Below are 230686 nucleotides of genomic sequence, written 5' to 3'. Positions count from 1 at the left end.
TTCTATTCCTAATCATCTCGACTTTTCGGGTATCAAAATTGTTTTAGATTTAGCATGGGGAGCGTCGGTAGAGTTAGCTCCTTTAATGTTTAAGGCTTTAGGCGCAGAAGTTATCTGTTTAAATTCCCAAGCAGATGGCGATCGCATCAATGTTGACTGTGGTTCAACCCATTTAGAGCAGTTAAAACAAGCGGTAAAAGATCACCAAGCCGATATAGGTTATGCTTTTGACGGAGATGCAGATCGAGTTATGGCAGTAGATAGTCAAGGACGAGTTGTGTGCGGTGACTATATTCTCTACCTCTGGGGTAAATATTTACAGAATAAGGGTTTACTGCCCAATAACCTTTTAATTGGCACAGTTATGGCAAATTTGGGGTTTGAGATGGCATGGCAAAAATTAGGTGGTAAATTGACACGCACCGCCGTGGGAGACCAAAATGTACAAGCCGCCATGTGGGAAACAGGGGCAATGCTAGGGGGTGAACAATCTGGACATATTCTCTGTCATCATCATCATTTTTCAGGAGATGGTATTCAAACTGCTCTACAATTAACCGCTCTCGTACGTCAAGAAGGAAATTGTCTCAAATCTTTAATTAATGATAGTTTTACTCCCTATCCTCAAGTTTTGAAGAATGTGCGGGTAGAGGATCGGGAAAAACGTCTTAATTGGCAAGATAATGATACCATTCAAAGTGCGATCGCATCTGCTGAATCAGCCATGGGTAATCAAGGGAGAGTTTTAGTAAGAGCCTCTGGCACAGAACCCTTAATTCGAGTCATGGTAGAAGCCCAAAATTGTGATTTAGTTAACTACTGGACAAATCACTTAGTTAAAGTAGTAGAAGACAATTTGGCTTAATCCATTAGACTTCCGGTAAAAATTGCGAATTTACCACCGTAAAACAGGCATCTTGCCTGTATTTCTGGAGATGTCTATTAATGAAGAAAGGGCAAAGGTGAATAATTAATAGTGAATAGTTGATAATTAAGAATTAAAAATTAAGAATAAAAAACTCTGAACTCCGTTCACGACTGAAAGGAGTGTACGAGCGCTCGAGCGTTCTCTCCGAACCCTTATCCAATATTCTTAAACCGAACTGAGGTTACTCATTACATTAAAAAATATTTGCGAACAATATCTAATATCCTTTGACTCGCCTTGCCATCTCCAAAAGGATTAATTGCCTCCGCCATTTGCCGATAATTATTTTCACTGTCTAATAATTCACTGCCAGAAAAAAGTATTTGCTCTGCCTTAGTTCCTATCAGTTTTGCAGTTCCAGCAATAACCGCCTCTGGTCTTTCCGTCGTTTCTCGTAAAACTAAAACAGGTTTTCCTAAACTGGGAGCTTCTTCCTGAATACCCCCCGAATCAGTTAATAGTAAAAAACAACGTTTAATTGCACCCACTAACTCTTTATAATCTAAAGGCTCTGTTAAAAACACCCTCTCATGATCACCTAATTGTTTTTGTAAAGGTTCTCTTACAATAGGGTTACGATGTAAAGGTAACAAAATTGCAGTATCAGGAAATTTAGCAAGGATTAACTTTAAACCCGAAATTATATCTTGCAAAGGTTCACCCCAATTTTCTCGGCGATGAACAGTAACTAATAAAACTCGGTATTTATTCCAATCTAAACCTTCAACATCACAAGGAGGATTTTTTTGTGCGACTGACAATAAAGCATCAATAATTGTATTTCCCGTATGGTAAATTTCCCCCGTTACCCCTGATTTATGTAAATTTTCCACTGCCAAAGTCGTTGGAGCAAAATGTAATTGTGCAATTTGAGATATTAAACGGCGATTTGCCTCTTCTGGAAAAGGATTATAAATGTTATCTGTACGTAAACCAGCCTCCACATGACCCACGGATATTTGTTGATAAAATGCCGCCAAACTTGCCGCAAAAGCCGTCGTTGTATCCCCTTGAGTAATAACTAAATCAGGTTTAATATCTTGATAAATTGTTTCTAACCCTTGTAAACTGCGACAAGTAATATCTCCTAGAGTCTGTTTTGTTTGCATAATATCGAGATCAAAATCTGCATTCAAATCAAACAAATCCATAACCTGTGCCACCATTTCTCGGTGTTGTCCAGTCAAAATCACTTTAGTATCAAAATCTTCTGTATTTTGAAAACACTTAATTACTGGTGCTAATTTTATGGCTTCGGGGCGAGTGCCAAGAGTGATACAAATTGTTTTTTTGGAGAATGTCATGGATTAGTTATGAATTGATAATACTTAGTGAGAAATTACTCTGGTCTTTATTTTACTAAGATTTTGTAACCATTTTAGCTATACTTAACCTGAGTTCGGGATAAATTTTCATCTATGAGTGATGGTGAAAAGGGTAATCATTTGAGTTCAAAGTTAAGATAAAAAAGAAATTTCCCGTAAGGGTTGAATATATTCAACCCCTCCTACCACCCCAATATCTGACACCTTATCTTCCTAACACCCCAATGCCCCAATGCCTGAAGGCTGACATCTACTAACTACCCCGATACAATTTTTTCAGTAACCTCTAATTATGGTTGTAAATATGAACATCTCTTTGGGGAAAGGGAATATTGATGCCTTCTTCATCAAAACGTTTCTTAATGGTTTCTGTTAAATCACAGTAAGTATCCCAGTAATCAGAAGTTTTCACCCAAGGGCGTACGGCAAAATTAACACTGCTATCAGCTAGTTCAAACAAATGAATAGTAAAAGCTGGATCAGCTAAAATACGAGAATCATTGCTTAAAATCTCTTTTACTAGCTGTTTTGCTTTGTCTATATCGTCCCCATAACCAATACTAACGACTAAGTCAACTCTACGAATGGGCTTGAGAGAGTAGTTGATGATTTTCTCATTACGAATTTTGTCATTGGGAATGATAATAGTTAAATTATCTAAAGTTTTGATGGTTGTATTAAACAAACCTATTTCTTCCACAATACCAAAACTTCCCCCTCCATCGATGAGATCACCTATTTTGAAAGGACGAAGTATAATCAGAGAAATCCCCGCCGCTAAACTAGACAGTGAACCTTGCAACGCTAAACCGACGGTTAAACTAGCCGCACCAAAGATAGCAATAATCGATGTTACTGCTACTCCAGCTTGATTTAAAGCAATGATTATGACAAAAGAAATAAGGGCAATATAAAGAATTTTTCCGAGAAATTTAACTAAGGTTGATTCAACTTCTTTCTTAGTTAATGCTGTTTCGAGTAAATGCTTAATCCATTTTGCTACCTGTAAGCCAATGAGAAAAATAATTAAAGCTGTAAGTATTTTTAAGCCAACAGTAGTACCCAACTCGACCAATTTGTTAATTATCTGTTCCGAAATCATGGGTTAATTTTCAAATTATGATGATTTTCTTGCTAAAAGGTTACTATATATACTGAAATTTGATCAACAAAAATAACATAAAAAGTAACAAAAATAACCAGATAAATTATGGAACAGTTTGGGAAAGAAACGTTAAATAATTAATAATATATAAATTTATTGTATGGTCTTAATTATGGCTTGTGCCTAAATATAATTCCCCTACTTGAGGATTATTTAATAAATCACTTCCCTTACCTTCGATCGCATCTTTTCCACTTTCTAAAACATAACCACGATGTGCCATCATGAGAGCTTTTTTGGCATTTTGTTCCACTAAAATAATGGCTTTTCCTGCCTCATTAATAGCTTTAATTTGTTCAAAAACACTGCTTACTAAAATAGGTGATAAAGCGGCGGATGGTTCGTCTAAAATTAGTAAATCAGGATCTAACATTAAAGCCCTTCCCATGGCTAACATTTGCCTTTCTCCCCCCGACAAAGTACCAGCTTTTTGCTTCGCCCTTTCTTTCAATTTGGGAAACATTGTATAGATTAAATCTTTTTGTCTGTTACTGCTTCCAGAAAGAATATAAGCCCCCATTTCTAAATTTTCTTCTATGGTTAAACTAGGAAAAACATTAACTATTTGAGGCACATAACACATCCCTAATTTGACAATTTCATTAGGTTTTAAACCTGCTATATTTTCTCCTTTAAAAATAATTTTTCCCTCATTGGGAGTTAATAAACCAAAAATAGTTTTAGCTAAAGTGGACTTTCCTGCACCATTAGGCCCAATTACCGTTACTAATTCATGGGATTCGATGCGAAAATTAATCCCTTGTAAAATGTTTAAATCTTTAATGTATCCTGCGTAAACGTCCTGAACTTCTAGTAAATTTGTCATGATTAATCATGGGTAACAAGTAATAAGTTTTTCTGCCCTACTCCCTACCCCCTAATCCCTGAACTCCGAATTCCGAACTTAGAAGTCCTAACTAAACTGGGGTTTTCTGTAATTCTGGACGCTCTTCTGCGAGGATAGCACCTTCTACAGGGCAAACTTGCAAACAGATACCACAGTCAATGCAGGTGTCAAAATCAATCCAGTACCAATCTGTACCCTTGATATTTTTACTAGGTCCTTCATGAATACAAGCAACAGGACAAGCGGAAACGCAATCTGCAATCCCTTCGCAAACGTCAGTTACAATAGTGTGTGGCAATGTTTTTTCTCCTGATTGACTATCTTTTTCTGTCGAAAACATTATACTTTAAGGTGAGTTTGTTCTGCAATTTATAATTGAGCTTAAAACATTGAGTTATTCTAGTGACAATTCTTCCCATAGTAATTCACAACAGCTAAGTTTATTTGAATCAACATCAATTTATGAAGTGAATAAAAAGCCCTTAAAAGCTGATTTTGTTATGAGCGAAAGTTTTTTGAGTCAGTGGAAAAAGCGTATTTTAAATTATCAAGAAAGTCAAAGAAATAACAATATTAATCAAGTTAATTTTAACGAAGAATTATCTTTAAATATAGACGCTAAAAATAGCGATTTATCTATTATCGAATCCTTAGATCCTTTTAGCCTAAAAACCCATACGGATCAGTTTTACAATTTACCTGAATATGCTTTAAGTGAAAGTTGTCTTTATTTCATTTTAGACACCCATTTGAATCTGCTTTTATATGTGGGAGAAACGAAATTATCTCCTTATCACCGGTGGATGAATCATGATTGTAAAAGTTATATCCAAAGCTACATAGAATTACACAGAAAATACAAAATACCTGTATTAATTAGAAGTGCTTTTTGTTGGGGTGTTCCTACTTCCAGAAAAGTAAGGCAATTTTTGGAAAAACAATTAATTATAAAATGGCGATCGCCCTTCAATAAAGAATCTTGGCAACATTGGGGACAACCTTTTAAATAATTAGGAATGGAGAATAAAACAAGAAAAATAGGAGATAATTAATTTTTATAACCATAGAAATCAATACGATAATGAGCTACTTTTACCCCTGTTTTTGCTTCAATATTTTTAATTAAATCAGGGGGTAATTCTACTTGAATATCAACAATTTGGTCTGTATCAATAATGTTAAGATGACTATGCTCATCCCCTAAGTTGCTGTAAAGGCGGCTTCCATGCTTATCAACACATTCAATTATTCCATTCTGAGAAAGAATTTCTAAATTTTGGTAAACCGCAGTATAACCGATATGTTTACCCTGTTGACTCAACTTTTCGTAAATTTCCTTGGCACAGAGATGATTTTTCTCCTCCCACAACAATTCAAGAATAAAGCGTCTCTGACGGGAAATCCTTAAGCCTAGTTCTTGACAACGATTTAAGGCATCTTTGAGGGAACGCATTTTTTTTGTTTCTACCCCGTGAGGTTTCATTGTTTATAACTGATGATTTTAAATGGATATTTATATTAATAATTACACTCAGTGATTATATCACTACCTGAGTTAGGAGAGTTCGCTACGCTCGTACACTCTTGCCCTCCCCCCTCGAGAGGGGGGATAAAGGGGGGTTTGCCTTTTGCCTTTTGCCCTTTTAACTTTGCCCTTTTCTTAATCGGGATTTTTTCGGGTAAGATATTGATATTCTTATTAATATATTTGTTTATGAAATTAATTACTATACTAGGTTCTACAGGTTCAATAGGGACTCAAACATTAGATATAGTTAGAGACCATCCTGATAAATTTAAAGTGGTAGGATTAGCCGCCGGAAATAACATTAATCTTTTAGCAGAACAAATTCGAGAATTCAAACCAGAAATTGTTGCTATTCGTGATAGTAATAAATTATCAGAATTAAAAGATGCTATAACCTCGGTTTCTCCGCAACCCATTCTTTTAGCAGGAGAAGAGGCAATTTGTGAAGTGGCTAGTTATGGTGAAGCCCAAAGTGTCGTAACCGGAATTGTAGGTTGTGCAGGGCTATTACCCACTATTGCGGCGATTAAAGCGAAAAAAGATATTGCCTTAGCCAATAAGGAAACCTTAATTGCTGGAGGTCCTGTTGTATTGCCGTTAATTGAAAAATACGGGGTGAAATTGTTACCTGCCGACTCGGAACACTCAGCTATTTTTCAGTGTTTACAGGGAGTTCCTGAAGGAGGATTAAGACGTATTATTTTAACTGCGTCTGGGGGGGCATTCCGTGATTTACCTGTGGAAAAATTGGCTTCTGTGACGGTGCAAGATGCGTTAAAACATCCTAATTGGTCTATGGGTCAAAAAATTACCATTGACTCGGCTACTCTAATGAATAAAGGTTTAGAGGTTATTGAAGCACATTTTCTCTTTGGTTTAGACTATGAGAATATAGATATTGTTATTCATCCTCAAAGTATCATTCATTCTTTAATTGAATTAGAAGATACATCAGTATTAGCTCAGTTAGGATGGGCGGATATGCGTTTACCTTTACTTTATGCTTTGTCTTACCCCGATCGCATTTCTACTAATTGGAAAGCCCTAGATTTAGTGCAAGTAGGTAGTTTGACCTTTCGTGAACCTGATCATAATAAGTATCCTTGTATGCAGTTAGCCTATGGAGCGGGAAAAGCAGGGGGTTGTATGCCGGCGATATTAAATGCGGCAAATGAACAAGCTGTAGCGTTATTCTTACAGGAAAAAATTACTTTCTTGGATATTCCCCGTTTAATTGAATTAGTGTGCGATCGCTTCTCCAGTGATAACAGACCTAATCCCAGTTTAGAGGATATTTTACACGCTGACAGTTGGGCAAGAAAGGCGGTTTTAGAACAAGTTTCTGTTTTAGCATAACCAAATTACTTAAATTTCAATTAAAAATTAAGAATTTAAAATTAAAGCGTTGCTTAATCATGGTATGAAATGTACTGAAATTATGCCAAAAATTGAGACATCAAAATATTATATCCATTAGACATTTCCAGAAAATATTAATATAGGCTCGTAGTTAGGGCTTGGTTCCCTTATTTTGAGAATTGTTGGAGACGTCTATTGCAAGAGTACCTATTCTCCCCAACCCCACCTAAATGAAAAATCATATCTAAAATAAGCAACGCAAAAATCTATTTCCCCTTTCTCCCACTCCTACTCTTCCTTATCTTTCTAATACCCCACTTACTACCCATTACTTAATCATGAATTGGAATTTTTCACCACGTATTTTAATACAAGGAATTGACCAAGATTGCGCCCAAGAATATTTACAACAATTTGATGGTCATAGAAAAGATATTGTAGCGGGTATTACCGACCAAAATTTAGATTTTACCTTTGATGGAATTCCTGTTTTTAGTTTAATTACAGATGCGTTCACTGAAGGTGCGGCTACGCCGAGCGCTTCTGAAAAAGAAATGACCACAAGTTTGATTTTTAGTCACCCATATTTAGTATTAAATGCAGTTTATGAAGCCATTACGGCTCAAATAAAGCAGATTGTTATTTATTCTGAATCAGTACCACCTTTAGACTTGTTTAAAATTTATCAAAAAGCAAAACTAAAAGATGTCAAAATATTAGGAACTTCTCAGGGGGGGATTTTAATTCCAGAAGAATATTATTGTGGTTTAAATTACGGCAATATTTTTCAGAAAGGAAATATTGCTATGATCAATTATGCTGACCAAATAATAGCTGTAACCATTGCACAATACCTGCAAAAATTTGATTTAGGTTTTTCTAAAGTAATTAATGTGGGTAATAACCTTTTATCACAAATAGATTGGGATTTATGGTTAAAAATGCTAGATAAAGATAAAAATACTGAAGTTATTTTAATAAATCTAGGAGAAATTTCTACCAAAGAAACAAAGAATTTAGCCACATCTATAGAAAAAATATCTAAGCCTGTTATTACCTATTTGTTAGATAAAAACCATCTAAAATCAAAAATTAATAATAACAAAGCAAAAGTAATATCAGACCAAATTTTTAACAATCTATATACAGCTAATTCCTCAGAACTAATCAAAGAATATTTACAAAACAGTAAAGGAATTATAACGGAAGATTATCAAGCAATTAGTGAGCTTTTAATTTCCCAATAAGAACTTGTTTGAAAAGTGGTGATTTTGATTGTTAATCCCTCCTAACTCTGCTTTCATAAGCAGGGTTTTTTCATTCTCAAAAATGTCAATTTTTGAAACTAACAAATAACCTCAGTTCGGTTTAAGAATATCTGATAAGGTTAGGTGTCAGGTGTCAGGTTGCAGGTTGCAGGTGGTAGGGGTTTTTAGCAAGGGGCTTAAGCCCCTTGTTTAAGTCAGTTCGGATTAAGGCAATTTTATCGTTATTTCTAAGAAGCTATAAGGTTTTTTGACTACGAGTTGGGATGCTTTCAGCTTATCCAAAACTCAGGTTAACAAATAGTAACAGATACAGGAGTTTTTAAGTATTAATTAATCAATTATTAAGAAAAAACGCTCCCCTCTACTGTGGGAGAGGGGTTGGGGGTGAGGGCAAGATAATTTTGCCCTGACTTTGAAAAAATCCTGTTTATTAAGGGGTATTTGGGGGAGTTAAAAACTTTTAAAACAGCTTCTAAAAACCTAACCAATTATTTCTAAATAATCTCTTAAACTCTTTTTCTGATTTGGTTGACGTAGTTTTTGAATCGCTTTTGCCTGAATTTGTCTAACTCTTTCCCTTGATAAATTCATAATTGAGGCAGTATCACTAAGGGAATAAATTTTGCCATTTTCAAACCCATAACGCAGTCTCAGAATTTTTTGTTCTCTTTCATTGAGTAAAGAAAGCATAGAGCGCAAATCCTTTTGCATAGATACTCTCATTAAGTTTTCTTCGGGAGTTGCAGATTCTGTTTCAATTAATTCCACTAATTCAGTGTTATAATCTTCTCCCACTTTCATTTCTAAGGATATGGAGCGGGGTATTTGATTTAAAAATTGACGTAAATCAAGGGAAGTCATATCCATTTCTTTGGCTATTTCATCTACTGTGGCGATTCTGCCTAATTTTTGGGATAATTGTCTCTGTACTTTTTTTAGTTGATTTAATCTTTCAGTAATATGGATAGGAAGACGAATGGTTCTAGCTTGAGTTGCGATCGCTCTTGTCATTCCCTGACGAATCCACCAATAAGCATAAGTGCTGAAATGATAGCCTTTGGTATGATCAAATTTTTCAACGGCTTTTTCTAAACCGAGAGTACCTTCTTGAATTAAGTCTAATAACTCTAATCCTCTATTTTGATATTTTTTGGCAATAGAGACAACTAAACGCAAATTAGCATTAATCATTTTCTGTTTTGCTTTAATGCCATTAGCCAAAATAGTTTCTAACTCTGATAGTTTGACTTGTGCTAAATTAGCCCATGTTTCTTTTCCTTCTGTAATTATCGATTCTACTTTTTTCGGAGTTAAATTGAGTTGTTGAGCGATTTTTCCTATTTTGACCGCTTCAGAGTGATTCGCTACCAAAGAATCAAATATTGTCATGATTTCCAAATATTTCGCAAGAACTGGCAGTTCCCTATTTTTGTCTCTGATTGCCAATAAATTTTGAGAGGCTTTAATTTCTTTAGCTAAAGTAATTTCTTCTTCTTTGGTTAATAAAGGAATGCGCCCAATATCACGAAGATACAGGCGCATCAAATCACGAGAATTTATGTAGGGACTATTTTGGGTTGACGGTGGAGAGTATGTCGCCCTTGAATTATGACCCGAAGATGAAGATGTCGGGGAGGTGGAAGGACGGTCTTTAAGAGGTTTAACATCAAAGTTGGTCATAATCTCTGTCCCTGTTTGATAACTACTATTTAATTTTGAGTTGTTTTAGGTACATCAAATACCCAAATCCTTACTCTCCCCTCAATATACAACAAAAAAAACTTTTTGATTCACTTTAGTCATAAAAATTAGAATTTATCTACCGAAATATTACATAAATGTAATGTATATATTTTCTGATTTATTCCGTGTGAGCCATGATTCATAATTTATAATTCATAATTTCTAAATATGCCCCTACAATGGATATAGAATGTCATTTTAATTATAGGTATCATAATCGTGGTAGTTACTCCGGAAAAAACTATTGAATCAAATTCAGTCTCACCTGCTACAGATAGAGTAGCCATTATTCTTATGGGATATGGAGAGGTGGAAAGTTATGATGATTTTGCCAACTATAATGAACAAGCCTTAAACCTACTTACGGCAAAATTTGCCCCTGTGCCAACATGGTTATATCCCCCCCTTGCTAAATTGTTAGCGGTTTTCGATTTACATGAATGGAGTCATCAACACGGCAATTTTGTTTCTCCTCATAATGCTATTTTCGAGCGTCAAAGAGCAAAAATTGAGCATCAGTTGCAACACACTTGGGGAGAAAAAGTCAAAGTATTTAAGGCTTTCAACTTCTGTAAACCTCATTTACCCTATCAAGTTTTAGAGCAGGTTAAAGCTGAAGGATTTGAGAAAATTCTCATTTATCCCCTCTTAGTAGTTGATTCTATCTTCACCAGTGGAATTGCGATCGAGCAAATAAACGAGGCGTTAGCACAAAAAGACAAAAAAGAAGACCATTGGGTTAAAGCCTTACGTTATATACCTTCTTTCTACAATAAACCAGAGTATATCGATTTATTAGCTAAATTAGTAGAAGAAGAAATCGACGCAAAATTAAGCAATGCTTATTTACCTTCAGAAATTGGTATTGTTTTAATGAATCACGGTTGCCCTCATGAAGCAAAAGGATTTACTTCGGGTATTGATGAAAGTCAAGCCTTATATGAATTGGTAAGAGAAAAACTCATTTATCGTTATCCCTTAATTTCCGTAGGTTGGCTCAACCATCAAACCCCTCTAATTAAATGGACTCAACCTAATGCGGAGTTAGCAGGAAGAAACTTGATTGAGTTAGGGGCAAAAGCCTTAATATTTATGCCCATTGGCTTTGCAACGGAAAACCATGAAACCTTGTTAGATGTAGAACACATTATTCAAGCATTATACGTTAAATATCCTGATGTCAATTATGTCCAGATGGAATGCGTTAACGATAATGAAGAATTTTGTGCTATGGCGGCACAATGGGTTAATCCTTTGATTGAATCCTTATTAACGGAAGAAGGGGCTGTAATTAATCCTAGTTTTGCCAAAACCCATTATCATGGTCATCATCACCACGATCATAATCACAATCATCATCACCATCATTAAGAATTAGTAATTAACTTCAGTCAAGGTTAGGTGTCAGGTGTCAGGTGTCAGGTTGCAGGTGGTAGGGGATGGGGAGATGGGGTGATGAGGGGAAAGGGGGAAACAAGTAATAAATAATAAATAAGTAGTAAGTATTCGTGGTTTTTAATTCTTAATTCTTAGAATGTATATTGTACTCCTGTGGAAAAGAAAAATTGTACCTTGGGATTGTCTTTCTCGATTAGTTGATTGCGATAACGTACAAATAAACGATTAGTAAAAGACCATTTTTCACTTAAGGGAATGGATAAGTTAGAGTCTGAGGTGATGGTGTAGTTTTCTAGGTCGTTTAAGGCTGGTATAATGGCTAAAATATGGTTTAATTCAGCGTTACCAAGTTTGAAACCTCGACTTTGAAGCAAAATACCCAAAGCGGGAGATAGTTGATTTCGTCTCTTTTCTCCGTCAAAAAAGTCATACTCATAAATACCCCCTAAGCCTAATTGTAAGTCAACGGAATTACTAGGAGTTTCTCCTCTCCAGAGGTTATAACCTCCTCCAAAAAGTAAATTTCCCAAGATGCTTAAATCGTCATCATCATTTTGAGATGCAAAAAACTCCTGATTTGCGGTTATTAAGGCATTGGTGAAAAAACTCCATTCTTTGTCAAAGTGATGGCGATAAACGGAGTTAATTAAACCTGTGGGGCGAAATTTATTAAAAGTGCGATCGCTATCATAGCCGATAAAAACGGCACCATTGAGAAGAATATCGCTAATTTCCCATTGTTTTTCATAGTTAACATCAAAGCCAAAGGTAGCAGTAGTGTTACGAAAAGAGTTGACATTTGCTAGTAATCCTATTTGAAATTTTGTAGGGGTTTGCTCGAAGGGAAATTCTAGTTGAGGTTGACTGATTTGAGCTTTAATTGTTTGACTCTGTTGATATATGTTGTTTGCTGTTTCTATTTTTCCTAATTTTTCGTATTCAAGGGCAATATTCAGTAATAAAGATGCTTGTAGGGATTTATCTTTTATTTGTTTCGTTTTTTCTTTCGCTAGGTTCAAAGATGCGAGTGCACTTTCTCTCTTGCTTATTTCTCCGTAAGTTTGAGCGACTCGAGTTAAACTAACTATCTGTTGATAATTATCTGTTAGTTGTAGAGATATTTGTTGTGCTTTTGCTAATATTTTTAAGGCTTTTTTCTGATTATTTTGTCTCGCATATTTAAGAGCAAGATTCGTAAGAATTATTACTTTTAATGGTGAATTATCCATGGACAAAATGTCCTTATAATTATTTATCAAACTAATTGTATTTAAGTCATCCGTTGCACTAATAGGCACATTAATTCCATTAATAATCGTTAGAAGTGAGCTAAGAAAAAGAGATAAATAGGCTAATGATTTTTTCACGGTATTTATAGACTGAAATAATTGAGACTTCAGACATTAAAATACCATACGCTCAGATTTTGTAGCTACTCAATAGAGTTTAAGGGGCAAAATTACAATTAGTGACGGATAAATAATGGGAAAACGAAAACAGACTTCACAGAGTAAAAGTAAACTGATTAACTAACGCCCCCGGTACTAAACAACCTCCTAGAGAACGTGTTTCATACGTACTAACCTCAGGGATAAATTCTCGAAAATCCGTCAAAGCAATTAAATTATGACCAAAGAAAGAGTAAAGAGAATCATCAAAGCGTAAATCTTTAATAGTTGCTACTATTTCTCCCTTTTCTACCCAAAAACAGCCATAACGGGTCATTCCTGTAATTCTGCCAGAAGAGCGATCGCTCCAATTGAGATAGTGTAAATTAGAAAGATATAATCCTGTGTCCAGATTCTTAAGAATTTCCTCTTCTTTCAGGCTACCCGCTTTGATTTCGGGAGAACGCAAACTTTCACTATTATTAGCTCCATTAGCTGTTAAATTATATTCTAAGGCAGTGCGACTATTAATTAAGGTATTCACAAGTTTTCCTGATTCAATCAACGGTAATTCATTGGGAGAAACTTCCCCTAAATCATTAAAACGAGGTACATTACCGCTCTCAAAATTTTCTTTTAAGCTGAATAACACAGATAAATTTTCTTCTTGTCTCATTTTTGCCAAAGCACTTCCCCCTTGTTGTAAAGACGCTTCGCTAATAGCACCCCATGAGAACATTCCCAACAAAGATGCGATCGCACTTGGGGCTAGATAGGTGCGGTAATTACCCGGTTTAACCTCATGAATCGGTAAATTTAACTTTTCTAACTGTTTTTTATTCCAATTGATTTGATGTTGATATTGGTTTAAATCCCAATCCCTAGCAGAAAAAGTACCTTTAATAGCCTTGTTATTATGATTAATTAAAGAATAGTCAATAAAAAAAGAATCAGTAGCAAACCAGTGTTTTTGTCCAAGAGAATTATAATTTGCCCTAATAATTAATCCCCCCGCATAATAACCAGTAAAATCTAACCCTTGAACAGGCTTTAATATAGACTCTATAGCAATTTTAGGATTTAATAAATTACTAGGATAAACCTCATGAGAAGAAGTATGATATTGAGGTAAAACAATATACGGGTCTTCAGGTAAAAGTTTAATTTCAGAACGTAAATAGTCGAGATTTTCTAATGCTAAAGATAAATCTATTTCCTCATTTCCTGTTAAGGGAAAATTAGCATAGGCAGTTTTTTGACTACTAATTAATTTAAGTGAAACTTCTGCATCTATGACCATGCCCGTTTGCCTAACTTTAGCATGATTAAAGCGAATAAAATGACTTTTTTCTGCCGTTAACTGAATAATTAAATATTCCCCTTCTTTTAAATTATTAAATAACTTTTCACTAACACTATTAAAAGATAATTCCCAATATTTATTCTCAAAGTTAGACATTACCGTAAATTCTTAACAAGATTAATAACTATAGCAATATTAGATTATTTATGAGAATAGACACGAATGCAAAATTAAAATCAATTTCTATGGGGAAATAGTCGATTTTTTTAACCGTTGCCTATTGCCTGACTTCTGCAAGAAATCTAAAGTTTGATCTTTACAGAGAAATATAACCATAGAAATCAATGACAAAAATACAACGGTTTCTCTCAGACAAAATAAACTTAACTATAAAATTAAGATTATAATGGTGAAAAAGAAATTAAGAGTGTGAATGACTAAATTGAATTTACAATTGGAGAATCAGTATTCTGAAGCATTAGAACATTTACCAACCGTTGACAGTAAAGAACTAGCTTTAATGATCGCCGAAGCGGCAGATGATCGTAAAGCTGATAATATCGTTTTATTAAACGTAGAAAAATTATCCTATGTGGCGGACTATTTTGTCATTGTTACAGGTTTTTCTCAACCCCAGTTAAGGGCGATTTCTACATCCATTGAAGATAAAATAGAGGAAAAATTCCAACGTCTTCCCGTCAGAGTTGAAGGTAAAACCGATGGAAACTGGATACTTCACGACTATGGCGATGTGATTGCCCATATTTTCCTACCTGAAGCAAGAGAATTTTATAATCTTGAGGCTTTTTGGGGAGGAGCAGAAAAAATAATTTATAATTCTGAATATCAATCTCAGAATCAAAACTAAAGTCAGAATATTTCCTATTCAGATTGTATTATGAATCAGTCTCCCACTAATTTTTGTCCCGTACCCGTTGAACAACAACCAATCAATGAATATCAAGAATTAAAAGAGTCGTGGTTTTTTAGCTGGGTAACTTTGTCGAAGTGGGAGTTTGCCCGTAAATTATTTTGGATTTGGCTTTGGAGTTTATTGATTAGCTCACCCATTGCCGCCGCTAGTTTCCCTCCACAAAAAATGACCCTTATTTTTTTAATTGCTAGTGGTTTAGGATCTTCTTTATTCGTTGCTTTTACTTTAATTCGTTTATACTTAGGATGGGCTTATATTGGCGATCGCCTCAAAAAGACAAAAATAGTTTATGAAGAATCTAGCTGGTATGACGGGCAAGTGTGGGAAAAACCAGTAGAGTTTTACTATCGAGATCAGTTAATTTTTAAACATCAAGTAGAACCGATGATTAAGCGTTTACAAAAAACAGGAGTTACCCTAGCATCTTTGATGAGTATTAGTTTTGTTTCTTTACTTTTAATTCAAAATTTCACTTAATCCAAGTTCTAACGTTGCGATGGTGGCAGAGAGATTAGTGAGAAGGGGAGATGAGGTGTCAGGTTTAGGTGAGTAATGAGTAACGAGTAATTATCAACTATTCACCCCAACACCATTGCCTTTTACATCTTATTACCCATTACCCTTTTAACTCTGCCCTAATTCTTTAACTCCTAATTCTCAATTAGCTGACCAAAAACTTGTAAAATAGAAAGGGAAATAGTAGCCGATAGAAAAATAATGACAGAAGCGAAGAATCAAAAAACCTTAGAGGCAATGAAAAATTTTGCCGAACAATATGCTAAACGTACAGGAACTTATTTTTGTGCAGAACCATCTGTAACTGCGGTTGTAATACAAGGTTTAGCCCGTCATAAAGAAGAATTAGGTTCTCCCCTTTGTCCTTGTCGTCACTACGAAGATAAAGAAGCAGAGGTAAAAGATACTTTTTGGAATTGTCCTTGTGTACCGATGAGGGAGAGGAAAGAGTGTCATTGTATGTTATTTATTACTCCTGATAATGAGTTTGCGGGAGAGCAACAGGAAATTTCTTGGGAAGACTTAAACAGTGCTACCTACTAAATGAAAAATACGATTAACAGTTAATTTTGTTGATTTTTAATTTAATATATTCCATTGCCCATTTCCCTTTCCTTTTTGTCCTGTTAATCATCTCTAATTTTATGATCAGGAGTAGAAATTTTGAGTTTATCTGAAATCAATATTGTTGTTAATGGTGATACCCATCGTTGTTTAGAAAATCAATCTATTCCTAGTATCTTGCAATCTTTGGGTTTTAACATACGTTTAATTGCTCTTGAGTATAATGGGGAAATTCTCCATCGTCAATACTGGGATCATACTATAATTCGAGAGGGCGATCGCCTTGAGGTTGTTACCATTGTCGGAGGAGGATAATAATTTCTAATTTAATTATTTAGGATCTGCAGAATAAATAACAAAGGTCTTTTCTTTATCCACATATTTTTGCCATTTTATCTGAAATTACAGGAGAAAGAAAAACTCTATTTTAGAGATAGCATTTATATAAATAATTCTATAGCTTTTAATAACAGTAAAAAAGAATTAATGATGTTAACAGTTAATCTCGATCATGAATCAGAAAAATATTTAATTGAAATTTTGTCAGAAGAAAAAATAACTAGCCAAGAATTAGTGAAAAAACTTTTGCGTAATCATTGGATTAGTTTAAAAAAACCGCCAACAGTTTTAGAAAAAATGGGCGGTTATCCTGAGCATTTATTAGATGGAGAAGAAGACTTGTCTGACAGGGATATTCGTAAGCAAAAAATTGCTCAATATTTACACCAAAAACATGAACAACATTAGTGATTATGAATGAATATTACCCTTTTATTCTCATTGACACGGGAATTATAGTCGCATTTTATAATAAGGGTGATTGTCATCATCAACAAGTTATTAATTTTTTTGCAAGTTGTAGCAGTCAATTAATTACTACTGTTGGCTGTATAACCGAAGCCATGTGGCTACTTGCACCAGATGTAAAAGTTCAAACAGAGTTTTTATCTGCCTTAGAAAAAGGAGTATTTATTGCTGAACATTTATTGTCAGAAGATTATCAAAAAATCAAACAATTAAATCAGATTTACCAAGACTTACCTGCTGATTTTACTGATTTATCGTTAATAGCGATTTCTGAAAGATTAAATATACCTGCTATTGCGACTTTAGATAAAGATTTTGATATTTATCGTCGTTATCGTAATCAATTTTTTGTTAGAGTTTTTTATCCTAATTATTAAAAGCGATTGAGCTAAAATCTTTATTTTGTCTAATCATTTATAATAAGTAAGCAACCAACTAAATCAATACAAGTATATGTTTTTGTTTTCCCCGCCGAAGCTATTATTTACACCAGATTAAGAGAAAAATATCTAAGAATCCGTAATTGGTAACTCTCTTATCAATTTCATAAACTCTTGTCTTCCTTGTTCATTTGAACTTTTTCTAATCCTATAAAGTTTCTGTCCCGCTAAACTTAATATATGATCTTTATAGTTATCTTTTTTCTGCTGTTCAAAGGAGTCATGATAATGACTATCCAACTCAAAAAACTTAACAGGTATATAATTCTGATGCTAGTCAAACACTACGCAATCAATTATTCCTTTAAAGAAAAAGTCTCTTTCTTCTTGTGCTAAATTGTCTTTGATCTTATTAAAATCAATAACACAGCTTAGTGCAACATTTGGATACACTACGTACATTTGATATATTTCTCTCACTACCATAAAAAACTCTATTTCTTGATTTGAGCGAAAAAGACTCCTTACATAATTAACGTTAGGCTTATTTCTGTTCTTTGTAACTCTTATTTTATGACTTTGAGAGTGTTCTACTACTTTTGGTAATGTCTTTTCGTAAAGATTTATAACCTCAGCACATATCTCATCACTGGGATTATACTTAGCATATTCATAGGCTTTCTTCTTTAATCCCTGAGCATTATATAACTTCACCAATTCAACAATTACTCTAGATGATCTTCCTTCCGATAATTTATATGCTCTACCTTTATCTAATAAGAAGAGTTTTTCTAAAATATCTTGAAAGTCTTTAGTCTCACTTCCTTTATGCAATTCCCTAAATAACTCATCTTCAAATATCTTAACTGCGTTTACTATTAGCTCATCTGATGTAGAAATTTTAGAATACTGATACACAAAATCTAATAACTCACGCCATTCTTTACGATATATCAATTGGTAAATATACTCTTGGTCAATCATAATAATTATTTATAAGCTATGCACAATATATTGCTCAGTAGTTGATGAAATCTTAAAAATCATAAGTCAAAGAAATGCGATCGCGCAGTGCCTCAGCTTTGCTGAGAACACAACCTCCCAGATGTTAATTTCAGTGGAAGTGCGTAATGAGGTAGAAATGACTAATGATTTTGTTTGATATGATCAATGTATTGATTTGATTGAACATTCAAAAGTTATCAATAGAGACTAGGGAAGTAACAACCAGTAGGGTAAAAAGTCGTAAGACGCTGGTTGGACGCAGTAGAATTTTTGTTCTATGGGTCTGCGGAAGGCGGACTCCTGCTCGGGTTGGCGAAAGCCATAAAGCCTAGAAATAGGTAGAGATGCTGAGTAAGACTCGACACTACTTAGATTAGGTTCTAAGTAGCGTAAAGCATTGGCAAGTGAGACGAGAAGCTCATTGTTCAGCGTACCGACAATGAGTACTTCACTTATTTAGCTTCTAATTTAGCTAAACGACTCTGTAAGTCTTTATTTTCCTCCTTGAGTTTGTCTATTTCTCTTTGTAAGTCTTTCAATGTCTTGTCTTTAGCTAGTTTCCCTCTCACTACGTTAATGGTTTCTTCTGCTCTCATTTTAACCCTTCCATCAGGGCTGGTATCCGCTAAAATTCTTAACAGATTGATAGCTCTTGAGTCTTCTATTTGCCCTAAACCACTAATTAATGATATTTGAGTCAAAAAGAAGCTATCTGCCATTAAATCATCGAATTTTTCCAGAATAAGTGTCAGTTTATCAGGTTTTTGACCAGATGCGATCGCACCTAGGCAACGAATAGCAGTTAAGCGTAAGGGTTGAGGAATACCTAATGCCGTATATTCCATGATAATGTCGGCGGCTTTTTCATTGGTTTTGAGATGAGATAAGCCAGTGATTGCCGAGGAGCGAATAATCTCATTCCAACCGCTTTTTTGGGTTAAAATTTGTTCAAGGAGACTAATCACCTCTGATTGTTTCTCCTCAAGGCTTCCAGTGGTTAACTTACCTAAGCCACTAATTGCCGAAGATTCCACGTAGTAGCTTTCCGTGCCGTTGATGACGATATTTTTTAGTGCTTGATAACTAGCTTCGCTTTTATGGTGGGTTAATGCTTCAATAATGGCTTTTCTAACTTTAGGATGGGATTGGTTAAGATTAGCAATTAAAGCAGATTCGGCTTGATTTAGTTTGATTTTACCCAATTGTTTGGCAATTTCTACCTTTAATCCCCAAAATACTTCTTTTTCTAACACCTCTCTTAAGGTTTTAACCGCTTCTAAATTCCCTTTCTTACCAAGCGCGATCGCAGCGTAGATACGGGATATAATATCTGGGTCATAATTTAATTGAGCTTTTAATTCACTAAAACCATAGTCTAATTTCACAGTTTTTAAGTGATAGTTTCCTACATCAAAGGTGAAAAAATCAGGTTTTTTTGCTAAAGGAAAATAGAAGCTATGCTCAGGTTGATTGAGTTTAAGAGAAAAGTTAACTATTTCTGGTGTTTCTCCTTCTTTAATATAACCAAAAGCAAGGGGAATTTTTAAGGTAAATAAATCTTTAAATTTACCATCTTCTTCTTTAGCTTGAGTTTGTTTAATGGTTACACAGGCTAAATTAGCATCACTATCCCAACTATAATTTACTTTAAAATCAGGATGTCCTCCTCTAAAGACATATTGATCAAATAAGGGGCTTAAATTATAACCCGTTGCTTTTTCAATCGCCCTCAATAAATCAATAGTTTCAACAGTTTTATGGGCATTATCATTGACAAAAGTATGGATAAATTTATCGAATAATTCTTCCCCTAAAATACCCCTAATCATGTGATAAACACAAGCACCTTTTTCATATAAGTGGCGATCGTACAATTCAATCGCTTCTCTGTAAACATTGGTAACTATAGGACGGCGATAGCGGGAAGAATCCTCTTGTAAATAGTTTCTTGCTTCCCCTAAAAGATAATATGCCGCTTCCTCCTTGCCGTATTCGTGTTCAGTCCATAATACTTCTGCGTAGGAAGCCGCCCCTTCTTTTATCCAAGCGTGACTCCAATGCTTGATTACCACTAAATCCCCAAACCATTGATGCGCCAATTCATGGGCAACTAAACTCTCGGTATTGCGGTTATCTAAAGAGGCTTTTTCATCTAATAAACAGCGATCAGTTAATAAGGTAGTAGATGTGTTCTCCATCCCTCCGAAGATAAAGTCATCTACGCACACTTGAGCGTATTTAGAGTAAGGGTAAGGATAGCCATATTTTTGACTGAAAAATTCAATCATCTGAGGGGTTTTACCCATGCTAATTTTAGCCTCTATTTCTTGCCCTTTTTCTACATAATAATTAACGGGGATGTCTTGCCATTTGTCTTCAATTTCGGCAAATTTACCCACTGCAAGAGTCATTAAATAGGTAGGGTGAACTTGAGGTTGCAACCAATGATAAATTTTTTTATCGTCTTTTTCTTCTGTTTTAATTAACTCACCATTGGAAATAGCAATATAGTCTGATGGTACTTTAACAATTATCTCAGAGGTTGCCAACTGCCCCGGATAGTCGAAACAGGGAAACCAGTATCTTGAATCTTCATCTTCTCCTTGAGTCCATACTTGAGAGGGTTTGTCAGGATAATATTCATTAGGAGAGATAAAATATAAGCCTCTTTGCGGTTTTTCTTTGCTATATAAAATTTCTACTTTTATATCTTCATCGGTAGTGGGTTGTAAGCAGTTGATGGTTAAAACTTCACCATCGTAGTCAAAAGGTTGACTGATATTATCGATTAAAACAGACTCAATGGTTAAATCCACTGCATCGAGGGTTAATTGGGTGATATTTTTGCGGATGGGAGTTAAAGTAATGGTACAAACTCCCGAAAAACTTTGATTAGGTATATCTAAATCCAAATCAAGGCAGATATGTTGAACTTGACCATAACGATCTGGATTATAATGAGGTTTAGCACCGGGTAATTCAAAACTTTTTTTTTCCTCAGCATCAAAGTAATAGTTATTTTTTGTCATAGTGTAACGGGTAGAAATTACTAGAATAATTATAAACCTACTACCTGATACCTGATACCTGATACCTGATAACTGTCCAAGTCAGATATTTCGGCTTCAAATAAAGGTTAATATAATCTGAATTCGGGATAAATTTTCATTTATGAATGATGAGGAAAAGGGCAATTAGTGAATAGTTAATAGTGAATAATGAATAGTGAATAGTTGATAATTAAAAACTCCGTTCACGACTGAAAGGATTGTACGAGCGAAGCGAACTCCCTCATCCCCTAAACACCCTGACACCTGCAACCTGCAACCTGAAACCTACCCTTATCTGATATTCTTAAACCGAACTGAGGTTAATATAAGTTAAGCTATCAATTCTAAATCCACTTTTACAGTATCTCTAATTTGTTCATTTATCCATTGCCCAAATAATTCATCTAATAATCTACGACGTAAATTTTGATCTAAGTGAGCGCTAATATATTTCTCCAAACGCAAAATTACTATCCATTCTCCTATTCTGGTGGGGGGTAAAACTTGCCCAGGTTGTGCTGTTAGTAATTTCTGGGCTATATCAGGATGAGGGACATTTAATTCTACAGGTCCTACTAAACCTCCTGTTTGTGCCTCTGTGCCTTGGGAGTATTGTTTGGCTAACTGGGTAAAATCGCTTTCTCCCTCACAAAGACGAAAATACAATTCTTGAGCTTCTCCCGGATTTTTGGTTCTAATCAAAGAATAAAGAACTTTATCTAATTGATTCTTTCTCTTGAGATAATATGATTCTAACTGTTCTCCCCATGTTTGTTCTTTATATTTTTCTAGTCTAATAGGTCTTAAAATACGTTGTTGTAATTGCTCTCTAGTAAGATAATTTCTCTCTAACCATGTATTTAGTTTTTCTGTATCTTGAGGATTCATCTGCATTTGCCAAAAAAACTGTTGCTCGGCAACTTTTATTTCTTCTTCACTACAAGGAATAGATGCGATCGCACGATCAATAATAATTTCCCTTGCTAAAGGTGCAATCATTTGCTTCTCAGCCAATAGATGAAAAATATTCTCTGAATTAATTACTAAATCACCGATTTTCACACTAGCACTCATAATCTAATAATCTAACTATTTTTAATTTGATGTATTCTCCCATAAAGATACTATCTAAAAGGGCAAAATTAAAGAGTAAAACCATTATAAGAAAAAGAAAAAACCACCAACTTCAAATAATAAGAGTTTAAACTTCTAACCCAGAAATATTAACTCTCCACAAAAATTTCTCCCATCATTCAATATAAACTATTAAAAAACAGATCCTTAATTCTTGGTTAACCTCCAAGTTACAAAAGGTAAATAAAAATTATTCATAATTAATAATATTGCTTATAATCAGTAAGTAAATTTTAATAATCCTATTTAAAACTGCAATTTTTTTAATAAACCATTAATAAACCATCATAGGCAACTGAATAATGTCTCGAATACTCGTAATTGACGATGATCCAGCGATCACTGAATTAGTCTCCATAAACTTAGAAATGGCAGGTTATACAACCGCCCAAGCTGAAGATGGCATAAAAGGACAAGCTCTCGCCTTACAAATGCAACCAGATTTAATTATGTTAGACCTCATGTTACCAAAAGTGGACGGTTTAACAGTCTGTCAAAGATTAAGACGAGATGAGAGAACGGCAAATATACCTGTTTTAATGTTAACTGCTTTAGGGCAAACTCAAGATAAAGTCGATGGTTTTAACGCTGGTGCAGATGATTACCTTACGAAACCTTTTGAAGTAGAAGAAATGTTGGCACGGGTGAAAGCCTTACTGAGAAGAAGTGAAAGAACCTCTCCTGTCGCTAAACACTCAGAAATTCTTAGTTATGGTCCTTTAACCCTAGTTCCAGAAAGATTTGAGGCTATTTGGTTCGAGAAGACAATTAAACTAACTCATTTAGAATTTGAACTATTACACTGTTTACTACAACGTCATGGGCAAACAGTTCCCCCCAGTGATATTCTTAAAGAGGTATGGGGTTACGATCCAGATGATGATATAGAAACTATTAGAGTACACGTTCGCCATTTACGTACTAAACTAGAACCTGATCCTCGTAAACCTCGCTATATTAAAACTGTTTATGGTGCTGGTTATTGCTTAGAATTGAATACGGATAACTGAAGTTCAAGCATTAATTAATTGCCAATCAAATCAAAAATAGACGAGGGGTAAAAGACAAAAAGTAAGGGGCAGTGGAAAATGAAAAATAGTTAACCCCTCATTTTCAAGTCCTGATACCTCTGTCTTAAATTTGATTATAGTGTCAAGTTATCCAGATATTTTAATTGTTTCCGTACCTACGAAAAAATATTTTTTGCTATTATTGATACAAAATTAACTTACTGTTTTTTTTACTTGAATACTTCTGAATAATTATTATTTATTTAATTCTTGAAAACACAATAATTACTATCCTCAAACACTAAATAATCAGAATCATATTGGCTCTGTTACTGATCGTCTTGTAAATTCTTGGTTAAGAAAAGGCGACAGGTGCTAGGTTTGACGGTCAAATAATAAATATTAACTTATAACAATTAATTTTTTTAATCGTTAATCTTTTGTGTTACACAGCTTATAGTAATTATTTTTTATTAATTTATCATAGCTACTGTAAAAGAAGTATTTATCATCGTTTTTATTAACTAAAAATAGTTTCAAGAAAAATTTGATTTTATCAATGAAATATCTTTGATTTCTTGTTTTTAGGTTTATTGTTTCTCATTTAAACTTTAATACTTAAGAGGGAAATAGTTATCAAGAATGGTTTAACATTGATTAATTACTCAAATATTTATTTGCATAGACAAAAGAAGTCTTATCCCCGAAACTGAAACAAAGGAGTATATTTGAATGAATTGTAGCCATATTGAATTTTGTACGGATAAAACAAAAATAGATTTAGTACAATTACAAGATTTATATAAGGTGACGGCATTTTGGGCAAAAAATCGCTCTCTTAGTGACATTAAAATTGCAATTACTCATAGTAATCCAGTGGTTTCTGTTTGGGATAGGCAACGATTAATCGGTAGTGCAAGAGCGACTTCTGACGGTATTTATCGTGCTACGATTTGGGATGTGGTAATTCATCCAGACTATCAAGGTTTGGGTTTGGGCAGAAAGTTAGTGGAAACAATTATTAGTCATCCTTTATTAAACCGAGTTGAAAGGGTTTATTTAACTACCACCCACCAGCAAAAATTCTATCAGAAAATAGGTTTTCAGGAGAATTCCACAACAACGATGGTTTTATATAACCGCTATCCAACTCCTAATGAATTAGTTAAACAATCTCAGTCGGAAGAAATAACTGCCATTGTGTAGTTTCTGTTTCCTGAATTTGTTTAAGGGTTGAATATCCTCCAAGAATATTTAAAACGTTTTCTACTAACATCAATTTCATGCCATTGGATAATTGAGGTAACTTGTTAAGTTGTTTTAATTCTTCTATGGGGGATTTTAATAAATCAATATTTTCACTCATATTAAAAGATTTACAGGGGAAGTTAATATTAATATTCACACCTTCATTATTTTGTGAAGTGCTTAATAAAATTTCTCCCATTTCGCTGTAGTCGATTATTATTTCTAACAACAAAAAAATAATATTAATTAATTTTTCTCTGTCGGTTTTTACCGTTAAAATTTGACTGTTTTCTGTTGCTTCTAGTTTTATTTTTAAATTTTTGTTCGCCGCTTCTAAGTAAATTAGAGAGTGAATATCTAATAATAATTCTTGCAAATTAACTATTTCTATTTCTGGATTTATTCTTCCTGTTTCTAATTTTGAAACTTCAACAAATTGATCGATTATAGCCATTAATTTTTTTGCATATTGATAGGCTTCAACTATAAATTCTCTTTCTTCTTCTCTACTTTCACACAAATCATTAATAATTAACTGGTGTAATCCCATTAAACTACTAAGAGGCGATCGAATCTCATGAGCAATTCTTCCCATAAATCCTGCTTTTAAACGACTATTTTGTAGAGCTTCTTGATAAGCTATTTTTGTTTTGTTTAATTCTATTTTTAAATTATCGATGTCACTCATAATGAGATATTTATAAAAAAATTTTCAATACATTAAGTTATTGTAGAAGTACTTATTCTTTTTCCTCTCACTTTTAATAATTAGACATTAAGGCAAAAATTGACAATTAACAATTGAGCATTAACAATAATTATTATTTGATAGTTTCATTTAACTATTGACAATTCCACCCACATTTTTTCTTGACAAATATAAATAGATATGTCTTTTCCCCCAACTTCTTCCAAGCCTTATAAAAGTCGTTTGTTGAATTTTGTTAACCGTAATTATATCAAGATCAACAGTCAAATTAATACAAAATTTCGAGAATGGGGTTATGTCATAAAAGGAGGATTACAAGACATCTTACTTCCTTTTGTCTGGCTGTGGCGGAAAACAAATATTAACCAAGTTTTTACGGGAGAAAAAAAGTCAAATGCTAGTTTACCGTATAGTCGCTGTGATGAATTAATTGTCACGGTAAGGGAAAAAATGACTGTAGAAAAAGATTTTCCTTTATTGTTAACCCATGAATTTCAAGGTTTAGCCAGTCAAATCAACAATAGAAAAATAGTCGCCATTGTGGGAAATAATAAATCAAAAGATATTATTCCGATTCAAAAACAAGAAGAAATAGTTTCTTTGATTAAAATTATTGTACAGGACTACGAACTTAGAAAATATCCTAATACTTTAATTACATGGATTGATAAATTTATTGCTCAAGTTGAGAGTGTTATTGTCAGTAAACAAGATGATGAGGAGGAAAATACATTAAATAATATTTCTGAAGAAATAATAAATCAACAAGAAAATTTCTCTCTAATTAATATTATTAAATCGGCGATAGACTATTTTTTTGGAAACAAGAATACTCACAATGGTTTAAATGGCAATGTTGAAGCTGAAGTTAATCAAATTACGTCTAATAAGCAGGATAAATCTTTATCATCTTTAAAGGGGCAAAAAAATAATAATGTACTACCTTTAAGTAAAAAAAATAATGCTTCTTTGGTCAATATAAATATTATTCCTCAAGCTAAAAATATTAGTAATAAAATTATTAATCTAACAATTAATCAATTGGCAAATATTAGTAATAGTATCAATATTAATTCAAATAAAAATAATGATCCATTTCAAATAAAATTAATTATCCTAGCTGCGATCGAATATTTCTTTTCTAAAGATAAAAAAATATCAAATCCTCAAATTAATAGTGACAACAAAAATGAAAAATTAACCATTTTAGCTGGATCAGATGTAATTATAATCAGAGAGGAAATATCTGAATCTTGGTTATCTTGGGAAGATTTATATGGAGATAATAACAGTTCATATATAGAAAATAACCAACAACTTACTCCAAGTCAAGATGAATCTTTCAATACAAACCAACAAAAAAAAATAGAGACAGATTCAAAAAATAATTCCGATAATTTTCTATCTTCGAATAATATTAATAATGCTGATAAAATATCAAATAAAAATAAAGAAGAAACAGATAATTTAGTTAATCAAAACAGCTTAAATCATCAAAATAATCTCGATGCAGAAAACGAAATAGAAATCGAAGCAAAAGTTATAGAAATTAAATATGAAAAACACTTTTTACAATTTATTTTAGAAAAACTAGATCAATTAATTTTATGGATAGAAGAAATAATTATTAAAATTATTAAAAAATTTCGCAAATAAATTAACTTAAATAAATTCACTATTTAGTTATCTACTGAATAATTCTGGCGTTGCTTAATCATGATATGAAATGTACTGAAAATTATGTCAAAAGTTGAGAAATCAAAATATTATCACTATTGCCTATTTCCCATCCAAATGAGAAATTAGATCTCAAATCAACAACACCCAAAATAATATTGCTCATGGTCAACGGTCTATGATATTCTGTTTAGGGCTTAATGACCATTATTGATAGCAGTTAAGGAAATATCCCCGATGGAACAAATAGCAGAGCAAGAAAAACAGTCATCTATCGAAAAAACGACTTTTACCGTTCAAGAAATCCAAGAATTATTACCCCATCGTTATCCCTTTGCTTTAGTCGATCGCATCTTAGATTATACACCGGGGGAGAAAGCAGTGGGTTTAAAAAACGTTACCATCAACGAGCCTTTTTTTCCGGGGCATATTCCGGGTAATCCTTTGATGCCGGGAGTTTTACAGTTAGAGGCTCTAGCACAAGTCGGAGGAGTAATTTTAACCCTATTGCCGGGGATGAAAGGAAAATTTTTTGCTTATGCAGGGGTTGATAATGCCCGTTTTCGTCGTCCTGTAGTACCCGGTGATCAATTAATCATGACCGTAGAATTACTGTCTTTTAAACGTAACCGTATTGCTAAAATGCAAGGGCGAGGCTTAGTTGATAATCAACTGGCTGTAGAAGCTCAAATGCTTTTTTCTCTCCTTGATTAATTTAATTATTATATAACTGAGGTGACGATAAAACCGTGATACATCCTACTGCTATCATTGATCCTAAAGCAGAGTTAGATTCTACTGTACAGGTGGCACCCTATGCGGTAATTGGTGCTGATGTAAAAATTGGAGCAAATACAACTGTTGGCTCTCATACCGTAATTGAAGGGCCGATTGAAATTGGCTGTGATAATCAGATTTTCCCGGGTTCAGCTTTGGGTTTAGCACCTCAAGATTTAAAGTATAAGGGGGCTAAAAGTCTTGTAAAAATAGGCGATCGCAACGTAATTCGAGAATATGTAACCGTGAACAGAGCTACGGGAGAGGGAGAAACAACCATTATCGGTAATGATAATCTCTTAATGGCTTATGTCCATGTCGCCCATAACTGCATTTTACACGATCGCATCGTTATTGCTAACTCAGTGGCGATCGCAGGTCATGTGGAAATCGAATCAAAGGCTGTGATTGGGGGAATGTTGGGCATTCATCAATTCGTGAAAATTGGTACAATGGCAATGTTGGGGGGTATGAGCAGAATCGATCGAGATGTGCCTCCTTATATGTTAGTGGAAGGTAATCCTTCCCATGTGCGATCGTTAAATTTGGTGGCATTGAAACGCAATAATTTCAGTAGTGAGCAAGTATCATTGTTGAAAAAAGCCTATAAAATCCTTTATCGTTCTAAATTAACGGTTAATCAAGCCTTAGAGGAATTACAACCTCTCACCGATAATGAGCAGATTAAGCACCTTGTGGAATTTATCCGTGCTTCTGCCAATGATTCAGGTAGGAGAGGATTGATTAATGCTAAATAATTAATAATAGGTACTTGATAGAAGTCGAGTAATGAGTAATGAGTTGTATTATGTACAGAAAGGCATGAAAATTAATTACCATCAAAATAGGAATATTAACCCCATTATTCAAGAACGTTTAGGAGTATCTTGGGAAAATATTGTTAGCTTTTGTCAACACTTTAAAATTAAAGAATTGGCCTTATTTGGCTCAATATTAAGGGATGATTTTTCTGTTAATAGTGATGTTGATTTTTTGATAACATTATCCTCTGATACTAACTTAAATTGGACTTATTTTCAATTAATGGAAGAAGAATTACGAAACATGATTAATAGAGAAATTGACATAATTTTTAAAGAAAATTTAGAAAAAAGTGCTAATTGGATCAGAAAAAAAGAAATTCTAAGCACTGCTGAAGTAATTTATGAATCGTGATTTAGCCTCTCTTGTTGATGCTTTGATTTTTGCAAAAAGAATTACTGATTTTACCCAGAATATGGAAGAGGAAGACTTTGCTAATGATTTAAAAACTCAGGCAGCAGTTATGTATGAAATTTCTGTTTTTAGGAGAAGCAATGAGGAGAATCTCCACAGAATTTTATGAAAAAAATCCTCAAATTCCTTATAAACAAATTATAGGGATGCGGAATAAGTTAGTTCATGATTATGATGGAATAAATACTGCTTTAGTTTGGAGTGTCTCACAAGTTCAAATTCCAGAATTAATCAACATTTTAGAATTAATTTTATCCAACCCCCAATAGTTCAATATCCTAATACTTATGATTCAACAACTAGAAGAAGCTATCATCAAACTATCAGAATTGCCTGAAACTGAGCAAGAGGCGATCGCACAGATAATTTTCTCAACCATAGAAAGTAAAAAAAATCAGCTAATGCTTGGGATACTTTAGAAGAAATGGCAGGAAGTATTGAAGCACCAGAAGATTGGTCAAAAGAACACGATCATTATCTTTATGGTACTCCGAAAAATAATAATCATGAGCAATAGACTATTCCTCGATACCACATTCATTCAGGCTATATTAAATCGTCGAGATCAATATCATCAATCAGCATTAAAAATATTACCTTTGATGAAAAATGCTCAGGAAATATGGACTACAGAGGCAATTTTAATGGAAGTAGGAAATGCTCTTAGTAAATTTGATCGGCTCAAAGTAGTTAGCTTTATCAAACAGTGTTATACGACAGAAAACATTAAAATAGTTAATATTAGTTCTGATGTGTTTAGGGAAGGTTTAAATCTTTATAAATCCCGTCAAGATAAAGAATGGGGACTAATTGATTGTATTTCCTTTTCTGTCATGGTTAAACAAAACATAACCGATGCACTCACTACTGATCATCACTTTGCTCAAGCAGGTTTTAATGCTTGATTAATTTAAGATTAGATTGAAAATACAATGAATAAAGATAAAATAATCGTTCCCCTTGATGTCCCTAGTTTAGAAGATGCGATCGCACTTGTTAAGAAATTACCCGAAGTCAGCTTTTGGAAAGTGGGTTTAGAGCTATTTGTCAGCACAGGAAGCGATATACTTAAATACTTGAAAGACGAAAACAAAAAAATCTTTCTTGATCTCAAATTCCATGACATCCCCAACACCGTCAAAAGTGCCACTAAATCAGCATTAAAATACGATGTGGACTTACTAACCCTCCATGCCACTGCTGGTAGAGAAGCTCTTACCGCCGCTAAAGAAGTAGTTAAAGAGTCTGCATCCCCCATGAAATTGTTAGCAATTAGCGTTTTAACGAGCATTAATAGCCGACAATTAGCCCTTGACCTCAAAATTCCCCTAGAACTGCCTGAATATGCCTTAAATAACGCCCTGATGGCTAGGGAATGTGGTATTGATGGAGCGGTTTGCTCCCCCCAAGAAGCCCGAAAATTGAAGGAAGTGTGCGGAGATGATTTTATCTTAGTATGCCCCGGAGTGCGTCCTGAATGGGCGGTTACAGGAGACCAACAGAGAGTAATGACACCGAAACAAGCCTTTGCCGAAGGTGCAGACTATTTAGTGATTGGGCGCCCCATTACTCAAGCAGAAAACCCTGTGTTAGCGTGGGAAAAAGTAATTGCAGAAATTTGATTTTTTGAATGGGTGAGATAGAGATTATGAATACTGCTTTGATCTGGTTTCGTAATGATTTAAGAATACATGATCATGCAATTTTAGCAAGAATTGCAGAGGGTGATTATCAAAGAATAATTCCTTTTTATTGCTTTGACGATAGACAGTTTCAAACTACTTCTTTTGGGTTTGCCAAAACAGGTAAATATAGAGCCAAATTTTTAATAGAAAGTGTTGCTGATTTAAGAGAATCTCTACAAAAATTAGGTACGGACTTAATAGTTAGAAAAGGTATTCCTGAACAAATTATTCCTGATATTGCTAAACAATATAATGTTACGGAATTTTATTTTTCTCAAGAAGCCACAGAGGAAGAAATAAAAGTTGAAAAGCGTTTAATTAAGGCTTTAAAACAATTACATATTCAAGTAAAATCCTGCTGGCAATCAACTCTTTATCAACCAGATGATTTACCTTTTTCCATAGAAAATTTACCAGATTTATTTACTCACTTTCGGAAGCAAATAGAAAAAAAAAGTATCGTTGAAGAATGTTTTGAAACTCCGAAAAAATTACCGCCAATTCCCCCCATTGACACAGGAAATATTCCAATTTTATCAGATTTAGGATTAGAAAATTTTGAAGTAAGTCAATTAGCAGTTTTACCTTTCAAAGGAGGAGAAACAGAAGCCATTAAAAGACTAAAATCTTATTTCTGGGAAAAAGATTGTCTCAAGGTTTATAAGGAAACTCGCAATGGAATGTTAGGAGGGGATTATTCTTCTAAATTTTCTCCTTGGTTAGCGTTGGGGTGTCTTTCTCCCCGTTATATCTATGAGGAGGTAGAAAAGTATGAGCAAGAAAGGGTTAAAAATGACTCTACTTACTGGTTAATTTTTGAGTTATTATGGCGGGATTTTTTCCGTTTTACGGCGGTTAAGTATGGTAATCGTCTCTTTTATCCATCGGGAATTCAAAATATTAGCATTCCTTGGCAGGAAAATTGGTTAATTTTTGAAGCATGGTGCGAGGGACAAACAGGCTACCCCTTAATTGATGCAAATATGAGGGAATTAAAAACAACTGGTTTTATGTCTAATCGGGGAAGGCAGAATGTGGCGAGTTTTTTAACGAAAAATTTAGGCATAAATTGGCAAATGGGGGCAGAGTGGTTTGAATCTCTCTTGATTGATTATGATGTGTGCAGTAATTGGGGAAATTGGAATTATACGGCAGGAATTGGTAATGATGCTAGGGGTTTCCGTTATTTTAATATACCTAAACAGTCTAAAGATTATGATTATCGGGGAGATTATTTACGTCATTGGTTGCCTGAAATTGCTTCTATTAGAGGGGATAAAATTCATGAACCATGGAAGTTATCTCGGGGAGAACAACAACAATTTAGAGTACAATTAGGGGTAGATTATCCTGCACCCATTGTGGATTTTTTCAAGTCTGTCAAATATAACGAAAAAGTTTATTTAAGTGCGATCGCATGAGTACAATTTTAATAGTTGAAGATGACCCCATTAACATGAAGGTTTTTAGCAAAATTTTGGTGAAAAGGGGGGGATTTGAGGTAAAAGGAACAGAAAATGTGGATGAAGTTATTTTGATGGCGAAAGAAGGTATCCCTGATGTGATTTTAATGGATGTTTCTTTAGCCAATAGTTTTTATCAGGGGAAAGCAGTAGATGGAATAAAAATAACTCAAATTTTAAAACAGGATAGTAATACTAAGCATATCCCTGTTATTTTAGTTACCGCCCACGCTATGCAGGGAGATAAAGAAAGTTTTTTAGCAGAAAGTGGCGCCGATGGGTATATTTCTAAACCAGTAGTTGATCATCAAGATTTTGTAGATAGAATTAAGGCAGTTATAAACAGTTAGCCTAGTTGAAGAAATTACCAAAATTCAATACTGTTAATTCGTCAAAGCAATTATTTCTTGACTTACACGCAATCCACTAAAATAAGCACCATGTACAGTAGCCGGATAATCGATAGAAGTGGCTTCCCCTGCGAAAAAAACCTTTTTATTAATAGGTTTAGCTAATTCTTGACGATGATTTGGTGTTGAATTAGTGGCATAATAAGAGTAAGAGCCAAAGGTAAAAGGATCTTGACTCCATCGGGTTAGCTGATAATCTATTGGTTGAGGTATAGAATTGCCGTAAATTTGCCGTAAAGTTTTCATCGCATCGGCAATAATTTCCTCGTCACTCCACGACTCTATTTCTTTTCCAAATTTCCCTGCATTAAATCCCAATAATATCGGTTTTTTCAGTGCTGATTCAAGATTAACCCATTCACTCCATTGTCCTTTTTTCTCTGAAATCTTACCTATCCAGTCGTAATTATTTTGCCAAAATCTCTTCGGAAAAAGTACGTATAATTTGTTTAAAACTCCCATACCTAATTGATTAATCGCCTCTAATTTTTTCTCTGGTAAAGCAGGAGAAAACTTAACGATATTTTTTTGTAAAACTCCTAATGGTAAAGTGACAATTACTCTATCTGCTTGAAAATTGCTTTTATTAGTAATAACATTTACACCCTGACTATTAGATGCGTTCACCGAAGGTGCGGCTACGCCGATCGCCTCTACGGTATGATTAAGTTTAATATTCAATCCTTGAGCTAAATAATCACTGATCACATTGTAACCTTTAATAAAGAGTGAATCATCACCATCAAAAGCCTTTCCTTCATCAAAATAGAAAGCAGAAAGTTGAGAGATATCGGCGGCGTATTCTTGCTCAATATTAGAATTTAATAAATACTCTAAATATTGTTTATTAACATCTGATAGTGTTTGCCATTTTAATTCTTTTTCTAATGCTTTTTGTAAGGAAATATCATAATAATAATTATTTTGAATTTTATTAATAATTTCCTTTAATTTATTGGTTAATTTATCTAATTTTTCTTCTTTATCCTCTATAATTTCTTTTCCATTAAGGTCATATATAATTGATTTTTCACTTTTAGTAGAAAAAACTTGAGCATTGATAGTATTAGCTAATTTTGTAATAGGATTACCTTCCTCTCCATGAATCCAAGAAGCTCCCATATCCACAAAAGCATTATCCCATTTTTTACTTGTCCATAAACGTCCACCAATACGATTTCTTGCTTCTAATAAGATTACTTCAAAACCTTGATTTTGCAGAGTTTTACCTGCTGTTAATCCTGCTATTCCAGCACCGATAATAATAATTTTTTCCTTATTTTTCTTAGTAGTTTTTAGGGAATTACTAGCAAAATTTTTTGAAGCAACAACATGAGCTAATATGACACTAGATACAATTAGAAAAAAACGACGATTAATCATGATTTAGATATATTAAAAACGCCAATTAATTATTTTTAAATCTGCAATTCTCTGAAATTCTCTAGTGTTAGCTGTGACTAAAATCAACCCTGCTGACAATGCCGTTGCACCAATCAAGACATCATAAGCACCAATGGGAGTGCCATTTTCTCTCAAAAAAGCTCTTATCTGAGCTGTAATGTAGGCTTCTTTAGTAGAAAAATCCAGAATTGTTATAGATTTTAATAATTCTTCAATAATAGGACTAATTTTTTTCGCTTTTTGGGGATTAATGGATAAACCATGATTAATTTCCATCACGGTAATACTAGAAACAGCTATTTCTTGGGGGGAAGAATTTTTTATCTTCTCTAAAGTGCCTTTTTCTCCCTTCACAAAATCACTAATAACGCAAGTATCTAGTAAATACATTAAGCAAATATTCCTTTATCATTAGGAGATAGTAATTCGTCTCTATAACTTTCAAACTCAATACCATCATCAACACCATTAAAATTAAGGATTTTTTCACTCCACTGTAAATGATGTTGCTTATTTACATATTCATGAATTGCCTCTCTGACGAGAGAATTACGAGTTTTACCTGACTTTTTAGCAATGACGATAAGATCATTTGCTAGTTCATCTTCTAAATAAATATTAAAATTCATATTTACCTCATTTTTTATAACATATTATAACATAACAGTCCGTAAAAACCGAAATTAAAGGTTTTTTAATTACAGTGTTAGAATAATTTACATTACTTAACAAAAAGTGTGATCACCTGAGAGGCAACGCAGATGAAACGTATAGTATTAATAACAGGATTTGAAACTTTTAACAGTGGCTTATACCGTCAATCAGCGACTCTCGCTACATCTCGCTGTGAAGGTTTAGAAGTAATAGTTTTCACCGATGCAGATATTAATACTCAAAGGGAAAATATAGAATCGGCTTTACAAACTGCTGATGTTTTCTTTGCCAGTCTGCTTTTTGACTATGATCAAGTAATGTGGTTAAGGGAAAAAGTGAGTCATATTCCCATTCGTCTTGTTTTTGAGTCGGCTTTAGAGTTAATGAGTTTGACTCAGATAGGTAAATTTGCCATCGGGGATAAGCCCAAAGGGATGCCTAAACCTGTACAATTCATCTTGAGTAAGTTTACCAATAGCAAAGAAGAAGATAAACTCGCAGGATATATCAGCTTTTTAAAAACTGGACCTAAATTATTAAAGTACATTCCCGTTAAAAAAGTCCAAGATTTACGCAACTGGTTGATTATTTACGGTTATTGGAATGCAGGAGGAGTTGAGAATGTTGCCTCTATGTGTTGGTATTTAGCGGAAAATTATCTCGGCTTAAAGGTATCGGAAATTCCCCCTGTTATCGAAACTCCGAATATGGGGTTACTCCATCCTGACTATGAGAGTTATTTTACTTCTCCTAGTGAGTATTTGAGTTGGTATCAAGGAAGAGAGAAGAAAAACCCACCTTTATCCCCCCTAAATAGGGGGGAAGTAACTGATGATAAAGATATCACCCACCTTAGTAAGGGGGGAAGGGGGGGTTATCCTGTGGTTGGTATATTGTTATATCGTAAGCACGTTATCAGCAAACAACCCTATATCCCTCAATTAATTCGTTACTTTGAAGAAGCCGGATTAATTCCTTTACCTATTTTTATTAATGGTGTGGAAGGTCATGTGGCTGTAAGAGATTGGATGACAACGGACTATGAGCAAGAAAAACGTAGTCAAGGTATCAATGAAACTCCCTCTTTATCAAAAGATGCGGTGAAAGTTGATGCGGTAATCTCTACCATCGGATTTCCTTTAGTGGGTGGTCCGGCTGGTAGTATGGAGGCTGGAAGACAGGTAGAAGTGGCAAAACGTATCTTAACGGCGAAAAATATTCCCTACATTGTCGCCGCGCCTTTATTAATCCAAGATATTTATTCATGGGTAAGAAAGGGTATCGGTGGTTTGCAAAGTGTGGTATTATACGCTTTACCTGAGTTGGATGGTGCGATCGATACTATCCCATTGGGTGGTTTAGTGGGTGAAGATATATATCTTATTCCAGAAAGGGTTAAGCGTCTCACGGGTAGAGTGAATAACTGGATTAAGTTAAGAAGAAAACAAAAGTGCGATCGCAAGATTGCTATTATTTTATATGGATTCCCTCCCGGATATGGTGCAACTGGTACAGCCGCACTATTGAACGTACCTAAATCCCTGCACAAACTTTTAAACGCCTTAAAAGAAGAAGGCTATACCGTTGATAGTATCCCTGAAGACGGGGAAGAAATCATTAACCAAGTTAAAACCGCCGATGATTTTATTTCCTATTCTTCACCCCCCTTTATCCCCCCTCAAGAGGTGGGAAATATACAAGATAAAAATTCCACTCCTAACTCCCCTCTTTATAAGGGGGGTAGGGGGGTTTCAAATACCGTAGATGTCAAGACCCTCGATCGCTGGTTAGGGTATATACTAATAAATAAAATCCAAAAACAATGGGGAAATCTCACTCAAACAGGCATTAAAACCATCGGTGACAAATTCCAAATTGGCGGTATTCAACTTGGCAACGTCTGGATTGGAGTACAACCTCCTCTAGGTGTAGCGGGAGATCCCATGAGGCTTATGTTTGAGAAGGATTTAACCCCCCATCCTCAATATACAGCCTTTTATAAATGGTTGCAAAACGACTTTCAAGCCGACGCAATTATACACTTCGGAATGCACGGCACAGTGGAATGGTTGCCCGGTAATCCTTTAGGTAATACGGGTTATTCTTGGTCAGATGTACTACTAGGAGATATTCCTAACCTCTACATTTACGCTGCTAACAACCCTAGTGAATCCATGTTAGCCAAAAGGAGAGGCTATGGTGTGTTAATTTCTCATAATGTACCACCTTACGGCAGGGCAGGATTATATAAAGAGTTAATGGCATTAAAAGAGTTAATTAACGAGTATCGAGAAGATAACGAGAAAAATGCCCTCTTAAAAGAAGATATTATCCAAAAAATCGTTGATAGTGGCTTAAATAAAGACTGTAAATTTGCTGAAGGAGAAAAACTAGGTATCGAATTTACTGCCGAAAACGCCAAATTATTCAGTAAACAGGCATTAAACGCTTATTTTGTCCAAATATACGACTATTTGCAAATAGTTGAACAAAGATTATTCTCCTCTGGTTTACACATCTTAGGAGAAAAACCCACCCCAGAGCAACTGCAATCCTATTTAGAGGCTTATTTCGATGATACTTATAGTCAACAAAACTTCGCCCAAGAGTTAAGCAATAGTGACTTATTCGCCAGAGTCGAGAAAAAAGCAGAAAAAGAAGAAGAATTAAAGCAACGTTTTGCACAACAACAGCTAATTACTGATTTGTTAATGCAGACAGAAGATGAATTGACTAACCTACTAAGAGGCTTAAACGGTGAATATATCCCCCCTGCGCCGGGAGGAGACTTACTCAGGGATGGGGCTGGAGTGTTGCCTACAGGTCGTAATATTCACGCATTAGATCCCTATCGGATGCCTTCTCAGGGTGCGTATTTAAGAGGTAGAGAGATTGGTAAGAAGATTATTGAGCAGAATTTGGCGGAAAATGGTTGTTATCCTGAGACTGTTGCTGTTATGCTATGGGGGTTGGATGCCATTAAAACTAAGGGCGAATCTATTGGTATTTTACTAGAATTAGTGGGTGCGCAACCTGTGAAAGAAGGTACAGGGCGTATAGTAAGATATGAGTTAGTGCCATTAGAAGAAGTAGGGCATCCGCGCATCGATGTTTTAGGCAATTTATCGGGAATTTTCCGAGATACCTTTCTGAATATCATCGAATTGTTAGACGATTTATTTTACCGTGCTTCCATTATCGATGAATCTCCCGAAAATAACTTTATTCGCAAACATTACCTTGAATTAAAGGAAAAAGATATTGATAACGCATCTGCACGACTATTTTCTAATCCTAACGGTGATTTTGGCTCATTAGTAAATGATCAAGTTGTGGATGGTAACTGGGATTCTGGGGATGAATTAGCGGATACATGGAAGAATCGCAATGTTTTCAGCTACGGAAGAAAGGATAAGGGAGAGACACGCCCCGAAATTCTCGATAAACTATTACAAACCAGTGCAACCGTTGTGCAGGAAATCGACTCGGTAGAATATGGTTTGACGGATATTCAAGAATATTATGCTAACACGGGAGGTTTGAAACGGGCGGCGGAGAAACAAAGCGGTAAGAAGGTATCCGCTAGTTTTGTGGAAAGTTTCTCGAAAGATACCACTCCCCGTAAATTAGAACAGGTTTTAAGGATGGAATATCGCACAAAATTACTTAACCCCAAATGGGCAAAAGCTATGGCTGAACAAGGTTCTGGCGGTGCTTATGAAATATCACAACGGATGACTGCTTTAATTGGTTGGGGAGGCACTGTAGATTTTACCGATAATTGGGTATATGATCAAGCTGTTGATACTTATGTATTAGATCAGGATATGGCGAATAAGTTAAGGGAAGCGAATCCTGAAGCCTTCCGCAATATTGTGGGGAGGATGTTGGAGGCGAATGGGCGCGGTTTTTGGGATGCGGATGAGGAGAAGTTAGAGAAAATCAAAAGTCTTTATGAGATGACGGAGGATGAATTAGAAGGGGTTACGCTATGATAAAATCTGAATATATTATTGTTGATCATCATTTTTAAATGGATAGAGCAAAAATAGGCTCAATGACGGCAAAAGGTGGATTTATCAATGAACAAAATATTTGCGATAAATTTAACTCTTGGCAAAAAGATAATGAAGCAAGAGAATGGCTATTTATTATGGGTTATGATAGCGATAAAATAAAAAGTTTTAAAGTTATTCATATTCCCGTTAAAATATATTTTTTCAGTGAGAATAAAGTACTTATTGTTAATGATATTCTTAAAGGTAGAGGCGGTTTAAGTGCAGAGTGGTTATTAGTTACAAAAAAAGATAAAAATGCAAATGATAAACTAGATTGGATTTTAAAAGATATAAATACTGCTTGTAATTTTTTTGCTCAAGGTGATGTAAAAATATCTCCTAAAGGAAGTTTATATATAGGCAAAATTACCATGCAAAGAAAAGGAGGAACTCCTGATCCTACAAGTTTACAATTTAAAATTAATCCCTTACAATTATTTGAATAATGAGTTTGTTAAAAGGAAAAACTTTTATTGATTTATTCGCTGGAATTGGCGGTTTTCATCAAGCATTAAGTTATTATGGTGCTAAATGTGTTTTTGCTTCCGAATGGGATAAACATTGTCAAGAAATTTACTTAAAAAATTACGGTATTTTACCAGAAGGAGATATAACTATAATTCCCGAAAATGAAATTCCTAGTCATGATATTTTGTGTGCGGGTTTTCCTTGTCAAGCGTTTAGTATTTCTGGAAAACAATTAGGATTTAATGATACTAGAGGTACTTTATTTTTTGATATAGTGAGAATTGCTAAATATCATCAACCATCATTATTAATCTTAGAAAATGTAAAAAATTTTGCTAGGCATGATGAGGGAAAAACCTTAAAAGTTGTGGAAAATACTTTGAATGAGATTGGTTATGATGTTTTTTATCAAGTCTTAAATGCTTCTAATTTTGGCGTACCTCAAAAGTGAGAAAGAATCTATATTTTAGGTTTGAGAAAAGATTTAAAGGTGAAAAAGTTTACTTTTCCTAATAACTATAGTAAGGGAACAAGTTTAATTGATTTTTGTTTAGATGACTCAGAAACGCAAGATTTTATTATTAATAGAAGTGATATAAAAATTAAGGAAAATTTGGAGATAACTAGAGATATATTAGGTAATTATCCGCAAAAACCCATTAGAATTGGTACGATTAATAAAGGTGGGCAAGGTGAAAGAATTTATCATCAATGCGGTCATGCTATCACGTTATCCGCTTATGGTGGCGGTATTGGGGCGAAAACTGGTATTTATTTAATTAATGGTAAAATTAGGAAATTAGCATCAAGAGAATGTGCGAGAATTATGGGATTTCCTGATGATTTTATTATTAGTAATAGTAACAATATTGCTTATAAACAATTTGGAAATAGTGTGGTAGTTAATGTGTTAAGAGCGATCGTGGAAAATGTTTTACAGATTAATAATTTATTTGCTGAATTGATTTTGTTATAATTTGATGTATATATCAACTTTACTTGTAGGTATTTTATGTCGATCGTAGATTTAATTAAAGCAGAAATTGATAACATTCCCGAAAATAAACTAGCGGAATTATATCAGTATATTAAAAAATTAGTAAAACCAGAAAAAACTCTTAATCACTTATGGCAAAAAATAGATGAATTAGGAGAAGATGAAGATCAATTATCAATGGAAGAAATTGTATCTCTAGTAAAAGAAGTTAGAGAAAACAAGACTAAATAATGAAACTTTTATTAGATACAAATATTTGGATTTCCGGATTATTGTGGGGCGGAGTGCCTCGTGAAATAATTAGTTTAACAGAAACTAATTTGGCAAGTATTTATATCTCTAATTCTTTATTACAAGAGTTAGAAGACACTTTAACAAAATCAAAGTTACAGAAAAGATTAAAACAGCTAAACTATTCAGAAAAAGATTTGATAGATACTGTAAAATCCGTAACTATATTATGTGAACCTCTGTCAATATTAAAGGTAGAAGAATTAAGAGATTTCAAAGATAAAATAGTATTAGAAGCTGGTTTATCTATTCCAGTAGATTTTATTATCACGGGTGATTTAGACTTGCTAGTTTTAGATTCTTTTCGAGGTATTCAAATTCTAAATCCTAATGATTTTAAGTTAAAAATTTTATCTTGAAAATCCTAATGACTAATATAGAGTTAGAGAAACTAGATAATTTAATTCATAAAATAAAGAAATTATTAGAGCTAATTAAATTATTAGAGCTAATTTAAGACTAATAGTGATACTACTTATAGTGCTTTGAATATATTGATCATCAATAACTCCTAATTCCTGATCCCCTATTGCTAATCAAATTTAGTCATCCTCAATGGGAATACCAAAACGAACTTTTCCTCTGCCAAAATAACGTCCAAATTGCAACTCATAAACCTCATCTTCATCTTGAGTTTCCACCACTAAATCAGAACGAGGGTAAGAAACACATAATAAAGCATAACCCTTTCTCTGTAATTCGGGGGATAATCCCATGGCTTCAGGTTGATAAAGTTTTCCTTCTAAAACTCTAACAGCACAGGTAGTACACGCACCATTACGACAAGAAAAAGGTGGTTCAACGGCTTGTTTTTCTGCGGTTGCCAAAATATATTGATCTTCGGGTACTTCTATGGTTTGTATTCGGTTTTCCTGACGATGATGAATTGTTACTTTATAGGTTTTAGTCATTGATTCTCAAATAGTTATTTTTGGGGATTTTACTAAATAATAATTAGTTCTTTTCTTCCTCAATTATAGTTGTCTTGGCAACAGGAATGATTCGATTATCTGAGTCCGACAAAACAAAATCAAAGTAATTAAATACTGTTAGTTGGTTTTGTATCCTTGAAACAAAGATGAAAAAAGTTTTGGATGTGATCCCTGACTCTGATAGACTTTTTCTTGATGACTTTTTCTTGATCAAAGATAATCATAATTTTTTTATATTTCCTTGGAGGAATTAAATGTTAGAAACAACTTTAGGTTTAGAAATTATTGAAGTAGTTGAACAAGCTGCGATCGCATCTTCTAAATGGATGGGTAAAGGAGAAAAAAATATTGCTGACCAAGTTGCCGTAGAAGCAATGCGTGAAAGAATGAACAGAATTCATATGCGCGGTAAAATCGTAATCGGTGAAGGTGAAAGAGATGACGCACCTATGTTATACATCGGTGAAGAAGTTGGTTTTTGCACTCAACCCGATGCGGAAAAATATTGCAACATCAATGAATTAGTTGAAATCGACATCGCCGTTGACCCCTGCGAAGGTACAAACCTCGTTGCTTATGGTCAAAACGGTTCTATGGCAGTATTAGCCATTTCCGAAAAAGGTGGTTTATTTGCCGCTCCTGACTTCTATATGAAAAAATTAGCCGCCCCCCCAGCCGCAAAAGGTCATGTTGACATCAACAAATCTGCTACCGAAAACTTAAAAATTCTCTCCGATTGCTTAAATCGTGACACCGAAGAATTAGTTGTAGTAGTAATGGATCGTCCTCGTCACAAAGAATTAATTCAAGAAATCCGTAACACCGGTGCAAGAGTTCGCCTAATTAGCGATGGTGACGTTTCTGCCGCTATCTCTTGTGCTTTTTCTGGAACTAACATTCATGCCTTAATGGGTATCGGTGCCGCTCCTGAAGGCGTTATTTCTGCGGCCGCAATGCGTTGTTTAGGTGGTCACTTCCAAGGACAATTAATCTACGATCCTGAAATCGTTAAAACAGGTTTAATCGGTGAAAGCAAAGAAAGTAATCTTGCTCGTTTAAGAGACATGGGTATCGAAAACCCTGACAAAGTTTATGAAACCGAAGAGTTAGCTTCTGGAGAAACCGTTTTATTCGCCGCTTGTGGTATTACCCCCGGTACATTAATGGACGGTGTTCGTTTCTTCCATGGTGGTGCAAGAACCCAAAGTTTAGTTATTTCTACCCAGTCTAAAACTGCTCGTTTTGTTGACACTGTTCATATGTTCGATAAACCTAAAGTTATTCAATTAAAATAATCCTAATTCTCTGAACAAAGGTTAAAAGGGGGCTTAAGCCCCTTGTCTAATTTTATCTAACCTAAAACTAAAGCCTTGATACCATCAAAAAATTTAGATCGAACTCAAGTTAATTAATTATCGAATAAACTAACATTGGTTTTAGGAGCTTTTTGTAAAATTTGTTGATAAACTAACTCTCGGAAAGTTGTTAAATCTGCTTCCCATTGATTAATTTGTGATGTAAGACTTGCAACGGGATTTTCTCCTAAAAGATAATTAAAACTACCTGCAAATAAAACCGCAGAAATAGCCACATTATTCGGTTGTTGTAATCTCGCAGGATTGATATTGACAGTTAAACGACATTTATCTAACTGATAAAAAAGATTTAGAGATGCTTGGGGGGTTGTATTACCAAAGTTACGCCAAGAGCCAGCATTCAAAAAAGTATCATTAATAAAGTTTTTTCCTTCTTCTTCACCTTCTCCAAAAGGAATAATCACTTTAGGGCTAATGCTTAAACCTTGATATTCAGCATTGGGCATCTTTTCCACATATAATTGAGCAACTTTAGCAAACTGTAACTGAGAAACTTCTTTATTACCCAAACCCTCGATAAAACTTAAACTATTACCTTGGGCAACAATATTAACACCATTTTTGAAACTAATTTGAGATGCTCTTGGGTTAACAACTGGTTGACGGGCTAATTCCCATGTGTTAGGTACAATCCCACTCATAGTTAAAAATTCGTAACTTAAAAGAGTAGGATTAAAGTTTTTGATGACTAAAGAAATTGTTAATTCTTCAATATCTTGTAAAACAGGAGTACCTTGAGGTTGAGTTTGAATATTGCTGGTAGTTTCCATCAATTTATGAATATTTATTTACTATCAATACCAAACTAACATTAGCTTAAATTAATTCTTTAATCAATTATTCCGTATCTTAATTAAACATAATTTAAGTTTTCTGAAAGAGAATGACAATGATTGTGTAAATCTCCCTTCATAATTAGTTCTTCGGCTTTACTTAATCCCATTTCCATAGTTTCTACCACTGAGCAACGCCATAGATAAAATCCGGCATTCCAAATACTACTTAGAGTTAAGGGAGTCATCTCTCCTTTGATGGTTTTAGTTAATTGTTCAAAGTATTCTTGTTCGCTATGGAGAGGGTAATCATGTCCTTTTAAGCCGTAGTGTAGGGGATTCAATTTTAAATACTTAAATCCTGCTTCTGATTCGTGATCATCAATAGCAATAATATTTGTTTGTTCTAATTTTAAGTCACCACTCCCCTCTAAACCCTTAATTAAAGTAAATTTTTTTACTCCTGTTAGGGTTAAAGCCTCTCTAATCATTTTTTCCGTAGGAGGATGTACATAACCCGCCATGATATGATTTTTCCCCTTGTAGGGATGCCAAATTAATTCGAGGGTAGCGATGGGAGGGCGTTTCCCTATTTCTTCTCGGTAAGTAACAAAGTTATCTGCTAAGGGGAAGTGAGTAGGTAGATAAAGAAAACCAAAGTTTTTTTGAGCTAATGAGGTCTGAACTTGTTCTAAACTGGTGTTTTGTATATTTAAGCCTAAATTAGTCCAAATTTCTCCCAATGTTAGCCCATATTTAGTAGGCATTCTTCTACCCCCGTGCATTAATACGGGTACTCCCATCAGAGATAAGATTAAACTGGTAATAGGTGAAATAGGGGCAGTGCGAGTTCTACCATCATAGGGAATACCTAAGACAACTACTTCTTTGTTTTCATCAATGATGGATAATTTATTCCCCAACCGACTGTAAGCATCCAACATCCCCGCTAATTCTTCTCCTGTTGGGCGTTTGATTCTGTGGGCAATCATAAAACCACCAATTTGGGCAGGAGTTGCTTTGCCTGTCAACATCATTTCTAAGGCTAAACTGGCTTGTTGACGAGTTAAATTTTTATGGGTATGAGTACCACTACCGATTTTTTTTAATAATTCTCTAAATTCACTACTCATTGGTGTCTGTTTTTATTTATTAGGAGATTTGGGAGTTGGGGATTAGGGGAGTGGGAGATGAGGTGATGAGGGGAGGAAGTGAGAGGGAGATTAGGAGTTCGGGAAAAGCTGTCAAGTTCTAGGTATTAGGGAATTAAGGGATTAGGGTGGTAGGGGTTGAATATATTCAACCCTTACGGGAAATTTTTTTATCTTAACTCCTAACTCAAATTATTGCCCTTCTAACTTTTCCTAATTGAAAACTGCTTCTCGAAAACGAATCTCATCTCGTTGAGGATCACAAAATGAGACCTCTAACTGTAGTTGTTCTCCTAATTTTACATTGCGATCGAATCTATGAGCAAATTCTAATCCTAATTCTTCTAACAAAATTAAAGCTAACCCGTCATCTTCTCTTAACCAACGTAATACTAAGCCGTGCCAGACTTCTCCACTATGTTGTAAAAAGTATTGTAAACTCCAATAGCGGTTAGTTTGTCTCTCCACAAAAGAAGCCTCAGAGGAAGTGGAAACCACCTCATAAATTATCTGTTGCATTTGATCTCTCTCAAAGGGTAACTCTTCTCCTCGCAAATGAGCTTTGATTTGGAAATGGGAGAGTAAGTCGGTATATCGGCGGATGGGGGATGTGACTTGAGTATAGGTTTCTAAGCCTAAACTAGCATGACGAGAAGGAGTTAAACCCGTCTCACTCTTAGGCATACAACGACGTAAAGCACAGGATCTCACTGGTCCGGGAGGAAGTAAAATTAGTTCTTCTTCTGGGGGTAGTTCTGGTTGAGGTTGTCCCCTAAATGGGACGGGAATATTATGCTCTTGACAATATTTTCCTGCCACTTCTCCTGCTAAAATCATCATCTCAGCTACCACAAGGCGCGAGCGAGACATTTCTAAAAGCTCGATGGAAACTTCTTCTTCGTTTTTTACTTTGATAATGGCTTCTGGCATGGAAATCATCACAGAACCGTTATTCTTGCGCCACTGTTCTCTTTTCTTGGCTTCTTGGGCAATACGGATTATTTCTTCTTCTCCCTGAATATTGAGAGTTAACATCTCATCGACATCGTGGTAAGTAAGGCGATAAGTAGGCTTGACTAGGGTAGAATGTATTTCGTAATCCTTAACCGCCCCTTCTTCGTCTAAAACCACTCCAAAACTCAATGCAGGGCAAATTTGACCTTGTACTAAACTCATAGGACCTGTAGCTAATTCTGAGGGGAACATCGGCACCATGCCTGTGGGCAAATATAAACTTGTGCTACGTCTTCTTGCTTCTAAGTCTAGGGGATCATCGGGATTAATTAAACGAGTGGGATCAGCTATATGTATCCAAAGACGGGCTAAACCGTTATCTAAAAACTCTAAACTGATACCGTCATCAATTTCGGTGGTGCTTTCATCATCAATGGTGTAAATTTTATGATGGGTTAAGTCAAGGCGTTGACTATCTTTATCAATAAACTCATTAGTGGAGATGCGATCGAGGATTGAATGGGCCACTTCATATACCTGTTGAGGGAAATCATTGGGGTAAGAACTACGACGTAAAAAGATATTTTCGTGTTTACTCCATAGTTGCAAGTCTATCAGTAACTGTAGTGCTGATTCGGGGGTTTTCTGCTTACCTAAAGATTCTAATATATCTAATGCCTGTTTAGGGGGATTTTCAGGTTGTAGGACATATTTTTCGAGGAAATTTAGGCGAGTTAACTCCGAGTCTTGCCAATCAACTTTTTCTCCCGATAACGCTTGTTGGATTTTTTGGGCGAATATTTCTTTTTCTAGTTTTTTTTGTGCCTCAATTTCAATTTGATGTTTAATTTCTTCTACCTGAGTTTGAGGACGAGGTTCATAAATATCCCCTTTTTTCTTAAAATAAATCTTGTCATCAGATAAAAGTAAATGGGCGGCATAACAGAAAACCGGTGTTTCCTCCTCAAAAATGAGAGTTGCTAATTCAGCCGGAGTAACAGGAGTTGCTTCTTCAATCAATAACTCCCAAGCAATTTCCAAGCTAGAAGCATCTAAATGAGGGGTTACTTCTTTTACAAATCGGGGAATATCGGTATATTTAAAGGATTCTCCTTCTACTAAAAAATCTACTTTTTGGGGTCTAACTTTGTGGGAATTGCCGTTTTCATCTATGGCTATCCAGTCTTTTTTCCCTTCTGGTTTCTCAATGACACCTAAGCGGCGATCGCCATTTACTTTAAATTCAACTAATGTTCCTTTTTCCACCCGTGAATCCTTGTTACTAAATTGACTGAGTTGGTTATTTTATCGTTACTCTTTTAATAATTTACCATCAATATTTCAATTAGCAATTAACAATTAGCAATCAAAGGTAAAGGGTAAGGGGCAAATCCCCCTTTATCCCCCCTCGAGAGGGGGGAGGGCAAAGATGAATAGTGAATAACTGATGTTAGGCAAAAATAGAATACATGATTGGTTTTAGGTGTCAGGTGTCGGGTTAAAGAGTTGACAAGAAATAGATTTGATATGATGTTTATTGATTTTCTTCTTTATTCTTGTACAAGAGTCTATTGAAGTATGGGCGTACAAGGGCGTTAATGAGCGACATTTGAATTATTTAGGTAAAACCTTTGACATTTGGAATCAATGTTTGAGATTCTTAAACCTGTTACCTCTTACCTGCTACCTGCTGCCTGCTACCTGAAACCTCCCTATTTCTATTCACTACTCTAAACTTTCCAATATCCTAAAACTGTACCAAATGTACTGCACAATGACTGCGGTGAATAACATAACTACTGACACTGCCTAATAATAATTCGCTCACGGTAGAATGTCCTCTTCTACCCATAACAATTAGATTTGCTCCCCATTCCTGAGCCTGTTGACAAATAATAGTACCCGGATGCCCGTAAATTTGATTAAATTCTGCTTTTAGCCCTTGATCTTTTGCCTGATTTGTCCAGTATTGCAACATTTCGATCGACTCTTGTTTATATTTTTCCCATTGATGCTGTAATTCTTTTATTATTTCCGTGTCGTAAGTAAAAGAGTAAGGAGCAAAACTAAGGGGAGTTTCTGTCGTTTCCTGAGACAACACATGAAGAAAATTGAGTTGAGAGTGACAATTTTTCCCTAAATACAAAGCAGTTTCAAAGACACTTTGTGCTATGGGGGAGCGATCGAGGGATACCAATATCTTGTCATACATACTTATTTGCCTCACTATTAGCCCTATATGTCTCTATTGTATTTTTCTTTTTCTCCTATTCCTAGATCTTGTAATGAATCATTACTCTCTGAAATATAGTTACTAATTTTATGGTTGTTTGTAAAATATCTTAATAAATGAACAATAAATCATATTTTGTGCTAATCTAATTATTAAACAACTACTGAATTTATATTCAGATATTCACAGATAGGAGAATTTTGATTATGACTACCACTACAGTAACTCAAATGAAATGTGCTTGTCCCTCTTGTTTATGTATAATTGATATTAGTCAAGCAATTTCCAGAGATGGGCATTATTATTGCTCAACGGCTTGTGCCGAAGGACATAAGGAAGGAGAAGGATGTGGCCATAGCGGTTGTGGATGCCATTCTTAGTTATAAAAGGCGAAGACAAATTAGGAATTGTTGAAAAAGTGGTGTCAGGTGTTGGGGATAGCAAGACGAGGGAGGAACAAGTAATAAGTAACCTCAGTTCGGTTTAAGAATATCCGATAAGGTTAGGTGTCAGGTTGCAGGTTGCAGGTGTTAGGGAGATAAGGGGAGAGGGTGAGAGGGGGAAGTAGGGGTTTTTAGCAAGGGGCTTAAGCCCCTTGTTTAAGTTAGTTCGGGTTGGGGCAATTTTATCGTTATTTCTGAGAAGAAGCTATAAGGTTTTCTGATTACGAGTTGGAATGCTTTCAGCTTATCCAAAACTCAGGTTAAGTAATCAGTAATGAGTGTTAGGAGTTTTTAATTCTCACTCTTTTTTCAGGTTTGCAATAAATTCTTGGTGACTAATTGCAAATTATAAATTTATTATTGTGTTGAGAATGAGTAGGTAAGTTATAATGAGTTGTTTGGATGTATATAATTGTTAACCAAAAAAAATTTAGAAATACTTAAAGAATGATTTGGCCTTTTAAACCTTCGACTCGTAAACAAATTGCTCGAATTGAAATCAATGGTGCGATCGCATCTGCCACTCGCGAGAGAGTATTAGAAGCATTGGAAGAAGTAGAAGAGAGAAAATATCCAGCTTTACTGCTAAGAATTGATTCCCCCGGAGGAACTGTGGGGGATTCTCAAGAAATATACTCTGCGTTGAAAAGATTAGGGGAAAAAATCAAAATAGTTGCTAGTTTTGGCAATATTTCCGCTTCTGGGGGTGTTTATATCGGAGTAGGGGCAAATCATATTATGGCAAACCCGGGTACCATTACTGGCAGTGTGGGGGTGATTATTCGGGGTAATAACTTAGAAAAACTCTTGGATAAAGTGGGGGTTTCTTTTAAGGTAATTAAATCAGGTCCTTATAAGGATATATTGTCTTTTGATCGAGATTTAACTACCGATGAGGAGGAAATCTTACAAGAGTTGATTGACAGTAGTTATCAACAATTTGTGGAAACCGTAGCCGAGGGTAGAAAGTTAAGTGTGGAAACGGTTAAAAGTTTTGCTGATGGTCGTATTTTTAGCGGGGAACAGGCTTTAAAACTCGGATTAGTGGATCGCCTTGGCAGTGAAGAGGATGCCCGTCGTTGGGCTTGTGAGTTAGTAGGACTTGATCCAGAGAAGACAGAATGTCATACTATTGAAGAACCTAAATCTCTGCTCGATCGAGTTTTTAGTGGTCGTGGTCAGGTAAAATCAGGTGTAGGATCTGCTATTAATTGGTTAGAATTTGAACTGGCTACCAGTGGTCAACCTTTATGGCTATATCGTCCTTAAATTATGGAAAATTGGCAACAAATCGGAGCAATGAGTAAACCGTTGATGACTAAAGTACGAGCAATTCGAGGGGCAACTACTGCCGACGCTAATACTATTGAGTCTATGAGAGAGGCTGTAGCGGAATTGTTAACAGAAATTGAAACTCGGAATCAACTTGATTATGAAGAAATTATAAGTGTCATTTTTACTGTTACTTCTGATTTAGATGCAACTTTTCCAGCTGCGATCGCGCGAGAAAACCCTCAATGGGAAAATGTGCCTCTTTTAGATTTACAACAAATGCAGGTGAGAGGTAGCCTAGAAAAATGTATTCGGGTTTTAATTTATTTTAATACAGATAAACCTCAAGCAGAAATTTATCATCCCTATCTGAGAAAAGCCAGAAATCTTCGTCCTGACTGGAATTTAACTCATATGATTATGGGCAATAAATAAAGGAAAATTGTAATTTCTAATCAAAAGGTCAAATCTAAGTAAAATGAAAATGGGGTTTTCCCTTGTCAGTAAACTTTCAGGTTTAGGAGTTACAAACTATCTTTTTTCGCCGTTCCACAAAAAAGCAATATATCCTTGACCCTTACTATCAAAGACTCAGAAAAGAATTAATTATCAGTTCTCTGGGGTTAGCTGGGGTTTTTATTGGAGGGACTTTGTGGTATTGGTTAGTAGAAAAGTGGTCATTGTTGGACTCCGCTTATATGACCATGATAACCCTATCAACCGTTGGTTTTAGCGAAGTTAACCCCCTTGATGAGCGATCGCGCCTTTTCACTATGGGATTGATTTTGACGGGTATTATCGTCATTGGTTACATGGTGAATCGTTTTACCGAAGCATTTTTACAAGGTTATTTCCAACAAGGTATTCGTTTAAGACAAAAAAGAAACGTGATTGACAAACTATCAGGACATTATATATTATGCGGTTTTGGTCGGATGGGTTCTTATGTTGCTAAAGAATTTACTGCTGAAGCAATCCCTTTTATTATCCTTGACTCAGAGCAGGAAGAAGTAGAAAAAGCCAGTCAGATGGGTTATCTTGCCCTTCAGGGAGATGCCACCCTTGATGAATGCTTACTAATGGCAAAAATCGAAACTGCTATCTGTGTGGTTGCGGCTTTAAGTTCTGATGCAGACAATCTTTATACGGTTATTTCCGCTAAGGCTCTTAATCCTACCATAAGAGCGATCGCTCGTGCTAGTACCGAAGAAGCTGTGAAAAAATTAGAAAGGGCAGGAGCTGATGCGGTTGTATCTCCTTATATCACAGGGGGAAAAAGACTCGCCTCAGCCGCTTTGCGTCCTCAAGTAATGGATTTTGTTGACGGTATTTTAAGCGGTGGAGAAAAATCTATTTATTTAGAAGAGTTTTTGCTGGATGAAAACACCTGCCCTTGTTTAGGACAAACTTTAATCGAAGCTGGTTTGAGAGCAAAATCAGGAGCTTTAGTGGTTGCTATTCGTCGTAGTAATGGTATTTTAATTGCAGGACCTACAGGGGGAAGTATTCTTGAAGCTGGTGATTCCCTTATTTGTATGGGTACGGCAGAACAATTAAGAATTTTAAATGGTATTTTAATGCCCATCTCCGCTCCCAGAATTCCCAGAAAGAGAGAATAAATAAATTTAATTTTACAAGGGCAAAAACAATGGCTCTATCACTTTAAGTATGTAAATTATTGATGTTTGATAGACAATAGGCAATAGGCGACTGTTAAATAATAATTTATAAATTTTTAGTTTTTCTCTTACTATAAACACTATTTAACCTGAGTTCGGGATAAATTTTCATCTATGAATGATGGAGAAAAAAAGGCAAGAGGCAAGAGGCAAACCCCCCTTATATCCCCCCTCGAGAGGGGGGAGGGCAAAGGAACAATTAAGAATTAGGAATTAAAAACCCCGAACACTCATTATTTGTTACTCATTACTTTCTCTCAACACCTGCAACCTGCAACCTGAAACCTGACACCTACCCTTATCCAATATTCTTAAACCGAACTGAGGTTATTTAATAAAGGTTATAGAAGTCCTGTTTCTTTTAATTTATCATAACCACACTCTGAAGAACCAAAACAGTTAATTGGCAATTAGTAATTAATTAAAATGCTTGAATCCACTCTTTAACTTCATATTCAGTCCAAATACCATTTTGCCAGTAAGGATCTGATTTAACTAAGTTTTCCACGGTTTCTTGACTGTCGGCTTCATAAATACCAAAAACCTTTGTATTGTCTTTTGTCGGTCCTAAAGTGACTAATATACCTTCTTCTTTTTGTTTTGCTAGTCCTTCTAAATGTGCCTGACGATAAGGAGTTCTTTTTTCTAAAGCGTTTTCACAGTAGCTACCAAATAAAATATATTTTGCCATACTTGATCAAGATAAATAGTTAGTTGTTTTTCGGCGTTGGTAAATCTAAGTTACAATTTTCAGTTTAGATCGGGAATGGGGAATGAGCAAAGGACAAAGGTAATAAACAATTAGTAATTAGTAACTTTAGCACTTTAAGAATTGGTTTCTCCCTAATCCCCTAATACCCCAAAACCCTAAGCCCCTTCTTCCCCAATCCCCTAACACCTGAAACCTGCTACCTGAAACCTAACCTCAATATACTGAACCAATAATTGCTTAACGTTAGTAGTAATAATCTTGGGATTGTACCATTTTTTGCGGTGCAAATGCCAACCAAAGAGGGAATTTCAATAATGATAAGCTCACTCTATCGTCATCTAAATCCATAATTACTAAGGGTAAGTCTTCTTGGGCAACGATGCGATCGCCTTTTTGAACGAGGGCTTCTGGAGTTTCAAATAAAACGATTCCTCGACTAGGGCCAAAATCACTGCGAGAAATACCTAAACAGTCTTGTAAACCCCTACGCCATTCTCCTAATTTTTCAGGGGTGTCCGCCAAAATTAACACACGGGTGCGATCGCTGTATAGTTGATATAAAATTGAAATAATCGCAGAGGCAATAAGGATATTTTGTAATCGAGAACCCATACTAGATAAAGCACCCCTACCACCTTGAGAAAAAAACCAATCTGAAACCCTTTCGGCGTGTATCGGTTCAAAGGTACGGCGTAATTGCCAAGGAGGTCCATAATAGTCTGGTTTAGTACGATATTGATCTAATAGACGGCGAATGATTCTTGTTTCCTCTTTAAAACTCTTTTCTACAAATTGAGGATTAGAATTTTTACCCCTTTCATTCTCTGGTGTAACTGGAGGAGACTCATTTTCCCATGCTTGGGTTGGTGGTGGAGATAACTCTAGTTGTTCGGCGGCGGCCGCTAAATCTTGTAAACTACCCACAAGATAATCTTTAAAGCCTTGTACTCTAATAGCTAAATCTTGGGAAATACCAGCGAAAGAGCTTTTCATTTCTCGATTTATTCTTTCTTTTCTACGCTCTAATTTCTCAATGGTTATTTCTAAATTTTGTTTTTTATTTTCCAGCTCTTCTAATCTTTCTTTTACTAATAAATTAATGTTATTACTTATTTCTTCTTGTTGTTGAATGAGTTGTCTTTTTATTTGTTCAATTTCATCAATAGATTTTTCTTGATTGGCACTATTTTCTTCTTTATTTGCTTTGATTATTTCCGCTTTTACTTCACTAGCGACTATTTTTTGCTCAATATCAGCGTTTTTTATTTCTGATTCTTCCATTGTTAATTTTTCTGTTTTAGATTCTTTTTTAAGTTCTTCTAAATAAATATCCTGACTAATATCTTCTTCTTGTTTACTATTTTCATTACTAGAAATTATTTCAGAATTCATTTCATCTTCAGATAAAGGTAACTCTAAATCAGGAAGATTCTCATCATTATTTTCTGCTTGATCAGTCCATAAATCATCTTCATGATCAAAGTCATCGATACTGAAATTTTGGTTTTGATTTTCTTTATTAATTTCTGACATATTGATTTATTAATTAAATATTTGCTCTCTTTTTTTTATTGATTATGATAAGGGATAATATTTCTCTAAACATTTTTTAAGGGTAATAGGATCAAAAATGATTGGTAAAAAATGAATACTTTTCACTTCCTTAAAATAAAATAAAATAGGTACGGGTTGCCAAAAAATTGCCCAGTTTTGCCAATCGGTGTAAGGAAATTCTCTAATTTTGTTTTGCTGACGATAAACTTCTAAAGCCTTGGGAGTAAATTTTAACTTAATAATATTAGCTTGTATAAGTAAAAAAAAGCCAAATAAAATAGTAATAATACCGACAAACATTTGCACAAGACTCAAAGCAACACCCAAAATGATAATGAAAATGGGAAGGTTATAACGGGGTGTCAGTTCTATAGTTTCAGAAGTTAAAGTCGTACTATTCACAGAAATATTTGATTTGTAGATAGTTTTAATTAATGTAGATTGTACCAAAAAATGATTGAAGAGTAACTAATTTCATTATATTGTTTTATGATCATCTATAAAATTATAAAAATCTATAATTGACTAATGAATAATCTTCTTAAACTAGCGACTATTACTATATCTGGTGCTTTTTCTTTGGCTAATTTCGCGTTTTTTTCTAATAGTGTCAAAGCGGAAAATCAATTTGATGTTTGTTTAAGAGAATTAACCGCCAGTGGGGTTACCGTAGAAGATGCTCAAACCGGTTGTGCTGATGCCCTCGTACCTAGGGAATTATCTAGTTGCGTAACCAATATCAGTCAATCTACGAGTATCAGTGCGAAAGATGCTTTAACCAGTTGTTATCAAGTCAGAAGACCTGTGGATTTAGGTAACTGCGTTGTTAGCATTAACAATACTGTACTTACTGCTAGTAATAAAAATACTCAGGCAAAAGTGGAAGGTGATAATAGTCAATCTCCTTTAATGATGGCTTTAAGCACTTGTCAGGCTAGTCTTTTACCCACCAGACAATCTGAGTGTGTCATTGCTTTATCTCGAACTCCTCAAGCCTCTAATCCTGTAAAGGCAATGGAAACTTGTTTAAGTGCGGAAGATTTCCCTAGAGATTTATTCCCTTCTTACAATTAGGAGTTACTCAAGAGAAAGTAGTTTTATTTGGATAGGTGCTAGGTAACCTGAGTTTTGGATAAGCTGAAAGCTGAAACCAACTCGTAGTCAGAAAACCTTATAGCTTCTTAGAAATAACGATAAAATTGCCTTAACCCGAACTGACTTAAACAAGGGGCTTAAGCCCCTTGCTAAAAACCCCTAACACCTGCAACCTGCAACCTGAAACCTGACACCTAACCTTATCGGATATTCTTAAACCGAACTGAGGTTAGGTATCATAAGAGTTCGGGATTCGGAGTTAAAACTAATAGATTTTGAAAAAACAGTCTGAGGGAAGCTCGGTTGATAGTGGGTGGCAGGTTTGAATAGTGTTAAACTCCTAGGATTTTGGATTTAACTTGTAGGTATCAATAATCTTTGAATATGATTAGCTAAATCTCTTAACCTTACAGGTTTACTCATATACTCATCTGCCCCTGCTTTGAGGCATTTTTCTCGATCATTTCCACTTACTGGGGCTGTTATCGCAATAATAGGAATATTACAGTAGTCAGGATTTTGTTTCAAATATTCGATCGCGCGAATTCCATCTAATTTTGGCATTTGTATATCCATAACGATTAAGTCTGGTTTTTCTCCGCTCAAAGCTGATATTGCTTCTTGTCCATCCATAGCGATAAAAAGACGATAACCTTTAGCTTCTAAATAATTTTGCATACTAATCACATTCGCTTCATTATCTTCTGCTAATAAAATTAGGGGTTGTTTTTTAGTTATTTTTGTTTCTATTCTATTGTTGCTCGTATTGTTATTGATAGAGGTTGAAATCTTGTGCTTAATTTGATTTCGGGCAATGGGTAAATCAATCATGAAACAACTACCCCATCCGACTCGACTGCTAAAACTAACTTTACCCCCATGAAGTTCGACAAATTTTTTAACTAAAACCAATCCTAATCCTGTGCCTTCATACTGACGATTCAAATTACTATCAATTTGTACAAAAGGTTGAAATAATTTATTGATATTTTCCTTCGCAATTCCAATTCCTGTGTCTGTAACTAATAAACGAAGATGATGAGAATCTTGATTATCAGAAAGAGGAGGATAAATAGCTTCTAAAGTAACCTGACCGTAATTCGGAGTGAATTTTACTGCATTATTCAGCAAATTGAGCAGAACTTGACGAATACGGTTCTCATCGGCATAAATTTCGGGTAAATCTGGAGGTAAGATACTTTGTAGTTGTATTTGTTTTTTTTGAGCTTGAGCCTGAATTAAATCCAAACTCGATTCACACACAGAGTAAACAGAGATATTTTTAAAATTGAGATCTATTTTTCCCGCCTCGATTTTAGTAACATCGAGAATATCATTAATCAATGATAATAAGTGTTGTCCACTATTTTCGATAGTTTTTAAACTTTGTTCTTGTTGTATGTTAATTTCTCCATAAATTTTTTCTAGGAGAATTTCCGTCATTCCTAAAATTGCATTGAGAGGGGTACGTAATTCATGGCTCATCATTGCTAAAAATTCGTCTTTAAGACGATTAGCCTTAATTAATTCTTGATTGGTTTTTTCTAGTCTAATTTCTCTTTCTTTTAGTTCAAAAGTTCTTTTTTTAACTCTTTCTTCTAACTCAGCATTAATTTTAATAATTTGATCATGGGCTTCTTTTAACTCAAACTCGTAGTTTTTACGGTCTGCTATGTTTCTAGTTATGCCCTGTATTTGTTTTAAGTTCCCCTGCTTATCAAAAACGGGAGTAATTATTACTTCTGTCCACACTGTCGAACCATCTTTACATATAAGCTCTAATTCATCCCTAAATCCATATTTTGGCGTATTTTCAGGAGAACATTGACTAACCTCTTTTAAGCGTTGATAGCCTTTGAGCAATGAATCAGGAGCAACTAAAATCTGTTCAAATGATTGAAGACGAACCTCCTCAGGAGTATAACCTCTTATATATTCAATAGAGGGGCTTATATAGTCAAACTGAAAATCGGGAGTCATTGTCCAAATATTATCTGTGGCATATTCGGCTAATAATCTATGTCTTTTTTCACTTAGTCTTAATTGTGCCTCTGTGCGTTTTTGTTTGGTAATATCAACAAATGATGAAAGGAGCATATTGTCTAATATTCTGACGCTGATTAATACGTCCTTCACATCGCCATTTTTGCAAGTAATCTGAAATTCTTGAGGTTCAACAATTTCTTTTTTTTGTCTAGCTTGTGAAATCATTTTGAACCATAATTTATAAGAAAGACTGCGATAATGGGTATCTGGATAAGCAAGACTAAACCAATCATTGATAGTGGGAATATCATTAATAATATAGCCAAATAAATTAGTAAATCGAGGATTGACATAAAAAATGCCTGAATTAGGGGGAAAAGCTGACAAGCCAATACCTACGGGGATACTATCAAAAATTGTCTTCAATAATGATTTATTGACGAATAATTGATCTAGCCAGTTATTTTCTATCTCATGAATTTGAGACTCTATCACATCTCTCATTTTCTCCAGAAGATAGATAAGATCATCAGAATAATAAGTTTCCCTATTATTAAGCAAACAAATCGTTCCAAAAATGCGATTATCAGAATATCTTAAGGGAAAACCGAGGTAAGAAATAAGATTATATTGTAAATCAAAGTTATTTTCCCATTTTTGGTTTTTTAGGGCATTGTTAATAATTAATTTTGTTTTATTTCTAATTACTTGCTCACAATATATTCCTGAACCGATAACAGAGTCTCGACTCAATTTAAGATAGGGATTCTCAGCATTTTGACTGGCAACAATAGTTTTAACTTGATTACCTAAAACCCTTGTGATTAATCCTACTGTTACTCCTGCTATATTGGTTATCGCATTGATAATTCTTTGCCATTCCTCAAAAGTATCTTTGGTAATAACCTTATATTTTTGTCCCATCATGCTGAATCCATAGATTAATTAATAATGATACACTCGATACGATAAGAGGGGAAACAAAGTAGTGAATAATGAGTTCGGAGTTATTGTTCACCCCAACATTATTTATCTTTGCCTTTTGCTCTTTTCGCCATCACTCATAGATGAAAATTTATCCCGAACTCAGGTTATTTATTGCCTGTCACTCTCTAACGATTTAGAGGCATCCTCACTTAATAATTTGATTGACTTGATGATGAATGTCAATATTAACGACTAAGTTTACAGATTGAGGATTTTCGATTAAAGGTTTGATAAATATTTCTGGGTGTAATGCTTTCCAAAAGTAGAAAACAAATTCTTCTATCTCTTGATTATTCATGCCTGTTTTTCCTTGGGCTATCATTTTTTGTTCAGCTTCTTGGCGCCATTTCAAGCTATAGCGATAGTCTTCGGGATTTAATATCATCAGATAGTTTAATTTTTCCCAAAGGGGTAAATATTCTTTGAGTCTTCGATTACAATCAATGGCAAAGGTACGATCGCTTTTTGTTATGATGGGGGGCGGAGGATTTTTAAATACTTTTTCTTCAACGGGCTTTACTCCCACAAACCAGCCTTCAAAAATGATTATATCAGCTTGATTGACTATTTCTCCTGAGATGCGATCGCCTCTACCTTCATGGAGAGATTTATCAAAACGGGGAATATTAACGGGATACTGACGATTTTTTAATGCAGTTAAAACATCAAGACCCAATTTTATATCATGAGTACCGGGAGGGCCACGCCAAATTAAACGAGAATCTAATTTTAATAACTCCTTTCTATCCTGATAAGTTTTATATAAATCATCAAGGGAAATGGCTACACTAGACAGATTCAAATATTGCCAAATTAAAGGAAGAATTTTTGTAATAGTAGTTTTTCCAGTTCCTTGACTCCCTAAAATACCGATAACAATAGGATGAGATTTTTGTCGGTATAAGTTCGCTAATTCAAGTGCTAGGGGCAACCAAAAAAACCAAATAGTTGTTAAATAATTCTCTGATTCAGTAAAATTTAACTGTTGTAAAATCTTTTTTAAAGAAGGATATATAAGAGGTAAAATACTAATTTTTTCTCTATATAAATCAGGCTCTTGATTATGGGTAAATGGATAATTTGAATGAGGAGTAAATGTTTTTAATATTTCTTGCTCAGAGGAAGATAATGATTGTCTTTCAATGATTTTTAGGATTATAGAATTAAGCTCTGATTTAGATAATATATTCATATTACCTCTGTTCGATTTAAAATTTTTGGGTTGTGATAAACAAGAGCTAATAGTTACAAGAAATTAAGATAAATGGCTCTATCACTTCTCGTCGTGTAAATTATTAGTTAGGGTAGGCAAGAGGCAAGAGGCAATAGGCAATAGGGGATTATTAAATAATAATTTATAAACTTTTAATTTTTATTTTACTATAAACACTATTCAATAAAGGTTATGGAAGTCCCGTTTTTCTTAATTTATCATAACCACTGTAAAAGAACCATAATAATTTATAAACTATTAGTTTTTCTCTTACTATAAATATTATTTAATAAAGGTTATAAAAGTCCTGTTTCTCTTAATTTATCATAACCACACTCTGAAGAACCAGATAAATTAAGCCAAATTAGTCTTAAAGAACCAATTATTAACAAGTAGGGTTTTTTCAAAGTCAGGGCAAAATTATCTTGCCCTCACCCCTAACCCCTCTCCCACAGTAGAGGGGAGCGTTTTTTCTTAATAATTGATTAATACTTAAAAACTCCTGTATCTGTTACTATTTGTTAGTTTCAAAAATTGACATTTTTGAGAATGAAAAAACTTTGATTAACAAGGGGTTTAAACCCCTCGCCAATTCCTCATTACTAATATGATTATCTATCTAAAAAATTAAATTACTTGCTCTACTTCGGCAATTTCAGGGATATATTCTCTTAAACGGCGCTCAATACCCATTCTAAGGGTCATAGTAGAACTAGGACAAGAACCACAAGCTCCCTGTAATCTTAATTTTACAGTAGGTCCATCAATTTCGACTAATTCCACATTTCCACCGTCTGCCATGAGATAAGGGCGTAATTCATCTAATACTTGTTCCACATTTTCAGGTGTTAATGCTAAAGACATAATCGCTATTTCTTTTTCTTAATAACTTTTCCCACTATGATAACTAAAACCAAGACCATTAAGTTGGGAAAATAGACTATTTCCCTAAAGAAAAACTTTGTTGATGTATCGCTGAGACCCGAATCTTACGCCCACCGTAAGCATCCCGTATTGCTGCTACCTTCCGGTCCTGACAAGGTTTGAGCGTCACAGTTGCATAAGTCCGAGTCAATAATCATTATAACTTAATCTCCTCTACAAACACAAGGTTGATTCTATGTTTTTGATGATGCGTTGTGCTAATGTTCTTTCTGTAAGGGTCTTTGGAATAATATCATTAACTCCGCTATTGAATGCTTTTTCTAGGATTATTGGCTCTGTATGCTTGGTATAGTAAATGATTGGGAGTTGATACCATTGGGCGTGAGTACGTAACATTTTACAAATTTCAATACCATTAAGGTAGGGCATTTCAATTTCTAATATTAGTACATCAGGTGCGATCGCACATAACACATCCCAGAATTGACGGGTATCATGGAGAGTTGTGATATTAAAACCCCAAGGCTGTAAATAGATAGGCAAAAGACGTAGTAATTCTTCATCTTCATCGATAATCATGATTTTTCGTCCTTGAGCACGCCTTTTTAGTGCTATTTGACAAAATTTAATGGCTTCTTGAGGAGTTAAGGGTTTTTTTAGATAAAATGTGCCTCCTTTTTCTGCGATTAATAGTCTTTCTTGGGCGGATGTGCGATGGGAAAAGTTACGTTCGTAGCGATCTCCAATTATAATACTAGGAATAGGAGGAGTTTGCAGATTTAATTCTGTAATAAAGGCAAGATATTCTTCAATTAATTCTTGTTGCCATTGATTAAAAGCAATATTCATAATAACTACATCAGGAAATTGCTCTTTTTCTAAAGATTTAAACCATATTTTTACTGTTTCTAAATCTGTCATGGTAACAGTAATAATTCCTTTTTTTACTGCTTCTTGATTAAAAAGTTTTTTAAATTGAACATCTTCACTTATCACTAAAATTAAAGGACAATGATCAATTATTTGATTGCTTAAAGGATTTAATTGCTGATCTTCTTGAGGGTTAATTTGCCAAATTAAGTTATTTAAAATAGTCTCAAATTGTTTTATTTTATCTAATTTATTTTCTAAATTTTCTTTTAATAATTGCTCTAACTGAGAAGCTAAGTAAGAGGCTTCATTAAAACCAAATACTCCTAAATTACCTGCTAATTTATGACAGTTATCAATGGCTCTTTTGAGTTGATTTTTATTAATTTTTTGTTCTTTAATTTGGTTTAATGTAGTTTGTAAAATGTTTAATTGTTCTTGTCTTTTATCTTGATATTTTTCCCAAATATTATTTAATGCGGTTAATTGTTGTAAGTGTTTTTCTTTTTCAATTTCTGAGGGAAATACGAGGGTGTTTTGTTCTGTTTTTATTTCCGTTTTCATGGGTTGAGATTTCAAACAGTATCCCCTTCCTCTAAGAGTGTCGATAGGATTTTCTGATAATCCTGCTTGTTTTAATTTCTGTCTTAAATGACGAAGATGCGATCGCACTGTTGCTTCTGAGGGATACTCAATAGAAGACCATAAATTTTCGATAATAGCTTCAATATTAAATACCTCGTGGGGATGGCGTAAAAATAATTCTAATAATTGATATTCTTTTGTGGTAAGTTGGACAGTATTACCCTGATAACTAACTTGACAAATGCAGGGATCTAAATATAGGTTTCCCCAATTTAATAAGGGAGAAGATTGATCATAACTTTGGCTACGTCGAAATAAAGCTCTGATTCTCGCCATTAATTCTTCAATGTCAAAGGGCTTACACAGATAATCATCAGCACCCACATCAAGGGCGTAGCTTTTTTCCTGACTACTATGACGGGCAGTAAGAATCATAATCGGCATATTATAGCCATAATGACGAATGCGCTTACATAAACTAATACCGTCTAATTTAGGTAAACTCCAATCAAGAATAATCAGATCATAATTGTAAGTAGAAACATAAGTCCACCCCTGTTGTCCATCCATCACCGCATCAATAGTATAGTTTTGATTTTGGAGCGTTTTTTCTAAAATATCAATGAGAATTTCATCATCATCTACTAGCAAGATTCTCATAGAACAAATTTTCTAGTGGTAATTACGGATATATAGGTTATAATCTTCGTAAGACAATACATCGTCATACAGAATTTAGCCATGTCTTATTTTAAATTCCACGACTTATCAAAGAAAACCGAAAGACTGCAAAAAGAAATTTCTGACTCTAAAACTTTATGGGGGGAAAATGGGGAAGATGAAGAAAAACAATTGCGTCAGGTTAAGAAGAAATGGTTAAGGCAACAAAATCAAGAATTTCAAAAACTAAAGCATCAAGAGTCACAAAATCGCAGTATAAAGACATTAGTCTCAACTTTAATTAGTATAGCATTGATTGCGATCGCATTTCCTTTTATTCCGAAACTATGGCAAATAAGTGTTGAAACTGTTGCTGAGTTTTTACCCAAAGACAGTCAAACATCGGGCAAACCAAAAAAAGGGGGTTTCTTAGAGAAATTAAAAGCAATGCAGGATGAATATAAACAAAAAGAGAAAATTAAACAATTAGTAAAAGCCTGTGAAAAAGACCCTCAAAAAACCCCAGAAGAATGTCAAACCATTGCTGAAACTTCTATTAATAACGACGTAAAGCCTAATAATGTCAATGATTCTAATGATAGCAACGGCAAAGTAATCATTGAGGATCAACTTTTAGAGAGTTTAGATAATATTGATCAATATAATAAAGATTTGAAAAAAGCGATCGAAATGAGTGAATAGTGAATAGTTGATAATTACTCATTACTCGTTATTCATTACTCATTACTCCCCTAAACCTGACACCTGCAACCTGAAACCTGACACCTAACCTTGACTGAGGTTACTATAAACACTGTTCAATAAAGGTTATGAAAGTCCTGTTTCTCTTAATTTATCATAAGCAAACTCTGAAAAGCCTATTTAATAGAAATTTGTTGATAGTAAAAATTATATCTTTCTTCTAATGTTTGAAAGTTAAGATTTTTTGTCCAAAATTCAACTAAAGCATGACCAAAAGCCCACGCATCATCTTCAGGTAAACCTTTCATATCAATAATTAAAGTCCATAAAGATAGTAAATCAAATTGTTTATTTTGTTTGTTATTATCGTTTAGCAAATTGAATAATTCATAGGCTAGTTGTAATTTGCCAATCACTACTGGTAATTGTTCGATGGGTATTTTTTCTGCTAATAAGTAGGCTAGACGAGGAGAACCTGTGCTAAGAGTAGAAATAAATTGCAATACAGGACTTTTTAGTAAAGCTGTTAATCCTTGACTGGTTGCCATTTGAAAGGTATATTTGTCGATTATTTTGGCGGCGGTAATACTTTTTACTTCTAGGTTACGGAAAAATCTTGCTAATCTGACTTGTTTTGCAGGTGCGATCGCATCTAAAATAGTTAAAGCTAAAATATCATCATTCCAAGCTAGTCGTTGATTTTCTCCATAATTAGCAGTTACTAGAGGAATAATTTTTTCGGTGAATTGTCCAATAGTTTCTTGACGATATTGCCATGCTTCCCGAATAGAAATTTCTTTAGTTTTATCTCCCGTTTGCCAATTATAAGGGGGTTGCCATTCTCGCACTGGACGGAGGCGATCGACTTGAGTCATTATGGAAATAATTGGGATTTGCTGTAAATCTTGGGGCAAATTAACTAAAAAATCTCGATCCATTTCTAAGGAAGGGTCAAGGGCGGGATTTAAAAGTAAAATAATGTCGGCACTATGGGCATAGTCTAACACCTGTTGACGATATTCAGGGCGATTTACTTGCTCATAACCGGGGGTATCAAAGAGATTGAGTCTATCTCCGTTAGCCTGCCACTGATAGGCTTTTATTTCTGTGGTGCTAGGCAAAATATCCACTTCTGCGGTGTGGGCATTAAATAAGGTATTTATTAAACTACTTTTTCCTGCTCCTGTTCTACCCACTAATAAAATATTAACAGGTCTGCTCTCAACGGTTTCAGGTTGTTGTGCCTGAGATAAAATTGCTTGTAAAGTTTTCGTTTTAGCGGGAGGCAAAACATCCGTACCATTGGATGAATTAGTAAAAGGCAAATTATCGCCTCTATATAACAAGGCAGATTGACGAGCTAGATTTTTGAGAGCAACTTCTCTGACTGCCTGATTCAGATTAACTAATAACTCTTGGTTTGCTTGATTACTGAGAGGCTCACTTGCCAATTTTGTTGCCGCCGTTATGGGGTTAATTAACCATTGTGCCCAATTCCACAACTGTAATATTTTTCGAGCCGAAGGTTCTAAACGTCTATATATTTGATAGGCTTGATACCCTTGAGCAACAGTAATTTTGTTCAATGCAGGAGATAGCTGACTCATCCATTTATCCACATCATCAACGGTATTGCGAATTAATCCGTAGGCTTGGGGGATATAAATATTTAAAAGAGGATATTCTACCTCTGGATGGTAAATTTGTGCGATCGCTTCTACCAATTCTTGACATCTTTGGAAAAATAAAGAAGGATCAACCCAAATTGGCTCATCATTTCTCGTTTTTTTGATAATTTCTTGGGATACCTCTTCCAATCGTGCAATAACTTCTTGATTATCAGGAGGGAAAAATTTAGCTGAAGAAGTCTTGTTTAATTCCTCCTGTGCCTGTAAAATAACGTTATCTAAATCAGAATGGGATACTCTTGTCCATTTTCCCAACAACCAACGCCACAAAACAAAAATTAAGATAAATACTCCCCATATCCAATTAATGCCCCATTGGTGAATTTGTAGCCCCGTGGCAAGGAAAAAAAAGCTGATAATCACAATGACGGGAAAAGCAAGGATGAATATTTGCCAAGATTTTAATTGAAACATTGTTACAAAATAGTGAATAGATTTCAAAAGAGCAATGGGCAAAGGTAAATAGTTAAGAATTAAGAATTAAGAATTAAGAATTAAAAATTAAAAACTCATTTCTCCCTAGCACCTGCCACCTGAAACCTGAAACCTGAAACCTAACCTTATTCGACATTCTTAAACACAACTGAGGCTAACTTATTACTTATTTCTATAATTCTGAGGGCAATTCTAAAGAAAATTGGGCGTAAATAAGTGCTTGATAATATTTTAAAGCTATCATGATTAAAGCAAGTCTTGCTAAGGAAATATCTTTATTATTTTTTAATACTTTTCCCCAAATTCGGCAATGTTTCTCTACATCTAAAATTTTTTGAGTTAAGTTTTCTAAAGATGTTAAATAATTTATTTTATTAGCTTCTATTTTATCAATAATAATCACTAATTCTCTAATTAATTTAGATTCATAACCTTTATAAAAATTAAGAGAATTAAAATTTATATCTTTTGTTTTTTGCCAATACCAATCATTTATTTTAAAGTCTAAATTATTGAGTTGAATTAAATTTTGCTTATGGGCTGATGTTAAAATTGAACAGCAACGAGCATGGGTATAATAGTAAATAAATTTAGCTTTTTTCTCTGTTTTATTAGAGTTATTTTTTTGCTTTATTATGTTGATTTTTGTTACTCTACTCAAATTATTTAACCATTGATTTAAGATGCCTCCTGTGCCGCAGATCCCTTCGGGATCGCACACAGCTATTTCTAACCAATGGGAAGAATTAATTTTTACTTTAAAATCTCCATAACTATAATTCTCTTCAAACAAAGTCAATAATTTTTGAGTCAATAAATTTTTTAATTGTGGAGAATTGATTTTCAACTGTTCAAAAATAGGAGTTTTATATACAAAACTATCAGTATCTGTGCTTAATTGAAGAGATAAATTAGACAACGATAATTGAGAATGAGGATTATTAATATCAATGGCTTTAATTAAATCGATTAAAAAACTTTTTACCACATAATTAAGAGAATATTGTTCTAACTGCATTGACTAATAAATGATTCATTGGAGGTTGATGAAAAAGTGATGTCGCTAAGGATAGGCAAAATAGTGAATAGTGAATAGATTTCAGTTAAAAATTGAGAGTTAAGAATTAGTTTTCCCTTCTCCTCCTCTCCCCCTCTCCCCCTCTCTCCTCATCCTCTTTTCTCTATACTCATTACCATATAAAATACAAAAACTACCCTAGAATTTAATCCAGAGCAGTTTTTAGATGTATTCTTATTGAGTAAAAAATTACCCTAAATTGATTAATTTGGAAAATTAACTAACTAATTAATTTTAATTAAAATTAGATTATAAAGAAGAACCTAGCCCTGCATAAGCACCATAAAAGAAAAGTGCTACCACAGCTAAAACACCCATACCAGCAACTGTACCCACAATCCATAAGGGAATTCTTGCATCTCCCATGACTAAACCTCCTAAATTTTGATTAATTTTTAGTTGAAGAAATAACTAGAGAATAACACGCCAAGTACGGCAATAAGTAAAAGCCCTAAATAAAGGGATGTACGGTTTAATTCGACTGGCTGTTTGTTTGGATTTTGATTTCTGTCCATGAATAAACTCCTATCGTTGAATAAATTGCATTGCAGTAATTGCACCGATAAAGAAGACGCTAGGTACAGCCAAAGTATGTACGGCTAACCATCTTACGGTGAAAATAGGATAAGATACAGGTTGATTAGGATTATTACTTGTCATTTTATTTACCTTTTTAATGAATCTTCACTAACTATTTATTAAATTGTTCGATTTGATTTTTCGCTTCATAGCGATCATTAATAATGGGTAACTCTTGACGGGTTTGGGTAAAATACTCATCAGGGCGAGGAGTACCAAAAACGTCATAAGCTAAACCAGTACTTACAAATAACCAACCAGCAATAAACAGCATAGGAATAGTGATGCTATGGATAACCCAATAGCGTACACTGGTTACTATATCGGAAAACGGACGCTCACCAGTAGTTCCAGCCATAGTTAAAGTTTGCCTCCTAAATTTTGATTGTTAACTAATTTACAACATTGAGAGCTTAAGTAGCACTTGATTGACTAACATCAGCACTCTGAGTATTATATTTTAACAGAACACCACGCTCTCCTAAAATAAAACCTTTATTATCGCCCACAAAAACAATTTTGTAGAGGTTTGATGGTACTGACTCTATTTCTCTGTCTTTGAACCAAGATTGTCCATTATCTTTACTCAATAAAAGATTTCCACTACCTCCTGCTAACCAAATTTGTTCTTGGTTTTGTACAGTTAAATCTAAAAAGCCCCAACTGGTAGCATATTCAGGAGTAATCGCTTCTTCCCATTCTTCAAAATTATTAGGTTTACTGAATTGTATTTGTCCTCCTCTTGCAATCAACCAGAGGCGATCGCCTCCATCAAGAAAACCCATATTTTGTAAGCGTCGAGAAGATGTACGTTGATGGGGAGTCCATTCTGTATCTCCCGGTTGCCATGTAGAATAGAAATTACCTCTAGCACTAACCGCAACATATTTTCCATCTGCAGAGCGAGTAATACTACGGGCAACCCCTACAGCACCCTCTACTAAGGCTTTCCAAGTCTTACCACCATCGGTAGTTTTATAGATAGCACCTAAATTTGTTACCATCTCTGCAGTTTGGTCATCAAGAGCGGTAATATCATAGGGAGAGCCGGGTAATTTTTCACTCAAGGGTATTCTTTCCCAAGTTTCTCCTCCATTGTTTGTATGGAGAAGTACAGAGGGCATTCCTGTAATCCAACCTTCATTGTCATAAAAACTAACACCGGTAAAATTAACTTTTTCTTCCCCTAAATCGATGATTTTTTGTTGCCAATTATCACCGCCATCTTTTGTTTCAAACAAAGTTGCTCTTGTACCCACTAACCAACCATGATTGGAGTCGTTAGTAAAGTCTATATCTGCAAAAGTTGATTCTGCATCTAAAGAGATTAATTGCCAAGGGTTATAACTAAGAGAAGGCAAAAAAGCACAACTTACACATAAAAAGCCAATTAGTATAGATACTAAAAATGGTTTTAATTTATTTAAAAATAATTTCATTTGTATTCCCAACAATAAAAATTAATGGACTAATCAGAAAGAGTTCGGGGTTAGGAGTTAGGAGTTATTTAACTACTTCTTATCTTCTCCATTTTTTGCATCGAACTCAGGTAAATCTAGTTCAATCCATATAAGCTAAGGAAAAATAAAACTCCCAAAGCTAAAGCACTAAAAATAAGTAAATTTTTCTGCCCGGGGGTTAAGCGATTAACACCAAAGCCATAATCTAGGTTTTCTGCAAATCCTGAAGGGGCATCAATTGCACCTACATTTACAAACACAGTTCTACTTGCACCACACACAGGACATCGCCAGTTACTAGGTAAGTCCGTGAATAGAGTTCCCGGGGGGATATTGGTTTTACTATCACCTTTAGAAGGTACATAGGTATATCCACAAGAACGACACTCGTAGCTCGGTGGTGCTTGTTCGGCTAGGGTTTTTTCTTTACCTGCTTCACTCATGATTTAATTTGTCAAAGCAAATCTTAAAAGTTCTTTAAGAATTATTACATAAAAACCCTCACTCCGCAGATTATTTTTAGAAAAGGGCAAGGGGCAAAAGGCAAAGGTAAATAATTAAGAATTAAGAATTAAAAACTCCAAACACTCATTACTTGTTTCCCCCTCTCACTCTGTCCCCCTAACATCCTACCTGATACCTGCAACCTGAAACCTGAAACCTCTTTCGTAACCCCGAACTCTCAACTCAGGTTAGTTGTTAATGGTGAGACAAGCCTTGATGAATCCTAAAAATAAAGGATGAGGTTGACTAGGGCGAGATTTGAACTCTGGATGGAATTGAGAAGCGATGAAAAAAGGATGATTTGGTAATTCAATAATTTCCACTAATCTACCATCAGGAGATGTTCCACTTATTTTGTAACCAGTTTCTAAGAATTGATTACGGTAAGCATTATTAAATTCATAGCGGTGACGATGACGCTCGTAAATGACTTCGTCTTGATAAAGGGTATAAGCAAGGGTTTCTGGTACTAAACGACAGGGATAAACTCCTAAACGCATTGTACCCCCTAAGTCCACAACGTCTTCTTGCTCAGGCAATAAATTAATTACTGCATCGGGGGTATTTTCATCAAATTCGGCACTGTTGGCTTTTTCTAAATGAGCGACATTCCTTGCCCACTCGATAACGCTACATTGCATCCCTAAACATAAGCCGAGGAAAGGAATTTTATTTTCTCTGGCGTATTGAATGGCTTTGACTTTCCCATCAACTCCTCGATTACCGAATCCCCCCGGCACTAAAATACCATCGGCATTACTCAGATATTTTTCTGCTCCTTCTGCTTCGATATTCTCAGCATCTACCCAAGTTAATTCCACTTCTGTTTCTGAGTCAATCCCCGCATGAGTTAAGGCTTCTACCACTGATAAATAAGCATCACTCAATTGTATATATTTACCAACAATGGCAATTTGCAACTTATGAAGAGGCGATCGCATCTTTTCCACTAAAACTTCCCATTTACCTAAATCTGGGGTGCGATTAGATAGATTTAATAACTTTAATACCTCTTCTGCTAACCCTTCTTTCTCTAAAATCAATGGAACTTCATAGATACTACTGGCATCTGAAGAAGTAATCACCGCTTTACTAGGCACATCACAAAATTCTGCAATTTTATCTTTAATATGATTAGGAATAGTGCGATGACAACGGCAAACTAAAACATCAGGTTGAATGCCCAATGAGCGTAATTCTTTCACCGAATGCTGAGTAGGTTTTGTTTTTAACTCTCCTGCGGCGGGAATCCACGGGATTAAAGTAACGTGCATATAAATCACATTATCCCTACCTACATCCTTGCGAAATTGACGAATTGCTTCAAGGAAGGGCAAAGATTCTATGTCACCGACAGTGCCACCAATTTCGGTAATTACTACATCAGGGCTATTATTTTTTGCCACACGATGGATTCTTTCTTTAATTTCGTTGGTGATATGAGGTATAACTTGTACTGTTGCCCCCTGATATATTCCTCTTCTTTCTTTATTAATTACAGCCTGATAAATTGAGCCTGTGGTAACACTATTAAATCTTGAACTAGAAGTATCAGTAAAACGCTCATAATGTCCTAAATCTAAATCGGTTTCTGCACCATCATCAGTCACAAAAACCTCACCATGTTGATAAGGACTCATTGTACCCGGATCGACGTTAATATAAGGATCTAATTTAACAATAGACACAGAATAATCACGAGATTTCAATAAGCGCCCCAAGCTAGCGGCAACAATACCTTTACCGATACTAGAGACAACCCCTCCTGTGATAAAGACAAACTTAGTCATAAATTTTAGTTATTCATAAAGCATAATCATAGATTTGACACTCACACCATCAAATCAAAGATTGTGATGGGTGATTCTTGCTTCTTTCAGATCGCCTCTTAACTAGACAAAGATTACTCTATGCCCCCGTCAGACCGACTCCACAAGCATTTTAAACACAGTTTCTTATCTGTGCTACCGTATGCCCTACGGCTAGTATCTAGGGATCATTTTCTCTCAGACCCTTCCTATCGTCAGGGCTAAAGGTTTTACGTTAACTGAGTTTTTCGAGTTAACAACCTTATACTTTGACTATTTAGTTATCTAGGTACTGTAATTTTTGTCACATTTACGTCTACATTACTGGTTACGTTATCATTAATTTTATCGCTATTCGTAGATACTGTCAATGACTAGAGAATATTCTTTGAGAGTAAGGTTAACCAATGATGAAAAATTAAGACTGGCTTATTATGCAAAGTGCAAAAATGTAAATATGTCTGAGATTATCCAAGATTACTGTAAATGATTACCAAAACCCACTGATACTAAGGACTAAAGGTTTTATTAGTTGGTCAAAATTCATCTCCCAGTTCCTTCCTTTCGTCAGGACTAAAGGATTTGTAGTGTATTTCTTTCTTGTCAAATGCAACGGGAGTCCTCTTTTGACATTTAAGATAGATAGTTTATCAACGAAGGGGATTGGGGGGAAATAAGTAACCTCAGTTCGGTTTAAAAATATTCAGATAAGGTTAAGTGTCAGGTTTAGGGGAGTAATGAGTAACGAGTAATTATCAACTATTCACTATTCACTATTCACTAATTGCCCTTTTTTTATCAATAGCGATAATCACAACTATCTTTTAGGCTATATAAAACTCTCTCCTTTTCTGCAATCATCATTTGGGCAAAAGAAGGATAACGATTTGCACCGGGTAACTCATTGCCGAAAAACCATGCTTCCCATTCTCCATCATTAGTAACTACTTGGGGATTTAATAAATATATTGCTGAGTCAATCAATGGACTTAAAGCCAAAGCACTACATAAATATTCTGTTCTCAAATCAATGCAATCTTGCTCCTTTCCGTAAACAAAATACTTCTCATCAGATACATAATTATCTCTGCCATTATGCCAAGTTTCTACTAACTCAGGTTCTTGTTTTATTAACCAGTCAACTTCTTCTGTTGACCATAATATACCGTCTTCCGCATCCATTGCCAATTGTATCCAACCATTGCTAGTTCTCAAAAAATCCTTATATGAGGGAGGTAGTTTTTTTCTTAAGCGATTTTCTAAGTTTTCAATTTGTGATGGTGTTGCTGGAGGTTTGAGTAGGGTTTTTGTGGTTAAAAACTCCAATTCAGATTCAGTTAAATCAGAAATATTATTTTCCTTTAGGGGTAAAAGTATTTCCAATGTCTCTTGAGACCATTTTTCCAGAAAATCTAACCAATTCATAGGCAAATCAGTTTTTTTGATTCATCATAGCAATTAATATTAATCATGAATAAATTGCAAACTAATTTTAATAATTGCTCATAAATATGACCATGAACAAAAATGTAACTCCAGATTATTTTTCTCTTAATTCCTTGGGAGAAATGTGGGATTTATTACCTAGCTATTGCGGTGATATAATTGCTTTATCCGATCCTCATAGTGAGCCAGAAGTGAGATTAACTTATGAAGATGTGGCAAAAACTATTAAACAATTTGCTTCAGCTTTACAGTCTTTAGATATTAAATCTGGTGAAAAAATTGCTCTTTTTGCTGATAATAGTCCCCGTTGGTTAATTGCTGATCAAGGTATTATTATTAATGGTTGTGCTGATGCAGTGCGATCGCCTCTTGCAGATCGTGAGGAGTTACTATATATCTTAGAACATAGTGACAGTTCGGTGTTAGTTATTCAAGATGTGGCTAGTCTTGAGAAGTTAAGACCTGAATTAGATGATTTTTCTTTAAAATTTGTAGTTTTACTCTCTGATGAGGAAGTTAATCGGGATTATCCCCATACTACCTATAATTTCTCTCAATTTCTCCAATTAGGAGCTCAACGCCCTTTTATTTTTGTGCCTGTTGAAAAGGATACTTTAGCTACTTTAATCTATACTTCTGGCACGACAGGAAAACCAAAAGGAGTAATGTTATCCCATCGTAATTTATTACACCAAGTTTGTCATCTCGATGTTATCTTACAACCAAAAAAAGGCGATCGCATCTTAAGTATTTTACCTAGTTGGCATTCCTACGAAAGGGCGGCAGAGTATTTCTTACTCTCAAGGGGAACAACCCTAATTTATACCAATATTCGCTACTTTAAGCAAGATTTGAAGAAAATTAAACCTCATCACATGATAGGAGTGCCTCGTCTTTGGGAATCTATTTATGAAGGTGTACAAAAACAATTCCGTGACGGCAGTAAAACTCAGCAAAAATTAGTTAACTTCTTCCTTGCCACTTCCGAAAAATATATCAAAGCCAAACGCATAAAAAATGGTTTAGACTTAGAACATTTGAATCCTAGTAGTGGGCAAAAACTGACAGCAAAAATCACCTCAACTCTACTCTTACCCGTTCATAAACTGGGAGACAAATTAATCTATACTAAAGTCAGAGAAGGTGTAGGCGGTTGCATACAAACATGGGTAAGCGGTGGTGGTTCATTAGCGAAACACATTGATAACTTTTTCCAAATAGTGGGCATTCCCTTAATTGTTGGCTATGGCTTAACGGAAACTTCCCCTGTTACTAACGCCCGTCGCATCTCCCGTAATATTGTGGGTGCATCTGGGCAACCTATCCCTGAAACGGAAATAAAAATCGTCAATCCCGAAACCCGTGAAACTTTACCTCAAGGTGAAAAGGGCTTAGTTTTTATTCGAGGCACTCAGGTTATGCAGGGATATTATAAAAATCCTGAAGCTACGACAAAAGCCATTGATGAGGAGGGATGGTTTGACAGTGGTGATTTAGGTTGGGTAACACCTGATAATGACTTGGTAATTACAGGCAGAGCGAAGGATACTATCGTCTTGAGTAATGGGGAAAATATTGAACCTCAACCCCTTGAGGATGCTTGTGTGCGTAGCCCTTATATTGATCAAATTATGGTTGTGGGACAAGATCAAAAATATTTAGGGGCGTTGATTGTGCCTAATTTAGAAGCGTTACAAAAATGGGGAGAAGAGCAAAATCGTATTCTTAATTTACCTTCTGTGGGGGCAAATCGAGCAGAAATTGAAAAAAGTGATCTTTACAGTAGTGGGGTTTTAAGCCTTTATAAGCAGGAATTAGCCCGTGAGGTCAAAAACAGACCCGGATACCGAATTGATGACCGTATTAGTGTTTTTGAGTTGATTTTAGAGCCTTTTTCCATAGATAATGGTATGATGACTCAAACTCTAAAAATTAAACGTCCTGTAATAACTAACCATTATCAGGATATGATTAATTCGATGTTTACAAAATAGTTTTTAGGGAATTTTTTAGCTACAATGGACTTACAAAAATTAGTTTTAAAGCGTCCTGTCAATGTTAAGGTAATTGTTACCCCTGCTTGGCAAGATGAGGCACAAAAACAATTACAAGCTCAAATTAACCAAATTGATCAACAAATGCTACAGTTAGATCAACAGGGTCAAAGTGCGATCGCAGAAATTAGAAAACAAGGTAGCCTACAGGCAAACCAGCAGATAGAAAATATCCAAAGCCAAGTTAACCAAAAGAAAAACGAATTACTACAGCAAAAAAACCAATTCTTACAACAAATGCAACAAGTGCAGTTACTAGAGTTAGGACAAGAAGTAGTACAAGCTCAAATGGAAAGTTTCTTTGAAGTACAAGTTGGAGATAATCTTCTACAAAAACTAAATATAGAAGTTGTGCTTCGGGATGGGGTTATTGAGGAAATTAGAGGGAATATTTAAGTAATCTCAGTTCGGTTTAAAAATATCGAATAAAGATAGGTGTCAGGTTTCAGGTTTCAGGTTTCAGGTGTCAGGTGTTTTTATTATTTGACTGCTTCACCAATAGACCTCTCCATAAATTATTTTTCGTTGGCTCGTAGTAAGGGCTTCAGCCCTTAAAATGTCTATTATTGGAGATGTCTAATAATTAAAAGTTGATATAGAATAGCTGATTGGACTTGATCACTTTTGAGAAATGCTTGTTTGTCTAAACCACTTTTATATCTGATGATTTTGCGACAGGCGTTAATTATATCTATTAAAGAATATTAAAGAAGCCTTATGCTTATTCTTTGACATAAATGACTTTGTTAGTTTTTAAAATCTCTTGTTTCCGTAACCAATTTTCGCTATTTTCGATAGATTTTCGATTAACTAAATCAACTTTTCTGTTTAAAATTAGGGCTAATTCTTCTTTCATTTTTACACGATCAAATAAGCTCCAATAAGAATTTTCAGAAAATTTAACTAAACAATCAATGTCACTATCTGAACTAAAATCATCTCTTAAAATAGAACCAAAAACAGCAAATTCTATAATCTCCCATTTATGACAAAATTCAGCAATTTTTTTCAGAGGAACATTAAAATTTCTGTTTAAGGTTGTAGTCATTTTCCTTAACTTAATTAAAAAATTAAAATACTTATATCGACTCCATTTTAATAGATTTTATGCCCAATTGAAAAATGTCATTTTTAAACAAGCTACGACAAAACTATGCCATCTAAACCAGAATTATCTCTATTAATTCCTTGCTATAACGAGGAGGAGAATTTACCTGTCTTATTTTCTCGCTTAGAATCTGTTTTACAAACCCTTAATCTCAATTACGAAATAGTTTGTATTAATGACGGTAGTAAAGATAACACCTTAAAATGTTTGGTTGAATTTCATCAACGGGATAAAAGAATTAAAATTATTAATCTTTCCCGTAATTTTGGCAAAGAAATAGCGATGAGTGCGGGATTAGACTATACTAAAGGCAAAACTGTAATTCCCATTGATGCTGATTTACAAGACCCTCCAGAATTAATTATTGATTTATTAGCAAAATGGCGAGAAGGCTATGATGTTGTTTATGCTGTTAGAAAAACTCGTCAAGGGGAATCATGGATAAAAAGGAAAACGGCGGAGTATTTTTATAGTTTGATTGCTAAAATTAGCACCATCCCCATTCCTGCGAATACGGGAGACTATCGTTTATTAGATGAAAAGGTGGTTAAAGCCTTGAGGAAAATTCCCGAAAGAAATCGTTTTATGAAAGGGTTATTTTCTTGGGTGGGTTACAAGCAAACAGCAATTTATTTCGATCGCTTCCCTCGTTATGGAGGAAAAACGAGCTTTAACTATTGGAAATTGTGGAATTTTGCGTTAGATGGGATTACTTCTTTTAGTTCAATTCCCTTGAAAATATGGAGTTATTTTGGCTTATTTATATCTTTTATTTCTCTTTTATACGGTCTTTTTTTAGTATTAAAAACAATTATTTCAGGGGTTGATTTACCCGGTTATGCTTCCACCATTGTGGCAATTTTGTTTTTAGGGGGTATTCAATTAATTACTCTGGGAGTGATAGGAGAATATATTGCTCGTATATATGAAGAAGTGAAACAAAGACCTTTATATTTAATTAGAGAAACCTACGGTATTGAAGATGATTTGAGTTCGGGGTTCGGGGTTCGGAGTTCGGAGTTAAAATGAGATAAGTGCTATTTTCCCATAAAATAGTTTAAAACAATTGAATTTATATTTTTAACTTAATCTGTATTTTTAAATGACTGACTCTAACACCGAATTAATTAATCAGGAAAAATCTGATAAATCAGAAATTACCATCCTTAAGACGCTTCCCGATTTAATTTTGCCTCCTCCTAGTGGCATGATGAGAGTACAACAACAGCTAGATTTATTATTATTAGCTTTGGAGGCTCTACAGTTAGGTGGTTCAGAGTATATGTTAGCAATAGGTAAAGAGTTAGAATTAAATCCTATCATCAAAAATCGTCTCAGTTTGTGGCGTTTGCGTTGCAGTAATCCTTGGCGTAAGTGCTACACAAGGGAATCATTAAGTCTAGCACAGGTTAAGGCTTTAACCCTTATTACCGTTAAATGTGCCAAAAAATTTGTACTTCCTATTCGTCAATTATTAGTAGCGGCACAACAAATGGAAGATAAAGGAATGCCCTTAGAAAATAATTTTCGTCTTTCTGAATATTTTAGTAGATTTCGATCGCATTTTCTTCGTAGGATGAATCATCGTCGTGCCAAAGTTTCTATTTATGCCTCTTCCCCCGATGAATTGAATAAATTGGCGTTATCTTTACTAGAAGAATTGTTATTCTACACTGGTATTCGAGGAGAAGAAAGACTATGGGTGAAAATTTTTGATGGAGAGGTTTTAAATTAGTAATATCAGGAAAATGGGAGACTGAAACATTTATTTTGGGAATATCGTCTTTTAATAAGGATATTATATGTGTTTAAACAGTTAATTAATTTTATGAAATTTAGTTATTTAATCAAATCCCGTTTTTCATACCTATCTTTTTTTCTAATTTTTAGTAGTTTATTAACTCCTTTATCTATTATTTCTTTTCTGGAAAAGCCTGTTATTGCTAGAGAGGATTCTCTAAATTTTATCAGCAGGGGAGAAGGAGTTTTTACTTTAGAAGGAAGACAACAGACGAAAATTAGTTCGGTTTCTTTTAACACCACCAATAATCAGAATGGTCAAGTTAGTATTATTTTGAATAATAATCAAACTATTAATTTTGATGGTAGAGTATCTCGACAAAATGCTAATCAGTTAAGAATTCAAGTTACTAATTCGGGTATGGCTACTGCTAGTGGAGTACTTTTACTTGAACATAATGACAATGATATTGTCTTGCTAGAAGGAAAAGGTTATTTAGATTCTCAGGGATTTTCAATCATTTTTCGTAATAGAAACGCTAATTTACCTCCTGTCACTAAATATAGTCCTTTAAATTTAATTCAAAGAGGTCAAGGTTTACTTAATATTCAGGGAAGACAAAATCAACAACTAAATTTTGTTTCTGTGCAAGTTAATAGTCAAGGAAAAGCCGATATTTCTTTAGGATTACAAAATGGCGATCGCATCTCTTTTGGAGGACAAGAAAGTCACAGAGATAGCACGAATATAAAAATTAGATTAACCAATTCTAGTTCAGCTTCTGCCGATGGATTTATGAATATTCGCTATGGCGCTAATAATTCGATTATCAATCTAGTAGGAGATGGAGAAATTGATGGGCAACCTTTTCTCGTTAATTTTTATCAATAAGTCAGTTTACATTTAAGTGTTGAGGGATTGGGGTATTAGGGAGAAACTAATTAATTACCTTTGCCCTCCCCCCTTTATCACCCAGGGTTTCTTTTAAGGGGAGACATAGAGGGGTTTGCCCTTTACCTGTGGCTAATTATTAACTGCCTTTGTTATTATTCAATCTTTGATAAACGGTAACTAAACCATTTTCATCCCCCACATTACCCGGGAATAACACAACAGGTAAGCTAGGAAAAAGATGATGATTGTCTGGTGTAATAATTACAGAACATCCAGCTAAAATTTGCCCTAATAATCTTGCTTCTTTTAAGGCTAAACCATCACTTAAAACATCATTGGAAGTAATACCCCCTTTACTAATGAGGAAGCCAATGTCTTTTGGTAATCCCCTCACAATATCCATTAACACTGCGGATACTTGTTTCCCAAATTCCAAGCGAGTGTCAATATCAGGAAAACTTAATTCTTGGCGACTGGTGTAAACTACTGGAGTTTTATTTTCTTTAAGAATAGTCTCAACTTTATCTAAAGCAGATTTAATTAATGATTCTCTATTTTTCAAGTCATCTTTTAATAAATTGACATCAATTTCGACGCCAAAAATATCGGGTTGAGATAATAATTGTTTTAACTGTTGAGTTGTCTTTTTGACATGAGAACCAACTATAATTACACCATTATTGGTATTGGGCTTATACTCTGCCATAGCTTCTGCTTTCACTGGTTGCTCTCCCAATTGGGCAAGGGATGTTAAAATACTAGCGGCACTACGAAATAAAAATTTTTTCCCTTCTTGAGCTACTGTTAATATATCAGTGGAAAGTTGATCCAAATCTGATTGTTTTTCTCCATCCACCACTACACATTGATTATCTTTTAATTCCCTCAGACGGTTTTTTGTATCATTTCTAATATCATCTAGTAAAAATCTCTGTACTTGATGGGCTTTAATTTTACCTTTTGTTTTTTCTTCTACATAATCAGGTAAGTAACTATAACTGTAACCGAAAACAGAGTCTTGAGCAAATTCGGTTTCATGCACGGGGGTTGGTTTACCGTCAATCATTAAATAGTGAATAGAGTCACGGGTAATTCTTCCTCCTTCAAAAAATGCAGGAATCAAGAAGTGAGCGTCAAATTCTCCCAATTCTTGGGCAATTACGTCGGTTTCTAGAGGATAATGTCCTCTAAGAGTTGAATCTGATCTGCTTACAACTAAATACTCTTGTATTCCTTCCAGTGCGATCGCACTTTTGAGATTACGACAAACTTCTTGAGTAACTTGTTGGGCTGTTTCAGGAGTTAAAGCACGGGTATTAGTGAGAATGAAAAAAATAGGGCAAGAATCACGCAAACCATCTCTTAAAGTGTCAATATCCCACTTCATCAATAATAAACAACTATGAACCGTTTGAGAACCCGTAGGATCATCATCAAGAACAATTATTTTCGGTGCTTGAGTCATAATCAAATTTACTTAGTTACTCTTCTTAATTTATCAAATTGTTAACAAAATCCATTATTTTCTGAACCTTGACCTATGATAAAAACGTTATCCGCCTAATTGTAGAGGTAACTTCACTGTGAAATATAAAGTTTGTTATCGCCCTGCTTTTGCGGCAATTTTTGTCACTTTAGAACCTAGAGAACGTATTACTGCTGAAGCTGGTGCAATGGTAAGCATGGATGGAGATATTGTGATGAAAACTGAGTTTTCAGGAGGTTTGATACCTGCTTTGATACGCAAATTTTTGGGCGGTGAATCGATGTTTGTCAATGTTTTTTATAATCCCACCAATCGCCCTCTGAATTTAGTTTTAACTCAATCTATGATAGGTGACATTGAAGCAATCAAGCTAGAAAATAAATCTATCTGTTTTCAACCCGGTGCTTATATTGCCCATACTCCGGGGGCAAAAATGGGGGTGAAATGGGCAGGTTTTGCCAGTTGGTTTGCGGGGGAAGGCTTATTTAAACTTCATTTTTCAGGTAAAGGTAGAGTTTTATTTGGTTGTTATGGGGGTATTACTCGTCGGGAAATTAATGGGGATTTTATCGTTGATAATAATCATTTAGTTGCTTACGATGACGGAATTAAAATGAATATCACTTTATCGGGTAATCTTTTATCCTCTCTTACTTCAGGAGAAGGTTTTGTCAATAAACTGACGGGTAGGGGGGCTATTTATCTTCAGTCTCGCAGTGTTAGTGGTTTGGTGGGTTTTCTCTCTCCCAAGGTGCGATAATTAGCCTATTTCGATGCAAAAATATTGGATAAGGATAGGTTGCAGGTATCGGTTTTGACGGTTCAATTTTCTGAATATTAATTAATCGCTAAAAAAAGATCAACAAGAAAAAATCAATTTCCTTACTGTTTTTGTCAAAGTTTATTAATTTTAACTCGAAAACCCGAACTCAGGTGATAATTTATGGATATACAAATTCTACAACAACCAGAAAGTGCGATCGCAAAAATTACAATCGAGCAGAATGAAGAATTGATCGCCGAAGCAGGTACAATGATAGCCATGAGTGACTTTATCAATGTCAGCACCACATTAAGGCAGGGTAAAGGAGGAGGAATTATGGGAGGATTCAAAAGGATGTTAGCAGGAGAATCCTTATTTCTCAGTGTTTTTCGCTGTTACCAACCCCAAGGAGAAGTATTTTTAGCTCCCTCTCTCATGGGGGATATTATAACTTATGAAATGCAAGGACAAGAATTAATCGTTCAATCCGCTTCTTATTTAGCTTCTGCCTCCACCGTTGACATGGATTTAGGTTTTCAAGGCTTTAAATCTTTCTTTTCAGGAGAATCTATTTTTTGGCTAAGTATAACAGGTTATGGCCCAGTAATATTAAGCTCTTTTGGGGCTATATATGAAATTGATGTTGATGGAGAATATATTGTTGACACAGGGCATATTGTCGCCTTTGAAAGAAGTTTAGATTTTCGGATTGGAAAAGCAAATAGTAGTTGGTTAGGGGCATTACTGGGAGGGGAAGGCTTAATTTGTCGTTTCTTTGGGCAAGGAAAAGTATATTGTCAAACCCATAATCCGGGTAATTTTGGTAGATTAATTGGTTCAAGATTACCTGAAAGATAAGATTTTAAATAAAAAATTAAGAATTAAGACATACTCTAAAATCTGACACCGTTAAATTATTAATTATTAATTGCTAATTATGTTAAATAAATCAGAAATTAAATATAGAATAGAACACAATCCTGCCTATGGTTTTTTAGTTTTAGAACTTGAACCGAATCAAACTGCTATAGTCGAAGCAGGAGGAATGGCGGCGATGGATTCTTCCATAAAAATGGAATCGAAAATGAAGGGGGGATTTGGTCAAAGTTTTGGCAGAATGTTGGGAGGAGAATCTTTATTTTTAAATGAGTTTACCGCCCAAGCTAGTCAAGGAGAATTATATATTTCACCCGGAGTGCCAGGGGATATTCAATATTACCATTTAGATGGTAGTAAAGGACTTATGATTCAGTCTTCTGGTTTTGTTGCTTCTAGTAAAAATGTAGAAATTAACAGCAACTTTCAGGGTTTTAAAGGTTTTTTTAGTGGGGAGTCAATCTTTCTCTTAAAAGCCACAGGAAAAGGAGATATTTGGTTTAGTTCTTATGGTGCTATTGTAGAAATTAACGTGGAAAATAATTATGTAGTTGATACTGGTTACATTGTCGCTTTTGAAGATACCCTCAACTATAATGTAGAAATGATAGGCGGTTTATCCTTTCGCAATTTACGCACAGGGATTTTAGGAGGAGAGGGTTTAGTTTGTCGTTTCTCTGGTAGTGGCAAGTTATGGATTCAATCTAGGGGTTTATATCCTTTGCTTAATTTTTTGTATCCATTTCGCCCCGTCAAAAGTAGTGATTAGAAAATCCCGTCTTTAAGTTACACCTAATCGTTAAGAAAAAGCAATATTTTATTATTTTTTAATCATTTTCAGAAAAACCGTTGAATATAGATTTTGTAAGTATGTTTTATGTTTCATAATTCCTACATCTGTTTTGAGTATTGACGCTATCATATCCTCTGCATAGACTTGAAATAGCCTAAGATGAGACATTTCTTTGGCTTTGTCCCTATATAAAAACTATATCCGTCTCAAATTTGGGGTGTTGCTATGTGGAAAAAATCTCATGTGCTTATCTCGTTACTGTTTTTGATTTTCGCTGGTAATTTGCCCACTGCACAGGCACAAGAAATTAAGATAGATGGTAACACTGCCACTATCGTCACTAGAGATGGGAATCAAATAACTATTGACGGTAATACTTTATCTAAGGATGGGAAAAATCTTTTTCACAGTTTTCAAGAATTTGGTTTAACTCCCCAACAAATCGCCACATTTTTAACCAATCCCAACATCCAAAATATTTTAACCAGAGTGACAGGGGGAAATCCTTCCTATATCCAAGGTTTAATAGAAGTAACAGGGGGTAACTCCAATCTGTTTCTGATGAATCCCGCAGGGATTGTTTTTGGGGAAGGGGCAAGTTTAAATGTGCCTGCTGATTTTATCGCAACCACAGCAACGGGAATTGGTTTTGCAAACGGAATGTTTAATGCGGTGGGAGAGAATGATTATCAAAATTTAATGGGAAATCCCAACAGTTTTGTTTTTAATACTAATAAATCTGGTAGCATTATCAACGCAGGGGATTTGGCTGTAGCAGAAGGGCAAAATTTGACCCTCATTGGTAGTAATGTCATTAATACGGGAACAATAGAAACTCCCAACGGAAAAATTAATATACAGGCAGTTGAAGGCACATCAAGGATAAAAATAACCCCTGAAGGTAGTTTATTGAGCCTAGAGGTTGATATACCAGTAGATGAACAAGGAAATTTACTAGGGTTTACCCCTCAAGATTTACCTACTTTATTGACAGGAGCAAAAAATTCGGGAGTTGTAACCGATGGAGTAGCACTTAACCCTAATACTAAAAATGTGGAAGTTTCAGGGATTGTAATTCCGAATGAGTCTGGATTAAATATCGTTTCAGGAGAGTTAAACACTTCGTCTCAAGACTTAGGGGGAGAAATTACCCTTTTAGGGGATAAAGTGGCGGTGATTGATGCTCAAATTTCCGCTAGTGGCGTTAATGGTGGTGGTGAAATAAAAATTGGGGGAGATTTTCAGGGTAGTGGCACAATTCCTAATGCTTCTTTGACAGTAATTAATTCTGAAAGCAAAATCGAAGCTAATGCTTTTGACAAGGGTGATGGCGGAGAAGTAATTATTTGGTCTGATGGAGATACTTATTTTACGGGAGTTATTGAAGCTAAAGGGTTTCTTAATGGCGGTTTTGTGGAAGTTTCAGGGAAAGAAAATCTTTATTTTGATGGAAAGGTTGACACTTCCGCAGTTAATGGTAGTTTAGGTACATTATTGTTAGATCCTGAAAACATAATAGTTTCCAATGATCCAAGTAATCCTAATGATCCTTTAATTCCGCCCACGGTTGACGGTAGTTTACCCGAAATTACTTTAAATGATTTTATAGGTCAAGATATAACGATTAACGCCACTGTTTTAGGAAGTCAAACAACGAATATTGTCCTTGAGGCGAATAATGACATAGATATTAATGCAGATGTTAATGTGATTAATACTGATGTTGATTTTACCGCAAGGGCTAATCGTTCGATTCGGGTTAATAATGGTGCAGATATTATCACTAATGGGGGTAATATTACCTTAAATAGCGATCGAGATGGCTTGAATGGTGGTTCAATTGATATTCGAGGGGTAAATATTGATGGTAATTTAGACCTTTCTATTATTAACGCCAATGGCGGAGATATAGTCCTCGGAGGGGGTATAAATCCTTTAGTAACTCCTGCTGTGGGCGTAGCGAATCAGGGGATTAATCCTAATGATAGAAACAGTGGAATCTATTTACAAGATGCAAGTTTAATTACTGATGGTACTGGTAATATTAGTTTAAGAGGATCTGGACAAGCTGGAACAGGTAATAGCAATATTGGTATTCATTTAGTTGGGCAAACAACCCTTCAAACCGTAGATGGTAATATAAATGTGGTAGGTACGGGAGAAGCTAGTGGTGAACTTAATCATGGTATTGGTACTGCTTCTCCAGAGATATTAAATGATCAAGTTATCGTTGAAGTAACAGGTTTAGGTAATATCGAATTAGTTGGTATTCATGAGGGTAATGGAGTAAATGGTGTTGGTATCATCACAGAAGGAGATGACTCGGCAAACCCAACAAGAATTACATCTAATCTAGGTACAATCACATTAAATGGTTTAACGGATGCTTCTTCTAACACATCAAGGGGAATATCTATTCAAGCTAACTCCCAAGTTAATTCCGTTGGAGGAGGAAACATTAATGTTAATGCCCATTCTATCAATAATAATGATGCTGTAGGGGTATTTGATAATGGGGCAATTATTACTGCGGGATTAACTACTTTTGACACTCTTTCTCTTAATAATGGCAATGGCGGTACAACTATTTTTCCCATCAGCAGTGAAAAAGATATTTCTATTAATTCCAATTTTTTGAGTGATTTTGCTTCTGTTACTCTCAATAATGGTAGAAATGTCGCCATTAATGATGCTAATGATGTTATTTTCAATGAATTTTCTATTGTAGGGGATTTCACTGTTAATGCGACAAACACAAGTATTTTTAATGCAGTTAATGCTAACAGTCTGACTACTGGTGAATTTGGTGCAACTCAATTAAATGGTAATGTAACTACGGCGTTAGATCAGATTTATAATAATCCTGTAGCATTACAAGCAGATGTTAATTTGAGAGGTAATGACATAAGTTTCAATAGCACTGTTAATTCTTTCAATTCTATACCTCGCGCTTTATCCATTACAACATTTGATGTAACTGGTGATGTTAGTGATATTGGTAATATTAGTTTTGGAAATGGTGTCGGAGATGATAGGATTGGCTCTCAATTTCCGTTATCAACTTTGACTACCACTGCAGAAGGAGAAGGTGTTAGTAATCTCAATATAAATCTTGATGGTATAGCGGGTAATAATATTAATTCTATTGTGGCTCAGGTTGACTTAGTATATAACAACCCAGTGGTTTTAAGAAGAAACACGGCAATAAATGCTAATAACAATGTAACTTTCAATGCTTATATTGACTCTTTTGATATTCCTTATGATTTAAGTGTGACTGCAGGTAATAATATTAACTATGGTAATGGTTTAGGTGATAATCGCATCGGTGCAGTTATCGGCTTAAATAATTTTAACAGTTCTGCCGAGGATATATTCATTAATATTAATACGATCGCAGATGGAAATAGTATTAATACTATCGGAGATCAAATCTATAACGACCCTGTCATTTTACAGCAGGATACTGTAATTAACACTAATAATTTAGATGCTCTAGTTATTAAAGTGGCAGATGATTCACCTAACATAGCTTCATTAAGAATCAATGCTAATGATAGTGTAACAATTACGGGAGAAGAAAATAATCAAACTAATATCAAATTAGGTATTTCCACCGCACGTATTGGGGGGCAACCAGCAGGAGATATTTCTGTTAACGCTTCAGGAAATATTGACATTGATGGTATAGTTAACACCACTGGCATCAATCAATTACCCCCAACTTTTGCTTCTGAAGCAGGAGATATTTCTATCACTTCTACTAACGGTGATGTGGTTATAGATGCGATCGCATCTTATGGTACTGTTTCATCAGGTGCAGTAAACATCGCAGGAAACAACGTAGATTTAGGGTTTATTGTCAGTAACAAACCAGATATTACACCTCAGCCACTACCCGAAACTCTGGGAGGAATAATTACTATTGATGGCACAGCCATAACGATACGAGGAGAAGTGACGGGAGAATCTTTAACTACTAATGGGAATTTAACTTTAATTAATAATTCCAATCCTTTAATTATTCAAGGTCAATCTTTCTTCGCTAATTCTACTATTAAGACTATTGGAAATCAAGATTATAACGGTAATGTAACTCTAGCCGATAATCAAATCGCACTTTTGGGCAATAATATCGATTTTGCCAATGCGGCGAATAGTGAAACAGGAGAGAATAATAACTTAACGGTTACGGCAAATAGCGCTAATTTTAATCAAGCCATAGGCAATAATCAACTATTAGGAGATTTAACTTTAAATGTATCGGGAGAAACTCAATTAAATCAAGTAAATAGCAATAGTTTAATCACTAATGAATCTGGCATAACCCAGTTAAATGGAGATGTAACTACCACAGGAAATCAAACCTATAGAGATGAAGTAATTATCGGAGATGCGATCGCAGTTTCAGGCAATAATATCGATTTTGCTAATACAGTTAATAGTCAAACAGGAGAAAATAATAACTTAACCGTTACCAGTAATAATGTTACTTTTAATCAAGCCATAGGCAGTAATTTACCATTAGGAGACATTACTCTTAACATCTCAGGAGAAACTCAATTAAATCAAGTCACTGCTACTAGCTTAGACACAGATAATTTAGGCACAACCGTATTAAATGGAGATGTCGCTACCACAAGAAATCAAACTTACGGTGATGAGGTGATAGTAGGGGATGAAATCGCACTTTCGGGTAATAATATCGATTTCGCTAATACAGTCAATAGTCAAACAGGAGAAAATAACAACTTAACCGTTAGAGCTAATAATGTTAATTTTGGAGACGGCTTGGGCAATGACTTAATTGGGGGAGTTGCCAGTTTAAATCGTTTAATTGTAACTAGTCCGATAATTAATATCAATATTAATACCCCTGCGAATAATAGCAGTATTCGTACCATGGAAGGGCAAACATATACAGGTAAGGTTAATACTTTGCTTGACACAACCTTAACAAGCACAAGGGGGAATCTTAATTTTAACAATCTCGAAGCCTCTGATAATAGAGATTTAACCCTAGAGAGTTTTAGTAGTGTTAATTTTCTACCTAATAGTCAAATTATAGGTAAAGGTGGCGATTTAACTATTCAAAATAACAGCGATCGCACTACTATTATAGATAACTCCATAAATAGAGGTGATTTACTATCTTTCAATATTCGTAATTTGGGACAAGTAGAAGGCTTTGATAATATAATTATCGGTACGGAAAAAAGTGGTAGAATTGATGTTAACCAAGCTCTAGTAATTCGTGATCCTTTAACTCTCAGAGCTAGTGAAATTAACGTAAATGAGAACATTAATGGTAATGGTAACGCTTCTGTCACTATTGAAGGTTCAGAGACAACTACTACTTTAAATGCTAATATTACGACTCAGGGCAATGCTATCACTATTGATGATAATGTGATTTTGGGTGATGATATTATTCTTAGCACTAATTCGGCTCGTGGTTCGGCAGATATTGATATTCTCGGTACAATTGACGGCAATCACGATTTAACCCTCAATGCTAATGGTAGCAATATTTTAATTGAAGGTGCGATCGGATCTTCTCAGATTCTCAACAATCTTGAAACGAACAGCAGTTTAGTAACCCTTGATGGTAATTCTGTTTCTACTAATAATAGTCAAATTTTCAATAGTGATTTACAGCTAGGAAAAAATATTTCTTTTAATACCCCTGATTCTTTTCGTAGTGGGAACATTAACAGTGATGGCACTAACCTAAATATTTCCGCTCAAACCATTACCACAGAAAATATCAACACTCAAGGAGGAGATGTAACCCTAAACGCCAAAAGTGACATACAAGTTAGCACCATTAACACATCAAATCCACAACAAGGAGGCGATGTGGAGATAACAACCCTTGGTAACTTTCAAGCCACAGGAATAGAAAACGGTACAAGTATCAATACCAGTGGCGGAAATGGTGGTGCTGTAACTATTGATTTATTTCCGGGGGATTTAGAAAATGAAGTCAGAGAAGATAGTCGTTTACCCTTTATTATCGGTGATGCTAGTGAAAATGGTACAGCTGGACTTATTACTAATAGTCGATTTACCCTAGGGCGAGGAGAATATTTTATCACCACAACCGAAGGTAATTTAACCTTGAGACTTTTAAATAACTTACCCTCATTTATAAACAACACGCAAGTAGTTCAAGAAACTCCTATAACCCCAACTCCTGAAATTGCCCTTTCATCTCCCCCTATTCCTATTGCTACTATTGATCAAGCAAAAGAAATTTTAACCGCCATAGAAAGAGAAGCGGCGGAAAAACCTGCTTTAATTTATGTTAGTTTTACGCCAAAAGGTTATCAACCTCAAGATTTAGAAGCAGAATTTGCCAGAAGAGAAGCCACCAATACTCAAGAATATAGCCGAGTCAATATTAATCAGGTCAATTTACAACCTAGTCTTAATATACAACCGACGGATGAAGACCAATTAGATATATTAGTAGTCACCAAAGATGAAAAACCTTTAAGAATAGTCGTACCAATTAACCGTAAACAAGTAGTTGAAACCGCAGGCAATTTATGGGCGACAACTTCCGATGTTTTTGCTCTTGATGATAGTTATAAACCCCACGCCAGTGATATGTATGATTGGTTAATTAAACCTTTGGAAAAAGAATTAGAGGCGAGAGAAATTTCTAATCTCCTGTTTATTTTGCCAACGGATATGCGCTTTATTCCTGTTGCCGCTTTATATGATAGAGAAAATCAACAATTTTTAGTGGAAAAATATAGTAGCGGTTTAGCACCTAGTTTAAACCTGAATGATAACCGTTATCGCCCTATTAAAGATTTAAGTTTATTGGCAATGGGTGCATCAGAATTTGCCGATGATAGTGTTGTGCCTTTACCTGCCGCTAGTCTTGAATTACCTAGTATTCGCAAGGTTTGGACTGGAGAAACCCCAGAAAATTATCAAGAATACCTCAATGAGAATTTTACCCTCGAACAAGTAAGAAGTAACTTAAATAGCCAAGCCTTTGGAATTGTTCATTTTGGTACTCATGGAGATTTTAACCCCTCTGAAACGGATGAGAGTTTTTTACAATTGTATGACTCCCGTTTAAATATTACGGAAATGCGTCGTTTGGGTTTGGATAATCCCTTGGTAGATTTAATGGTATTAAGTGCCTGTGAAACTGCCTTTGGTAATGAGGTTGCGGAATTAGGATTTGCGGGTTTAGCAGTACAAGCAGGAGTTAAAACGGCATTGGGTAGCGTTTGGCAAGTTAGTGATACTGGTACACTCGCATTAATGACTGATTTCTATAGTAAATTGAAAAATACCACTACCAAAGCAGAAGCCCTACGTCAAGCACAATTGGATATGTTGAAGGGCAAGGTTTATAAAACCAGTGATGGTAATACTATTGTTACTCCTAATTTAGATATTTCTTTGGAGGATTTACCCGATACTTCTCGTTTTCCTGAAGATTTTTCTCATCCCTTTTATTGGGCTCCTTTTACGATGATTGGTAATCCCTGGTAAAGGTAAATTAACAATTAGTAATTATATTTTTCCGTTAGGTGTGTTTTGGTTTTCATAAGTGGAGAGGTTTGAGATGTTAAACTCTTGAATATTTTTATTTATTACCTACTACTTAAAAACCTGACAATTTTGTTGATAACAAAAATTATTATTTTTTGTCAATTTTGTCGTTATAATCTAATCAAAATATCTTTTATGCTTATTAAAAATCAATAAAAATTATGAATAAAGTTAATTTATTAAACTTTTTTTTAACTCTTAATTCTATTCTATTATTGGGAGTATTTTTTAATAAAAATATGGCTTATGCTCAAGATTATCCTAATCATAATAGTTTTTACATTGCTCAAAATTTAGAAGAAAAATTAAAAATTAGTGAGATAAAAGTCGTTAATAATACTATTTTTGAAGAAGAAATTAAAGGAATTATTGAACCCTATAAAAATAGTGATTTAACCCTCAAACAATTAGAAGATGTCAGTAATGAAATTACAGCTCTTTATCTCAATAATGGTTATATTACCACTAGAGCTGTTTTGGAAAATATTACTTCTGATAATGTAGCGGTTATTCGAGTGGAAGAAGGACAAATAGAGGAAATTAATATTGAAGGGGCTCAAAGACTGGAAAATTATGTCAGAGAAAGGATTGGATTAGGTACGCAAACACCTCTTAATAGTGGTAAGTTGGAAGACCAATTGCGTTTATTAAAAGTTGATCCTTTAATCGATAATATTGAAGCTAGTTTGCGTAAGGGTAGCGGTGAAAGACAAAGTATTTTAGATATAAGGGTAACAGAGGCTAATCCCTTTTTCGGTACTGTGGGTATTGATAATTATTCTCCTCCAAGTATTGGTGGTACTCAAATGACGTTTAATTTGGGTTATGGAAATGTATTTGGTTTGGGGGACAGTTTTGCTGTTTCCTATCGCCCTCGTTTGGAGGATTGGACTGGTACATATAATCTTGATTTTAATTATTCTGTACCTCTTAACCCAATGAATGGTACTTTACAAGCAAGGGTGTCTCTTCAAGAAAATACGGTGGTAGAGGGAGATTTTCAGGAGTTGGATATTAGTGGTGAGAGTCAATTTTATGAAATTAGTTATCGTCAACCGATTTTACGTAATCCGAGAGAGGAATTTGCTTTATCTGTGGGTATGAGTTACCGCAATGGACAAACTTTTACTTTTCAAGGTCCTACTCCTTTCGGTTTTGGTCCTGACGAAGATGGTATTAGTCGCACTAATGTGGTTTCTTTTGGTCAAGATTATGTTAAACGAGAGCCTACGGGGGCTTGGGGGGTGCGATCGCAGTTTCGGTTAGGGGTAGGTTTATTAGATGTTACTACTTCAAGCAGACCAAATGATCCTGATGGTTATTTCTTTGCATGGTTAGGACAGGTACAAAGAGTACAATTAATTAACCCTGATAATTTATTAATTATTCAAGCAGATTTACAATTAAGTGACAGTCCCTTACTTCCTTCAGAGCAATTTGTTATTGGTGGAGGGCAATCAGTGCGGGGTTATCGTCAAAATGTAAGGGCGGGGGATAATGGTTTTCGTTTTTCCATCGAAGATCGTATTACTCTTGTCAAAAATGAAGAATTGCTTCCTGTATTTCAGTTAGCTCCATTTTTCGATATGGGTTCGGTGTGGAATGCTCCAGAAAATCCCAATTTTCAAGCTGATGAGCGGTTTATTGCGGCTTTGGGTTTAGGCTTAATTTGGCAACCCATAGATGGTTTAAATCTTCGCATTGACTATGCACCACCTTTAATTGATTTAGTAGATAGGGGTAATAATATTCAAGATGATGGTCTGTATTTTAGTTTGAAATATAATTTTTAATCTCAAATTCCTTAAGGGAGCGAGACGCTCCCACTAAAAACTTTTCAGCAACTATTTAATTCACTAATTTCTCAAAAATTCTTATTAATGATTCTGCGTTGTCATTACTGTTTTTATATATTTCCATAGATTCTTCTAGTTTTTCTTCTATTTCTTGGGTGCGATCGCCTATTTTTTCTTGGTAGTCATTCAAACATTCTATGAGTTTTTCTTCTATCAAATTAAATAAATTTTGGTACTCCTCGCTAATTTCCCCAGAATCTGAGCTATATAACGTAATTAAAGTTTCCGTAGCTTCTTCTATTATTTCCTTATTTTCTTCATTAACATCCGTTATAGTTGAAATAATGTTATCTAAAGTAGAAGGAATTTCTGCAATATTTTCTTCAATAAAATTATTTAAATAGTCATCATAAAAGCGAACAAAATTTTCTGATTCTTTGTCTATAACTTCTTGATAATGACTTATAGCTCTTAATATAATTTCATCAAGAAAACGGTGGGTATTAGTCAGATTTTCTGTTAAAGAGGGTTCTATTTCTTGGACATTTTTATTAAATAGATTAACAATTTCCTCGAATTCTTCTAATTCTTCAGCAATATCTTGATCATTACTATTTATTTTTTCTGCGAGGTTAATAATATCTTCTTTAATCTCAACTGTTAACTCTTCATTTTCCGTAACAAAATCCTCTATTTTCACCTCTAAATCATCTAATTCCGTTAACATTTTTTCAACTTCATTAGTAAAATTATCCTCAAGAGTCGTTATTTCATTAAGTAATAATTCCGTTGTTTCCGTCAAGTTATCCCAAATTTCCTCGATAGTAGTATCTGTTTCTACCAGAAATTCTCGCAAATCTTCAATATTCCCGTAAGTTTCTTGTTTTTCTGCTTCAAAATTCAGTAAACTCTCATGAATCGTTAAAACATAATCGGCGAATTTTAACATAATTATACTGACCGTTTTCGCAAATATATTTTCAGTATAATTTATTCTTTTCGACTTGAATTCCCTCGTTAGCACTCAATAAAAAAGAACCCCACCTTCCACGAAGTAAGGAGGGGTAATTCAAAACCGTTGTATTGATCGCCAGAGCGAAAAAGTACTAGCGAACCACAATCGTCTGGAATCAGCCGCCCATAATAGCTTGAGCAAGACCGATGTATAGTGGTATTCCTATGCCAATCGCAACCGGCGTGCCGATAGCGGTGGATGAGCCCACATAGGCAGAGGGATTAGCTGAAGGGATACCTGCCCGTAAAGTGGGAGGTCCAGAAATATCTGAACTGGAACAAGCAATAACGGCTAAAATTACTACGCCACCAAGGCTAAATCCAGTCAAAGCATGAGCAATCATCCCGAAACCGAAAGCGATGAATCCATGTACCAATGGCGCAATAAAAGCATATACTGCGTACCACTGAGCTACTTTGCGCAACTCACTAAGCCTTGCAGTCGCCTCCATACCCATTATTAACATCAAAATGGAAAGTAAACCACGAAATAAGGGATTGAAGAAACTCTCGTAAACACTTTCAGGCTGGGTGAACAAACCTAAAGCAAGTCCAAGTAACAATGCGGATAAAGCAGAACCTTGCAAACTTTCTTTAACAATAGGCCATATTTCTACTCGCTTTGGTGTACCACGTTGTTGGCTAAGATACTCTTGACGAGTTGTAGGATATTCCATACTAGAGTAATCCCCTGCGGCAACTGCCTGTTTACTAACATATTCTACTTTGCTGAATTCTTCTTCTTTATCATTACGGCGTTTGCTCAGATAAACACTAGCCATAACGATCGCAGTTACAAGAGCAGGAATATCCATAAATGGGTAAAGAGCCGCCGCCCAGGCTTCGTATTCAATACCTTGAGCTTCCAATGCCGTTAAACCTGCCGCCAAAGTAGAACCACTAACTGCCCCGAATAAACCTCCCGTGGCTAAAGCATCTACTGTTTTGATATTAGGTAATTGAGCTAATGTATATCGGGCAATGAAAACGATTAATATACCTAGCAAAACAGCAAACAAAGCGGGTAAAAATATTTCCCCTAAATTGGCTTTACGAATTGCAATACCACCGCTCAAACCGACTTTAATAAGTAGCATGAAAACAATAAACTTATAAATTGAGTCGGGAATTTGTAGTTGGCTACCGAGGGCGGCAATTATCATTCCACCAATGAGAAACCCTAAAGTTGGGGATTGCAACTGTCCGATAAAATCAGATACAAAATTAGATAAGAAATCCACAAATACCTCCTTCTGCCTCCTCAAAAGAGGAGCTATTTTTATAGACTATAATCTATTGTTTTTTTTAAATCATGCAGTTAATTCTATCGTAGAATGTCCAGATTGTTGCTCTCTTTGACACCAATTTAGAACGCAATATCTGATTTGAATGATAAGTTTTTCTTTTGTATAATTCCTCCCTTTAGCTAAAGTAAATTGCGATTGTTCTTTTCAATGAATAGTCTTATTGAAAATGTTTCCCTTATCCTGAGAAAATCCTAATCCACTTGCAATGGTGCTGAATCCACTGGTGGAGCAGTATCTAAAGAAGGACTATAACGAGCGACATTAAACCAAATTATTGACAGCAGTAAACCAAAACCACAACCAATCAGAAAAATCCAACCGTGAGAAGGTTCTAAAACACAAAGCAAACGGCGATTACTGCCATATACTTGCACTACCCACCCCTCGTCATTATTCAACTTTGGCTGTGAGTGTCTCGATTCAAAATTATTCATTTTTTTTGCTCCAAGCTGTTTTTTTGTATAGACTACAAGCTGTATGCTTATTTACCTCAAAATTAATACCTATTAAAAACTCATCTGTAAGGTATTGAATCAAGAGTTAGAACAATAGTTCTATTTTTTTGCTTTTTTAAACCATTTTTATAGATATAAATCTATGATTTAAGTGATTAGCATTATTTTTAGTATATGCACCCTGTCATTAACAAGCAACATTTTTCGCCAAAAATTGCCTCAGACTTATTAAGCCTATTGATAATAAAAACTTATGCTATAAATCCGATTTTTATGCCTATGTCTCCTCTTGACTGATCAATAAATGTTCTGTTAGAGTGCTTAACATGACAACGACACACACTATTGTTAGACAATGTGTACACAAAAATGAGGGTATTCCCTTCGTCCACTTGAAACTATAAGGTGTTGCACAATGTTGTCATTTTCTTACGTTTCTATTTAGTTTAATGAGTATATACATCAAGAGGTAATCTACATGACTCAGCAAGCCAGTAAGCTCGTCATCGTCACGGAAAAGTTACTGCTAAAACCGATCGCCAAGATCATCGATGCAGCCGGAGCTTCCGGTTATACGGTGGTAGCCGCTGGCGGTAAAGGCAGTCGCAACGTTCGCTCATCAGGACAACCTAGCGTTTCTGACACCTACTCAAATATAAAAATAGAAGTCCTCACCGCCAATCGAGAGATGGCATTGAAGATTTCAGATGAAGTTGCCGCACAGTTTTTTAATGACTATTCGGGTATCATTTATATTTGTGAGGCTGAAGTCCTATACGCACATAAGTTCTGATTTTTCAACATCTTGCACTAATACATAAAAACTAAGTAAAAGGTGGCAAGTTACAGGTAGTAGGTGTCAGGTTTAATGATTTTTGACCATTTTTAGGGTTAGGACAACAATGAAGATTTTTGGCGTTACTTATTTGTAATATAAGCGCATTTTAGTCTCACTCGATCTTAAGATATAAGGATATTATCATCATTGTCTATTGCCCATCTAAATAGGGAATCATACCTAAAGTCAGCGACGCCAGATTTTTTTATGAAATAGCTAGAGTTGACTTGAGTCTAAACTTTGTGCCTCTTCCTTGCTAGTGGGTAAGTGTAAACCGCATTCTTGTTTTAAACCATGGAAACGGGTATCTCTTTCATGATCATCATCTACCGAAAGAGGACGACTAGAGTGCCAATCTCCCACGGTGACATAACCTTGATCAAAGTAAGGATGATAGGGTAAGTTGTATTCTTTTAAATATTCATAAACATCTCTGGAATTCCAACGCAAAATAGGTAAAATTTTATACTGTTCACCCTGTTGATTAACATAACCTAATTGTTTGCGAAATTGAGTTTGATTTTGTCTTAATCCAGCTAACCAAGCCTTGGCAGATAACTCTTTTAAAGCTCGTTGCATGGGTTCAACTTTACGAATACGATCATATAAATTGAGGGATTCAACGTCTTTTTTCTCCCATAATTTGCCATAAATTGCTTCCATTCTTGCGGGGGTTAAATGGGATTGGTAAACTTTCAAATTAAGATTTAATTTATTGGTTAATTCTTCGGCAAATAAATAAGTTTCTTTCGGTAAATACCCTGTGTCAATCCAGATGACAGGAATATCAGGCACTACTTGAGTTACTAGATGCAACATCACCGCCGACTGAATGCCGAAACTGGTACTTAAGACTAAATGCGAACCAAATTCTGCTTTTGCCCATGACACTATTTGACTGGCGTTTGCTTGGGCTAATTTCTCATTGATATTTTTTAAATCTAGCTCAAAATGGGTGTTAGGTAATTGATACACTGGCTTTATTGATAGTTTATGGTAATCTTAGTCTTCTCTTTGTCCTTTGAGGGAAGGCAACAGCCAAGGATATATGACATCATCTTATCATCACATGAGAAACTATGACGTAGTTTTTTGGGAATTAATACCAAAGCATTTTTATAGGTCAAACTCAATTTTTTCTGAAATTATAGCTTATATTTTAACTTGAGTTCGATATAAAGTTGTTCAGTAGTGATAGCAGATTTAGCAAAACCCCTGTGTGTCTTCCCTTCTGTTTAGGGGGTGGGGTGTTAGGGTTAGTATTAATAAAACAGTTTTGCCCTCCCCCCTCGAGAGGGGGGATAAAGGGGGTTTTGCCCTTTGCCCCTTGCCCTTTTAACTCTTCCCTTCAGTTAATAAGAGATAGTTTGAAAGTTGTTTTCATTATTGTCATTATCATTGGCAGGATTAGCATGGGACCTAGACCAATCGCTACCCACTTGGATGGTAACATCTGAATTAATGACTCCAGTGCTTTCAACCACCACTTCTCCCACTCCTAAATCTGCTCTTAGTTGGGCGGCGGCAAGGTTATCTCCTTGTTGAGCAATAATTTTTGTTTCTGGTAGGTTATGAGGATAATAGTTATAGCTAAAGTAAGCACGAGAATAGCCATTGTCTTTTAGATATTGTACAATTTTCTGGGCTACTTCTTGATCATCTTTGGTACTTTGTACGGCAATTTTAAGGTTATGAGAATCTGATTGATAATTGGCAGAAAAATAATTAGAACCGACTTCAAAGTGTTGTGCCATAACTTCACTGATTTTGTCATGATTCGGTAGCCAATAACTCAATTCTCCCTCTCCGGGGGTGTTAAAGTCTCCGGGTAACATTACCATTTTGACATCAGAACGATTTTTTTGAGCGGCAAAGGCAGCTAGTGCAATCAATTCATTGGTGGTTAAGTTGGTATCAAGATGCGATCGCACTACATTGAGAATATCGGGCATTCTGAGGATGGTACGAGGACTTAAAGTTTGTTCAACTAAAGCACGCATAAAACTTTGTTGTCTTTGGACTCTACCTATATCACCATAAGCGTCATAGCGGAAACGTAAAAATTGAATCGCTTTTTCACCGTCTAAATGTTGTTGTCCCTGTTTAAGATCAATATACAAATGTTGACTATGATCTGTATATTTCATATTTTCGGGTACATAAATATTTAATCCCCCTAAAGCGTCAATCAGCTTTTCTACTCCCTGAATATTAATTCTAATGTAGCGATCTACACTAACGTCATCTAAGAGATTACTTACAGACTCAGCCGCTAAAGCGGGACCTCCTAAAGCATTGGCTTCGTTAATTTTAGTAACTCCCCTTTGAGGTATAAGAGTTTTGGTGTCACGAGGAATAGAAAGCACTACTACGTTATCTTTTTCTGGATCGAACCTTAAAAGTAACATACTGTCTGATAGTCCTTCAAAAGAATTAACTAAAGCATGATAACCAACGTCAGGGTGGGCTTGTTCTGGTACATCAGAGGTTAAAACTTTAATTCCTAGTACAAGAATATTAACGGGACGACTTAATTTAGGAATTTGTAGGCTATCAAAAGTAACAGTTTCTTCCTGATTAAAAACAGCTTCTTCGGCGGGAGTTAATTGGGCTTGTCTTAAGGGTGTTTTAGAGAGAGATAGGGCTAATAATGCTCCTACACTAGCAGAAACAACTGCGATCGCACTAAAGCCAAAACCTAAGAATAACCAACGAGGATTAAATTTGAGAGAAGATTCTTTTTTACTGTTATTTTGATGCTGATATTGATTAGATTGACGCTTACTTTTTCCCTCTGACATGGGTATCCTCACACACTTAATCTAAAAAATTGGGATTGTTTTTCACCATAATAACCGATTATGTAATTAAGGTTTTAAGAAAAGGGAATAGGCAACAGGGAAAGGGCAAAGGTAAATAATTAACCTCAGTTCGGTTTAAGAATATCGGAAAAGGATAGGTGTCAGGTGTCAGGTTTCAGGTTGCAGGTGTTCAAGTGATGAGAGGATGAGAGGGGAAGTAGGGGCTTGGGGTTTTGGGGTGTAACGTCAGTTCGGGTTAAGGGGTTAAGGCCATTTTATTCTTATTTCTAAGAAGATATAAGGTTTTCTGACCACGAGATAATGCTTTCAGCTTATCCAAAACTCAGGTTAATTAAAAATTAAAAATCCCGTTCACGACAGAAGGGAATGTAAGAGCCGAAAGTAAACTCTCTGAACTCCTGTACGGGCAAATGACCATTCGCTCCTAACTAACTCCGAACTTCCACTCATTATCCTTTTAGCAACTATAATATAGTTTCTGTTGTTTCCATAGAATCTGATGACAAAAAGCGATCGCCCCTTATTATTAATAGTAGATGGACATTCCCTTGCATATCGTGCCTATTATGCCCTAGCTAAAGCCAAAAAGGGGGCGTTGCGTACTTCCACAGGTATTCCTACAAGTGTTTGTTTCGGGTTTCTTAATTCCCTCTTTACCATCATTAGCGACTATCAACCCCAATATGTAGCCGTTGCCTTTGACTTGAAAGAAGCTACTTTTCGCCACACTGCTGATAGTAATTATAAGGGCGATCGAACTCCTGCTCCTGATGATTTTATTGAGGATGTGAATAATTTACAGATTTTGTTAAAGGCTTTAAATATTCAGATAGTCACCGCCGTTGGTTATGAAGCTGATGATGTTATCGGCACATTAGCCACCCAAGCAGTAAAATCCCATTGTCAAGTTAAAATTTTAAGCGGCGATCGAGATTTATTTCAATTAGTAGATGATGAAAAAGAAATAAGCGTCTTATATTTAGAGAAAAATATCGGAAAATATAGCACTTATAAAGAAGAAGAAGTGTTTACCAAAATGAAGGTAAAACCATCGCAAATTGTCGATTTTAAAGCATTATGCGGCGATAAATCAGATTGCATACCCGGAGTTTTAGGGATTGGAGAGAAAATTGCTAGTAATCTTTTAGCAGAATATGAGACATTAGATAACGTTTATCACAACTTAGATAATATTAAATCTGCGGTGAAAACTAAACTAATTAACGGAGAAAAAGACGCTCAACACTCCCAATTTTTAGCAAAAATAGTCACAGATATTAACTTAGAAATATCCTTAGATGATTTGCAACTAACAGGATTTAATAATCAAGAAATAATCCCCCTCTTACAAACCTTAGAATTAAATAGCTTCGTCAAACAAATTAATCAAATTCAAGAGAAGTTAGGGGGTAGAATATTAGATAATCTGACAGAAAATAATGGGCAATTATCTCTATTTACTATCGGGAAAGGAGTAAAAGATATAGGTAAAGATAGGCAACAGTTATCCTCCTTTAATCCCCCCTTAGTAAAGGGGGAAAGTAACTCAGAAACTAATAATAATTCTCAGTCAATAGATACTTTAATTGTTGATAATATAGAAAAATTAGAGACCCTAATCAACAATATAAAACAGGCAAAAATTACCGCTTGGGATACCGAAACTGACTCCCTTGATACTCTTACCGCTAACTTAGTAGGAATTGGTTGTTGTTGGGGAAAAACTCTCAAAGATACTGCCTATATTCCTCTACATCATAAAGAAGGAAAACAGTTAACTTTAGATATTATTCAGACAAAATTAGAGCCTATTTTAAACTCTACAGAATATCAAAAAACCTTCCATAATGCAAAGTTCGATCGCCTCATCTTTCTGAATAATGGTATAGAAATTACAGGTATTGTCTGCGACACTATGCTAGCTAGTTACGTTTTACAACCCGAAGAAAGTCACAAATTAAGTAACTTATGTATCAAATATGGCTGTGAATTTATTGCCCAAGATTATGAAAATTTAGGCTTAGATAAAAAGCAAACTATAGCAGATTTACCGATAGAAAAAACAGCTAATTATTGTGCCTTAGATGTATTGGCAACATTTCATTTAACCGAGATTTTAACCACTGAATTAGAGAGAATTCCGTCACTTAAAAAAGTATTTGAACTGGAATTAAAACTAGAACCCATTTTAGCCCAAATGGAACAAATAGGAGTATTAATTGACAGTGAATATCTGCAAGAATTAGCCAAAGAAGTTGACTCAGAATTACTAACTATTGAAACAGAAGCCTATGAAGAAGCGGGAGAAGAATTTAACCTTGCATCTCCTAAACAAATGAGTGAATTATTATTTGAAAAATTAGGCTTAAATAAAAGAAAAAGTAGTAAGACAAAAACAGGCTATTCTACCAATCAAGCCGTATTAGAAAAACTAAAAGGAGATCATCCCATCATCGACTTAATTTTACAACATCGCACCTTAGCGAAATTAAAATCTACCTATGTGGATACCTTACCCACTTTAGTTAATCAAAAAACCCAAAGACTACACACCAATTATAATCAAACCGTGACTGCTACGGGCCGACTTTCTTCATCCAATCCCAATTTACAAAATATACCTATTCGCACCGCTTTTTCTCGACAAATTCGTAAAGCCTTTATTCCACAATCAAACTGGGTATTTTTAAGTGCAGATTATTCTCAAATTGAATTAAGAATTTTAGCTCATTTAAGTAATGAACCCATTTTAATATCTGCTTATCAAAATAATCAAGACATTCATACCGTTACCGCTAAATTATTACTCGAAAAAGAAGATATTACCCCAGAAGAAAGAAACTTAGGAAAAACGATTAATTTTGGTGTAATCTATGGCATGGGTGCACAAAAGTTTTCCAGAGAAACAGGAGTAAAGACAGCAACGGCTCAAAAATTTATCGATATATATAGAGAAAAATATGCTAATATTTTCAATTACTTAGAAAACCAGAAAAAAGAGGCTTTAGTTAATGGTTACGTCACTACTATTTTAGGAAGAAGAAGATATTTTTATTTTAATGATAGAGAGGCAGAAAAATTAATCAATACTGATATTAACTCCTTTGAATTATCCGATTTTAACTTTAACTATCAAACCATACAAATGTTAAGATCTGCCGCTAATGCACCAATTCAGGGTTCTAGTGCAGATATAATTAAATTAGCCATGATAGAAGTGAATAAAATTTTAGCTGAAGAAGAGGGTAATTTATTATTACAAGTTCATGATGAATTAGTGTTTGAATTACCCTTAGAAAAAGTTGATGATTTGAGTTTCAAAATTAAGGAAGCAATGGAGAATGTGTTATCCTTGAAAATACCTTTATTAGTAGATATTCACACGGGTAATAATTGGATGGAAGCAAAATAAGTGGCTCTATCACTTCTCATCGTGTAAATTATTAGTTAGGGTAGGCAAGAGGCAAGAGGCAAGAGGCAATATATTAAATAATAATTTATAAATTTTTAGTTTTTGTTTTACTATAAACACCATTCAATAAAGGTTATGGAAGTCCTGTTTCCCTTAATTTATCATAACCACACTCTGAAGAACCAAATAAATTAGCAAATCAAAAATTAATGGCTCTATCACTTCTCGTCGTGTAAATTATTAGTTAAGGTAGGCAAGAGGCAAGAGGCAATAGGCAAGAAGCAATAGGCAATAGGGGATTATTAAATAATAATTTATAAACTTTTAATTTTTATTTTACTATAAACACTATTCAATAAAGGTTATGGAAGTTATTTTTTATTAATTTATCATAACCACTGTAGAAGAACCAAATTAATCAATAATCTTGTTATAAATAATCAACAGTATAGTGAATAAAGATTTCTTCTTTAATATTTATCACTTCTAATAATTGCAGAGAAATTATTGAGTGCATATTCTCATCTAAAAAAGTTGAGCAAAAATTAGGAGCTTTACTGTTTAATATTAATAAAGGACAAATAGTTATCCATAAATCATCAATTAATTTATCTTTTAAAAAAGAAGTTATTAATTTTTCTCCTCCCAAAATGGCAATTTTATTAATGTTCATATTTTGTAAATTATCAAGAATAAAGTGCCAATTAATTATTGATGATTCTGAGATAAAAATATTCTGAAAATAAGATTTTTCACCTTCTTTTGATGAATATTGAATATCATTATTGCAATTGGGAAAAGTATTTATATTTTCATGCCATGTATTTAATCCCTCTTTAGTGGTAATTAAACCACGAGGTATCGGTTGGGAAAAAAAAGCCCAATCAGGTTTAAGATTACCAGAGGGTGAGCAAACTATATGCAAAGGTTGAGGCTGTTGGTGTCTTGCTTGTCTTTCTTTTATTAATTTTGGGTCTTTGATTGATAAACTTGTACCATAAGCACGGAGAGTATTTGCTCCGAAAATTACCGCATCGCACAAAGATACTTGAGTTTCTAAGTGATGAAAGTCATTAACAGAGGTGAATTTTGCTCTGGTATTGACATCAGTACTGATTTTACCATTTAAACTCGTGGCAATAATCGCAGTAATATGAGGTTTTGAACGATTAGTCATCTGAAAATATTCTATGATTAATAAACCAAATTTATTATGAAATTAAATAATTATTTACTTAGCTTTTTGTTTGTATTTTTCTCTATACTTAAACAATAAATCTTCTATTTCATATTGATGTAAAATAAATGCTTCATAATAGATAGTTGACATACATTTACGAAATTGATTAGGCAGTAAAGATTCGTCTAAAAGTTCATTAAAAAGTTTAAAAAAAGAAAGTTGTCCCCGCTCCATTGATTTTTTTTTCGTGATGCCTGTAGGAGAAAATAAATAATGGTAAGAAAAGATTTTACTATCATGTTTATCGCTACAAAAGAAAGCTAATAAAAGAATAAATAAGGGTATAACAATGGGATTTTTGTCGATAGTATCTTTTACGATTTCTTCAACTTTTAAACGATGGTAGCCAATATTACTATAGTCTTCTGTAAAAAGTGCATCTATTGTGACGGTTTCTTCTCTATCGGGAAATTTTATAATCATTCCTAATACGTGCAAATTATTGATTAAATTTTCCCATTTTTTATAGGGTAAATTATCTGTAGTAAAAGTGCGATCGCAGTAATGAATAATTTTTCTAATAACTAGCTCAAATTTAGAAGGAATAGAGATGCGATCGAATTTATATAAATCATCTGGTATAGGGGGAACAAAATATCGTAAAAAAAATAATTGATGAGTATGAGAAGTAAAAAAACCACAATTAAGAAGTTCTATTAATTTCTCAATATTGTAAGGGAATTTTTTACATGATAAAAATATTTCCCCTTCTATTTCCTTCGCAACAATCAATAATTCTCCGGGTTGTAAATTAAAAGACTCACGATAAATTTTTTGTCTTAATTTCTGTTTATGAATTTCAAAACACTCATTTAAAGCATTGTCAATTAAAGGTGCATAATCTTCTTGATTTTGTGAAAAATCTACTTCATATAAATCAACAATATAAACTGGTGTCCAAATGCCTGTTTCTAGCTGTAAATTGAGTAAAGACTTGCCAAAATATTTGATGATTATTTTCTTTCTTTTTATTTGTTCTTCCCTTTGTTTTTGTATTGATAAACCTTTCGATTTAACTGGTTTTAGCTCCTCATTTTCCTGTATAGAATCATCTGTGTTTTGTGAAACTTGACTATCATTCTTCTTTTCTTTGCCAATGGCAAATATATTATTAAACATTATTAATACAATTGTTATTGATAGAGATACTTGACAGGAGATAACTTGAGGATTTTAAAAAGTTTGCTCAAGCATTACCCACCCCTAGTAGTATCTTTTACTGTCTTAGTTAGTATAATAGACATCCCCAGAAAATATTAATATAGGCTCGTAGTTAGGGCTAAAGCCCTTATTTTGAAAATTGTTGGAGATGTCTAATAGTTCCTAGTTATTTTTCATGGTAGAAGGGATAAATTCAGGGTCATCGCTAGGAACTTCAGGAATATATTCTACATAAGGAAGATTTGCCCCCAATAAACCCTTTTTAATTCTTTCTGGAGTTTGAGAAAAAACCACAAATAAAGGTCTAATTTCTTCTGCTAAATCACTAAACATATGTTCTTCTGTCTTTGGCATAATCCACTCATATTCTTTGTTTAAATAAATTTGAGATTGGCGCCAGCGTCTTAGTAAATCCGAAAAATCTTCTTGGGGGCGATGAATAAACACTAAAATTTCTACCCCTATCTTAATCTTCCATTCAGGATCACACATTAAAATTGCTAAATCGCAGGGAATAGGTGTGATTTCATCCGTACCCACCGAACTTAAACAATCTCCAGAAACGGTTTTTAAATTTCTTACTTTTGCGAGGGGAAGAGGTATTGTAATAACACTTTCTGTGGGTCTTCTCATACTAGGAATCATTTCTAAGTATTCCCTATACATCCCTAATAAAGAGACAACTCTTTTGCGACTGCTATAGTCAGCCAACACCGTTTCATAATCTGATTGTTTAATAGACATGATTAATAGAAAAGGTAAAGGAAATTTTATGATTATTCCTACATTATTACATTTTCATGATACCTAGGATTTAAAATTTGTGTCATTCATCAGAAGATAAGCAATATCTGAGTTCGGAGTTCGGGGTTAGGAGTTAGTTAGGGGCGAATGGCCATTCGCTCGTACAGGGGTGTTAGAAGTGATTAATTGTCAACTATTTACGTTTGCCCTCTCCCTCTCGAGGGGGGATAAAGGGCAGGGCTGTTTCATACTAAAATCTTTGTTTAAGAGGGAGTAATAAGTAACGAGCAATGAGTAATTAGTTTTGATAATTTATTATGATTAATTGATTGTTTCAATATTTTTTATTCTTACTTAAAATCTGCAAGTCAAAAATCCCCCCATCTCCCTCTCCCCTTATCTCCCGCTCTTTTTTCTCGAAAATGAAACAGCCCTGGGGATAAAGGGGGGTTTGCCCCTTGCCCCTTGCCCTTTTGTATTCCTAATTCCTAAATAATGCCCTATTCTTTCATTGCATCTACAGAAACAGGGACAAAATCACCGTGAATGGTTAAAGCTAAAAGCATTTCTTCACCTTCGGGAATTAGCTTACCTGTTAGGACGCAACTTTCGTCTTTTCTAGCAGTTGCCGCAACAGTAGAGCGAATATCAGTTTTTGAAAAATTAGGACGGTATTCTCCAGACTTTTGCTGTACATAATTCCAAAGAATATCTCGAATTAATGTTTGATAACCTTGACTACCAGATAAAGATTTTAAACTATCTTTAAGGGTTTTTTCCAAACGGATACTGGTGACTTCCATTTGGGTGGTGGAGGTTCTGTTAGGACGCATTTTTTTTCCTCTAAACTATACTAGACATTAAATTTTGTGACATTGAGTATTAGTAATACTAGGGTAATGTATTACTGAAAAAATAGCCAGATATTTGCAAGAAAATTTACAAACATTTACTATACATTATTACATAAAAGTGATCAGAATGAAATATAAATTGACTCAAGTTTAGTCATAAGTTTAGAAATGATGATGATTTCTCTCTGAATTTCCATTGACAATGTTAGGATATAAAGAAAAAATAAAAGTAATTGTTGACCATGACGGTAAAATTAATCGGGTTAAAGGCGGATCATTTTCGTCATCCTTTGGACTTGGAAGCAACAAATAGACTTAAGCAACTTCCCGGTTTAGATTTAGCTATTAGGGGTTTTTTAGGAGGTATTGCGGAAGATTTTTTTTATCTTAATAATATCGCTTCAAGTATTCGTATTTCAGAAAAACAACTACCTGATTTGCATGATTTACTCATTTCTGCCTGTGAAATTTTGGATGTAGAAAAGCCTCAATTATACATTCAACAAAATCCTGTGCCGAATGCTTATACTTTAGCTATTCGTGGTCAAAAACCTTTTATTGTTATTCATACATCCTTGCTTGATTTACTCAATCCTGAAGAAATTAAGGCTGTCATTGCTCATGAGTTGGGACATTTAAAGTGTGAGCATGGGGTATATCTTTCTTTGGCTAATATTATGGTGTTGGCGGCGGGATTAATCCCCTCTTGGGGAACATTGGTGGCTCAATCTCTACAAAGTCAGTTATTACAGTGGGTTCGTTGTGCTGAATTTAGCTGCGATCGCAGTGCTTTATTAGTAGTACAAAAACCAGAAATTGTTATGTCCGTGTTGATGAAACTAGCTGGAGGTTCACCGAATTTGGCATCTAAGTTGAATTTATCTGCTTTTATGGAGCAGGTAAAAGACTATAGAATGATGAGTAATAATGAGTTAGGAAGACTCTTACAAGAAACTCAAACCGCTCAGTTAACCCATCCATTGCCGATTATAAGAGCAAAAGAAGTAGAAAAATGGTCTAATTCTCCTGAGTATGATCAGTTGCTCAATCAAAAAAGAATAAGTTATAATAGTGGAAGTGATCGTCAGGGCGGATGGCGAAATTGGTAGACGCACCACACTCAAAATGTGGCGACTTCGGTCATGCGAGTTCGAGTCTCGCTCTGCCCATTTTCTGTATTTCTCATAGGATAGTGCTTTATATGTGCTCTTACTATATTTGATACCAAATTCGGATAATTACCTATAAAAAAATTCCGTATTTTAAATTATTTTTAAATTATAAGCAGATACTGGGTTTACCTAATTGTGGCGTGAAATATTGCTGAATTGCTCAAAATATTTAACACTAAAAATATTATTATCAGTGCAAAAGCATCTATTCCCTATTCCTGATCTAAACTAAAAATAATAGCTTAATCCATCAACGCCCAGATATTTAATCATAACTGTTTAAGCGAACCTGATATTATAGTTATCTTGGGCTGTTGCCTACGGCATAGTCTCCTGACACAAAATTTTCATCAACTCCGAAATATATCAATAAATTTAGAATGGGCTAATGCCCACCATGTTAAGAAGTGGTTTACCACCTCATAACCAAAAATAAGAAAATGAAAAGATAGCTCAGATTCAAATGGGTGCTTTTTCTTTTCTCTCCTTTAGGTAAGCAAAAAACTCTTTACCCTCTCTAAGTCTTCTTCTTAACATCTGTGTATCCGTTAACATTTCCGTAACAATGGGAATAATAGCTTGAGGGCGAAAATAAAACTTTCTATACATCTGCTCAACTGCATCCTCAATTTGGGCAGAAGAAAGATTAGGATAGGCTAATGTTGATGTTTGAATACCAAACTCCGAAATCAAATTTTCCTTACTAAACCAGTTATTTTCTAATGCCTGACGATATAATTCTGTACCGGGATAAGGGGCGGCAATGGATACTTGAATGGTATGAGGATTGACTTCACAAGCAAAACGGATGGTTTCTTCGATGGTTTCTCGATTCTCATTGGGTAGTCCGATAATGAATGTACCATGAACTTTGATACCTAATTTACGACAATTTTCCATAAATTTACGGGCAACTTCTAGTTTAATACCCTTGCGAATACCATCAAGAATTTGCTGGTTACCTGATTCAAATCCTACTAGCAAAAGTCTTAAGCCATTATCTCTAAGTTGTTTGAGGGTATCATAGTCTAAATTGGCACGGGCATTACAACTCCATGTTAACTTTAATTTTTTCAAATGCTCACTAATTGCGATCGCTCTTTGCTTATCAATCGTAAAAGTATCATCATCAAACATATACTCCCTCACAGAATCTCCGAAAAGACTCTTTGCCATTTCCATTTCTTTGCCCACTGCTTCTGGTGACTTGGCTCGATAATTATGTCCACCAATAGTTTGAGGCCATAAGCAAAAACTACATTTAGCAGGGCAACCTCTACCAGTATAAAAAGAAATATAAGGATGCAGTAAATAACCGATAAAATATTTTTTGATGTTTAAATGTTGTGCATAAATAGGCAAAACACTGGGCATAGCATCCCAATCATGAATTAACTCTCTTTCTTGATTATGAATAATATTACCGTTTTGATCTCGATAACTTAAGCCTTTAATCTCACTAAAATCTTTACCTTCTGCAATCTCTTTGCAAGTATAATCAAATTCGTTACGACATACAAAATCTAAAACGGGATTATCGACTAAAGTTTTTTCGGGTAAAACTGCCACATGGGCGCCAATAAAACCAATGACAATATCCCGATTTTGAGCTTTAATAGCTTCAGCACATTTAACATCATTAGCTAAAGAGGGGGTGCTAGTGTGCATAATAACCAATTCGTAATCAGAGGCTATTTTCAGCACATCTTCTACTGTTTGATTATGAGGAGGGGCATCAATTAATTTACTACCAGTTACTAAAGCGGCAGGTTGTGCCAACCATGTGGGATACCAAAAAGAAGTTATTTCTCGTTTTGCTTGATACCTCGCACCTGCACCACCATCAAAACCATCAAAGGAAGGAGGGTTTAAAAATAAAGTTTTTTTCATAGTCAACAAGTATTTATTGTTGTAATAAAAGTATTAAATACAATTTCTACCAATTCTGAGCAAATTTACAAGAATTGTTAATCAAAAATATACCTTAATCGAAGAGACAAATCTTAGATAAGACGATTTATGTTTGAGTTTACTGGGGAAATAAGAGAATTTAGAGATTAAAGTTAGAGCATGAGAAAATTGGTAGCTAATTAATATACAAAGAGTTACGCAAACATATACTCGTATTTAATAGAAAAAGCCGATGATTTATCATGCCACTAAAATGCTAAACAATAGTGATATACTCCCAATGCCAAAATTAAAAATTTATGGCGTGGGCTTCTTAAAGGCAAAAGCCCTCAAGCATTTTTGAGTGAGGCGATGCCCAACCCCACTTTTTTGATTAATTTTGCACTACATTCATCCCTATCTATGGAAACTCCGCAATACAGACTTTTAGGTACTGATTTTCAAGCGAATACTTCCATCAATAGCCGTCTTAATACTTTAAACATAAATTTTTTAGGAATTTTTGAGGTTTTGACGGTGGTTTGTTAACTTTTCTTAGCAAAATTGTATCTTTTTCCACTCTCTAAATAATTCACCGTAATTTGTTACAGTTATTTTTTATTCCAAAGACGAGAATTGCGGGGCAATGCCGTAAAATAAAAAATCGTCTCAAATTTTTGTAAAAGGTGTTAAATACCCTAATCTTAACAATTTTAGTAATAACTCAGGTTTTGGGAGATGTTTGCCTGAGTGAAGCAATGAAAATTCATGGAGAAATAACGTCTTTCGCTCCAAATGTCATCATTGATGTCATTTACTATTTATTTACATCCCCTTTTTTTTATTTTGGTTTAGGTAGTCTTACTATTTCTTGGTTTATCTATCTATTTGCCGTATCTAAAATGGATTTAAGCTATGTTTTGCCGATTCATGCTTCTAGTTATATCTGTAATGCCTTACTTGCATGGTTAATTTTAGGGGAAAATGTCTCTTTTTTACGTTGGTTTGCTACAGGTTTTATTTCTGTGGGGGTTTTTATCGTTGGTTATAGTCAGTATCGAGAGAAAAAAAAATTAAAACAATTATCTTCTCATGTCACTGTTACACCGAAGGATAAAGTAAGCCCCGTATTTGCATTTATTTCTAGTGGTGTCTTTCTACCTACTGTTTGGTTAGGAGTTATTGTGATGGTGTTAGCAGATAGTATGGGGGATTTATTAAACGCCAAAGGAATGAGACAAATCGCAACCCTCAAAAAATTTGCTGTGGAGGATATTTTTCGTTGGGTAGTAGGAATTTTTACCAACCTTTATATTATTATAGGGGTTTCTTGTCAGGCGATCGCACTTTTACTGTTTCTTTCTCTACTAAGTTGGGATGATCTAAGTTTTGTTAGACCTGCCAGTGCAGTTGGTTATCTTATTACTATCATATCAGCTAAATACATCTTACATGAAAAAATAAGCAAAGGTAGATGGATTGGTATTTCTTGTATTTTATTAGGAGTGGTAACTTTGTCTCAAACTTAAGTTTTCGGAAATGTTTAGTTTAATTCTTGATTTCTAATTGTTAATTCAGCAACAATCATTGAATAATAATTATAAATAACCTACAGTAGAAAAATTATTCATGACCTCTATAAAAAAATTACATCAACAGATTAAAAATAAAGAACGCTCCGCCGTTGAGATTACTCAAGAATATTTACAACGTATTGGTGAATTAGAGCCAAAATTAAAAAGTTTTTTATGTGTCACCTCAGATTTAGCCTTAGAAACAGCGAAACAAGTGGATGAAAAGGTTGCTAGTGGTGAAGAAATTGGCGTTTTAGCAGGTATTCCCATCGCCATTAAAGATAATATGTCCACAAAAGGCATTCCTACCACTTGTGCCTCCAGAATTTTAGAAAACTTTATCCCTAGTTATGAATCCACTGTTACCCAAAAATTAAGGGATCAAGGGGCGGTAATTGTTGGTAAAACTAATTTAGATGAGTTTGCCATGGGAAGTTCTACGGAAAACTCTGGCTATCAAGTCACAGCTAATCCTTGGGATATTGAAAGAGTGCCGGGTGGTTCGTCTGGTGGTTCGGCGGCGGCGGTTTCTGCGGATGAGTGTGTTGTCTCCCTCGGTTCGGATACTGGAGGCTCAATTCGTCAACCTGCTTCTTTCTGTGGGGTAGTGGGGTTAAAACCGACCTATGGCTTGGTTTCTCGCTTCGGTTTAGTGGCTTATGCCTCCTCTTTGGATCAAATTGGCCCTTTTGCTCATACAGTGGAAGATACGGCGATTCTTTTAGGCGCGATCGCAGGTTATGATAGTAAGGACTCCACCAGTTTAAATGTGGAAATCCCCGACTATACCCAATCATTTGCTACAGATTTAAAAGGCTTAAAAGTAGGGGTAATCAAAGAAACCTATTCCGATGGTTTAGATAATATCGTCGCCGAAAAAGTCAATCAGGCAATTAAAGAATTAGAAAAATTAGGGGCGCAGGTGAAAGAAATTTCTTGCCCTCGTTTTCGCTACGGTTTGCCTATTTATTACATTATTGCCCCTTCAGAAGCCAGTGCTAACCTTGCCCGTTACGATGCGGTTAAATACGGCATTAGAGACGAGTCTGCGGATAATCTTTTAGAAATGTACACCAAAACTAGGGCAAAGGGTTTTGGTGCGGAAGTGAAACGTCGGATTATGCTTGGTACTTATGCTCTATCGGCTGGTTATTACGATGCTTATTACCTCAAAGCCCAAAAAGTGAGAACTTTAATTAAGCAAGACTTTGACAACGCTTTTCACGATGTGGACGTGTTAATTTCTCCGACTTCTCCCACTACTGCATTTAAAGCTGGAGAAAAAACTGATGATCCCCTTAGTATGTATTTATCTGATTTAATGACTATTCCTGTTAATTTAGCCGGTTTACCCGGGATGAGTCTTCCTTGCGGTTTTGATGAGAATAATTTACCCATCGGGATGCAATTAATTGGCAATGTTTTGAGAGAAGATGTTTTATTTAAGGTGGGTTATGCTTATCAACAAGTAACTGATTGGCACAATCAAAATCCTAGTTTGTAAATAGGGGTTGAATATATTCAACCCTTATGGAGTAGGGAGTTTTTAAAAGTAGGGGAGTAGAGAGTGGGGAGAGTTTTTTTGCTCTACATTCTACACTTTGATTATTGCCTGTTGCCTATTCCCCATTCCCTACCTTAAGCAATCAATTTAAACGCACGACAGTTAATTAAAAATGACAAAATTAAAAATCGGTTTATTATTCGGTGGCAAATCTGGCGAACATCAAGTTTCTATTACCTCTGCAAGGGCGATCGCCCTTGGGTTTTCAGTGGAAGAAAATAGAGAAAAATATGAGGTCATACCCTTATATATTGACCAAGCAGGTAATTGGTGGGGTAAAGAAGTAGCGGAAGGTATTTTAAAAAGTGGTGAACCCAAACCAGTGGAAAAAGATACTAAGAAAAATTGGCATTTTCCTGAAGAATGTGGTGAAATAGAAGTTTTTTTCCCGATTTTGCATGGTCCTAATGGTGAGGATGGTACAGTACAAGGTTTACTCACTCTCATGGAAGTTCCCTTCGTGGGTGCCGGGGTTTTAGGTTCAGCCGTTGGAATGGACAAAATCGCCATGAAAAACGCTTTTGCCTGTGCAGGTTTACCCCAAGTTAAATATATCGCCGTTAATCGCAGTGAAATATTTTCTAGTCCTTGCGTATTTCCTAAAGTGTGCGATCGCCTCGAAGCTGAATTAGGTTATCCTTGTTTTGTAAAACCTGCCAATTTAGGCTCATCGGTGGGTATTAGTAAAGCTAAAAATAGAGCAGAATTAGAAAAAGCCTTAGACGAGGCCGCTAATTTGGATCGTAGGGTGATAGTAGAAGCAGGAGTGAAAGCAAGAGAGGTAGAGTGTGCAGTCTTAGGTAATGATAACCCTAGTGCCTCTGTGGTAGGAGAAATTACCTATAATGCCGATTTTTATGATTATACGACCAAATATACTGACGGATTAGCCAGTTTGATCATTCCGGCTGATATTCCCAACAATATTAGTGAAACCATCAGAGAAATGGCAATAAAAGCCTTTTTAGCGGTAGATTCAAGGGGATTAAGTAGGGTTGACTTTTTCTATATACCCGAAACAGGAGAAGTATTAATCAATGAAATCAATACTTTACCCGGCTTTACTGCGTTGAGTATGTATCCCAAATTATGGGAAGCATCTGGCATCGGTTTTCCTCAACTATTGGATAAGTTGATTACCTTAGCACAAAATAATTAACCATTACTGTCGGGGTTGAATAATATTCAACCCACCATCACCTGTAGTGCCTAAAATATGATAAAGACTATGTCTTTCTATTTATGTTAACCTGAGTTTTGGATAAGCTGAAAGCATTATCTTGTGGTCAGAAAACCTTATAGCTTCTTAGAAATAAGAATAAAATGGCCTTAACCCGAACTGACGTTACACCCCAAAACCCCAAGCCCCTACTTCCCCTCGCATCCTCTCATCACTTTAACACCTGTAACCTGAAACCTGACACCTGACACCTATCCTTTTCCGATATTCTTAAACCGAACTGAGGTTATGTTAAAATGCCAACTATCTTAAGATATAAAGGTTATCGTTTTTATTTTTATAGTCATGAACCAAATGAGCCTCCTCGTATTCATGTGGACAAAGACAATTTATCGGCAAAATTTTAGTTATCTCCTGTCTTTTTAGCGAGAAACATTGGATTTTCAGGAAAAGAATTACGAAAAATACAAGCAATGGTAGAATCAAATAAAATTATGTTTTTGGAGGCATGGAATGAGTATTTTAGTTGACTTAAGAGTTAAAAATGTCATCATAGATGATGATGATTTAGCAGTAGAAATTATGAATGGACGCACAATAAAAGCACCATTGGCATGCTTTCCCCGTTTATTTAATGTTAGTAAACAACAATTAAATAATTGGCAAATATGTGGAAGAGGCTATGGTATTCATTGGGAGGAAATAGACGAAGATATTAGTGTAGAAGGCTTATTAAGAGGGGCAATTTCGCCCGATTATAAAAAACAATAACAACAAATTAAGTTCAAGTTAATTTGACTTTAAGATGCTTGAATTTCGAGAATAAAAAACTGTTAAAATACCCTTGCTCTCTTTGTATCTTTAGGAGAGAAAATTAGCCGTAGTATTAAGTAAAAAATGAACGATCATCAATCAGAGGAAATAAATGTATCTTTAGACAAAAATAATTCAGAAATAGAAAATAATAACTCTAATTCTACTCTGATACCTCCCAAACAGTTAACCTATGTAAAAAGACCAAAAACCTCACATTCGGGAAAAATTCTCATTGGTTTAGGTATTTCTTTTGCGGGAATTTTACTTGATAATAGTTGGTTAGGGGTAATTGGGTCTATTGTGGCTTTTTCTCTTGCTTTAGTTCAAGTAATACCGTATATAATCCAATGGATTCGGTTTTTTCTTACTCCTCAAGAAAGACAAACTGTTGTGGGGGTGGTGGGTTTAATTCTCGCATCCTTGATTCTGTTTAATTATTTAGGGGTTTATCACGCAGTAGGTAATTGGTTAAATCAGTTTAAATATGATGAATTTGGTTCTTGGGCCGATTGGGTAGGGGCTTTAGGGCAAATTATGATCGCAGTTTTAGCGGTTTATGTGGCATGGCAACAGTATGTAATTTCTAAAGATTTAACCATTCAACAAAATCGTATTACTCAACAGCAAACCATAGATGCTTATTTTCAAGGGCTTTCTGAATTGGTTTTAGGACCTGATGGCTTATTAGAAGATTGGCCTCAAGAAAGAGCGATCGCAGAAGGTCGAACCGCCGCTATTTTAAGTAGTGTGGATGGTTCAGGAAAGGCAAAAATTTTAAGGTTTTTATCTCGTTCTCGTTTAATTACCCCTTTAAAAAGAGATAGTCACCTAGGAAGACCTATTTTAGATGGTTCTGGTGGTTATGCAGAGGATAGAGAGTTTGGTATGAGGGTAATTAATTTAGGAGTAGTGTTGGCAGGATGTAATTTAATGGGACAAGATTTACGTTGGACTGATTTAAGTGAGGCTAATATGGTACGCACCGATTTAAGCAAGGCAGATTTAGTCAAAACCAATTTAGCTCGTACCATTCTTTATGAGGCAGATTTACAAGGGGCGGATATGAAAGGAGTTCGCTTATTTTATGGTGATTTTCATAGTGCTAGTCCTCGTAGTCGTACCCAAGCTCCTAATTTTGAAACTGGAGAATATACAGGGGCGGTAATTGAAAAAGTTAATTTCACAGGGGTGAAAAATCTGAGTGAGGAGAATCGTTATTATTGCTGTTGTTGGGGTGGAGAATATACTCGCTCAACTATTCCGGGGGGTTGTTTAGGTATTCCTGACTGTTTAACTGCCTCTCGTCGTCAACAAGAAAACCTAGAAAGTGAAGATGCTAAAGACGATTAACTAAATCTCTTGCTTTTTTAATGGTTTCGGGAAAAACACCCACGATGGAAGCAAAAACTTCATCACTAACTTTTTCTGCCGTTTCTGAATCAAACCAATGCTCAAATTGATTAAGTATTACCTGCGCTCTTTGGCGAGGGATGGGGTTATCTGTTATTTGTTTGATCAGTTTAACCCATTGTCGGCGGATTAAATATGCCCTTTGTCTTTCCTGAAAATTACTGGCTTGAATTAAAGATAAATTACCAACGGGAATCGCATTAACTAAGTCTTGATCAAAACATCCCCCAATAATTGCCCCCGGTCCTGCAAATTCAGCATAATAGGTCTTAATTAGAATTAAACCATTTTTTTTCCGAGGATTAATCACTAAAAGTTGTTTATGTTTCAAAAATTGTTCTAAACTATTTTCTTGGATGCGATCGCATTCAGTGCCATTCATAAAGATTTAGTCAGTAGTAAACGCCGTTGGCTAGGTATAAATAAACTAAATAAATCCGTTTCTACCTGTTGAATAGTATAGCCATTATTGAGATATAACTTTCGGGCTTTATGATTACTAGCTAAAACATGAAGATAAACATGAGAATAATTATTTTCCTGGGCAATTTGTTCACAGCGAGACAATAATTGACTAGCAATACCTTGACGACGACAATTTTCTCGTACTGCTAAATTGGCAATATAGGCATATTTTTCTTTTTTTGCCCAACGATAGTTTTCTCGAAAAGACAGTTCAACAGTACCTAAAATTTCCTGATTAACCTTTCCCTCAGTATTGTTAATAAAAACAGCAATTAGGCAAATATTTTCTTTCTCATTATTTTGTAGGCGTTTGCGTAAATCTTGACAGACACCAATTTTTATTAAAGGATAAACCCAAAAAGTAACCTCATTAAAATGATTAAAACTTAAAGTCAAAACCTCTGCAATTCCTTCCACATCATCTAAAGTTGCTTGACGAAAGATAGTAGGGGAAGGGGCATAATCCCTCATAGGATTAAAAAATAATTTTGGATACTCAAACCAAGATGATTGCACAATCAGATAATATCAAAGTAAGTAAAAGATAAAATAACAATAATTAAAAGTCATAAACTGCAAGCTATCAATATAATTTATTTTTTCTTACAGTAATAACTAATTATCTTTTTTATTCTATACTCACTGAGGAAATAAAAGAGAATAGTGAACCAGAGTTCAGAGTTAGGAGATTTCGAGGCTCTTGTTTCGCAAGCGTTACGGGGTTCTGAGTTTAAATCAACAGATTTTGACAAAAACAATAAATAACTCAAGCTATGACTAAATAACGTCACTTAGTTAAACGTAAAATAGGCTCAGTTAGTAGTTAGGGCTGAAGCCCTAATTTCAAGAACGTTTTCAGCCCCTCAAGAGGCAACTACGAACTTTTTTTATTTAATTTAGATCTATTTATCGACGAAACTCACGCCATTGTGAGACAATCAGATTAGGTTTCTCTTGAATAATCACTCACTCAAAGAAAACTTATTGTTAAATAGATTTTATCTTATCATCTTGTAACCCATTAATCTCACAGGTACTACATGAAACAACTAAATATCAATAGTTTTACCCAAGCCGCTTTTATAGCAGAGAATGCCTCAGTTATGGGGCAAGTAACTATTGGGGAAGGAGCAAGTATTTGGTATTCTGCTGTGGTTAGAGGAGATGTAGAAAAAATAAAAATAGGGGCTTACACTAACATTCAAGATGGAGCTATTATACACGGAGATCCTCACCAAGAAACCATCCTAGAAGATTATGTTACCGTTGGCCATAGGGCAGTTATTCATTCTGCCCATATCAAGAAGGGTTGTTTAATTGGTATTGGAGCAATTATTTTAAATGGAGTAACTGTAGGAGAAGGTTCAATTATAGGAGCTGGATGTGTTGTAACAAAAGATGTTCCGTCTCATTCTTTAATGGTTGGCATTCCAGCAAAAAAAATTAGAGATGTGAACGAAGAAGAAACCCAAAACTTAATTCAACACGCTCTTAAATACTATCAATTAGGTTTATATCATGCTGGAAAAACTTCCGATAAAGGTTTTTGTTAAGGGCTAACCTTAAAAGAGGTTAGAATAATATAAAATAAACCAATCCCAATCAGAGAGAATGAAGGTATCAGATAAAATAAATACTAATACAATAAAAGAAGATTTAATTCCTTGCACCCCTCACTCCCTTGACTCAGAGTTTATCGATACATTCAAAGGACAAATTTTAAGCTCTGAAAAAGCACAAAAAATGGCTGAGTTTTTCAGTCTACTCGGAGACCCCAATCGTTTAAGAATTCTTTCCGTTTTAGCTAAACAAGAATTATGTGTTTGTGACTTAGCCGCAACATTAGATATGACAGAATCAGCAGTTTCTCATCAACTGCGCACCTTAAAAGCAATGCGTTTAGTCTCTTATCAGAAACGAGGGCGTAAAGTTTTTTATCGTCTTTTAGATCATCATGTTTTGGAATTGTACTCTTCTGTGGCGGAGCATTTAGACGAAACGGATTAACGATTAAAAGCTAAATAAAAAAAAAGTGATGGTGAAAAGGACAAACCCCCCTTTATCCCCAGGGCTGTTTCATTTTCGAGAAAGAAAAAAGAGCGGGAGATAGGGGGAGAGGGAGATGGGGGGATTTTTGTTCATAAAGTTTTAACTAATAGAAAAAAATCCTTGTATCTCTTATTCTTACTTAATCTCAGTTAACCTAATTTTTTACTTTGAAACAGCCCTGTCTTTTATCCCCCCTCTTGAGAGGGGAGGGCAAAGGTAAATAGTTGATAATTAATAACTTCTAACTCCTGTACGGGCGAATGGCCATTCGCCCCTAACTAACTCCGAACCCTAATACCTAGCCTTATCTGATATTCTTAAACCGAACTGAGGTTAATAACATTCATGCCACAGTTAAGGAACTCCAGAAATAAGTTTATTCAACAATGGGGCTAACCTTGGCACGATAAAGTAAATCTTCCCCTTGGCGATAACCCACATAACGTATTTTTACCATTTCAAAGATCTGAGTATCGTCTTGAGTGTCTTCCATTAACTCATGTATTTGGGGATCATATTTAACTGTTTCTCCCACTTCTCCAATAGTTTCTATGCCCCAAAATCTTAATAAATCTTGTACTGGTTGCATTAGTGGTAATAATCTTGTTGCGGGGATTTCTGGATTATTTTTTATAGCGTAGTTAATTGTTGGCAACTGTAAAAGTAAAGATTCTAAAATAGTGATTATGTCTCTTTGATACTCTTTGATTAGATTTTGTCTTAATTGCTCATTTTCTTTTAACAAACGCTCACATTCTAGTTTCAAATCTTTTTCGACTTCATGGGAAGATATTTCTTGGGGAGGTGTGCTTAAATTATCAATTAGAGTTTGAAGAGAAATATCAAAAGCAAAAGCAATTTTTTTGAGTATTCCTAGAGGGATGTTATCAATTAAATTATGTTCAAGACGATAAAACTGTAATTCTGACACTTGAGATTTGCGACTCAGTTCTAAATAATTTTTAATTCCTTTGGAGTTCATCCATTGGTATAAAATTTTTTCCGTTTTATCCTCTGATTGGTTCATAAATTAATAGTAAGATTTTCCATGACATCTTAATATAAAGTATAGATATAAAAAATAGAACTAACAATAGTCTTCTTTTACAGTTTGCTGATTGTAGCAACACTGTCAAATTATATATATACTTAAAAGTGATTTCCAATAACTGAAAAATTAAATTTTTTTGTAGTAATGACAGAATCTAGTAACGCCCCTAAAATCCCTATCAGGGAGTTTATTGGTACAAGACAAACTACTTTATTTCAGAGTTTAAAACAACCCCAGTTCACGGGAGAATTGATTTTTGGTTCGTCAAGAGGAGAAGAGTGGATTTTCTATTTTTATTTAGGAAGAATTATTTTTGCAACTGGGGGAAGGCATCCTGTTAGAAGATGGATGAGGAATGTTGCTAGATTTGCCCCTATATTGATTACTCAAATATCTTCTCTTGATGAAAGTATTATTAATCAGAAAAGTTTTCGTCAATTTTGGGAATACGAATTACTTAGTTATTGGTTAAAACAAGAGGAAGTAACTCGTCAGCAATTAAGTTTAATTATCAAAAATATTATTATTGAAATTTTATTTGATATAACTCAAAGAATGGAGGTTGTTTTTCAGTTGAGAAATAATCAGTCTTTGTCTAGTCAGCTAGTTTTTATTGATCCAGATCAGGTAATTGTTGAGGCTTGGCAAAGTTGGCAAAGTTGGCAAAATGCAAAATTAGCAGACCGTTTTCCCAATCAATGTCCGATTATTAGACAATATGATAAACTTCAGGAAAAAACTTCTCCGAAAACTTATCAGATTATGAGTAAGCTGTTTAATGGGAAAAATACTTTAAGAGATTTGAGTTTACAAATTAATCAAGATTTAACTCAAATAACTAGATCAATGTTGCCTTATATTCAGTTAGGATTGGTTGATTTAATAGATGTTCCAGACATTCCTTGTCCTATCAATTTCACGGATTGAATTTTGATGGAAAATTTTTTGATTAATGATATTCTCTTGTGATAGTTGAGAATGAAGATAAAATAACTGTTAAACTATATCAAAGAAACTAGGACTATTTAATAATTTATTGAGATAACTATGGACGGTTTTTGGGAGAATGTTTTACGCTATCCTCGCTATATGGTGAGTTTGATTTTAGGTATTTTCTTTTTTCTTTGGCAACAAGTAAAACCTTTATTTAATAATCCTCCAACTGCGATCGCACTTTTGGGGTTAATGGTTGGCGGTTTTTTCTTTCTTTACTTTACTTTAAAAGCAATGTTAGGAATTACCCCTGTTTAAAATAAATACATTATTATTTTTTAGTTACACATGGGTGAGGAATGAAAGATAGTAGTGAGGATAGAGAAAAGAAAAAAAGATGTTTTAAAATGCTTAAATTCAAATTTTGTTAAGTATAAATTTTTTATCAGTATATTATAGCAATATCACTGTAACTTTTAAATGCGATCGAGATTATAAATTAAGAGTAAAAAATGAAGAATACTGAGAATAGCAGAAGTAAAGAAGTTTTGAAAATTTTTCAATTGTGATCTTAAGTATTAATAAAAAAATTTGTTTTCACTATAAATTAAGAAGAAAAAGACCTTAATAATCTAACATCTCAATTTATAGCAAAATGACACTAACAAACGAAAAAATATATTAGAAAATAAAAGGAGAATTTTGAGATTATGGCAAATAGTCGTCGTGTAGAAAAAGTATCGTCTTTAATTAGAAAAGAAATCAGTCAAATGCTTATTAGTGGTATTAAAGATGACAGAGTGGGAGCGGGAATGGTTAGTATTCTCGATGTTGAAATGTCAGGGGATTTACAACACGCTAAGGTTTTTGTAAGTATTTATGGTACACCAGAAGCTAAAGCCGAAACAATGGAAGGTTTAAAGGCTTGTACTCCTTTTGTTAGGAGGGAATTGGGTCATCGGATTCGTTTGCGACATACCCCAGAAATTCGCTTTGTTCATGATTCTTCCCTAGAGAAAGGCGATCAAATAATTGATTTGATTAATCGTATTACCCCCCATGATGTTCCTTCTGCGGAGGAGGAGTAGTGTTGTTATTAACTATATGAGGAGAGAGGCTGAAAGGGAGAAACAAGTAATGATTAATGAGTAATGAGAATGAGATTTAGGGGTTTTTTATTCTTAATTATCAACTATTCTCCTTTGCCTAGCGCATCGTTACTCATTACCTTTTTAATTAAAATATAAGGAAAACTAATAATCGTAATAATTTAACCTCAAAGTGTAAAGAAATGTGAAATTCTGACTTTTATAACGTTAAAGAGGGAAAAATTAGCAGTTTAAAATACCTAGAGAATAGTCTGGGGTAAGCATAGAGAATTAGATTAGTTAAGTTAATCAAATTCAGAAAAAATAATAATCGTAAATAGTTAATCTAGGTGTATAGAAAATGATCCCCTTCATGATAAGATTTAAACTCGAAAAGCAAAAGCCAAAAAACTAACTTCCATTAAAAGAAGTTGTTACATATAACGCTATAAAGAAAATTTATATATTTGGAGGATACCAAGCATGGCACAAGCTGGATTCAAAGCTGGTGTGCAGGATTATCGCTTAACCTATTACACCCCTGACTATACCCCTAAAGATACTGATTTATTGGCTTGTTTCCGTATGACTCCCCAACCTGGAGTTCCCCCCGAAGAATGTGCGGCGGCGGTTGCGGCTGAGTCCTCTACTGGAACTTGGACTACTGTATGGACTGATGGTTTAACTGACTTAGATCGTTACAAAGGTCGTTGTTACAGTGTTGAACCCGTACCCGGTGAAGATAATCAATATTTCTGTTTCGTTGCTTATCCTTTGGATTTATTTGAAGAAGGCTCTATCACCAACGTTTTAACCTCTTTAGTTGGCAATGTTTTCGGGTTTAAAGCTCTTCGTGCGTTACGTTTAGAAGACATCCGTTTCCCCGTTGCTTTAATCAAAACTTATCAAGGTCCTCCTCACGGTATCACTGTTGAACGTGACTTATTAAACAAATACGGTCGTCCTTTACTTGGTTGTACCATTAAGCCTAAATTAGGTTTGTCCGCTAAAAACTATGGTCGTGCGGTTTATGAGTGTCTTCGTGGTGGTTTAGACTTCACCAAAGATGATGAAAACATCAACTCTCAACCCTTCATGCGTTGGCGCGATCGCTTCTTATTCGTTCAAGAAGCTATTGAAAAAGCACAAGCTGAAACCAATGAAATCAAAGGTCACTACTTAAACGTAACCGCAGGTACTTGCGAAGAAATGCTCAAACGTGCTGAATTCGCCAAAGAAATCGGTACTCCTATTATCATGCACGACTTCTTAACTGGTGGTTTTACTGCTAACACTACCTTAGCAAAATGGTGTCGTGATAATGGTGTATTATTACACATCCACCGTGCGATGCACGCAGTAATTGACCGTCAGAAAAATCATGGTATCCACTTCCGTGTTTTAGCAAAATGTCTCCGTCTCTCTGGTGGTGACCACTTACACTCTGGTACTGTTGTAGGTAAATTAGAAGGCGATCGCGCTGCTACTTTAGGTTTTGTTGACTTAATGCGCGAAGACTATGTAGAGGAAGATCGTTCTCGTGGTGTATTCTTCACCCAAGACTACGCTTCCTTACCCGGAACCATGCCTGTAGCTTCTGGTGGTATCCACGTATGGCATATGCCTGCATTAGTTGAAATCTTCGGTGATGATTCTTGTTTACAGTTCGGTGGTGGTACTTTAGGACACCCTTGGGGTAACGCACCTGGTGCAACCGCTAACCGTGTAGCTTTAGAGGCTTGTGTTCAAGCTCGTAATGAAGGACGTTCTCTCGCTCGTGAAGGTAACGAAGTAATTCGTGAGGCTTGTCGTTGGAGTCCTGAGTTAGCTGCGGCTTGTGAACTCTGGAAAGAAATCAAATTCGAGTTTGACACCGTTGATACTCTCTAAGTTGACTGTTCAGTAGTCAGAATTCAGGAATCAGAAAAACTAAAATAAGTATAAATAGTCCTAAGTGAACAAAAAATCTGACAATAAACAGAATAATAAAGTCATTTAAGCAATTGTACTTATTTAATCAATCTGATAACTGGATACTGATAGTCACTGAATTATGTCCTATAAGCAAATTGCCAAGGATACGGCGAAGGTTTTGCAAAGTTATCTTACTTTTCAAGCTGTAAAAATTATCATTAATCAACTAACTGAAACTAATCCTAGGCAGGCGATTTGGTTAACTAACTACAGCGATCGCACTTCCGTTCAAGATAGTGAAAAATATCTTAATAACCTATTGGGAGAAAATAAAGAGTTAGTTTTGAGAATTTTAACAGTAAGAGAAGATTTAGCAGAGCAAGTATTGGAATTTTTGCCAGAAATGGTAAAAACTAATATTATTCAATCTAATATTGAACATCGTCGTCATCTTTTAGAGCGTTTAACTCAAACTCAATCTTTACCTGTTAATTCATCCGATAAGGATGAAAATAATCAAGAATCAAATTCATTAGACAACAAGGAAGAATAAAAGATGCAAACTTTACCTAAAGAGCGCCGTTACGAAACTTTATCTTACTTACCTCCTTTAACTGATCAACAAATCGTTAAACAAGTACAGTATTTATTAGATCAAGGATTTATTCCTGCGGTAGAATTTGAAAAAGATCCTCAACCCAAAGATCACCACTGGACTTTATGGAAATTACCTTTATTTAACGCTTCTTCTGCTCAAGAAGTATTAAACGAAGTACGTGAATGTAAAGCTCAATACTCTGATTCTTATATCCGTGTAATCGGTTTCGACAATATCAAACAGTGTCAAACCATGAGTTTTATCGTTTACAAACCTAACAGCACTCGTTTCTAAGATTAACTTCTAAACTGAAACAAATTTGAGGGTAGGCTTCATTGTCTGCCCTTATTTTTTTATTTAGGAAAAGTGAACAGACTAAAGGATGTTGGCTCTATTGCTTTGAGTATATAAATTAGGCGTTGCCGAATTAAGGTATAATTTTTGACCGAAATTTTCTAAAACTGCACATTTTTTATTAATTAACTCCGTTACAATCTTTGATTTTTATCACCTTTTGCTTTATTCAGTAAACCCTAATTAACCTTCATTCGGCTTAAGAATAGTAGAAAATAGTGTTTTAAGTATATCTTCAGATTTAGAAAAAATAGCTATACATTGATCCATAAGTCTGATTTAATTATTATTTGATAATACTCTGATTTTGTACCTTATTCACCAGTGAAGAAAGAAAAAAGAAAAAACTAAATCTTAATAATCTTAGCAAAGTAAAGTAAGTAATAGATAGAAAAAGTTATTGATAATTAACGAAAAAAATATTAATTTTAATTTAATTAATCTTTACTATTAAAGATTTAATATCTTGGTACAATATCTTAGTAAATACGAATTAATAAATTTTGAATTGCTAATTTTTATTATTAAAATATGAAAATAACCTCTGGTTTTATAAGTTTAATTCTTAAGTTAGTTGGTGGGATTCTTCTTATTTCCTCTCTAATTAACTATGTTTTTTTCTTGATTTCTCCTCAATGGCAAGATCCAAATTGGCAAATAAATGTAACCAATGGTGCTATTGAGCAAGGAATTACGCCCTTAATTGCGATCGCATTTTTATTAGTTGCTTGGTGGATTGGGGATAATAATAACTCCGAAAAACCAAATAAGCCAGTAAGGATGATCGTTTTTATCATTGCCAGTATCCTAGGATTAGTTTATTTATTGCTTGTTCCCCTCCATTTTGGTAACATAAACCGTGTAAGCTCCGATTTATTCGTGCAAATAGATCAAAGAATTGCCCAACAAGAGGCACAAATTCAAGGTTTTGTATCGGAATTAGAAGCCATCTCCAAAAATCCTGAACAGCTCAAACAAGAAATCGAACAGAGAAACCAAATTATTCAGGCAGGAGGAAATTTAGGAGGACAGCAATTAAATCCTCAACAGTTACAATCAATTACAACCCAAAGAGATCAATTACAACAAATTTTAAATCTATCAGATAAACCTGAAGAATTAAAGGCAAAATTTCAAGAAGTAAGAAATCAACTAGAATCAGAATTACAAAAAGCGGTTGAGCAAGAAAAAAGAAAAGCTCAAGGATTAGCCCTACAACAAAGTTTAAAAACATCGATTTCCAGTCTTATGTTGGCGATCGCATTTATTGCTATTGGTTGGCTAGGCTTACAGAAAATGCTCAAAGGTTGACATAAAACATATTGACTTTTATTGCTTAATTTGAGCTAACAAATCATAAAAAGGTAGCCAGTTATCTTCTGTGGTAATTGGATGCCAAATCGCCTCAATAATAGCCCGAATAGGAACAATTTGGGGGTTATATTGATGTAAAGTGCATTGAATTTGGTCTAACTCTTCTCTCACAAAAGTTTCTAAGCAGAGATGGTAAAGCCTTTTCCAACTATCCAAATTAGAACTTTTTATCTCACTATTTTCTAAAATTAATTCATAACTATTATGCCATCCATAATTAAACTGCTCTGCTAAATCAGCAAAGAATTGATGATAACTATATTGACTCTCTTTTAACAAATCAATAGTTTCTTGAACTAGCTTTTCTCCTAAATTATTTCTAAGTTGAGAAAACCCTAATTTTTTCAGCATTAACTCTTGATAATAACCCTGATAAACTCTCTCGAATTTAGCTAACTCCTGTTGTAAATCCTCTAAAGAAATCAGTAACCCCAAAGGCTTCTGTAACAACTCCAAATTCCAACGACAAATCAAAGGCTGATTGCCATAACAATACCTACCACCATAATCAAAATAAGCCGCCGTAAAAGTAGGATCATAGGTATTAATAAAAGCATAAGGGCCATAATCAAAACTTTCCCCTGTAATGGACATATTATCCGTATTTAGTACCCCATGACAAAAACCGGCACTCATCCACTGAGCGACTAATAAAGCAACTCTCTGGATTAATTCCGAGTAAAAAAGAGTATAAGGCTTATCCTGCATCGTTAAATGAGGATAATAATAATAAATCACATGATCCAGTAAATTTTTTACTAAATCAGGACGTTGAAAATAATATAACCTTTCAAAACTACCAAAGCGAATATGAGACTTGCTAAATCTTACCATTACCGAGCTACGAGTGGGAGAAGGTTCATCTCCACGCCATAGGGCTTCCCCCGTTTCAATGAGAGATAAACAACGGGAAGTATTAACCCCCATGCGAAACAAAGCCTCTCCAGCGATAATTTCTCTGACTCCTCCCTTAAGAGTTAACCTACCATCTGCCTGACGAGAATAAGGTGTTCTACCAGAGCCTTTTGTGCCAAAATCGTATAATACCCCATCTCTACCTCTAACTTGTCCATAAAGAAAACCTCTACCATCCCCCAGTTGAGGATTATAAACCCCAAACTGATAACCATGATATTTTAAAGCTAAAAACGGTCTAATACCCTGAAACTTACCAAAAGCATCTACCCAATGGCTATCTTCTACTTCATCCTCACTTAAGCCGATGATTGATAGTAAATCATCATTACGAAATCTGAGAATATGTTGAGGAAATTCAGCAGGAGTAACTACATCATAATAATCATCCCCCAAATTTTCCATTGCTGGTTCGTACTCTAAATTAAGAAAAGGATTTATCATTTGGAATTAGTAAATAAATTTCAAAAGGGCAAGGGGTAAAGGAAAAATTAAGAATTAAGAATTAAGAATTAAAAACTCCTAACTTTCATCCTCATTACCTATTTCTCTCCTGACACCCGTCACCTGAAACCTAAAACCTTTGTTATAACACCTCAATCTATCTTATAAATTAATTCTTCTCAACTTGATAGCCAAATTCAGCTAAACGCAACCGAGATTGTCTCCATTTAGGCTCAACTTTGACAAATAACTCTAAATAGACTTTTCCACTTAATAATTTTTGCATTTGTTGACGAGAGGCAGTACCAATGGTTTTCAACATTTGCCCTTTTTGTCCAATAATGATACCTTTTTGAGAACTTCTTTCCACACTAATCGCTGCATAAATTTTCGTGATTTTTGTTTCTTCTACTACCTTTTCCACTGTCACCGCCACTGAATGGGGTATTTCTTCTCTGGTATGTAACAATATTTGTTCTCGAATCAACTCACCGATAATAAACCTTTCGGGTTGATCTGTGACTAAATCAGGAGGATAATAGTAGGGTCCAACATCAAGTTTATTGATTAATTCCTGTTGTAATTTGTCCAATCCTTCCCCTGTGATAGCTGAAAAGTTGATCATTTGCCAATTTTCTTGACATATTTCTTGATAACTTTCATTGAGGCTTTCTTTTTTGCTTCCCTGTAAATCGCTCTTATTTAATCCTAGTATGACGGGAGTTTTACTTTTTAAAAGTAAATCAGTAATATATCTATCTCCTCCTCCCGCAGGTTGAGAAGCATCCACCACAAATAAAACTAAATCAACATTATTGATGGCGGAAACAGCATTTTGTACTAAAACTTTACCTAATTCATGGTGAGGTTTATGAATACCGGGGGTATCAACAAAGATAATTTGTGCGGAAGGAGTAGTTAAAATTCCTCTGAGACGATTACGAGTTGTCTGGGCAACAGGAGAAGTAATGGCGACTTTTTGTCCTACTAATTCATTCATCAAAGTCGATTTACCAACATTGGGGCGCCCAATTATGGCGATAAAACCTGATTTAAAATCTGGAGGGGCAACGGGAATTATGGGCAAAAATGACTCGTTGGGATTAGACATGAGGGAAAATACCTAGAATATACTCACCTTGATTAACAGTATCGTTAGTGGACACATCATAAATTATGCCTTGATCTGCTGATTGTATATCTATTATAGTGGGCTTTCTCTCTTTTTTCTCGAAGGTTAATAATTGATAAAGGGTATCTCCTTGTTGAATTTTTGCCCCTGCTTGTAAACGATTACGAATAATCCCTCCTTGAGGTGCATAATAATGTTTAAGGTTATTTTTGAGAACAAATTTAGTTTTATTTTGAGGTTTAATTAATTCTAATTTTAGGATATTTTTATAAGTCAAATAGTTAATTATTCCTCTAACTCCTTTCTTGACTGATTCTTCTTTTACCCTCATTCCTGAACCTAATTCTAAAGTCCATGCTTCCACATCAAAAGTGATGTTTCTTCCTTCATGATTAAGTTTTTTTTCTAGTACTAACCAAGGATTTAAAAAGGCTTCATCAAAGGCATTTCCATCATATTTATTCATCAAAATAGCATACTCTAATAAAAAATAATCTGTACTTTTTTGGCGGCGATCGAAGCTATAAATATAATCAATAGCAGATACACTGGAACTATGAATATCAATCACATAATTGGCATTCAGAGAAAGAGACTGTAAAACATTCCTAAGATGTTCAGAAAAAGGCAAACTTCGACTATTATTTATTTCTTTAATTTTATGAGAAAAATTGTTAATAATATTAGTTAAATAATTATGATATATTTCCTCTTTACTCAAATTAATATTGAATTTAACAAAAGTATCTAAATCAGGAGATTCATGAATATAATCCCAAAAAATTCGATTCCAATTAAGTCCATCATAAGGGCTATATCTACCCGTAGAAAAAAATAAATTTCTTTGATTTGCGCCTACGGGATTACACATAGGAACTAAAATTATTTCTCCTTCTATTTGCTCAATATTTAAGTTACTAAAAAACTCAATTAATTCATATATAACAGCATTACCAACAATTTCTGCACCGTGTAAATTAGCTTGAATGTAGGCTTTTTTTGTTCCATTTTTGCCCTGAAAATGATAAGTTTTTAGCTGTAAAATATCCCCACTAGCAAGACTTTGTAAATCAATTATTTGAGTGTTTGCTTCCATAAATAAAGCCCTCAATTTGGAGAAGAATAATGAGTAATAGGTAGGTTTCAGGTGTCAGGTGACGGGTGTCAGGTGGCAGGGGTTGAATATATTCAACCCTTACGGTGATGAGGGGATGAGGAGGAAATCAATTAAACACTGTTGCCCTCCCCCCTCTCGAGGGGGTATAAAGGGGGGTTTGCCTCTTGCCTCTTGCCTCGTCTTAATTACTAATTCCTAATTACTAATTGCCTTTGCATATTCCCTTTTCTTAAAATCAATAACGATTAATAGTATTATCTACATAGATAGAATAAGCATCAATACCGCCTACGACATTTTTTACATTTTTGAATCCTTGAGCAACTAACCATTGACACATATTTGCTGACCGAATACCATGATGACAAATAACAATCGTCTCTAATTCAGGGTTAAATTCTTCCTTAATTTTATTCGCCCACTGTTCATATTTACTTAAGGGTAAAAGTTTAAATTGGGGTATAGAAGCTATTTGGGCTTCCATTTCTTCTCTCACATCAATCAGTTGAATAGCTTGATTTTCTTCTGCTAAAATTTGAGCTAATTCTTGAACATTAATACTGTTAAAATTCATATTATTTTTTACTAATAAATTTAAAAGAAAATGAAACTATAACTGTTCTAAAATATTATACATTTCTTTCTCAAAAGCGACCTGAGCTCGATTCGTTTTTCCTCCAATAAAGAACCTATTTCCCTCTTGTAAAGCCCATACTTGTGAAAATGAAACATAGCTCATAACGACACCAATCATCAATAAAGCGAAACCAAAATAAACTATTGGCACACCGGGATCAGATTTAATTTGTAAACCAGTTGCTCCAACTAATTGTAAAACTTTTAAATTAACACCGTTTACTTCTACTGGCATATTAGGACGAATAGCATTAATTAATTCCCCCTGCATATTATATAAAAACATTGTGCCTTGTAAATCTTTTGTTATTAAGGAAACTCCTTCACTTAAATCAGGTTTTGTAGGAATCCAAGTACCCCAAATTCTACCTTGATTTTCTGTGGCTAATTCTGCCATAGGTAACTGAAATATAGGACTATTATTAAGCTGAACTTTTACTCCTGAAATACTCCAACTGGTTTGATAAAAAGTGATTCCTTTATACCTTAATGGTTGATTAACAAAAATTGTTTTACGTTTTACTTCTTCTCCTTGTTTATTAATTACAGATAAATCAGAATAAAATTGATCCACTTTTCCTTCTGGGGTGTAATCTATCCAAAAATCATTGACTTTAACTTGAAAAGATTGGGCTTTTTCTAAATTAGTTAATTTTCCTGCTTCTAAATAGTTTTTAATCATAAAAGTATTGCCACTAGCAATCATTTCTTGGGCAAAAAAACCAGAAAATGCTCCCCAAATAGCACCTAATAAAATAATAATCATCCCAATATGAACAATAATAGGACCAACTCTTCCTGCAATTCCTTTTTGGGCATAAATAGAATTATCACTACTAAAAACTTTATAACCTTTCTTGTTAAGAATTGACTCTATTATGTTAAGAGATTCGGTAGTAATTTCTGCACTAAATGCCAGTTTATTAAACTGTCTCGATTGATGATAAAAACTCCATATTTTAGCTGATTTTAATGCAGGTAATTGTCTTCTAAATGTACAAGCAATTAAGCTACTGCCAAAGAGAAATAATATTGCTAAATACCACCAAGTTGTATAAACATGATTTAATCCTATATTTAGTAATACTTGCCATGTTAAAAATCCAAATAAAGCAGGATTTTCAGGGTAGTTTTCTTGATAATAGTTAATGGGCTGATTTTGTTCAATAATTGTGCCAGTGATACTAAAAATTGCAATAACGAGAAGAAGAATAATGGCTAAACGTAAATCGGCAATAGTTGATATTAGACGACGAAAATATAAATCAAATTTTCCTTTGATAGATAAATTATTATAATTGGATACGCTCATAATAAATAAAATAAAAATTTGCTCACCAAATACCTAGATAATTAAACTTTTGCAAATTACGCAACTATTCAATTATCTTTAAGTAAAATTAGTTACGCCTTAGCAAGATTTAGTAGTAATTAACTGCTGATAATGTAAGGCTTGGCTTTTATTTCCAAGTATTTGATGATATTGTGCTAACTTATAGTATATATCCTCAGTATCTTCTCCCATTTCTTCCAACTGAGAATAAAATGCGATCGCATCTTGATAGAGACATTGAATTTCTGCAAGAGTTGCTAACTGTTTTAAAGTCCAATAATCAGAGGGCTTAATTTCAAGAGCTTTTTGATAACTATACCTTGCGTTTTGCCATTGATGTAATTTTTGTTGACATACCCCCTGCCAGTAGTAACTCCAATAATCATGGGGGCGAATTTTAAGGGCCTGTTGTAAATAGTTAAGAGATAATAAATATTTTTTTTGAGCGTAATAGGCTTTCGCTAAATGATATATTGACCAATAATCTTCAGGCTTATTTTTAAGGGCATTAAAAAAGCAAATAATAGATTCCTGATAATTTTCTATTTTTTCTTGCCAAATACAACCTTGATTATACCATGCCCAATAATTATTACTTTTAATTTCACAGGCTTTTTTATAACTATTTATTGCTTCTAAAAAAGAGTTTATTTCCTCAAGAATTTGACCACGATAATACCAAGAATAATAGTCATGTTGATAATATTGTAAAGCGCGATCGAAGCTATGGAGAGCCTCAATTAAAAAACCTTGGCACTTCAATTCTTCTGCTTGTTGAAACCAACCCCGAAAAGAATCAGGACGAGATTCCAAAACTTGGCGATGAAGGGCAACCATAAAAAAACACTCCCATCATTATATTATATTTAACTATAAATCAGACAGCGATCGCCATTCCACAATTATAGCCGCAGGAATAGTCAAAGAAAGATCATCAGGCAAAGACAACTCAATATAATCAGTAGGAGAAAGCTGAGAAATAATCGGCATAAAATCATATTCTCCCACATTAGGGGCAGGAGATTGCTCTGCAAATTTGTCTTCCGCAAATAAAATTTTACCCTGATTAAAAGTTATTTTCAAAGGTTGGGGATGCTTAAAAGTAACAACATCAGGAAAAGCAACTAAGCGTAAATCAACAGTTTTTACTTCTCCATTTTTCTTACGTTGAAAAAAGACTACCTGCCACGAATTACCCTGATTATCTCGCAAGGTATGACGAGACTGGGTTAAAAATTGTTGGGGGGCTTCCTCTATTTGACGAGTCAAAGCAAATGTCTCATGGGGAAAAAAACATAACCCCAGCAAACAGATAAAAATGATAACTAAAGTAGAAGTTAATTTTTGCCAAAAGTACAACATAAGCTCAATTAAATAATGGTTGATGAAAAATTGGTGTCAGGAAGATAGATAAGAAAGTAAAAAGCAACAACGGGCAACAGGTAAGGGTTTAAATTATTTTCAAGAATTAATAAAAATAATAAAAAAATAAGTTTAATGCGTCTTACCTTATCCCACTTGGGTTAGTTATTTTAGTTATTGTCGGGCTTATAAACAAAAATAGGGACTCTTTTATAAGCAGGAGTACCACAACGAGGATCAATTTTAGCTTTAAATAAAACATTTGCTTCAGGATAAAACATAAAAGCAACCCCCTGCAAAATTTCTCCTGCAACTATTTCCACATTCATTAACTCTCCTCCATCACCTTTTACATTTACCCTTTGATGGGCTTGAAAACCAGCTTTTTTAATATCCTCCCTATTCATTAAGATACAGTGACGATGAGGCATTCCCCGATATTTATCTTCGGTTTTATAAACAACAGTATTGTGTTGCCCATAACCTCTACCTGAACCCAAAATTAAAACAATTCCTTTTTTATTATTATCCCCATCGAAATATATTTGCTCAGGAATAGTTAAGACTGGCAAAGGAGTTACTTGCATTTGTGCTTTACCAGAAAGAGTATTGAAATGGGGTTCAGAAAAAATGCGCCCTTCAATGGTAAATTCGGTTTTTGTTTGATCGATTTCTCCTATTTTTTGATAACCCGGAATAGCTTTAGCGATTAATTGACGAATATAGCTGGTATCTTGTAGTTTACGCCAGTTTAAAGGATTTTCCCCATGTAAACGGTGGGCAATTTCGGTAATTAACTCAATTTCGGAGATTAAATCGGTTTCGGGGGAAGTAAGATGAGTTGTACCCGATTCGTTTAATCTAACAAAGTTATTTCCCGATTCTGTGGTGGTGGCGTGAGGATTTTCAAAACGGTTAAAAACAGGCAATATAAGGGTATTTTCCTCTGCTAAACCGTGAAAATGTCCAAGATTGGGTTTGGTTGCTACATAAAAAATAGTATTAATGTTTCCTAACGCTCGTTTTGCTTGAGTTAAATCAGGATTAGCGGCATAAAGATTTCCCCCTAAACAAAAAAGAGTATCTATATTTCCTTCATCGGCGGCGGTAATTAAAGCACGGGCATCATAACCTTTAGTTTCTGGTAAAGATTGATTGAGTATTTGAGTTAGGGCTTTTTTTATCGGCTCACTTAATCTAATAGTAACGCCCATTGAACCAAATCCCTGTACGTTAGAATGTCCTCTAATGGGCATTGTGCCTGTGCCTATTTTTCCTGCATTTCCTGTTATTAGTGCCGTATTAGCAATACTTTTGACGTTATCAACTCCATTGGTGTGGTGAGTAATCCCCATTGCCCAAGCAAAAACTACTTTATCTGCACTGCCGATGGTATAAGCAACTTCTTCTATTTCTTCTTTTGATAAGCCACAAGTGTTAGTGATAGTTTGCCAAGGGGTATTTTGAGCATGATTGATAATTTCTTCCCAACCTTGGGTATATTTTTTCAAATAATCAAAATCAACTAAGTTTTGTTCTAGTAAAGATTTTTGGATACCCACAAAAACAGCAACGTCACTACCGGGAATAGGTTGTAAATAGAGAGTAGAAATTTCTGAACCCCCTTTAAGTAAAGATTTAATGGGAAAGGCAGGAGAAGCAAATTTAACTAAACCAACTTCAATTTGAGGATTAATGATAATAACTTTACCGCCTTTGTCTCGAATTTTGATTAATTCATTCATGAGGCGAGGATGATTTGCTGGGGCATTTGAACCGACTAAAACCACGCAATCTGATTGTTTCAGACTTTCTAGGCTTACCATTGATGTGCCACTACCAAAAACTTCTTTTAAGCCAACGGTTGAAGGGGCATGGCATAAATCGGAACAGTCAGCTAAATTATTACTACCATTAGCTCTCATCATCAATTGTAAAAGAAAAGCGGCTTCATTAGATGATCTACCTGAGCTATAACTAGCTACTCTTTCAGGGGGTTGACGAAAGGCTTGAGTTGCAATGTCATAAACTTCTTGCCAACTAATTCTTTCATAGTGACTATTTCCCTTTCTTAAAATAACAGGATAGGTTAATCGACCAAGACGATCGCACCCTTGGGAATCTAATTTTTGTAAATCCTCTATGGCATTTTGAGAGAAAAAATCCCCTTTTATCCCTTCTTGTAACTCAGATGCGATCGCTTCTACACTTTTAGCACATCTTTGTAAATATTCTCCCGCTTCATTGACAAAACCTCCTTTTTGACCACCTGTACCCCAAGCACAGGACAAACAACTACTTTTGTGATTCAACTTTTCCCAAATTTTAACCCCTTGAGGAGAAACGCTTTTTTCTAGCCAGTATTGAATAACGGGTAAACCACCACCAGTAGAGAAAGAATTAGTCGATTTAGTCATAGTCAATAGTTAAGTGAGTTTTAAACCGCAGTTTATGTTAATTATAAATGGGAGTTCAGGGTTCGGAAAGAGGTTTTAGGTTGCAGGTGTTGGGCTGTTGGGGTGTTAGGGAGAAATTAATTAAACACTTTTGCCTCTTGTCTTGTCTTACTTAATTACTAATTGCCTTTGTCCCTTGTTTACCTCAACCAAAAATTTTATATCGAATTTAATAATAAGAAAAAGCAGAAAGGAAATTTTAACAAAATCTTAGGTAACGAATTGAGAAGATCAAGTTAACCTGAAGGTAAAAGACATTATTCACTCAAAAATATTTATGACCAAAAGAACATTTGGAGTAATCGGATTAGCGGTAATGGGAGAAAACTTAGCCCTTAACGTTGAAAGCAGAGGATTTCCCATTGCGGTATATAATCGCACCGCCTCAAAAACAGAAGAATTTATGGCGACAAAAGCACAAGGCAAAGACATCAAACCTGCCTACTCTTTAGAAGAATTTGTACAAACTTTAGAACGTCCTCGTAAAATTTTGGTAATGGTAAAAGCGGGTGCGCCTGTAGATGCAGTTATTCAACAACTTAAACCCCTTCTTGAAGAAGGAGATATGATTATTGATGGAGGAAATTCCCTCTATGAAGACACAGAAAGACGTACAAATGAATTAGAACCCACAGGCTTAGGTTTTATGGGTATGGGTGTGAGTGGTGGTGAGGAGGGGGCTTTACATGGCCCTTCTTTAATGCCCGGCGGTACAGCTTCAGCTTATCAAGAATTAGAGCCGATTTTAACCAAAATTGCCGCCCAAGTGGATGATGGACCTTGTGTGACTTATATTGGCCCCCGTGGTGCAGGGCATTATGTGAAAATGGTTCACAACGGTATCGAATATGGCGATATGCAGTTGATTGCAGAGGCTTATGATTTGCTTAAAAAAGGTCTTAATTTAAGTAATGAGCAGTTACACGAAGTTTTTGCGGACTGGAATCAAACTGATGAGCTAAATTCCTTTTTAATTGAAATTACTGCTGATATTTTTCGCAAAAAAGATGATCAAACCGATGGTCATTTAATTGATTATATCCTTGATTCAGCAGGGCAGAAAGGTACTGGACGTTGGACTGTTGTAAGTTCTTTAGAATTAGGTGTACCTATTCCCACTATTTATGCGGCGGTGAACGCAAGGGTTATTTCTGGCTACAAAGATGAGCGTATTTCTGCTAGTAAAGAATTAACAGGGATAACAGGAAAATTTGACGGAGATGTCAACGAATACATCAATAAAATTCGAGATGCCTTATACTGCTCAAAAATGTGTTCTTATGCCCAAGGTATGGCTTTAATTGCCAAGGCTTCTGCTGAATATGACTACAATATCAATCTTCCTGAAGTGGCTCGTATTTGGAAAGGAGGTTGCATCATCAAAGCAGGTTTCTTAGGTAAAATCAATAAGGCTTTTTCTGATAATCCTAGTTTACCTAATCTTCTTCTTGCTCCTGAATTTAAACAAAGTATTCTCGATCGTCAACAGGCATGGCGAGATGTGTTAATTTTAGCTAATAGTCTGGGTATTCCCATTCCTGCTTTTAGTGCTTCGTTAGATTACTTTGATAGTTATAGGAGCGATCGCCTCCCTCAAAATCTAACTCAAGCCCAACGAGACTATTTTGGGGCTCATACTTATGAACGTACTGATAAACCTAGAGGTGAATTTTTCCATACAGAATGGATGCAGGGTTAAGCAGTTTTTATTTATTTTCCTATTGTCAATTTTTAGGTATTGAAAAGTAATGAGTAATAGGGATGAGAATTCGGGGTTAGGAGTTAGTTAGGGGTGAATAGCCATTCGCCCGTACAGGAGTTAGAAGTTATTTATTATCAACTATTTACCTTTTGCCCTCCTCCCTCTCGAGGGGGGATAAAGGCAGGGCTGTTTCAAAGTAAAAAATTAGGTTAACTGAGATTAAGTAAGAGTAAGAGATACAAGGATTTTTTTCTATTAGTTAAAACTTTATGAACAAAAATTCCCCCATCTCCCTCTCCCCTATCTCTCGCTCTTTTTTCTTTCTCGAAAATGAAACAGCCCTGGGGATAAAGGGGAGTTTACCTTTACCCCTTGCCTCTTGCTTACCCTAACCAAAATTCCCATACTCAAAGTAATAGAGCCATTAAATTTAAACCTCACCACTACCAACAACAATTTGTTTAACTGTGGTGAAGGTTTCCAAACTGATTAAGCCTCGGCGGTTTCCTTTTTGATTAGAAATGCCTAAAAATACAGAATTACTGCCGGGCAAATAACGATAAAAACGAGGGGAAGAATTAACATATACTAAAGCCGAATCTGTTTCCATCGCAAAAATTCTTCCCTCTTGGTAAGAGTCTGTTATCAAACAATTCGCATGACCACTACTATAATTATTTATCCAAGCAATAGCAGAAGATAAGTCATCAACTACACGAAAAGCAATTGTATGGTTTAAGAAAGGTTTACCCCACATTGGAGTTGAGATTAACTGTAAATGTTCTGGATATTCATTAACTAATATTTCGTCACCTAAAAGGGTAAATTTCTGCTCTTGTAAATGGTTAAATAGACGGGTGATAGAATTGGATTTTTGTTGACAATTAATTAATACTTTTTCGATCGCATTTACTGGATCAGGAATAGTATTATAACTATCAGTAATAATATGTTTAACTAACTCTAAATCGTTACATAAAGACCAATATAAATAACAATTGCCCATAGCAGATTTCAAAACGGGGGCAGTGGCAAATTGAGTCACTTCTTGAATTAAACTCGGTCGCCCATAGGGTATGATGAGGTTTATATATTGATCCTGAGTTACTAAATCTTCAATTTTAAAGCCCTGTTCAGAAGGTAAAAACTGTAAACAAAATGACGGAAAATCAACGTCTTCTAAAGCAATTTGTAAAGCCTGAGCAATAATAGAATTAGTGTTACTCGCTTCGCTACTGCCTCGCAAAATAAGGGAATTACCCGTTTTAATAGCTAAACCAGCCGTAATAATCGCCAGTTCAGGTAAAGCCTCATAAATCAAAGCGATAACCCCTAAAGGCATTAATTGAGAATAATTTTGACAATATGTGACTTGATAAGGAGAATTAATAACTTTCTGAAAAGGGTCTGGTAACTCGGCTAAAGTTTCAAGTATTTCGATCGCACTTTCTAATCTTTGGGGAGTCAACTTTAACCAATCAGAGATTAATTCAGGTACAGCCATCTCCTTGCTAATTTCTAAGTCAAGGGTGTTAGCCTGTAAAATATCATCAAGGCACTCTTTGAGTTTTATTGCCATTTGCTTAACAGCCTTAGAACGTTCAACGCCTTTGATACTGCCCATTTCAATAAATGCTTGGTGTGCCTGTTGGGTAACAATATCAATCGGTTGCAATTCAGAATCATTCATAATACTAAAATTAGCGGCTATAAACAAACCACAAAGAAAAACAAACTGATAGAAATATCAATCCCACCATCATACCAGAGATTAAGTTAAATCCCCCCGTCAAGGTAATTAGTAATGGAGTAGCAACCAAAACAGAAAAGAAAAAGCAAACAATTCCTAAGAGAAAATAACTTTCTTGCCAAGGTTTTTGCGCACTTATCCAACGTTTTCCTAACCAACGCCATCTTTTTTTATAGGGGTAAGTTGGGTTGAGTTGTTCGATATATTCTTTGTTTTCTGCCAATACAAAAATTTGTTGACATTTATCACACCCCATCGCTTCTGTTAGGATAATAGGCTTTAGTCTTCCTTTACGGCGACAAGGGCAGGGATATTCACAGTTTAGATCAATGGGAGTATTTTTTCGCAGACGCACGGCAATTACTTCACAATTTTTTCAAATTAGATTTATCCTTATAGTTTTATTATAGATAGCTAAACAACAATGGAAATTTAAGATTAGTAACGGCTTTAACTTCTAACTTTTAAAAATTTATCTATACTCATCATCAATTATTTATTATCTCTAAATAAATATGTTGTAAGTTGATATTGACTTTTGTTACTGAAGTTAAATAAATTTCTGAAAATATGTCAATGATTGTTGACAATTCTAGTATTTCTTCACTTAAAATAGCAATTTCGCCTTGATAATAACGATAATTAAAACCTTGTTTTTTTGCTATTTCAATTAATTTTTCTTCCTGCTCACATTTGATAAAAATAAGCTCTTTTGCAGGTAAAATATTTTTTAAATCATTTAAACTTCCTTCCTTAACAATTTTTCCTTGTTTGATAATGCAGAGGCGATCACACAATTTTTCAGCTTCATCTAATAAATGAGTCGTTAATAAAATAGTCATGCCTTCTTGTTTTAAACGAAGAATTAATTGCCAAATATCATAACGTGCCTCAATGTCTAATCCTGTAGTTGGTTCATCTAAAATTAATAATAGAGGATGGTGAACTAATGCGATCGCAATATTTAATTTTCTTTGCATTCCCCCACTCAAAGCGGAAACAGTATCATCTTTTTTATCAAGGAGATTAACAGCTTTTAGACATTCATATATAGAAGATTTTAATTTAGTACCTTTTAATCCATAAAGTTTACCAAAAAAAGCTAAATTTTCTACACAAGTAAGATGAGAATAAAGCAAATTCTCTTGGGGAGAAACCCCCAAATAATATTTACTCTTTTTAGAAAGTTTTTGTCCGTTAATAAATATACTTCCTTGCTCATAGTTTAAAAGACCACAAATTATATTAATAGTTGTTGTTTTTCCTGCACCATTTGCCCCTAATAATCCACAAATTTCTCCTTTGTTAATATTAAGATTAAGACTGTCTAAAACTTTCTTGCTTTCATAGAATTTGGTTAATTGGTTTATTTCTAGCATTTTGATATTAAAAAATAAATAATCTTAAAGGGTAATTTTAATTAATAAATAGATTTCTAAAGGGCAAAGGTGAATAGTTGATAATTAAGAATTAAGAATTAAAAACCCCGTTCACGACTAAAAGAAGTGTACGAGCTCAGCGAACTCTCTGAACTCAAATTATAATCTTGTTAAAGAGAACTAAATGAAATTAAGATAAGGCACACTATGTCTAAATGGCAAAAAAAAGCAAGAGAATTTCATACTTTGATCGCGCCGATTGTATTATTACCTCTGTTTATCACAATGCTGACAGGAGTAGTTTATCGTTTAGGGAAAAGTTGGTTTGGTTTATCCAGAGATCAAGTACATTTTTTGATGGTAATTCATGAGGGGGAATATCTGGGCGAGTTTTTAGAGCCGATTTATGTTTTGCTTAATGGTTTAGGATTACTATGGATGTTATTAACGGGCTTATTAATCTTAATCAATTCTTGGCAAAGAAATCCTTTATTTAAAAAATTATTTCACAAACAAGCTAATAGTGAATAGTGAATAGTGAATAGTTAATTACTCTGAACACTCATTACTCGTTACTTATTACTTTCTCCAACACCTGCAACCCGAAACCTGAAACCTGCCACCTTTTCTCCACTCATTACTTGTTTCCCCTCAATACCCCAACACCCTAAGCCTACGTCTCACCCACTCTCTAACATCCCATAAATTATCATATGATTGACCCCCATTATCCTCATATCGTCATTGCCTTTGATTACCGTAATTGTCGTGTGGAAGTAGAAAAAGATAGTTTTCAAGGAGAAGAAATTTATTCTGTGTGGGTTAATTATGGATTTCAATGTGTCGTACTTACTCCTTGTTGTTATAGTAAAACAGAAGCGATTAGAAAAGGCAAACATTGGATTGATAGTCAATTGATATTCGACGAATAATAATATTTTGAGGATTCCATGAAAATTTTACACTTAAGCGATATTCATTTAGGAAGTAGTTTTAGTCATGGTAAGATTAACCCTGAAACTGGTTTAAATACTAGATTAGAAGATTTTACCCGCAGTTTAAGTGCTTGTATTGATGATGCGATCGCATCTGAAGTAGATTTAGTTTTATTTGGTGGCGATGCTTTTCCTGATAGTACTCCAGCACCATATATACAGGCGGCTTTTGCCAATCAATTTCGTCGTTTAGTAGATAAGAATATACCCACGGTGTTATTAATTGGTAATCATGACCAACATTCTCAGGGTATGGGTGGGGCAAGTTTATCAATTTATGATCGCTTGGGCGTACCGAATTTCATTGTGGGAGAAAAATTAAAAACTCATACCATTAACACCAAATCGGGGGATATACAAGTAATTACCTTACCCTGGTTAACTCCTAATGTTTTATTTACCAGTCTTGAAACAGAGGGAGAATCTATGGATAAAATTTATGGTCTTTTAATCCAAAAAATAGAACTCATTTTGGAAGCAGAAGTCAGAAAATTAAACCCGAATATCCCCACCATACTATTAGGGCATTTAATGGCAGAAAGAGCCACCCTAGGGGCAGAAAGATATTTAGCGGTAGGAAAAGGTTTTCAAGTTCCTCTCTCCCTATTAATTCGACCTGAATTTGATTATGTTGCATTGGGTCATGTCCATAAACATCAAAATCTGAATCCTAAAAACAATCCCCCTGTCGTGTATCCCGGAAGTATTGAGAGGGTTGATTTTTCAGAGGAGAAAGAAGAAAAAGGTTATGTCTTGATTGACATTATCGAGAAAGAAGTTAACTGGCAATTTTGTCCTTTGCCAACCCGACCTTTTGTTACTATTGAGGTGGATGTTACCGCCAGTGATAATCCCCTTCAAACTATCATAAATGCCATCGCACATAAATCTAAAAAAATCGAATCCGCAGTGGTAAGACTAATTTACCGTTTACGCTCAGAACAAATAGAATTAATTAACATCAAAGAAATTCACCAAGCCCTATCAATGGCTCATACTTACACCATCAAAGCCGAATCGGTGAGTGAATTAGCCAGAGCCAGATTACCAGAACTAGGCATTGGTAGAAGTTTAGACCCCCTCGAAGCCCTTTCAACTTATCTTAATAATCGAGAAGATTTGCGCGATTTAGTCCCAGAAATGTTAGAAGCCGCCAACCAATTACTCAATAATGTCACGATGGAAGTTTAATTAACCTCAGTTCGGTTTAAGAATATCGGGTAAGGGTAGGTGTTAGGGATGGGGGGATAAGGTGTCAGGTGTCAGGTGTCAGGTGTCAGGTTTCAGGTTGCAGGTTTTAGAAGAAAGTAATAAGTATTCGGAGTTTTTAATTCTTAATTCTTAATTCTTAATTATTCACTATTCACTATTCACTATTGCCTGTCTTAACCAGACAACTTAAATGCACTCCTAGCTTAATTACGATGATTATTTTGATAGTAAATTCTCGCCCCTGCCCATTGTAGTTTATCTCTAAGGGTTTTATAAAAAGAATGAGAATCTCTGAGGATAATAAATTGAGCATTACAGTCAGCCATCTTGACATTTACCCACTGCCCAGGCCACATCGTAGTTGCCAATGCGCCATCAGTCCATAATTTATTATTTAACTCGTAGTCTCCCAAACTCCAAATACTAACTACAGACCTCGGAGGTAATATCAAAGAGCGACTAGATAGACTTAAAGGACAAATAGGCGTAACTGCGATCGCACTCATGCCCGGGTGCATAATCGGGCCATTAGCGGAAGCAGTATAACAGGTTGAACCAGTAGGAGTAGAAACGATCAACCCATCACCATGATACTGATCTACTACTTCTCCATCCACCTCCATTTCCAACAAAGAAGTTGGCATTCTATCCAAACAAGCAGGTTTCACACACATTTCATTTAAACAAAAAAAGCGATCGCTCACAGGCTCACAATTATCCTTCTCTCTTTCCCAAACCTGAGCTTCGAGCATCATTCTTCTTTCTACCGCATATAAATCATTCTCCAAACGATGCCAAAGTTTTTCGGTATCTTTAAACAACTCAAAAGGCTCAGTCAAAAACCCCAAATGTCCCCCTACATTCACCGCTAATAAAGGGATACTCTCAGGAGATAAATGACGCGCCGCCGCCAAAACCGTACCGTCTCCCCCCAAAATTATACCTAAATCTATTTTTTGTCCTGTTGAAGCTAAAAACACGGGATAGGGATTATCTTTAACTCCACTAGGTCCTAACAACACCTTACATTGACGAGCTTCTAATTCTTTAGCACACCTTTCAGCCCACTTTTTACTTTCTTTATCCTCTGCCTTATAGGCAATAATCACTTGTTTGAGACGCACGGATTTATCTATCTAGTATTTCCTCAATTTTAGCTCAAAATTATCCCTAAATCTTTGCCATATTGTTAATGATTAATTTTTAGTTAATAATGAAATTGTCATTAACTTATAAACCAATAACAACAGAGAAATTGTGTTACAACGCATAAAGCAAGATTTAAAAAATGACCTGATTGCTGGATTATTAGTCGTTATACCCCTAGCGACAACTATTTGGTTGAGCTATGTCATAGCTAATTGGGCGATAAAATTTTTAACTCAAATACCAAAACAAATTAATCCTTTTGACGGTTTGCACCCTATCTTAACCAATTTTCTCAATTTTTTCGTAGGCCTAACAGTACCTTTTGCACTGATTTTATTGATCGGCTTAATGGCAAGAAATATTGTTGGACAGTGGTTGCTGGATGTGGGCGAAAGAATATTACAAGCGATTCCCCTTGCGGGTTCAATTTACAAAACTCTCAAACAAATATTAGAAACACTTTTTCAAGATTCACAAACAAAATTCCGACGGGTGGTAATGGTAGAATATCCCCGCAAAGGAGTTTGGAGTGTCGGCTTTGTCACGGGTAAAGTAAGTGGCATGATACAAGAACATTTTGACAAAAATATGTTAAGCGTTTTTATTCCCACCACCCCTAATCCTACTTCTGGATGGTACGCAGTGATACCAGAAGAAGAAGTCATTAACCTTTCTATATCCATTGAAGACGCTTTTAAAGTTTTAATTTCGGGGGGAATTGTTAGCCCCAATACTAATGGCACAACTTCAAGTAATAATTCTAGTAAATCTTTGCCTTTGAAAGATGTGACTATTACTTGAGTTCGATATGAAAGTTGTCTGCTGGTGGTAGAGAAAAGGTGAAACCCCTCTGTGTCTCCCCTTAAAAGTGAGAAGGAGAGCGGAGAAAAGCATTTATAATTGACATAAACTGATTTTAAATTGAGTTTAAATTGATTGTAAATATATTTTTCCCAATTTAATGATTGTTTTAGGGAAAATTTTGTTGATTAATTAAGTCTCAGTTCGGTTTAAGAATATTGGATAAGGGTAGGTGTCAGGTTTCAGGTTGCAGGTTGCAGGTGTTGAGAGAAAGTAATGAGTAACAAATAATGAGTGTTCGGGGTTTTTAATTCCTAATTCTTAATTTTTCCTTTGCCCTCCCCCCTCTCGAGGGGGGATATAAGGGGGGTTTGCCTCTTGCCTCTTGCCTTTTGCCTTTTGCCTTTTTTTCCTTAAACTTGGGTAACTATTTAGTCTTTCCAGTCAGTCATAACCTCTTTTTTCTCTTTTATCGTTGTTTGAGTGGATAAATGGTCAGGTAACTGGCTGTTCAGAATCTCTCACTATAGCCCGTAGGGTTTAGTGGCGGGAGTATGTCAATGAAGGAAAACGGAAGAATATCTTTTTTGCTATGTTGATTGTTCATTCCAAATGCAACAGCTAAGGTTAAAATAACAAAAGCTATAAGTTACGAACACTTTATATTGATAAAAGTAAATACAAATGAGTGCAGGAATTGATTTACAAGGAAGTTTTATTACTTCTCTGACGGATTTGGGATTACCCCCAGAATTAGCAAAAACGCTATGGATTCCTTTACCTTTGGGTTTAATGATTATTGGTGCAACGGTGGGGGTATTAGTTAGTGTATGGTTGGAAAGAAAAATCTCTGCGGCTGCCCAACAAAGAATTGGTCCTGAATATGCAGGTCCTTTAGGGGTGTTGCAACCTGTGGCTGACGGGATTAAATTAGTATTTAAAGAAGATATTATCCCTTCTAAGGCCGATGGCTTACTCTTTACTCTTGGCCCCGCTATCGTTGTTATACCCGTCTTTTTATCCTATTTAATCGTACCCTTTGGACAAAATTTAGTTATCACTGATCTTAATATGGGTATTTTTATTTGGATTTCTTTATCTAGTATTGCCCCTATTGGTTTACTGATGTCGGGTTATGCTTCCAATAATAAATACTCTTTACTTGGTGGTTTAAGGGCGGCGGCTCAATCTATTAGTTATGAAATACCTCTTGCTTTAGCTGTACTTGCGATCGCAATGATGTCTAATAGTCTAAGTACTATTGATATTGTGGAACAACAATCAGGCTATGGTATTTTGGGTTGGAATATTTGGCGCCAACCTGTGGGTTTTTTAATTTTTTGGATCGCTGCTTTAGCTGAATGTGAGCGTTTACCTTTCGATTTACCTGAAGCTGAGGAAGAGTTAGTGGCAGGTTATCAAACGGAATATGCAGGGATGAAATTTGGTTTATTCTATGTTGGTTCTTATGTCAACTTAGTTTTATCTGCTCTTGTATTTGCTGTTTTATACCTCGGCGGTTGGGAATTTCCCATTCCTCTCAACAATCTGGCTAGTTGGTTAGGTGTGAGTGAAAATACTCCTTGGTTACAGGTAATTACTGCTTCTTTAGGTATCACCATGATGGTGTTAAAGGCTTATTTCCTCGTGTTCATCGCTATTTTACTACGTTGGACTGTACCTAGGGTAAGAATTGACCAGTTACTAGATTTAGGTTGGAAATTTTTGCTTCCTGTTGCTTTAGTTAATCTCTTGTTGACTGCGGCTTTAAAGTTAGCTTTTCCCGTTGCTTTCGGTGGATAATTAAGCTAGGAGTGCATTTAAGGTGTCTGGTTAAGAAAAAAAAGGGCAAGGGGCAAGGGGCAAAGGTAAATAGTGTTGGGGTAAATAGTTGATAATTAACAATTAAGAATTAAAAATTAAGAATTAAAAACTCTGAATACTTATTACTTTCTTCTAAAACCTGAAACCTGAAACCTGACACCTTATCTCCCTCATCACCTCATCCTCCCATCCCCTACCACCTGCAACCTAAAACCTCTTTCATAACTCCTAACCCCAAACGGTTTTCCCTAATCATTGGTATTTGAAAACTAAAATCTAAAACTTACCCAAATTTCGATTATGAAAATATCAATTATTGTTGCTAGTAATAATAAAAATTTAGAGTTAGCCCATCAACTCAATAAAATTGCCATAGAAATGGGTCAACAAACTCAAATTATTGATTTAATTGAAGAAGATTTACCTTTATACACTCCTAAAATTCAGGCTCAATCGGGTATTCCTGATAAAGTACAATCACTATCTCAAACTCTTATTAATACTGAGGGAATGATTTTTGTCGCCCCTGAATATAATGGTGGTATCCCTCCAATTCTCACAAATGCGATCGCATGGTTGAGTGTTAGTGGTGATGATTGGCGTAGATGTTTTAACAGTAAACCTGCCATGATTGCTACCCATAGCGGTGGTGGTGGCCAGTATGTATTATTGGCGATGCGATCGCAACTTTCCTATATTGGGATGAATGTAGTGGGAAGACAAATTATTACTAACTATCAAAAGTCTTTGAATTTAGATTCTGCCCGAGAGGTTATTTCTCAGTTAGTTGCCATGAAAATAAGTTAATTTGGTTTGGAGTCGTTATGAATTGGGGGATTGGAGCATTTGGGGGAGGGGAAATGAGTGAAAAAAGGAGTGTTAGGTTTTAGGTGTTTCTAATTATTTGTTATCAACTATAAACTATTCACTTGCGCTGATACAGCCCTTTGCCCTTTATTATCCCTCATCATCAAATTCTCTAAACAAAGCAGTTAATACTTGATTTGAATATAAAAAACCATCAGGATCACTCAACCTTAATTGTAGGGTGTGAGGGTCAAAAATAACTAAATTTGTTTCAATGTGATTCTTTAAACAATCAATAATTTTTGTTTCTATATATTCCCCAAATTGACTTTTTAACTCAGATAAATTAACGCCTTTTTTTAATCTTAAACCTAACATTAAAGTTTCTAGTATTTGTTCATTTTTAGAAGTAACTATAGCTTCTATTTTTCCTTGATTTGCTTTTAATTGCTCTACCCATTTAAAATATTCCTGACGGGTGCGAGGACGAGTAAAACGAATATTATTAACATAACTAGCCGCCCCCATACCAAAGCCATAATAGGATTGATTTAACCAATAAACTTGATTATGACGGCATTCATAACCCTTTTGAGCATAGTTGGAAATTTCATAATGTTCATAGAAATGTAATCCCAATTTTTCTGAAGCGAGGCGATACATTTGTGCTGTTATCTCATCCATTGGTAAAGGGTTATCTCCCTCTTGATATTTCTTTCCGAATACGGTTGTTGGTTCTAATACTAAATCATAACAGGAAATATGTTTTGGCGAAAGTGCGATCGCTTTTTCAAGGGAATCGAGCCAATCATTTAAAGTTTGATAGGGTAAACCAGAGATTAAATCTAAACTCCAATTCTCAAAATCAGCGACATTAATCCATTCTACCCCCTCATATATATCTTTAACTCGATGAGTTCTACCAGAAAACTCTAATAAATTATCCTGAAATGCTTGAATTCCCAAACTAATGCGATTGATTCCTAATTTTTTATAACTTTTTAGTTTCTCTAAGTTAAAAGTTGCTGGGTCAATTTCTAAAGAAATTTCTGCTTTTTGATTGATTCCAAAACAGTTATTTAAAGTGTTTAAAATAGTTTCTAAGCCTTCTAATGCTAATAAAGAAGGAGTCCCCCCTCCAAAAAAAACTGTATCTAAAGGCCGATTACTACATTTTGAAGTAACAATAATTTCTTGACAAATAAAATCAACATATTCTTTTTGCCAATTAGAGTAAGTATTTCCACCATTATCCCCTAAAACAGTAATGGGAAAATCACAATAAAAGCATCTTCTTCGACAAAATGGAATATGTAAATAAGCAGAATTTATGCTCATATGTCAATAGCTAAAAATTAAATATTAATATAAACTTATCAAATATAAAATATTTCTCATTATTACACAGACAAAATCTATGATTTTTAATATTTTATTAATATAAAAAAAGAGATATTTTAATAGTTTCATAAAATAAATTTTTAATAATTATTTTTAATGATTAATTTATACTTTATGATAACTAAATATATTTGAATAAAAAAGGAACAATCAAATAAAATTATAACACTATTTCTCGATAATATTTAGACTTAAGAAAATCATCAAATCAGAAAAAAAGAAATTACCATTCTGTAGATTAAAAAAATTTAATCCCATAAAAAAATATAAAATTTGCTCAAAATAAAGTAGAATGAGCCTTGAACAATCTATTTTCATAATCAATTTATAGATCAATAATTCACCATGAGCAATACTCAAAAGGTAGATAATATATCGGTTAACAATAATTTAACTAATAAAAAAAGAGCAATCTTTACCATTTGTTCTAATAATTATTTACCATATGCAAGAATTTTGTTTCACTCATTACAAAAATATCATCCTTCAGACCAAATATATCTTTGTCTTGCTGATAAAAAAGACCCCTTATTTCCCCTAGAGATAAATAACGTTAATATTATCGAAGGAGAAGAATTAAATATACCCAATTTTCATGATTTTGCCTTTCGCTACGACATAATGGAGTTTAATACTGCTCTAAAACCATTTATGATGCAGTTATTGATCGAAAAATATAATTTTGACCAAGTAGTTTATTTAGATCCAGATATAGAATTATACGCTCCTTTAGATTCTATTTTTTCAGCTTTAGATAATGGCAGTGATTTTGTAATTACCCCCCATATAACTAAACCTTCAGAAGGAGAAGGCTACCCCGGAGATATTGGAGTCATGCAAGCGGGTATTTATAACTTGGGTTTTATTGCTGTCAGTAATAGTTGTCAAGTAATTGAATTTTTACACTGGTGGGGTAGAAAATTACGTTTTCATTGTTTAAGTGAACAAGAGAAGGGTATTTTTGTTGATCAAAAATTTGTTGATTTATTACCAGCTTTTCATGACAAAGTTACCATTCTTAAAGATACAAATGTTAATGTTGCTTATTGGAATTTAGAACAAAGAAAATTAGAGAAAAAAAATAATAATTGGTTTGTTGATAATCACCCTTTAGTTTTTTTTCACTATAGTGGTATTGATGTAAAAAATAATCAAAGATTATCTAAATATACTCACACTTTTAATGGAAATCTTAGCCCCGAAATACAAGAATTAGTTGACAATTATATACTCAAATTAAAACATTATAGTTTTGCTAATAAATTTAAACCAAAATATTTTTATAGTTATTTTAATAATGGCTCTTTTATCACAAGTATTTTTAGAAAATTTTATAGAAAATTAAATGATTTCTGGTGTGATAATCCTTTTGAAAATTTCGCTGAATACTTAAATGATTTTAATAATCCTCTTAACAATAATCATCATATTTTTGTAACCAATTTAATGTATTTTTTATGGGAGTTTAGAGACGATCTTAAATTAGCCTTTGATTTAAACACTGATCAAGGGAGAGTTAGATATATTCAATGGTTTATAGAAAATGCAGAAATTAATCAATTTGATGACTATTTTATTGAACCAATAATTAATATTTTGCAACAGCAACTTTCCCATTATAAATCAACTCCTCAAGAAATTATAAAAAGTAAATCACCTATTAACATTATTGGTTATTTAAAGACAGAAACAGGGGTTGGACAAGCGGCAAGAATGGTTATAAAAAGTTTTGATGCGGTTACTTTTCCGGTGAAAGGTTTTCACGTTGATAACAACTATACTCGCCAACAAGATCAACAAGTTAATCAATTTTTGGTAAATCAAATTAACTCTCCCATACATATTTACAAGGTTAACGCAGATCAGTTAGAAATTGTCAAAAATCAGGTAAAACAAAAAAGTAATAAACCTATTTTTACCATTAATATGCCTGCTTGGGAATTAAGCAGATTTCCCACAGAATGGGTAAAAAATTATGACGATATTGATGAGGTTTGGGTAGAATCGAAATTTGTTCAATTCTCTCTACAATCTCAATTAAATATTCCTGTGATTTGTATGCCACCGGCTGTTACTATTAGTGAGTTTACTAAAGTAGATAGAGGTTTATTTAACTTACCAAAAGATTGCTTTTTATTTCATTTTAATTTTGATTTTGCCTCTTTTTCTACCAGAAAAAATCCCCAAGCAGTAATTGATGCTTACCGTCTTGCTTTTCGGAATAAAAAATTAGATATTCCTACCGCTTTAGTGATAAAAACTAGAGGTTATGATCCAGATCAAAAAAATTATCAAAAGCTATTAAAAATGATTGATGGAGAAGATGATATTATCGTCATTAATGATTGTTTAAGTCATAGTGAAGTTATAGCATTAATGGATTGTTGTGATTGCTATGTTTCCTTACATTGTTCGGAAGGATTTGGTTATACAATGGCGGAGGCAATGTTGTTGAAAAAACCTGTCATTGCGACTAATTATTCGGGAAATTGTGATTTTATTAATAGCTCTACTGGTTTCCCTGTTGACTATCAATTAGTCTCTTTAAATGCTAATGATTATCCTTTTGCACAAGGGCAAAAGTGGGCTAAAGCAGATATATATCATGCTAGTTGGTTGATGCAAAAAGTAGTGGAAAATTTATCTGAAACTGAAAAAATTGCTAGGGCTGGACAATTGAAAATTCAAACGGATTATTCTCCCATAAGTGCGGGAAAAAGATATTTACATCGTTTACAAACTTTAGGTTTAATCAAATAATAAAATCACTTATTAAGTATATATAATTATCAATTTAATTATGAAAAATAAATTTATTTCTTACGCTCAAAATTTTGAAGATGTTTTGTTAAATCGTATTTTCAGAGAACAAAATACAGGATTTTATGTTGATATTGGTGCTAATCATCCTGTTTATGATTCTGTAACCAAGGCTTTTTATGAGAGGGGATGGAGAGGAATAAATATTGAACCAGTACCTCAATATTATAATCTGTTGAAGTGCGATCGCGCTGAAGATATTAATTTAAATATAGGTATTAGTGATGAAGAAGGTGAATTAATATTTTGTGATTTAGTTGATACAGGCTTATCTACATTTGATCAGGAAATGGCAGAAAAATTGTCAAAGGAAGACGGATTTAGTATGGAAAAATATACGGTTAAAGTAAAAAAATTAGCCGATATTTGTCATCAATATATTCATCAACCTATCGATTTTTTGAAAGTGGACGTAGAAGGGTGGGAAGAAAAAGTAATTTATAGTGGAGACTGGGAAAATTTTCGCCCAAAAGTGATAGTTATAGAAGCCACTATTCCTAATTCTCCCCAAAGAAAAAATACTAATATTTCTAATTTCTTACATCAATATAATTATCATCATATTTACTTTGATGGCTTAAATGATTTTTATGTAGCTGAAGAATTTAAACATTGGGAAAATTTATTCAGGACTCCTGTTAATGTTTTTGATCAATTTATCACTTATCCTGAGTTAGAAAAGCAAAAATCTATCGCTCAATTACAAACAGCTATTAACTCTAAAGACGAATATATTAACAGTTTAAAAATGAAAAAACAACCTAGTTCAGAACAAATAGATAATTTAGAAAAAATGATTAAAACTAAAGATGAATACATAAATAGCCTAGAAAAAGCTATAAAATCAAAAGAAGAAGATAATCAAAATTCAACAAATGAGTTAATAAAATGTAAACAATTAATTCGTGAACAAGAGAAAATAATTAAAAGACAATATACAATCCATGAGGCAGAAAAAAAAGACTTGAATCATTATATTCAACATTTGCAAAGCATTTTATCTCAGCAACAGGAAACCTTGAAAAAATATAATCAAGAACATAGTGATATTAAAAAAAATCAGTCTTTAGAAATATCCAATTTGCGCAAATTAATTAATGATAAAAATGCTGAAATAGAGGGAATGAAAAGCAGTAAATTTTGGAAACTAAGGAAAAAATGGTTCAAAATCAAAAATCTAATTAATGAAGATGCTCAGTAAATAATCCGTCAAAAAATTGTGGAAAAACAAAAAAGGTGGGCAACACCCACCCTACTTATTATCCCTACTTATTATAAATTTTATAAACGACGTTCGATCGCACTTCCCCAAGTATCAGTTATAGTATTAACTTCGAGAGTGATGAGATTTTGTTCAGGATTATTGATAACCAGAGAATTACCCTTAACAACTCCAATTTTTTGCCAATTATTGCCTAATTTTGCTGTTAATTGGGCTTCCCATTGCTCTTGATTTTCCGCAGACACGGAAACGATAATTAAACTAGCTAACTCTCCGAATAGCATCTTATCAAGGCGATTATCTCCTGTTGTAAGAGTGACATCACAACCTAATTTTCCACTAATACAGCATTCCGCTAAAGCAGTGGCAATGCCTCCTTCTGCACAATCATGGGCAGATTTGACTAAATCTGAGCGAATACCCTCACAACAAACCGATTGCACCGCTTTTTCTAACTCATAATCTAATTCTGGTGGTTTTCCTGCCACAGTGCCATGAATAAGCTCTAAATACTCCGATGCACCTAAGCTGGGGTTAAATTTACCCAATAAGTAGATAATATCCCCCTCATTTTGCCATCCTTGTCCGCAAATATGGGTAATATCAGGGATTAAACCCACCATACCAATGACGGGAGTGGGATAAATAGGTTGGGGATTGCCTTCGCTGTCAACGGTTTCGTTATAGAGAGACACATTTCCCCCCGTAACAGGGGTTTTAAACTCCTTACAAGCCTCAGAAATGCCTCGACAGGCGTGATGTAATTGCCAGTAACCAACGGGTTTTTCAGGGCTTCCAAAGTTCAAATTATCGGTAATTGCGATCGCCTCTGCACCCACACAAGAGAGATTACGGGCGGCTTCAGCAACGGCTAATTTTGCCCCTAAATAGGGATCTAAATAGGTATAACGGGAATTACAATCAGTGGTAGCGGCGATCCCCGTAGTAGCTAACTCAGGTTTACCATTCACAGGACGCACCCGAATAATAGACGCATCCGCACCACCGGGGGGAATAATGGTATTGTTTTGCACTTGATAGTCGTATTGGCGATAAATCCATCGTTTAGAGGCGATAGAAGGGCTATCAAGGAGACGTAAAAGGATTTCACCCCATTTTTGACCTTTTACTCCTTCTTTCGAGCATTCAGGTAATAATGACTCATGCCAAGCCCATGCTTTTTGGGCATATTCAGGGGGTTCGCTCATTAATTCTCGATGGTAAACGGGGGTATTATCAGCTAAAGCGGTGCAAGGCACTTCGGCGGCGATCGCACCTTGATGGAAGATTCTGACAATGGGATCTGCGATCACTTCTCCCGCAACTACGGCATGGAGTCCCCATCTTTCAAATATATCGATTAATTCCTGTTCCCGTCCTTTTTGGGCAACAAATAACATTCTCTCCTGAGATTCTGACAGGAGATACTCATAAGGAATCATACCCGTTTCCCGAGCGGGGATTTTGTCTAAATCTAATTCGATGCCTAAACCCCCTTTAGCCGCCATTTCTGAGGTAGAACAAGTTATTCCTGCCGCTCCCATATCCTGAGCAGAAACAACCGCCCCTGTTTTAAAGGCTTCTAAACAGGCTTCAATTAAGGATTTTTCGAGAAAAGGATCTCCTACCTGTACTGCGGGGCGATCATCCATAGATTCATCGGTTAATTCTGCACTGGCAAAACTCGCTCCTCCCATACCATCTCTACCAGTGGTTGAGCCAACGTATAATACGGGATTACCTACCCCTGAAGCCCCAGCTTTGACGATGTCGTCGGTTTCCATAAGTCCGATCGCCATTGCATTAACGAGGGGATTACCACGATAGGCACTGTTAAAGTAAACTTCCCCCCCAATAGTGGGTACGCCAACACTATTCCCGTAGTGCGAAATACCTTCAACTACTCCCTTAAATATTCTTTTTGTGTGGGAATTATCAAGGTTTCCAAATCTTAGAGAATTAAGAAGGGCGATCGGTCTTGCCCCCATGGTAAAGATGTCTCTTAATATACCTCCTACCCCTGTAGCCGCCCCCTGAAAAGGTTCGATCGCGCTTGGGTGATTATGGGATTCAATTTTAAAGGCAACCCGTAAACCATTACCAAAGTCCACAACCCCGGCATTTTCTCCCGGTCCTACTAAGATGCGATCGCCCTCAGTGGGAAATTGAGAGAGTAAGGGTTTAGAATTTTTGTAACAACAATGCTCAGACCACATTACACCAAACATCCCTAACTCAGCTTTGTTGGGGTGTCTGCCTAAGCGGTTAACAATATCTTCATACTCATTGGGTTTAATACCTTCGGAGGCGATTTCTTCAGGAGTAAAAGGTGAGGTCATAATCAATAAATTAACAATAAAAATAACAATAAATTAGGTTAGTTTTAACATTCGAGACATCCTAACCTTTAGTTACAATATACCAGTTTGGGAAACGGTGATTCAATTAGAAATTAAGAAAAGGGCAAAGGTAAATAGTTGATAATTAACCTCAGTTCTGTTTAAGAATATCGGATAAGATTAGGTGTCAGGTTTTAGGTTGCAGGTTTTAGGGGGATGAGGAGATGAGGGGAGAGGGTGAGAGGGAGAAGTAGGGGCTTAGGGGGGTAGGGGTTAAATATATTCAACCCTTACGGGAAATTTCTTTTTTATCTTAACTCCGAACTCCTGACTCCTATCATTAATGATTTACCGTAAAAAACTCGATCTGCGTTCACAAAGTTGTGCTGTGCGATCGCATCTAAAGAACGATGTGCATAGGCTTGATAACGTTCTCGTTTATTGCGAATTTTCTGGGGAAGATTGGGCAAAATCCCAAAGTTAGGAGGCATCGGCTGAAAGTGTTTTGCGTCGGCAGTACTGATAAAATCCATTAAAGCGCCCATCATGGTGACATTCGGAAGAGTAATCGGACACTGATTTAGAGCAATTCTTGCCGCATTTGTACCTGCTAACCATCCCCCTGCGGCGGCGGCAGTGTAACCTTCTGTGCCGATTAATTGTCCTGCGGCTAATAAGGTATCTCGATACTTAAATTGTAGGGTCGGTTTTAACAGTTGAGGAGCATTGAGAAATGTGTTTTTGTGCATTACCCCCATGCGGACAAACTCGGCATTTTCTAACCCCGGTATTAAGCGAAATACCCGCTTTTGCTCTCCCCAACGTAAATTAGTTTGAAATCCTACCATATTCCAGAGTTGTCCCGCTTTGTCTTCTTGTCTGAGTTGTACAACGGCATAGGGTCTTTTATCTTTATTTTCGGGAGCTTTGAAGTCCCCCAAACGAGAATCAAATAAACCAATGGGCTTGAGAGGACCATATCTCATGGTATCTTCTCCCCGTTGTGCTAATTCTTCTATGGGTAAACAGCCTTCGAAAAAGTTAGCACTTTCCCGCTCAAAGTCTTTTAATTCGGCTTGTTCTGCGTTACATAATTCTTGCCAAAAATGTAAGTATTGCTCTTTATCCATCGGGCAGTTGAGATAGGCCGCTTCTCCTTTGTCGTAACGAGAGGCTAAAAACGCTATATCCCGATTAATGGACTCCCCGACAATAATGGGACTTGCCGCATCAAAAAAGTTCAGGTAATCCATACCTGTTAAATCTTGTAGTTGTTGAGCAAGGCTATCACTGGTTAGAGGACCGGTGGCTAAAACAACAATACTATCCCCCGGAATTTCTTTAATTTCTGAGCGTTCTAAAGTAATGAGAGGATGATTGGCAAGGGTTTGAGTCAAATTTGAACTAAACACCCCCCTATCCACTGCTAATGCCCCTCCTGCAGGAACTTTGTGTTCATCGGCGGTTTGAATGATAATGGAGTTAAGACGGCGTAATTCTTCATGTAATAAACCAGCCGCTCGATCAACGGCATCTGCGCCAAAGGAATTACTACAAACTAATTCTGCTAATTCTGAGCTATGATGAGCAGGGCTATTTTTTACAGGGCGCATTTCGTAAAGGGTTACAGGCACACCAGCTTGAGCTATTTGCCACGTTGCTTCTGTACCAGCTAAACCTCCGCCGATTACAATTACATTTGTATTTGTCATAATGGTAAGCTAGTTCGCTTATTTTTATTCGTTTATAGTTGCTGATTTATCGTTCTTAATTCCCGATTAGATTTTTTTGTTGAAGTCAGCAAACAAGGGAAAAGAGAACCAAATTGATTTCAAATTATGAAAATTGTATTCTACTGTTATTTTCAAGAGGTAGTTTTATCCTACATTATGCTTAAGTAAATATTTAATGGTTTTCAATAATTCCATCGTTTTAAAAGGCTTAATAATATAAGCATCCGCCCCTTGTTTTGTTGCCCAGTGAATATCAAATTCTTCTCCTTTTGTAGAGCAAATGATTACAGGGACTTTTTCTGTTCCTGGATTACTTTTTATCCAGCGACATAATTCATAGCCATTCATTTCAGGCATCACTACATCAGTAATTACGAGGTTAAATTTTTCTTTCTCAATTATTTTGGTTGCCTCTACCCCATTGGATGCTTCGGTTACTTGGATATTAAACTGTTTCAGTGCTTCGCTGATCACTTCTCTGGGTGTGTGATTATCATCGACTACTAAAATTTTAATCATGATTTGATTAACGCTCAAAGATTACGGGGAGTAGATGGACTATATTAATAACAATACTTATATTATTTAATAATAAGCTAATCAGGTACATTAAGCTATAAATTAGTATAACTAAAAATGCTGGAAAGTTTTTTTCTGATTTAATGAGAGTTGTAAATTGCTATTTTGTTGCTCAATTATTTGTACTTCTAATGATGATGTTATTTGACCAATAATTTGACATTTTTCTCCAAATTCTTGTTGGATTTTCTTAGCTAAGTTTAAGGGTAAACATAATACTAATTCAAAATCTTCTCCTCCATAAAGCACCCACTCAAAAGCGGTTTTTCTCCCGATAATAGTCGTAATTGCTTCATCAACAATTATTGAGGTGCGATCGAGTCTTGCCCCTACTTTACTTTGATGGCATATTTGTAGAATAGCATCGGCTAATCCGTCACTACTATCCATTCCTGCAATGCGATAACCATATTGACATAGTTCATATAGGTATTTTATGACCTCTAAGCGGGGTTTAGGGTATTGATGGGCAAAAATAACCTTTTCTCTGATTTGTGGGGGTAGATGACTATATTTTTCGGGAAAGAGAAGGATTTCTAACCCTGCCCTTGACAGTCCATGATTACCTGTCACTAAAATGACATCGCCCACTTGTGCTTGATGGCGATAGATACTGTGAGATGCAGAAACTTTTCCCAAGGCTGTAATGGAGATAGTGTTAGTTTCAGATTTAGTTATGTCTCCACCAACAATATTGATGTTATATGGAGCTAAACATTTTTTCATTCCCTGATAAAGTTTTTCTACCCAGTTAATTTCTGTGTCACCTCTGAGGGATAAACCTACGGTAATACCTATTGGCATTCCCCCCATAGCGGCTATATCTGACAAGTTAGCAGTTACACCACGATAACCAATGGATTCTGGAGGTGTAGTGCGATCGCTGAAATGAACATTTTCGACTAAAATATCAGTGGTAACGACTAAGTTTCTATCACTATCAAAAGCGATAATTGCTCCATCGTCACCATTAATGGTTTGGTCACAATACTGATTTATGATTGATAATAATTGATGTTCGCCAATGTCTTTAATATACATTTAGCACAAACTTTAATTGACAAGACGGTGATGTATCATATTCAAAGTAACAGAGCCAATTATGTAATGTTTAATTGGCCACAAGACGTTTTTCAAGAGATTGGACTCTTTTCGTTGCTACTGTATTTTTAGGATCAAATTCAAGGGTTTTTTTATAACATTCAAATGCTTGAGTAATTAACTGTTTTTTCTCATAAACGTTTCCTAAATTATTTAAAGCTATAGTATATTCAGGATATAATTTAATTGCCTCTTTATAGTTACGAATAGCAATATCATATTGTTCTTGAGAAAAATAGGCAAAACCTAAAGCATTATACATCAACGCTTTATTCTCTGGCTCTATTTCTTCGTCACTTTTTAACCCTCTTTGTAATAATTGTATAGCTTGTACAAATAATTTTTTATCTAAGTAAATTCCTGCTAATTCATAGTATTCTTGGGCAGTTCCTTTTTGACTTTGGAGCTTATTTTGTAGCTTGGAAAAACGAGATTCTGTTCGCCTACTTTTAATAATTTGTCTAAATAAAAGAATAGCAACTATTAATAATAAACCTAGTAAAATAGAGATATAAATTATAGGTAAATTTTCTTTCATAATAATCTTTTTTATGCTTAATATTCATATTTTCTTATAGAAATGCTATATTAGCACATCTCTACCAAGCAGAAATCTGTGGGTTAAAATAAATTAGCAAAATTCTGCATTAAAAAATTAGGTTCTTCAGAGTGTGGTTATGATAAATTAATAAAAAATAACTTCTATAACCTTTATTGAATAGTGTTTATAGTAAAATAAAAACTAAAAGTTTATAAATTATTATTTAATAATCCCCTATTGCCTCTTGCCTCTTGCCTCTTGCCTACCAAACACGAATAATTTACACGACGAGAAGTGATAGAGCCAAAAATTATACTTAGGGGTTGCAAAAAAGTGAGATTGGTAAAGATAAAAGTCACCAAGTAATTCAAAATGTTCATAAATCAAAGTATTTACCCTAATCCTTCGTTTTTCGGAGATATTTATTATCAGGTTTTGTTTCAAAACTGAGGTTAGGGTAAAAGAAAAAACGTTAATGACAGCTAAACCTCTGTATAATTGATTTGCAATAAAATGTCATTAAAATCATTATCACCCCCACCAAAAGTATCCTCAAAGCCAAAAATATTATCGCCAAGGGAGGTAAAATGTTGCCTGTTGTCTTTATTGGCACTGCCATAAGAGAAAAAGCTGTAAATTGATTCTTCTAATTCTTCTCCTTGATTCAAATATTCTTCTGTGTTGCCATTAACCAGAAGGAAGAAACCAAAAATACGAGCATTAGGTAAGGCGATGGTGTAGTTATCTATGTTCATGTTTTCGGGGGTTTCAAATATTAATCCCGAAGATTGTGCCTTCTGAATGGCTATTTTATCATATTCGGGATCATTGGGCATGATAGTGCGATCGCCTCTTATAATTCCTCCTGTTAAACCATCCACTTGGTAAATACCGATGGTGTTTTCATTCGCCGCACTTCGGGCAATAGTAAGATTAATGGTGGTATTCTCGCCCTTGTCTAAACCGGGGGTGAGAAAAACAGGTGTGTTAATGGCAAATTCCGCAACGGTGTCATTTTCGTCTTTAAAAGTTAAGGCTAAACCTTGACTGCCTTTAGAGGAAATTTCCAGTTGTTCTGGATTTTGTGAACTGTAAGTTTCACCATTAATAGTAAGATAAAATTCTAAACCACTATCGGTAAAGGTAGCTAAACCCTCTGGTGCGTTTATTAATGAGCCAAAAAACTTGGTTTCACTACCCATTAAGGTATCTACGGTAATCTCATCTAAAGTATTAGTTAAAGTAGAATCATCGCTACCGGGCAAGTTTTCTAAGAGGATAATCGATTCACCGTCAGGGGTTTTGATACCTAACTCATAGTTATCGGAGACATTAAGGGCGGATATTTGAAACTTAGTATCAATGGGCTGAGGAGTGTAAAGGGTTTCTTCTTCATTTTGATTGACAACTAAGGGTAAAGGATAGTGATAGGGAGAGGAGTATTCTAAGACATTATCGAGAATTTGTTGTTGTTGATTCGCTAATTCCTCATAGTTATTATTTCCCTGATTAATTACATCTAAGGTGGTATTTACGGAAGCAATGCGATCGCGTTTACTTTCTATGATAGAATCTTCCACTGTAAGGGTGGAAAAGAGAATTGCAGAATCAATAATTTGGTTAATGACTTGGGAATCAGTTAAATCAATGTCAGGATTATGATAAATATATTCAGCAGTGGCACGACTAATTAACCATTGTGCTTCGTGAGAGTCGGTAATACCTGCACTTTGTAAAACTTGCCCCCCTAATTGATATAGCAAAGTGAGTTGATTTTCTAAAATTAGTACCTGTTGACTTAAAATAGGATCATCGGTAGGTGATAAGGGTGTTTTAGTTAAATCAAAATCTTGGGGAAGATCAAAAATAGTTAAAACCTTTTGAGTCGCTATATCTTCGGGGATTTCCTCTGTTTGTAAAGCCAAAACTAAGGCGAATAAATTTGGCACATTAGCAGACTCTTGTAATCTTCCTTGCCAGTTATGGAGTAATTCATCCACCGCAGAAGGAGTAATTAAACCTGCACCTAACTGCCCTAAGATATTACCCAAATCGAATTGTAAGGCTATTTTCAGGGAGTTAAGATTGGTGACGACATCATCTACCGTAGAATTTTCCCCTGTGATGGCAATTAGTTGAGTGCCAATGGTTAAGATACGGCTTAAAACATCGGTAATGTTTGTTAATTCATCGTCGCTAAATTCACCTCCTACCTCGTCAACTAAGTCAGTAATCAAATTGTCGAGAAAAGAGAGGTTATAAAAATTACCAATATCCTCATTATATACACTAAGTGCGATCGCACCAATAACTTGATCAGCCACTTGGGCGGGAGTTTGATTGGTGATACCCGAGATAAACTGAGTTAAAACGGCAATTACTCCTTGAGTAATAACATGACTGGTATAGACTTTTTTCCCGTTAATATCTCCATTGTTTATGGCAGACATGGGATCAAAATTTGATAAATCAAGGGTTTGGGGTAAAGCGAATATCTCTTTAATTTTTGCTTCGGCTAACTCGATGTCAATGCCTGATTGATGGATTTTTTGCACCAGACTGGTAAGGGGAGTAATCATGGTATAGTCAACGGTGGCAAAAAATGGAGTATTAATCGGTAATCCTGTTGCGGTGTCAACCCCATCTATAACCACTAAACGTCCATCTTGATCATCTATAATACCATTGCGATTGCGATCGAAAGGTACTAAATCCACTGGCAAATTAAAACTACCGTCATCATTACTAATAGTAGAAATTTCCCCTTGATCTAGTTGACCGTTAAAGTTAACATCAAAAAATACCGTGCCTCCTTGTATGTAACTTTGACTAGCAAAACCACTGATACCCAATTCTTTTAAGACATCTTCAATATCCCAAATTTTGTAAGTAAGAATGTCAATATCAAGAATGGTTTCCATTATCTCGAATAAACCCGCATCGACACCTACTTGCACCTTCGTATTTAAAAAAGCCTCGATCGCACCACTAATTTCGAGTACACTAAGATCACCAGTGAATAAAGGTGATAATTCAGAATAGCGAATGATACCATCGCCTAACCCTTGATATTCACCACCATCCACAAAATCAAGTTTAACATCATTATCACTTTGCACACCTCCTGTCATCCGCGCCTTTGCCACAATAGCATTAAATTCCATGCCAATATCCACACCAAAAGAAGCGCCTAACTCATTGACATCCTTACCATTTTCATCCACATCTCGCAAATAAAGCCCATCTAATAGTAAGTTTAGTTTACTATCATCAAAACCTGTTTTCTGCCACTCATTCAATCCATAAGCATCATAAGCCAAATAAAGGTTAGAATTAAGCCCTAATGCGATTTCTAAAACTGCATCCAAACCATACTCAGGTAAAATGGCATCTAAACCAATATCAGACAAATCGATACTAATATCAAAATCTAAATCAGGCACATCATAGATTAAAAAGTCAACGTTTTCCTGCCCTAGTAATAAACCTGCTACCGAGAAAAAGTCTGTTAACAAAGGTATTTCTAAACCATCTAAAGACAGAATACTATCAATTAATTTCTCTAAATCATCTGTGGCGAGAGGATTATTAGCGATGCGATCGAGAATGTTACCATCTGGTATAGTTAAATCATCACGACTCAAATCAACCTCTCCATTTTGAACTGATGTACTAACTGAACCTATATCAATTAAAACATTACTATCATCAGCAATATAGTCATCAACTAATCTGACGACTTCAATTAACTCATTAATGGCATCGATAAATTCGTAAAAGTCAAGGGAGTCACCATCATCAAAACCATCAAAGCCTAAATTTTGTAAAGCATCATTATCGCCACTATCATCATCAACATTGAGAAGGGTAAAAACTAATTCCAATACTGATACCTTGCCATCATTATTATTATCAAAAAGAAAGTCTAATTCTAAAGCAGAAAGAAATTTCGTATCGGCGTTAAGGGCATCAATAATGGGATAAATAGGCTGTAAAATTTCATCAATTAAATCAACATATTTTTTAACATAACCTCTGATTAAAGATTGTACATCTAAAGCCACATTTTGCAGACTAACCGTAAAGTCATTAAGTTCAATTTTTGCTTCATCGGCATAGTTATAGAGGGGTAATTCTTCCACTGCTAAATCAAAAGTTATCGCAGGAAATAAATTAGTAATTCTTTCATCGGGAGTAGCAGACAGGGATAATGTCGCAAAACTTTCTCCTGTAAAATCATAGTCAAAGTTAGTGAATAATTCTTGTGTTGGTTGGTTTTTAAGTATATTTAAAGTAGAAGTATCTAAGTTATTACCTACTAATTTAATGTCATAATCTAAATCTAAATCAATACCTTCATCAGCAAAATCAACACTTAAACCATTGATGCTATCAATACCTGTTAAAGTCACATTATCAAATTTAATATCTGGATTTAAAACTGTTTTAGAAGTATCCAGATAATAACCACCAGTTTTATTGATACCAAAACCTAAAGTAAAATCATAAATAATATCCCCTTGGGCTTCGCCATTGACAGTTAAATCAAGGGAGGGAATTGCTAAATTTTTACTCAGGGGAATAATTTGATCATTATAAGTAACAGTAAAGGCAATAGTGAAAGGAGTATCATTATTATTAGGGGTATAATCTATTTGCAAATTAGAAAGGTTATTCCCTAAAGTTTCAGGCAATAAATTCCTGAATATTTCCTCTAATTTCCACGCTGTTAAATTATTAGTTATGTAAATTTCATTGACAATTTTTTCGGTGATTTCGTCAAAGAAAAGAGATAAGGTTGAGCCACTACCAATTAAAGGTAAACTAGATTCGGTAAACGCCCTTTCAATACTATTTAAACTATACTGTAAACCTAACGCTGTATTGACACTATCAAAGGTTCGATCGATAATATTAACTTCAAGGTTAACAGGCTCATCTAAATTTTCATACTCCGATGCACCATCAAAAATAAATGCTAATTGGGTAGTGTGATTTTCTCCTGTCTCTGCAATATTTTCGTCGATCGCACTTATTGTGACAGCTTGTGGTATATACCAATTTTCAGAAGTGAAGGTGAGGGGGTTAACGTTATTTAATTCATTTGGACTATCAGAGAAATTAATTGTAGTTGTCTGAGTTGGCTCACTTAATAAAGAGACATAGAAAGTATAGCTTTCCCCTTCTTTGACAACAGGCACAATACCACTCTGAATAATTTGCACTCCTGCCTTATCATTATTTATAATCACGAGGGTGTTAGTGGTAGTCTCTCCCAAACTATAACCATCCCCTGCTAACAATTCGATAACAACTTGCTTATCACCATCATCAATAAAGTTATCAATGGAAGAAATCGTTAAAGTTGTGCTAGTTTCTCCCGGTGCGACTCTCACGCTTCCTGTTTCCAATACCGTTTGATAGTCAAAACCATTAACCGCGCTACTACTGCCTAAGACTCGATAGGCAACATTTAAACCCGTTGCGCCAAAGGCGGAATCAACGGCTTCGCTTACCGAGATAGTAAAGTAACCCGGCATGGCTTCCTCTGTGGCATTTTGCGTCACCGCAAGGGTAGCTAAGGGTAAATCGTTATCGGCGATGTTAACTTCGATGGGTTGAGGAGGAGTTAGACTACTATAGGCATTATCCTCAGACTCAATACTAAAATCAATATTCGTGGAGTGGTTATATTCAACTTTGGTATCGTCAACGGCAAAGACGGTGACAGTTTGAGGAATATTCCAGTTATCTTCATTAAAGGAGAGGGTGAGAGGTTGAGAGAAACCTTGATTAGAAAATTTGATTTCCTCGTTACTGGGTGTCATGGTGACATTGACAGGGGAAAGAGGTTGAGTCTTTAAGGAAATTTGATAAGAGTTACTGCTTCCCTCTGTAGAATTACCACTTATTTGGACAACATTAATACCTGCGTTATCATTATCTTGATTATTAAGAGTAATGTCACTAACTTCTAAATTGTTGTAAAAATCATCACCACTTTTAACGGTAGAAATTATTTGATAAGCGACGGTTTCATCGTCTCTTAAATCATCTTGAGGATTCACAGTAAAACTTTGCTCAATATTCCAATTATCAGGAGTAAAGTAAAAAGAAATTACCTCTTGATTTTCTTGAAACTCTGCGGATAAAATACCCTCATTTTTATTATTTGTGCCTAAATAAACAATGACATTATCGGTGGGTTGGCTAGTAAGTTTTACTTTAAATGTTTGGGGTGAATTATCAGCTTCGCTAGTGATATAAGTTTTACCAGTAATGTTATTTCCTTCATTATCAGTAATAGAAACCCCTGCTACATCATCATCTTTAATAGTATAAGTAATGGTAGTATTTTCTGAGTCAATATAATAGCCTTGATTAGTATTTAAAACAACGGTAACATTTTCATCTCCTTCGGCAAAGTTATCAGCAAAAGGATTTAAATCAATATCGGCAAATTGCCCCGGAATAATGGTTATTTCGCCACTAGATAAATTCTCATAATAGTCAATAATCCCATCAATATTACCAAATAATAAATCCTCATCTAAATCTCCATTTATATCTCCAAAAATAGGACGCACATTATCTGGTATTGTAAAATCACTGCGTTCAAATAGGCTATCATCTTGAATAAAATTAGGTTGAGAAGGAGTGCCAATATTTAACCAATATTCCATTACTCCTCCCGACTTAGTCGCACCGTTAGTATCTCCTGTTAAAACAGCGTCTAAGTCTCCATCTTCATCTAAATCTGCAAATATTATACTAGCGCGATCGCCCAAGTCCACATTTTGGAAGGGATTTTCTGCATTTTCTTCCACAAAAACAGGATTTGTTTCACTACCAGTGTTGCGATAAAACTTGATTAAACCATCACCGCTACCGACAAATAAATCTAAGTCACTGTCAGAGTCAATATCTACGAGAATAGGGGCGCTATAATCTCCGATGTCGATACTATTAAAGGGATTATTTGAGCCTGTTATTTCTGTAAAGGTAAGGTTATTATTACGATAAAAACGAATCTTACCATCACTACTACCTAAGATTAAATCTTGATCATCATCGCCGTCAACATCACCGAAAGCGGGATTTGAATAACCAGGGGAAGTTGCACCATTTAAGTCAATGGCACTAAAAGGATTATTACTGGTATTTCTAGTAAAGCTAGGTTGATTTTTTGTGCCAGTATTTTCATAATAGTCGATCGCACCTTCATAATTACCGATAAAAAGGTCTAAATCTCCATCTTGATCTAAATCTATCACACTGGGGGCGCTATAGCTACCAATATCAAAACTATTGAAAGGGTTTTCTGTGCCTAATTGTTGCTCAAATAAATTAAAAGATTGATAGTCAACCCCCTCTGTGGCATTATTATCACGGGGATTAGTTAAGATGGAATAACGTACGTTAACAGGCTCGCTTGAACTACCCTCTCCCACTGAGATTCTAAACTTACCCCCAGTAGTGTCACTTTCTCCGATTTCACTGCTACCTTGAATATTAATGGTAACTAAAGGATCGGTTTCTAGGTTATCATCTGGTTCAGGCTCATTATTAACCACATCACTATCAATATCTGTATTCGTAATGGGTAATAGTTGATAAACTCCGTTATAGTTACTATCACTGCTAGTTGTCGTCACCTTAACATTATAGGTTATATCTCCATCGGTGCGATCGTCTCTTAACCCACTAACATTGATATTTTGATAACTATTCCAATTATCGGGAGTAAAAGTAAGGGTATTAGTAGAAAAACTATTTTCCGTAGCATCAATTTCACTAAAACTAAGGGTGACATTACTACTAGGTTGGCTAGTCAGTTTCACTAACAAAATGTCTTCTTCCCCTTCCGTTGTTAAAACACTGGTGATAGTAGTATTTAAAGTATTAGTAACAATGGGAAAGTTAAGGGTTTGATTTTGATAGTTACTATCTTGACTATCGGTGACGGCGGTAATTTGATAGTTAAAATCATCACTGTTATTAGCAGTCAAATTAGTGAGGGTTAGATTTTGGGGTGATTGCCAATTCTCAGGGGTAAAGGTTAAACTTCCTCCACTGGCATTATTATTTAAAGCATCCCTTAAAGTAACGGTGACATTTTGAGAAGGTTGTTGATTTAATGCCACAGTAAAAGTGCCACTATTATCATTAAAACTAACCACACTGACGGTTAATAAATCATTGCTATCAGTAATAGATGCGGTGGTTTGAGGAGTAGCAAATTCAATGGCAGACTCATCATCATCACTAATGGTTAGGGTGACGTTGGAAGTAGCGTTATTAATAGTGTAACCATCTCCTGCTTGCAGAGTAACAATGACGGTTTCTGCATTTTCTTTTACCGTATCATCGATAACGGGGACATTTAAGAAAACACTGGTTTCTCCTTCTGGAATTTCGATCGCACCGGGCAGGGTATTATAATCAACATTAGGGGTAGCTGTGCCTGCTACTTGATAGTTAACAATTAAACCACCTCTTGGGGCTGGATTATTCAACAATAATTTAAACACCCCTGCTAATTCGCTTCCCTCATTGGTATCGTTTTCTAAGAGGATAGTCACACTAGGGATAATTGTGGGAAGAGGGTTTTCTCCTTCAGTAACATCTAAATTAGGAATGCCGTCATCGGGATTAATGGTAATATTGCTAGTGCGGTTATTATAGTTGCTGTCGTTACTGGTGCTAGTGACTGCTAAATTTCGAGAGGAAGTGATACCATTTAAGGTAATGTTTTGTGGTGTATCCCAGTTAGAGGAGGTAAAGGTAAGGGTAACGTTATCAACTCTGACGGTGACATTTTGGGTTGGTTGGCTAGTTAATTTAACACTAAAGTTAACCTCTCCTTGGCTATTGGCTTCTAAGGGATTTGTGTTGGTAACGGCATTAAGGGTGCGATCGAGGATGGCAATATTCGGGCTATAATGTCCACTATCGGTGATATTAACGGTGGCGGTGACGGCACTTCCTAAAGCATAATTATTTCCTACGGCATAATCGGGAGTAGTGTTAGGATTTTGATCGTTAATTAAAGATATGGTAATGGTTTCAGTGGCTTCTGCGATCGCATCTGGTAAGGCACTTAAATATAATCTAGCAGAATCTGCACCATTGGGAATAAAAACCACATTTTGGGCGTTACTACCACTGGTTAATCTTCCCTGAGAGTTAAAATAGTCGGTGAATTGGGTGGCACTTCCCCCCGTGATGTTATAATATACTGACAAACCGGGTTGCTTAGTGACGATTTGATCAAGAATAATGTCCACATAACCGATAAACTCCCCATTATCGCTACCCTCTTGCAGATTTTTAACACCACTAACTGTTACTATAGGTTCATTGTCGATAATATTTAAAGTGCGACTATTTTTACTTAAATCTACTCTATACCCCGAACCTAAAGCAATATTGTTGACCACTGGAGTTGTGGGTAATAAGGTAAAAATAAAACTCTCATTGGCTTCGTAGGTAAAGTCATCCTTAGCAAAAACATAAATCGTCTTACTGCTTTCCCCTATACCAATGGGAATAGTTGAGCCTAAACTACCATTATTGGGGTTAGTATCGTTATCAAGGATAGTGTCATTACTCGCGCCTGATAAGCTATAGGGAATACTAAAATTGCTGGTAGCGGTGGTATTTAAGGAAATAGTGAATTGCCCAATAATACCAGATTCAGAAGGATTTGTTACCCCAGATGAGCTTATACTGACAACGGGAGTGGGATCGTTTATAGTTAAAGTAGCACTAGAGAAACTAGGATTGACAACATAACCGTTATTAATGCCATTACCCGTTAAAGTTAAAGTAACAGTCTCATTGGGATCATAATTAACATCATTGATAGGATTAATGGTGATAGTGGCAGAAGAAGCCCCTGCGGGGATAGTGGTGTTTCCGGATATAGTATAATCAACATTATTAGTTGCCGTGCCACTTATGGTGTAGGTTACAGGAGTAGAAGCGACAGCACTAGAATCCAAAAGAATGGTAAACGTACCACTATCTCCACCCTCCACAGGATTACTATCAACAAGAATAGCCGCCCATCTTAACTCATTACGATAGCGAAATAGATCATCTTCTCCGTCTGTGCCAATGGCAATATCAGTAAAACCATCATTATCCAAATCTCCCACCCCTACGGCAGTGATATTATTTAAACCACTGCTATCAATAGTAAAGGAAGCAAAACCGCCACTACCGTTGTTGGAATACCAGTAAAGACTCGCATTACTGCTGTTACTACCAAAAATTAAATCATTATCTCCATCTCGATCGAGATCGGCGACGGCAATTTGTGCTACCTTAAAGTTAACGACTTGAGTAGGCCCGCTAAAAGTACCATTACTGTTATTCCTCCAATAATAAACCCCATTATCGGCGGCGATAATAATATCCAAATCATTATCGTTATCTATATCTGCAAGTTTCAAGTCTTGAGGTTGATAGCTACTACCAACAATACTAAGTTGTGTCCAATTTGTACCATTCTCATTGTTGCGATACCAAAATAAACCTTCTTCACCACCAGCAACTACGTCTCGTCTGCCATCGCCGTTTAAATCACCCCCATAAATCGCCCTTGCTTCCCCTAAACTATTATCTATTCTTGATTCATTAGCAAAACTACCATTGGAAGTTTGTCGCCAGATAGAAACATCGTCTTCGTCTTCTGACGCACCAATAATGTCCACCCAACCATCGCTACCAAAATCAGCTATATATAAATCTGTCGCCCCTTCAAAGTTATCCGATATTTTTCTACCACTCCAAGAAGTGCCTTGCCCATTGGTGTTATACCAAATAGTAACATCATCATCATTATTTTCTGCGGTAACTAAGTCTATATCTCCATCTCTATCCATATCCGCACCATAGAAACCATTGCGCCCTCCTGTTAACTCTCCATAAATTAATGTGGGAGAGGTGCTTTGAGTGCCATTACTATTACTTTTGTGCCAAATTAAATCATCTCCTCCAAAACCAGAGGAAACGGCAACTATATCTTGTAAAAAATCGTTGTTTAAATCGAGAAACATAATACCAGTAGGGGTTGCGACATTGGTATTAAGGGTAGCTTCGTTAAATCTAATACTCATGGCAGGTTCGTTTTTATCTGGATGGAAGGTGTAAATTTAATTTGATTGACAGAGTTTGATTGATAGTAGGTGGAGTTTTATTTTTTTACTCCCAATGATATGACTAATCAGTCACAATATAAGCTAATTTTATGGATTCGTCAATAGTTAATTATTAAAAATTTCTTAAGTTTTTCAGAACCAGTAAAGGGCAAGGGGCAAAGATGAATAATTAACCTCAGTTCGGTTTAAGAATATCCGATAAGGTTAGGTGTCAGGTTGCAGGTTGCAGGTGTTAGGGGATGGGGGGATGAGGTGATGAGGGGAAAGGGGGAAACAAGTAATAAATAATAAATAAGTAGTAAGTATTCGTGGTTTTTCATTCTTAATTCTTAATTTTTTAACGTCAGTTCGGTTTAAGGCAATTTTATCGTTATTTCTAAGAAGCTATAAGGTTTTCTGATTACGAGTTGGGATGCTTTCAGCTTATCCAAAACTCAGGTTAATTAATAACTTCTAACTCCTTTACGGGGGAATGTCCATTCGCCCCTAACTAACCCCGAACTTAAGTTAAGATAATCTTTTACGGCGCAACCTTTCTGCTTTTTCTTGTAACTGTAAAAAGTTTTCGGAATGGACAATTTCTGACACTTCCTCGGCTTTTTTTTCTTCATCAATCTCAATATCGATGTCAATTTGATTTTTTAATTCTTCTATTTGTGATCTATAGTGTTTAAGGTCTTTGCTTACTTCCTGTGCGTTTTGGTAACGGTCTTTGAAATGATAGCTGGTCATTTTTTTGATGATTTTAGCAGTTACAGGGCTGACATATTTGCTACTATCCCACAGAATTTCACCTGTTTGAGGGTCTCTGGGTAGTTTACCCGGGAATGTTCCTGTTAAACAATGGATGGCTACCATACCCACAGAGTAAATGTCACTTGCCATGACGGGTTGTCCTGCTAATTGTTCAGGTGAGGCATAGCCTTCATTACTAACTGCATTGATAGCTGTTTCGTTTTTTAAATTAAAGATTTGTTTTATGCCACCAAAATCTATTAATACAAGGGATTTATCTGATTGACGGCGAAGGATATTGTCTGGTTTTATATCTCGATGGACTAAGTTGTATTGCTCAATGAAACTCAAAATTTCCATTATTTCTTCAATAATTTGCAGTACTTCATTTTCACTATATTTAGTCTTATCTTTTAGTTCTTGAATGAGGGTTTGACCGTCAATATATTCTTGAACGAGAAAAAAGTTATTATTGTCTTGAATATAAGCTAGTAAGTCGGGGATTTGAGGATGTTTGCCTACTTTTTCTAAAATTTTTGCTTCGGTTTCTAGTAATTTTTCCATCAGGGTTAAAATTTTTGTGTCATCGGAATAAGCATTTAAGCGTTTAACCACACAGTAGGGTTTCCCGGGTAACATTTGATCAACGGAAAGATAGCTATTGCCAAATCCGCCTTTTCCTAAGCGTTTAATAATTTGATAACGACCAACAATCACTGAACCTTCTTCATAGGTTGTTACTTTGGATATTTTATGGGTCTGAGATTGGGATTTTAACAACATTTGTAAAACTGCGATCGATTTTTCTTGATCTGATACTTGTTGTTGAATGGAAAGTTGTTCGTTTTTGGCTTTATAAGCGTTGTAGCCCACAAGTGCGATCGCACCTCCCATAAAACTAACTATAGCAGGAACAACGGGAATCCACCCCCCTTCAAAGGAAAAGACGATGGCACTAACAACTATAATGACTAAAGATGAACCCTGTAGCAATATCATTAATAAAGGTCGAGATAGCAAGAAAATAGAAGCACTGCCCACTAAACCCCAAAAATAAATCCAAATAGTTTCTCCTCCGTTAGACCAACTCCAAATTACGGGATGTCCGTCTATAGCAGAAGATAGCAATTGACTTACCATATAACTATGAAGGGTGACTCCCGGCATTAATACCACATCTTCTCCCTGACGACTAAAAGGAGTATAAAAAGAGTCTCGTAAACTAGGGGCGGATACTCCGATTAAAATTACTTTATCTTTGATTAATTTAGGGTCAACTTTTCCTTGTAAGACATCATTTAACGTCACGGTAGGAGTGGGAGAATTTCCCCGACGGTAATCAAGCATGATTTGATAACCACTAGCATCCACTTGACGATAAGCACCAATACTTCCATCAATCGGTTTAAGAGTTGCTTTACCTAATATTAATGAACCGTTTTCTCCCAGTTGAGGTTCAATACCTTGGGGTATTAAATAAGAAAGTGCTAGCTGTAGCGCTAAAGAGTAAGGAGTTGGGCATCTACTTTCTTGAGGTTCAACATAAAACAAATTACGTCTGACAACACCATCTCCATCAATAACAATATCGGCAAACCCGACTAAATCTATGGGTAAACTAGGAGGGGGCGGAACTGCAGGTTGAGCTTCTGAGGCTAATTTACATACTACCGAGACTCGATCGCTATTAACTAAAAGATTCGTAAAATCATCTGTGCCGGGTTCAATGGGAAAATCACGATATAAATCAACTCCGATGGCATAAGGTTCATTTTCTAAGAGTATGTTGATGGCTTTTGCTAAAGTTCCGTCACTGATAGGCCATCTTTTTTCTGTTTGAATATCGTCTTCTGTAATGAGAACTGTTAGTATTCGATTATCTTGATTTTCACGGGTGTGGAATTTTAATAACCAATCATATACGCCTAAGTCAAAATACTCAAACCCCCCTAACTGTCTCACTATAACTATCATTGTACTGATAGAAAGGGAAACCAAAACTTCTAAGCCTATTTTGCGTCCAAAAGAATTTTTAAGCCATTGGGAAATAGAATTTAGCATAATATTGAAACTTTTTTAGAGTACAAAATCTTAATTTTTCTTTATAATCTAAAATATATAAAATTAGTTTAATTTTACACTCAAAAATAAAAGGTGAGGCTTTCAGACAGTTGATAATAAAAAAATTTATTCTTTTTCCGTTTTTATTAATTTTTAAAAACCTGAACACTATCAATTAATAAAAGTAGATAACAAAAACTCACCATTCATTAATCGTTAGCTATTACTTTATCTTAACGAGGAATATTAAAGTTAAATAATTATTCAGTCTTTGTCTTAAAAATTTTGTGTCTCTATTATTACTAATAAAATATTTTTATAGTTAAAAGTTTAGAAGCCAATTAAAATATCTGCAATAACTTCGGCTGATCGCATTTTGCAATCTAAGTGAAATTCTAAATAATTTTTTAAAATTCGTTCTATTCTCATCCAACTTTTTTGAATTACTAAATCATCACAATTAAAGGGTATTATTTCTCTTAAATCAGATAGTAGTGAGGGTTTAGGTAAACTTTGCAATAAAGCTAATTCAACAGCATTAAGATGATCATTAATTTGATAGTAATGAGAAGAATAGGAAGATTTGACATATTCTGTCACTCCTCCTCCTTGAAAAGTAAAACCTACTCGCCAATAAGGTTGCTCAAAATTAGGTTGAATTTGTCGTTGATTATGAACACAATGATAAATTTCTGGGGCAATGCCACTAATAGCTAATAGGTGAAATACTGCTTGTGCTAGATAAGCAAATAATTGTTCATTATCGGTTAAACTATCAATGCGTCTTAAGTGTTCAAGAAAAAGCATATATAGCTCTTTCTGGGGTTGTTCATGGGCAAGATGTAAAACTAATTCTGCTAAATATTGACTAATAGTTAATTTCCCGATGTTACTATTTAATTGACCATAAGATATTTGTCCTTCAATTTGTAAGATGCGATCGAGGTTTCTTCCTTTAATCAGGAAAAAATCGTTAACCATCAGTAATTCTGTCCGCCCTCTCAGGGTTGATTTATATAATCTTCCATTGGGTGCGATCGCTTTTTTTAGCCCCAATTCAGGGGACAGAAAAGAAATCAATAAATCATTTTCTCCGAAGGGCTTTTTTTGAAGAATAATGCCAGTAGTTTGGAAATTTGCATTCATAGGGGGATTTTTCCAATTGAATCTTGACAGAAAAAGGCATAATATTATCTTAACCTCAATTCGGTTTAAGAATATCCGATAAGTTTAGATGTCAGGTTTCAGGTTGCAGGTTTCAGGTTGCAGGTTGCAGGTTGCAGGTTGCAGGTTGCAGGTTGCAGGTGCTAGGGTGATGAGGGGATGAGGTGATGAGGGAAAGGGGGAAACAAGTAATAAATAATAAATAAGTATTCGTGGTTTTTCATTCTTAATTCTTAACTATTTAACATCAGTTCGGATTAAGGTAATTTTATCGCTATTTCTAAGAAGCTATAAGGTTTTCTGACTACGAGTTGGGATGCTTTCAGCTTATCCAAAAATTAGGTTATCTTAAAATCAGAAGTAACAAATAAAGAAAGTCAAACATTAATAAAGAATCTAATGAATAAATCAATTACCACAGAAGATTATAAAAAAAAGATGCAACGCCGTAAGGAAGTTCAAGATAAACGGTTAGCAAATATGAAATCAGAAAAAGGCTTAATTATTGTCAATACAGGAGATGGAAAAGGAAAAACAACTGCGGCTTTAGGTATGGTAATGCGCAGTTTAGGTCATGGTTATAAGGTTGCTATTATACAGTTTATAAAAGGAGCTTGGGAACCTGCTGAGAAAGAAGTGTTAGAAAAATGGTCTGGGCAATTAGAATTTTATGCCATGGGAGAAGGCTTTACTTGGGAAACTCAAGATCGAGAAAAAGATATTCTTATGGCAAATAAAGCATGGGAAAAAGCTAAAGATTTTATATTAAATCCTAAGTATAAATTAGTATTATTAGATGAAATTAATATTGCTCTAAAATTAGATTATTTAAACTTAGAAGAAGTGCTAAAAATTTTACAACAAAAACCTCAAGATAGTCATGTTATTTTAACAGGAAGAGGAGCAAAAAAAGAGCTAATAGAAATGGCTGATCTAGTAACAGAAATGAAGTTAATTAAACACCCATTTAAAGAGCAAGGAATTAAAGCACAACCCGGCATCGAATTTTAATTATTGCTTTAAAAAAGGATTCAGGAATTTTTAATCATTAATTGCCCTTTCCTTTTTCCTACATCTCATGTCTTAATTCATTCGCACTATCTAAAACTTTAACTGGAGGCAATTTTGCTGATACTAAAGCCGCAACTAAAACAAATACACTGGAAAACCATAAACAACCTTCGATACCCATGGTTTGATAAACGATACCAGAGGTAATTGTACCAAGTAAACGCCCGCCAGAGTTTGCCATGTAGTAAAACCCAACGTTTAAGGCTACGTCATCATCTTCAGTATAGGCTAACACGAGGTAAGAATGGACGGCAGAATTAAAAGCAAAAACGATACCAAAAATAATTAATCCCCCTGTAATCACAATCTGGGGCGGAAAACCTGCCATAAAAGCAAGTGCGATCGCGGCTGGTATAATAGTTAAAATAGAAGTCCAAATTTGGATGGTTTTTCCTTGAGGGGCTTTGCCTTCTTGATTCTGCCTTAGAATTGTTGGGGATAAAGATTGTACGATACCATAACCAATTACCCAACAAGCCATATAAGTACCTACTTGAATAAAACTCCAACCCAATTCCATGCGGAAAAATACAGGTAACGCCACCACAAACCATATATCCCTCGCACCAAACAAGAAAAACCTTGCGGCAGATAAAATATTAATGGCTTTACTCTTAGAAAATAACTGTTTAAATTTAACTTTTGCTTTGATTTTGCCTAAATTTTTCGGTAAAAATCTACCACTTAAAAAGATGATAAATAAAACCGCCGCTTGATAAAATAACGCCTTTTCAAAACCGAATAATTGCAGTAAAGTTGCTCCTACAAAAAAGCCAATTCCTTTTAACGCATTTTTTGAACCAGTAAGGATTGCTACCCACTTAAATAGCTTTGATTCTGCTTCTTTCGGCACAACTAAACGCACAGCACTTTTAGAACTCATTTTGGTTAAATCCTTCGCAATCCCTGAGAATGCTTGGGATGTCATAACATAGACAACCTGAAACCAAACAGCCCAATTAGGATTAATTAAACCTAGCATAACCAAGGCAAAAATCTGTAAACCAATACCACCATAAAGGGTTAATCTTAAACCAAATTGTGAGCCAATCCAACCACCTAAAAAGTTGGTAACAATGCCAAAAATTTCATAAAAAAGGAATAAAAAAGCAATTTCGATGGGGGTAAAACCGAGTTTATTAAAGTGCAGTAAAACCAACATTCTTAATGCCCCATCAGTGACGGTATAGCCCCAATAGGCGGCGGTTACGAGGGCATAATTTTTGATATTATTATCCATGATTTATCAGTAATAAGTGGGGAGTAGAGAATAGAGAGGGGAATCTTAATTCACCTGATACCTGCAACCTGACACCTGACACCTCTTTTTTTAATTGCTGACGGCTATTTTATTAACTAACTCAATGAGACGATTAGAGTAACCCCATTCGTTGTCATACCAAGCTAAAATCTTCACCTGAGTATCATCAATTACCATGGTAGAAAGAGCATCGATAATACTCGATCGCGCATCATCCTTGTAATCTATTGACACTAAAGGACGTTCTTCATAACCTAAAATGCCTTTTAAAGGTGCTGTTTCCGAGGCTTCTTTCAATAGTTGATTAACTTCAGCTACGGTAGTTTTACGATTTACTTCAAAAACACAATCTGTTAAGGAAGCATTTAACATCGGCACTCTGACGGCTATGCCGTTTAATTTTCCTTGTAACTCAGGATAAATAAGTGCGATCGCAGTTGCAGAGCCTGTAGTAGTTGGCACAAGAGATTGTAAACAAGACCTCGCCCTTCTCAAATCTTTATGAGGTGCATCAACAACGGTTTGAGTATTGGTAACATCGTGAATGGTAGTGATAACCCCATGTTTAATTCCTAAACCCTCATGAATGACTTTGACCACAGGAGCTAAACAGTTTGTAGTACAAGAAGCGGCAGTTAAAAGGTGATGTTTTTCAGGATTGTAGAGATGATCATTCACCCCAACTACAACATTAAGGGCATTTTCCTTCACTGGTGCGGCAACAACAACTTTTTTCACACCATTTTCAAAGTAGGGATTAAGGGTGTCTGGGGTACGAAATTTACCTGAACTTTCGATAACCAAATCCACTCCTAAATCTTGCCAAGGTACTTCTTGGGGCGTAGAATAACTGCTGAAAGAAATATATTTACCATCAATACATATTTTTTCATGTTCTATGGTAGGGGATTTATGCCAACGTCCATGCACCGAATCAAATTCCAACAAATGAGCGGCAGTTTCGACACCCCCTTTTAGCTCGTTAATATGTACGAATTCAAGGTTTGGATTTCCCCAACCAGCCCTTAATGCCAATCTGCCAATTCTGCCAAAGCCATTAATACCAATGCGCATATTATTAACCAATCAAATAATATTGTTATATTTTTTTGTAGTTGATAAACTATCAATACTCTTTTTCTTTTGAATATAGATAATTTGAGAGGTTTTTATTGTTCTCTATCTTAACATATTATAAGCTCATATCAAGAAAAATTGATTTAAGAATAGGTTAAGGGTATCGCAAAAATTAAGTTTGGGGTGTAGGAGAAAGAAATGAGCAGAGAGTAGTCAGAAAGGGGGATAAGAGAGAGGGAAATGACTAAATCAGAAATCAGTAGGATAGAATGAAAACTAAAAATTAAAAATTAGGTGTTAGCTATTTTTCATTCTTCATTCTCCCATTGCCTCTTGCCTTGTTTTAGTTCTTATATTTACATTTATTTAACTAGAATGAATGGCTAGAACAAAAAAACTAAAAAGTTGTGATTACTGTCATCAATTAGTTAATCTTCGTTATCGCATTCAATATGATGAGAGTAATAAATGGTACCAAGTTTGTCCTAATTGTTGGAATGTTTTAGCAAAAGACAATCCTTTTTATCGTTATGGAGGCACTTGGAAAGCAAAATAATTTTTGACAACAGATAGAATACATGAGTAAATGTTAATTTTTGATAACAACAATCACCTTACTACTTGATATTTCTGTATCATAATATACAGATTTTGATTTTTTTGTTTGTTGTCAACATAAGATAATTTTTCAGTTATAGCAATTAATTAAAACTTGATGAATTATTTTTCTATTGTTTAAAGTAGTGCTTTCTTAATTCTGATGATTAATTGTTAATAACTGAATGTTATAGGTTACATTGATGGAGAAAAACCTATGTCTGTTCAAGTAAGATCGATTAATTGTTCTGTAGAATTAAATCATCTGGTTACGGGTAAAGAGAAATCCCTTGCTATTCCTGATGATGTTAAGGCAGATAATCTTTTGGGTTGGAATCCTGTTTGTTTAATTACCTATAATCGAGATTCGTGGGTTAAATTAAATCAAGCACCAAATCCCTATGCAGAAGAAGAGGCTTTATTGTTATGTGAAAAAGTTCCTGGTGTTTGGGTAAGTTGGATACCGGGCCATGGTGAAATGTTGTTGGATAAAAGTGAATTTTACTGTTAAATAACTATTATTATTTTGGCTCTATCACTTCTCGTCGTGTAAATTATTGATGTTTGGTAGGCAAGAGGCAATAGGCGACTATTAAATAATAATTTAACCTGAGTTTTGGATAAGCTGAAAGCATTATTTTCTGGTATTCAGAAAACCTTATAGCTTCTTAGAAATAAGGATAAAATTGACTTAACCCGAACTGACTTAAACAAGGGGCTTAAGCCCCTTGCTAAAAACCCCTACCACCCCAAAACCCTAAGTCCCTCATCTCCTCATCACCCTCTCCCCTCATCTCCTCATCGCCCTAACACCTGCAACCTGCAACCTGACATCTAACCTTATCGGATATTTTTAAACCGAACTGAGGTTAACATATAAAGTCTATACTTGACAAATTTCTACTACTAAAGATTTTATGTTCAACTGAGGTGTTGTATAGTCCCACATTATTTGTAGGGGCTTTTTGTTTTGCTAAAAAACTACTTATTATGTTTCTTTGTACTAACGTGCTGATAGAAAATAAGTATTCTATGTAACAGTATCCTGACAATAGATTGATTATGCTTAGTTATCAAATTTAGTTAATGGATGGGTAAAAGTGGTTTGTATAGCAATTATAGAAGGTAATCCTCATTTGCGATCGCTCTTAGGATGGCATTTACAGCAAGTCGGCTATATAATCAACCAGTGTGGAAGTATTCAACAGGCAAAACAAAATTTAGCAAATCAATCACCAACTTTAGTTGTTTTAGATTCAGATTTACCCGACGGCGACGGATTTGAGTTTTGTCAATGGTTATGTCAGTGTCATCAACCTTTAATTCTTATGTTGTCAGCACAAACCACAGAAAAAGATGTTGTGAAAGGATTAAAAGCAGGGGCAGATGATTATCTGAAAAAACCTTTTGGAATGCAAGAGTTTTTAGCCCGAGTCGAATCTTTATTACGTCGTTTTCGGACTAATAACGCTCCTTTAAGTCTTGATTTCGGTGATTTAAAAATAGATTTAGTACAAAGAAGAGTGGAGTTTCGAGGACAATTTATTGATTTAACACCTCAAGAATTTAGTCTTTTATATGTTCTTTCTCAGGCACAGGGAATTCCCCTCAGTCGCTCGGAATTATTGAGAAAAGCATGGCCAGAGGCGATCGAAAATCAAAGAACTATTGACACTCATGTGTTATCATTGAGGAAAAAGATAGAATTAGATCCTCGCCAACCAAATGTAATTCAAACAGTCAGAAATGTGGGTTATCGTTTTAACTTAGAAGCACTGCAAAAACAAAGTTATTATTTACCACCAGAAAATATCACCCCTTCTAATAATAATCATCATTCTCTAAATCATAATAGTCACTATTCTTATAATAATAATGGTCGGGTTTTTCATGATAAGGTAATGAGAAGTTAGCGAAGAAAAACATTTATAATTTACTTTTTGCTCTATTTCGCCAACTTAAACAACCCTGTAAAAATGTTTCTAATTGGGGTATTAATTTGCCAAAATGAAGGTGTAAATAAGAAGCAAAAACATTGTATCTTTGCCATCCTTGATAGGAAATAATTTTCTGACTATAATAGTCTTGAAATTCTAACATGGGAGCAGATAATTTATCTATTTGATAGGGTATCGGTTGAAAACTATCTACTGCTCGATGAAATTCATGACCCATTAATGTTTGATTAATATTGATAAAATCATTGGTAATTAGTGTTTTTACTTGTCTATAGCCGATAGTTAATTTATTGCTCATAACAGTAAAATGAGGTAAAACACCCACCATTTCCCATTTATCTCCTCTAAAATCTTCAATTCCTGCCGATAAATACATCATTCCACCACACTCGGCATAAGTAGGGATACCATTTTCAATTTTCTTTTTAATATTCATCTGAAAGGATTTATTTTCGGATAACTGAAGCGCGAATATTTCAGGAAATCCTCCTCCTAAATAAATACCATCAATATCTGATGGTAAGTTTTTATCTTCTAAAGGACTAACTTCAATTAATTCGATACCTAAATATTTTAATATATCTAAATTATCTTGATAGTAAAAATTAAAACTTTTGTCTTTAGCGATGGCAATTTTGAGGGGATATTTATGATAATTATTCCCTAAAAAATAATCAACTTTTTTCATCGATTTCTCACTATATAAATACTTATTTAATAATTGCCAATTAATATTTTGTTTTGCCAATTCACCTAACTGCTGAAATATCTTTTGATGTTGAGTTACTTCTTCGGTAGGAATTAAACCTAAGTGTCTTGATGGTAACTCGATTTTTTGATGTTTAAACCATACCCCCATGATGGGAATATTTAGTTTTTCTAGTCCTATTCTTAATAAAGATAAATGTTTTTCACTAGCAACTTTATTTAGAATTACCCCTACTATTTTTACTTCTCGATCAAAATTTATATATCCAGATGCGATCGCACTTATACTTGAACTTATTTTACTACAATCAAGAGTTAAAATTACAGATAAATTTAATAGTTTAGCAATATAGGCTGTGCTACCATAGTGGGCATTCTGAGAGTTAGGTACTCCATCAAATAAACCCATTACGCCTTCGACAATGGCAATATCTTTGTCCTGAGTATAATAATCAAAGCACCATTTAACATAGTCTGGGGAGGTTAAAATTGGGTCGAGATTACGACACCCATTACCAGTAATTGCAGTGTGAAACATAGGATCAATATAATCAGGACCCACTTTAAAAGATTGTATAGATTTCCCTAGACGAGTTAACCATGATAATAACGCTAAAGTAATTGTCGTTTTGCCAACTCCACTTCTTTCACCAGCAATGATTATTCCCATAACAATATTCTAATAATATTAAATAAATTTTAATGAATCTTAAACAATTGTTTTTGATTTTAAATTTTCCTGAAAATTCCTTCAAGCGTTATTTTAAATAATTATTCTTAATCCTAGTATTTACATAAAAAGATGGTCAAATTTTATATTTTTTTAGTTTTTATTACTATCATAAGTTTTATAATTACTCTAAAATAATTAATATTAAATAACTGTCTTTATTCTATCAGCACAAGAATCCCTATTACTATGAATGATAACTTAAAAATAGATAATTTAGATGACTTAAATAGTGTTTTAAAAACAAATAATATTGACATCAATCAATGGAATCATCAACAAGGAAACAAAACTATTGAAGAATTATATCAGGAAATAAAAGAAGGAGAATCACAATTAAAATTAATTCAAGGAAAGCTAGTTAGACTGATGAAAGTAAGTGCGATCGAAGTTATTTTTAATTTAGGAAATAATTATTTTCAACTGATTGAAGATAAGCAAATATTTTTGACTGGAATAGTAAGAAGAAGAGAACAAAATTTCATCACAGAAAAAATAAAAGGAGGAGAAAATTCTCTCCAAGGTGCATATAGAGGTTTAGAAGAAGAAATAGGATTAAAAACTGAGAAAAAATTAAATCTTATGAGGGAAACAGTGTGGGAAAAAATATCTCCTAGTTATCCAAATTTAATGACTTTTTATAAAGTCTTTAATTACCGTATCATTTTGGGAGAAGAAGAGTTAAAACAGATACGATTTTCTGAGTATAGAGAACAAGAAAAAATTATTAGTTTATTTACTCTAACCCCCACTAAATTTTTATCAAAATAGATTTTTCAATAACTTTTAACGATAAGTATCACAAGTCTGTACAAATTTATTAAAACTTTCTTGATTGATGTCAACCCCGATACCAAATCCTTGGGGTACATCAATAGTAGAATCAGAACTGTTAAGAGAGAAAACCTGATGAATTATATCTTCATAGAAATAGCGGTTAGTAGCTGAAATATCAGCAGGAAGGGTAAAATTACTAAGACTGGCTAAATGTAAGTTTGTTGCCCTACCAATGCCTGATTCTAGCATACCTCCACACCATAATTTAATTCCTGCTTTCTGACATAGATCATGAATTTGTAAAGCATTACTAATACCTCCCACTCTTGAGGGTTTAAGATTAATTATCTTCCCCGCTTGAAGTGCGATCGCAACTCGTGTATCATGTAAATTATTAATACTTTCATCTAGGCAGATAGGGGTTTTAATTAAAGTTTGTAAATAAGCATGATCTAATAAATCATCGTGAGCTAAAGGTTGTTCAATCATCAACAAATCGAACTCATCTAAGGCTTTGAGCAAATCTATATCATTAAGAGAAAAAGACGAATTAGCATCCGCCATTAACGTCAAATAAGGATATTTTTCCCGAATAGTTTTTAAAGGTTGTATGGCATAATTAGGGGCGATTTTTAACTTAATTCTTTGATAACCTTGTTGAATATAATCTTCTATGCGTTGTAATAAGTAAATCAAATTATCTTGCATTGAAACACTAACCCCCACCTGAATCCGCTTTTTCTCTCCCCCCAAAAATTGAGATAGCGACACAGAATTAACCCTCGCTAATAAATCGCAAATAGCGGCATCTAAACAAGATTTAGCCATATTGTGACCACGAACACGAGAAAATACTTTATTCAGTGCCACAAGAGAATCAATACTTTTGCCGAGGAGTTGAGGAATAAGAAAGTCTTTAAGAATATGAGATGCTGTGGCAATTGTCTCATAAGTGTAATAAGGAATGGGAAATACAGGACATTCTCCCCAACCAATTATTCCTTCACTTTTAACCGCAACAATTAGACAATCATGATTACACAATTCACCATTACTAAATTGAAAAGGACGAATAAAAGGAATTGATAATTGATAAAGTTGTATTTCTTCTATCTTCATAAACAAGCCCATACAGCTTGAGACAAGACAAAAAATTGTCTTGAGCCTCTTGCTTTATAACCATTAACCCCCTTAGTCAAAATAAAATCGAGTCACAACTTTTCGTTGTTCGTCTGCTTCTTTACAAGTTTGAATGAGAGTGTGACTATCATGAAAAGCAAAGCATATTAATTGTTGACAGCGAGAGATAATATCTCGATTGCAAATAGCACTAGCTTCTCCTAAAGAAAGATTATCATAGTCAGGATTTTCTACAAGATGAATTACTTGTTTTAACTGTTCTTGAGATTCTTTAGGTTGACGAGCTAGACTTTGGGGTAGAATAACAGTGAGCAGATTAGGATCAGCACGCATTGCCCCTTTTATAGCTGCGGAATTAGTACCAGCCGCCCCAGAGGTAATGATTCTGTTTCCTTCTAGCACGAGGGCATAACTCATCATTTCGATTAAATGTTGATGAGTAATTGGCACATGACGAGAACCTAAAAGGGCTATTTTTTTTGAGCCAGTTTGCTGGATAGCCGCTAATTCTTGTGCCAGAGTATCAAGTTTTGGAATTTCTAGTGATTGACTCAAAGACTGTTAATTGATCTTTAAATTTTCCTTGTTATTCTAACAAATGATTGTGCTTAATCCTAATATTCTACGGATAATTTCCTTTTTTCCTTTTTTTACTTGCATTATCTATAGTTCCTGAGTATAATGTTATATTGCTAGGACGTATAGCTCAGTTGGTTAGAGTACATCGTTGACATCGATGGGGTCACTGGTTCGAATCCAGTTACGTCCATTTCTTTAAACCTAGTCTATATCTTCATTTCAGACTTTTTTATTCTGAGTTTTTGTTCTATTTATTTGATTTTATGAGAAAAGTGGATCATTTTTGGATCATTTTCGGAGAATTATCTAGGATAGATTGTTTTTGTAACAAATAATAACTATTTAATCTGGATCAATTCTGGATCAATCTTTAAAAATTTATACTAGGAGGTTTTCCATGTAACCAACTCTTAAAGGTTTGGAAGCTCTCTTAGACGTTTTAAGGCTATCAAACTAAATGCAACCCTATGAGGATTGAACAAGAGGGATAAGACCCAAATAAGAGCAAAATATCATCGGCACATCATGGTACATACCATGATGAAAAACTACTATTTTCTTCTCTTGAATTATGGTTGTGTCAGAATGCACCTTGTTGTTCAGTTAGTGTTGCGGACGTGCTTAGGATCTCCGCGCGACCAAAGCGAACCCAAAACACACTGAAAATAAGGGTTTTAGTGTTACAAGATTTTTCACCAAAAATCGGTTTGGTTTGGATGACCGATAATTGATCCGCCCTTTAAAGGGCGGATCGACTAACCTGACACCAAAGGAACACTTAAAACCTAGTCAGAATAAAAGTTTTGAGTATTTGTTCACTTCAGTTTAGATTGGCTTTATTTTTGCTTTTGCCATAAATCCTCTTGTAGCTTCATAAAGAGTTCAGCTATTTGCTCATCAGATAAATCAAAAAAGTTATTTATCTGGTTTTTATATAGATTATTTACATAATTCAACCTCTGTTCCTTGCTGTTATAACCTAGCTGAATAAACAAGCTATTTATCTCTCTTTTTGCATCTTTAAAATCTAACTCATTCGCTTCTTCATTTTCGCTTTTTATTTGACAATTATTAGTATCTTTTTTACTTAGTTGATTTTTTGCTTCATTAGTTTTAGATGTATCATTTGATTCGCTTTTTTCTTTTTTTGTGTCTAATTTTTGTAAAAGATCAGAAAAAGGTTGGTATGGTATAGGAGGTTGGTATATCCCTTTATTATCAATGGTTTCAAGGCTACCAACCTTATCATTGAGGTTGGTATATTCTTTATTTGAGGTTGGTAGGTTGCTATTTTTTTCAAAATTATTCACTTTTTCATTTATACCAACCTCATTGAGGTTGGTAGGAGGTTGGTAGGTCTGAAAGTCTTGCTCTATATGAGTTATACCAACCATACCAACCATACCAACCTTTTCTTCAAACTTTGCAAAAAACCACTTATTATATTTTTTACCATCAATATATTTCTGTTTTTTGAACCATGATTTAGAGGTTAAAATTTTGCTCATTCTCATTTCATCTGATCTTTTAATTTGACTTTCCTCAAAACCAAGATGATTAATTAATATTTCTCTAATTGTTATTCCTAAATCTTCAAAACCTGATAGATAATTATCAAGATCTACACTATCCCAAGAATCAGTATGTAAGTATTGTTTATTTAACTCCTCGCTATATTTCTGAGATTCATAGCTCAAATGCCAAAACTCACCTTCAAAAAATGCTTTTTTTGCTTGAGACCAAATTACATCACGAAACTTCGATACTTTTTCTAAGTCAATTTGAGTTTTAACAGGAATAACCCAAAATCTTCTGTTTCCCGTTGCATCTACTAAAAACTCACATTCATTAACAGATCCAACAATTATTGATTGACGTTTTATTGTACGACTAGATCTAGCATAAGGTTCACGAAAAGTATCTACAGATTTACTGAGAAATGCTTTTAGTTCACCACTTGCTTTTTTACTGGTTATGGTTTCAAACTCAGCTAATTCAGCACACCAATGTTGATGAAGAATTAGCAAATTATCCTTATCAGTACCTGTTACTGAATCAGTAAAAAAATTATCCCCATAAAGAACTTTAAAAAAGCTACTTTTTCCAATTCCTTGACTACCTTGAAGAATTAGAGCTGTATCTAATTTACAACCAGATTTATAAACTCTTGCCACACTACCAATTAGGTGTCTGAATAGCATTTCATCATGGAGTTTATCTGTTGTTCCAAATACAAAACTAGATAAATTTCTGATGTCTATTTCTTCTGATTCTTCATTGCAGTTATCAAGGTAATTTTTGACAGGATGATAACTATTTCTTTTGGCAATCATTACCGCTAAATCATAAGCGATTTGCTTACTTATTTTTATTCCATGATCTTCATGAATTTTTAAATAAAGGTCATCCAAAAATGCTTCTTCATCATCAAGTTCAACACATTTTTTTAGTTCATTAAATTTGAGTCTTGATGAGTATTGATTTATTAATATTTCTCTTGTTTCAGCAATATTATCTAATTTGGCTACTCTTTTATTATTGGTATTAACTTCCTTTTTAGTTTCACTTGTTACAGTGAACTTTGTATTCTTTTTATTAGAGCTATAATTGCATAATTTTATCCAATCTTGTTTAGTGATAAATCCTAACTCTATTAATTGATAATAAATCGTACCTAAGTTAAAATTTCCATTAGTTGATTTAATTATCTGTTCCCAATTATATCCATCATTAAAAGTTGATTCTTGCCCAAATTTTAAAGCTAAATCTTCTCCATATAGATTTTTAATTGCTCCAAATAACTCACGATAATTCTGGTAAGTATTCGTACCCTTTTGATGTGGTTTTATGTGTTCGTATAAAAAGTCAATTATTTTATGATCTGGTATTTGAGTAAGGGTATATTCTTTTATATCTTTTGGTAATTTATGAGGAATAGAATCTCTTAGATATTGATAACTATATTTTTCTCCAGAAAGTAAATTAAACTCAGATTTATTATTTTGTTTAATCTCATTATCAACTACTGAATAATGATAAAATTCTGGTAATCTCATGATTCTTGATGGATCTTTTATTGCTGGATCTGAACCTAAAAAATCAATCAAATCTTTAATTAATTCTTGCCATTGTGCGATCGGTACAGGTTCATCAAATACCCAATAAAAATGAACTGATTTACCACCAGATTTAATATAAAAAGTTGGTACGGGTAAGCCTTCAGTTTTAGTTATTACTCTAAATTGTTCTGATTCTGACAAGTTATCAAATTCACAAAATAAAGCCTTAGCATGGGTAACGTCTTTTGCTTTTCTGCCGCCGCCATTGACAACAAAGTAAACCCCATAACCTTCATCTTGAGTTATTTGGTTTTCTTTGATCGGATAAGCTAATGTCTTTAATACTGGTGGAAATTTATCCTTGAGTGTGCGATCGCAATAAAGATTTCTGATAAAAACTTTTTCACCTTCAGAATATCCAAGTATAGATAAACACTGGTTTGTATAGTCAATTGATGGTATCATAACAACATATTAAATTTTATAAAGTGTTTAATAATTCACTGCTTACAACAGTGAAACGGGTTTTGGTAAGGTGTACCCGTCAAAACACCTTTTTGTGTTTTTTAACCTATCCTTTCAGGTAATTACTGAAAGGATTTTTATATTGTACATTAACAATGGTCATCCACTACTGTTATCATAGTTTTTCTCAACAAGATCAATAATTTCTTTTAGTGTTACAAAAGGTTCTTCTTTATTCTCAAGATAAGGAATTGAACGTCCATATACCAAAAACGGCTTAATTTTTTCTACTATTTCTCTTAATTCTGATGAAAATATATCCTTTTTACTAATAAGAAAACCTGCTAATAATAAAGCTACAACCTCACTTGTAGGAATGTTATATTCATTAGCAAAAAGTGTTAATGCTTTATTGAGATTAGGTTCAAAATATATACTTTTTCTGATTTTACGTCTTTTTTCGCTCATTTATTTATCTCCATTAATTAACTCTTTTAAATCTTTGATTAATTGACTTGCAGAATTATTTTTATAGCCTTTTTCTTTATTATCAATCTTGACAATGATTTCTTTGAGTTTCACTGTAACAAGTGAATTATCAGCATTTTGATTGTTGTCTAAACTATGAGCATAAGCTAATATTTTACTTTCTAATATTTCAGGTATTCTAATTAACTTAGTAGGTGTATTTTTCCATTTACTTTTAAATGGTGTTAGATTATTTAATTTATAATTGTGCATGGGTGCAATAATCACTGTAACAAGTGACTTTTCATTATTATTGACGATTAGATTATAACATAATTAATAGCTATCTTTTCACTGTAACAAGTGAGATTAAGGTATTATGTTTACTTTGTAGGTTTTAATCTTAAAATTATTGCTGTGATTAACTCTTAATATATATACGCTTATTTGCAATGTTTACAGTATAGGCTTTATGATTAATCCTTAAGGTAATGTAGTGTGAAATTTAAGCCTTATAGGTATCTTAAATTGAATGTTTCATTTTAGATAAAAATAACTATTTGCATCTAAAATAATTCAGGTAATTCTAAAGAATCATCTACTGCTAAATAATTTTTTATGAGAGTAGGAACAGAGTTACCAACAATATTCGCAATAGTTTGTAAATCAGCTTTACCAGATCTACACAGATGAGTAATAAAAGTATGTCGAACATCATAAAAGGTTAAATATTCTTTAACTAAACCCTCATTAACTAACTTTAAAATTAATGGTTTCCAGATTCTTGTACTAAAGTTTTTCCTATCAATATAGGTTTTGTTAATACTAGGAAAAAGCAAATTATTAGGATTATCAATTTTAGGGATAGAATCTATTAAATCTTTTAATTGATCATTAACTGGAAACATTCTAATATCGACACCATTTTTAGTTCCTAAAATAATTTCATTGCTAACATAACGTTTATTAATTCTTAACCAAGTTTTTTTATGTTTCTCAAAAATATCATTCCAAGTAACAGCAATAGCTTCACTAGGTCTAGTTCCTGTTAAAAACCTAAACGCAACAAAATTATAATAATAGCTATAGTTATATAATGCCTTTTCTGGTAAATACTTATCATTTTTAAACACATCTAATATAGTAATAACCTCATTTTTAGTAAATGATTTAATAGTTTTTTTCTTATTTACTTCTAAAGATTCAATTATCTTCAATATAGGATTATCACCTCTAAATTTACCAAAAGAAATAGATAAACCAATACTTGCTGATAAGTCTTGTAAAATTCTTTTTACAGTAGTTTTAGCATATTTATTTAAAAGTAAAATTACATAATTTGGTATTTGATCAACGGTTAAATTATCATCTAAAGTTTTATCTATTTTTGACCAGTTATTTTTTTGGGTATTAGTGGCTATTTCTTCTTTCTTTAATTCCTTATAAAATTCCCAAATTTCTCTGATAGTAATTTCTTTTTGTCCAAAATCATGCTTAATAAGTTTTGGCTTTAGTTGATATTTTTCTTTAGTTTCATCATATTTCTGGTAAAGGTAAATATCATTATGAATTTCTGTTGCTTTTGCGATCGCAATTTGTTGGTTTTGGGGATCAAAATAATTAAGAGGATAGCTAATAATTTCTCGCTTACCCTTATATGTATAAAGTAAACGAATTAAGCCACTTCTATTTTGAATAGTGACTTTGATTCCATGAGGACGAAAACTTTTATCAGGGATCATAGAAATGATATTTAACTAAAAATAGAAATCCAGATTTCTAACACTGGATCATTTTTGGATCACTTTTGCCAATAAAAAAGGAATAAAAAAAACCAAAAATTAAGAATCTAAGACTTAATAATAGCATTTATTCTCATTGACATCGATGGGGTCACTGGTTCGAATCCAGTTACGTCCATTTTTAAAATTCATGTACACTTGTTTAAATGTACAGTAAATATTGAAAGGGGATAAGAGTAAATTTACTCCCATCCTGCTTTGATTTCAACTAACTTTTGATTAATTCTTTTTCCGAATTAGAGACAGAGTTACCATGATTAAAAGATTGAGAAACAAGATTTTTCTCGCTGATTTCCCCTGTGATTAAACGAGCGCCTCTACCACGGGTAAAGTAATTCCATCCCCATTGCAGCATTACCAAAAGTTTATTGTCAAATTCAATCAGGTAATAAATATGAGCAAATACCCACACAAGCCATGCAGAAATACCAGATAATTTCACAAAACCTAAGTTAGCAACCGCATGATTATTACCGATGACTGCCAAACTACCTTTATCCACATAGCTAAAAGATTCTATTTGCCTTCCTTTTTCTTTAGCCACAATTAATCCGGCTACATACCTACCTTCTTCCATTGCTACGGGGGCAATACCGGGCAGAGGTTTATTGTCTTGATGAGCAAAATGGGCTAAGTCTCCCACCACGAAAATATTGGGATGATTTTTGATACTTAAATCAGGTTCTACCATTATTCTACCAGCTCGATCGGTCTCGGCTGAAGTGCGATCGGCAATTATCTCGGATAAACCAGATGCCTTAACTCCTGCCGCCCATAAAATAGTTCTAGCTTTGATGGTTTCTTCTTGTTCTCCATGACGAATATTCAGGGTATTTTTATCAATATTTGTTACCATACGGTTGGTTAATACCTCAACCCCCAATTCCTCTAAAGAGGCTTGAGCTTTTGCAGATAAATCTTCGGGATAGGGAGGTAATACTCGATTCATCCCTTCAATTAAGACAATCCTTGCTTTTGTTGTGTCAATTTCTTTGAAATCCTTTTTGATACTTTTATGAGCAATTTCTGCGATCGCACCTGCCAACTCAACCCCCGTAGGGCCTCCACCGACAATAGCAAAAGTTAACCATTCCTGTTTTTCTTGAGGAGAAGATAATTTTTCAGCTTCTTCAAAAGCGAGGAAGATTCTACGACGAATATCAAGGGCATTTTCAATACTCTTTAAACCGGGGGCATCTTGTTCCCAATGATCATTTCCGAAATAGTGATGACTAACTCCAGTACCAATGACTAAATAATCATAATTTACCACCCCTTCCCTCATAATTACCTGTTTTTGCTCAGGATTAATGTCAACCACTTCATCTAGTACGACATGAGTATTCTTATTTCTCCCCACAATTAAACGTAAAGGAGAACAAATTTCTGCAGGAGATAAACTACCCGTTGCCACTTGATAAAGGAGAGGTTGAAAAAGGTGAAAATTACGCTTGTCAATCAGAGTTACTTTTACGGGGGCATTACCTAATTCCTTGGCGGCATACAATCCAGCAAATCCACCGCCCACAATTACCACATGGGGTAAGGATGATCTTTTTTCTAAATTAGACATGACTACTATTAATTTTTGTAAACGAATGTTAAATATTACTATGTTGATGAGATTTTTTCCAGCTTATCTAACTTTTTTCGATTATTCAGTGATTAACCATACAAATAAATAACCTCAGTTTGGTTTAACAATATTGGATGAGGGTAGGTGTCAGATTTCAGGTTGCAGGTGTTAGGGTGATGAGGAGATGAGGGGAGAGGATGAGAGGGGGAAGTAGGGGCTTAGGGTTTTGGGGTGGTAGGGGTTGAATATATTTAACGTCAGTTGCCCTTCTCCCCTTAAAAGGGGAGACACAGAGGGGTTTGCCCATTGCCTTTTTCTCTTATTCTTCAGCTTTCCCAGTCCATTTTTAGCCAGACGCAAGATCCGAGTAAAATACAAAATGAAACTCGTGATATTGAACTCACAGAGAATTAACCAAATTAACCTTAAAATAAATTAGGTATTCACAAACTTTACTTAAAATTATGGCTTATTATTGGTTTAAAGCATTTCACATCATCGGTATAGTTGTATGGTTTGCAGGACTATTTTACTTAGTGCGCTTATTTGTTTATCATGCAGAAGCTCAAGAAAAACCTGAACCAGCCCAATCTATCCTCAAAAAACAATATGAGTTGATGGAAAAAAGGCTCTACAATATCATCACCACCCCCGGTATGGTTGTTACTGTGGCAATGGCTATAGGTTTAATTTCCACTGAACCAGAAATTCTTAAATCAGGATGGTTACACATAAAATTGCTTTTTGTTGCTTTATTGCTTATTTATCATTTCTGGTGCGGTAGGATTATGAAACAGTTAGAAAAAGGTGAAAATAACTGGAATGGACAGAAATTTAGAGCGTTAAATGAAGCTCCTACTTTATTATTAGTAGTAATTGTGTTGTTGGCTATCTTTAAAAATAATTTACCTTTAGATATTACCACCTGGCTAATTGTTGGTTTAGTGGTTTTTATGGCGGCAAGTATTCAATATTATGCGAAGATTCGCCGTCAGAATGAAGAAAAATTAAATCAATCAGAAAATTTAGTTAATAGTTAATCAAATTAAAAATTTTTAATTCTTAATATTTTTTTAGGTTAGAATACTAGCGATATTTAATGATTTTTTTATGGAAAATTATGTGGAAAACCCTTGTATATTCCTCTTTATTAATCGCTAGTGCTAACTTAAGTTTATTGCCCTATTCAGTGCAAGCCCAGACAGAAACCAATAATCCCCCAGCTTCAACTTATCAACCCGGTTTTTGGCAACCTGTCGCTAGAGTTAATACTGAAAAGCCCATTAGTTTAAAAATTATTAACGAAACGGGAATTGCCCTCGACTATTCTTTTACAGACGAAACCCTAACCCCCACTGTTTTAAGAGCAGACGATAATGTTACAATCAAGAGCCTTAACCCAGAAGATTCAATATATTTAGTTATTTACCCCGATTTGAATATTCCTAATGCCTCTCGTATTAACCTTCAATACTTAGTGGAGGTAACCGAAAATAATATGATTAACTTAACAGTGAAACAGATAGAAGATGTTGGTAAGGGTAATCGCACTTTCAACTTACAACCAACAGGAGCAATTTTTCTCTATTAAATTTACCAAAAAATTGGGTTTAAAGCCTCGCCCTTCTAGGGCGACTTTGATTGAGGTTAGAAAATAGGGAATAAAGAAAGAATGGGTATTCTTGCAATAGTGATAATATTTTGATTTCCCAACTTTTGGCATAATTTTATTACATTAGACATCTCCAATAATAGACATTTTAAGGGCTTCAGCCCTTACTACGAGCCAACGAAAAATAATTTATGGAGAGGTCTATTTCATACCATGATTAAACAACCTAGGAGAGCAAATTGAATATATTTTTAACTTCAGTTCGAGTTAAGGCAATTTTATTCTTATTTTTAAGAAGCTATAAGGTTTTCTGACTAGGAGAAAATAATGCTTTCAGCTTATCCAAAACTCATGTGAAATCAGGTACACTCAAAATCCAATTTAAAGGCTTGAAGTAAGACTTGAGTCATATGATTAGTAACAGTTACGCACGGTTTTAAAGGGAGGGGGAGAGATGACTCTCGAACCTTACCCGCTCTCAACCCTTATTTAGTATTCTAAAATAGCCATGATTTCTTCAAAAGGCAACGCTTTAGTAAATAGGTATCCTTGGGCATACTGACAATCTAGCTCTAAAACAATAATCCACTGTATTTCATTTTCAATACCTTCGACAATTACTTCCATATTAAGTCCTTTTGCCATAGTAGAAATTGCTGAAACAATGGCTTTGTCTTGATAGTTATCTTTGATGTTTTTGACAAAGTCTTGAGATATTTTTAGATAGTGAAAGGGAAATTTTTTAATACTTGTAAAAAGTGTATCCTGATGACCGAAATCATCTAATGCTATTTTTAAACCTAAAGATAATAGTTTTTTTAAAATTGCTTTTCCTTCTGGATTTTCTAACCAAATATTGTCTCTAATTTCTATGATTAGATTATGAGTATAGGCAATATTATCTTCTATTATTTTGATAAATCTTTGACTATGTTTTTGGTCTTCAATTAGTTTACGAGAAATATTCATTGCAATGGGAATATCCCTAAAAACACTTTCTGAATATGAGCGTTTTTTGGCAATAATATCTTCTATCATCCATATAGTTATGTCATTAATAATCTTTTGGTTTTCGGCAATACTTAAAAATTCATCGGGGGATAATATACCTTTGGTGGGGTGTTGCCAACGCAATAAACTTTCTAATGCAATAATTTGATGTTCTCTGTTAACTATTGGTTGATAATAGATGATAAATTCCTGATTCTGTAGTGCCTTATTAAGGTGATTACTGAGTAAGGAAAAAACCTGATTATCAAAGTTAATTTTTGCACTGAAAAAAGCATAAGTATTAGAGCCGAGTTTTTTACTATTACTTAAGGCTTGATCTGCTTTTCTAATTAAATCTGATGAATTATCTGCATCATAAGGATAAACTGAAATACCAATATTAATTTTTAATTCTGTTTTAATATTTTGATTTTCAAAAGGGGTTTTTAACGAGTCTATTACTCTTTGCGAAATTAAACCAATTTGATTATTTTCTTGTATATTTGATAGTAAGATGATGAATTGATAATTTTTCCAATATGCGATCGTATCTCCTACCCTAAACAACTTACTTAATTTATCAGCACAATAAATATAAATATTCTGCTCTTTTTGAGGAGTTAATGTTTCTTTTCCTAAATCTATTTGGTCTAGTTCAATCAACATAACAGCTAGATTTTGCTGTATTCTTTGATGTCTAGGAATACTTGTTTGCAGAGTTTTAATGAAAAATCTATAATTAGGAAGTTTGGTTTTTAAATCATAATCAAGAAGTTTTTTAATACTATCTTGTTGTTTTTTTCTGCTAGTTATATTTAGAAGATATGTTCTGATAATTTTTTGGTCTTTGATATAGTGAACATACTGCTCAAAATATGTTGTATCAATTTTTATTTCTCTTTTAAATAAATCTGTTTCTAAATTTTCAGGAATAGCTAGAATGTCTTTAAAAATAAGATGATTTTTATTTTCTGTTAAGAGAGTGGGGAAGTTAATTTTTGCGGAGTTATTAAGAAAGTTTATTTTACCTGTGGTGTCAATTTCAATAATGGGATAAGGAGAAAGATTAACAATAGAAGCAAATTTTAAAAGTTGATCAATACCACTACTAATAGTTGAGTTTTTTATTATTTTTGTTTTTTCATCTTCATCATTAGCAACTGTATCTATTACCAAGTTCTTTTGTTCTAAAATAGTGGTTTTTTGCTTCTCAAATTTTCCCTCATGATCAATAAAATAATTAAAAATTACTTCAGAGCCAATATTAATAATATCTCCATGTTTTAGTTTTGCCCTTGATACCTTTTTCCCGTTAATATTTAAGCCATTATTGCTTTTTTTCCCTTCAACACTACCGTCTATTACTTCATAATATATTTCGTGGGTTTCGGGATGAGAAAACTTTTTTAGGTGCGCATGAAAACGGGATACTTCTAGGGATGATAATTGAATATTATTTTTATCACTTCTGCCAATGGTAAGGATATTTTCTTCTAGGAGAAAGGTTTTAATTAATTTTTGAATAGACGTGCTTTCTTCTAGTATTAAATAATGATTTATTAAACTTTCGGAAATATATTTATTGAGATCTTCTAGTGTTTCTAATTCTATTTCAGAAATCACTATTTTATTTTCGTTGTTGTCAACATTATCATTCATAGATAAAAATATTAACTTATATTATTTTCATAAAATATACCAATCAGCAATCATTTATAAGAAATTGTATAAGCATAAAAACACTGAAATTGCATTGTAATAACAATTCCAAATTTTGACTCAGCGAATTCTCCCGATAAAGTGATTTTCTTATTTTTGTGGTTGCTTGATTGCAGTGCAAAGAACTACGGAAATATAAAAAAATATTGTTGCCACTACAATAGTGTTTATTCCTCATCCTCGGTCTAAATTAAAAATCATGGTTTAATTCACCAACCACCTTATTTTCAATATGAGTGACTGATGAGTCAATATAAAAAAAATAGAACCATCAAACCTAAAGCCCACAATCATGAGAGTTGAAAATTAATTGTTCAACCTCTAAAACTTGCCCTTACCCGATATTCTTACTGAAAAACTGAGGTGAGGTTATATTGATAACTTAATTATAAAAAAAATCTTAGCAAATAAATTGGCAAAGGGAACATAGACAAGCCAAAGATAGTCAAGGAAAATATAACTGTGGTTAAAACTGCATAGAATATATAGAATATATTATGGTTTTATCTATATCCCTATCTTGGTCTAATTTATCGATTCCATTTCCACAACAAAGAGTGAAAATAGAGCAATTATCAAATACTGATTTAATTTTGCGTTGTCAGGAGGGTAAACAGCCTGATAGGGTGGCCTTTGCGGAATTATTGCGCCGCTATCAGGGCTATGTGGATAAAATCCTTTATAATTTAGCTCCTGATTGGCAAGATAGAGGGGATTTGGCTCAGGAAATCTGGATTAAGGTTTATCGTAAAATTAATACTTTACAAGATCCTACTAAATTTAAGGGGTGGTTAGGCAGAATTACAACGAACTTATTTTATGATCAGTTACGTAAGAAAAAGCGTTTTGCTACTCCTATTTCTCTTGATGCCTCTATTACTACCGATGATGATGAATTCTCTTGGGAATTGCCCTCGGATTTGCCTTTACCTGAAGAGAATCTCACCACCGTGGAATTTTACGCTCAATTAAGAGATGCGATCGCATCTTTACCAGATACTTTTAGAACAACCATTGTGTTGAGAGAGATACAGGGCTTAAGTTATGAAGAGATAGCAGAAATTACCCAAGTTTCTCTGGGTACGGTAAAATCGAGAATAGCAAGAGCTAGAAATAGACTGCAATTACTCCTAAAACCCTATTTAGACAATCAAGTATAATAGTTAATTCCTCACCAAAAACTGGAGATAGAAAATATGATGACTAATCACTCTTATCCCCCCGACAAATGTACTTTCGAGCTTTTAAGTGCCTATTTAGATGGAGAAGTTACAGCTCAACAAAGAGAAGAAGTACAAGATTTATTAGCAAATGATCCTGAAATACAATCTCTATATCGTCGATTACTTTATTTGAGAGACGAGTTTCAAAATTTACCTACTCCCCAGCCTGAATATAGCCCTCAAGAATTATCATCTACCGTATTTGCCAAGGTTGATCAAGAAAATAGAAGATGTAAAACCTATGTTTGGGGTGGAGGTGCGATCGCAGCCGTGATTTTGGCTACTCTTGGAGGTATTCTCAATGGTAATAGGACTCTCTTACTACAAATGGCAAACAGAGACTCTCAACTCAATTCAGATGAAAACTTAGTCATTGCCTTAAATGAACCTGTTATAGCCCTTCCCGCCAACACAGAAGAGTCTTTGATGATACCTTTAGATCAATCTCTTATGGATATTATTGAGAATAAATAAGGTAGTTTGCGTCTAAGTCTGCTGGTTGAGGTAGGCAAGAGGCAATAGGCAAGCACTTTAGTTATTTTCAAGAACTAAGAAAAAGTGTAAGTTAAATGCACCTTCGCTTCTCATTGACACTGAAAAATACCTGAAACCCGAAACCTATTTCCAAACTCAAGTCAATGCTATACTGATTAATCGTTATCAAAATTATATATCCTTAACAATTACCTGTGACACAATCATCTAAACTTCTACGTACCCCTCTATATTCCTTATCCCATGAATGTAAGGCGAAATTTACCGATTTTGCGGGTTGGGAAATGGCTTTGCAATATAGTGGCTTAAAAAAAGAACATCAAGCTGTTAGGGAATCCGTAGGAATGTTTGATATTTCTCACATGGGGAAATTCTTTCTCGAAGGGAAACAATTACGGGAAAAATTCACCTATCTTGTGCCTACAGACTTAAAAAATTTAGAAGCAGGAAAGGCTCAATATACAGTCTTATTAAATCATCATGGAGGCATCATTGATGACATTATTTTTTACTATCAAGGTACAAACGAGCTAGAGATTGAATCTGCCATCTTAATTGTTAATGCCGCTACGAAAAATAAAGATTGGCAATGGTTAACGAAAAATCTCACCGCAAAAAATGTCACACTTACCGATAAATCCTCTGAATTAGCCTTAATTGCTTTACAGGGCAAAAATGGGTTTAAAATCCTCAACCATTTGATTAACGAAGATTTAAGTCAATTTCCTAGCTTTTCTCACTTGTATACCACCCTCTATGAAGAACCTGTTTTTATTGCTCGAACAGGATATACGGGAGAAGATGGTTTTGAGATTATGACAACTCCTAATGTAGCACAGAAATTGTGGTATTATTTCCTTGATAATGGTGTTATTCCTTGCGGTTTAGGGGCTAGGGATACTCTTCGTTTAGAGGCGGCTATGTGTCTTTATGGTCAAGATATGAATGAAGAAATTACCCCTATAGAAGCAGGTTTAGGATGGTTAATCAATTTGGATCATGACTTTATTGGCAAAGATGTTATTGCACAACAGAAACAAGAAGGGGTTAAGAAAAAGTTAGTTGCTTTAGTGATGGAAGGTAAATATATCGCCCGTCATGGTTATCCCATTTTGGTGAATGGAGAAGTAATAGGAGAAATTACCAGTGGAACTCTATCCCCTACCTTAGAAGATGCGATCGCGCTTGGTTATGTATCTTCCAATTACAGTAAAATAGGGCAAAAATTAGAAATTGAAATTAGGGGGAAACTTTATCCTGCGAAGATAGTAAAAAAACCTTTTTATAAAAGAAGTTAAAAAAATTCGGTTTTCACCCCCCCATATCATGTAAAACCGAACTGGGCAACTTAAAACGGGTTTATGTAATATTGGACTCAAATAACTATAATTTAATGGTCAATTAAATACGCTCCTGTAGCTGAGTAAATTTTTATTATAAAACAATACTTCTTACTTTACTTACCTTTAAAATCTAGGAGGTTGTTAAATGAAGATTGCTCAAGTTGCTCCCTTATGGGAATCAGTCCCCCCTAATCGTTATGGTGGCATTGAATTAGTAGTTGCTTTATTGACTGATGAATTAGTCCGTCGTGGTCATGATGTAACTCTTTTTGCTTCTGGTGACTCCCAAACTTTGGCTAAGTTAGAGTCTGTTTATCCTCGAGCTATTCGTACTGACAAACAAGTTAAAGACTATAACGCTTATTTAACCCTACAATTACAAAAAGTATATAGTCGTGCCAATGAATTTGATTTGATTCATAGTCATGTTGACTATCATGCCTTACCCTATGCTAACTTTGTCAAAACCCCCACAATTCACACTCTACACGGAGAATTTACACAGGAAAATAAACTATTATTTAGTCAATCAAAACATCAAAATTATGTAAGTATTTCTCAGTCTCAAAGAGAACCTTTGCCCGATCTTAACTATGTGGGAAATGTTTATAATGGCATTGATGTTAATAGCTATCAATTTTTCCCCCAACCTGATGATGAACCTTATTTAGCTTTCCTAGGGCGGGTTTCACCCCAAAAAGGACCTCATTTAGCCATCCAAATTGCCAAAAAAACAGGCTGGAAACTGAAAATGGCTTGCAAAGTTGATCCTGTAGATCAAGAATTTTTTGAGACCCAAGTATTACCCCATGTGGATGGTCAACAAATTCAATTACTAGGTGAAGTTGACAGTAAGGAGAAAAATAAATTAATTGGCGGTGCAAGAGCAACCCTATTTCCTATTACGTGGCGTGAACCCTTTGGCTTAGTGATGGCAGAATCCATGGCTAGTGGTACTCCTGTAATTGCTATGAGTCTGGGGTCAGCTCCAGAAGTAATTGCCGATGGAAAAACCGGCTTTTTATGTCACAACATTGAAGAAATGATCCTAGCGGTGGATAAAATATCTCAAGTCAATCGTTATGATTGCCGTAATCATGTACTGAAAAACTTTGGAGTATCTCGCATGGTTGATAGTTATGAAGAAGTTTACCGTCAAGTTTTAGCTCAACGTTTTAATAATATTAATGGACATTTAATTGATAGCCATATCGACTTAGCCACCGTTGCTTAACATTGTAACTGATGTTACGCAAAAAGATAATTAGTTGTTGTTTTGAGGTGTCAGGTATCAGGTGTTAGGTTTAAAGTAACCTCAGTTCGGTTTAAGAATATTGGATAAGGGTAGGTGTCAGGTTTCAGGTTGCAGGTTGCAGGTGTTGAGAGAAAGTAATAAATAACGAGTAATGAGTAACAAATAATGAGTGTTCGGGGTTTTTAATTCCTAATTCTTAATTTTTCCTTTGCCCTCCCCCCTCTCGAGGGGGGATAAAGGGGGGTTCGCCTCTTGACTCTTGCCTTTTGCCTTTTTTTCTCCATCATTCATAGATGAAAATTTATCCCGAACTCAGGTTAAAGTAACTTTTAATTCTTGCTCTTCTCTCCCTAAGTTCTGACATCCAAGCATATTACAAATGATACAGGTAGCGAAAAATCTATACGGTAAAACTTTTATTCCCATATCTCTATCCGAAGACTCAGAATTACCCTATGCGATTGATTTTCAAAGTCAACCGACTTTAGTTATTAAGGATAATGACTTGTTTTTGATTACAGATCAACTAGGTAACATCGTTGCAGGGGCTAAGAATCAAAAACGTACCGTTACAGGTTTGTTTTGCCATGATACGAGATTTTTGAGTCGCTCGGAGTTACAAATAGCTGGTCAATCTCCCGTATTGCTGAGTAGTTGTGCGGAGTCGGGCTATCAAATTACGGTTAATTGTACCAATCCCGCCATCGATAATTTATTGAAGCGGGAAACCATCGGTATTGAGCGTAAAATCGTTTTGCGAGGTGGTTTATTTGAAGAAATTACTCTACGCAACTATACGATTCATCCTGTGGAAATACCTATAACTCTGAGTTTCCAAGCAGATTTTAAGGATTTATTTGAAGTTAAAAGCGATCGCATCCGCTCTCAACGGGGACAAAGTTTGCAAGCCCTAAATCAATCGGATAATAGTCTAAACTTTGCCTATGAAGGATTAGATCATTCCTTAATGGAATCTTTAATCACATTTAATCATCTTAAACCTACAAAAATTCAAGGAAATACAGTTATCTGGAATATAACTCTCCAAAGTCAGGCTAGTTGCCGTATTGGTTATGCTTTACAAACTAAGATTAATAATAAGGCTAATTCTAGTATTCTTTTCCCGAAATCATTGACAGAAGGAGTTAAAATTGCCCAAAGGGAAAAAGATAGTTGGTATCAAAATACAACCAAGATTCGTACTGATTCTGAGGCGGTTAATCAAGTCATTACTCAGGCGGAAAATGATATTTATTTATTGTTACAGTCTTTTGGTCAAGGTAAGATTTTAGTGGCAGGAATACCTTGGTTTTCTACTCTATTTGGGCGAGATTCTTTAATTGCCGCCCGACAAACTTTGATATTTGATAGCCAAATTACCCGCAATACCCTATTGACTTTAGCGGAATATCAAGGAAAAAATCATAGTGATTGGCATGATGAGTCTCCGGGTAAAATTTTGCACGAATTGCGTTTAGGAGAGTTAGCCCGTTGTCAGGAAATTCCCCATACTCCTTATTATGGCACGGTGGATGCTACCCCTTTATGGTTAATCCTATATGCGGACTACTATGACTGGAGTGGCGATCGCGCTTTCGCCGAAAAATTATGGTCAAATGTTCTTCGGGCTATGGATTGGATAGATCATCAACGGCAAAAAACAGGGTATATTTATTATTTACGTCAGGCAGAAGGGGGACTTCGTAATCAGGGTTGGAAAGATTCGGGGGATTGTATCGTCAATAGTAAAGGAGAATTAGTAGAAGGTGCGATCGCACTTTGTGAAGTACAAGGATATGTTTATTATGCCAAAGTAAAACTAAGTCATATAGCGAAGATATTAGGAGAAGAAAAATTAGCCCAAAAATGGCAAAAAGAAGCAGAAGAGCTAAAAGAGCGGTTTAATCGTGATTTTTGGTTAGAATCAGAACAATACTATGCCCTTGCCTTAGATGAAAATGGTAAACCCATTGATAGTATTACCTCCAACCCGGGCCATTGTCTTTCTTTAGGTATTTACCCCCCAGAAAAAGCTAATTTAGTGGCTCAACGTTTGATGGCAGAAGACTTATACAGTGGTTGGGGTATTCGTACCTTAAGCAGTTTTTCCCCCGCTTATAATCCCATGGGTTATCACTTAGGTTCAGTATGGCATCATGATACAGCTATCAGTGCATTAGGTTTACGTCATATTGGCAAAATAGACGATGCAATGACTATCGCTCAAAGTTTAATTGAAATGACCATTTCTCAAGCAAATCATCGACCTCCCGAATTATTTTGCGGTTTTGAACGAAAATCCTCCCAAAATCCCGTTAAATATCCTGTAGCTTGTTTTCCTCAAGCATGGGCAACAGGAACAATTTTTCAGTTACTACAAATGATGATTAATTTACTTCCCGATATGAAAAATAATCGTTTACTGATCAAAAATCCCCGTTTACCAGACTTTATTAACCGTTTATCCCTAGAAAATTTGAGAATAGGAAATAATCTGATTGATTTAGTTTTAGAAAAAATAGACCAACAAACCATTTGTCGAATTACCAAACAAGAGGGAGACTTAAACATTCAACTATAATTCAGTGTGAGATTTGTGGTTACACTAGATGAAGGGCAATTAGTTTTGGGGTGAATAGATTTCAAAAGGCAAGGGGTAAGAGCAAATTTTAAGAAATATTACACTTGTCTTCTATGTAAAGGACTTATCAATTAATATCCTAGTAGTATTGTTATTCTTTCAATAGATTCAACTTCTTAAGAAAGCATAAACTTCGCCTCCTTTACATTTTTATGGGTCGACTAGAGAAAAATAATGTTTTTAGTCCTAATAGAAACATCAGGTAATCAGAATTTCATTTTTGCCACTAATAAATTAAAAGAAAATATTGGGGCGTCAGAATTAACTTATCGAGTCGGTACACAATGGTTATTAGAAATAATAGGTGATATTGTCAAAAATCCTAACCTCAAATTATGGCAGGATAGTGATTTATTAAGACAAAATCTTTTGAATTCTAATCATAATCCCCCCATTGAAGATGACAAGCAATCAATAGAAATTATTATTGCGGTATCGGGAAAGGCTTTATTAATTACAAAAGATAAGGAAATAGCCCAAGATATTATTACTCAACTTACCACAAAATGTTTAAAAGAAGCTCCTGGGATTAACGTGACAGGAGTTTATGTAGAGTTTGATTGGAATAAACCGATTCAAGATGCTGTTAAACAAGTTTACCGTAAAATTGAGATTGCTCAATCTAATCTTTTTTCTTCTGAATTTCGTTTCTTAAAACTACCCATTTTATCTCATTGTGATACTAGCGGTTTACCCGCTTCTCAGATAGAAATTAATCCAGAAAACGATAAAATTCCTATATCTCAGGTGAGTTTTACTAAAAGAAATAGTGCTAATGATTCTCTAAAAAGAATGGATAAATTAGTCCAAAAAAGTAATTTTAAATTCCCTGAAAACACTAATGATTTAGAAAAGAATTTTGAAGAAAAATTAAACTGGTTAGGAATTGTTCACGCAGATGGGAACGGTTTGGGGCAAATATTTTTTAAATTTGAACAGTTTATTGATAATGATTTAAAAAGTTTTTCTGAAAAAAATCGAGACTACATTAATAAATTAAGGAAGTTTTCTTTAGCTTTAGATTTATGTACCCAAAATGCTTTTAAAGAAGCAATTAAGGTATTTAAAGATAACGGAAAAATAAGCATCAATGAAAACAAAACGAATGAAATATTACCAATTATTCCTTTAGTGTTGGGAGGGGATGATTTAACAGTTGTTTGTGATGGGAAAAAAGCCTTAGAATTTACGGAAAAATTTTTGTTAACTTTTGAGGAAGAAACTGCAAGAAATGATTTAGAAGATGTGGGTAATATCATTAATGAAGTCAGTCGAAAAGCACTAAAATCTGATGGTTTATCTTCTTGTGCAGGGGTTGCGATTGTTAAACCTCATTTTCCTTTTTCTGTGGGTTATGATTTAGCTGAATCTTTGTTAAAATCTGCGAAAACTGTTAAAAATAATGTACAAAATAATGATAATAAAACCGTCTCTTGTTCGGCTTTAGATTTTCATATTGTCTATGATTCTAGTGGGGTTGATTTAGAGTTAATTAGAGGGCGTTTGGAGTTAAAAGAAAATGAAAACATTCACACAAAGTTATATAAACGTCCTTTTGTTGTTACTCCTTCCAATAAATTAAAAGAGGCAACAGAATTTAGTCAAAAATGGGCGAAATTTTACGACTGGAATGAATTTAAAAATAAGGTGAAATTATTCACTAAAAATAAGCGAAATTCTCAGAATGAAAATGATGAAAAAAAATATCTGCCTCCTAATCAATCCAATAAATTAAGGAGTGCTTTATTTAGGGGAAAAGAATCAGGGGATGCTCAGTTTCAGTTGATTTATAAGCGCTATGAAAATATTACTATAGAATTAGCAGAAAGTGATAAATCTTTATTTCAAATAACCCCTATTAATTCTAAAGAAAATAACAAAAAGACTGTTTATACTACCAGTTTTTTAGATGCTTTAGATGCTACTGATTTTCTCTAATAATTAAATAATTAATCATCAAAATAAAAGGCTAAAGCCTTTACTACAAACTTATGAAAAAAAAGGAGAGTCTATGCTTTTTACGATGAGAGTAACTATGCTGAGTGATTGGCATATTGGTTTGGGGCAGTCGAAAGGTGATGTTGATGCTATCGTGCAAAGGGATAGAGATGGTTTACCTTATATTCCTGGGAAAACTTTGACGGGTATTTTACGGGATAGTTGCGAGTTGGCGGCTTTAGGTTTGGATAATGGCAACGAAAAAGGCGTTTGGAGTCAATGGGTTGATTTTCTCTTTGGCACTCAACCTGCATTAGAAGAAGGAGCGATCGAATCTTCCCCTCAACCTGCTATAATCTCTTTACGCTCCGCTCATTTTCCTGATAGTCTTAAAAATGCCCTTAGTGTCAATACAAAAGTTAAAGATGCGATCGCATTTATTAAACCGGGTATAAGCATAGACAACGACACAGGATGTGCCAAAACAGACTTTTTAAGATTCGAGGAGATGATAAGAAAAGGGGCAATTTTAGACGCAAAAGACTGTCAAATTAACTATCCTGCGGATATAAGTGACGATGACAAAAAGAGAGTCGAAGCATTATTATTAGCAGGAGCAAAATTAACGGAGAGAATCGGCGGGAAAAGACGTAGAGGTGCAGGAAAATGTAAAATTGAGTTTCTAAAAGTAAAAAATGATAATTATTTAGACTATTTAAGTCAAACTCCTTCTTCTCCTCCAGTTTATCAAGAAATAAATCCCCCCGTTACTTTTCAATATCCAGAGATAAAAGAGTCAGACTGGTATATTTTACCGTTGGAAATTACCGCTAAATCCCCTCTTATTATCAATAGTCGCACTGTCGGTAACGTGGTGGAAACCCTCGACTATATCCCCGGTAAATATATTTTAAGAAACTTGCATCGTAAACTAGGGCAATGGTTAAACATTTCTCAAGCTATTAGTGAGGAGAGTTTAGTGATTACTAATGCCACCGTCAGCAGTAAGAATCAACCCAGTCGCCCTGTGCCTTTTTGTCTTTTTGCAGATAAACTCAAAGGAGGCTTAGATAAAGGAAATGTCTATAATCGTTTAGTTGAAGATAATCCCAAAGATTTACAATTAAAAGGAATTAGAGGCGGTTATGTGGGAGAAGTTACCCATAATCATTTACCTATTTACCGTAAAGTCGCCATTAACGTTTATACTCACAATACCATCGAAGATGAACTTCAACGCCCTAGTAGTGATGTGGGAGGGGTTTATAGTTATTCCGCTATTGCCCCGAAAACCACATTTAGAGCGGAAATTCGTTTAAAATCAGATTTATTCAACCATCTTAGCAACCAGAAAAAAGAATGGTGGAAAAATTTAGAAGGTAGTTATTCCATTGGGCAATCTAAAAAAGATGATTATGGCACGATAAAAGTAACAATAGCTCAACAACCGCAACTTCATCAAGGAAAAATTCAACTCGACAATAACAACCTCAGTGTATGGTTATTATCCGACTTGCTGTTAAGAGATAAAAGACTCAATCCCACTGCCGACTTAAATATTCTCAAAGAAACCCTAGAAAAAACATTAGGAGTCACGCTAGAAGAAAAACAAAAAATTATCCGTCAAAGACGCACAGAATCATGGCAAGTGCGTTGGGGTTTATCCCGCCCATCTTTAGTGGGCATTCAAGCAGGAAGTTGTATCGTTTATGAAGTGACAGAGGGAGAATTAGACATCAATCAACTATCTCAAATCCAAATGTCTGGCATCGGAGAAAGAAGAGTTGAAGGTTATGGGCAAATGTGCTTTAATGATCCTTTATTAACGATGGAATTATCTAAACTAACACCATCAGTCACCGAAGTTGACACTAGCAATGATAATGTTAATGTCAATCTTATTAAAAATAATGATTCGAGTTTTGAATACGCCCGAATTATAGAAAGAGAAGCATGGCGAGAAGCAATCCAACAACAAGCCTTAGATTTAGCTTCCGATAGACAGACAAGAAAACAATATCTAGGTTTAGAGATTCAAGGAGAGGAAAGTAAACCTCCCATGACTCAGCTAGGTGCTTTACGCTCAGTTGTTAGTAAACTACAATCACAAAATGACAAACAGCAAGTGACTAATTGGATTAAAGCCTTAGAATCTGTGCCTAATCGTAAAGAAAAATGGGTAGGAGATAGCTTAAAGCTGATTCGTAGTTTAATCAATGATGAGAGAAAAATCTGGGAATATCTCCATTTACCCAAGGATTTAAACATCACTCATAATGCCGAAACCGAGTTAAAAATGCAACTTTGGGCGGAAGCGATACGCACCTTCATTGATGCGATGATTCGGGCGCATAAACGAGACTGGGAAAAAACCCAATAAGCTAGTTTGCATCTAAGTTTACTGGTGAGGGTAGGGAAAGCCTCCTATTTCCCCCCTTTTACGACAGGGCTGTTTGATTTTCGAGAAAGAAAAAAGAGCGGGAGATAGGGGGAGAGGGAAGAGGGAAAAGTTAAGAGGTAAAGTCATTTAGGCAAGGGGTTAAACCCTTTGTTAGGAAAAAATGTAAGTTAAATGCATTCTTAACTTATCGGTTTGTAGTCAAGGCTTTAGCCTTATTTCCGACTAATTAATTACTAGCACACATTAAAAATATGGCAAGAAAAATTCGTTCTCGATATAAAATTACAGGTAATCTTACCACTATTAGCCCTATTCATATCGGCGGAGTTGGTGGTAATGCAGATACAGATATGGCTTTAGCTGTCAACGGTGAAGGAAAATTTTACCTTCCCGCCACCAGTTTAGCTGGTGCATTACGCGCTTATATGGCCACTCTTAATTCTAAGATAACTAATAAAATTTGGGGTTTTCAAGAGAAAGAAGGAGATAATGGCCATGCTAGTTTTGTCATTGTGGAAGATGCGGTTATCAATTCTGCCATTGTGGAAATCCGTGACGGTGTCGCCATTGATAGATATTCTGGCACTGCGGCCGAAGGTATGAAGTTCGATCGCGCCATTTTACCCAAAGGTGTTAAAATTCCCATAAGCCTTATCTTGGAAAGAGACGCAAAATTAAGTGATAGTGAATGGCAAGAATGTCAAAATGCCTTCGCCCAACTTATCACTGCTTTAGAAGAAGGGGAAATCTATCTCGGTGGTGCAAAAAGTCGAGGTTTAGGGAGAGTTAAATTATATGACACGAGAATCATTGAAGAAGATTTACTCTCCCCTGCTGGAATTTTAAATATCCTGAAAAATCAGGAAAAAACCGTTAATTGGGGCAAGGTTTATGCTTCAGGTCAAAATTGTCAAAATAAGCTCGATATAACCATTAAATGGAGTCCTATAGGGTCTGTGATGGTTAAATCAGAGGGGGATGGTATGGCAGTGGATATATTACCCCTTGTCAGTGGAGTAAGTGGTGGCTTAACCTTTGTTATCCCTGGAAGTAGCTTGAAAGGAGTATGGCGTAGCCAAGCAGAAAGAATTATTCGCACTGTCTGTAATCACTCTCTTAATTATGAGGATAAAGACAAATTCGATCAACAAGTGAAATTAGAGTTAATTAAAACCCTTTTTGGAGCACCAGCAGAGTTAGACGAGAATCAAAACCAGTTAGGTTATTTAAGTTGTCTGGCAGTAGATGACTGTTTTGCAAAAAAACCCATGACTTCAAATAGCTCAGTAAGTATTACTGATGCTACACAAAAATCAGAAAATAATGGAAAAGATGAATATTTAATGACATCCCATCAATGGGCAAGTATTACTGAGGCTACCAGTGACAGCAGTTTGCGTAATTGTTTGAATAATATGGGTTTAAAGGATACTCAACTAGGATACCACGTTGGGATTGATCGTTGGACTGGTAGTGGGGCAGAAGGCTTTTTATATACCACCCTTGAACCTTTTGGGGTGAATTGGGAAAACATTGAAATTAGCTTAAATTTACACCGTTTAAAACAGTATGAAAAATTAGAAAATGAAAGGTTAAAGAAAGAAAACTTACCACCAAAAAATTCATATTTACCAACTTTGGCGTTATTTTTGTTAGTTTTAAGAGACTTTATGGAGTCCAAAATTCCCATTGGTTTTGGAGTTAATCGAGGTATGGGTGCGATTCAAGTGGAGAAGGTAGAAATTAATGGTAAGGGTATCGATAATGATGATTTAAAAGCTCTTTCTCAAGCGACTTTAACAAGTTTTTATGACTTAGATAATAATTTATTAACTAATCTTAATTCTCACTGGAAATCATGGTTAAATGGAGGTAAATAATGACTACTTTTTTACACGCTCAATCATCAGTGAATATCACTTTATCTGAAGCAATTAATCAATGTCTTAATCAATTAGAAGATGCGATCGCACTCTTGTATTCTCCTAACTCTTGTCAAGTTTTAAAGTTAGAAAAAGACGGCAATTTATCTAATAGTAAAGGGGAGATTATCAATACAAATTATCAAGATAACTATATCTTTGAAGCCCGTATTTTTAACCAAAACTATGAGTTAAGATGGTTAAATGAGGATGAAGGAAAAGGTACAGCAGTTATCATCTCTGAAAATGATTTTGATAATTGTTTAGCAAAAAAACTAGATTCTATAGAAGTAATAGATACCATTAAGCAACAATATTTACTCTGGGGAGAAAAAGCGAAAACTACATTAAATGAGGGTTGGCAAAGACTATCTGCCTCCCGAATTGGTAGCCTAGATATTCCTCTTTCTCAATCCTTATCACAGGAAAAAAGAGTTTATTTGAACACCCGTGAATATCTCAAAGTTATGGATAATTTTGGCAATGTTCGGGTCATTGAAGAACGTTTAATTAATTTAGAGGTTAAATAAAATGACTTCACAAAAAAAAGTTTTAAACGATTTACAAAAGCTAACTGATGAAACTGAATACTTACTTCAATCTGAAGCGAATAAAAATAGACTTTTATAGGCTATTAAAAATGTTGAAAATAGACAGCATTTAATTGAAATTAATTTAAACAAAATTGAAAAACAGTTACAAATAAATAGTTAACAAAAGGTTGAAAATTATGGAAGGAAAATTTAAGATTCAAAAGGGAAATTTAACGATTGTTTATATTGATAAAGACAAAGACAATAAAGAAAAAAAAATAAGCCCTCCTAATGATGAGTTATCCGCATCAATTTTAGAAATCAAAAAAACTTCTGTCAAAAGTCTAAAAGATATGGAGATAGAATTTGATTTAGTGGATGGAAAAGCTCAAAAAATAAGAGAAAAAGGAAAATCTTGGGAAATTTCAGCTCAAGCGGAAGCTAAACAGTCAAAACCTGCAACCGTCTTAACATCTTCCATTGAAGTGACAGGAGACTTTCACAACCCTTATAACTTTATCCCTACTCCCCCTCGTAAAAATGATAACTCAGAACTGTTTGATCGAGCCCCCGTTGGTCATGGAAAATATCATCAAGACTATTGGAGTGGCAATATAACCGTAAAATTAAAAACAAAAACCCCTCTATTAATTCCTGATGCAGGTAACGCCACTGAAGATAATAATGGACATAAAACCTATCCTCTCAGAATAGGAGCAGATGGTAAACCCTTGTTACCCATTACTTCCGTTAAAGGAGCATTGCGTTTAGCCTACGAAATAGTGACAAACTCCCGTTATTCCATCTTTGAGAAACACGAAGACAGATTAGCCTATCGTACTCCTGCAAGAATTACGGTTGTACCTGCAAGAGTGGAAAGTAAAGACGGGAAACTCTTTTTAAGAATCATGGATGATACGGGTTTAGTGGGAGAAACCGCCAGACTCAAACGTTATGAAAAAAATAGTAAAAATAAAGATAAAGGGGAAAGCCATGTTGCCACTAAATATAAGAGTAAAAATCGATTACCTATACATGGTGATGCCGTCTGGGTAAAATTAAGCAGAGGTAAAGTAGAAGAAATTATACCTCGTGATCAAAATCCCAGTAATACTTCTTGGAAAAAAGGATGGGTATGTGTAACAGGTGCGAATATTAACGGTAAAATGAATGAAAGGGTGTTTATTGAACAAAACAATAATGATTTAATACCCGTTACTCCTGAAATTAAATCTTTATGGGAAGAGTTAATCAGAAATTATCAACAAACCCACGTTAAAGATTTAGAAAAACGTAAGTCAAAAAATCAATCTCCTACCGCCTATTTAGGTGGTAAACCGGGAGAAACGGGATGGTCAAAACACATTTGGGATGAAAAAGAGTTACAATTTCAAGAAGGCACTTTATGCTATGTCGAATTGAATAACCGAGGAAAAATAACTGCTATTCAACCTGTTACGATTTCTCGCCGTTTGTATAAATATCCCCCTGATGATTTACTCGATGATAGCTTGAAACCAGCTCAAAAAATGGAACAATTATCTCCCGTTGACAGGGTATTTGGTTGGGTAAATCAAAACGGCAAAGGTTCATACAAAGGTAATCTGCGTATTAATGCCTTAACTTGCATCACTGATAATTGTATTGAAAATTTCGGCAATAAAGGCTTACCATTAAATATATTAGGACAACCCCAACCATCCCAAGCAAGATTTTATCAGGCACAAGATAAAAAAGGCACTCCTTTAGATAACGGTAGTGAGAAAGGAAAAGGTTACAGTAACTCCAATCAAGGTTTAAGAGGAAGAAAAGTATATCCCCATCAAAATTTACCTGCAAATCACTGGGATAATGCTAATCAAGATCGCACCCAACAAGATAATAATGGACATTATCAAGAATATTATAGACCGGGAAGTGAAAGAGATGATCAGAATCGATCGATTCTTGGATGGGTAAAACCTAATACCGAATTTACCTTTAACATTGATATAACTAACCTTTCTACCGTAGAATTGGGTGCATTGCTACTCATCTTAGACTTACCCAAAAATCATTATCATCGCCTTGGAGGAGGTAAACCCTTCGGCTTTGGTAGTGTGAAATTAACTATCGATTGGGATAAAACCGACTTGAGAAAGGGAGAAGACTGGAAAGAATACTATAGTAGCCTTCTCAAAGTTGATAAACCCGATGCCACTGTTGCCAAAGCATCTATTGGGGAATTTAAACAAGCGGTAGAGACATCCTATAACGGAAAATTTGAGGAAGTATCCTTTATCAAAGCCTTATTAGTTGCCACTCAAGGTTATAGCGATAAATTACCTATTCATTATCCCCGTTTAGACATACAACCCAACCCCAACGGAGAAGCCTTTAAATGGTTTGTGGAAAATGAACGCACAGGCAATAGTGGAGGTTTAAAAGTTGCTTTACCTATGTTAGCAAATGATGGTGGTTTACCCAGAAATCCTAGTTAAAATTAATTACAAAAAGTACCCCTTATTAAGGGGGATTTAGGGGGATCAAAAATTAAAATTATGTTTACTCAAGCAGAAAAAAGAATCAGTTTAAAGGATTTTTTACAATTACCAGAAACAAAACCAATTAAAGAGTTTATTAATGGTTATGTTTATGAAAAACCAATGCCTAAAGGAAAACATAGCACCATTCAAACTTTTTTAACTACTGCCATTAATCAACAGGGTTTTATTAATAAAAAATGTTGTGCTTTTACCGAACTCCGTTGTAATTTTGATGAACGCTCGATCGTACCTGATATAAGTATAATTAATTGGGAGAAAATACCTAAAGATGAACAGGGAGAAATTGCCAATATTATCGAAATTGCCCCTGATTGGATTATTGAAATTTTATCTCCTCAACAAAGTTCAATTCGGGTAATTGATAACATTTTATTTGCCCTTAATCATGGTAGTCAAATAGGTTGGTTAATTGATCCTCAAGAAAGAATTATCATGACTTTTTTACCTAATCAACAACCTCAAATAAAACAAAATCAAGATTTATTACCCGTGCTATCTTCTCTTTCTCATTGGCAAATTTGTCCTCAAGAAATTTTTAACTATTTAACTTTTATTTAATTATTAATTTTGATTTTATGGAAACTATAATCATGACTGTAGGCACATCTTTAAGAACTAATAAAGATGACACATTACCACCAGAAAAAAAACGTCCTTGGCATAACAAACCAAAATCTCTTGATCAATCATTAATTGATAATATTGAAAGTGCGATCGCATGGATGAAAGCTACAGATTTAGAATTAATTAGTGCAGAAACTAAAACATTTTACCATCTAAATTTACGAGAAAAAGATGAGATAATTTTGCTATACTCTGCCACTAAATCAGGAGAAGAATGTGCAAAAATTTTAAAATTATTTTTCACAGAATTAGGTCAAGAAGATGTCACCATTAAACAAATACCAGAGGTTAATTATGAGATAGATGTTAATGGTAGTATTTTAGAAAAAATGGCTAATTTATTAGCAGAATTAATCAAAAATGCTAAAGGAAATGTAACCCTTGCGGCAACAGGTGGTTTTAAAGCACAATCAATGATTATGGCATTGTCTGGAAATATTTATCAAGTGCCTGTTTGTTATATTCATGAACAGTATAAGAGCTTAATTTATCTCCCTTTTTTATCGTCTGATGGTAAAGTTAGTTATGGTAATTACAAAGCAGAATTACCTCATTCTACAAGGGATAGAAAAGATATTTTTAATCTTCAAGAAGGGACAGAACATCACCGCCCCAAAACATGGAAAAAAGCTCAAAAAATTCTCTCAGAAATACCTTGGATAGAGAAAATTTATTTTGATAAAAAAGCCTTTTCCGCTCCTATCAATAATTTTAAATTGTCTAATTATAAAACAAAAGATAATTGTTATATTTTTTGGCTTTATTTATACGAAGGTGAAAAACATAAAATTGGTGTATCTATTGAAACTACAGGCTATAATGAAAAGCATTTAGAAGAAGCCATGCGAGAGTTGAGAGAACGTTTAGGACATTTATTCTAAGGAGATATTAGCAGTTATGACGATCGCATCTTTAAAAATGCAACAAAAATTAGATTATTTATTATTTAGCCGTTGCTTCTCGCAGTTATTTAAGCAATCCAAAACAGCCCACAATTTTTGTGTATAATCTTGATGAAAATAATAATTATCAGGTTAAATCCTATCAAGATAATACCCCTATTATTTCAGCTATTTTTCCTGAATTAAAATTAACCACTCAACAAATTTTCTCTATTTAAAACCAATTTTTAATTATGATTTTACTAAGTTTTATCGGTACTGGTGATTATAAATTAACCTCCTATACATGGCAAAATCAACAATATGAAACTGAATATGTAATAGAAGCGATCGCACATTTTTTCAATGCCCAAGAAATAAAAGTTTTTACCACCAAAGAAGCAATAAAAATTCACGGAAATCATCTAAGAGATAAAATAGATAATAAATTTGATTTATCTTATATTGATATACCATCAGGAACAGATGAAGATGATATATGGAAATTATTTGATAAAGTAGTGGAATCAGTACCAGAAAATAGCGAAATTATATTTGACATTACCCATGCTTTTCGCTCTATTCCTGTGATTGTTTTATTAGCTTCAGCTTTCTTAGAAAAAGCAAGAAATGTAAAAATAAAAGGGGTTTATTATGGACAATATGACCCAAAAAACAATCGAGCATCTATATTTGACTTAACTCCAGCTATTAAATTATTAGATTGGTTAACTGCTACCGACACATTTATTAATACTGGTTCATCTCAAAAATTAGGGCAATTATTAGCAGATATTCAGATTGATTTTTTCAGATCAGGTAAAGCCAAAACCGAAGAAATTAAGCCTAATAAGTTAAGAAATTTAGGGTCAACTATAAGTACAATATCAGAAAATATTGAGTTTATTAGACCAGTTGAATTATTAACTTCAGCCCATCATTTAACAAAATATTCTGGAGAAGAAATTAGAGAAGAAGTTGGTATTTTTGCCAAGCCTTTTGAATTAATTATTGATAAAATTGAACAAGATTACGCTCAATTTGCCCTTGAAAATCAAGATAAAGCAGATCCTAAACTTATTATTAAAAAACACTATTTATTAATTAAATGGTATGTGGAAAAAGGTTTAGGTACTCAAGCAATTTTATTAGCAAGAGAATGGCTTGTCACAACTTTAGCAATTTTAGAAAATGATAATTATTTAGATAAAGAAGCCCGTAAAAATATAGAAAATCAGTTAAATGCTATGAGTGGAAATAATCCTGAAAGAATAAAATTTTATGAGCAGGAAATAACTAAACACATTGAAGATGTAAAACAATTAGATGATACTTGGTCACAATTAGGAAGAAATAGAAATAATATCGCCCATTGTCAAATGAATAGTGAGCAATTCTCTAGTAAAGTTTTACAAAGATATACTCAAGAATTACCTCAAATTCTGGCGAATTTATTCCCTCAACTTAATCTAACCTCAGTTTGGTTTAAGAATACCCGATAAGGTTAGGTGTCAGGTGTCAGGTTGCAGGTTGCAGGTTGCAGGTGGTAGGGGTTTTTAGCAAGGGGCTTAAGCCCCTTGTTTAAGTCAGTTTGCATTAAGGCAATTTTATCGTTATTTCTAAGAAGCTATAAGGTTTTCTGACTACGAGTTGGGATGCTTTCAGCTTATCCAAAACTCCGGTTAATCTAATTACTGATTGTTAATTCTGGGGTTGCTTAATTATGAAATAAAACATCATCGCTTAATTCACCAACGCCTTAATTCTTAATTCCTAATTCCTCGTTTTTCCATCTAAAGAATTTCTCGCCCTAATAATATTTTTCTGACTTCTAACATGGCTGAATAGGTGGGAATAATATACAAAGTTTCACCCACTGCTGTTAATTCAAGGGCTTTATTAATAGCTTGGGATAATTTCTCTTCTATGATTAAATTCAAATTAGAGTTAAGAGTATCCAGACTATACTTTAATCTTAATGCCATATCATAGAGGCGATCGCCACTCACTACAATATTTCCTCCACCCGCAACTAACTTTTCTGTATCTACATCCCAAATCCATGAAACATCTGTACCATCAGGAGTGCGATCGTTTAAAACCATTAAAATAGTGCTTTGAGGATTAATTTCTCTGATGTCATTTACTGCCCTAATGGTTTCATTCATCCCCACAGGATTTTTAGAGAGTAAGATGCGAATATTTTTGTCTTGAATTGTTAATTCTTCTGCCCTTCCGAATGCGGCTTTAAAGTTGTGAATAGTATCGTTAATTATGTCTCTTTCAATGCCAATGGTTTCAGCAGTTAAACCAGCCGCTAAAGTATTATATTTATTGTAAACTCCGATTAAAATTTGTGGCCATTCTTTGCTATTTACTGACAATTTACTCTTAGTAAAATCACAACTAGGACAATCATAATCCCCTAAATGAGAAATATAAACTCCTTTATATTGAAGGGATGTGCCACATTTAGGACAGTAAATAGAATCAACAGCGTGGGGAATTTCATCTAAATATAATTCAGGTTCATTTAAGCCAAAATAACATACTTTTTGTGGTAAATTTTGCCCTAAATAACACAGGGTAGGATCATCCCCATTAATAATAATATAAGTATCTTTATTTAAAGGAGTAATTGCATTTTGCCAACGGTAACTAATGGTATCAACTTCTCCATATCTATCTAACTGATCTCGGAATAAATTAAGAGCTAAAATATGACTAGGTTGGCATTCTTTTAATACTAGGGGTAAAACATTTTCATCTACTTCTAAAATGCCATAATCTGCGGACAAAATTCCCCATAAGTTACTATTGGTGACTAAACAAGTAATTAAACCATTAATTAAATTTGCCCCTGTAGAATTATGGATAACTTTATAGCCCTTGTGGACTAAAATATCTTTAAGCAGTAGGGAAGTGGTTGTTTTTCCGTTAGTGCCGACAACCAAAATTAATCCTCCTCGAAACTGTTGAGATAAAAGTTGTAGTAAACGAGGATAGAGACGGCGGGATATTTCCCCGGGTAAAACACTAGCCGCCCCTAATTTAAAAGTCTTTACTAATCCTGTAACTATTTTGGCAGTAGCTACCGCTAAACCTAATCGTAAACGCTCTACAATGTTCATCCCTATAATTAAATGAGTTAGTTTGTGGGCAATAACAAATTGTGCCACACATTAACCCTTGTTTCCATTTTTAAGTTAATCTGAGTACTGAATGAAAATGGTAATTAAAAATTTTTTAGCTTAGGCTAATCCTTCGATTACTGGGTGAAAATAGAAAGCTAGTCCGATTACCACATAGGTAGCCAATAATAATATACCTTCTAACCAATTAGAGTTACCATCGGAGCTAATAGAATTCGCAATTAATACTGATACTGCCACTGCTACCAATTCAAAGGGATTAAAGTTTAAATCCATCGGTTGCCCAATAAACCAACCAATAATCACTAAAACTGGAGCAACAAATAAAGCAATTTGTAAACTTGAACCTACAGCCACAGAAACAGATAAATCCATTTTATTTTTAATCGCAACGGTTACAGCCGTAGCGTGTTCCGCCGCATTGCCAATAATGGGTAAAAATATCACCCCTGTAAATAGTGCAGGTAAACCTAAATCGGCGGTAGCTTCTTCTAAAGAATCCACTAATAACTCAGATTCGATCGCAACTCCGATTGTAACAACAAGTAATATGGAGATCCAAAATAGGATATTAGGTTGATGGGGAGATTCTGATTCTTCCTCCGTTTCATTTTCTGCCATGCCAACATCATAAAGATAGGAATGGGTTTTCATGGAGAAAAGGAGAGTCAACAGATAAACACTAATCAAAACTACCGCCACCGCCACAGAAAGGGTTTGCATAGTAGTGGTAGGAATGCCTTTTGAAGTGTATTGCACCGCAGTGGGCAGTAAAATAGCGATAACAGCTAAATTCATGGCAGAGGCATTTAAACGGGCAGTAGCCGGTTGGAAATTTTGCTCTTTGAAACGTAAACCCCCCAAAAACATGGCAAATCCCATAACTAATAGTAAATTACCAATTATCGAACCTGTCAAAGTTGCTTTTACTACTTGCACAAAACCACTTTTTAAAGCGATAAAAGCTAAAATTAATTCTGTAGCGTTACCAAAAGTAGCATTAAGTAATCCCCCTAAATTAGGCCCCACGACAACCGCAATATTTTCCGTAGCTTCCCCCATAAATGCCGCTAATGGTACAATAGCTAGGGCGGCACTAAGAAAAATGACAACCTCTCCCCAATGTAAAAAATGACCAGCGATGGATATGGGAATAAAGATAAGTAAAATACCGAAAATTAAATTTTTATTCATCTTCTCAAAGTTTTTTGATTCTTGGTTTTGATTATACTTCGTAAGAGAATAAAAGACACAGACAAAGATAATTAGTAATTAATAATTAATTAAAGTCTGAAACCGAACACCTTTTTTAAGCAATAATTGATCATTCTGAAACTAAGAGAGTCGTTATTTTTATGCAAATTACAGGCAAAACAAAATTATTAGGAATTATTGGTAATCCTATTGAACATTCTATGTCTCCAGTATTTCAAAATAGTGCGATCGCATCTTTAAATTTAGATTATATTTATGTTCCTTTTGCCGTAGAAAAAGAAAATTTACAGGAATTATTTAACACTTTTAAAGCAGTAAAAATAAGAGGATTTAATGTAACTATTCCTCATAAAGAAAATGTCTTACCTTTTTTAGATTATATTACTGAAACAGCGAAAATAATTGGTGCGGTTAACACCGTTTGGTTAACAGAAAATAATCAATGGCACGGCACAAATACGGATATTGACGGGTTTATCTCTCCTTTAAAGTCATTGGATAAAAATTGGGCAAATATTACCCCTTTGGTTTTAGGTAATGGTGGCGCTAGTCGGGCGGTAATTGTCGGTTGCAGTGAGTTAGGATGCAGGGAAATCAAAATTGTTGGGCGTAATTTAGATAAATTAAAGCAATTTAAAGCTAGTTTCGCTAATACAACTCTTAAAGCCGAAATTTCAATTTATACTTGGGATGAGCTTACCGATTTAATTCCCCATAGTCAACTTATTGTTAACACCACTCCCATGGGAATGTATCCCCATATTTCTCAATCTCCCCTAACTTCCTCTCAAGCACAGTTGATTTGTGAAGATGCGATCGCATATGATTTAATTTATAACCCTCGTCCGACTCTTTTCTTACAACAAGCAGAAAAACAAGGAGCAAAAATTATTGATGGTAGTGAAATGTTAGTACAACAAGGGGCAGTTGCCTTTGAAATTTGGACTCATCACCCCGCCCCCGTTGCCGTCATGAGGGAAAGTTTATTGCAGATTCTCAATTAATTAGACTTCAATTCCCTTGAATTGTTCATCTGATTAATAATATTCATTGTCTCAACACTAACAGTTGTCACCCTCATTAATAAATCAATTACTTGCTCTTTATAGTCAGCAAAACGATAATTATTAAACTTTTCTGCTATGGTTTTATCCCTTGGTTTTTTCTCCTTATATTGATCTAAAATCCATTCTAAAGCACTGCGATTTCCTAACTTATATTCCCATGCTAACGGTGGTATTTGTTCTAAAATAGTCACCTCATCAATAATAATTTTATGGTTAACTTTATCCGCTTTTAACTTAACCTTAGGCACATTTCCCCCCTTATGAAGGGGGGTTAGGGGGGATCTTTCCTCATCATTATTAACAGAAATTAACGGGGATTGAGATTTAAGGGGTATATCAATTCTTTTTAAATTATAAGGCTCTATTTCCTCATAATTAAGATGTAAATTCATCAATTTTTTACCCCAATTTGCCCATTGCCAAAAATCGTCATAAAAAGGTATTCTGGGAAATTCTCTTTTTAAATTTAACTCATACTTTTCTCTATATTCTGGATTATGTAAAACCCCATAAACATAATGAAAAATATCCTCTTTGGTAATATTATTTACCCTCACCCCCAACCCCTCTCCTGTGGTAGAGGGGAGTAAGTTTTCTGCAATTATGTCTAAGGCTTCTTCTAGGTTATTGATTATTATTTCATTTTTGATTCTTAAGACTTTTAATCCCTGACTTTTTAACCACTCATCTCTGTTTTTATCGTTACTTTCTTGATTTTTCTCATCGTGAATTTTCCCATCAATTTCAATAACTAATTTTGCACCATGACAATAAAAATCGACAATAAATGAAGCAATATTATGTTGACGACGGAATTCAAAACCAAAAAATCTATTTCCTCGTAAACATTCCCATAAAATTTTCTCTGTGGAAGTTTGTTTTTTTCTTAACTCTCTAGCCTTTTCCAATAATTCTCGTAGTATTTGACGTTTCGCCCCCATTATTTCTGACACATTTATATTTACTCCCTCTTCTCCCCCCTCGCCTTTGGGAGAGGGGGGTTGGGGGGTGAGGGTTGGTAATATTCTCTAAATTTCTCCAATGCCCAATCAGTTATATTCTCTATTCTCTCTCCTTCTTCATATCTATATAATGGCAAACATTGAGTTTTTTCTAATGTATCACCACCAATTAATAAATCAGATGCTAAACATTGAAAATTTTTATTAAATCCTACACCAGAAATTGCAATTAAAATATTCTTTTGTTTTAAGTCTTCCCCAAAAAATTGATAATGATTTGAGGTTAATCTATGATTAAATAGTTTTTCTATATAATGATTTAATTTGAAAAAAGGACGATAAAGACTTGTAATAATCAGCTTTTTATCAAATTTTATTTTGAGTTTTCTTTGAAAATAATTCTCTAATGATGAACTCCATTTAATGGTAAAATCTATTGAGTTACTATCAATACTTTGACAATAAATATCTGTAAAAAATTTCATTTTATTAGCCAGATTTTTGTAACTATAGTCATATACCCATTCATCTCTTGAAGTTTGTACCCCTATAGAGAATAATTGAAAAATTGCCTCCTCACAAATCTTGTTTTCTAACTCTCCCGTTTCCTCATTTTTAACTGCTTTAGTTTTTCCAGCTTTTACATCCTTATTAATTAAAGGAATTAAATCATCAAAATCATTATCCGTTTGATTAATCCAATTATGTTTTTTATCAGGTTTAATCGTTTCAAACTCAATATTTTCTAAAGCATTTTTACTAATAAAATCTAGTTTTTCTTTATTAGTTTCAAATTCTGGGCGACGACTATAATAAATTTTACATGGTGATTTGACTTCTTTTTTTGACTTAATTAAGAAACTAATAGTTACTCCTGTTTGAATACCAAAAATATTATGAGTTGTGCCTGATAACTTCGGATTTGCCCTAATATTTCCTCCTAAATCAATAATATAAATATAGTCAAATTCATTTTCTAAACACTTTCTAAAACCATCAAAAGCTCTTGCATCAATCAAGGAAGAATTAGTAATAAAAGCAATAATTCCCTCATCATTTAACCTATCCGTTGCCCAACGAATAAAACGGGTGTACATATCATAAACAACGATTTGATTTTGGGCTGTGCCTTCTTTGATATAACTATCTTTTATTCTTTTGTCGATAGTTTCATACTTACGATTGGCATTATTATCATTAAAATTTTCTTGTTTTGCATTATAAGGAGGATTACCAATAATAACTGAGATTTTTTTCTTATTTTGCCTTTTAATTCTGTCTGTATTTTCCTCATTCATCGAGAATAAATCCATCTGTTTTTCTCCCGTATCGGTAGGATTTAAAGTATCCACTAAACAGATATTATTAAACTCTAAATATTCTCCTGTTTTTTGTTGATAAGTATATTCAATATTGAGATTTGCTATGTAATAGGGCAAAATCGACATCTCATTGCAGTGAATCTCTTTTTGATATTTATATTCAATATCTCTTGTTAATAAATAATCTAATATTTCTGTTATAAATGTGCCAGTGCCAGTACAAGGATCTAATATTTCTACTCCTTTATCCCCTAATGTCTTATGAAAGTGTTTTTCTAATAAATAATCGGTACTTTGTACCATGAATTTAACTATCTCATTAGGAGTATAAACTATGCCTAATCTGTCTGCTTCTTTCGGGTTATAGGCTTTATAGAAATTTTCGTAAACTACTTTCAAAAACTTTTGTTTTTCTTGATGATTAACGATACTAGAAGCAGTGCGAATGATAGCATTATAATAACTTTGAATGGTTTTAAAAGTGTTCTTTTTTACGCTACCTGTAAAAAATGTTTTGATAACTTCATTTAATTGTCGAGCGATGTTATTTTCTTGGTGAAATTGGGCATCACTAAAAATATTTGTAAATATATCCTCTGTCAAAATATGCTGAATAATCATCTCTCTTACATCGTCAATGGTGATGTCTGGATTGATGGATTCTTGACAGATTTTTAAAAATTTATCTCTCGCATTGATGAAGTTTTGATTTACCCTCACCCCTAACCCCCCTCCCACTGGGAGAGGGGAATTAGAATTAGAGGGAGTGGATATTACTTCCCTCTCGACTTTAGGAAAAGGTGATTGACTATCGATCAGTTTTCTGAGAGTATCAATTATGATGGGTAAGTCTTGACTAAAATTACTGATAGCCTGTCGAAAGTCTTTAACCTCTGCCCTTTCATAGTCTAAAAATTGGTTAAGTAAAGTATCTAATGCGTCATCATCCTCCATATTAATGCGGAGGGATTCGTTGCCATTTTGAATTAAAACGGCGGTTTGGCTATCTTCAAAGAGAATATTATCGTTAGGATAACCTTTATTAAATTTTGCTTCAATTTCAGCATCTAAAGAGTCTTTTTCGTCTTTTGCCTCCCAATATCCCCAATCGAGACGCAAGGCATCTTTAACAATACCATCAAGACGAATCGGCTTGTTAAAACGACTGTTAATGCTTAACTCCTCCACCAATAAAAAATCCTTCGGCTTACAATAACCGTTGAGAAGGGTTGCAAAAGCGTAGCGAATGGAACTTTCATTACGGCTACCACCGTATCTTTTTCGGCTTTCTAAGTCTCGGCGATATTGATGGATCAGAGTTTTTGACATAATTGATATACTATTGACATGGTTGATAATTTTTGCGGTAAGATTTTACAGGTAAGATGCCTGTTTTATGGGATTTATAAAGAATTAATCTTGTTTTTATCGTCTTTTAATTTTGTTTATTAATAATTATTATAAATATATTTCTTTCTTAATCATAGTATTAGATAGAAAAATAAATTATAGTAAGTTATCTAAAAATATTAAATCTTAATTTATTTTGTTTTGAATGATTTAAACAAGTTATAAAGTAGCCATTTTATTACTGTAATCCTTTTGAGTAAATAAATATAACTCGATCAACTGTTGAAAATATCTCCATTATTAGTTACGATAAAATGTTTAATTTTTATGATATTCAACCTTTCGATTTAAGCAAAAATGACAACAGAAAATAATGCACAATTTTATCATCAATCCGTTTTACCTCAAGAAATTATAGACTCTTTAAATATTATTAATAATGGTCATTACTTAGATGCAACTTTAGGAGCAGGGGGGCATACAGAATTAATTCTAAAACAGGGAGAAAATGTAAAAATAACTGCTATTGATCAAGATATAAATGCCATTAATTTTGCCCAAGAAAAACTCAAAAATTATCAGGATAAAATCTCTTTTTTTCAAGGAAATTTTGCGGATTTTAAACCTTTTAATACTCTTTTTGATGGAATTATAGCTGATTTAGGGGTTAGCTCCCCCCAATTAGATAATCCGGAAAGGGGCTTTAGTTTTCGCTTAGAAGGGGATTTAGATATGCGTATGAATCAAAGTCAATCTCTAAGTGCTAAGGATATTGTTAATCACTGGCAAGAAAAGCAGTTAGCAGATTTAATTTTTCTCTATGGAGAAGAAAGATTATCCCGCCGTATTGCCCGAATGATTATTCAAAAACGTCCTTTTTACACTACTACCGCCCTTGCAGATGCGATCGCATCTTGTGTTCCTAGTAAATATCGTTATGGTAAAATTCACCCTGCCACAAGGACTTTTCAAGCCCTAAGAATCAAAGTCAATGAAGAATTAAATTCGTTGGAAAAATTTTTACAAATAGCACCCACATGGTTAAAACCAGAAGCAAGAATTGCGATCATCAGTTTTCATAGCTTAGAAGATCGTATCGTAAAAAATCAGTTTCGATCGCATCCTTTATTAAAAATAGTCACTAAAAAGCCCATCATACCTAGTATAGAAGAACAAAAAGTAAATCCCAGAGCGCGATCAGCTAAACTAAGAATTGCTTATCGAGAAGCCACCTAAGAAGAAAAAATAATTTCTGAACCCGGTGCATTTACCTTTATATCTAAAACTTGGCGATCGCCAAAAACCGATTTTAACGCAGGATGAACCTCTGGAGGAGCAAAAAACAAAATAAAACCTCCAGCACCAGCCCCCAATAACTTACCACCCCATGCCCCTGCATCAATTCCTAAACTGTATATCTCATCAATCTGAGGATTAGAAATCGCCGAAGCAAGACTGCGTTTTGCCATCCATGCTTTATGTAACAATTCTCCAAAAGCCGAAAAAGGCTTATTGCTAGTTAAAATATCCCATCCCTCATCCACCATTAAACGCATCATCTTTAAAGTATCAGTATTATCCACAACTTTTTCCAACTGATGGGCAACAACCTGCGCCGCCCGTCTCTTGATGCCCGTAAAAACAATAAATAAATGCTTTTCAAACTCTGCCAACCTTTGAGGAGAAATCGGCACTTTATGGACTAAAATATCTGTTTCCGTACGAAACTCAACGAGATTAAATCCTCCCACCGCCGCCATTAATTGATCCTGACAACCTACCTTATCCTTTAGTAACTGTCTTTCCACATAAATAGCCTCATAAGCTAAATCCAAAGGGCGAACAAACTCCCCCTTAAAACTATGTAAAGCCTGAAGCAATGCCACCGTAAAAGTAGAAGACGAACCCAACCCAGTAAAAGCAGGTAAATCCGCTACATTATGTAACTCTATATCCCCTTCCAAACCGCAAAATTTCAAACACTCACGATAAACATTGTGTTGTATTTGCTCAACATTTTTTACTAACTCAACCTGTCGATAAGAAAGGCGAATCTTATAGTCAAATAACTGACTAGGAAAAGGACTAGCCGTTAAATAACAAAACTTATCTATTGCCGTTGCTAATACTGCCCCTCCATGACGAAGAAAATACTCTGGATAATCAGTGCCACCACCAAAGAAACTAATCCTAACAGGAGAGCGAGAAATTAACATGAATAAAAGTAAAAAACAAGGTTAACAAAAGAAGAATCTAAGAGTTTTTTTCTGTTGAGCTAGAATTGACAACATTTTCCTCTGTTTCTTTACTAGACTCCAATTGTGCTTTCATCGAAACGGTTTCTTCAATTTTCTCCGCCTCCTTCTTAAATTCCTCTTGAAATTCTTTAGAAGCCTCTTGAAAGCCTTTAAGAGTTTTGCCTAGGCTTTTTCCAATTTCTGGTAACTTTTTCGGACCAAAAATTAACAGAGCCACCACAAAAATCAAAATCATTTCGGGTAAGCCAATGCCAAATACATTCATGGGAATAAAATATTTATTTACTATTCATTTATTATCTATTTCATACCAAACTTAATAAACACTAATTCCGTAGATTAAAGGTATGAAAAAATAATCAACAATCAACCATTAACAAGGAAAAAAATTTGGTATTTTAACCTAAACTTCTCCAATCAACATCAATACCTTCTAATAAGATAGAGGAGTTGTAAATTTGTAAAATAATTAATAAGAAAACTAAAAATAAGACCATGAAAACTGCCATTAAAGGAGTAGTTCCCCAACCGGGTACAACTTTACCATACTCGGAGTTTAAAGGTCTGAGCAAGTTACCTAAACCAGTACGTTGTGCCATATTCAACCTATTTATATAATAATGTTTTATCTAGCGAATATTATATGACAACTCACCCCGTTAAATCTTTAAATTCTCTTGTTTCCGAGTCAAAAAAGATTATTTAAGGTGATTCTCCTTTTCAGCAAACCCCATAACCACAAAAGATTATAGTACTAAGATGCTTTAAGAAGCTATAACGATGTGCCACACCGCTAAAAACTACAGAAACTCATCAAATTTGACTTAAAATTAGTTTTTTTTGAGTCTATAGCAACTTCGGCACGAATGCCGTTAAAATCAGTATAACATAAGGGGACTCTTACCCCGAAAATATAATCATTAAGTCTCGCTATTAAAAATATCAAATTATGGATACTGCTACATTAATCGGTTTTGGCATAGCGGCGGTTTTAATCGCCATTACTGGTGTTTCAATTTATACTGCTTTTGGACCTCCATCCGCAGAATTAGGTGATCCTTTTGAGGATCATGAAGACTAATATTAATTAAAAGGGCAAGGGGCAATTTGAGTTCGGAGTTAAGAGTTAAGATAACCTCAGTTCGGTTTAAGAATATCTGATAAGGTTAGGTGTCAGGTTGCAGGTTGCAGGTTGCAGGTGTTAAGGTGATGAGGAAGGAATTATTAGCCTTACGGAATCAATATGATGCCTTCTCCTACTACTGCATTTCTGGCTAATATTTTGCCCTCTGTATTTTCTAATTTAAATTTATAAAAATCTAAGGATTTAACTTGTTTAAAGACTTCCTCAGCAAAGTTATTTTGTTTATTGCTACTAAGTTCATACCACTTTTCTCCAACGGTAATAATTAAGCTATTATTAGAAAAATTAGCTTTTACTCTGACAATTAAATTCTCTCCATATTTTTGGGTAATATTTTCTATTTGATTTTCGATGTTTTTGATAATATATTGTTCTGGATTTAGGGTTAGAAGAGAAATTCCTTCATCCTCTTGATCGTTTTCTTCTATCTGTTGTTTTGGTTCAGATGTTTCTTGAGATTCTGTTGAGTTTAAATTAGATGATTTTGGAGTATCTATTTGATTTTCTTTAATTAAATCAGTTTCATCCTCAGATGAGATAATTTCTGGTTCTGATGGATTATTGTTATTTTGCTCATTATTATTATCATTTTTCTCTGATACTGGTGTGTCTAATTCTTGATTGTTTTCTTCTTCTTGAAAAATATTTTCTCCTATTTGATAGGCTTCTTGTTCCTCTGTTTCATCGTTTTTCTGTTCTACTTTTTCTTCTATTTGAGGCTCTAAAAATATATTGTCTCCTATGTTTATATTCTCATCATTATCTGTTTGAGAAATTATTTCTTCATCTTTTACATTACTGGCTACAGATACGTTTTTTTTGGGAAAAATAGAATTATTTGTTAATGCAATAATGTTAAAGGATATACTAATAATTAACACTAATACCAGCAAAAAATTTTGATTAATTTTAACAAAAGATTTTTGTTTTTTATTGCTAGTTCTGACTTTTTTAGGTTCTGAAGTTTCTGTTTTTTCCTCTTGACTTTGAATTGTATTTATGTCAGCCTCGCCAGAAGAATTTTTCAGTTGAAGATAGTCCACTAAAGCATTGCTAGATTTAACTAGATTTTCTACAACAGTTAAATTTGGTAGATCATCAGGAGAATTTTGATTGAGAATATCGATCGCTTTTTGTAATTGAATCATCGTTCTCTTAAGAGATTTTTTTAACTCAATTACAGAGTAAATATTTTTCTCGGAGTTATCAGTCATTTTCTTATAAGTGCGAGGATAATTATAATATTTTGTAAAGAATAAACCTTATATTTTATTAATTAAATTCTTCTTATTTCTATTTTCTTTTTTGTAATGGATAGAGGTTGAATAAAAAAATGTTGAAAATAGCCAGAATACTTATTTGCTTCGCCCTTTATTTTATCATGACTGGTTGCTCGGTTAATCCCCCGCCCTTAGAATTTGCTCCTGATGCCACTACAATTGAAAAAGCGATCGCACTACAAATAAACAAAAAATATGGGGTTTTAAGCACACACCTAGGTACTCAAAAGCCTACTATAGAAATAGAAAAAATCAATATTAGAAAAATTGAACCTAGCAACAAATTTAACTTACCTACGTACCACTTAACAGGAGATTATTTAGTAGTCACAAAAAACAACAAAAATAAAGGAAAAAAAATTAAAAATAGTTTCACCTTAAATTTGCAAAGGCAGAATGCAGGAAAAACATGGCGTTTACTTTTACCTGATACAAACTCTTCGTCGGATAAGTATTTTAGTTATCAAATACCATAGATAAGTGAGGAGTACTAAAAATGTTTAGGTGAAGGTAGGCGAAAGACAAAAGTAAGGGTTTTATACTTATTGTCCTCTGATATATTCTAACTCAAGAGTCCAGTCCCTTTTTTTATAATTATCCTCTACAATACTGCACAAAATATAAAACGGTAATTATTGATCTGAATCTATATTTTTTTGTTATTTTAACTACACTATATTCATAAAATAAGTCAAATTAGATACTAAATTTTAGAAAAGGTAATTGTTCTAAATAAATTAGTTAAAGTGTATTTTAGATTACTATTTCCCCTATTTAATTACTCTAATATTAATGGTTAAGTAAAACTATCTTCATCAACAAGTCCTTTATTTAAAAATATATTTGACCATGAAAATACTGACAGCCCATGAGTTGACCCAACAAGGAATCTCTCTTGCTGATGTTCAAAAATCCCTAACCATGACTTACCTTACCAAAAACTTTAGGCGTAAATCTGATTTACCAAAAAAGTTTAGGGATAAAGCCTTAAATCTTTGTGCAGAAATAGAAGGTTTAGGAAAAGAAAGTTTTGTTATCGAAACCAGTTATTCTTACACCGTATGGGAAGAGGAAAAAGTCGCCAATGTAGAAGTCAAAAATCTGAATAGTGTCTCCCCTGTAGAAGCAAATATTAATATTCAGTCTTCTCAAATTTCGGCACTCGATAACAATAAATCTAAGGATAATAACCGAGTAGGTAAATCTAAATCTTCTTCCCAAGAAAATTACTCAAAAACAGAATATAATATCTTTCAATATTCTTCTAAAGGCGATGGTTTCGATCATTTAAAAGCTAGAAAAAATCAAACAGCATCAATTTCCCTAGATACTTCTGAAGATTTAGTAAAGTATCGTGGCGTGGTTGTTAATCAGCCCCCAACAGAAGTTGTTAACACCCCCCAGAATAAACCTTCTGCCACACCGAAAAGAAAACCTAGAACTTATCGTGGGGTTACTTATTAAGTATCGGTTTTAGCTTTAAACCAAATATCTTCCATAATGCTATAAAAAACTGGTACAAATATCAAACTGAGAAGAGAAGACGTGATTAAACCGCCAATAATTGCTACTGCCATTGGTTGTCTTAATTCCGCACCTGCCCCCAAGCCGATGGCAATGGGTAGCATTCCTAGTATCGTGGAAAGGGTTGTCATTAGAATCGGACGTAACCTGATTGTACAACCTTTGATAATTGCTTCTTGTCGATTCATACCTTGTTGACGCAATTGATTAATATAATCAACTAACAGTAAAGTATTTTTGTCTAATAATCCTAATAAAAAGATAAAACCAATTAGAGAAATCATCCCAAAGTCACTTTGAGTGATTAAAAGAGCCAACATTGCCCCTACAATAGATAAAGGTAGAGATAATCCTACTACTAAAGGCTCTCTTAGACTACCAAAAAGTAGCCATAAAACTCCTAACATTAATAAAATAGAAAAACCTAATACAAAACTAAATTGCCTTAATACTTCCCACATTCTGGCAGAGTCACCGCCAATGGATAAGGTAATATCAGCAGGTAAAAAAGGTTGAATGGTGTTTACTATTTTTTTTGTTAAATCTCCCAATGCTTCTCCTTCTCCTAAATTGGCGGTAAAAGTTACAGATGGTTTGCCTTGCTGATGTTCAATTATTTGGGGATTTTGCTCGGCAGAAATGCTAATGTCTGTGGGAGATATACTTAAGTCTTGTAAACCAGATATTTGTTCTAAAACAGGCTTTATTTTTTCTGCACCAGAATAAAGAGAAGTGACATTTTCACTAATTAGAGAAAAAGAGAAAGGTTTAGCGTCTCCTGTGTCGATGAATTTTATATCTTCAACGCTTATATTGACTCCTTTGAGAGAGGGAAGACTATCTCTAATTTGATTTTGAATCGTAATGGTGTCAGTTTGTCTACCAGATTTTAATTTAACATAAATTCTACCTCTATTCGGCTGCGATCGCAATCCCACCATATTAAATACAGTTTCCACATCTGGATTAGCCAAGATAGCTTCTTGAATTTTATCCCCTGCCCGACGAGTTCGTCTTAAAATAAAACCATCGGGATTCTGTGCAATATCACCTATCCAATTAAAAGGAGAATTAGATTGATTTTCTATGGTGTTTGCTTCTGAATTATTCTCAAGATTTAGAGAAAGTTTTGGCAACTCAGTGGTGTAAATAACATTAAATTCTCCCCTGTCTAATTGAGGAATAAAACCTTGGGGAATGAGAGGTATTAAAGCAATACCAATAATAAAACTAAGTAAAGCAAAAATAATTACTACTTTTCGATGTAGTAATGACCAATGTAATATTTTTTGATAGCTTTTCAGAAATTTATTTTTCCTCTTTCCCTCCTCCCTATGTAGAGAGGGGTTTTTCTCTTCCTTAACTTCACTGCTATCTTTTATCCCCCCATTGAATATATCTAAGTTATCTAACCCCTGTTTGGGAACAGATTTTAACCAATACATACAAAGTACGGGCGTAAGAGTTCGAGCCACCAACAGGGAAACCATGACGGCAGTAGAGACAGTTAAAGCAAAGGGGAGAAAAAATTGTTTGACATTACCAGTAGTGAAAGCAACAGGTAAAAACACAGCCACAATAGTAAGAGTAGAGGCAGACACAGTTAAACCGATTTCATCACTACCTTTTAAGGCCGCTTGTTTAGGGGTTTCTCCCTCAGAAATATGACGGCTAATATTTTCTACCTCGACAATGGCATCATCTACCACTATGCCGATGACTAAAGCTAAAGCCAATAAGGTAATTGTTTCTAAATTAAAAGAAGCCGTTGCCATGACAATAAAAGTACCTAATAATGAAAGAGGTATGGCTAAAGCTGTAATAAAAGTGGCTTTAAAACTATTTAGAAAGGGGAAAATCACCAAGATTGCTAAAATAATGGCGAGAATTAGACTATCGATAGTTGCTTGAGTCGCCTCTTGAATATAATTTGCTTCCGTTTGGGCAATATTAAACTGAATATCTGCAAACTGATTTTGTAACTGATTAATTACTGTTTTAACTTTCTTTACTACTTCTAAGGTATTACCAGTACCTTTTTTAATTATTTGTAACGCTAATGCGGACTCTCCATTAAAATTAACAATACTAGGGTTAATATCTTGTTTAATTTCTTGGCTATCTTCACTTAAACCCAAAAGATTAACATTGAGAATACCATCTATTTTTTCTAAGTTGGGGATAATTTCTTCTATGGCAATGGTGGCAATTTCTTCTAAATTTTGATTTTCACTGGTTAAAGCATAGCTAATGGCAGTGGATTCATTGAGATTGTAGGGGATGATTTCTAATTTAGTGTTAGCAGGTAAATCAACCTCGGCTATGGTTTCTTTGACAATGTTTGTGGTTTTCTCTAAAGTTTTTCCCGCAAAGAAAAGAGTATTAATGATTATTTCACGGGGATATGTTGTAGAAGTAACGGATTCTACTCCCTCAAGGGATAATAATGGTTTTTCTAAAATAGTGGTGATGCGATCGCTATTTTCGATAGGATTAACTATATCACTACTAGCCCGAATAATAACCACGGGAAAAGTAACATCGGGAAAAAGAGCATATTTAAGAGAAGAAAAAGCTAATATACCAGCAATGGCAATTCCTAACCAAAAACTAATAGTCAAACGGGGATGATGAATTGCAAAGCGGGAAATATTCAACCGTTGACGCCATGAAAAATTCATGAAATAGCATTTCTCCTCGACAAAAAGATTCTTTTGGATATTCTAACCAAGCTAAGAGGCATTTAACCTGATTTCGGGATAAATTTTCATCTAAGAGTGATGGCGAAAAGGACAATTTAATGAATAGTGAATAGTGAATAGTGAATAGTGAATAGTTGATAATTACTCGTTACTCGTTACTCGTTACTCATTACTTTCTTCTAAAACCTGAAACCTGAAACCCGACACCTTAGTGCATCCCTAGCTTAAATGGTGATGATTCCACTTATTCCCAAATAGTCAATTGTCTTTCTTTGGCAACAATATGATAAGTATTAATAGTTTGTTGAGCTAATTTTGACCATTGAAAACGGGTAAATAAATCTTGATAAGCATTTTTTACCATAGATTGGGCATAGTCAGGATTTTTTAATATTTCCAATATTCCCCACGCCAGAGAGTGAGGGTTATTCACTTGAGTGACAATTCCCGTATTAGTGTGTCTTACTACTTCTGGAAGTCCTCCTGCATCTGAGACAACTACAGGCACACAAGAAGCAAAACTTTCTAAGACAACGATACCAAAAGGTTCATATAAACTGGGAAAAACGGCACAATCAGCAATGGTTGTAAATTTATTTAAGTCTTCTTCTGACATAAAACCCGTAAAATTGCAATGTTGCCAGATACCTAAACTATGGGCTAAATCTTGATAAAAATCAGTATTACCCCCACCGATAATAACTAACTTTACTTTACCGTTTAAATCTTGTAATACTTTTCCCGCCGCCTTTAATAAGACATGGATTCCTTTTTCATAAGTCATTCTGCCCACATAGTAAATGATTTTTTCATCATCTTGAGCAAACTTACGCCTAAATTTTTGAGAATCAAATAGGGGTAATCTAGCTTTTTTTTCAGGGCGAATGCCATTATAAATAATATCTATTTTATCTTTGGGACATCCAAGCGCTCGATGAACCTCAAAACGCATATAATCACTACAGACGATGACGCGCCATGATTCGTAAATTAATGTACCTTCTTTACTGGCAATATAGGCTTGAGTTTCATTGTGAATACCATTATGACGACCGTATTCTGTAGCATGAATAGTAGTAATCAAGGGAATTTTAAAGCGATGTTTCAGGGGAATGGCACTATCTGCTACAAGCCAATCATGGGCATGAATTAAATCAAAACCCCCCATCTGGGAAATTAAATCTTCAGCGTAGCTACGCATGACATTATTCATGTAGGTAATCCAACGAAAAAAATCATCCTCTGGAATAACCTCTAAACGATGTACATTTATGCCCTCGACTTGTT

General features: G+C 34.6%; 188 protein-coding genes, 2 tRNA genes, 1 other RNA gene and 5 pseudogenes (2 of these 196 cut by a window edge). 100 read left to right on the top strand and 96 right to left on the bottom strand.

Annotated features, from left to right (window positions below):
* Positions 1 to 865 carry the 3' portion of a phosphoglucosamine mutase gene (glmM, locus tag CYAN10605_RS03785; RefSeq protein ID WP_015218621.1) on the top strand. Its footprint begins 557 nt before the window's first position, so the window shows 865 of its 1422 coding nt (coding positions 558-1422); the start codon falls outside the window, past its left edge; its stop codon occupies positions 863 to 865.
* 251 nt (positions 866 to 1116) lie between these two features.
* On the opposite strand, the gene wecB is transcribed toward glmM, so the two are convergent.
* The 4 genes from wecB to CYAN10605_RS03765 form a co-directional block, all read right to left on the bottom strand.
* Positions 1117 to 2232: a non-hydrolyzing UDP-N-acetylglucosamine 2-epimerase gene (gene wecB, locus CYAN10605_RS03780; protein WP_015218620.1), complete on the bottom strand. Its 1116-nt coding sequence runs from the start codon at positions 2230 to 2232 to the stop codon at positions 1117 to 1119.
* A gap of 307 nt (positions 2233 to 2539) precedes the next feature.
* Positions 2540 to 3355: a mechanosensitive ion channel family protein gene (locus CYAN10605_RS03775; protein ID WP_015218619.1), complete on the bottom strand. Its 816-nt coding sequence runs from the start codon at positions 3353 to 3355 to the stop codon at positions 2540 to 2542.
* A gap of 169 nt (positions 3356 to 3524) precedes the next feature.
* A complete protein-coding gene (locus CYAN10605_RS03770) occupies positions 3525 to 4244 on the bottom strand; it encodes an ABC transporter ATP-binding protein (RefSeq protein ID WP_015218618.1) in 720 nt (239 codons plus the stop codon).
* 91 nt (positions 4245 to 4335) lie between these two features.
* Positions 4336 to 4563, bottom strand: a complete 228-nt coding sequence (locus tag CYAN10605_RS03765; protein WP_041922657.1) for a ferredoxin family protein — start codon at positions 4561 to 4563, stop codon at positions 4336 to 4338.
* A gap of 91 nt (positions 4564 to 4654) precedes the next feature.
* On the opposite strand from CYAN10605_RS03765, the gene CYAN10605_RS03760 reads away from it, so the two are divergent.
* A complete protein-coding gene (locus tag CYAN10605_RS03760; RefSeq protein WP_015218616.1) occupies positions 4655 to 5275 on the top strand; it encodes a hypothetical protein in 621 nt (206 codons plus the stop codon).
* 38 nt (positions 5276 to 5313) lie between these two features.
* Here CYAN10605_RS03760 and CYAN10605_RS03755 read toward each other — a convergent pair whose 3' ends face one another.
* Positions 5314 to 5748, bottom strand: a complete 435-nt coding sequence (locus tag CYAN10605_RS03755; RefSeq protein ID WP_015218615.1) for a Fur family transcriptional regulator — start codon at positions 5746 to 5748, stop codon at positions 5314 to 5316.
* Between the two features lie 231 nt (positions 5749 to 5979).
* Between CYAN10605_RS03755 and dxr the strand changes: the two genes are divergently transcribed.
* Both dxr and CYAN10605_RS03745 read left to right on the top strand, forming a co-directional pair.
* On the top strand, positions 5980 to 7149 hold the full coding sequence (gene dxr, locus CYAN10605_RS03750) for a 1-deoxy-D-xylulose-5-phosphate reductoisomerase (RefSeq protein WP_015218614.1): 1170 nt from the start codon (positions 5980 to 5982) through the stop codon (positions 7147 to 7149).
* A gap of 341 nt (positions 7150 to 7490) precedes the next feature.
* Positions 7491 to 8399: a succinyl-CoA synthetase subunit alpha gene (locus tag CYAN10605_RS03745; RefSeq protein ID WP_015218613.1), complete on the top strand. Its 909-nt coding sequence runs from the start codon at positions 7491 to 7493 to the stop codon at positions 8397 to 8399.
* Between the two features lie 501 nt (positions 8400 to 8900).
* Here CYAN10605_RS03745 and CYAN10605_RS03740 read toward each other — a convergent pair.
* On the bottom strand, positions 8901 to 10100 hold the full coding sequence (locus CYAN10605_RS03740) for an RNA polymerase sigma factor, RpoD/SigA family (protein WP_015218612.1): 1200 nt from the start codon (positions 10098 to 10100) through the stop codon (positions 8901 to 8903).
* 282 nt (positions 10101 to 10382) lie between these two features.
* Between CYAN10605_RS03740 and CYAN10605_RS03735 the strand changes: the two genes are divergently transcribed.
* Positions 10383 to 11534 carry a ferrochelatase gene (locus CYAN10605_RS03735; RefSeq protein ID WP_015218611.1) on the top strand — a complete coding sequence of 384 codons (1152 nt, stop codon included), beginning with the start codon at positions 10383 to 10385 and terminating at the stop codon, positions 11532 to 11534.
* Between the two features lie 158 nt (positions 11535 to 11692).
* Here the strand turns inward: CYAN10605_RS03735 and CYAN10605_RS03730 are convergent, their stop codons facing one another.
* Complete coding sequence (locus CYAN10605_RS03730) at positions 11693 to 12928, bottom strand: DUF481 domain-containing protein (RefSeq protein ID WP_015218610.1); 1236 nt, start codon at positions 12926 to 12928, stop codon at positions 11693 to 11695.
* Between the two features lie 136 nt (positions 12929 to 13064).
* A complete protein-coding gene (locus CYAN10605_RS03725) occupies positions 13065 to 14408 on the bottom strand; it encodes a TldD/PmbA family protein (RefSeq protein ID WP_015218609.1) in 1344 nt (447 codons plus the stop codon).
* Positions 14409 to 14685: 277 nt separating this feature from the next.
* On the opposite strand from CYAN10605_RS03725, the gene rsfS reads away from it, so the two are divergent.
* From rsfS to CYAN10605_RS03695, 6 genes are all read left to right on the top strand, one after another.
* On the top strand, positions 14686 to 15120 hold the full coding sequence (gene rsfS, locus CYAN10605_RS03720) for a ribosome silencing factor (RefSeq protein WP_015218608.1): 435 nt from the start codon (positions 14686 to 14688) through the stop codon (positions 15118 to 15120).
* Positions 15121 to 15150: 30 nt separating this feature from the next.
* Complete coding sequence (locus CYAN10605_RS03715) at positions 15151 to 15663, top strand: CGLD27 family protein (protein WP_015218607.1); 513 nt, start codon at positions 15151 to 15153, stop codon at positions 15661 to 15663.
* A 240-nt stretch (positions 15664 to 15903) separates the two neighbouring features.
* Positions 15904 to 16245: a ferredoxin-thioredoxin reductase catalytic domain-containing protein gene (locus tag CYAN10605_RS03710; RefSeq protein WP_015218606.1), complete on the top strand. Its 342-nt coding sequence runs from the start codon at positions 15904 to 15906 to the stop codon at positions 16243 to 16245.
* A 120-nt stretch (positions 16246 to 16365) separates the two neighbouring features.
* Positions 16366 to 16581 (top strand): sulfur carrier protein ThiS, encoded by a 216-nt coding sequence (gene thiS / locus CYAN10605_RS03705; RefSeq protein ID WP_015218605.1) that lies wholly within the window; start codon positions 16366 to 16368, stop codon positions 16579 to 16581.
* A 171-nt stretch (positions 16582 to 16752) separates the two neighbouring features.
* A complete protein-coding gene (locus CYAN10605_RS03700; protein WP_015218604.1) occupies positions 16753 to 17013 on the top strand; it encodes a hypothetical protein in 261 nt (86 codons plus the stop codon).
* A 5-nt stretch (positions 17014 to 17018) separates the two neighbouring features.
* Positions 17019 to 17450, top strand: a complete 432-nt coding sequence (locus tag CYAN10605_RS03695) for a type II toxin-antitoxin system VapC family toxin (RefSeq protein WP_015218603.1) — start codon at positions 17019 to 17021, stop codon at positions 17448 to 17450.
* A gap of 336 nt (positions 17451 to 17786) precedes the next feature.
* Here the strand turns inward: CYAN10605_RS03695 and CYAN10605_RS03690 are convergent, their stop codons facing one another.
* The 3 genes from CYAN10605_RS03690 to CYAN10605_RS03680 form a co-directional block, all read right to left on the bottom strand.
* Positions 17787 to 18437, bottom strand: coding sequence for a hypothetical protein (locus tag CYAN10605_RS03690; RefSeq protein ID WP_041922414.1), 651 nt, complete (start codon positions 18435 to 18437; stop codon positions 17787 to 17789).
* Between the two features lie 473 nt (positions 18438 to 18910).
* A complete protein-coding gene (locus CYAN10605_RS03685; protein ID WP_015218602.1) occupies positions 18911 to 21487 on the bottom strand; it encodes a M1 family metallopeptidase in 2577 nt (858 codons plus the stop codon).
* Between the two features lie 351 nt (positions 21488 to 21838).
* A complete protein-coding gene (locus tag CYAN10605_RS03680; protein WP_015218601.1) occupies positions 21839 to 22582 on the bottom strand; it encodes a peptidylprolyl isomerase in 744 nt (247 codons plus the stop codon).
* 362 nt (positions 22583 to 22944) lie between these two features.
* On the opposite strand from CYAN10605_RS03680, the gene rpaA reads away from it, so the two are divergent.
* The gene (rpaA, locus tag CYAN10605_RS03675; protein ID WP_015218600.1) at positions 22945 to 23652 is read left to right on the top strand and encodes a two component system response regulator RpaA; all 708 of its coding nucleotides are present in this window, start codon (positions 22945 to 22947) and stop codon (positions 23650 to 23652) included.
* A gap of 732 nt (positions 23653 to 24384) precedes the next feature.
* Positions 24385 to 24858, top strand: coding sequence for a GNAT family N-acetyltransferase (locus CYAN10605_RS03670; RefSeq protein ID WP_015218599.1), 474 nt, complete (start codon positions 24385 to 24387; stop codon positions 24856 to 24858).
* Here the strand turns inward: CYAN10605_RS03670 and CYAN10605_RS03665 are convergent.
* Complete coding sequence (locus CYAN10605_RS03665; RefSeq protein WP_015218598.1) at positions 24818 to 25588, bottom strand: sensor histidine kinase; 771 nt, start codon at positions 25586 to 25588, stop codon at positions 24818 to 24820. The two genes, CYAN10605_RS03670 and CYAN10605_RS03665, sit on opposite strands and share 41 nt — an antisense overlap.
* Before the next feature lie 201 nt (positions 25589 to 25789).
* Here CYAN10605_RS03665 and CYAN10605_RS03660 point away from each other — a divergent pair, with 201 nt between their 5' ends.
* The 10 genes and pseudogenes from CYAN10605_RS03660 to CYAN10605_RS03620 all read left to right on the top strand — a co-directional run bounded on the left by CYAN10605_RS03660 (position 25790) and on the right by CYAN10605_RS03620 (position 32797).
* Positions 25790 to 27265 (top strand): hypothetical protein, encoded by a 1476-nt coding sequence (locus CYAN10605_RS03660; RefSeq protein WP_015218597.1) that lies wholly within the window; start codon positions 25790 to 25792, stop codon positions 27263 to 27265.
* 258 nt (positions 27266 to 27523) lie between these two features.
* On the top strand, positions 27524 to 28000 hold the full coding sequence (gene fabZ / locus CYAN10605_RS03655) for a 3-hydroxyacyl-ACP dehydratase FabZ (protein WP_015218596.1): 477 nt from the start codon (positions 27524 to 27526) through the stop codon (positions 27998 to 28000).
* Between the two features lie 35 nt (positions 28001 to 28035).
* Complete coding sequence (gene lpxA / locus CYAN10605_RS03650; protein ID WP_015218595.1) at positions 28036 to 28821, top strand: acyl-ACP--UDP-N-acetylglucosamine O-acyltransferase; 786 nt, start codon at positions 28036 to 28038, stop codon at positions 28819 to 28821.
* Between the two features lie 64 nt (positions 28822 to 28885).
* The gene (locus CYAN10605_RS03645; RefSeq protein WP_099434655.1) at positions 28886 to 29239 is read left to right on the top strand and encodes a nucleotidyltransferase family protein; all 354 of its coding nucleotides are present in this window, start codon (positions 28886 to 28888) and stop codon (positions 29237 to 29239) included.
* A gap of 110 nt (positions 29240 to 29349) precedes the next feature.
* Positions 29350 to 29568 (top strand): annotated as a pseudogene (locus CYAN10605_RS18320) (HepT-like ribonuclease domain-containing protein); the annotation flags it as partial.
* A gap of 18 nt (positions 29569 to 29586) precedes the next feature.
* On the top strand, positions 29587 to 29718 hold the full coding sequence (locus tag CYAN10605_RS19265; protein WP_015218593.1) for a hypothetical protein: 132 nt from the start codon (positions 29587 to 29589) through the stop codon (positions 29716 to 29718).
* 84 nt (positions 29719 to 29802) lie between these two features.
* Positions 29803 to 30204, top strand: coding sequence for a type II toxin-antitoxin system VapC family toxin (locus CYAN10605_RS03635; protein ID WP_150108980.1), 402 nt, complete (start codon positions 29803 to 29805; stop codon positions 30202 to 30204).
* Positions 30205 to 30231: 27 nt separating this feature from the next.
* Positions 30232 to 30921 carry an orotidine-5'-phosphate decarboxylase gene (pyrF, locus tag CYAN10605_RS03630; RefSeq protein WP_015218591.1) on the top strand — a complete coding sequence of 230 codons (690 nt, stop codon included), beginning with the start codon at positions 30232 to 30234 and terminating at the stop codon, positions 30919 to 30921.
* Positions 30922 to 30947: 26 nt separating this feature from the next.
* The gene (locus CYAN10605_RS03625; protein WP_190275010.1) at positions 30948 to 32405 is read left to right on the top strand and encodes a DASH family cryptochrome; all 1458 of its coding nucleotides are present in this window, start codon (positions 30948 to 30950) and stop codon (positions 32403 to 32405) included.
* Positions 32402 to 32797, top strand: a complete 396-nt coding sequence (locus CYAN10605_RS03620; RefSeq protein WP_015218589.1) for a response regulator — start codon at positions 32402 to 32404, stop codon at positions 32795 to 32797. The genes CYAN10605_RS03625 and CYAN10605_RS03620 overlap by 4 nt, the downstream gene beginning before the upstream one ends.
* Before the next feature lie 33 nt (positions 32798 to 32830).
* Here CYAN10605_RS03620 and CYAN10605_RS03615 read toward each other — a convergent pair whose 3' ends face one another.
* The 3 genes from CYAN10605_RS03615 to CYAN10605_RS03605 are packed head-to-tail and all read right to left on the bottom strand — an operon-like array spanning position 32831 to position 34890.
* Entirely contained in the window at positions 32831 to 34240 is a 1410-nt protein-coding gene (locus CYAN10605_RS03615; RefSeq protein ID WP_015218588.1) for a flavin monoamine oxidase family protein, read from the bottom strand.
* 12 nt (positions 34241 to 34252) lie between these two features.
* Entirely contained in the window at positions 34253 to 34651 is a 399-nt protein-coding gene (locus tag CYAN10605_RS03610; RefSeq protein ID WP_015218587.1) for a type II toxin-antitoxin system VapC family toxin, read from the bottom strand.
* Positions 34651 to 34890: a ribbon-helix-helix domain-containing protein gene (locus CYAN10605_RS03605; RefSeq protein ID WP_015218586.1), complete on the bottom strand. Its 240-nt coding sequence runs from the start codon at positions 34888 to 34890 to the stop codon at positions 34651 to 34653. The genes CYAN10605_RS03610 and CYAN10605_RS03605 overlap by 1 nt, the downstream gene beginning before the upstream one ends.
* Before the next feature lie 132 nt (positions 34891 to 35022).
* Between CYAN10605_RS03605 and bchH the strand changes: the two genes are divergently transcribed.
* The 5 genes and pseudogenes from bchH to CYAN10605_RS03580 all read left to right on the top strand — a co-directional run bounded on the left by bchH (position 35023) and on the right by CYAN10605_RS03580 (position 41088).
* Positions 35023 to 38910 carry a magnesium chelatase subunit H gene (gene bchH / locus CYAN10605_RS03600; RefSeq protein ID WP_015218585.1) on the top strand — a complete coding sequence of 1296 codons (3888 nt, stop codon included), beginning with the start codon at positions 35023 to 35025 and terminating at the stop codon, positions 38908 to 38910.
* A 38-nt stretch (positions 38911 to 38948) separates the two neighbouring features.
* Entirely contained in the window at positions 38949 to 39419 is a 471-nt protein-coding gene (locus CYAN10605_RS18315; RefSeq protein WP_015218584.1) for a PDDEXK family nuclease, read from the top strand.
* Positions 39419 to 40417 (top strand): annotated as a pseudogene (locus CYAN10605_RS03590) (DNA cytosine methyltransferase). Before CYAN10605_RS18315 ends, CYAN10605_RS03590 begins: the two are co-directional and overlap by 1 nt.
* Positions 40418 to 40453: 36 nt before the next feature.
* On the top strand, positions 40454 to 40669 hold the full coding sequence (locus tag CYAN10605_RS03585) for a hypothetical protein (protein WP_015218583.1): 216 nt from the start codon (positions 40454 to 40456) through the stop codon (positions 40667 to 40669).
* On the top strand, positions 40669 to 41088 hold the full coding sequence (locus tag CYAN10605_RS03580) for a putative toxin-antitoxin system toxin component, PIN family (RefSeq protein ID WP_015218582.1): 420 nt from the start codon (positions 40669 to 40671) through the stop codon (positions 41086 to 41088). Before CYAN10605_RS03585 ends, CYAN10605_RS03580 begins: the two co-directional genes overlap by 1 nt.
* Before the next feature lie 183 nt (positions 41089 to 41271).
* Here the strand turns inward: CYAN10605_RS03580 and CYAN10605_RS03575 are convergent, their stop codons facing one another.
* On the bottom strand, positions 41272 to 41640 hold the full coding sequence (locus CYAN10605_RS03575; protein ID WP_015218581.1) for a 2Fe-2S iron-sulfur cluster-binding protein: 369 nt from the start codon (positions 41638 to 41640) through the stop codon (positions 41272 to 41274).
* A 275-nt stretch (positions 41641 to 41915) separates the two neighbouring features.
* Between CYAN10605_RS03575 and glpX the strand changes: the two genes are divergently transcribed.
* Positions 41916 to 42956, top strand: a complete 1041-nt coding sequence (gene glpX, locus CYAN10605_RS03570) for a class II fructose-bisphosphatase (RefSeq protein ID WP_015218580.1) — start codon at positions 41916 to 41918, stop codon at positions 42954 to 42956.
* A gap of 113 nt (positions 42957 to 43069) precedes the next feature.
* Here glpX and CYAN10605_RS03565 read toward each other — a convergent pair whose 3' ends face one another.
* The 4 genes from CYAN10605_RS03565 to CYAN10605_RS03550 all read right to left on the bottom strand — a co-directional run bounded on the left by CYAN10605_RS03565 (position 43070) and on the right by CYAN10605_RS03550 (position 48127).
* On the bottom strand, positions 43070 to 43807 hold the full coding sequence (locus tag CYAN10605_RS03565; RefSeq protein WP_015218579.1) for a hypothetical protein: 738 nt from the start codon (positions 43805 to 43807) through the stop codon (positions 43070 to 43072).
* Between the two features lie 83 nt (positions 43808 to 43890).
* Complete coding sequence (locus CYAN10605_RS03560) at positions 43891 to 44943, bottom strand: anthranilate phosphoribosyltransferase family protein (protein ID WP_015218578.1); 1053 nt, start codon at positions 44941 to 44943, stop codon at positions 43891 to 43893.
* Between the two features lie 231 nt (positions 44944 to 45174).
* Positions 45175 to 47181: a ribonuclease catalytic domain-containing protein gene (locus tag CYAN10605_RS03555; protein ID WP_015218577.1), complete on the bottom strand. Its 2007-nt coding sequence runs from the start codon at positions 47179 to 47181 to the stop codon at positions 45175 to 45177.
* Between the two features lie 481 nt (positions 47182 to 47662).
* Positions 47663 to 48127 carry a universal stress protein gene (locus CYAN10605_RS03550; RefSeq protein WP_015218576.1) on the bottom strand — a complete coding sequence of 155 codons (465 nt, stop codon included), beginning with the start codon at positions 48125 to 48127 and terminating at the stop codon, positions 47663 to 47665.
* Between the two features lie 227 nt (positions 48128 to 48354).
* Between CYAN10605_RS03550 and CYAN10605_RS18070 the strand changes: the two genes are divergently transcribed.
* The 4 genes from CYAN10605_RS18070 to CYAN10605_RS03535 all read left to right on the top strand — a co-directional run bounded on the left by CYAN10605_RS18070 (position 48355) and on the right by CYAN10605_RS03535 (position 51482).
* Positions 48355 to 48528 (top strand): metallothionein, encoded by a 174-nt coding sequence (locus CYAN10605_RS18070; RefSeq protein WP_015218575.1) that lies wholly within the window; start codon positions 48355 to 48357, stop codon positions 48526 to 48528.
* 510 nt (positions 48529 to 49038) lie between these two features.
* A complete protein-coding gene (gene sppA / locus CYAN10605_RS03545; protein ID WP_015218574.1) occupies positions 49039 to 49860 on the top strand; it encodes a signal peptide peptidase SppA in 822 nt (273 codons plus the stop codon).
* A 3-nt stretch (positions 49861 to 49863) separates the two neighbouring features.
* Entirely contained in the window at positions 49864 to 50298 is a 435-nt protein-coding gene (gene aroH / locus CYAN10605_RS03540; RefSeq protein WP_015218573.1) for a chorismate mutase, read from the top strand.
* A gap of 131 nt (positions 50299 to 50429) precedes the next feature.
* On the top strand, positions 50430 to 51482 hold the full coding sequence (locus CYAN10605_RS03535; protein ID WP_015218572.1) for a potassium channel family protein: 1053 nt from the start codon (positions 50430 to 50432) through the stop codon (positions 51480 to 51482).
* 481 nt (positions 51483 to 51963) lie between these two features.
* Here CYAN10605_RS03535 and CYAN10605_RS03530 read toward each other — a convergent pair whose 3' ends face one another.
* From CYAN10605_RS03530 to CYAN10605_RS03520, 3 genes are all read right to left on the bottom strand, one after another.
* Positions 51964 to 52233 carry a YciI family protein gene (locus CYAN10605_RS03530; RefSeq protein WP_015218571.1) on the bottom strand — a complete coding sequence of 90 codons (270 nt, stop codon included), beginning with the start codon at positions 52231 to 52233 and terminating at the stop codon, positions 51964 to 51966.
* A 264-nt stretch (positions 52234 to 52497) separates the two neighbouring features.
* A complete protein-coding gene (locus CYAN10605_RS03525) occupies positions 52498 to 53787 on the bottom strand; it encodes a DUF3086 domain-containing protein (protein ID WP_015218570.1) in 1290 nt (429 codons plus the stop codon).
* A 42-nt stretch (positions 53788 to 53829) separates the two neighbouring features.
* A complete protein-coding gene (locus CYAN10605_RS03520) occupies positions 53830 to 54210 on the bottom strand; it encodes a DUF3119 family protein (RefSeq protein WP_015218569.1) in 381 nt (126 codons plus the stop codon).
* Positions 54211 to 54336: 126 nt separating this feature from the next.
* On the opposite strand from CYAN10605_RS03520, the gene CYAN10605_RS03515 reads away from it, so the two are divergent.
* Complete coding sequence (locus CYAN10605_RS03515; RefSeq protein ID WP_015218568.1) at positions 54337 to 54882, top strand: hypothetical protein; 546 nt, start codon at positions 54337 to 54339, stop codon at positions 54880 to 54882.
* A gap of 375 nt (positions 54883 to 55257) precedes the next feature.
* Here the strand turns inward: CYAN10605_RS03515 and CYAN10605_RS03510 are convergent, their stop codons facing one another.
* The 5 genes from CYAN10605_RS03510 to CYAN10605_RS03495 all read right to left on the bottom strand — a co-directional run bounded on the left by CYAN10605_RS03510 (position 55258) and on the right by CYAN10605_RS03495 (position 62089).
* Positions 55258 to 57816 carry a hybrid sensor histidine kinase/response regulator gene (locus CYAN10605_RS03510; protein ID WP_015218567.1) on the bottom strand — a complete coding sequence of 853 codons (2559 nt, stop codon included), beginning with the start codon at positions 57814 to 57816 and terminating at the stop codon, positions 55258 to 55260.
* Positions 57817 to 58021: 205 nt separating this feature from the next.
* A complete protein-coding gene (locus CYAN10605_RS03505) occupies positions 58022 to 59068 on the bottom strand; it encodes a glycerate kinase (RefSeq protein WP_015218566.1) in 1047 nt (348 codons plus the stop codon).
* Positions 59069 to 59716: 648 nt separating this feature from the next.
* Positions 59717 to 59953, bottom strand: coding sequence for a NifU family protein (locus CYAN10605_RS03500; protein ID WP_015218565.1), 237 nt, complete (start codon positions 59951 to 59953; stop codon positions 59717 to 59719).
* A gap of 112 nt (positions 59954 to 60065) precedes the next feature.
* An RNA gene (gene ffs / locus CYAN10605_RS17995) (signal recognition particle sRNA small type) lies at positions 60066 to 60162 on the bottom strand.
* Positions 60163 to 60187: 25 nt separating this feature from the next.
* Positions 60188 to 62089 (bottom strand): response regulator, encoded by a 1902-nt coding sequence (locus tag CYAN10605_RS03495; protein WP_015218564.1) that lies wholly within the window; start codon positions 62087 to 62089, stop codon positions 60188 to 60190.
* A gap of 81 nt (positions 62090 to 62170) precedes the next feature.
* Here CYAN10605_RS03495 and CYAN10605_RS03490 point away from each other — a divergent pair, with 81 nt between their 5' ends.
* Positions 62171 to 62791 (top strand): hypothetical protein, encoded by a 621-nt coding sequence (locus tag CYAN10605_RS03490; protein ID WP_015218563.1) that lies wholly within the window; start codon positions 62171 to 62173, stop codon positions 62789 to 62791.
* A 176-nt stretch (positions 62792 to 62967) separates the two neighbouring features.
* On the opposite strand, the gene CYAN10605_RS03485 is transcribed toward CYAN10605_RS03490, so the two are convergent.
* From CYAN10605_RS03485 to CYAN10605_RS03450, 10 genes are all read right to left on the bottom strand, one after another.
* Positions 62968 to 64893: a GTPase gene (locus CYAN10605_RS03485; protein WP_041922646.1), complete on the bottom strand. Its 1926-nt coding sequence runs from the start codon at positions 64891 to 64893 to the stop codon at positions 62968 to 62970.
* Positions 64894 to 65086: 193 nt separating this feature from the next.
* Complete coding sequence (locus tag CYAN10605_RS03480) at positions 65087 to 65932, bottom strand: hypothetical protein (RefSeq protein ID WP_015218561.1); 846 nt, start codon at positions 65930 to 65932, stop codon at positions 65087 to 65089.
* A gap of 309 nt (positions 65933 to 66241) precedes the next feature.
* Positions 66242 to 66358 carry a photosystem II reaction center protein J gene (locus CYAN10605_RS03475; protein WP_015218560.1) on the bottom strand — a complete coding sequence of 39 codons (117 nt, stop codon included), beginning with the start codon at positions 66356 to 66358 and terminating at the stop codon, positions 66242 to 66244.
* A 29-nt stretch (positions 66359 to 66387) separates the two neighbouring features.
* A complete protein-coding gene (gene psbL / locus CYAN10605_RS18065) occupies positions 66388 to 66507 on the bottom strand; it encodes a photosystem II reaction center protein PsbL (protein ID WP_015218559.1) in 120 nt (39 codons plus the stop codon).
* 10 nt (positions 66508 to 66517) lie between these two features.
* Complete coding sequence (gene psbF, locus CYAN10605_RS18060; RefSeq protein ID WP_015218558.1) at positions 66518 to 66652, bottom strand: cytochrome b559 subunit beta; 135 nt, start codon at positions 66650 to 66652, stop codon at positions 66518 to 66520.
* Positions 66653 to 66683: 31 nt separating this feature from the next.
* Entirely contained in the window at positions 66684 to 66929 is a 246-nt protein-coding gene (gene psbE / locus CYAN10605_RS03470) for a cytochrome b559 subunit alpha (protein ID WP_015218557.1), read from the bottom strand.
* 55 nt (positions 66930 to 66984) lie between these two features.
* On the bottom strand, positions 66985 to 68010 hold the full coding sequence (locus CYAN10605_RS03465; protein ID WP_015218556.1) for a photosynthesis system II assembly factor Ycf48: 1026 nt from the start codon (positions 68008 to 68010) through the stop codon (positions 66985 to 66987).
* 116 nt (positions 68011 to 68126) lie between these two features.
* Complete coding sequence (locus CYAN10605_RS03460; RefSeq protein WP_015218555.1) at positions 68127 to 68474, bottom strand: rubredoxin; 348 nt, start codon at positions 68472 to 68474, stop codon at positions 68127 to 68129.
* Positions 68475 to 68723: 249 nt separating this feature from the next.
* Entirely contained in the window at positions 68724 to 70325 is a 1602-nt protein-coding gene (pyrG, locus tag CYAN10605_RS03455) for a CTP synthase (RefSeq protein WP_015218554.1), read from the bottom strand.
* A gap of 816 nt (positions 70326 to 71141) precedes the next feature.
* On the bottom strand, positions 71142 to 71768 hold the full coding sequence (locus CYAN10605_RS03450; protein ID WP_015218553.1) for an SMI1/KNR4 family protein: 627 nt from the start codon (positions 71766 to 71768) through the stop codon (positions 71142 to 71144).
* 86 nt (positions 71769 to 71854) lie between these two features.
* Here CYAN10605_RS03450 and CYAN10605_RS03445 point away from each other — a divergent pair, with 86 nt between their 5' ends.
* Positions 71855 to 73783, top strand: a complete 1929-nt coding sequence (locus tag CYAN10605_RS03445) for a long-chain fatty acid--CoA ligase (protein ID WP_015218552.1) — start codon at positions 71855 to 71857, stop codon at positions 73781 to 73783.
* A 24-nt stretch (positions 73784 to 73807) separates the two neighbouring features.
* The gene (locus CYAN10605_RS03440) at positions 73808 to 74239 is read left to right on the top strand and encodes a YlqD family protein (protein WP_015218551.1); all 432 of its coding nucleotides are present in this window, start codon (positions 73808 to 73810) and stop codon (positions 74237 to 74239) included.
* Between the two features lie 325 nt (positions 74240 to 74564).
* Here CYAN10605_RS03440 and CYAN10605_RS03435 read toward each other — a convergent pair whose 3' ends face one another.
* Positions 74565 to 74891 (bottom strand): nucleotidyltransferase family protein, encoded by a 327-nt coding sequence (locus tag CYAN10605_RS03435; protein ID WP_015218550.1) that lies wholly within the window; start codon positions 74889 to 74891, stop codon positions 74565 to 74567.
* Positions 74892 to 74996: 105 nt separating this feature from the next.
* Here CYAN10605_RS03435 and CYAN10605_RS03430 point away from each other — a divergent pair, with 105 nt between their 5' ends.
* From CYAN10605_RS03430 to CYAN10605_RS03420, 3 genes are all read left to right on the top strand, one after another.
* On the top strand, positions 74997 to 75980 hold the full coding sequence (locus CYAN10605_RS03430) for a glycosyltransferase family 2 protein (RefSeq protein ID WP_015218549.1): 984 nt from the start codon (positions 74997 to 74999) through the stop codon (positions 75978 to 75980).
* Positions 75981 to 76053: 73 nt separating this feature from the next.
* Positions 76054 to 76686, top strand: a complete 633-nt coding sequence (locus CYAN10605_RS03425; protein WP_015218548.1) for a DUF3038 domain-containing protein — start codon at positions 76054 to 76056, stop codon at positions 76684 to 76686.
* A 93-nt stretch (positions 76687 to 76779) separates the two neighbouring features.
* Positions 76780 to 77583, top strand: coding sequence for a hypothetical protein (locus tag CYAN10605_RS03420; RefSeq protein ID WP_015218547.1), 804 nt, complete (start codon positions 76780 to 76782; stop codon positions 77581 to 77583).
* A 139-nt stretch (positions 77584 to 77722) separates the two neighbouring features.
* Here the strand turns inward: CYAN10605_RS03420 and CYAN10605_RS03415 are convergent, their stop codons facing one another.
* Positions 77723 to 79051: a four-carbon acid sugar kinase family protein gene (locus CYAN10605_RS03415; protein WP_015218546.1), complete on the bottom strand. Its 1329-nt coding sequence runs from the start codon at positions 79049 to 79051 to the stop codon at positions 77723 to 77725.
* Between the two features lie 118 nt (positions 79052 to 79169).
* Between CYAN10605_RS03415 and CYAN10605_RS03410 the strand changes: the two genes are divergently transcribed.
* The 5 genes from CYAN10605_RS03410 to CYAN10605_RS03390 all read left to right on the top strand — a co-directional run bounded on the left by CYAN10605_RS03410 (position 79170) and on the right by CYAN10605_RS03390 (position 90875).
* The gene (locus tag CYAN10605_RS03410) at positions 79170 to 79832 is read left to right on the top strand and encodes a TIGR00266 family protein (RefSeq protein ID WP_015218545.1); all 663 of its coding nucleotides are present in this window, start codon (positions 79170 to 79172) and stop codon (positions 79830 to 79832) included.
* Positions 79833 to 80015: 183 nt separating this feature from the next.
* Positions 80016 to 80693: a TIGR00266 family protein gene (locus CYAN10605_RS03405; protein WP_015218544.1), complete on the top strand. Its 678-nt coding sequence runs from the start codon at positions 80016 to 80018 to the stop codon at positions 80691 to 80693.
* Between the two features lie 79 nt (positions 80694 to 80772).
* On the top strand, positions 80773 to 81480 hold the full coding sequence (locus CYAN10605_RS03400) for a TIGR00266 family protein (protein WP_015218543.1): 708 nt from the start codon (positions 80773 to 80775) through the stop codon (positions 81478 to 81480).
* Positions 81481 to 81729: 249 nt separating this feature from the next.
* The gene (locus tag CYAN10605_RS03395) at positions 81730 to 89022 is read left to right on the top strand and encodes a CHAT domain-containing protein (protein WP_015218542.1); all 7293 of its coding nucleotides are present in this window, start codon (positions 81730 to 81732) and stop codon (positions 89020 to 89022) included.
* A gap of 221 nt (positions 89023 to 89243) precedes the next feature.
* Positions 89244 to 90875, top strand: coding sequence for a ShlB/FhaC/HecB family hemolysin secretion/activation protein (locus CYAN10605_RS03390; protein ID WP_015218541.1), 1632 nt, complete (start codon positions 89244 to 89246; stop codon positions 90873 to 90875).
* Between the two features lie 55 nt (positions 90876 to 90930).
* On the opposite strand, the gene CYAN10605_RS03385 is transcribed toward CYAN10605_RS03390, so the two are convergent.
* From CYAN10605_RS03385 to CYAN10605_RS03375, 3 genes are all read right to left on the bottom strand, one after another.
* Positions 90931 to 91827 carry a hypothetical protein gene (locus CYAN10605_RS03385; protein ID WP_015218540.1) on the bottom strand — a complete coding sequence of 299 codons (897 nt, stop codon included), beginning with the start codon at positions 91825 to 91827 and terminating at the stop codon, positions 90931 to 90933.
* Positions 91828 to 92008: 181 nt separating this feature from the next.
* Positions 92009 to 93133 (bottom strand): sodium-dependent bicarbonate transport family permease, encoded by a 1125-nt coding sequence (locus CYAN10605_RS03380; RefSeq protein WP_041922413.1) that lies wholly within the window; start codon positions 93131 to 93133, stop codon positions 92009 to 92011.
* Positions 93134 to 93390: 257 nt separating this feature from the next.
* A complete protein-coding gene (locus CYAN10605_RS03375; RefSeq protein WP_015218538.1) occupies positions 93391 to 93633 on the bottom strand; it encodes a hypothetical protein in 243 nt (80 codons plus the stop codon).
* 499 nt (positions 93634 to 94132) lie between these two features.
* Here CYAN10605_RS03375 and CYAN10605_RS03370 point away from each other — a divergent pair, with 499 nt between their 5' ends.
* A complete protein-coding gene (locus CYAN10605_RS03370; protein WP_015218537.1) occupies positions 94133 to 94447 on the top strand; it encodes a P-II family nitrogen regulator in 315 nt (104 codons plus the stop codon).
* Positions 94448 to 94708: 261 nt separating this feature from the next.
* On the opposite strand, the gene cysH is transcribed toward CYAN10605_RS03370, so the two are convergent.
* Together cysH and CYAN10605_RS03360 are read right to left on the bottom strand one after the other, a co-directional pair.
* Positions 94709 to 95467 carry a phosphoadenosine phosphosulfate reductase gene (cysH, locus tag CYAN10605_RS03365; RefSeq protein WP_015218536.1) on the bottom strand — a complete coding sequence of 253 codons (759 nt, stop codon included), beginning with the start codon at positions 95465 to 95467 and terminating at the stop codon, positions 94709 to 94711.
* Between the two features lie 377 nt (positions 95468 to 95844).
* Positions 95845 to 97293: an LCP family protein gene (locus CYAN10605_RS03360; protein ID WP_015218535.1), complete on the bottom strand. Its 1449-nt coding sequence runs from the start codon at positions 97291 to 97293 to the stop codon at positions 95845 to 95847.
* Between the two features lie 520 nt (positions 97294 to 97813).
* Between CYAN10605_RS03360 and polA the strand changes: the two genes are divergently transcribed.
* A complete protein-coding gene (polA, locus tag CYAN10605_RS03355) occupies positions 97814 to 100726 on the top strand; it encodes a DNA polymerase I (protein ID WP_015218534.1) in 2913 nt (970 codons plus the stop codon).
* Between the two features lie 430 nt (positions 100727 to 101156).
* On the opposite strand, the gene CYAN10605_RS03350 is transcribed toward polA, so the two are convergent.
* From CYAN10605_RS03350 to CYAN10605_RS03335, 4 genes are all read right to left on the bottom strand, one after another.
* Positions 101157 to 101903: a RibD family protein gene (locus tag CYAN10605_RS03350; protein WP_015218533.1), complete on the bottom strand. Its 747-nt coding sequence runs from the start codon at positions 101901 to 101903 to the stop codon at positions 101157 to 101159.
* 54 nt (positions 101904 to 101957) lie between these two features.
* On the bottom strand, positions 101958 to 103085 hold the full coding sequence (locus CYAN10605_RS03345; protein ID WP_015218532.1) for a hypothetical protein: 1128 nt from the start codon (positions 103083 to 103085) through the stop codon (positions 101958 to 101960).
* Between the two features lie 204 nt (positions 103086 to 103289).
* The gene (locus tag CYAN10605_RS03340; protein ID WP_015218531.1) at positions 103290 to 103871 is read right to left on the bottom strand and encodes a hypothetical protein; all 582 of its coding nucleotides are present in this window, start codon (positions 103869 to 103871) and stop codon (positions 103290 to 103292) included.
* A gap of 500 nt (positions 103872 to 104371) precedes the next feature.
* On the bottom strand, positions 104372 to 104704 hold the full coding sequence (locus CYAN10605_RS03335; protein ID WP_015218530.1) for a hypothetical protein: 333 nt from the start codon (positions 104702 to 104704) through the stop codon (positions 104372 to 104374).
* 263 nt (positions 104705 to 104967) lie between these two features.
* Here CYAN10605_RS03335 and CYAN10605_RS18050 point away from each other — a divergent pair, with 263 nt between their 5' ends.
* Together CYAN10605_RS18050 and CYAN10605_RS03330 are read left to right on the top strand one after the other, a co-directional pair.
* Positions 104968 to 105834 (top strand): M48 family metallopeptidase, encoded by an 867-nt coding sequence (locus tag CYAN10605_RS18050; RefSeq protein WP_015218529.1) that lies wholly within the window; start codon positions 104968 to 104970, stop codon positions 105832 to 105834.
* A tRNA-Leu gene (locus CYAN10605_RS03330) sits at positions 105813 to 105894 on the top strand. Before CYAN10605_RS18050 ends, CYAN10605_RS03330 begins: the two co-directional genes overlap by 22 nt.
* Positions 105895 to 106356: 462 nt before the next feature.
* Here CYAN10605_RS03330 and hpnJ read toward each other — a convergent pair.
* A complete protein-coding gene (hpnJ, locus tag CYAN10605_RS03325; protein WP_015218528.1) occupies positions 106357 to 107787 on the bottom strand; it encodes a hopanoid biosynthesis associated radical SAM protein HpnJ in 1431 nt (476 codons plus the stop codon).
* A 423-nt stretch (positions 107788 to 108210) separates the two neighbouring features.
* Here hpnJ and CYAN10605_RS19260 point away from each other — a divergent pair, with 423 nt between their 5' ends.
* The 7 genes and pseudogenes from CYAN10605_RS19260 (at position 108211) to CYAN10605_RS03300 (ending at position 114271) form a co-directional block, all read left to right on the top strand.
* Positions 108211 to 108336 (top strand): hypothetical protein, encoded by a 126-nt coding sequence (locus CYAN10605_RS19260; protein WP_277422492.1) that lies wholly within the window; start codon positions 108211 to 108213, stop codon positions 108334 to 108336.
* A 137-nt stretch (positions 108337 to 108473) separates the two neighbouring features.
* Positions 108474 to 109316: a DMT family transporter gene (locus CYAN10605_RS03320; protein ID WP_015218527.1), complete on the top strand. Its 843-nt coding sequence runs from the start codon at positions 108474 to 108476 to the stop codon at positions 109314 to 109316.
* Between the two features lie 100 nt (positions 109317 to 109416).
* Complete coding sequence (gene gatA / locus CYAN10605_RS03315) at positions 109417 to 110865, top strand: Asp-tRNA(Asn)/Glu-tRNA(Gln) amidotransferase subunit GatA (RefSeq protein WP_015218526.1); 1449 nt, start codon at positions 109417 to 109419, stop codon at positions 110863 to 110865.
* Positions 110866 to 111037: 172 nt separating this feature from the next.
* Entirely contained in the window at positions 111038 to 112084 is a 1047-nt protein-coding gene (locus CYAN10605_RS03310) for a D-alanine--D-alanine ligase family protein (protein ID WP_015218525.1), read from the top strand.
* 317 nt (positions 112085 to 112401) lie between these two features.
* A pseudogene (locus tag CYAN10605_RS18045) lies at positions 112402 to 112635 on the top strand (DUF4160 domain-containing protein).
* Entirely contained in the window at positions 112619 to 112876 is a 258-nt protein-coding gene (locus tag CYAN10605_RS03305) for a DUF2442 domain-containing protein (RefSeq protein WP_015218524.1), read from the top strand. The pseudogene CYAN10605_RS18045 and the gene CYAN10605_RS03305 overlap by 17 nt, the downstream one beginning before the upstream one ends.
* 126 nt (positions 112877 to 113002) lie before the next feature.
* Positions 113003 to 114271, top strand: a complete 1269-nt coding sequence (locus CYAN10605_RS03300; protein ID WP_015218523.1) for a pentapeptide repeat-containing protein — start codon at positions 113003 to 113005, stop codon at positions 114269 to 114271.
* Here CYAN10605_RS03300 and CYAN10605_RS03295 read toward each other — a convergent pair.
* Complete coding sequence (locus CYAN10605_RS03295; protein WP_015218522.1) at positions 114258 to 114713, bottom strand: hypothetical protein; 456 nt, start codon at positions 114711 to 114713, stop codon at positions 114258 to 114260. The genes CYAN10605_RS03300 and CYAN10605_RS03295 overlap by 14 nt on opposite strands.
* Positions 114710 to 115312 carry a GNAT family N-acetyltransferase gene (locus CYAN10605_RS03290; RefSeq protein WP_133117766.1) on the bottom strand — a complete coding sequence of 201 codons (603 nt, stop codon included), beginning with the start codon at positions 115310 to 115312 and terminating at the stop codon, positions 114710 to 114712. Before CYAN10605_RS03290 ends, CYAN10605_RS03295 begins: the two co-directional genes overlap by 4 nt.
* A gap of 524 nt (positions 115313 to 115836) precedes the next feature.
* Here CYAN10605_RS03290 and CYAN10605_RS03285 point away from each other — a divergent pair.
* Together CYAN10605_RS03285 and CYAN10605_RS03280 are read left to right on the top strand one after the other, a co-directional pair.
* The gene (locus tag CYAN10605_RS03285; RefSeq protein ID WP_015218520.1) at positions 115837 to 116349 is read left to right on the top strand and encodes a gamma carbonic anhydrase family protein; all 513 of its coding nucleotides are present in this window, start codon (positions 115837 to 115839) and stop codon (positions 116347 to 116349) included.
* Between the two features lie 58 nt (positions 116350 to 116407).
* Positions 116408 to 116803: an ArsR/SmtB family transcription factor gene (locus tag CYAN10605_RS03280; protein ID WP_015218519.1), complete on the top strand. Its 396-nt coding sequence runs from the start codon at positions 116408 to 116410 to the stop codon at positions 116801 to 116803.
* 418 nt (positions 116804 to 117221) lie between these two features.
* On the opposite strand, the gene CYAN10605_RS03275 is transcribed toward CYAN10605_RS03280, so the two are convergent.
* Positions 117222 to 117872, bottom strand: a complete 651-nt coding sequence (locus CYAN10605_RS03275) for a helix-turn-helix domain-containing protein (RefSeq protein WP_015218518.1) — start codon at positions 117870 to 117872, stop codon at positions 117222 to 117224.
* Positions 117873 to 118040: 168 nt separating this feature from the next.
* Here CYAN10605_RS03275 and CYAN10605_RS03270 point away from each other — a divergent pair, with 168 nt between their 5' ends.
* From CYAN10605_RS03270 to CYAN10605_RS03240, 7 genes are all read left to right on the top strand, one after another.
* The gene (locus tag CYAN10605_RS03270; RefSeq protein ID WP_015218517.1) at positions 118041 to 118823 is read left to right on the top strand and encodes a DUF4388 domain-containing protein; all 783 of its coding nucleotides are present in this window, start codon (positions 118041 to 118043) and stop codon (positions 118821 to 118823) included.
* A gap of 120 nt (positions 118824 to 118943) precedes the next feature.
* On the top strand, positions 118944 to 119147 hold the full coding sequence (locus CYAN10605_RS03265) for a DUF751 family protein (RefSeq protein WP_015218516.1): 204 nt from the start codon (positions 118944 to 118946) through the stop codon (positions 119145 to 119147).
* 392 nt (positions 119148 to 119539) lie between these two features.
* The gene (rbfA, locus tag CYAN10605_RS03260) at positions 119540 to 119917 is read left to right on the top strand and encodes a 30S ribosome-binding factor RbfA (RefSeq protein ID WP_015218515.1); all 378 of its coding nucleotides are present in this window, start codon (positions 119540 to 119542) and stop codon (positions 119915 to 119917) included.
* A gap of 483 nt (positions 119918 to 120400) precedes the next feature.
* The gene (locus CYAN10605_RS03255; RefSeq protein ID WP_015218514.1) at positions 120401 to 121807 is read left to right on the top strand and encodes a form I ribulose bisphosphate carboxylase large subunit; all 1407 of its coding nucleotides are present in this window, start codon (positions 120401 to 120403) and stop codon (positions 121805 to 121807) included.
* 163 nt (positions 121808 to 121970) lie between these two features.
* Positions 121971 to 122384: a RuBisCO chaperone RbcX gene (gene rcbX / locus CYAN10605_RS03250; RefSeq protein ID WP_015218513.1), complete on the top strand. Its 414-nt coding sequence runs from the start codon at positions 121971 to 121973 to the stop codon at positions 122382 to 122384.
* A 3-nt stretch (positions 122385 to 122387) separates the two neighbouring features.
* The gene (locus CYAN10605_RS03245) at positions 122388 to 122723 is read left to right on the top strand and encodes a ribulose bisphosphate carboxylase small subunit (protein ID WP_015218512.1); all 336 of its coding nucleotides are present in this window, start codon (positions 122388 to 122390) and stop codon (positions 122721 to 122723) included.
* Positions 122724 to 123314: 591 nt separating this feature from the next.
* Positions 123315 to 124094 carry an HpsJ family protein gene (locus tag CYAN10605_RS03240; RefSeq protein ID WP_015218511.1) on the top strand — a complete coding sequence of 260 codons (780 nt, stop codon included), beginning with the start codon at positions 123315 to 123317 and terminating at the stop codon, positions 124092 to 124094.
* A gap of 18 nt (positions 124095 to 124112) precedes the next feature.
* On the opposite strand, the gene CYAN10605_RS03235 is transcribed toward CYAN10605_RS03240, so the two are convergent.
* The 8 genes from CYAN10605_RS03235 to CYAN10605_RS03200 form a co-directional block, all read right to left on the bottom strand.
* Positions 124113 to 125516, bottom strand: coding sequence for a protein adenylyltransferase SelO (locus tag CYAN10605_RS03235; RefSeq protein ID WP_015218510.1), 1404 nt, complete (start codon positions 125514 to 125516; stop codon positions 124113 to 124115).
* Positions 125517 to 125685: 169 nt separating this feature from the next.
* Positions 125686 to 126627 (bottom strand): GTPase Era, encoded by a 942-nt coding sequence (era, locus tag CYAN10605_RS03230; protein ID WP_015218509.1) that lies wholly within the window; start codon positions 126625 to 126627, stop codon positions 125686 to 125688.
* A complete protein-coding gene (locus CYAN10605_RS03225; protein WP_015218508.1) occupies positions 126620 to 127744 on the bottom strand; it encodes a succinylglutamate desuccinylase/aspartoacylase family protein in 1125 nt (374 codons plus the stop codon). Before CYAN10605_RS03225 ends, era begins: the two co-directional genes overlap by 8 nt.
* 256 nt (positions 127745 to 128000) lie before the next feature.
* On the bottom strand, positions 128001 to 128339 hold the full coding sequence (locus CYAN10605_RS03220; RefSeq protein ID WP_015218507.1) for a rhodanese-like domain-containing protein: 339 nt from the start codon (positions 128337 to 128339) through the stop codon (positions 128001 to 128003).
* Positions 128340 to 128375: 36 nt separating this feature from the next.
* On the bottom strand, positions 128376 to 129713 hold the full coding sequence (locus CYAN10605_RS03215; protein ID WP_015218506.1) for a cytochrome c biogenesis protein: 1338 nt from the start codon (positions 129711 to 129713) through the stop codon (positions 128376 to 128378).
* A gap of 99 nt (positions 129714 to 129812) precedes the next feature.
* Positions 129813 to 130571, bottom strand: coding sequence for a tetratricopeptide repeat protein (locus CYAN10605_RS03210; protein WP_015218505.1), 759 nt, complete (start codon positions 130569 to 130571; stop codon positions 129813 to 129815).
* Positions 130572 to 130604: 33 nt separating this feature from the next.
* Entirely contained in the window at positions 130605 to 131096 is a 492-nt protein-coding gene (locus tag CYAN10605_RS03205; protein WP_015218504.1) for a DUF3122 domain-containing protein, read from the bottom strand.
* 170 nt (positions 131097 to 131266) lie between these two features.
* A complete protein-coding gene (locus CYAN10605_RS03200; RefSeq protein WP_015218503.1) occupies positions 131267 to 133513 on the bottom strand; it encodes an FdhF/YdeP family oxidoreductase in 2247 nt (748 codons plus the stop codon).
* 316 nt (positions 133514 to 133829) lie between these two features.
* On the opposite strand from CYAN10605_RS03200, the gene gnd reads away from it, so the two are divergent.
* On the top strand, positions 133830 to 135251 hold the full coding sequence (gnd, locus tag CYAN10605_RS03195; RefSeq protein ID WP_015218502.1) for a decarboxylating NADP(+)-dependent phosphogluconate dehydrogenase: 1422 nt from the start codon (positions 133830 to 133832) through the stop codon (positions 135249 to 135251).
* Between the two features lie 433 nt (positions 135252 to 135684).
* Here gnd and CYAN10605_RS03190 read toward each other — a convergent pair whose 3' ends face one another.
* The 3 genes from CYAN10605_RS03190 to CYAN10605_RS03180 form a co-directional block, all read right to left on the bottom strand.
* A complete protein-coding gene (locus CYAN10605_RS03190) occupies positions 135685 to 136944 on the bottom strand; it encodes a gamma-glutamyl-phosphate reductase (RefSeq protein WP_015218501.1) in 1260 nt (419 codons plus the stop codon).
* Positions 136945 to 136954: 10 nt separating this feature from the next.
* Positions 136955 to 137359: a hypothetical protein gene (locus CYAN10605_RS03185; protein WP_015218500.1), complete on the bottom strand. Its 405-nt coding sequence runs from the start codon at positions 137357 to 137359 to the stop codon at positions 136955 to 136957.
* Positions 137360 to 137492: 133 nt separating this feature from the next.
* Positions 137493 to 138383, bottom strand: a complete 891-nt coding sequence (locus tag CYAN10605_RS03180; protein WP_015218499.1) for an ABC transporter ATP-binding protein — start codon at positions 138381 to 138383, stop codon at positions 137493 to 137495.
* 207 nt (positions 138384 to 138590) lie between these two features.
* Here CYAN10605_RS03180 and CYAN10605_RS03175 point away from each other — a divergent pair, with 207 nt between their 5' ends.
* The 3 genes from CYAN10605_RS03175 (at position 138591) to sbcD (ending at position 140569) form a co-directional block, all read left to right on the top strand.
* Positions 138591 to 138914, top strand: coding sequence for a hypothetical protein (locus CYAN10605_RS03175; RefSeq protein WP_015218498.1), 324 nt, complete (start codon positions 138591 to 138593; stop codon positions 138912 to 138914).
* A gap of 182 nt (positions 138915 to 139096) precedes the next feature.
* Entirely contained in the window at positions 139097 to 139315 is a 219-nt protein-coding gene (locus CYAN10605_RS03170; RefSeq protein WP_015218497.1) for a hypothetical protein, read from the top strand.
* 18 nt (positions 139316 to 139333) lie between these two features.
* The gene (sbcD, locus tag CYAN10605_RS03165) at positions 139334 to 140569 is read left to right on the top strand and encodes an exonuclease subunit SbcD (RefSeq protein ID WP_015218496.1); all 1236 of its coding nucleotides are present in this window, start codon (positions 139334 to 139336) and stop codon (positions 140567 to 140569) included.
* Between the two features lie 224 nt (positions 140570 to 140793).
* Here the strand turns inward: sbcD and CYAN10605_RS03160 are convergent, their stop codons facing one another.
* Entirely contained in the window at positions 140794 to 141714 is a 921-nt protein-coding gene (locus CYAN10605_RS03160) for an NAD(+) kinase (RefSeq protein ID WP_015218495.1), read from the bottom strand.
* Positions 141715 to 141847: 133 nt separating this feature from the next.
* Here CYAN10605_RS03160 and CYAN10605_RS03155 point away from each other — a divergent pair, with 133 nt between their 5' ends.
* The 3 genes from CYAN10605_RS03155 (at position 141848) to CYAN10605_RS03145 (ending at position 145171) form a co-directional block, all read left to right on the top strand.
* Positions 141848 to 142540, top strand: a complete 693-nt coding sequence (locus tag CYAN10605_RS03155) for a DUF502 domain-containing protein (RefSeq protein WP_015218494.1) — start codon at positions 141848 to 141850, stop codon at positions 142538 to 142540.
* 684 nt (positions 142541 to 143224) lie between these two features.
* Positions 143225 to 144343 (top strand): NADH-quinone oxidoreductase subunit NuoH, encoded by a 1119-nt coding sequence (gene nuoH / locus CYAN10605_RS03150; RefSeq protein WP_015218493.1) that lies wholly within the window; start codon positions 143225 to 143227, stop codon positions 144341 to 144343.
* A gap of 321 nt (positions 144344 to 144664) precedes the next feature.
* Positions 144665 to 145171 (top strand): NADPH-dependent FMN reductase, encoded by a 507-nt coding sequence (locus tag CYAN10605_RS03145; RefSeq protein WP_015218492.1) that lies wholly within the window; start codon positions 144665 to 144667, stop codon positions 145169 to 145171.
* Positions 145172 to 145321: 150 nt separating this feature from the next.
* On the opposite strand, the gene hemW is transcribed toward CYAN10605_RS03145, so the two are convergent.
* Positions 145322 to 146509 (bottom strand): radical SAM family heme chaperone HemW, encoded by a 1188-nt coding sequence (hemW, locus tag CYAN10605_RS03140; RefSeq protein ID WP_015218491.1) that lies wholly within the window; start codon positions 146507 to 146509, stop codon positions 145322 to 145324.
* 408 nt (positions 146510 to 146917) lie between these two features.
* On the opposite strand from hemW, the gene CYAN10605_RS03135 reads away from it, so the two are divergent.
* Positions 146918 to 149332: a glycosyltransferase gene (locus CYAN10605_RS03135; RefSeq protein WP_015218490.1), complete on the top strand. Its 2415-nt coding sequence runs from the start codon at positions 146918 to 146920 to the stop codon at positions 149330 to 149332.
* A 40-nt stretch (positions 149333 to 149372) separates the two neighbouring features.
* The gene (locus CYAN10605_RS17725; protein WP_015218489.1) at positions 149373 to 150593 is read left to right on the top strand and encodes an FkbM family methyltransferase; all 1221 of its coding nucleotides are present in this window, start codon (positions 149373 to 149375) and stop codon (positions 150591 to 150593) included.
* An 80-nt stretch (positions 150594 to 150673) separates the two neighbouring features.
* On the opposite strand, the gene purL is transcribed toward CYAN10605_RS17725, so the two are convergent.
* The 8 genes from purL to recO all read right to left on the bottom strand — a co-directional run bounded on the left by purL (position 150674) and on the right by recO (position 172014).
* The gene (purL, locus tag CYAN10605_RS03125; protein WP_015218488.1) at positions 150674 to 152953 is read right to left on the bottom strand and encodes a phosphoribosylformylglycinamidine synthase subunit PurL; all 2280 of its coding nucleotides are present in this window, start codon (positions 152951 to 152953) and stop codon (positions 150674 to 150676) included.
* Between the two features lie 308 nt (positions 152954 to 153261).
* Positions 153262 to 154665 carry an FADH(2)-oxidizing methylenetetrahydrofolate--tRNA-(uracil(54)-C(5))-methyltransferase TrmFO gene (gene trmFO, locus CYAN10605_RS03120; RefSeq protein WP_015218487.1) on the bottom strand — a complete coding sequence of 468 codons (1404 nt, stop codon included), beginning with the start codon at positions 154663 to 154665 and terminating at the stop codon, positions 153262 to 153264.
* Positions 154666 to 154830: 165 nt separating this feature from the next.
* Positions 154831 to 155205: a response regulator gene (locus CYAN10605_RS03115; RefSeq protein WP_041922412.1), complete on the bottom strand. Its 375-nt coding sequence runs from the start codon at positions 155203 to 155205 to the stop codon at positions 154831 to 154833.
* A gap of 111 nt (positions 155206 to 155316) precedes the next feature.
* Positions 155317 to 156306, bottom strand: coding sequence for a thiamine-phosphate kinase (gene thiL, locus CYAN10605_RS03110; RefSeq protein ID WP_015218485.1), 990 nt, complete (start codon positions 156304 to 156306; stop codon positions 155317 to 155319).
* Between the two features lie 70 nt (positions 156307 to 156376).
* Positions 156377 to 156904 carry a tetratricopeptide repeat protein gene (locus tag CYAN10605_RS03105; protein WP_015218484.1) on the bottom strand — a complete coding sequence of 176 codons (528 nt, stop codon included), beginning with the start codon at positions 156902 to 156904 and terminating at the stop codon, positions 156377 to 156379.
* Between the two features lie 485 nt (positions 156905 to 157389).
* The gene (locus CYAN10605_RS03100; RefSeq protein WP_015218483.1) at positions 157390 to 168030 is read right to left on the bottom strand and encodes an FG-GAP-like repeat-containing protein; all 10641 of its coding nucleotides are present in this window, start codon (positions 168028 to 168030) and stop codon (positions 157390 to 157392) included.
* 549 nt (positions 168031 to 168579) lie between these two features.
* Positions 168580 to 170868 (bottom strand): CHASE2 domain-containing serine/threonine-protein kinase, encoded by a 2289-nt coding sequence (locus CYAN10605_RS03095; protein ID WP_015218482.1) that lies wholly within the window; start codon positions 170866 to 170868, stop codon positions 168580 to 168582.
* A 330-nt stretch (positions 170869 to 171198) separates the two neighbouring features.
* Positions 171199 to 172014 carry a DNA repair protein RecO gene (recO, locus tag CYAN10605_RS03090; RefSeq protein ID WP_015218481.1) on the bottom strand — a complete coding sequence of 272 codons (816 nt, stop codon included), beginning with the start codon at positions 172012 to 172014 and terminating at the stop codon, positions 171199 to 171201.
* A gap of 417 nt (positions 172015 to 172431) precedes the next feature.
* Here recO and cobO point away from each other — a divergent pair, with 417 nt between their 5' ends.
* Positions 172432 to 173043 carry a cob(I)yrinic acid a,c-diamide adenosyltransferase gene (cobO, locus tag CYAN10605_RS03085; protein ID WP_015218480.1) on the top strand — a complete coding sequence of 204 codons (612 nt, stop codon included), beginning with the start codon at positions 172432 to 172434 and terminating at the stop codon, positions 173041 to 173043.
* 58 nt (positions 173044 to 173101) lie between these two features.
* On the opposite strand, the gene arsJ is transcribed toward cobO, so the two are convergent.
* Positions 173102 to 174343 (bottom strand): organoarsenical effux MFS transporter ArsJ, encoded by a 1242-nt coding sequence (arsJ, locus tag CYAN10605_RS03080; protein WP_015218479.1) that lies wholly within the window; start codon positions 174341 to 174343, stop codon positions 173102 to 173104.
* A gap of 90 nt (positions 174344 to 174433) precedes the next feature.
* On the bottom strand, positions 174434 to 175438 hold the full coding sequence (locus CYAN10605_RS03075; protein ID WP_015218478.1) for an ArsJ-associated glyceraldehyde-3-phosphate dehydrogenase: 1005 nt from the start codon (positions 175436 to 175438) through the stop codon (positions 174434 to 174436).
* A 382-nt stretch (positions 175439 to 175820) separates the two neighbouring features.
* On the opposite strand from CYAN10605_RS03075, the gene CYAN10605_RS18770 reads away from it, so the two are divergent.
* The 3 genes from CYAN10605_RS18770 to CYAN10605_RS03065 all read left to right on the top strand — a co-directional run bounded on the left by CYAN10605_RS18770 (position 175821) and on the right by CYAN10605_RS03065 (position 177951).
* Positions 175821 to 175997, top strand: a complete 177-nt coding sequence (locus CYAN10605_RS18770; RefSeq protein ID WP_015218477.1) for a DUF8622 domain-containing protein — start codon at positions 175821 to 175823, stop codon at positions 175995 to 175997.
* A gap of 258 nt (positions 175998 to 176255) precedes the next feature.
* The gene (locus CYAN10605_RS19385; RefSeq protein WP_015218476.1) at positions 176256 to 176549 is read left to right on the top strand and encodes a hypothetical protein; all 294 of its coding nucleotides are present in this window, start codon (positions 176256 to 176258) and stop codon (positions 176547 to 176549) included.
* A gap of 589 nt (positions 176550 to 177138) precedes the next feature.
* Positions 177139 to 177951, top strand: a complete 813-nt coding sequence (locus CYAN10605_RS03065; RefSeq protein WP_015218475.1) for a response regulator transcription factor — start codon at positions 177139 to 177141, stop codon at positions 177949 to 177951.
* Positions 177952 to 177964: 13 nt separating this feature from the next.
* Here CYAN10605_RS03065 and CYAN10605_RS03060 read toward each other — a convergent pair whose 3' ends face one another.
* Positions 177965 to 179374 (bottom strand): cobyrinic acid a,c-diamide synthase CobB, encoded by a 1410-nt coding sequence (locus CYAN10605_RS03060; protein WP_015218474.1) that lies wholly within the window; start codon positions 179372 to 179374, stop codon positions 177965 to 177967.
* A gap of 249 nt (positions 179375 to 179623) precedes the next feature.
* On the opposite strand from CYAN10605_RS03060, the gene CYAN10605_RS03055 reads away from it, so the two are divergent.
* Entirely contained in the window at positions 179624 to 180205 is a 582-nt protein-coding gene (locus CYAN10605_RS03055) for an NUDIX hydrolase (RefSeq protein ID WP_015218473.1), read from the top strand.
* A gap of 15 nt (positions 180206 to 180220) precedes the next feature.
* Here the strand turns inward: CYAN10605_RS03055 and menC are convergent, their stop codons facing one another.
* Positions 180221 to 181330 (bottom strand): o-succinylbenzoate synthase, encoded by a 1110-nt coding sequence (menC, locus tag CYAN10605_RS03050; protein ID WP_015218472.1) that lies wholly within the window; start codon positions 181328 to 181330, stop codon positions 180221 to 180223.
* Between the two features lie 72 nt (positions 181331 to 181402).
* A complete protein-coding gene (locus CYAN10605_RS03045) occupies positions 181403 to 181906 on the bottom strand; it encodes a DNA-processing protein DprA (RefSeq protein ID WP_015218471.1) in 504 nt (167 codons plus the stop codon).
* Between the two features lie 140 nt (positions 181907 to 182046).
* Between CYAN10605_RS03045 and CYAN10605_RS03040 the strand changes: the two genes are divergently transcribed.
* Positions 182047 to 182120 (top strand) — tRNA-Val (locus CYAN10605_RS03040).
* 646 nt (positions 182121 to 182766) lie between these two features.
* On the opposite strand, the gene CYAN10605_RS03035 is transcribed toward CYAN10605_RS03040, so the two are convergent.
* From CYAN10605_RS03035 to CYAN10605_RS03015, 5 genes are all read right to left on the bottom strand, one after another.
* On the bottom strand, positions 182767 to 185454 hold the full coding sequence (locus tag CYAN10605_RS03035; protein ID WP_015218470.1) for a virulence-associated E family protein: 2688 nt from the start codon (positions 185452 to 185454) through the stop codon (positions 182767 to 182769).
* Between the two features lie 159 nt (positions 185455 to 185613).
* Positions 185614 to 185922, bottom strand: a complete 309-nt coding sequence (locus CYAN10605_RS03030) for a hypothetical protein (protein WP_015218469.1) — start codon at positions 185920 to 185922, stop codon at positions 185614 to 185616.
* The gene (locus CYAN10605_RS03025) at positions 185923 to 186195 is read right to left on the bottom strand and encodes a hypothetical protein (protein ID WP_015218468.1); all 273 of its coding nucleotides are present in this window, start codon (positions 186193 to 186195) and stop codon (positions 185923 to 185925) included. It lies immediately after the preceding gene.
* Positions 186196 to 186488: 293 nt separating this feature from the next.
* A complete protein-coding gene (locus CYAN10605_RS03020) occupies positions 186489 to 187664 on the bottom strand; it encodes a tyrosine-type recombinase/integrase (RefSeq protein WP_015218467.1) in 1176 nt (391 codons plus the stop codon).
* Positions 187665 to 187932: 268 nt separating this feature from the next.
* Positions 187933 to 189297, bottom strand: a complete 1365-nt coding sequence (locus CYAN10605_RS03015) for an NAD(P)/FAD-dependent oxidoreductase (protein ID WP_015218466.1) — start codon at positions 189295 to 189297, stop codon at positions 187933 to 187935.
* A gap of 467 nt (positions 189298 to 189764) precedes the next feature.
* Between CYAN10605_RS03015 and hemJ the strand changes: the two genes are divergently transcribed.
* Positions 189765 to 190340 carry a protoporphyrinogen oxidase HemJ gene (gene hemJ, locus CYAN10605_RS03010; protein WP_015218465.1) on the top strand — a complete coding sequence of 192 codons (576 nt, stop codon included), beginning with the start codon at positions 189765 to 189767 and terminating at the stop codon, positions 190338 to 190340.
* 80 nt (positions 190341 to 190420) lie between these two features.
* Positions 190421 to 190891, top strand: coding sequence for a hypothetical protein (locus CYAN10605_RS03005; RefSeq protein WP_015218464.1), 471 nt, complete (start codon positions 190421 to 190423; stop codon positions 190889 to 190891).
* A 510-nt stretch (positions 190892 to 191401) separates the two neighbouring features.
* On the opposite strand, the gene CYAN10605_RS03000 is transcribed toward CYAN10605_RS03005, so the two are convergent.
* Positions 191402 to 193561: an EAL domain-containing protein gene (locus tag CYAN10605_RS03000; RefSeq protein ID WP_015218463.1), complete on the bottom strand. Its 2160-nt coding sequence runs from the start codon at positions 193559 to 193561 to the stop codon at positions 191402 to 191404.
* Between the two features lie 557 nt (positions 193562 to 194118).
* Between CYAN10605_RS03000 and CYAN10605_RS02995 the strand changes: the two genes are divergently transcribed.
* The 13 genes from CYAN10605_RS02995 to csx2 all read left to right on the top strand — a co-directional run bounded on the left by CYAN10605_RS02995 (position 194119) and on the right by csx2 (position 212925).
* Positions 194119 to 194781: a sigma-70 family RNA polymerase sigma factor gene (locus CYAN10605_RS02995; RefSeq protein WP_015218462.1), complete on the top strand. Its 663-nt coding sequence runs from the start codon at positions 194119 to 194121 to the stop codon at positions 194779 to 194781.
* A 36-nt stretch (positions 194782 to 194817) separates the two neighbouring features.
* Positions 194818 to 195318, top strand: coding sequence for an anti-sigma factor family protein (locus tag CYAN10605_RS02990; protein WP_241212795.1), 501 nt, complete (start codon positions 194818 to 194820; stop codon positions 195316 to 195318).
* A 215-nt stretch (positions 195319 to 195533) separates the two neighbouring features.
* Positions 195534 to 196637 carry a glycine cleavage system aminomethyltransferase GcvT gene (gcvT, locus tag CYAN10605_RS02985; RefSeq protein ID WP_015218460.1) on the top strand — a complete coding sequence of 368 codons (1104 nt, stop codon included), beginning with the start codon at positions 195534 to 195536 and terminating at the stop codon, positions 196635 to 196637.
* 190 nt (positions 196638 to 196827) lie between these two features.
* Complete coding sequence (locus tag CYAN10605_RS02980; protein WP_015218459.1) at positions 196828 to 197916, top strand: glycosyltransferase family 4 protein; 1089 nt, start codon at positions 196828 to 196830, stop codon at positions 197914 to 197916.
* A gap of 400 nt (positions 197917 to 198316) precedes the next feature.
* Entirely contained in the window at positions 198317 to 200518 is a 2202-nt protein-coding gene (locus tag CYAN10605_RS02975; protein ID WP_015218458.1) for an amylo-alpha-1,6-glucosidase, read from the top strand.
* A gap of 234 nt (positions 200519 to 200752) precedes the next feature.
* Positions 200753 to 202516, top strand: a complete 1764-nt coding sequence (locus CYAN10605_RS02970; protein WP_015218457.1) for a Cas10/Cmr2 second palm domain-containing protein — start codon at positions 200753 to 200755, stop codon at positions 202514 to 202516.
* A 73-nt stretch (positions 202517 to 202589) separates the two neighbouring features.
* A complete protein-coding gene (locus tag CYAN10605_RS02965) occupies positions 202590 to 204896 on the top strand; it encodes an RAMP superfamily CRISPR-associated protein (RefSeq protein WP_015218456.1) in 2307 nt (768 codons plus the stop codon).
* A gap of 272 nt (positions 204897 to 205168) precedes the next feature.
* Positions 205169 to 206797 carry an RAMP superfamily CRISPR-associated protein gene (locus CYAN10605_RS02960; protein WP_015218455.1) on the top strand — a complete coding sequence of 543 codons (1629 nt, stop codon included), beginning with the start codon at positions 205169 to 205171 and terminating at the stop codon, positions 206795 to 206797.
* Complete coding sequence (csx19, locus tag CYAN10605_RS02955) at positions 206797 to 207369, top strand: type III-D CRISPR-associated protein Csx19 (RefSeq protein WP_015218454.1); 573 nt, start codon at positions 206797 to 206799, stop codon at positions 207367 to 207369. Before CYAN10605_RS02960 ends, csx19 begins: the two co-directional genes overlap by 1 nt.
* A gap of 200 nt (positions 207370 to 207569) precedes the next feature.
* On the top strand, positions 207570 to 209852 hold the full coding sequence (locus CYAN10605_RS02950; RefSeq protein ID WP_015218452.1) for a TIGR03986 family type III CRISPR-associated RAMP protein: 2283 nt from the start codon (positions 207570 to 207572) through the stop codon (positions 209850 to 209852).
* A gap of 60 nt (positions 209853 to 209912) precedes the next feature.
* A complete protein-coding gene (locus tag CYAN10605_RS02945) occupies positions 209913 to 210476 on the top strand; it encodes a Uma2 family endonuclease (RefSeq protein WP_015218451.1) in 564 nt (187 codons plus the stop codon).
* A gap of 17 nt (positions 210477 to 210493) precedes the next feature.
* Positions 210494 to 211423: a putative CRISPR-associated protein gene (locus CYAN10605_RS02940; RefSeq protein WP_015218450.1), complete on the top strand. Its 930-nt coding sequence runs from the start codon at positions 210494 to 210496 to the stop codon at positions 211421 to 211423.
* Positions 211424 to 211677: 254 nt separating this feature from the next.
* Entirely contained in the window at positions 211678 to 212925 is a 1248-nt protein-coding gene (gene csx2 / locus CYAN10605_RS02935) for a TIGR02221 family CRISPR-associated protein (RefSeq protein ID WP_015218449.1), read from the top strand.
* Positions 212926 to 213216: 291 nt separating this feature from the next.
* Here csx2 and CYAN10605_RS02930 read toward each other — a convergent pair whose 3' ends face one another.
* The gene (locus CYAN10605_RS02930; RefSeq protein WP_041922633.1) at positions 213217 to 214554 is read right to left on the bottom strand and encodes a Mur ligase family protein; all 1338 of its coding nucleotides are present in this window, start codon (positions 214552 to 214554) and stop codon (positions 213217 to 213219) included.
* A gap of 120 nt (positions 214555 to 214674) precedes the next feature.
* The gene (gene cax, locus CYAN10605_RS02925) at positions 214675 to 215769 is read right to left on the bottom strand and encodes a calcium/proton exchanger (protein WP_015218447.1); all 1095 of its coding nucleotides are present in this window, start codon (positions 215767 to 215769) and stop codon (positions 214675 to 214677) included.
* Between the two features lie 161 nt (positions 215770 to 215930).
* Between cax and CYAN10605_RS02920 the strand changes: the two genes are divergently transcribed.
* Positions 215931 to 216794 carry a shikimate dehydrogenase gene (locus CYAN10605_RS02920; protein WP_015218446.1) on the top strand — a complete coding sequence of 288 codons (864 nt, stop codon included), beginning with the start codon at positions 215931 to 215933 and terminating at the stop codon, positions 216792 to 216794.
* Here CYAN10605_RS02920 and CYAN10605_RS19080 read toward each other — a convergent pair.
* The 3 genes and pseudogenes from CYAN10605_RS19080 to CYAN10605_RS02910 all read right to left on the bottom strand — a co-directional run.
* Positions 216791 to 217399: pseudogene (locus tag CYAN10605_RS19080) on the bottom strand (type ISP restriction/modification enzyme); the annotation flags it as partial. The gene CYAN10605_RS02920 and the pseudogene CYAN10605_RS19080 overlap by 4 nt on opposite strands.
* Before the next feature lie 108 nt (positions 217400 to 217507).
* Positions 217508 to 217798, bottom strand: a pseudogene (locus CYAN10605_RS19075) (endonuclease domain-containing protein); the annotation flags it as partial.
* A gap of 20 nt (positions 217799 to 217818) precedes the next feature.
* Positions 217819 to 220470, bottom strand: a complete 2652-nt coding sequence (locus tag CYAN10605_RS02910; RefSeq protein ID WP_083887242.1) for a type ISP restriction/modification enzyme — start codon at positions 220468 to 220470, stop codon at positions 217819 to 217821.
* 378 nt (positions 220471 to 220848) lie between these two features.
* Between CYAN10605_RS02910 and rsmH the strand changes: the two genes are divergently transcribed.
* A complete protein-coding gene (rsmH, locus tag CYAN10605_RS02905; RefSeq protein ID WP_015218445.1) occupies positions 220849 to 221727 on the top strand; it encodes a 16S rRNA (cytosine(1402)-N(4))-methyltransferase RsmH in 879 nt (292 codons plus the stop codon).
* Here rsmH and CYAN10605_RS02900 read toward each other — a convergent pair.
* The 3 genes from CYAN10605_RS02900 to psbH all read right to left on the bottom strand — a co-directional run bounded on the left by CYAN10605_RS02900 (position 221724) and on the right by psbH (position 223348).
* Positions 221724 to 222707: a GHMP family kinase ATP-binding protein gene (locus CYAN10605_RS02900; RefSeq protein ID WP_015218444.1), complete on the bottom strand. Its 984-nt coding sequence runs from the start codon at positions 222705 to 222707 to the stop codon at positions 221724 to 221726. The two genes, rsmH and CYAN10605_RS02900, sit on opposite strands and share 4 nt — an antisense overlap.
* 37 nt (positions 222708 to 222744) lie before the next feature.
* Positions 222745 to 223014 (bottom strand): TatA/E family twin arginine-targeting protein translocase, encoded by a 270-nt coding sequence (locus CYAN10605_RS02895; RefSeq protein ID WP_015218443.1) that lies wholly within the window; start codon positions 223012 to 223014, stop codon positions 222745 to 222747.
* Between the two features lie 133 nt (positions 223015 to 223147).
* Positions 223148 to 223348 (bottom strand): photosystem II reaction center phosphoprotein PsbH, encoded by a 201-nt coding sequence (gene psbH / locus CYAN10605_RS02890; protein WP_015218442.1) that lies wholly within the window; start codon positions 223346 to 223348, stop codon positions 223148 to 223150.
* Positions 223349 to 223698: 350 nt separating this feature from the next.
* Between psbH and psbN the strand changes: the two genes are divergently transcribed.
* Positions 223699 to 223830, top strand: coding sequence for a photosystem II reaction center protein PsbN (gene psbN / locus CYAN10605_RS02885; RefSeq protein ID WP_015218441.1), 132 nt, complete (start codon positions 223699 to 223701; stop codon positions 223828 to 223830).
* 149 nt (positions 223831 to 223979) lie between these two features.
* Here psbN and CYAN10605_RS17715 read toward each other — a convergent pair whose 3' ends face one another.
* The gene (locus CYAN10605_RS17715) at positions 223980 to 225107 is read right to left on the bottom strand and encodes a hypothetical protein (protein WP_015218440.1); all 1128 of its coding nucleotides are present in this window, start codon (positions 225105 to 225107) and stop codon (positions 223980 to 223982) included.
* Positions 225108 to 225226: 119 nt separating this feature from the next.
* On the opposite strand from CYAN10605_RS17715, the gene CYAN10605_RS02875 reads away from it, so the two are divergent.
* Positions 225227 to 225649 (top strand): hypothetical protein, encoded by a 423-nt coding sequence (locus CYAN10605_RS02875; protein ID WP_015218439.1) that lies wholly within the window; start codon positions 225227 to 225229, stop codon positions 225647 to 225649.
* Positions 225650 to 226022: 373 nt separating this feature from the next.
* Positions 226023 to 226637, top strand: a complete 615-nt coding sequence (locus CYAN10605_RS02870; RefSeq protein ID WP_015218438.1) for a hypothetical protein — start codon at positions 226023 to 226025, stop codon at positions 226635 to 226637.
* On the opposite strand, the gene CYAN10605_RS02865 is transcribed toward CYAN10605_RS02870, so the two are convergent.
* Entirely contained in the window at positions 226634 to 229378 is a 2745-nt protein-coding gene (locus CYAN10605_RS02865; RefSeq protein ID WP_015218437.1) for an efflux RND transporter permease subunit, read from the bottom strand. The two genes, CYAN10605_RS02870 and CYAN10605_RS02865, sit on opposite strands and share 4 nt — an antisense overlap.
* A 265-nt stretch (positions 229379 to 229643) precedes the next feature.
* A protein-coding gene (locus tag CYAN10605_RS02860; RefSeq protein ID WP_015218436.1) for a glycosyltransferase family 4 protein crosses the window boundary here: on the bottom strand, positions 229644 to 230686 show its 3' portion. Its footprint extends 148 nt past the window's final position; 1043 of the gene's 1191 nt are visible here — the last part of the coding sequence; the start codon falls outside the window, past its right edge — the gene reads right to left on this strand; the stop codon is at positions 229644 to 229646.

Origin of the sequence: Cyanobacterium aponinum PCC 10605 (genome assembly GCF_000317675.1) — a bacterium.
Lineage (GTDB): Bacteria > Cyanobacteriota > Cyanobacteriia > Cyanobacteriales > Cyanobacteriaceae > PCC-10605.
This window is presented reverse-complemented; position numbering and strand designations above follow the sequence as displayed.

What these genes read in the sequence shown, in the direction of transcription:
- CYAN10605_RS03480 (WP_015218561.1), bottom strand. Translation starts at nt 65,932, where the DNA reads ATGCAGTTAGAACAATATTCTCTTAATTATGTGGTAAAAAGTTTTTTA.
- CYAN10605_RS03395 (WP_015218542.1), top strand. Translation starts at nt 81,730, where the DNA reads ATGTGGAAAAAATCTCATGTGCTTATCTCGTTACTGTTTTTGATTTTC.
- CYAN10605_RS03510 (WP_015218567.1), bottom strand. Translation starts at nt 57,816, where the DNA reads ATGATGGGACAAAAATATAAGGTTATTACCAAAGATACTTTTGAGGAA.
- CYAN10605_RS02895 (WP_015218443.1), bottom strand. Translation starts at nt 223,014, where the DNA reads ATGAATGTATTTGGCATTGGCTTACCCGAAATGATTTTGATTTTTGTG.
- CYAN10605_RS03255 (WP_015218514.1), top strand. Translation starts at nt 120,401, where the DNA reads ATGGCACAAGCTGGATTCAAAGCTGGTGTGCAGGATTATCGCTTAACC.
- polA (WP_015218534.1), top strand. Translation starts at nt 97,814, where the DNA reads ATGACAAAAAGCGATCGCCCCTTATTATTAATAGTAGATGGACATTCC.
- CYAN10605_RS03060 (WP_015218474.1), bottom strand. Translation starts at nt 179,374, where the DNA reads ATGGGAATAATCATTGCTGGTGAAAGAAGTGGAGTTGGCAAAACGACA.
- CYAN10605_RS03425 (WP_015218548.1), top strand. Translation starts at nt 76,054, where the DNA reads ATGACTGACTCTAACACCGAATTAATTAATCAGGAAAAATCTGATAAA.
- CYAN10605_RS02945 (WP_015218451.1), top strand. Translation starts at nt 209,913, where the DNA reads ATGTTTACTCAAGCAGAAAAAAGAATCAGTTTAAAGGATTTTTTACAA.
- CYAN10605_RS03460 (WP_015218555.1), bottom strand. Translation starts at nt 68,474, where the DNA reads ATGAGTGAAGCAGGTAAAGAAAAAACCCTAGCCGAACAAGCACCACCG.
- CYAN10605_RS03075 (WP_015218478.1), bottom strand. Translation starts at nt 175,438, where the DNA reads ATGCGCATTGGTATTAATGGCTTTGGCAGAATTGGCAGATTGGCATTA.
- hemJ (WP_015218465.1), top strand. Translation starts at nt 189,765, where the DNA reads ATGGCTTATTATTGGTTTAAAGCATTTCACATCATCGGTATAGTTGTA.
- sbcD (WP_015218496.1), top strand. Translation starts at nt 139,334, where the DNA reads ATGAAAATTTTACACTTAAGCGATATTCATTTAGGAAGTAGTTTTAGT.
- CYAN10605_RS02870 (WP_015218438.1), top strand. Translation starts at nt 226,023, where the DNA reads ATGAAAATACTGACAGCCCATGAGTTGACCCAACAAGGAATCTCTCTT.
- CYAN10605_RS03700 (WP_015218604.1), top strand. Translation starts at nt 16,753, where the DNA reads ATGATGTTAACAGTTAATCTCGATCATGAATCAGAAAAATATTTAATT.
- CYAN10605_RS03300 (WP_015218523.1), top strand. Translation starts at nt 113,003, where the DNA reads ATGAACGATCATCAATCAGAGGAAATAAATGTATCTTTAGACAAAAAT.
- CYAN10605_RS03015 (WP_015218466.1), bottom strand. Translation starts at nt 189,297, where the DNA reads ATGTCTAATTTAGAAAAAAGATCATCCTTACCCCATGTGGTAATTGTG.
- CYAN10605_RS03610 (WP_015218587.1), bottom strand. Translation starts at nt 34,651, where the DNA reads ATGTATTTACTAGATACTTGCGTTATTAGTGATTTTGTGAAGGGAGAA.
- CYAN10605_RS03245 (WP_015218512.1), top strand. Translation starts at nt 122,388, where the DNA reads ATGCAAACTTTACCTAAAGAGCGCCGTTACGAAACTTTATCTTACTTA.
- CYAN10605_RS03285 (WP_015218520.1), top strand. Translation starts at nt 115,837, where the DNA reads ATGAAACAACTAAATATCAATAGTTTTACCCAAGCCGCTTTTATAGCA.
- psbN (WP_015218441.1), top strand. Translation starts at nt 223,699, where the DNA reads ATGGATACTGCTACATTAATCGGTTTTGGCATAGCGGCGGTTTTAATC.
- CYAN10605_RS03430 (WP_015218549.1), top strand. Translation starts at nt 74,997, where the DNA reads ATGCCATCTAAACCAGAATTATCTCTATTAATTCCTTGCTATAACGAG.
- CYAN10605_RS03505 (WP_015218566.1), bottom strand. Translation starts at nt 59,068, where the DNA reads ATGAATATATTATCTAAATCAGAGCTTAATTCTATAATCCTAAAAATC.
- CYAN10605_RS03575 (WP_015218581.1), bottom strand. Translation starts at nt 41,640, where the DNA reads ATGACTAAAACCTATAAAGTAACAATTCATCATCGTCAGGAAAACCGA.
- aroH (WP_015218573.1), top strand. Translation starts at nt 49,864, where the DNA reads ATGGAAAATTGGCAACAAATCGGAGCAATGAGTAAACCGTTGATGACT.
- CYAN10605_RS03200 (WP_015218503.1), bottom strand. Translation starts at nt 133,513, where the DNA reads ATGACTAAATCGACTAATTCTTTCTCTACTGGTGGTGGTTTACCCGTT.
- CYAN10605_RS03340 (WP_015218531.1), bottom strand. Translation starts at nt 103,871, where the DNA reads ATGTCTATTAAACAATCAGATTATGAAACGGTGTTGGCTGACTATAGC.
- CYAN10605_RS03335 (WP_015218530.1), bottom strand. Translation starts at nt 104,704, where the DNA reads ATGCGTCCTAACAGAACCTCCACCACCCAAATGGAAGTCACCAGTATC.
- CYAN10605_RS03690 (WP_041922414.1), bottom strand. Translation starts at nt 18,437, where the DNA reads ATGATTGACCAAGAGTATATTTACCAATTGATATATCGTAAAGAATGG.
- CYAN10605_RS02900 (WP_015218444.1), bottom strand. Translation starts at nt 222,707, where the DNA reads ATGTTAATTTCTCGCTCTCCTGTTAGGATTAGTTTCTTTGGTGGTGGC.
- CYAN10605_RS03680 (WP_015218601.1), bottom strand. Translation starts at nt 22,582, where the DNA reads ATGAGTGCTAGTGTGAAAATCGGTGATTTAGTAATTAATTCAGAGAAT.
- CYAN10605_RS03420 (WP_015218547.1), top strand. Translation starts at nt 76,780, where the DNA reads ATGAAATTTAGTTATTTAATCAAATCCCGTTTTTCATACCTATCTTTT.
- CYAN10605_RS18050 (WP_015218529.1), top strand. Translation starts at nt 104,968, where the DNA reads ATGACGGTAAAATTAATCGGGTTAAAGGCGGATCATTTTCGTCATCCT.
- CYAN10605_RS03205 (WP_015218504.1), bottom strand. Translation starts at nt 131,096, where the DNA reads ATGTTGTACTTTTGGCAAAAATTAACTTCTACTTTAGTTATCATTTTT.
- CYAN10605_RS03710 (WP_015218606.1), top strand. Translation starts at nt 15,904, where the DNA reads ATGACAGAAGCGAAGAATCAAAAAACCTTAGAGGCAATGAAAAATTTT.
- CYAN10605_RS03565 (WP_015218579.1), bottom strand. Translation starts at nt 43,807, where the DNA reads ATGGAAACTACCAGCAATATTCAAACTCAACCTCAAGGTACTCCTGTT.
- CYAN10605_RS03775 (WP_015218619.1), bottom strand. Translation starts at nt 3,355, where the DNA reads ATGATTTCGGAACAGATAATTAACAAATTGGTCGAGTTGGGTACTACT.
- nuoH (WP_015218493.1), top strand. Translation starts at nt 143,225, where the DNA reads ATGAGTGCAGGAATTGATTTACAAGGAAGTTTTATTACTTCTCTGACG.
- cax (WP_015218447.1), bottom strand. Translation starts at nt 215,769, where the DNA reads ATGAATAAAAATTTAATTTTCGGTATTTTACTTATCTTTATTCCCATA.
- CYAN10605_RS03390 (WP_015218541.1), top strand. Translation starts at nt 89,244, where the DNA reads ATGAATAAAGTTAATTTATTAAACTTTTTTTTAACTCTTAATTCTATT.
- rcbX (WP_015218513.1), top strand. Translation starts at nt 121,971, where the DNA reads ATGTCCTATAAGCAAATTGCCAAGGATACGGCGAAGGTTTTGCAAAGT.
- CYAN10605_RS03475 (WP_015218560.1), bottom strand. Translation starts at nt 66,358, where the DNA reads ATGGGAGATGCAAGAATTCCCTTATGGATTGTGGGTACAGTTGCTGGT.
- CYAN10605_RS02930 (WP_041922633.1), bottom strand. Translation starts at nt 214,554, where the DNA reads ATGAACATTGTAGAGCGTTTACGATTAGGTTTAGCGGTAGCTACTGCC.
- CYAN10605_RS02990 (WP_241212795.1), top strand. Translation starts at nt 194,818, where the DNA reads ATGATGACTAATCACTCTTATCCCCCCGACAAATGTACTTTCGAGCTT.
- CYAN10605_RS02965 (WP_015218456.1), top strand. Translation starts at nt 202,590, where the DNA reads ATGCTTTTTACGATGAGAGTAACTATGCTGAGTGATTGGCATATTGGT.
- CYAN10605_RS03560 (WP_015218578.1), bottom strand. Translation starts at nt 44,943, where the DNA reads ATGAGTAGTGAATTTAGAGAATTATTAAAAAAAATCGGTAGTGGTACT.
- CYAN10605_RS03695 (WP_015218603.1), top strand. Translation starts at nt 17,019, where the DNA reads ATGAATGAATATTACCCTTTTATTCTCATTGACACGGGAATTATAGTC.
- CYAN10605_RS03645 (WP_099434655.1), top strand. Translation starts at nt 28,886, where the DNA reads ATGAAAATTAATTACCATCAAAATAGGAATATTAACCCCATTATTCAA.
- CYAN10605_RS02920 (WP_015218446.1), top strand. Translation starts at nt 215,931, where the DNA reads ATGCAAATTACAGGCAAAACAAAATTATTAGGAATTATTGGTAATCCT.
- CYAN10605_RS02970 (WP_015218457.1), top strand. Translation starts at nt 200,753, where the DNA reads ATGTTTTTAGTCCTAATAGAAACATCAGGTAATCAGAATTTCATTTTT.
- CYAN10605_RS03400 (WP_015218543.1), top strand. Translation starts at nt 80,773, where the DNA reads ATGTTAAATAAATCAGAAATTAAATATAGAATAGAACACAATCCTGCC.
- CYAN10605_RS03000 (WP_015218463.1), bottom strand. Translation starts at nt 193,561, where the DNA reads ATGAATGATAATGTTGACAACAACGAAAATAAAATAGTGATTTCTGAA.
- CYAN10605_RS03280 (WP_015218519.1), top strand. Translation starts at nt 116,408, where the DNA reads ATGAAGGTATCAGATAAAATAAATACTAATACAATAAAAGAAGATTTA.
- CYAN10605_RS03660 (WP_015218597.1), top strand. Translation starts at nt 25,790, where the DNA reads ATGTCTTTTCCCCCAACTTCTTCCAAGCCTTATAAAAGTCGTTTGTTG.
- CYAN10605_RS03215 (WP_015218506.1), bottom strand. Translation starts at nt 129,713, where the DNA reads ATGAGCGTATCCAATTATAATAATTTATCTATCAAAGGAAAATTTGAT.
- CYAN10605_RS03180 (WP_015218499.1), bottom strand. Translation starts at nt 138,383, where the DNA reads ATGCTAGAAATAAACCAATTAACCAAATTCTATGAAAGCAAGAAAGTT.
- csx2 (WP_015218449.1), top strand. Translation starts at nt 211,678, where the DNA reads ATGATTTTACTAAGTTTTATCGGTACTGGTGATTATAAATTAACCTCC.
- CYAN10605_RS17715 (WP_015218440.1), bottom strand. Translation starts at nt 225,107, where the DNA reads ATGACTGATAACTCCGAGAAAAATATTTACTCTGTAATTGAGTTAAAA.
- CYAN10605_RS03005 (WP_015218464.1), top strand. Translation starts at nt 190,421, where the DNA reads ATGTGGAAAACCCTTGTATATTCCTCTTTATTAATCGCTAGTGCTAAC.
- era (WP_015218509.1), bottom strand. Translation starts at nt 126,627, where the DNA reads ATGTCTAATCCCAACGAGTCATTTTTGCCCATAATTCCCGTTGCCCCT.
- CYAN10605_RS19260 (WP_277422492.1), top strand. Translation starts at nt 108,211, where the DNA reads ATGGAAACTCCGCAATACAGACTTTTAGGTACTGATTTTCAAGCGAAT.
- CYAN10605_RS03170 (WP_015218497.1), top strand. Translation starts at nt 139,097, where the DNA reads ATGATTGACCCCCATTATCCTCATATCGTCATTGCCTTTGATTACCGT.
- pyrG (WP_015218554.1), bottom strand. Translation starts at nt 70,325, where the DNA reads ATGACTAAGTTTGTCTTTATCACAGGAGGGGTTGTCTCTAGTATCGGT.
- CYAN10605_RS03725 (WP_015218609.1), bottom strand. Translation starts at nt 14,408, where the DNA reads ATGTCTAACTTTGAGAATAAATATTGGGAATTATCTTTTAATAGTGTT.
- purL (WP_015218488.1), bottom strand. Translation starts at nt 152,953, where the DNA reads ATGACCTCACCTTTTACTCCTGAAGAAATCGCCTCCGAAGGTATTAAA.
- CYAN10605_RS18070 (WP_015218575.1), top strand. Translation starts at nt 48,355, where the DNA reads ATGACTACCACTACAGTAACTCAAATGAAATGTGCTTGTCCCTCTTGT.
- CYAN10605_RS02940 (WP_015218450.1), top strand. Translation starts at nt 210,494, where the DNA reads ATGGAAACTATAATCATGACTGTAGGCACATCTTTAAGAACTAATAAA.
- CYAN10605_RS03550 (WP_015218576.1), bottom strand. Translation starts at nt 48,127, where the DNA reads ATGTATGACAAGATATTGGTATCCCTCGATCGCTCCCCCATAGCACAA.
- CYAN10605_RS03305 (WP_015218524.1), top strand. Translation starts at nt 112,619, where the DNA reads ATGAGTATTTTAGTTGACTTAAGAGTTAAAAATGTCATCATAGATGAT.
- CYAN10605_RS03145 (WP_015218492.1), top strand. Translation starts at nt 144,665, where the DNA reads ATGAAAATATCAATTATTGTTGCTAGTAATAATAAAAATTTAGAGTTA.
- CYAN10605_RS03275 (WP_015218518.1), bottom strand. Translation starts at nt 117,872, where the DNA reads ATGAACCAATCAGAGGATAAAACGGAAAAAATTTTATACCAATGGATG.
- CYAN10605_RS03620 (WP_015218589.1), top strand. Translation starts at nt 32,402, where the DNA reads ATGAGTACAATTTTAATAGTTGAAGATGACCCCATTAACATGAAGGTT.
- psbE (WP_015218557.1), bottom strand. Translation starts at nt 66,929, where the DNA reads ATGGCTGGAACTACTGGTGAGCGTCCGTTTTCCGATATAGTAACCAGT.
- CYAN10605_RS03225 (WP_015218508.1), bottom strand. Translation starts at nt 127,744, where the DNA reads ATGGAAGCAAACACTCAAATAATTGATTTACAAAGTCTTGCTAGTGGG.
- rbfA (WP_015218515.1), top strand. Translation starts at nt 119,540, where the DNA reads ATGGCAAATAGTCGTCGTGTAGAAAAAGTATCGTCTTTAATTAGAAAA.
- CYAN10605_RS03385 (WP_015218540.1), bottom strand. Translation starts at nt 91,827, where the DNA reads ATGTTAAAATTCGCCGATTATGTTTTAACGATTCATGAGAGTTTACTG.
- psbH (WP_015218442.1), bottom strand. Translation starts at nt 223,348, where the DNA reads ATGGCACAACGTACTGGTTTAGGTAACTTGCTCAGACCTTTAAACTCC.
- CYAN10605_RS18315 (WP_015218584.1), top strand. Translation starts at nt 38,949, where the DNA reads ATGGATAGAGCAAAAATAGGCTCAATGACGGCAAAAGGTGGATTTATC.
- CYAN10605_RS03515 (WP_015218568.1), top strand. Translation starts at nt 54,337, where the DNA reads ATGAATAATCTTCTTAAACTAGCGACTATTACTATATCTGGTGCTTTT.
- bchH (WP_015218585.1), top strand. Translation starts at nt 35,023, where the DNA reads ATGAAACGTATAGTATTAATAACAGGATTTGAAACTTTTAACAGTGGC.
- CYAN10605_RS03350 (WP_015218533.1), bottom strand. Translation starts at nt 101,903, where the DNA reads ATGACTAATCGTTCAAAACCTCATATTACTGCGATTATTGCCACGAGT.
- CYAN10605_RS03235 (WP_015218510.1), bottom strand. Translation starts at nt 125,516, where the DNA reads ATGATAAATCCTTTTCTTAATTTAGAGTACGAACCAGCAATGGAAAAT.
- thiL (WP_015218485.1), bottom strand. Translation starts at nt 156,306, where the DNA reads ATGTATATTAAAGACATTGGCGAACATCAATTATTATCAATCATAAAT.
- trmFO (WP_015218487.1), bottom strand. Translation starts at nt 154,665, where the DNA reads ATGACAAATACAAATGTAATTGTAATCGGCGGAGGTTTAGCTGGTACA.
- CYAN10605_RS03585 (WP_015218583.1), top strand. Translation starts at nt 40,454, where the DNA reads ATGTCGATCGTAGATTTAATTAAAGCAGAAATTGATAACATTCCCGAA.
- CYAN10605_RS03670 (WP_015218599.1), top strand. Translation starts at nt 24,385, where the DNA reads ATGAATTGTAGCCATATTGAATTTTGTACGGATAAAACAAAAATAGAT.
- CYAN10605_RS03220 (WP_015218507.1), bottom strand. Translation starts at nt 128,339, where the DNA reads ATGAATTTTAACAGTATTAATGTTCAAGAATTAGCTCAAATTTTAGCA.
- CYAN10605_RS03605 (WP_015218586.1), bottom strand. Translation starts at nt 34,890, where the DNA reads ATGAATTTTAATATTTATTTAGAAGATGAACTAGCAAATGATCTTATC.
- CYAN10605_RS03500 (WP_015218565.1), bottom strand. Translation starts at nt 59,953, where the DNA reads ATGTCTTTAGCATTAACACCTGAAAATGTGGAACAAGTATTAGATGAA.
- CYAN10605_RS03295 (WP_015218522.1), bottom strand. Translation starts at nt 114,713, where the DNA reads ATGAATGGCACTGAATGCGATCGCATCCAAGAAAATAGTTTAGAACAA.
- CYAN10605_RS03525 (WP_015218570.1), bottom strand. Translation starts at nt 53,787, where the DNA reads ATGTCAGAAATTAATAAAGAAAATCAAAACCAAAATTTCAGTATCGAT.
- CYAN10605_RS03345 (WP_015218532.1), bottom strand. Translation starts at nt 103,085, where the DNA reads ATGTTTAATAATATATTTGCCATTGGCAAAGAAAAGAAGAATGATAGT.
- wecB (WP_015218620.1), bottom strand. Translation starts at nt 2,232, where the DNA reads ATGACATTCTCCAAAAAAACAATTTGTATCACTCTTGGCACTCGCCCC.
- psbL (WP_015218559.1), bottom strand. Translation starts at nt 66,507, where the DNA reads ATGGACAGAAATCAAAATCCAAACAAACAGCCAGTCGAATTAAACCGT.
- cobO (WP_015218480.1), top strand. Translation starts at nt 172,432, where the DNA reads ATGAATAAATCAATTACCACAGAAGATTATAAAAAAAAGATGCAACGC.
- CYAN10605_RS03755 (WP_015218615.1), bottom strand. Translation starts at nt 5,748, where the DNA reads ATGAAACCTCACGGGGTAGAAACAAAAAAAATGCGTTCCCTCAAAGAT.
- CYAN10605_RS03665 (WP_015218598.1), bottom strand. Translation starts at nt 25,588, where the DNA reads ATGAGTGACATCGATAATTTAAAAATAGAATTAAACAAAACAAAAATA.
- CYAN10605_RS03580 (WP_015218582.1), top strand. Translation starts at nt 40,669, where the DNA reads ATGAAACTTTTATTAGATACAAATATTTGGATTTCCGGATTATTGTGG.
- CYAN10605_RS03625 (WP_190275010.1), top strand. Translation starts at nt 30,948, where the DNA reads ATGAATACTGCTTTGATCTGGTTTCGTAATGATTTAAGAATACATGAT.
- CYAN10605_RS03360 (WP_015218535.1), bottom strand. Translation starts at nt 97,293, where the DNA reads ATGTCAGAGGGAAAAAGTAAGCGTCAATCTAATCAATATCAGCATCAA.
- CYAN10605_RS03055 (WP_015218473.1), top strand. Translation starts at nt 179,624, where the DNA reads ATGAATGATAACTTAAAAATAGATAATTTAGATGACTTAAATAGTGTT.
- CYAN10605_RS03190 (WP_015218501.1), bottom strand. Translation starts at nt 136,944, where the DNA reads ATGAATGATTCTGAATTGCAACCGATTGATATTGTTACCCAACAGGCA.
- CYAN10605_RS03105 (WP_015218484.1), bottom strand. Translation starts at nt 156,904, where the DNA reads ATGAAAGAAAATTTACCTATAATTTATATCTCTATTTTACTAGGTTTA.
- CYAN10605_RS03175 (WP_015218498.1), top strand. Translation starts at nt 138,591, where the DNA reads ATGTCTAAATGGCAAAAAAAAGCAAGAGAATTTCATACTTTGATCGCG.
- CYAN10605_RS17725 (WP_015218489.1), top strand. Translation starts at nt 149,373, where the DNA reads ATGAAAAATAAATTTATTTCTTACGCTCAAAATTTTGAAGATGTTTTG.
- CYAN10605_RS03030 (WP_015218469.1), bottom strand. Translation starts at nt 185,922, where the DNA reads ATGAGCGAAAAAAGACGTAAAATCAGAAAAAGTATATATTTTGAACCT.
- CYAN10605_RS03465 (WP_015218556.1), bottom strand. Translation starts at nt 68,010, where the DNA reads ATGAAATTATTTTTAAATAAATTAAAACCATTTTTAGTATCTATACTA.
- CYAN10605_RS03035 (WP_015218470.1), bottom strand. Translation starts at nt 185,454, where the DNA reads ATGATACCATCAATTGACTATACAAACCAGTGTTTATCTATACTTGGA.
- CYAN10605_RS03115 (WP_041922412.1), bottom strand. Translation starts at nt 155,205, where the DNA reads ATGATTAAAATTTTAGTAGTCGATGATAATCACACACCCAGAGAAGTG.
- CYAN10605_RS03770 (WP_015218618.1), bottom strand. Translation starts at nt 4,244, where the DNA reads ATGACAAATTTACTAGAAGTTCAGGACGTTTACGCAGGATACATTAAA.
- CYAN10605_RS03100 (WP_015218483.1), bottom strand. Translation starts at nt 168,030, where the DNA reads ATGAGTATTAGATTTAACGAAGCTACCCTTAATACCAATGTCGCAACC.
- CYAN10605_RS02865 (WP_015218437.1), bottom strand. Translation starts at nt 229,378, where the DNA reads ATGAATTTTTCATGGCGTCAACGGTTGAATATTTCCCGCTTTGCAATT.
- gnd (WP_015218502.1), top strand. Translation starts at nt 133,830, where the DNA reads ATGACCAAAAGAACATTTGGAGTAATCGGATTAGCGGTAATGGGAGAA.
- pyrF (WP_015218591.1), top strand. Translation starts at nt 30,232, where the DNA reads ATGAATAAAGATAAAATAATCGTTCCCCTTGATGTCCCTAGTTTAGAA.
- CYAN10605_RS03375 (WP_015218538.1), bottom strand. Translation starts at nt 93,633, where the DNA reads ATGAATAATTTTGAATCGAGACACTCACAGCCAAAGTTGAATAATGAC.
- dxr (WP_015218614.1), top strand. Translation starts at nt 5,980, where the DNA reads ATGAAATTAATTACTATACTAGGTTCTACAGGTTCAATAGGGACTCAA.
- rsfS (WP_015218608.1), top strand. Translation starts at nt 14,686, where the DNA reads ATGACTAAATTGAATTTACAATTGGAGAATCAGTATTCTGAAGCATTA.
- CYAN10605_RS03715 (WP_015218607.1), top strand. Translation starts at nt 15,151, where the DNA reads ATGAATCAGTCTCCCACTAATTTTTGTCCCGTACCCGTTGAACAACAA.
- CYAN10605_RS03240 (WP_015218511.1), top strand. Translation starts at nt 123,315, where the DNA reads ATGAAAATAACCTCTGGTTTTATAAGTTTAATTCTTAAGTTAGTTGGT.
- hemW (WP_015218491.1), bottom strand. Translation starts at nt 146,509, where the DNA reads ATGAGCATAAATTCTGCTTATTTACATATTCCATTTTGTCGAAGAAGA.
- gatA (WP_015218526.1), top strand. Translation starts at nt 109,417, where the DNA reads ATGACCTCTATAAAAAAATTACATCAACAGATTAAAAATAAAGAACGC.
- menC (WP_015218472.1), bottom strand. Translation starts at nt 181,330, where the DNA reads ATGAAGATAGAAGAAATACAACTTTATCAATTATCAATTCCTTTTATT.
- CYAN10605_RS03685 (WP_015218602.1), bottom strand. Translation starts at nt 21,487, where the DNA reads ATGACAAAAAATAACTATTACTTTGATGCTGAGGAAAAAAAAAGTTTT.
- CYAN10605_RS03485 (WP_041922646.1), bottom strand. Translation starts at nt 64,893, where the DNA reads ATGTTTCAATTAAAATCTTGGCAAATATTCATCCTTGCTTTTCCCGTC.
- sppA (WP_015218574.1), top strand. Translation starts at nt 49,039, where the DNA reads ATGATTTGGCCTTTTAAACCTTCGACTCGTAAACAAATTGCTCGAATT.
- recO (WP_015218481.1), bottom strand. Translation starts at nt 172,014, where the DNA reads ATGAATGCAAATTTCCAAACTACTGGCATTATTCTTCAAAAAAAGCCC.
- CYAN10605_RS03095 (WP_015218482.1), bottom strand. Translation starts at nt 170,868, where the DNA reads ATGCTAAATTCTATTTCCCAATGGCTTAAAAATTCTTTTGGACGCAAA.
- hpnJ (WP_015218528.1), bottom strand. Translation starts at nt 107,787, where the DNA reads ATGAAAAAAACTTTATTTTTAAACCCTCCTTCCTTTGATGGTTTTGAT.
- rsmH (WP_015218445.1), top strand. Translation starts at nt 220,849, where the DNA reads ATGACAACAGAAAATAATGCACAATTTTATCATCAATCCGTTTTACCT.
- csx19 (WP_015218454.1), top strand. Translation starts at nt 206,797, where the DNA reads ATGACTACTTTTTTACACGCTCAATCATCAGTGAATATCACTTTATCT.
- CYAN10605_RS18770 (WP_015218477.1), top strand. Translation starts at nt 175,821, where the DNA reads ATGGCTAGAACAAAAAAACTAAAAAGTTGTGATTACTGTCATCAATTA.
- CYAN10605_RS03615 (WP_015218588.1), bottom strand. Translation starts at nt 34,240, where the DNA reads ATGATTAATCGTCGTTTTTTTCTAATTGTATCTAGTGTCATATTAGCT.
- CYAN10605_RS03740 (WP_015218612.1), bottom strand. Translation starts at nt 10,100, where the DNA reads ATGACCAACTTTGATGTTAAACCTCTTAAAGACCGTCCTTCCACCTCC.
- rpaA (WP_015218600.1), top strand. Translation starts at nt 22,945, where the DNA reads ATGTCTCGAATACTCGTAATTGACGATGATCCAGCGATCACTGAATTA.
- CYAN10605_RS03210 (WP_015218505.1), bottom strand. Translation starts at nt 130,571, where the DNA reads ATGGTTGCCCTTCATCGCCAAGTTTTGGAATCTCGTCCTGATTCTTTT.
- CYAN10605_RS03020 (WP_015218467.1), bottom strand. Translation starts at nt 187,664, where the DNA reads ATGATCCCTGATAAAAGTTTTCGTCCTCATGGAATCAAAGTCACTATT.
- CYAN10605_RS03310 (WP_015218525.1), top strand. Translation starts at nt 111,038, where the DNA reads ATGACAAAATTAAAAATCGGTTTATTATTCGGTGGCAAATCTGGCGAA.
- glpX (WP_015218580.1), top strand. Translation starts at nt 41,916, where the DNA reads ATGTTAGAAACAACTTTAGGTTTAGAAATTATTGAAGTAGTTGAACAA.
- CYAN10605_RS02995 (WP_015218462.1), top strand. Translation starts at nt 194,119, where the DNA reads ATGGTTTTATCTATATCCCTATCTTGGTCTAATTTATCGATTCCATTT.
- fabZ (WP_015218596.1), top strand. Translation starts at nt 27,524, where the DNA reads ATGGAACAAATAGCAGAGCAAGAAAAACAGTCATCTATCGAAAAAACG.
- CYAN10605_RS03415 (WP_015218546.1), bottom strand. Translation starts at nt 79,051, where the DNA reads ATGACTCAAGCACCGAAAATAATTGTTCTTGATGATGATCCTACGGGT.
- CYAN10605_RS03530 (WP_015218571.1), bottom strand. Translation starts at nt 52,233, where the DNA reads ATGGCAAAATATATTTTATTTGGTAGCTACTGTGAAAACGCTTTAGAA.
- CYAN10605_RS03445 (WP_015218552.1), top strand. Translation starts at nt 71,855, where the DNA reads ATGACCATGAACAAAAATGTAACTCCAGATTATTTTTCTCTTAATTCC.
- CYAN10605_RS02980 (WP_015218459.1), top strand. Translation starts at nt 196,828, where the DNA reads ATGAAGATTGCTCAAGTTGCTCCCTTATGGGAATCAGTCCCCCCTAAT.
- CYAN10605_RS03370 (WP_015218537.1), top strand. Translation starts at nt 94,133, where the DNA reads ATGACTCAGCAAGCCAGTAAGCTCGTCATCGTCACGGAAAAGTTACTG.
- CYAN10605_RS03405 (WP_015218544.1), top strand. Translation starts at nt 80,016, where the DNA reads ATGGATATACAAATTCTACAACAACCAGAAAGTGCGATCGCAAAAATT.
- CYAN10605_RS19385 (WP_015218476.1), top strand. Translation starts at nt 176,256, where the DNA reads ATGTCTGTTCAAGTAAGATCGATTAATTGTTCTGTAGAATTAAATCAT.
- CYAN10605_RS03135 (WP_015218490.1), top strand. Translation starts at nt 146,918, where the DNA reads ATGAGCAATACTCAAAAGGTAGATAATATATCGGTTAACAATAATTTA.
- CYAN10605_RS03435 (WP_015218550.1), bottom strand. Translation starts at nt 74,891, where the DNA reads ATGACTACAACCTTAAACAGAAATTTTAATGTTCCTCTGAAAAAAATT.
- CYAN10605_RS03490 (WP_015218563.1), top strand. Translation starts at nt 62,171, where the DNA reads ATGTCTTATTTTAAATTCCACGACTTATCAAAGAAAACCGAAAGACTG.
- CYAN10605_RS03450 (WP_015218553.1), bottom strand. Translation starts at nt 71,768, where the DNA reads ATGAATTGGTTAGATTTTCTGGAAAAATGGTCTCAAGAGACATTGGAA.
- CYAN10605_RS03745 (WP_015218613.1), top strand. Translation starts at nt 7,491, where the DNA reads ATGAATTGGAATTTTTCACCACGTATTTTAATACAAGGAATTGACCAA.
- CYAN10605_RS03495 (WP_015218564.1), bottom strand. Translation starts at nt 62,089, where the DNA reads ATGAGAATCTTGCTAGTAGATGATGATGAAATTCTCATTGATATTTTA.
- CYAN10605_RS03440 (WP_015218551.1), top strand. Translation starts at nt 73,808, where the DNA reads ATGGACTTACAAAAATTAGTTTTAAAGCGTCCTGTCAATGTTAAGGTA.
- CYAN10605_RS03025 (WP_015218468.1), bottom strand. Translation starts at nt 186,195, where the DNA reads ATGCACAATTATAAATTAAATAATCTAACACCATTTAAAAGTAAATGG.
- CYAN10605_RS03265 (WP_015218516.1), top strand. Translation starts at nt 118,944, where the DNA reads ATGGACGGTTTTTGGGAGAATGTTTTACGCTATCCTCGCTATATGGTG.
- CYAN10605_RS03270 (WP_015218517.1), top strand. Translation starts at nt 118,041, where the DNA reads ATGACAGAATCTAGTAACGCCCCTAAAATCCCTATCAGGGAGTTTATT.
- CYAN10605_RS02950 (WP_015218452.1), top strand. Translation starts at nt 207,570, where the DNA reads ATGGAAGGAAAATTTAAGATTCAAAAGGGAAATTTAACGATTGTTTAT.
- arsJ (WP_015218479.1), bottom strand. Translation starts at nt 174,343, where the DNA reads ATGGATAATAATATCAAAAATTATGCCCTCGTAACCGCCGCCTATTGG.
- CYAN10605_RS02910 (WP_083887242.1), bottom strand. Translation starts at nt 220,470, where the DNA reads ATGTCAAAAACTCTGATCCATCAATATCGCCGAGACTTAGAAAGCCGA.
- CYAN10605_RS02960 (WP_015218455.1), top strand. Translation starts at nt 205,169, where the DNA reads ATGGCAAGAAAAATTCGTTCTCGATATAAAATTACAGGTAATCTTACC.
- CYAN10605_RS19265 (WP_015218593.1), top strand. Translation starts at nt 29,587, where the DNA reads ATGATTCAACAACTAGAAGAAGCTATCATCAAACTATCAGAATTGCCT.
- psbF (WP_015218558.1), bottom strand. Translation starts at nt 66,652, where the DNA reads ATGACAAGTAATAATCCTAATCAACCTGTATCTTATCCTATTTTCACC.
- CYAN10605_RS02875 (WP_015218439.1), top strand. Translation starts at nt 225,227, where the DNA reads ATGTTGAAAATAGCCAGAATACTTATTTGCTTCGCCCTTTATTTTATC.
- CYAN10605_RS02975 (WP_015218458.1), top strand. Translation starts at nt 198,317, where the DNA reads ATGATACAGGTAGCGAAAAATCTATACGGTAAAACTTTTATTCCCATA.